Source organism: Novosphingobium aeonii (genome assembly GCF_052279045.1).
GTDB lineage: Bacteria > Pseudomonadota > Alphaproteobacteria > Sphingomonadales > Sphingomonadaceae > Novosphingobium.
Map to the genome: position 1 here is coordinate 1656002 of NZ_CP176832.1, position 227463 is coordinate 1883464.

The 227463-nt window shown below is 65.1% G+C and carries 196 protein-coding genes, 6 tRNA genes and 2 riboswitches (1 of these 204 running past the window's edge); of the genes, 117 read left to right on the forward strand and 85 right to left on the reverse strand.

Going from position 1 to position 227463, the window contains the following annotated elements; all coding sequences use genetic code 11:
* The first annotated feature begins 83 nt into the window (after window positions 1-83).
* The 4 genes from ACLIMP_RS08245 to ACLIMP_RS08260 all read left to right on the forward strand — a co-directional run bounded on the left by ACLIMP_RS08245 (window position 84) and on the right by ACLIMP_RS08260 (window position 2857).
* The gene (locus ACLIMP_RS08245; RefSeq protein ID WP_185997783.1) at window positions 84-998 is read left to right on the forward strand and encodes a LysR substrate-binding domain-containing protein; all 915 of its coding nucleotides are present in this window, start codon (window positions 84-86) and stop codon (window positions 996-998) included.
* Between the two features lie 57 nt (window positions 999-1055).
* Window positions 1056-1802, forward strand: coding sequence for a tRNA (guanosine(37)-N1)-methyltransferase TrmD (trmD, locus tag ACLIMP_RS08250; RefSeq protein ID WP_324698694.1), 747 nt, complete (start codon window positions 1056-1058; stop codon window positions 1800-1802).
* Window positions 1799-2167 carry a 50S ribosomal protein L19 gene (gene rplS / locus ACLIMP_RS08255; protein ID WP_054439766.1) on the forward strand — a complete coding sequence of 123 codons (369 nt, stop codon included), beginning with the start codon at window positions 1799-1801 and terminating at the stop codon, window positions 2165-2167. The genes trmD and rplS overlap by 4 nt, the downstream gene beginning before the upstream one ends.
* Before the next feature lie 417 nt (window positions 2168-2584).
* The gene (locus tag ACLIMP_RS08260) at window positions 2585-2857 is read left to right on the forward strand and encodes an HU family DNA-binding protein (protein ID WP_054439764.1); all 273 of its coding nucleotides are present in this window, start codon (window positions 2585-2587) and stop codon (window positions 2855-2857) included.
* Window positions 2858-3038: 181 nt separating this feature from the next.
* Here ACLIMP_RS08260 and ACLIMP_RS08265 read toward each other — a convergent pair whose 3' ends face one another.
* Window positions 3039-3872 (reverse strand): hypothetical protein, encoded by an 834-nt coding sequence (locus ACLIMP_RS08265; RefSeq protein WP_132469075.1) that lies wholly within the window; start codon window positions 3870-3872, stop codon window positions 3039-3041.
* 24 nt (window positions 3873-3896) lie between these two features.
* Window positions 3897-4724 carry a 23S rRNA (guanosine(2251)-2'-O)-methyltransferase RlmB gene (gene rlmB, locus ACLIMP_RS08270; protein ID WP_054439760.1) on the reverse strand — a complete coding sequence of 276 codons (828 nt, stop codon included), beginning with the start codon at window positions 4722-4724 and terminating at the stop codon, window positions 3897-3899.
* 163 nt (window positions 4725-4887) lie between these two features.
* Here rlmB and ACLIMP_RS08275 point away from each other — a divergent pair.
* The 3 genes from ACLIMP_RS08275 (at window position 4888) to ACLIMP_RS08285 (ending at window position 6741) form a co-directional block, all read left to right on the forward strand.
* Window positions 4888-4973: transfer RNA gene (locus tag ACLIMP_RS08275), tRNA-Tyr, on the forward strand.
* 197 nt (window positions 4974-5170) lie between these two features.
* A complete protein-coding gene (locus tag ACLIMP_RS08280) occupies window positions 5171-5920 on the forward strand; it encodes a phosphatidylserine decarboxylase (protein WP_054439880.1) in 750 nt (249 codons plus the stop codon).
* A gap of 80 nt (window positions 5921-6000) precedes the next feature.
* Entirely contained in the window at window positions 6001-6741 is a 741-nt protein-coding gene (locus tag ACLIMP_RS08285; RefSeq protein ID WP_054439879.1) for a CDP-alcohol phosphatidyltransferase family protein, read from the forward strand.
* On the opposite strand, the gene ACLIMP_RS08290 is transcribed toward ACLIMP_RS08285, so the two are convergent.
* Window positions 6719-7018: a hypothetical protein gene (locus ACLIMP_RS08290; protein WP_132469076.1), complete on the reverse strand. Its 300-nt coding sequence runs from the start codon at window positions 7016-7018 to the stop codon at window positions 6719-6721. The two genes, ACLIMP_RS08285 and ACLIMP_RS08290, sit on opposite strands and share 23 nt — an antisense overlap.
* A 192-nt stretch (window positions 7019-7210) precedes the next feature.
* Here ACLIMP_RS08290 and ACLIMP_RS08295 point away from each other — a divergent pair, with 192 nt between their 5' ends.
* Window positions 7211-7681 (forward strand): hypothetical protein, encoded by a 471-nt coding sequence (locus ACLIMP_RS08295; RefSeq protein ID WP_132469077.1) that lies wholly within the window; start codon window positions 7211-7213, stop codon window positions 7679-7681.
* A gap of 38 nt (window positions 7682-7719) precedes the next feature.
* On the opposite strand, the gene ACLIMP_RS08300 is transcribed toward ACLIMP_RS08295, so the two are convergent.
* The gene (locus tag ACLIMP_RS08300; RefSeq protein WP_324698696.1) at window positions 7720-7998 is read right to left on the reverse strand and encodes a hypothetical protein; all 279 of its coding nucleotides are present in this window, start codon (window positions 7996-7998) and stop codon (window positions 7720-7722) included.
* A 406-nt stretch (window positions 7999-8404) separates the two neighbouring features.
* On the opposite strand from ACLIMP_RS08300, the gene rpsB reads away from it, so the two are divergent.
* A complete protein-coding gene (gene rpsB / locus ACLIMP_RS08305) occupies window positions 8405-9160 on the forward strand; it encodes a 30S ribosomal protein S2 (RefSeq protein WP_054439750.1) in 756 nt (251 codons plus the stop codon).
* Window positions 9161-9305: 145 nt separating this feature from the next.
* Window positions 9306-10229 (forward strand): translation elongation factor Ts, encoded by a 924-nt coding sequence (gene tsf, locus ACLIMP_RS08310; protein ID WP_054439749.1) that lies wholly within the window; start codon window positions 9306-9308, stop codon window positions 10227-10229.
* An 82-nt stretch (window positions 10230-10311) separates the two neighbouring features.
* On the opposite strand, the gene ACLIMP_RS08315 is transcribed toward tsf, so the two are convergent.
* Window positions 10312-10920: an NAD(P)-dependent oxidoreductase gene (locus tag ACLIMP_RS08315; protein WP_197283093.1), complete on the reverse strand. Its 609-nt coding sequence runs from the start codon at window positions 10918-10920 to the stop codon at window positions 10312-10314.
* A 54-nt stretch (window positions 10921-10974) separates the two neighbouring features.
* On the opposite strand from ACLIMP_RS08315, the gene ACLIMP_RS08320 reads away from it, so the two are divergent.
* Window positions 10975-11403: a winged helix-turn-helix transcriptional regulator gene (locus ACLIMP_RS08320; protein ID WP_324698697.1), complete on the forward strand. Its 429-nt coding sequence runs from the start codon at window positions 10975-10977 to the stop codon at window positions 11401-11403.
* 4 nt (window positions 11404-11407) lie between these two features.
* On the opposite strand, the gene ACLIMP_RS08325 is transcribed toward ACLIMP_RS08320, so the two are convergent.
* A complete protein-coding gene (locus ACLIMP_RS08325; RefSeq protein ID WP_324698698.1) occupies window positions 11408-12214 on the reverse strand; it encodes a hypothetical protein in 807 nt (268 codons plus the stop codon).
* Window positions 12215-12291: 77 nt separating this feature from the next.
* Between ACLIMP_RS08325 and pyrH the strand changes: the two genes are divergently transcribed.
* The 10 genes from pyrH to rpmE all read left to right on the forward strand — a co-directional run bounded on the left by pyrH (window position 12292) and on the right by rpmE (window position 21860).
* Window positions 12292-13014: a UMP kinase gene (gene pyrH / locus ACLIMP_RS08330; RefSeq protein ID WP_054439743.1), complete on the forward strand. Its 723-nt coding sequence runs from the start codon at window positions 12292-12294 to the stop codon at window positions 13012-13014.
* Window positions 13015-13017: 3 nt separating this feature from the next.
* Window positions 13018-13575, forward strand: a complete 558-nt coding sequence (gene frr / locus ACLIMP_RS08335; protein ID WP_132469079.1) for a ribosome recycling factor — start codon at window positions 13018-13020, stop codon at window positions 13573-13575.
* Between the two features lie 30 nt (window positions 13576-13605).
* Window positions 13606-14295 carry a polyprenyl diphosphate synthase gene (gene uppS / locus ACLIMP_RS08340; protein ID WP_132469080.1) on the forward strand — a complete coding sequence of 230 codons (690 nt, stop codon included), beginning with the start codon at window positions 13606-13608 and terminating at the stop codon, window positions 14293-14295.
* Window positions 14282-15055 carry a phosphatidate cytidylyltransferase gene (locus tag ACLIMP_RS08345; RefSeq protein WP_054439739.1) on the forward strand — a complete coding sequence of 258 codons (774 nt, stop codon included), beginning with the start codon at window positions 14282-14284 and terminating at the stop codon, window positions 15053-15055. The genes uppS and ACLIMP_RS08345 overlap by 14 nt, the downstream gene beginning before the upstream one ends.
* A gap of 5 nt (window positions 15056-15060) precedes the next feature.
* A complete protein-coding gene (locus ACLIMP_RS08350) occupies window positions 15061-16212 on the forward strand; it encodes a 1-deoxy-D-xylulose-5-phosphate reductoisomerase (protein WP_324699019.1) in 1152 nt (383 codons plus the stop codon).
* 30 nt (window positions 16213-16242) lie between these two features.
* Complete coding sequence (gene rseP, locus ACLIMP_RS08355; protein WP_324698699.1) at window positions 16243-17628, forward strand: RIP metalloprotease RseP; 1386 nt, start codon at window positions 16243-16245, stop codon at window positions 17626-17628.
* A 173-nt stretch (window positions 17629-17801) separates the two neighbouring features.
* A complete protein-coding gene (gene bamA / locus ACLIMP_RS08360) occupies window positions 17802-20441 on the forward strand; it encodes an outer membrane protein assembly factor BamA (protein WP_231636063.1) in 2640 nt (879 codons plus the stop codon).
* A complete protein-coding gene (locus ACLIMP_RS08365) occupies window positions 20441-21040 on the forward strand; it encodes an OmpH/Skp family outer membrane protein (RefSeq protein WP_054439732.1) in 600 nt (199 codons plus the stop codon). Before bamA ends, ACLIMP_RS08365 begins: the two co-directional genes overlap by 1 nt.
* 20 nt (window positions 21041-21060) lie before the next feature.
* The gene (gene fabZ / locus ACLIMP_RS08370; protein WP_054439729.1) at window positions 21061-21513 is read left to right on the forward strand and encodes a 3-hydroxyacyl-ACP dehydratase FabZ; all 453 of its coding nucleotides are present in this window, start codon (window positions 21061-21063) and stop codon (window positions 21511-21513) included.
* Between the two features lie 119 nt (window positions 21514-21632).
* Window positions 21633-21860 carry a 50S ribosomal protein L31 gene (rpmE, locus tag ACLIMP_RS08375; RefSeq protein ID WP_054439727.1) on the forward strand — a complete coding sequence of 76 codons (228 nt, stop codon included), beginning with the start codon at window positions 21633-21635 and terminating at the stop codon, window positions 21858-21860.
* An 87-nt stretch (window positions 21861-21947) separates the two neighbouring features.
* Here rpmE and ACLIMP_RS08380 read toward each other — a convergent pair whose 3' ends face one another.
* On the reverse strand, window positions 21948-22295 hold the full coding sequence (locus ACLIMP_RS08380) for a PilZ domain-containing protein (RefSeq protein WP_324698700.1): 348 nt from the start codon (window positions 22293-22295) through the stop codon (window positions 21948-21950).
* Window positions 22296-22487: 192 nt separating this feature from the next.
* On the opposite strand from ACLIMP_RS08380, the gene ACLIMP_RS08385 reads away from it, so the two are divergent.
* Window positions 22488-23039 carry a superoxide dismutase family protein gene (locus tag ACLIMP_RS08385; protein WP_054439723.1) on the forward strand — a complete coding sequence of 184 codons (552 nt, stop codon included), beginning with the start codon at window positions 22488-22490 and terminating at the stop codon, window positions 23037-23039.
* A 59-nt stretch (window positions 23040-23098) separates the two neighbouring features.
* On the opposite strand, the gene ACLIMP_RS08390 is transcribed toward ACLIMP_RS08385, so the two are convergent.
* Complete coding sequence (locus tag ACLIMP_RS08390; protein WP_185997775.1) at window positions 23099-23731, reverse strand: prolyl hydroxylase family protein; 633 nt, start codon at window positions 23729-23731, stop codon at window positions 23099-23101.
* A 201-nt stretch (window positions 23732-23932) separates the two neighbouring features.
* Between ACLIMP_RS08390 and ACLIMP_RS08395 the strand changes: the two genes are divergently transcribed.
* The 10 genes from ACLIMP_RS08395 to ACLIMP_RS08440 all read left to right on the forward strand — a co-directional run bounded on the left by ACLIMP_RS08395 (window position 23933) and on the right by ACLIMP_RS08440 (window position 32360).
* Window positions 23933-24009 (forward strand) — tRNA-His (locus tag ACLIMP_RS08395).
* A 107-nt stretch (window positions 24010-24116) separates the two neighbouring features.
* A complete protein-coding gene (ccmC, locus tag ACLIMP_RS08400) occupies window positions 24117-24845 on the forward strand; it encodes a heme ABC transporter permease CcmC (protein WP_324698701.1) in 729 nt (242 codons plus the stop codon).
* A 24-nt stretch (window positions 24846-24869) separates the two neighbouring features.
* Window positions 24870-25010 carry a hypothetical protein gene (locus ACLIMP_RS08405; protein ID WP_324698702.1) on the forward strand — a complete coding sequence of 47 codons (141 nt, stop codon included), beginning with the start codon at window positions 24870-24872 and terminating at the stop codon, window positions 25008-25010.
* Window positions 25011-25012: 2 nt separating this feature from the next.
* Window positions 25013-25495, forward strand: coding sequence for a cytochrome c maturation protein CcmE (ccmE, locus tag ACLIMP_RS08410; protein WP_420719869.1), 483 nt, complete (start codon window positions 25013-25015; stop codon window positions 25493-25495).
* A gap of 10 nt (window positions 25496-25505) precedes the next feature.
* Window positions 25506-27470 (forward strand): heme lyase CcmF/NrfE family subunit, encoded by a 1965-nt coding sequence (locus ACLIMP_RS08415; protein ID WP_324698703.1) that lies wholly within the window; start codon window positions 25506-25508, stop codon window positions 27468-27470.
* Window positions 27467-28018 (forward strand): DsbE family thiol:disulfide interchange protein, encoded by a 552-nt coding sequence (locus ACLIMP_RS08420; protein WP_324698704.1) that lies wholly within the window; start codon window positions 27467-27469, stop codon window positions 28016-28018. The genes ACLIMP_RS08415 and ACLIMP_RS08420 overlap by 4 nt, the downstream gene beginning before the upstream one ends.
* Window positions 28019-28053: 35 nt before the next feature.
* Window positions 28054-28452, forward strand: coding sequence for a cytochrome c-type biogenesis protein (locus ACLIMP_RS08425; protein ID WP_082370474.1), 399 nt, complete (start codon window positions 28054-28056; stop codon window positions 28450-28452).
* On the forward strand, window positions 28449-29117 hold the full coding sequence (locus tag ACLIMP_RS08430) for a tetratricopeptide repeat protein (protein ID WP_324698705.1): 669 nt from the start codon (window positions 28449-28451) through the stop codon (window positions 29115-29117). Before ACLIMP_RS08425 ends, ACLIMP_RS08430 begins: the two co-directional genes overlap by 4 nt.
* 105 nt (window positions 29118-29222) lie before the next feature.
* Window positions 29223-31181, forward strand: a complete 1959-nt coding sequence (locus ACLIMP_RS08435; RefSeq protein WP_185997771.1) for a potassium transporter Kup — start codon at window positions 29223-29225, stop codon at window positions 31179-31181.
* A 69-nt stretch (window positions 31182-31250) separates the two neighbouring features.
* Window positions 31251-32360 carry an energy transducer TonB gene (locus tag ACLIMP_RS08440; protein WP_324698707.1) on the forward strand — a complete coding sequence of 370 codons (1110 nt, stop codon included), beginning with the start codon at window positions 31251-31253 and terminating at the stop codon, window positions 32358-32360.
* A 12-nt stretch (window positions 32361-32372) separates the two neighbouring features.
* Here the strand turns inward: ACLIMP_RS08440 and ACLIMP_RS08445 are convergent, their stop codons facing one another.
* From ACLIMP_RS08445 to ACLIMP_RS08470, 6 genes are all read right to left on the reverse strand, one after another.
* Window positions 32373-33026 (reverse strand): inner membrane-spanning protein YciB, encoded by a 654-nt coding sequence (locus ACLIMP_RS08445; RefSeq protein WP_324698708.1) that lies wholly within the window; start codon window positions 33024-33026, stop codon window positions 32373-32375.
* Entirely contained in the window at window positions 33026-33967 is a 942-nt protein-coding gene (ftsY, locus tag ACLIMP_RS08450) for a signal recognition particle-docking protein FtsY (protein WP_054439702.1), read from the reverse strand. Before ftsY ends, ACLIMP_RS08445 begins: the two co-directional genes overlap by 1 nt.
* Window positions 33964-35178: a MiaB/RimO family radical SAM methylthiotransferase gene (locus ACLIMP_RS08455; protein WP_324698709.1), complete on the reverse strand. Its 1215-nt coding sequence runs from the start codon at window positions 35176-35178 to the stop codon at window positions 33964-33966. Before ACLIMP_RS08455 ends, ftsY begins: the two co-directional genes overlap by 4 nt.
* Window positions 35175-35993 (reverse strand): diaminopimelate epimerase, encoded by an 819-nt coding sequence (dapF, locus tag ACLIMP_RS08460; RefSeq protein ID WP_185997767.1) that lies wholly within the window; start codon window positions 35991-35993, stop codon window positions 35175-35177. Before dapF ends, ACLIMP_RS08455 begins: the two co-directional genes overlap by 4 nt.
* Before the next feature lie 69 nt (window positions 35994-36062).
* A complete protein-coding gene (locus ACLIMP_RS08465) occupies window positions 36063-37772 on the reverse strand; it encodes a putative bifunctional diguanylate cyclase/phosphodiesterase (RefSeq protein ID WP_231636062.1) in 1710 nt (569 codons plus the stop codon).
* Window positions 37773-37862: 90 nt separating this feature from the next.
* Window positions 37863-38798: an isopenicillin N synthase family dioxygenase gene (locus ACLIMP_RS08470; RefSeq protein WP_324699020.1), complete on the reverse strand. Its 936-nt coding sequence runs from the start codon at window positions 38796-38798 to the stop codon at window positions 37863-37865.
* Between the two features lie 145 nt (window positions 38799-38943).
* Between ACLIMP_RS08470 and ACLIMP_RS08475 the strand changes: the two genes are divergently transcribed.
* The 3 genes from ACLIMP_RS08475 (at window position 38944) to ACLIMP_RS08485 (ending at window position 40084) form a co-directional block, all read left to right on the forward strand.
* Window positions 38944-39357, forward strand: coding sequence for an EVE domain-containing protein (locus ACLIMP_RS08475; protein WP_054439698.1), 414 nt, complete (start codon window positions 38944-38946; stop codon window positions 39355-39357).
* Between the two features lie 121 nt (window positions 39358-39478).
* A complete protein-coding gene (locus ACLIMP_RS08480) occupies window positions 39479-39661 on the forward strand; it encodes a CsbD family protein (RefSeq protein ID WP_054439696.1) in 183 nt (60 codons plus the stop codon).
* Between the two features lie 207 nt (window positions 39662-39868).
* On the forward strand, window positions 39869-40084 hold the full coding sequence (locus ACLIMP_RS08485; protein ID WP_443477760.1) for a hypothetical protein: 216 nt from the start codon (window positions 39869-39871) through the stop codon (window positions 40082-40084).
* A gap of 48 nt (window positions 40085-40132) precedes the next feature.
* Here the strand turns inward: ACLIMP_RS08485 and ACLIMP_RS08490 are convergent, their stop codons facing one another.
* Entirely contained in the window at window positions 40133-41446 is a 1314-nt protein-coding gene (locus tag ACLIMP_RS08490; RefSeq protein WP_185997766.1) for an MFS transporter, read from the reverse strand.
* 323 nt (window positions 41447-41769) lie between these two features.
* Between ACLIMP_RS08490 and chrA the strand changes: the two genes are divergently transcribed.
* The 3 genes from chrA to ACLIMP_RS08505 all read left to right on the forward strand — a co-directional run bounded on the left by chrA (window position 41770) and on the right by ACLIMP_RS08505 (window position 45144).
* A complete protein-coding gene (gene chrA / locus ACLIMP_RS08495) occupies window positions 41770-43098 on the forward strand; it encodes a chromate efflux transporter (RefSeq protein WP_054439871.1) in 1329 nt (442 codons plus the stop codon).
* Between the two features lie 77 nt (window positions 43099-43175).
* Complete coding sequence (gene pgsA, locus ACLIMP_RS08500) at window positions 43176-43769, forward strand: CDP-diacylglycerol--glycerol-3-phosphate 3-phosphatidyltransferase (protein ID WP_054439868.1); 594 nt, start codon at window positions 43176-43178, stop codon at window positions 43767-43769.
* Window positions 43770-44013: 244 nt separating this feature from the next.
* Window positions 44014-45144 (forward strand): MFS transporter, encoded by a 1131-nt coding sequence (locus ACLIMP_RS08505; RefSeq protein WP_054439866.1) that lies wholly within the window; start codon window positions 44014-44016, stop codon window positions 45142-45144.
* 27 nt (window positions 45145-45171) lie between these two features.
* Here ACLIMP_RS08505 and ACLIMP_RS08510 read toward each other — a convergent pair whose 3' ends face one another.
* From ACLIMP_RS08510 to ACLIMP_RS08520, 3 genes are all read right to left on the reverse strand, one after another.
* Window positions 45172-46068 carry a hydrogen peroxide-inducible genes activator gene (locus ACLIMP_RS08510; protein WP_054439690.1) on the reverse strand — a complete coding sequence of 299 codons (897 nt, stop codon included), beginning with the start codon at window positions 46066-46068 and terminating at the stop codon, window positions 45172-45174.
* On the reverse strand, window positions 46065-47294 hold the full coding sequence (rnd, locus tag ACLIMP_RS08515; RefSeq protein WP_132469118.1) for a ribonuclease D: 1230 nt from the start codon (window positions 47292-47294) through the stop codon (window positions 46065-46067). Before rnd ends, ACLIMP_RS08510 begins: the two co-directional genes overlap by 4 nt.
* Before the next feature lie 81 nt (window positions 47295-47375).
* Window positions 47376-48467, reverse strand: coding sequence for a hypothetical protein (locus ACLIMP_RS08520; RefSeq protein WP_443477761.1), 1092 nt, complete (start codon window positions 48465-48467; stop codon window positions 47376-47378).
* Window positions 48468-48619: 152 nt separating this feature from the next.
* Here ACLIMP_RS08520 and ACLIMP_RS08525 point away from each other — a divergent pair, with 152 nt between their 5' ends.
* The 5 genes from ACLIMP_RS08525 to mltG all read left to right on the forward strand — a co-directional run bounded on the left by ACLIMP_RS08525 (window position 48620) and on the right by mltG (window position 54043).
* On the forward strand, window positions 48620-49105 hold the full coding sequence (locus ACLIMP_RS08525) for a hypothetical protein (RefSeq protein ID WP_324695995.1): 486 nt from the start codon (window positions 48620-48622) through the stop codon (window positions 49103-49105).
* A 251-nt stretch (window positions 49106-49356) separates the two neighbouring features.
* Window positions 49357-51141 (forward strand): aspartate--tRNA ligase, encoded by a 1785-nt coding sequence (gene aspS / locus ACLIMP_RS08530; protein WP_185998821.1) that lies wholly within the window; start codon window positions 49357-49359, stop codon window positions 51139-51141.
* A 223-nt stretch (window positions 51142-51364) separates the two neighbouring features.
* Window positions 51365-51601, forward strand: coding sequence for an acyl carrier protein (locus ACLIMP_RS08535; protein WP_007013838.1), 237 nt, complete (start codon window positions 51365-51367; stop codon window positions 51599-51601).
* Between the two features lie 186 nt (window positions 51602-51787).
* Window positions 51788-53047 (forward strand): beta-ketoacyl-ACP synthase II, encoded by a 1260-nt coding sequence (gene fabF / locus ACLIMP_RS08540; protein ID WP_054439687.1) that lies wholly within the window; start codon window positions 51788-51790, stop codon window positions 53045-53047.
* Window positions 53048-53068: 21 nt separating this feature from the next.
* Window positions 53069-54043 carry an endolytic transglycosylase MltG gene (mltG, locus tag ACLIMP_RS08545; RefSeq protein ID WP_132469082.1) on the forward strand — a complete coding sequence of 325 codons (975 nt, stop codon included), beginning with the start codon at window positions 53069-53071 and terminating at the stop codon, window positions 54041-54043.
* Window positions 54044-54062: 19 nt separating this feature from the next.
* Here the strand turns inward: mltG and ACLIMP_RS08550 are convergent, their stop codons facing one another.
* The gene (locus tag ACLIMP_RS08550; protein WP_443477762.1) at window positions 54063-54473 is read right to left on the reverse strand and encodes a sugar transporter; all 411 of its coding nucleotides are present in this window, start codon (window positions 54471-54473) and stop codon (window positions 54063-54065) included.
* 107 nt (window positions 54474-54580) lie between these two features.
* On the opposite strand from ACLIMP_RS08550, the gene ACLIMP_RS08555 reads away from it, so the two are divergent.
* The 4 genes from ACLIMP_RS08555 (at window position 54581) to ACLIMP_RS08570 (ending at window position 56930) form a co-directional block, all read left to right on the forward strand.
* Window positions 54581-55123: a 2'-5' RNA ligase family protein gene (locus tag ACLIMP_RS08555; protein WP_443477763.1), complete on the forward strand. Its 543-nt coding sequence runs from the start codon at window positions 54581-54583 to the stop codon at window positions 55121-55123.
* Between the two features lie 110 nt (window positions 55124-55233).
* Window positions 55234-55310: transfer RNA gene (locus tag ACLIMP_RS08560), tRNA-Met, on the forward strand.
* 201 nt (window positions 55311-55511) lie between these two features.
* Window positions 55512-56312 (forward strand): tyrosine-type recombinase/integrase, encoded by an 801-nt coding sequence (locus tag ACLIMP_RS08565; protein WP_443477764.1) that lies wholly within the window; start codon window positions 55512-55514, stop codon window positions 56310-56312.
* A 330-nt stretch (window positions 56313-56642) separates the two neighbouring features.
* Window positions 56643-56930 carry a BrnA antitoxin family protein gene (locus ACLIMP_RS08570; protein ID WP_324698768.1) on the forward strand — a complete coding sequence of 96 codons (288 nt, stop codon included), beginning with the start codon at window positions 56643-56645 and terminating at the stop codon, window positions 56928-56930.
* Between the two features lie 250 nt (window positions 56931-57180).
* Here the strand turns inward: ACLIMP_RS08570 and ACLIMP_RS08575 are convergent, their stop codons facing one another.
* From ACLIMP_RS08575 to ACLIMP_RS08585, 3 genes are all read right to left on the reverse strand, one after another.
* A complete protein-coding gene (locus tag ACLIMP_RS08575; RefSeq protein ID WP_324698769.1) occupies window positions 57181-57696 on the reverse strand; it encodes an SH3 domain-containing protein in 516 nt (171 codons plus the stop codon).
* A gap of 1 nt (window position 57697) precedes the next feature.
* On the reverse strand, window positions 57698-59227 hold the full coding sequence (locus ACLIMP_RS08580) for a DUF6438 domain-containing protein (RefSeq protein WP_443477765.1): 1530 nt from the start codon (window positions 59225-59227) through the stop codon (window positions 57698-57700).
* Window positions 59228-59583: 356 nt separating this feature from the next.
* Entirely contained in the window at window positions 59584-59913 is a 330-nt protein-coding gene (locus ACLIMP_RS08585) for a hypothetical protein (protein WP_324698771.1), read from the reverse strand.
* 175 nt (window positions 59914-60088) lie between these two features.
* Window positions 60089-60198: riboswitch (TPP riboswitch) on the forward strand.
* Between the two features lie 47 nt (window positions 60199-60245).
* On the opposite strand from ACLIMP_RS08585, the gene ACLIMP_RS08590 reads away from it, so the two are divergent.
* From ACLIMP_RS08590 to pnuC, 3 genes are all read left to right on the forward strand, one after another.
* Complete coding sequence (locus ACLIMP_RS08590) at window positions 60246-62576, forward strand: TonB-dependent receptor (protein WP_185998818.1); 2331 nt, start codon at window positions 60246-60248, stop codon at window positions 62574-62576.
* 65 nt (window positions 62577-62641) lie between these two features.
* Entirely contained in the window at window positions 62642-63754 is a 1113-nt protein-coding gene (locus ACLIMP_RS08595; protein WP_324699021.1) for a phosphotransferase enzyme family protein, read from the forward strand.
* Window positions 63754-64314 (forward strand): nicotinamide riboside transporter PnuC, encoded by a 561-nt coding sequence (pnuC, locus tag ACLIMP_RS08600; RefSeq protein ID WP_324698772.1) that lies wholly within the window; start codon window positions 63754-63756, stop codon window positions 64312-64314. Before ACLIMP_RS08595 ends, pnuC begins: the two co-directional genes overlap by 1 nt.
* 284 nt (window positions 64315-64598) lie before the next feature.
* On the opposite strand, the gene ACLIMP_RS08605 is transcribed toward pnuC, so the two are convergent.
* Window positions 64599-66608: an acyltransferase family protein gene (locus ACLIMP_RS08605; RefSeq protein WP_324698773.1), complete on the reverse strand. Its 2010-nt coding sequence runs from the start codon at window positions 66606-66608 to the stop codon at window positions 64599-64601.
* Window positions 66609-67044: 436 nt separating this feature from the next.
* Between ACLIMP_RS08605 and ACLIMP_RS08610 the strand changes: the two genes are divergently transcribed.
* The 8 genes from ACLIMP_RS08610 to ACLIMP_RS08645 all read left to right on the forward strand — a co-directional run bounded on the left by ACLIMP_RS08610 (window position 67045) and on the right by ACLIMP_RS08645 (window position 74566).
* Window positions 67045-67716, forward strand: coding sequence for a hydrolase (locus ACLIMP_RS08610; RefSeq protein ID WP_054441193.1), 672 nt, complete (start codon window positions 67045-67047; stop codon window positions 67714-67716).
* Between the two features lie 126 nt (window positions 67717-67842).
* Window positions 67843-68679, forward strand: a complete 837-nt coding sequence (locus tag ACLIMP_RS08615) for an alpha/beta fold hydrolase (RefSeq protein WP_324698774.1) — start codon at window positions 67843-67845, stop codon at window positions 68677-68679.
* A 25-nt stretch (window positions 68680-68704) separates the two neighbouring features.
* Window positions 68705-68977 carry a DUF1427 family protein gene (locus tag ACLIMP_RS08620; protein ID WP_054441197.1) on the forward strand — a complete coding sequence of 91 codons (273 nt, stop codon included), beginning with the start codon at window positions 68705-68707 and terminating at the stop codon, window positions 68975-68977.
* An 89-nt stretch (window positions 68978-69066) separates the two neighbouring features.
* Complete coding sequence (locus tag ACLIMP_RS08625; protein WP_443477766.1) at window positions 69067-70911, forward strand: amidohydrolase; 1845 nt, start codon at window positions 69067-69069, stop codon at window positions 70909-70911.
* A 166-nt stretch (window positions 70912-71077) separates the two neighbouring features.
* Window positions 71078-71971 carry a glyoxalase gene (locus ACLIMP_RS08630; protein WP_324698776.1) on the forward strand — a complete coding sequence of 298 codons (894 nt, stop codon included), beginning with the start codon at window positions 71078-71080 and terminating at the stop codon, window positions 71969-71971.
* A 3-nt stretch (window positions 71972-71974) separates the two neighbouring features.
* The gene (locus tag ACLIMP_RS08635; RefSeq protein WP_324698777.1) at window positions 71975-72403 is read left to right on the forward strand and encodes a DoxX family protein; all 429 of its coding nucleotides are present in this window, start codon (window positions 71975-71977) and stop codon (window positions 72401-72403) included.
* Window positions 72396-73757 (forward strand): alginate export family protein, encoded by a 1362-nt coding sequence (locus ACLIMP_RS08640; protein WP_324698779.1) that lies wholly within the window; start codon window positions 72396-72398, stop codon window positions 73755-73757. Before ACLIMP_RS08635 ends, ACLIMP_RS08640 begins: the two co-directional genes overlap by 8 nt.
* A gap of 104 nt (window positions 73758-73861) precedes the next feature.
* Window positions 73862-74566 (forward strand): YoaK family protein, encoded by a 705-nt coding sequence (locus ACLIMP_RS08645; RefSeq protein WP_443477767.1) that lies wholly within the window; start codon window positions 73862-73864, stop codon window positions 74564-74566.
* A gap of 21 nt (window positions 74567-74587) precedes the next feature.
* Here the strand turns inward: ACLIMP_RS08645 and ACLIMP_RS08650 are convergent, their stop codons facing one another.
* Window positions 74588-75271, reverse strand: a complete 684-nt coding sequence (locus ACLIMP_RS08650) for a response regulator (RefSeq protein WP_443477768.1) — start codon at window positions 75269-75271, stop codon at window positions 74588-74590.
* 114 nt (window positions 75272-75385) lie between these two features.
* On the opposite strand from ACLIMP_RS08650, the gene ACLIMP_RS08655 reads away from it, so the two are divergent.
* The 4 genes from ACLIMP_RS08655 to ACLIMP_RS08670 all read left to right on the forward strand — a co-directional run bounded on the left by ACLIMP_RS08655 (window position 75386) and on the right by ACLIMP_RS08670 (window position 80600).
* The gene (locus tag ACLIMP_RS08655) at window positions 75386-76063 is read left to right on the forward strand and encodes a response regulator transcription factor (RefSeq protein ID WP_443477769.1); all 678 of its coding nucleotides are present in this window, start codon (window positions 75386-75388) and stop codon (window positions 76061-76063) included.
* Window positions 76064-76320: 257 nt separating this feature from the next.
* Window positions 76321-77589, forward strand: a complete 1269-nt coding sequence (gene egtB, locus ACLIMP_RS08660) for an ergothioneine biosynthesis protein EgtB (RefSeq protein ID WP_324699022.1) — start codon at window positions 76321-76323, stop codon at window positions 77587-77589.
* Window position 77590: 1 nt separating this feature from the next.
* Window positions 77591-78583 carry an L-histidine N(alpha)-methyltransferase gene (gene egtD / locus ACLIMP_RS08665; protein ID WP_443477770.1) on the forward strand — a complete coding sequence of 331 codons (993 nt, stop codon included), beginning with the start codon at window positions 77591-77593 and terminating at the stop codon, window positions 78581-78583.
* Between the two features lie 127 nt (window positions 78584-78710).
* Complete coding sequence (locus ACLIMP_RS08670; protein WP_443477771.1) at window positions 78711-80600, forward strand: bifunctional sugar phosphate isomerase/epimerase/4-hydroxyphenylpyruvate dioxygenase family protein; 1890 nt, start codon at window positions 78711-78713, stop codon at window positions 80598-80600.
* Between the two features lie 147 nt (window positions 80601-80747).
* On the opposite strand, the gene ACLIMP_RS08675 is transcribed toward ACLIMP_RS08670, so the two are convergent.
* From ACLIMP_RS08675 to ACLIMP_RS08685, 3 genes are all read right to left on the reverse strand, one after another.
* Window positions 80748-81635 carry a shikimate dehydrogenase gene (locus tag ACLIMP_RS08675; protein ID WP_054441213.1) on the reverse strand — a complete coding sequence of 296 codons (888 nt, stop codon included), beginning with the start codon at window positions 81633-81635 and terminating at the stop codon, window positions 80748-80750.
* A 29-nt stretch (window positions 81636-81664) separates the two neighbouring features.
* Window positions 81665-83014: an MFS transporter gene (locus ACLIMP_RS08680; protein ID WP_324698785.1), complete on the reverse strand. Its 1350-nt coding sequence runs from the start codon at window positions 83012-83014 to the stop codon at window positions 81665-81667.
* Window positions 83015-83156: 142 nt separating this feature from the next.
* The gene (locus tag ACLIMP_RS08685; RefSeq protein ID WP_054441217.1) at window positions 83157-84074 is read right to left on the reverse strand and encodes a LysR family transcriptional regulator; all 918 of its coding nucleotides are present in this window, start codon (window positions 84072-84074) and stop codon (window positions 83157-83159) included.
* A 167-nt stretch (window positions 84075-84241) separates the two neighbouring features.
* Here ACLIMP_RS08685 and ACLIMP_RS08690 point away from each other — a divergent pair, with 167 nt between their 5' ends.
* Complete coding sequence (locus ACLIMP_RS08690; RefSeq protein WP_185997717.1) at window positions 84242-86209, forward strand: OPT family oligopeptide transporter; 1968 nt, start codon at window positions 84242-84244, stop codon at window positions 86207-86209.
* Between the two features lie 58 nt (window positions 86210-86267).
* Here the strand turns inward: ACLIMP_RS08690 and ACLIMP_RS08695 are convergent, their stop codons facing one another.
* Both ACLIMP_RS08695 and ACLIMP_RS08700 read right to left on the reverse strand, forming a co-directional pair.
* Window positions 86268-88805: a sulfite reductase flavoprotein subunit alpha gene (locus ACLIMP_RS08695; RefSeq protein WP_324698786.1), complete on the reverse strand. Its 2538-nt coding sequence runs from the start codon at window positions 88803-88805 to the stop codon at window positions 86268-86270.
* Between the two features lie 198 nt (window positions 88806-89003).
* Entirely contained in the window at window positions 89004-90074 is a 1071-nt protein-coding gene (locus ACLIMP_RS08700; RefSeq protein ID WP_443477772.1) for a threonine aldolase family protein, read from the reverse strand.
* A 55-nt stretch (window positions 90075-90129) separates the two neighbouring features.
* Window positions 90130-90241: riboswitch (SAM-I-IV-variant riboswitch) on the reverse strand.
* 190 nt (window positions 90242-90431) lie between these two features.
* Here ACLIMP_RS08700 and ACLIMP_RS08705 point away from each other — a divergent pair.
* The 3 genes from ACLIMP_RS08705 to ACLIMP_RS08715 are packed head-to-tail and all read left to right on the forward strand — an operon-like array spanning window position 90432 to window position 93765.
* Window positions 90432-92099 carry a sensor histidine kinase gene (locus tag ACLIMP_RS08705; protein WP_054441221.1) on the forward strand — a complete coding sequence of 556 codons (1668 nt, stop codon included), beginning with the start codon at window positions 90432-90434 and terminating at the stop codon, window positions 92097-92099.
* A complete protein-coding gene (locus ACLIMP_RS08710; RefSeq protein ID WP_324698788.1) occupies window positions 92096-92755 on the forward strand; it encodes a response regulator transcription factor in 660 nt (219 codons plus the stop codon). The genes ACLIMP_RS08705 and ACLIMP_RS08710 overlap by 4 nt, the downstream gene beginning before the upstream one ends.
* A gap of 2 nt (window positions 92756-92757) precedes the next feature.
* Window positions 92758-93765, forward strand: coding sequence for a lysylphosphatidylglycerol synthase transmembrane domain-containing protein (locus ACLIMP_RS08715; protein WP_185997714.1), 1008 nt, complete (start codon window positions 92758-92760; stop codon window positions 93763-93765).
* 107 nt (window positions 93766-93872) lie between these two features.
* Here the strand turns inward: ACLIMP_RS08715 and ACLIMP_RS08720 are convergent, their stop codons facing one another.
* The 7 genes from ACLIMP_RS08720 to ACLIMP_RS08750 form a co-directional block, all read right to left on the reverse strand.
* Window positions 93873-94739 (reverse strand): hypothetical protein, encoded by an 867-nt coding sequence (locus ACLIMP_RS08720; protein WP_324698789.1) that lies wholly within the window; start codon window positions 94737-94739, stop codon window positions 93873-93875.
* Window positions 94740-94963: 224 nt separating this feature from the next.
* Entirely contained in the window at window positions 94964-96406 is a 1443-nt protein-coding gene (locus ACLIMP_RS08725) for a GMC family oxidoreductase N-terminal domain-containing protein (RefSeq protein WP_443477773.1), read from the reverse strand.
* Complete coding sequence (locus ACLIMP_RS08730; RefSeq protein WP_324698791.1) at window positions 96403-96819, reverse strand: hypothetical protein; 417 nt, start codon at window positions 96817-96819, stop codon at window positions 96403-96405. The genes ACLIMP_RS08725 and ACLIMP_RS08730 overlap by 4 nt, the downstream gene beginning before the upstream one ends.
* The gene (locus ACLIMP_RS08735) at window positions 96812-97528 is read right to left on the reverse strand and encodes an HAD family hydrolase (protein WP_324698792.1); all 717 of its coding nucleotides are present in this window, start codon (window positions 97526-97528) and stop codon (window positions 96812-96814) included. Before ACLIMP_RS08735 ends, ACLIMP_RS08730 begins: the two co-directional genes overlap by 8 nt.
* Window positions 97529-97539: 11 nt before the next feature.
* A complete protein-coding gene (locus ACLIMP_RS08740; RefSeq protein WP_054441238.1) occupies window positions 97540-98535 on the reverse strand; it encodes a UbiA family prenyltransferase in 996 nt (331 codons plus the stop codon).
* Window positions 98536-98702: 167 nt separating this feature from the next.
* On the reverse strand, window positions 98703-100298 hold the full coding sequence (locus ACLIMP_RS08745) for a glycosyltransferase family 39 protein (RefSeq protein ID WP_054441240.1): 1596 nt from the start codon (window positions 100296-100298) through the stop codon (window positions 98703-98705).
* Between the two features lie 4 nt (window positions 100299-100302).
* Window positions 100303-101787 carry a class-III pyridoxal-phosphate-dependent aminotransferase gene (locus ACLIMP_RS08750; RefSeq protein ID WP_324698793.1) on the reverse strand — a complete coding sequence of 495 codons (1485 nt, stop codon included), beginning with the start codon at window positions 101785-101787 and terminating at the stop codon, window positions 100303-100305.
* A 314-nt stretch (window positions 101788-102101) separates the two neighbouring features.
* Between ACLIMP_RS08750 and ACLIMP_RS08755 the strand changes: the two genes are divergently transcribed.
* The gene (locus ACLIMP_RS08755; protein WP_443477774.1) at window positions 102102-104198 is read left to right on the forward strand and encodes a transglycosylase domain-containing protein; all 2097 of its coding nucleotides are present in this window, start codon (window positions 102102-102104) and stop codon (window positions 104196-104198) included.
* A gap of 12 nt (window positions 104199-104210) precedes the next feature.
* Here the strand turns inward: ACLIMP_RS08755 and ACLIMP_RS08760 are convergent, their stop codons facing one another.
* From ACLIMP_RS08760 to ACLIMP_RS08790, 7 genes are all read right to left on the reverse strand, one after another.
* Complete coding sequence (locus tag ACLIMP_RS08760; protein WP_324698795.1) at window positions 104211-105299, reverse strand: endonuclease/exonuclease/phosphatase family protein; 1089 nt, start codon at window positions 105297-105299, stop codon at window positions 104211-104213.
* A 93-nt stretch (window positions 105300-105392) separates the two neighbouring features.
* Window positions 105393-106235, reverse strand: a complete 843-nt coding sequence (locus ACLIMP_RS08765; protein ID WP_324698796.1) for a hypothetical protein — start codon at window positions 106233-106235, stop codon at window positions 105393-105395.
* Between the two features lie 231 nt (window positions 106236-106466).
* Window positions 106467-106778 (reverse strand): hypothetical protein, encoded by a 312-nt coding sequence (locus ACLIMP_RS08770; protein WP_231636170.1) that lies wholly within the window; start codon window positions 106776-106778, stop codon window positions 106467-106469.
* A 101-nt stretch (window positions 106779-106879) separates the two neighbouring features.
* Window positions 106880-107833 carry a glutathione S-transferase family protein gene (locus ACLIMP_RS08775; RefSeq protein WP_443477775.1) on the reverse strand — a complete coding sequence of 318 codons (954 nt, stop codon included), beginning with the start codon at window positions 107831-107833 and terminating at the stop codon, window positions 106880-106882.
* A 95-nt stretch (window positions 107834-107928) separates the two neighbouring features.
* Window positions 107929-108213, reverse strand: a complete 285-nt coding sequence (locus ACLIMP_RS08780; protein WP_054441249.1) for a DUF3325 domain-containing protein — start codon at window positions 108211-108213, stop codon at window positions 107929-107931.
* Window positions 108210-109772: a PepSY-associated TM helix domain-containing protein gene (locus tag ACLIMP_RS08785; RefSeq protein ID WP_324698798.1), complete on the reverse strand. Its 1563-nt coding sequence runs from the start codon at window positions 109770-109772 to the stop codon at window positions 108210-108212. The genes ACLIMP_RS08780 and ACLIMP_RS08785 overlap by 4 nt, the downstream gene beginning before the upstream one ends.
* A complete protein-coding gene (locus ACLIMP_RS08790) occupies window positions 109769-110101 on the reverse strand; it encodes a hypothetical protein (RefSeq protein ID WP_324698799.1) in 333 nt (110 codons plus the stop codon). The genes ACLIMP_RS08785 and ACLIMP_RS08790 overlap by 4 nt, the downstream gene beginning before the upstream one ends.
* Before the next feature lie 243 nt (window positions 110102-110344).
* On the opposite strand from ACLIMP_RS08790, the gene ACLIMP_RS08795 reads away from it, so the two are divergent.
* The 4 genes from ACLIMP_RS08795 (at window position 110345) to ACLIMP_RS08810 (ending at window position 116573) form a co-directional block, all read left to right on the forward strand.
* The gene (locus ACLIMP_RS08795) at window positions 110345-110893 is read left to right on the forward strand and encodes an RNA polymerase sigma factor (RefSeq protein WP_443477776.1); all 549 of its coding nucleotides are present in this window, start codon (window positions 110345-110347) and stop codon (window positions 110891-110893) included.
* On the forward strand, window positions 110894-111925 hold the full coding sequence (locus tag ACLIMP_RS08800) for a FecR family protein (RefSeq protein ID WP_324698801.1): 1032 nt from the start codon (window positions 110894-110896) through the stop codon (window positions 111923-111925).
* A 125-nt stretch (window positions 111926-112050) separates the two neighbouring features.
* Entirely contained in the window at window positions 112051-115263 is a 3213-nt protein-coding gene (locus ACLIMP_RS08805; RefSeq protein WP_443477777.1) for a TonB-dependent receptor, read from the forward strand.
* Window positions 115264-115274: 11 nt separating this feature from the next.
* A complete protein-coding gene (locus ACLIMP_RS08810; RefSeq protein WP_443477778.1) occupies window positions 115275-116573 on the forward strand; it encodes a purple acid phosphatase family protein in 1299 nt (432 codons plus the stop codon).
* 100 nt (window positions 116574-116673) lie between these two features.
* Here ACLIMP_RS08810 and ACLIMP_RS08815 read toward each other — a convergent pair whose 3' ends face one another.
* On the reverse strand, window positions 116674-117729 hold the full coding sequence (locus tag ACLIMP_RS08815) for a tyrosine-protein phosphatase (RefSeq protein WP_443477779.1): 1056 nt from the start codon (window positions 117727-117729) through the stop codon (window positions 116674-116676).
* Between the two features lie 285 nt (window positions 117730-118014).
* Here ACLIMP_RS08815 and ACLIMP_RS08820 point away from each other — a divergent pair, with 285 nt between their 5' ends.
* Window positions 118015-119193: a TetR/AcrR family transcriptional regulator gene (locus ACLIMP_RS08820; protein ID WP_443477780.1), complete on the forward strand. Its 1179-nt coding sequence runs from the start codon at window positions 118015-118017 to the stop codon at window positions 119191-119193.
* 143 nt (window positions 119194-119336) lie between these two features.
* On the opposite strand, the gene ACLIMP_RS08825 is transcribed toward ACLIMP_RS08820, so the two are convergent.
* The 3 genes from ACLIMP_RS08825 to ACLIMP_RS08835 all read right to left on the reverse strand — a co-directional run bounded on the left by ACLIMP_RS08825 (window position 119337) and on the right by ACLIMP_RS08835 (window position 121803).
* Entirely contained in the window at window positions 119337-119744 is a 408-nt protein-coding gene (locus tag ACLIMP_RS08825; protein ID WP_324698806.1) for a DoxX family protein, read from the reverse strand.
* 429 nt (window positions 119745-120173) lie between these two features.
* On the reverse strand, window positions 120174-120698 hold the full coding sequence (locus ACLIMP_RS08830; protein ID WP_082370545.1) for a helix-turn-helix domain-containing protein: 525 nt from the start codon (window positions 120696-120698) through the stop codon (window positions 120174-120176).
* A gap of 175 nt (window positions 120699-120873) precedes the next feature.
* Window positions 120874-121803 (reverse strand): LysR family transcriptional regulator, encoded by a 930-nt coding sequence (locus tag ACLIMP_RS08835; protein WP_054441268.1) that lies wholly within the window; start codon window positions 121801-121803, stop codon window positions 120874-120876.
* Window positions 121804-121924: 121 nt separating this feature from the next.
* Between ACLIMP_RS08835 and ACLIMP_RS08840 the strand changes: the two genes are divergently transcribed.
* The 3 genes from ACLIMP_RS08840 (at window position 121925) to ACLIMP_RS08850 (ending at window position 124054) form a co-directional block, all read left to right on the forward strand.
* A complete protein-coding gene (locus tag ACLIMP_RS08840; protein WP_054441269.1) occupies window positions 121925-122623 on the forward strand; it encodes a pirin family protein in 699 nt (232 codons plus the stop codon).
* A 137-nt stretch (window positions 122624-122760) separates the two neighbouring features.
* Window positions 122761-123657, forward strand: coding sequence for a pirin family protein (locus tag ACLIMP_RS08845; protein WP_185997689.1), 897 nt, complete (start codon window positions 122761-122763; stop codon window positions 123655-123657).
* A gap of 13 nt (window positions 123658-123670) precedes the next feature.
* Window positions 123671-124054, forward strand: coding sequence for an OsmC family protein (locus ACLIMP_RS08850; protein ID WP_324698809.1), 384 nt, complete (start codon window positions 123671-123673; stop codon window positions 124052-124054).
* 50 nt (window positions 124055-124104) lie between these two features.
* Here the strand turns inward: ACLIMP_RS08850 and purN are convergent, their stop codons facing one another.
* Window positions 124105-125058, reverse strand: coding sequence for a phosphoribosylglycinamide formyltransferase (gene purN / locus ACLIMP_RS08855; RefSeq protein ID WP_443477781.1), 954 nt, complete (start codon window positions 125056-125058; stop codon window positions 124105-124107).
* The gene (gene purM / locus ACLIMP_RS08860) at window positions 125051-126154 is read right to left on the reverse strand and encodes a phosphoribosylformylglycinamidine cyclo-ligase (protein WP_054441276.1); all 1104 of its coding nucleotides are present in this window, start codon (window positions 126152-126154) and stop codon (window positions 125051-125053) included. The genes purN and purM overlap by 8 nt, the downstream gene beginning before the upstream one ends.
* 218 nt (window positions 126155-126372) lie before the next feature.
* Between purM and ACLIMP_RS08865 the strand changes: the two genes are divergently transcribed.
* The 4 genes from ACLIMP_RS08865 to ACLIMP_RS08880 are packed head-to-tail and all read left to right on the forward strand — an operon-like array spanning window position 126373 to window position 129429.
* Window positions 126373-127671 (forward strand): heavy-metal-associated domain-containing protein, encoded by a 1299-nt coding sequence (locus tag ACLIMP_RS08865; RefSeq protein WP_443477782.1) that lies wholly within the window; start codon window positions 126373-126375, stop codon window positions 127669-127671.
* An 11-nt stretch (window positions 127672-127682) separates the two neighbouring features.
* A complete protein-coding gene (locus tag ACLIMP_RS08870) occupies window positions 127683-128306 on the forward strand; it encodes a P-loop NTPase family protein (protein WP_443477783.1) in 624 nt (207 codons plus the stop codon).
* Between the two features lie 44 nt (window positions 128307-128350).
* Complete coding sequence (epsC, locus tag ACLIMP_RS08875; protein WP_054441282.1) at window positions 128351-129052, forward strand: serine O-acetyltransferase EpsC; 702 nt, start codon at window positions 128351-128353, stop codon at window positions 129050-129052.
* 5 nt (window positions 129053-129057) lie between these two features.
* Entirely contained in the window at window positions 129058-129429 is a 372-nt protein-coding gene (locus ACLIMP_RS08880) for a DUF2794 domain-containing protein (protein WP_185997684.1), read from the forward strand.
* Between the two features lie 21 nt (window positions 129430-129450).
* Here the strand turns inward: ACLIMP_RS08880 and ACLIMP_RS08885 are convergent, their stop codons facing one another.
* From ACLIMP_RS08885 to ACLIMP_RS08895, 3 genes are all read right to left on the reverse strand, one after another.
* Complete coding sequence (locus ACLIMP_RS08885) at window positions 129451-130074, reverse strand: DUF4328 domain-containing protein (RefSeq protein ID WP_443477784.1); 624 nt, start codon at window positions 130072-130074, stop codon at window positions 129451-129453.
* 30 nt (window positions 130075-130104) lie between these two features.
* Window positions 130105-130782, reverse strand: coding sequence for a DUF4328 domain-containing protein (locus ACLIMP_RS08890; protein ID WP_324698812.1), 678 nt, complete (start codon window positions 130780-130782; stop codon window positions 130105-130107).
* Between the two features lie 87 nt (window positions 130783-130869).
* Window positions 130870-131781 carry an SDR family NAD(P)-dependent oxidoreductase gene (locus ACLIMP_RS08895; RefSeq protein ID WP_324698813.1) on the reverse strand — a complete coding sequence of 304 codons (912 nt, stop codon included), beginning with the start codon at window positions 131779-131781 and terminating at the stop codon, window positions 130870-130872.
* 140 nt (window positions 131782-131921) lie between these two features.
* Between ACLIMP_RS08895 and purS the strand changes: the two genes are divergently transcribed.
* Window positions 131922-132155 (forward strand): phosphoribosylformylglycinamidine synthase subunit PurS, encoded by a 234-nt coding sequence (gene purS, locus ACLIMP_RS08900; protein ID WP_054441292.1) that lies wholly within the window; start codon window positions 131922-131924, stop codon window positions 132153-132155.
* Window positions 132155-132832, forward strand: a complete 678-nt coding sequence (gene purQ / locus ACLIMP_RS08905; protein WP_054441294.1) for a phosphoribosylformylglycinamidine synthase subunit PurQ — start codon at window positions 132155-132157, stop codon at window positions 132830-132832. The genes purS and purQ overlap by 1 nt, the downstream gene beginning before the upstream one ends.
* A 134-nt stretch (window positions 132833-132966) precedes the next feature.
* Here the strand turns inward: purQ and ACLIMP_RS08910 are convergent, their stop codons facing one another.
* The 3 genes from ACLIMP_RS08910 to ACLIMP_RS08920 all read right to left on the reverse strand — a co-directional run bounded on the left by ACLIMP_RS08910 (window position 132967) and on the right by ACLIMP_RS08920 (window position 138191).
* Window positions 132967-135318 (reverse strand): putative bifunctional diguanylate cyclase/phosphodiesterase, encoded by a 2352-nt coding sequence (locus ACLIMP_RS08910; RefSeq protein WP_443477785.1) that lies wholly within the window; start codon window positions 135316-135318, stop codon window positions 132967-132969.
* Between the two features lie 66 nt (window positions 135319-135384).
* Window positions 135385-137208, reverse strand: a complete 1824-nt coding sequence (gene glmS, locus ACLIMP_RS08915; protein ID WP_324698815.1) for a glutamine--fructose-6-phosphate transaminase (isomerizing) — start codon at window positions 137206-137208, stop codon at window positions 135385-135387.
* Between the two features lie 134 nt (window positions 137209-137342).
* Window positions 137343-138191 (reverse strand): TIGR00266 family protein, encoded by an 849-nt coding sequence (locus ACLIMP_RS08920; protein WP_443477786.1) that lies wholly within the window; start codon window positions 138189-138191, stop codon window positions 137343-137345.
* 170 nt (window positions 138192-138361) lie between these two features.
* Between ACLIMP_RS08920 and ACLIMP_RS08925 the strand changes: the two genes are divergently transcribed.
* Entirely contained in the window at window positions 138362-139075 is a 714-nt protein-coding gene (locus ACLIMP_RS08925) for a tetratricopeptide repeat protein (protein ID WP_324698816.1), read from the forward strand.
* Window positions 139076-139132: 57 nt separating this feature from the next.
* Here the strand turns inward: ACLIMP_RS08925 and glmU are convergent, their stop codons facing one another.
* Complete coding sequence (gene glmU / locus ACLIMP_RS08930; protein ID WP_443477787.1) at window positions 139133-140503, reverse strand: bifunctional UDP-N-acetylglucosamine diphosphorylase/glucosamine-1-phosphate N-acetyltransferase GlmU; 1371 nt, start codon at window positions 140501-140503, stop codon at window positions 139133-139135.
* Between the two features lie 59 nt (window positions 140504-140562).
* Between glmU and ACLIMP_RS08935 the strand changes: the two genes are divergently transcribed.
* Window positions 140563-141249: an HAD hydrolase-like protein gene (locus ACLIMP_RS08935; protein ID WP_324698818.1), complete on the forward strand. Its 687-nt coding sequence runs from the start codon at window positions 140563-140565 to the stop codon at window positions 141247-141249.
* Between the two features lie 19 nt (window positions 141250-141268).
* Here the strand turns inward: ACLIMP_RS08935 and ACLIMP_RS08940 are convergent, their stop codons facing one another.
* The gene (locus ACLIMP_RS08940; RefSeq protein WP_185997675.1) at window positions 141269-141955 is read right to left on the reverse strand and encodes a response regulator transcription factor; all 687 of its coding nucleotides are present in this window, start codon (window positions 141953-141955) and stop codon (window positions 141269-141271) included.
* A 227-nt stretch (window positions 141956-142182) separates the two neighbouring features.
* On the opposite strand from ACLIMP_RS08940, the gene ACLIMP_RS08945 reads away from it, so the two are divergent.
* Both ACLIMP_RS08945 and ACLIMP_RS08950 read left to right on the forward strand, forming a co-directional pair.
* On the forward strand, window positions 142183-144573 hold the full coding sequence (locus tag ACLIMP_RS08945) for a TonB-dependent receptor (RefSeq protein ID WP_132469463.1): 2391 nt from the start codon (window positions 142183-142185) through the stop codon (window positions 144571-144573).
* A 220-nt stretch (window positions 144574-144793) separates the two neighbouring features.
* The gene (locus ACLIMP_RS08950; protein ID WP_132469464.1) at window positions 144794-145672 is read left to right on the forward strand and encodes an isocitrate lyase/PEP mutase family protein; all 879 of its coding nucleotides are present in this window, start codon (window positions 144794-144796) and stop codon (window positions 145670-145672) included.
* 75 nt (window positions 145673-145747) lie between these two features.
* On the opposite strand, the gene ACLIMP_RS08955 is transcribed toward ACLIMP_RS08950, so the two are convergent.
* The 6 genes from ACLIMP_RS08955 to ACLIMP_RS08980 form a co-directional block, all read right to left on the reverse strand.
* On the reverse strand, window positions 145748-148588 hold the full coding sequence (locus ACLIMP_RS08955; protein ID WP_324698820.1) for a M16 family metallopeptidase: 2841 nt from the start codon (window positions 148586-148588) through the stop codon (window positions 145748-145750).
* A gap of 137 nt (window positions 148589-148725) precedes the next feature.
* Window positions 148726-149508, reverse strand: a complete 783-nt coding sequence (purC, locus tag ACLIMP_RS08960; protein ID WP_054441309.1) for a phosphoribosylaminoimidazolesuccinocarboxamide synthase — start codon at window positions 149506-149508, stop codon at window positions 148726-148728.
* A 236-nt stretch (window positions 149509-149744) separates the two neighbouring features.
* On the reverse strand, window positions 149745-150239 hold the full coding sequence (locus ACLIMP_RS08965) for a low molecular weight protein-tyrosine-phosphatase (protein ID WP_324698821.1): 495 nt from the start codon (window positions 150237-150239) through the stop codon (window positions 149745-149747).
* 272 nt (window positions 150240-150511) lie between these two features.
* Window positions 150512-152341, reverse strand: a complete 1830-nt coding sequence (locus ACLIMP_RS08970) for a response regulator (protein ID WP_324698822.1) — start codon at window positions 152339-152341, stop codon at window positions 150512-150514.
* Window positions 152331-153203 (reverse strand): CheR family methyltransferase, encoded by an 873-nt coding sequence (locus ACLIMP_RS08975; RefSeq protein WP_324698823.1) that lies wholly within the window; start codon window positions 153201-153203, stop codon window positions 152331-152333. The genes ACLIMP_RS08970 and ACLIMP_RS08975 overlap by 11 nt, the downstream gene beginning before the upstream one ends.
* The gene (locus tag ACLIMP_RS08980; protein ID WP_324698824.1) at window positions 153200-156313 is read right to left on the reverse strand and encodes a response regulator; all 3114 of its coding nucleotides are present in this window, start codon (window positions 156311-156313) and stop codon (window positions 153200-153202) included. The genes ACLIMP_RS08975 and ACLIMP_RS08980 overlap by 4 nt, the downstream gene beginning before the upstream one ends.
* Before the next feature lie 260 nt (window positions 156314-156573).
* Between ACLIMP_RS08980 and ACLIMP_RS08985 the strand changes: the two genes are divergently transcribed.
* From ACLIMP_RS08985 to ACLIMP_RS09015, 7 genes are all read left to right on the forward strand, one after another.
* Window positions 156574-158481 carry a pilus assembly protein TadG-related protein gene (locus ACLIMP_RS08985; RefSeq protein ID WP_132469467.1) on the forward strand — a complete coding sequence of 636 codons (1908 nt, stop codon included), beginning with the start codon at window positions 156574-156576 and terminating at the stop codon, window positions 158479-158481.
* Window positions 158478-159101, forward strand: coding sequence for a TadE/TadG family type IV pilus assembly protein (locus tag ACLIMP_RS08990; protein WP_231636177.1), 624 nt, complete (start codon window positions 158478-158480; stop codon window positions 159099-159101). The genes ACLIMP_RS08985 and ACLIMP_RS08990 overlap by 4 nt, the downstream gene beginning before the upstream one ends.
* Complete coding sequence (locus ACLIMP_RS08995; protein ID WP_185997667.1) at window positions 159098-159781, forward strand: TadE/TadG family type IV pilus assembly protein; 684 nt, start codon at window positions 159098-159100, stop codon at window positions 159779-159781. The genes ACLIMP_RS08990 and ACLIMP_RS08995 overlap by 4 nt, the downstream gene beginning before the upstream one ends.
* A 664-nt stretch (window positions 159782-160445) precedes the next feature.
* Window positions 160446-171053 (forward strand): Ig-like domain-containing protein, encoded by a 10608-nt coding sequence (locus ACLIMP_RS09000; protein ID WP_443477788.1) that lies wholly within the window; start codon window positions 160446-160448, stop codon window positions 171051-171053.
* A gap of 68 nt (window positions 171054-171121) precedes the next feature.
* A complete protein-coding gene (locus ACLIMP_RS09005; RefSeq protein ID WP_443477789.1) occupies window positions 171122-172498 on the forward strand; it encodes a TolC family protein in 1377 nt (458 codons plus the stop codon).
* The gene (locus ACLIMP_RS09010; RefSeq protein ID WP_324698827.1) at window positions 172491-174635 is read left to right on the forward strand and encodes a type I secretion system permease/ATPase; all 2145 of its coding nucleotides are present in this window, start codon (window positions 172491-172493) and stop codon (window positions 174633-174635) included. The genes ACLIMP_RS09005 and ACLIMP_RS09010 overlap by 8 nt, the downstream gene beginning before the upstream one ends.
* Complete coding sequence (locus tag ACLIMP_RS09015; protein WP_243692688.1) at window positions 174632-175837, forward strand: HlyD family type I secretion periplasmic adaptor subunit; 1206 nt, start codon at window positions 174632-174634, stop codon at window positions 175835-175837. Before ACLIMP_RS09010 ends, ACLIMP_RS09015 begins: the two co-directional genes overlap by 4 nt.
* Window positions 175838-175859: 22 nt before the next feature.
* On the opposite strand, the gene ACLIMP_RS09020 is transcribed toward ACLIMP_RS09015, so the two are convergent.
* The gene (locus ACLIMP_RS09020; RefSeq protein WP_185997664.1) at window positions 175860-176717 is read right to left on the reverse strand and encodes an aldo/keto reductase; all 858 of its coding nucleotides are present in this window, start codon (window positions 176715-176717) and stop codon (window positions 175860-175862) included.
* Between the two features lie 193 nt (window positions 176718-176910).
* Between ACLIMP_RS09020 and ACLIMP_RS09025 the strand changes: the two genes are divergently transcribed.
* A complete protein-coding gene (locus tag ACLIMP_RS09025; protein WP_324698829.1) occupies window positions 176911-177804 on the forward strand; it encodes a LysR family transcriptional regulator in 894 nt (297 codons plus the stop codon).
* A 107-nt stretch (window positions 177805-177911) separates the two neighbouring features.
* Here ACLIMP_RS09025 and ACLIMP_RS09030 read toward each other — a convergent pair.
* From ACLIMP_RS09030 to ACLIMP_RS09045, 4 genes are all read right to left on the reverse strand, one after another.
* Window positions 177912-177988: transfer RNA gene (locus ACLIMP_RS09030), tRNA-Pro, on the reverse strand.
* 49 nt (window positions 177989-178037) lie between these two features.
* Window positions 178038-178113, reverse strand: a tRNA-Ile gene (locus ACLIMP_RS09035).
* Between the two features lie 65 nt (window positions 178114-178178).
* A complete protein-coding gene (locus tag ACLIMP_RS09040) occupies window positions 178179-179183 on the reverse strand; it encodes a polysaccharide deacetylase family protein (RefSeq protein ID WP_324698946.1) in 1005 nt (334 codons plus the stop codon).
* A 164-nt stretch (window positions 179184-179347) separates the two neighbouring features.
* Window positions 179348-181189: a sensor histidine kinase gene (locus ACLIMP_RS09045; RefSeq protein WP_324698947.1), complete on the reverse strand. Its 1842-nt coding sequence runs from the start codon at window positions 181187-181189 to the stop codon at window positions 179348-179350.
* A 254-nt stretch (window positions 181190-181443) separates the two neighbouring features.
* On the opposite strand from ACLIMP_RS09045, the gene ACLIMP_RS09050 reads away from it, so the two are divergent.
* Window positions 181444-181911, forward strand: a complete 468-nt coding sequence (locus ACLIMP_RS09050; protein ID WP_054441400.1) for an Lrp/AsnC family transcriptional regulator — start codon at window positions 181444-181446, stop codon at window positions 181909-181911.
* A gap of 13 nt (window positions 181912-181924) precedes the next feature.
* Complete coding sequence (locus ACLIMP_RS09055) at window positions 181925-182455, forward strand: hypothetical protein (protein ID WP_443477790.1); 531 nt, start codon at window positions 181925-181927, stop codon at window positions 182453-182455.
* On the opposite strand, the gene aroQ is transcribed toward ACLIMP_RS09055, so the two are convergent.
* The 4 genes from aroQ to ACLIMP_RS09075 all read right to left on the reverse strand — a co-directional run bounded on the left by aroQ (window position 182419) and on the right by ACLIMP_RS09075 (window position 184012).
* Window positions 182419-182856 (reverse strand): type II 3-dehydroquinate dehydratase, encoded by a 438-nt coding sequence (gene aroQ / locus ACLIMP_RS09060; RefSeq protein WP_324698949.1) that lies wholly within the window; start codon window positions 182854-182856, stop codon window positions 182419-182421. The genes ACLIMP_RS09055 and aroQ overlap by 37 nt on opposite strands.
* 122 nt (window positions 182857-182978) lie before the next feature.
* Window positions 182979-183311, reverse strand: coding sequence for a hypothetical protein (locus tag ACLIMP_RS09065; protein WP_443477791.1), 333 nt, complete (start codon window positions 183309-183311; stop codon window positions 182979-182981).
* A 74-nt stretch (window positions 183312-183385) separates the two neighbouring features.
* On the reverse strand, window positions 183386-183799 hold the full coding sequence (locus ACLIMP_RS09070; protein WP_054441342.1) for a holin family protein: 414 nt from the start codon (window positions 183797-183799) through the stop codon (window positions 183386-183388).
* A gap of 136 nt (window positions 183800-183935) precedes the next feature.
* Window positions 183936-184012, reverse strand: a tRNA-Pro gene (locus ACLIMP_RS09075).
* 285 nt (window positions 184013-184297) lie between these two features.
* Here ACLIMP_RS09075 and yajC point away from each other — a divergent pair.
* The 3 genes from yajC to secF all read left to right on the forward strand — a co-directional run bounded on the left by yajC (window position 184298) and on the right by secF (window position 187367).
* Window positions 184298-184633: a preprotein translocase subunit YajC gene (yajC, locus tag ACLIMP_RS09080; protein ID WP_324698950.1), complete on the forward strand. Its 336-nt coding sequence runs from the start codon at window positions 184298-184300 to the stop codon at window positions 184631-184633.
* Between the two features lie 121 nt (window positions 184634-184754).
* A complete protein-coding gene (secD, locus tag ACLIMP_RS09085) occupies window positions 184755-186368 on the forward strand; it encodes a protein translocase subunit SecD (RefSeq protein WP_132469471.1) in 1614 nt (537 codons plus the stop codon).
* A gap of 12 nt (window positions 186369-186380) precedes the next feature.
* Window positions 186381-187367: a protein translocase subunit SecF gene (gene secF, locus ACLIMP_RS09090; RefSeq protein ID WP_054441345.1), complete on the forward strand. Its 987-nt coding sequence runs from the start codon at window positions 186381-186383 to the stop codon at window positions 187365-187367.
* A gap of 60 nt (window positions 187368-187427) precedes the next feature.
* Here secF and ACLIMP_RS09095 read toward each other — a convergent pair whose 3' ends face one another.
* Both ACLIMP_RS09095 and ACLIMP_RS09100 read right to left on the reverse strand, forming a co-directional pair.
* Window positions 187428-188636 (reverse strand): glycosyltransferase, encoded by a 1209-nt coding sequence (locus tag ACLIMP_RS09095; protein WP_324698952.1) that lies wholly within the window; start codon window positions 188634-188636, stop codon window positions 187428-187430.
* 24 nt (window positions 188637-188660) lie between these two features.
* Window positions 188661-189233, reverse strand: a complete 573-nt coding sequence (locus ACLIMP_RS09100; protein WP_054441402.1) for a helix-turn-helix transcriptional regulator — start codon at window positions 189231-189233, stop codon at window positions 188661-188663.
* 204 nt (window positions 189234-189437) lie between these two features.
* Here ACLIMP_RS09100 and ACLIMP_RS09105 point away from each other — a divergent pair, with 204 nt between their 5' ends.
* The gene (locus ACLIMP_RS09105) at window positions 189438-191261 is read left to right on the forward strand and encodes a DUF885 domain-containing protein (protein WP_324698953.1); all 1824 of its coding nucleotides are present in this window, start codon (window positions 189438-189440) and stop codon (window positions 191259-191261) included.
* 46 nt (window positions 191262-191307) lie between these two features.
* Here ACLIMP_RS09105 and hutU read toward each other — a convergent pair whose 3' ends face one another.
* From hutU to hutI, 4 genes are all read right to left on the reverse strand, one after another.
* Complete coding sequence (hutU, locus tag ACLIMP_RS09110; RefSeq protein ID WP_443477792.1) at window positions 191308-192972, reverse strand: urocanate hydratase; 1665 nt, start codon at window positions 192970-192972, stop codon at window positions 191308-191310.
* Window positions 192973-192986: 14 nt separating this feature from the next.
* Window positions 192987-193793 carry an N-formylglutamate deformylase gene (hutG, locus tag ACLIMP_RS09115; RefSeq protein WP_324698955.1) on the reverse strand — a complete coding sequence of 269 codons (807 nt, stop codon included), beginning with the start codon at window positions 193791-193793 and terminating at the stop codon, window positions 192987-192989.
* Window positions 193794-193947: 154 nt separating this feature from the next.
* A complete protein-coding gene (hutH, locus tag ACLIMP_RS09120) occupies window positions 193948-195477 on the reverse strand; it encodes a histidine ammonia-lyase (protein ID WP_324698956.1) in 1530 nt (509 codons plus the stop codon).
* A complete protein-coding gene (gene hutI / locus ACLIMP_RS09125; protein ID WP_443477793.1) occupies window positions 195474-196673 on the reverse strand; it encodes an imidazolonepropionase in 1200 nt (399 codons plus the stop codon). Before hutI ends, hutH begins: the two co-directional genes overlap by 4 nt.
* Window positions 196674-196759: 86 nt before the next feature.
* On the opposite strand from hutI, the gene ACLIMP_RS09130 reads away from it, so the two are divergent.
* Window positions 196760-198148 carry a formimidoylglutamate deiminase gene (locus ACLIMP_RS09130; RefSeq protein ID WP_324698958.1) on the forward strand — a complete coding sequence of 463 codons (1389 nt, stop codon included), beginning with the start codon at window positions 196760-196762 and terminating at the stop codon, window positions 198146-198148.
* The gene (gene hutC, locus ACLIMP_RS09135; protein ID WP_185997649.1) at window positions 198145-198867 is read left to right on the forward strand and encodes a histidine utilization transcriptional repressor HutC; all 723 of its coding nucleotides are present in this window, start codon (window positions 198145-198147) and stop codon (window positions 198865-198867) included. The genes ACLIMP_RS09130 and hutC overlap by 4 nt, the downstream gene beginning before the upstream one ends.
* 113 nt (window positions 198868-198980) lie before the next feature.
* On the opposite strand, the gene ACLIMP_RS09140 is transcribed toward hutC, so the two are convergent.
* The 3 genes from ACLIMP_RS09140 to ACLIMP_RS09150 form a co-directional block, all read right to left on the reverse strand.
* Complete coding sequence (locus ACLIMP_RS09140; RefSeq protein ID WP_185997648.1) at window positions 198981-199133, reverse strand: hypothetical protein; 153 nt, start codon at window positions 199131-199133, stop codon at window positions 198981-198983.
* Between the two features lie 257 nt (window positions 199134-199390).
* Entirely contained in the window at window positions 199391-199858 is a 468-nt protein-coding gene (locus ACLIMP_RS09145) for a nuclear transport factor 2 family protein (RefSeq protein WP_324698959.1), read from the reverse strand.
* A 424-nt stretch (window positions 199859-200282) separates the two neighbouring features.
* Complete coding sequence (locus ACLIMP_RS09150; RefSeq protein ID WP_324698961.1) at window positions 200283-201401, reverse strand: alkene reductase; 1119 nt, start codon at window positions 201399-201401, stop codon at window positions 200283-200285.
* A 116-nt stretch (window positions 201402-201517) separates the two neighbouring features.
* Between ACLIMP_RS09150 and ACLIMP_RS09155 the strand changes: the two genes are divergently transcribed.
* A complete protein-coding gene (locus ACLIMP_RS09155; protein WP_324698962.1) occupies window positions 201518-202456 on the forward strand; it encodes a LysR family transcriptional regulator in 939 nt (312 codons plus the stop codon).
* Between the two features lie 348 nt (window positions 202457-202804).
* Complete coding sequence (locus tag ACLIMP_RS09160) at window positions 202805-204265, forward strand: arylsulfatase (protein WP_324698963.1); 1461 nt, start codon at window positions 202805-202807, stop codon at window positions 204263-204265.
* A 237-nt stretch (window positions 204266-204502) separates the two neighbouring features.
* Here ACLIMP_RS09160 and ACLIMP_RS09165 read toward each other — a convergent pair whose 3' ends face one another.
* The 3 genes from ACLIMP_RS09165 to ACLIMP_RS09175 all read right to left on the reverse strand — a co-directional run bounded on the left by ACLIMP_RS09165 (window position 204503) and on the right by ACLIMP_RS09175 (window position 207670).
* Complete coding sequence (locus ACLIMP_RS09165) at window positions 204503-205354, reverse strand: aldose 1-epimerase (protein WP_324698964.1); 852 nt, start codon at window positions 205352-205354, stop codon at window positions 204503-204505.
* Between the two features lie 117 nt (window positions 205355-205471).
* A complete protein-coding gene (locus tag ACLIMP_RS09170) occupies window positions 205472-206620 on the reverse strand; it encodes a ThuA domain-containing protein (RefSeq protein ID WP_324698965.1) in 1149 nt (382 codons plus the stop codon).
* Window positions 206621-206773: 153 nt separating this feature from the next.
* Window positions 206774-207670 (reverse strand): LysR family transcriptional regulator, encoded by an 897-nt coding sequence (locus tag ACLIMP_RS09175; protein WP_324698966.1) that lies wholly within the window; start codon window positions 207668-207670, stop codon window positions 206774-206776.
* 134 nt (window positions 207671-207804) lie between these two features.
* Here ACLIMP_RS09175 and ACLIMP_RS09180 point away from each other — a divergent pair, with 134 nt between their 5' ends.
* The 5 genes from ACLIMP_RS09180 to ACLIMP_RS09200 all read left to right on the forward strand — a co-directional run bounded on the left by ACLIMP_RS09180 (window position 207805) and on the right by ACLIMP_RS09200 (window position 213851).
* Entirely contained in the window at window positions 207805-208857 is a 1053-nt protein-coding gene (locus tag ACLIMP_RS09180) for an NAD(P)-dependent alcohol dehydrogenase (protein WP_324698967.1), read from the forward strand.
* Window positions 208858-209074: 217 nt separating this feature from the next.
* Window positions 209075-210556 carry an efflux transporter outer membrane subunit gene (locus tag ACLIMP_RS09185; RefSeq protein ID WP_324698968.1) on the forward strand — a complete coding sequence of 494 codons (1482 nt, stop codon included), beginning with the start codon at window positions 209075-209077 and terminating at the stop codon, window positions 210554-210556.
* A 1-nt stretch (window position 210557) separates the two neighbouring features.
* Window positions 210558-211880: an efflux RND transporter periplasmic adaptor subunit gene (locus ACLIMP_RS09190; RefSeq protein ID WP_054441360.1), complete on the forward strand. Its 1323-nt coding sequence runs from the start codon at window positions 210558-210560 to the stop codon at window positions 211878-211880.
* Window positions 211881-211890: 10 nt separating this feature from the next.
* Window positions 211891-212643: an ABC transporter ATP-binding protein gene (locus ACLIMP_RS09195; protein ID WP_324698969.1), complete on the forward strand. Its 753-nt coding sequence runs from the start codon at window positions 211891-211893 to the stop codon at window positions 212641-212643.
* Window positions 212643-213851: an ABC transporter permease gene (locus ACLIMP_RS09200; RefSeq protein WP_324698970.1), complete on the forward strand. Its 1209-nt coding sequence runs from the start codon at window positions 212643-212645 to the stop codon at window positions 213849-213851. Before ACLIMP_RS09195 ends, ACLIMP_RS09200 begins: the two co-directional genes overlap by 1 nt.
* Before the next feature lie 321 nt (window positions 213852-214172).
* Here ACLIMP_RS09200 and ACLIMP_RS09205 read toward each other — a convergent pair whose 3' ends face one another.
* On the reverse strand, window positions 214173-214874 hold the full coding sequence (locus tag ACLIMP_RS09205) for a DUF2238 domain-containing protein (protein ID WP_054435865.1): 702 nt from the start codon (window positions 214872-214874) through the stop codon (window positions 214173-214175).
* 162 nt (window positions 214875-215036) lie between these two features.
* On the opposite strand from ACLIMP_RS09205, the gene ACLIMP_RS09210 reads away from it, so the two are divergent.
* From ACLIMP_RS09210 to tsaE, 9 genes are all read left to right on the forward strand, one after another.
* Window positions 215037-215861, forward strand: a complete 825-nt coding sequence (locus ACLIMP_RS09210; protein WP_443477794.1) for a universal stress protein — start codon at window positions 215037-215039, stop codon at window positions 215859-215861.
* Window positions 215862-216445: 584 nt separating this feature from the next.
* On the forward strand, window positions 216446-216709 hold the full coding sequence (locus ACLIMP_RS09215) for a GlsB/YeaQ/YmgE family stress response membrane protein (RefSeq protein WP_324698972.1): 264 nt from the start codon (window positions 216446-216448) through the stop codon (window positions 216707-216709).
* Between the two features lie 69 nt (window positions 216710-216778).
* Complete coding sequence (locus ACLIMP_RS09220) at window positions 216779-217795, forward strand: L,D-transpeptidase family protein (protein WP_443477795.1); 1017 nt, start codon at window positions 216779-216781, stop codon at window positions 217793-217795.
* Between the two features lie 94 nt (window positions 217796-217889).
* The gene (locus tag ACLIMP_RS09225) at window positions 217890-218900 is read left to right on the forward strand and encodes a 2-hydroxyacid dehydrogenase (protein ID WP_324698974.1); all 1011 of its coding nucleotides are present in this window, start codon (window positions 217890-217892) and stop codon (window positions 218898-218900) included.
* A gap of 5 nt (window positions 218901-218905) precedes the next feature.
* On the forward strand, window positions 218906-220399 hold the full coding sequence (locus ACLIMP_RS09230; protein WP_443477796.1) for an L-lactate permease: 1494 nt from the start codon (window positions 218906-218908) through the stop codon (window positions 220397-220399).
* Between the two features lie 679 nt (window positions 220400-221078).
* A complete protein-coding gene (katG, locus tag ACLIMP_RS09235) occupies window positions 221079-223283 on the forward strand; it encodes a catalase/peroxidase HPI (RefSeq protein ID WP_324698976.1) in 2205 nt (734 codons plus the stop codon).
* 178 nt (window positions 223284-223461) lie between these two features.
* Window positions 223462-224883: an adenosylhomocysteinase gene (gene ahcY / locus ACLIMP_RS09240; protein ID WP_132469889.1), complete on the forward strand. Its 1422-nt coding sequence runs from the start codon at window positions 223462-223464 to the stop codon at window positions 224881-224883.
* Window positions 224884-225090: 207 nt separating this feature from the next.
* The gene (locus tag ACLIMP_RS09245; protein WP_324698977.1) at window positions 225091-227445 is read left to right on the forward strand and encodes a sensor histidine kinase; all 2355 of its coding nucleotides are present in this window, start codon (window positions 225091-225093) and stop codon (window positions 227443-227445) included.
* On the forward strand, window positions 227442-227463 hold the 5' portion of the coding sequence (tsaE, locus tag ACLIMP_RS09250) for a tRNA (adenosine(37)-N6)-threonylcarbamoyltransferase complex ATPase subunit type 1 TsaE (RefSeq protein WP_324698978.1). The gene runs 440 nt beyond the window's last position; the window shows 22 of its 462 coding nt (coding positions 1-22); its start codon is at window positions 227442-227444; the stop codon falls past the right edge of the window. The genes ACLIMP_RS09245 and tsaE overlap by 4 nt, the downstream gene beginning before the upstream one ends.

A 227463-nucleotide genomic window follows, 5' to 3' on the forward strand; every position in this document is an offset into this window, starting at 1 on the left:
GAAGGCCGTGAGATGAACCTGCCGGAGCAGGAGCGCCAACAAGACGATTGGCATGGAGTATAAGGCAGGCTTATGATCTGCGCATGGACCGCCTTCCGCCCCTGACCGCCATCCGTGCCTTCGAGGCGGCGGGCCGCCACGAGAACTTCTCGCGCGCGGCCGAAGAACTGGGCATGACCCAGGCCGCCATCAGCTATCAGATCCGCCAGCTGGAGGACCGGGTCGGCCGCGCGCTTTTCGTGCGCGGCAAGGGCCGGGTCCGGCTTTCGGAGGCGGGGCTTCGCCTGCTTCCCGCGATAAGTGCGGCCTTTGGCGGCATGGCGGAAGCCTTCGCGGCCATTCGCGAGGAAGATCACGAAGTCCTGTCCATAACCTCGCTCACCTCGATCGGCGGGGCCTGGCTGGGCGCGCGGATTGGGCGGTTCCAGTTGCGCCATCCCGATATTGCGGTGCGATTGTCGCTTTCGAACGATGTGATCGACCTTTCCGCGTCCTCGTTCGATGTCGCGATTCGGGCAGGGAAGGGCAACTGGCCGGGAATGCGCTCGGAATTCCTGTTCCGACAGCACCTGGCGCCGATGTGTTCGCCCGCCTTCCTCGAAATGCACGCCATCCGCAGGCCTGAAGACCTGCTCAGGGTCGAGCGCCTGACGCCCGACGATCCCTGGTGGTCTGCCTGGTTCGAAGCGGCCGGGGTGGATGCGCCGCCGCTCCAGCGCGGGGGGATGTACATGGACAACCAGTTGCCCGAGGCCAGCGTGGTGATGAGCGGGTTCGGTGTGGCGCTGATGTCGCCCTTGTTCTGGCGTGCGGAAATGGCGAGCGGTCGCCTCGTCCAGCCTTTCGAGACGCTCTACATGCCGGGCAATTCGCACTGGCTGGTCCATCCGGACGGTCGTGTGGGCCTGCGCAAGATCGAGCGGCTGCGCGAATGGCTGCGGGAAGAGGTCGCCGCGGACAAGGGAAGCCTCCCGGCGGAAGTATGGGAGCCTTTCTGAGCCACTTTTCGGCCGCAGCCCCTTGTCGCGGGGGCCGATTTGGGCTTTGCCGCGCGCATGACTTTCAACGCCACCGTTCTCACGCTTTATCCCGAGATGTTCCCCGGCTCGCTGGGCCTGTCGCTGGCCGGGCGCGGGCTGGCCGAGGGCAAGTGGTCGATCGATGCGGTGCATATTCGCGATTTCGCGAAGGACAAGCACCGCACGGTTGACGATACGCCCGCCGGGGGCGGGGCGGGAATGGTTCTCAAGGTGGATATCCTGGCCGCCGCCATCGACCATGCACGTTCGATCAATCCCGATGCGCCGATCATCGCGATGACCCCGCGCGGCAAGCCGATCTCGCAGGCCCGCGTCCGCGAACTCGCGGACGGTCCCGGTGTCATCGTCCTGTGCGGAAGGTTCGAGGGTTTCGACGAGCGGATCTTCGAAGGCCGGCAGGTCGAGGAGATGTCCGTCGGCGATGCGGTGCTTTCCGGGGGTGAACCCGCGGCAATCCTGCTGCTTGACGCTTGCATTCGCCTGCTTCCCGGCGTAATGGGCGCGGCTTCCAGCGGGACCGAGGAATCGTTCGAGGACGGTCTTCTCGAATACCCGCAATATACCCGACCCACCGAGTGGGAAGGGCGCACGATCCCTGAAGTGCTGCGATCGGGGGATCATGCGAAAATCGCTGCCTGGCGGAAACAACAGGCGGCGGAGGATACACGGTCACGCAGGCCGGACCTTTGGGAACGTCACAGGGACGTTCGGGGCCAGTCTGCCTCTGGTGCGCGGCGCAAAAACGAGGATTTGGGTTCATGAACCTGATTCAGCAGATCGAGGCCGAGGAAATTGCCAAGGCCGCCAAGGATATCCCGACCTTCCGTCCGGGCGATACCGTCCGCGTCGGCGTGAAGGTTGTCGAAGGCACCCGTACCCGCGTCCAGGCTTACGAGGGCGTGTGCATCGCGCGCTCGAACCGTGGCATGGGTTCGAACTTCACCGTTCGCAAGATGAGCTTCGGTGAAGGCGTCGAGCGCGTATTCCCGCTCTACTCGCCGAACATCGATTCGATCACCGTGGTTCGTCACGGCGTCGTGCGTCGTGCGAAGCTGTACTACCTGCGTGGTCGTACCGGCAAGCGCGCCCGCATCGCCGAGCGCCGCGTCAACGACACCAAGGCGTAAGCCCTGGTCGATTGCCCGGCCCGAAAGGGGCGGGCAGCCTGAGAGGCGGTTCGATTTCGGACCGCCTTTTTTGCGCCTTGCGGCAGGTGGGCGCAGTTGCTTTTATTGCGCCATCTACTGAGCTGATTCCATTCGACGAATCGCTCGATATCGGCTCAGGAACGGCACGCGGCATACGCGCAGTACCGTATTGGCTCGCTCGAAAGGGGGAGCAGATGCGCTGCATTTCATAATGCTGCATTGCACAATTCAGGAATCGTCATCTGAACGGCGGAAAAACGCGATAAACTGCCACTTTTGGCTCTGTTTAGGCTTTGACACCGCGCGCAAAACCCGCTCAATTCCGTCCCCGTCCAGAGGCGAATCCGAATATTCCCGTCACATCCGATTCAACTGAAAGGTTAGGGGGTACCCATAATGAACAAGAACGATCTCATCAGCGCCGTTGCCGACTCGAGCGGTCTTACCCGTAGCGATGCCACCAAGGCTGTCGAAAGCGTGTTCGACGCCATCACTGGCGCGCTGAAGGCCGGCGACGAAGTTCGCCTGGTCGGCTTCGGCACCTTCTCGGTCGCCAAGCGCAAGGCCTCGACCGGCCGCAACCCGCGCACCGGCGAACCGATGGAAATCAAGGCTTCGGCTCAGCCGAAGTTCAAGGCCGGCAAGGGCCTCAAGGACGCTGTCAACTAAGCATCCTTGCAGCCTGCTTCGCCTCGCAGGCTGATAAGATTACGCCGCGCCAACCTTCGGGTTGGCGCGGCGTTTTTCGTTTGAGGTCATGTCCTTGAAGTCATGACTTTTCGTAAAGCCGGAAGACGACCTGCCGGGCAGGCAGGCCATGGCCGGACCTTTCGGGCCCGGCCAATCCGCGTCAGGGCTTCAGCCTGACCAGCGCTGTCGGCGCTGCCGGTGTGCGGGGATCGACCTTCCAGAACAGCGATTTGCCGCCAGGAGCGGTCACGGCCCCCTCGTCGGTATTGTTGGCGAGGATTTCGCCGTCCGTGGTCAGCGTGAAGGTGCCGTCGGCCTGGGTATTGCCGTCGGCCATGTCACCGGCCTTGTCGTTGAGCGCACCGCTCATCATTGCGCCCATGGCCGACGAACCGCCTTGCGGGCCGAACGAAGGGGCATCCATGCGGACCGTGCCATCGCGGCGCAGCGAAAGCTGGACGAAATGGTTGCTCATCGCGAAGCCTTCGATGGTCGGGAAGGCGAAGTCATGGTCGAGCCTTCCGGCGATGGCGAAGTCCACGTCGAACCTGCCGTCGCCCATGTAGGTAACCTTGTTCCATCCGGTCTGCCGGCGCAGCTTCTCGGCGATTTGCTCCCCTGCCTTGGGATCGCTCGGATCGAGCCCGCCCAGCAGCATCTGGGCGGCCTGGGCGTCGCTCTTCTTCTTTTCCTTGCTGGAGCTTTCCCAGTCGGTCTTTTGCTGGGCGAGTTCTTCGTCCGTGCACGCGCGATCGTTATAGTCGTCGTCGTGGCAGGTCTCCGGCTCGAACACGGCCGGTTTGGATGACTGGAGCGGCACCATCACTATCTCGCCGGTGTAGCGGAAGGCGAAGCTGCGATCCTTGCGCAAGTCCAGGGTGGAGGTGAACTTGCCGGGCGCGAAGATGCAGGCCGCCGCAAGCAGGGCGAGGGCGGTAACGCCCAGCCCGGCGAGAAGGCGGCGTCCCGGAGGACGCCGTTCGATTCGGTTCATGATGAGTGCCCTCTCGATTTCGGATTATTCGGACCGCGTGGCGACGGCATAGAGGGCGATGGCTGCCGCATTGCTGACGTTGAGGCTTTCCATGGCCTCGCTGATGGGCAGCTTGGCGATCGAATCGCAGTGCTGGACGATGTTGTGGCGCATGCCGTCCCCCTCGGCGCCGAGCACGAGGGCGACGGGGCCGGTCGGCAGGGCCTGGCCGAGTGTGGATTCTGCGGCGCCGTCAAGTCCGATGCGCCAGTACCCGGCTTCGGCGATCTCTTCGAGCGCGCGCGCAAGGTTCACCACGCGGACCCAGGGCAGGGTTTCGAGCGCACCCGAGGCGCTCTTGGCCAAGGTGCCCGATTCCGGGGGCGCATGGCGGTCCTGGGTAACGATTGCGCAGGCATTGAAGGCTGCCGCGGAGCGCATGATGGCGCCGACGTTGTGCGGGTCGGTCACCTGGTCGAGCACGATCACGGGCCGCGACGGATCGCCGTCGAGCACGTCGTCGATGAAGATGTCGTCGAGCGGCGTGCATTCGAGCACGAGGCCCTGATGCGGGGCGTCCCGGGCGACGAGGCGGGCGAGGTCGGCGGGCTGTGCCCATTCCACCGGGAAGTCGGCAGGCAGTTCGCCGTCGAGCGCTTCCACGCCCTCGCGAGTCGCCCAGAGCTTGCGGTGGTTGCGATTCGGGTTCTTCAGCGCGGCTTCTACCGCGTGCCGGCCCCAGAGCCGGATCATGCCCGTGCTCGCTCGCCCGCTGCCACGGCCGTTCTTCATCCGGCCCGCGCGGCCGCGCAGCGCCTTTCCGGAGCGTCCGCCTTCGCGGTCGCCTTCTTGCCGGTCGCTACGATTGGTCATGAAAATTGTCCTTATTCGAAAAAACTATGCCGCTCCTGCCATTCCCCCCATTGACAGGCAAGGCCGGGTTCTACATAGGCGCGCTCCTCGGCAGCGAGGCTCTGACTTCAGGGCCTCAACACAACGGGTCTTTCGAGAGTTTGACCCCCGCCATAACTGGTGTGGACAGGTGGCCGAGTGGTTAAAGGCAGCAGACTGTAAATCTGCCCGTGCAAGCGTACGCTGGTTCGAATCCAGCCCTGTCCACCACCGGTTTCCTCAACAGGACATTCCCTTCGGGGTGCGGCTGACCAGGTTTTGCCTTTGCCGGCAACGCCGCTTCAAGTGTCCTGTCGCGCTTTTCGCCGAAAACTATCCCCCGCCGTCTTTCCGACAATCCCGTTGAATGGGAACATGGCTCGCTTCCCGGCATTGCGGGAGCGGTGGACACTGACTAGAGGATGGTGATGCCCGGAGAAATTCTTGATAATCAGGGGCGCGGCGAAGCGTCCTGGAACTGGCCCTCCATCCATGGCGAGGGTCGCAAGTTCGGCGCCATCGCCGCAGCTATCGCGCTGTTCGGATGGATCGTTTTCGGTCCGTGGGTGGGATGGCCGCTGGCGGTCCTGACGCTGTGCGTGCTGGCCTTCTTCCGCGATCCCGTCCGCGTTACGCCGCAGGATGATCGCTATATCGTCGCTCCGGCCGACGGCCTGGTCACGCTCATCGGCAAGGTATCGCCGCCCCGTGAGCTGACGGTGGAGGATGGCAGCGGTTCTGAGCCGATGTCGACCGAACCGGTCACCCGCATCTCGATCTTCATGAGCGTGTTCGACGTTCACATCAATCGCACGCCCATTGGCGGCACGGTGCGCCGGGTGATCTACATTCCCGGCCGGTTCGTGAACGCCGATCTCGACAAGGCGAGTGAAGAAAACGAGCGCCAGCACATCCTGGTGGAGCGCGGCGACGGGCTTCGCATCTGCTTCACGCAGATTGCCGGTCTGGTTGCGCGCCGCATCGTTCCCTTCGTGAAGCCGGGCGACATGCTTGCCGCCGGTCAGCGCATGGGCCTGATCCGTTTCGGTAGCCGTGTGGATGTCTATCTTCCCGCTGGAACCGAGCCCAAGGTGCTCATGGGGCAGAAGATCGTGGCCGGCGAAACGATTCTCGCCGAACTCGGCTCCGCGCCCGTGATCGAGGGTATCGCCCAGTGAACGATGGGCCTGCGATCGATGAAGCCGGGATCGACGAGACCGGCGATTTCGACGCCGCAGGCCCGCGTGCGCGCGGCCGGATGGCGGCCGCCGGGCTTCCGATGCGCGTCTTCGTGCCCAACGCCATCACCGCTGCCGCGCTTTGCTCGGGATTGACCGGCATTCGCTTTGCCATCGGCGGCGACTACGAGCGAGCGGTTCAGGCCATCATCCTTGCCGGCCTGCTTGACGGCATAGACGGCCGCGCGGCGCGCCTGCTCAAGGCCCAGACCCGCTTCGGTGCCGAACTGGATAGTCTGGCGGATTCGATCTCGTTCGGCGTTGCGCCGGCGTTGATCGTCTATCTCTGGACCCTGCACCAGCTTCCCAGCCTTGGCTGGATCGCGGCGCTGGCGTTTGCGATCTGCTGCGTGTTGCGGCTCGCACGTTTCAATTCCCGGCTTGACGAGCAGGACCAGCCTCACAAGCAGGCAGGTTTCCTGACCGGTGTTCCCGCGCCGCTGGGCGCCGGGCTCGCGTTCCTGCCGATGTACTTGTGGATCGCCAGCGGAATTTCCGAATTCGCCAATCCCGTCGCGGTGAGCGTGTGGATGGTGCTGGTCGCTTTCCTGATGATTTCCAGCCTGCCTACGCTCAGTTGGGCAAAGATGCGGCCTCCGCCCAGTCTGCGTCTTGGCGTTCTCGCGCTGGTCGGCCTGACAGTGGCCGCGCTGCTGACCGAGCCCTGGTTCACGCTGGCCGTGATCACCATCGCCTATATCCTGCTGATTCCCGTAGGAATCGCCAGCTACTCGAAGGTCAGGCGGCGAGTTCCCCGGTAGTCCATTCGCCTTCCGCGCGCTCCGTGGAGGGCCATTCCAAACCCGGCGTCCACTGGGTACGGCGGATGCGGGTCATGCGGTCCTTCCTGAGGATTGCGAGCGTGGGCAGGGGCACCCGCTCCACCATCTTCCATTCCAGCATCACCGTTTCGGGGCATTGGCGCAGTGCCGTGCGCAGCCCGCGAACCGTATCGGCATGGCGAAGCCAGTTCGACCAGATGACGTGGGCGGAAACCAGCGCGGCTACAACGAAGAGACAGGCGGCAAATGCAGTCATGATCGTTCCTTTCGAACCATCGTCCACATTCTCTGCCCAGCCTGTGGAGAGCTTGTGGAAAACCGAGAATCGTTCTATCAATGTTCCTGTGATGACGTTGTTCTCAATTTGTTCTCATGCTGTCAAGCGTAAAGGCATGACCTGCGAGGAGGCTTCTGCCCAGTGCTTGGCTCGGTTCCCGAAAGTCGCCGCATGAGCGAGGAAACCCGCGTCAGCCTTGGCGAACTCGAAGGATTGCGCGAATGGTGCGCGGCCAACCAGTTCGAGATCGAGATCATCGACGACAGCGAACTGGTGCTTAACGATCAGGAAGCGGGAAGCGTCTGGTCGGTGTTCTGCGTGGATGGCTGGATCCAGGTGAAAGGGCTGGTGCTGGACGATGTCGAACCGGGGCCCGCGCTATGCCTGACTCTGGCAAGGCTGCACGACCGCCTGCTGGGGTGCCGTTTCTCGGTGGATTCGCAGCATGGGCTTGTCATCATCGTTGACCTGATGCCGTCCTGCCGTTCTTCGGCGGCGATTGCGGAGGCGGTGATGCAGATGCAGGCGATCATCGATCATACGAGCCCGCTGCTGGATGAGGTGATCGAAACCGAAGTGGCTGCGGATGATCGCACGATCGATCAGGCATTCGGGCTGGAAGGTTCGCGGCGACTGCACTGAGGCGCAGTTGGCACTCTGTCCGTTTTTGAGGCGACGAGTTATGCTGCGGTGCGTTCTCGCACCGGGCGCTGCGGATGGTGCGGTGCCGGTTTGGAGCGGATCGGGCGCCGGTTGCGGCGAACAGCGCGGGCGGTGCTGTCATGCGTGGTGGAGCGGCGCTCGAACGTGGACCATTCGATGTCGCCGGATGCGGCTGCGATGTGGGAAGCCCGATGAAGGGCACGGATCGCGGGGAGGGTGCTGCGATAGGTGCCCCAGATCGCCCTGATCGCAACGCAGGCGCCGATCGCGAATAGGATGGGTGGAAGGAGGCTCATTGCATGTGTCCTGCTTCGCGCCCTGCCCCCTGGGCGCATTGAACGAAAGTCCCCGGCTCTTCTCCTGCGAAAGCGGAAGCCTCTGCCTTTCCGCGTCAGTGGATATAACAGGGATTACCCTGTGGAAAAACGGTGGAAGGCGTTTGGTTTCCGCCAGTTGCATCGGAAGCGGAGGTGTCTGCGACGAGATGCCTTTGCGGAACGGCGGAACGCGATCGAATTGAGGCTGGATTTTCTCCGGCAACGGCGCTAAGGGCGGCCCCGCTCGAGGGACGATACCGAATTCGCGGTATCTGGCGAATCGGGCAATCCACATGGAAAGCGCACATACCGGTGCCTTGGTGTCATGGGTTCGTCCCACGCCTGGTTCCTGCTTTCCAGAGGCCTAACCGGAAAGGAATTACCTATGGCGGCTCCTGTCGTCTCCATGCAGCAGCTCATCGAAGCCGGCGCTCACTTCGGCCACCAGACCCACCGCTGGAACCCGCGGATGAAGCCGTACATCTTCGGCGCCCGCAACGGCATCCACATCATCGACCTTTCGCAGACAGTGCCGCTGTTCGCGCGCGCTCTCGAGTTCGTGCAGGCCACTGTCCAGGCCGGCGGCAAGGTGCTCTTCGTCGGCACCAAGCGCCAGGCTCAGGAGCCCATCGCACAGGCCGCCCGCGCTTGCGGTCAGCACTACGTCAACCACCGCTGGCTGGGCGGCATGCTCACCAACTGGAAGACGATCTCGGGTTCGATCAAGCGCTTCAAGGCTCTTGAAGAGCAGCTTTCGGGCGACACCACCGGCCTGACCAAGAAGGAAGTCCTTCAGCTCACCCGCGAGCGTGACAAGCTTGAGCTTTCGCTCGGCGGCATCCGCGACATGGGCGGCATTCCGGACGTGATGTTCGTGATCGACGCCAACAAGGAAGACCTGGCCATCAAGGAAGCCAACGTCCTTGGTATTCCGGTCGTTGCCGTGCTCGACACCAACGTGAACCCGCAGGGCATCTCGTTCCCGATCCCGGGTAACGACGACGCCAGCCGCGCCGTGCGCCTGTACTGCGACGCCGTCGCCCAGGCCGCGACCAAGGGTGGCCGTGACGCGCTGGTCAACAGCGGTGCCGATCTCGGCGCCATGGAAGTGCCGGTTGCCGAGGAAGCAGTCGAGGCCTGATAGGTCCGGCGACGACTTTTCGTCATGGAATTGTCGCGCGCCGGGTCCAATGGGCCTGGCGCGCGTTCCATTTCCGGGTCGCAGGGCGACCTGGGCATTTTAAAGGCCGTGAAATGCGGCCCCACCAAGCAAGAGGATTTGAGCGATGGCTTACACCGCCGCTGACGTGAAGAACCTGCGCGAGCGCACCGGCGCCGGCATGATGGACTGCAAGAAGGCCCTCGACGAGACCGGTGGCGATCTCGAAGCCGCCGTTGACGCGCTGCGCGCTCGCGGTCTGGCCGCTGCCGCCAAGAAGTCGAGCCGCACGGCTGCCGAAGGTCTGGTCGGCGTTGCCGTCACCGGCACCAAGGGCGTTGCCGTCGAAGTGAACTCGGAAACGGACTTCGTTGCGAAGAACGACCAGTTCCAGGACTTCGTCCGCAAGACCACCGAAGTCGCCCTCGGCGTTGCCGGTGACGACGTGGAAGCGCTCAAGGCCGCTGCCTACCCGAATGGCGGCACCGTTGGCGACGCGCTGACCAACAACGTTGCGACCATCGGCGAGAACCAGCAGGTTCGCCGCCTGAAGACCGTCGAAGTCGCTCAGGGCCTCGTCGTTCCCTACATGCACAACGCTGCTGCGCCGAACCTCGGCAAGATCGGCGTGCTCGTCGCTCTCGAATCGGAAGCTTCGGCTGACGTTCTCGAAGCGCTCGGCAAGCAGATCGCGATGCACATCGCCGCTGCCTTCCCGCTGGCCCTCAACGCCGACGACCTCGACGCCGAGCTGATCGCGCGCGAGCGCAAGATCGCCGAAGAAAAGGCCGCGGAATCGGGCAAGCCCGAAGCCGTGCAGGCCAAGATGGTCGACGGTGCGATCGCCAAGTACGCCAAGGAAAACGCTCTGCTCTCGCAGGTCTTCGTCATGGACAACAAGACCCCGATCCAGCAGGTCGTCGACCAGGCCGGCAAGGAAGCCGGCGCCAAGATCGTGCTGAAGGACTATGTCCGCTTCCAGCTCGGCGAAGGCATCGAGAAGGAAGTCACCGACTTCGCAGCCGAAGTGGCTGCCGCTGTCGCCGGCTGATCCTTCGCGGATACCGAGATAAGAAAAGGGCCGGGGAGCGTTGGCTTCCCGGCCCTTTTTCTATGCGTGCCGTAGCGCCGGATCAGTACGCAGCGGTGAAGCGCGCGCGGCTGTGGTTGTGGGCTTCCAGTTCGTCCACCATGGCGATGGCGTAGTCGGCGAAGCTGATCTTGCTCTCGCCCGCTTCGTCCGTGACGAGCTGGTCGGTGCCGGGGCGATAGGAGCCGGTGCGCGGGCCTTCGAAGATCAGCGCTGCGGGCGAGAAGAACGTCCAGTCCACGTCGTCCGTCTTTCTCAGGGCGTCGAGGAAGGTGATGCCGCCCATGGCAAAGGGCTTCCATTCCTCGGGGAAGTCGGGCGAATCGATGAGGCGCTTGCCGGGCGCCACTTCGAGACTGGCGGCGCCGCCGGTGACCAGCAGGCGCGAAACTCCGGCCTTGCGGATTGCGGAAAGCAAGGTTTCGGCCGGAACGTCGAAGTGCAGGGCGCTGATCACGGCGTCGCTACCGGCGATGAGCGCCGCGAGGGCTTCGGGGTCTGCGGCGTCGCCGGCTTCGGCGGTTACGCCCGGAGCAGCGGCGATCTTTTCGGGATTGCGCGCGATGGCGAGCACTTCATGGCCGCGTGCGGCGGCTTCTTTGACGATTTCCGATCCGGCGCGGCCGCTGGCGCCGAGGACTGCGATCTTCATTACGATTACTCCACTAGTTTCCAATAGTGACCAAGTGTGGCATGGGGTGCGCCTATGCAAGAAGGCACTTTCATCGCACCGGGTTACCCGGAGGAAACCGGCGGCAGGCAGCCGGACGTCTATGCCGCGAATTGTCCGACCCGGCAGCTGCTCGACCGTATTGCCGATAAGTGGAGCGTGCTGATTTTGACGACGCTTGGCGGGGGCCAGATGCGCTTCAATGCGCTCAAGCGCCGGATCGACGGAATCTCGCAGAAGATGCTGAGCCAGACCTTACGTTCGCTGGAGCGGGACGGGCTGGTCGCGCGTCATGTCGTGCCGACTGTGCCTGTCACCGTCAGTTATGCGATCACGCCGCTTGGCAGCGAACTTATCGAGGCGCTTCAGGCAATGATCGACTGGGCCGAGCGACGCATGGCGATGGTGGGAGAAGCGCAGTGTGCCTATGATACACGAGAGCGGGAACGACTGATCGGAGCGTGAGGCTTCAGTAAATTTTCCTGAACTTCCAGCCCGTCAAGCGCAGCATTAATTCGCCTGTGCGGCGTGCCCTGTTCTTTTCCGGGGCCCAGTAATTGCCAAAGTGATAGCCATTGGCGTCACGTTTTTCGAAAAGCCATTCGGATCCGTCGATTCCGACCTTGCCGCATTCGACGCTGCGGAATTCGAACAGCATTGTCTCGGCCGATGCCTGCCTGATTTTAACCAGTTCATCCGGCTGCAAGGGGCGATGGATCTGTCGGCCGATCTTGCCGGGCTCATAGCCCCCTGAGCCTGAAAGTTCTACGGCGTCCAGTCGGCCGCCCTCCGCGTCGAAAGTTACACGCACGACCACCGGATGATGGAAAGTGGGCAGCCACGTAAATCGAAACTGTTCTTGTTCAGTCCGATCGGACAATGAGGCCGAAGCCAAGGATGGCTCCCCCGCTGCGGCGAGGGCATCGGAATACCATTCTCTTTCAAAAGGCGAGAATAGCGGTAAGCAGTGACGATTGCATTGCAGGCCCAGCGATGTCCATTCTTTAGGAAAATAGCCACGCGTTTCGCGCGTGAGAAGGGCCGGATCGTCAGGCCGCAGTTCGGGCTTGCAGGTAGCCGGTTGTTCGCTGCCTGATGATGGCAATGATTCATATTGCGTTGGCGGAGCATCGCCCCTCAAACTGACGAATATCGTCATCGCCGCAAGACAGGAAAGGTGATGCCGAGCAATATACGAAGTCCCCATAGTGTTTTTCTTGCCTATCATCTTAGGCAAGTCAAACTGGGGCCTTTTCTGCGGGTCGCCCGCGCTCATCCACAAGCTCGCCCCTTGGCAATCCGCGCGCGCGCTCCTAAAGCCGGGCGGTCCTGCCCAGAGGAGATTGTGCGGCCATGAGTTCTTCCCCCTACAAGCGCGTCCTTCTCAAACTGTCGGGCGAGGTCTTGATGGGGAGCCAGCAGTTCGGGATCGACCCCGATTTCGTCGCTGAACTCGCCAGGGAAGTGAAGGCGGCCAAGGAGACCGGGCTGGAGATCTGCCTTGTCATCGGCGGCGGCAATATCTTCCGCGGCATGGCCGGTGCCGCGCGCGGCATGGACCGTGCGCAGGCCGACTACATGGGCATGCTGGCCACTGTCATGAATGCGCTCGCGATGCAGAACGCGCTTGAGCAGCTGGGCGTGGAAACCCGCGTGCAGTCCGCCGTCCAGATGGATCAGGTCTGCGAGCCGGTGATCCGCCGTCGCGCCGAGCGTCACCTCGAAAAGGGCCGCGTGGTGATCTTCGCCGCCGGCGTGGGCGCACCCTATTTCACGACCGATTCGGGCGCTGCCCTGCGCGCCGCCGAAATGCGCTGCGACGCCCTGCTCAAGGGCACCAGCGTGGACGGCGTCTACGACAGCGATCCCAAGACCAATCCCGACGCGAAGCGTTATGATTCGGTCGACTACGACACCGTCCTTGCCGACAACCTGAAGGTGATGGACGCCTCCGCCGTGGCCCTGTGCCGCGACAACTCAATCCCGATCGTCGTGTTCTCGATCCGCGAGAAGGGCAATCTTGCCACTGTTCTCGCGGGTGGCGGCATCAAGACGGTCGTCCAGAAAGGAGCCTGATTCATGGCCAAGTACGACAAGGCGGACCTCGAGCGCCGCATGATGGGCGCCATCGACGCGCTCAAGCACGATCTCTCGGGCCTGCGCACCGGCCGCGCCAATACGGCGCTGCTCGAACCGATCATGGTCACCGTCTACGGCGCGAACACGCCGATCACCCAGGTCGCCACGATTTCGGCGCCCGAGCCGCGCATGCTTTCGGTGCAGGTGTGGGACAAGTCGAACATCGGCCCCGTCGAAAAGGCGATCCGCTCGGCCGGTCTCGGCCTCAACCCGATCAGCGACGGCAACACCCTGCGCCTGCCCATTCCCGACCTGACCGAGGAACGCCGCAAGGAACTGGCCAAGCTCGCCAGCTCCTATGCCGAAAAGGCGCGCGTCGCCGTGCGCAACGTGCGCCGTGACGGTATCGAGAACCTGAAGGCGGACGAGAAGAAGAAGGAAATCTCGGAAGACGAGCGCAAGCGCGGCGAAACCGAAGTCCAGAAGCTGACCGACGATATCATCAAGCAGCTCGACGAGGAATTCGGCCGCAAGGAGAAGGAAATCCTCGGCAAGTGAGGCCTTGCGGTCCGCTTGGAGGAATGTCTGATGGCGAAGAGTGAACCCGTCTCGGCGCGCCATGTTGCCATCATCATGGATGGTAACGGGCGCTGGGCCAAGAAGCGCCACCTGCCGCGCGCGCTGGGCCACCAGCGCGGCGTCGAATCGGTTCGGCGCGTGGTGCGCGGCGCGCGCGAGATGGGGCTGGAGGCGCTGACGCTCTACGCCTTTTCGACCGAGAACTGGCGCCGGCCGGAGGAGGAAGTCTCCGACCTCATGAGCCTGATGAAGCGCTTCATCCTCTCCGACCTCGACGAGTTCGCAGCGGCAGGGGTGCGGCTCAAGATCATCGGCGATTACAAGGCGTTCAAGCCCGACGTCGTGGAACTGGTCGAAGGTGCGGTCGCCCGCACCGCCGGCAACACCGGGACCACGCTGGCGGTCGCGCTCAACTACGGTTCGCAGGACGAGATCGCCCGCGCCGCCACCAAGGCGGCCGCCAAGGGACCGATCACGCCCGAGAGCATCGCGGCCGAGCTCGATACCGCGGACCTGCCGCCGCTCGACCTGCTGATCCGCACTTCGGGCGAAGTGCGGCTGTCGAACTTCCTGCTCTGGCAGGCCGCCTATGCCGAGATGATGTTCACCGAAGTGCTCTGGCCGGATTTCACCGCCGAACACTTGCGGCAGGCTCTCGAAGATTTCTCCACGCGGGACCGACGTTATGGCGGACGCTGATCCGGTGAAGAAGAACGCCGACCTCAAGGTGCGGAGCATCTCGGCGGCAGTCATGCTGCTGGTCGCGGGCAGCACGCTGTGGCTCGGCGGCGTGGTCTGGACCGCCTTCGTCTGCGCGGTGGCGCTCGGCGTGCTGTGGGAATGGGTCAAGCTCGCGCGGGGCGGCACGCAGAACCCGGCGGAGCGGGCAGCCTTCAACTTCGGCGGCATGGTCTACGTCGGCATCGGCGCCGCCATGCTGCTGTTCCTCCGCAACCCCGCATTCAGCCTGGCGCCGCTGCTGACGGTGCTGCTCGCGGTGATCGGAGTCGACGTCGGCGCCTACTTTACCGGACGTGCACTGGGGGGTCCGAAAATCGCGCCTGCCATCAGTCCTTCGAAAACGTGGTCCGGCCTCCTTGGCGGCGTTTTAGGTGCCACTCTGGTGCTGTTCGGTGCCGCCAGGTTCTGGCAGGAGGGGCTGATCTCGGTCCATCCGCAGGGCAATGCCGCCGACGGTCCGGCTTGCTTCGGGATGCAGCCCTGCTGGTACCTGACGGCAAACCCGGTGCCGCTATTCGCAACCTGCCTGATGACCGGCATCCTCCTCGCCGTCTGCGCGCAGGCCGGAGATTTCTTCGAGAGCTGGATGAAGCGGCGGGCAGGGGTCAAGGATTCGGGCCACTTCATTCCGGGCCACGGCGGTTTCTTCGACCGGCTCGACGGCTTGCTCGCGGTGCTTTTCGTGTTAGGCCTCATGATCCTGTTCCAGCCGCGATGACGACCATGCGCACCATTTCCGTTCTCGGAGCCACCGGCTCGATAGGCGCCTCGACGCTGGACCTCGTGCGGCGCAGCCCCGCCGACTGGCGGGTCGTGGCGCTGACCGCCAACGCCAACGTGCCTGAACTGGCGCGGCTCGCGGTGGAGTTTTCCGCCCAAATCGCCGTCGTCGCCGACGAGGCCAGTCTCGCGGACTTGCGCGAAGCGCTGGCCGGCACGGGAATCGAGGCGGCAGGCGGTCAGGCCGCGCTGGTCGAGGCCGCGGCGCGCGGCGCCGACGTCACGGTTGCCGCCATCGTCGGCTGCGCGGGCCTCGCGCCCACCATGGCCGCGATCGAGCAGGGCCGCGTCATTGCGCTCGCGAACAAGGAAGCCCTGGTTTCGGCCGGTGAGGTCATGACGGCCGCCGTCGCCCGTCACGGTGCCACGCTGCTGCCGATCGATTCCGAGCACAATGCGATCTTCCAGTGCCTTCAGGGCAACGATCTCGACGATGTTCGCTGGATCACGCTCACCGCCAGTGGCGGGCCGTTCCGGGACTGGTCGCTCGACAAGCTGACGCTGGCCACTCCGGCGCAGGCGGTCAAGCATCCGAACTGGGACATGGGCGCGAAGATCAGCGTCGATTCGGCGACGATGTTCAACAAGGGCCTCGAACTGATCGAGGCGCACTATCTCTTCCCGGTGGGCCTCGATCGTCTCCGCATCATCGTCCACCCGCAATCGGTCGTCCATTCGATGGTCGAATACCGCGACGGTTCGACACTGGCGCAGCTCGGACCTTCCGACATGCGGGTGCCGATCGCCTCGGCATTGGCGTGGCCGGGGCGGATGGACACGCCCTGCGCGCCGCTCGACCTTGCGGAAATCGGTGAGCTCACCTTCCGCCGTCCCGACGAAGTGCGTTTTCCCGCAACGCGTCTTGCCAGAGAAGCTGCGGAGGCCGGAGGCGGCATCCCCGCCGTGCTCAATGCCGCTAACGAGGTGGCGGTGGCCGCTTTTCTCGGTGGCCGGATACCCTTCACCCGCATCGCCGCCCAGGTCGAGGACGTGCTCGGCGCCTATTCGCCGGCCCCGCCCGCGAGCCTGTCGGACGTACTGGCTGTTGACGGCGAGGCGCGGGCAAGGGCAAGCATGCTCGCAGGGGCCGCGTGACGATACGCGGTCCGATGGAGATTCTCTGATTTGACCGGATCGCCCAATCTGCTGACGACGATCTTCGCGTTCCTGCTGGTTCTCGGGCCGCTCGTGCTGATCCACGAACTCGGCCACTATCTGGTCGGAAGGCTGTTCGGCGTGAAGGCGGATGCCTTCTCGATCGGCTTCGGCAAGGAGATCGCCGGCTGGACCGACAGGCGGGGTACTCGCTGGAAGCTCTCGGCGCTGCCGCTGGGCGGCTATGTCCAGTTCGCTGGCGACATGAACCCGGCTTCGGCGCCGAGCGCGGCGGAAGACGGCCTGACTCCGCAGGAGCGGGCGCGCACCTTCCACGTCAAGCCGCTCTGGCAGCGGGCGCTGATCGTTCTGGCCGGCCCCCTGACCAATTTCCTGCTCTGCGTGCTGATCCTGGCCGGTTTCGTCTATGCGAACGGACGCCTGATCGCCGATGCCGAAGTGGCGGGTTTCTCCGAATCGTCGGCCGCGAAGCAGGCGGGGCTGCGGGTCGGGGATCGCATCGTCGCCATTGATGGCAACCGCATCGGCAGCATCACCGATATCCCCGAACATACAGTCTACTTCCCGAACAAGACCGTGAACGTGATGGTCGATCGCGACGGGCGAAATGTCACGCTCCCCGTCAAGCTTTCCGGCGAGGAAGTTAGCGACAGGTTCGGCAACAAGGCCCGGATCGGCGACATCGGCATCGATTTTGCGGTTCCCGTGGTCAGCGGTTTCTTCGGCGATTCGCCTGCCGAGGAGGCGGGCATGGAGATCGGCGACCGTATCGTCGCGGTCGATGGCGTCGGCGTGACGAGCTTCCTTCAGGTGCCGCCGCTCATCATGTCGCGGGCGGGGCAGAAGGTCACGATCACGGTAATGCGCAAGGGCGAAGCCCATGTGCTGCCGATGACGATCGGCAGCGCGACGCAGACAGGCAGCAATGGCCGCACAGAGACCATCGGTCGCATCGGTGTTCAGTCGGGCTTCGGCCGCCGGGAGGCTGTCGGTCCGGTTCAGGCGCTGGGCATCGGCGTGGAGCGGAGCTTCGCGACCATGGGCACCATGATCACGGGAATCCGCCAGATCATCGTCGGGGACCGTTCGGTCCGGGAACTGGGCGGCCCGATCAAGATCGCCAAGTATTCCGGTGAGCAGTTCACCCTTGGTTGGGAGCCTTTCGTGGGCTTCGTGGCCATGATCTCGATTAACTTGGCATTCATCAATCTCCTGCCAATTCCTGGGCTCGACGGCGGGCACCTGGCTTTCTACGCGGCTGAACTGGTCCGTCGGAAGCCCTTGGGCCTGCGCAGTCAGGAATGGGCGATCCGCACCGGGGTGGCACTCGTGCTGGCCTTGATGCTGTTCGTCACTGTCAACGATCTGGCTTCTCTCCCGATTTTCGGGGGATAGGCTGAAGGAATTCATCAGCGATCACATTTCCGCCGGGATTGGCTGCTTGATTGGACGTCGTCCATCGGGCAGATGGGCGCGATTGTCTGTCATTTTGACAGGCAGCCTGGCGGATCGATCGGGGTCCTCGCGAAAGCGAATACGGGAATTTGCGTAGAATGATGGGATTGGTAATGGGTCGCAGCACTGACGCCCGCCGTGCGCCGCAGCTTGCAGCAGTGCTCCTGGGAACCACGATCCTCGCAGGCGTGCCAGATGCGGCATTTGCGCAGGACGCAGCAGCGTCTTCGGCTCCCGCAGCCGCGCCGGCCGCTGCGGCAGAGCCTGCCGAGACGATCCTGACTATCCAGGTTACCGGGGCCGAGCGCCTCGAGGCGCAGACGGTCATGTCCTACATCAAGCTGCGCGTGGGCCAGCCCTACACCAAGGCTGCCGGTGACGCCGCGCTGAAGGATCTTTACGGCACCGAACTGTTCTCGGAAGTGCAGGTAACCAACGACAAGGGTGTCGTGACCATCCAGGTCAAGGAAAACCCCGTCGTCAACCGCATCATCCTCGAGGGCAACAAGCGCATCAAGGACGACAAGATCCTGCCGGAGATCAAGGTCTCTCCGCGCCAGATCTTCACCCGCTCGAAGATCCGCGCCGACGTTGCGCGCATCATCGAACTCTACAAGCGTCAGGGCCGCTACGCCGCGACCGTCGAGCCGAAGATGGTCATGCTCGACCAGAACCGCGTCGACATCGTCTTCGAGATCACCGAGGGCGACAAGTCCAAGGTCCGCCAGATCAACATCCTTGGCAACGAGCACTTCTCCGACGGCGAACTGCGCGGCCAGATGGTGACGAAGCAGTCGCGCATCACGCGCATCTTCAGCTCGGGAACCAGCTACGATCCCGATCGCATGGCCTTCGACCAGCAGAAGCTGCGCCAGTTCTACCTGACGCAGGGTTATGCCGATTTCCGCGTGGTTTCGGCGGTCGCCGAACTGACGCCGGACAAGAAGGACTTCATCATCACTTATGTGGTGGAGGAAGGTAAGCGCTACAAGTTCGGCGACGTGAAGGTCGAAAGCCAGCTGCGCGACTTCGACGGCGAGAAGCTGGCGAAGAACCTGTCGATGAAGAAGGGCGACTGGTACAACGCCAAGCTCGTCGAAGACACCATCGAGGGCCTGAACGACACCGCCGGTGCCTTCGGCTATGCTTTCGCCGACGTGCGTCCGCAGTACGATCGCGACAAGGAAAACCTCACCATGGGGCTGACCTTCGTGATCCAGGAGGCGCCGCGCGTCTATGTCGAGCGGATCGACATCAACGGCAACACCCTGACCCAGGACAAGGTCGTCCGCCGCGAGTTCCGTCTCGCCGAAGGTGACGCTTTCAACTCGCTGCAGGTCAAGCGTTCGACCAACCGCATCAAGTCTCTCGGTTACTTCCAGGAGAAGTTCGAGGTCGAACAGAAGCCCGGTTCCGCCGAAGATCGCATTATCCTCGAAGCCAACCTCGAGGAGAAGCCGACCGGAGAGCTGCAGCTCTCGGCCGGTTTCTCGAGCCTTGAGCGCTTCATCTTCCAGGCCTCGATCCGCCAGCGCAACTTCCGCGGCCGCGGTCAGACGATCGGTCTTTCGGGCAGCTATTCGTCCTACTCGAAGTCGGTCGAAGCGAGCTTCGTGGAGCCCTACCTGTTCGACAAGAACGTCTCGCTGGGCGTGGACATCTATCGCCGCGACTACAACAGCTTCCAGTACTACAACTCGGACCGCAACACGACCTACCAGCAGTCGACCACCGGCTTCCAGGTTCGTGCCGGTGTTCCGCTGACCGAGTACCTCACCGCGGTTGGCCGCTACACGCTCAACTACGACGACGTGACCTTGTCCAAGAGCACGTATTATTCCGTCAATTCCAACGGCGAATACGTTTGCGATCCGCTTCGCGCAGGACGCTATCTCTGCGACGCGATCGGCCAGCGGCTGAGCTCGATCCTCGGCTTCTCGCTGATCTACGACAACCTCGACAATCGCATGCGCCCGACCCGCGGCGAAACCATCTCGACCAACATCGACGTGGCCGGTCTTGGCGGCGACGTGAAGTATGTGCGCCTGCGTGCGAATGCCGCGAAGTACTGGCCGCTGGGCAGTGGCTTCATCTTCTCGCTCCAGGGCGAGGGCGGTGCGATCAAGGGCTGGGGCGGCGACGATATTCGCCTGACCGATCGCTTCTATCTGGGCGAGCCCCAGATTCGCGGCTTCGGCATTCGCGGCATCGGTCCGCGCGTGGTGCGTAGCTATTACGCCGACGCGACGGCTGCCTCCAACAACGAAGTAAGTTCGGATTCGGATGACGCGCTGGGTGGCCGCTACTACTACATGAGCCGTGCCGAGCTTGAAATTCCGCTCGGTTCCGGCGCTCGTGAAATGGGCCTTCGTCCCTCGATCTTCGTGGATGCCGGCGCGGTATGGGCGATCAAGTCGCCCGAGCTGAGCCACTGCAAGGCGGGCTGCTTCATCGGCAATCGCGATTCCGACGGCAATCAGCTTTACCAGCAGACTGCGTCGGACGGGACGATCTCGTACGTTACCAGCCCGACAAATACGGTTACCGGCGAGGCGAACACGCTTTACGGCACCACCACCTATTTCGACGAAACCTTCGTCGGCAACACCTGGAAGCCCCGCGTCGCGATCGGCTTCGGCGTCAACTGGAACTCGCCTTTCGGCCCGTTCCGTATCGACATCTCCAAGGCGCTGCTGAAGTACGACGGCGACAACACCAAGACCTTCACTTTCAACGTGGGAACTCAATTCTGATGAACATGCTTCTCAAGTCCGCCGCTCTGGCCTCGGGCCTGGCGCTTGTCGCTCTGGCCCAGCCCGCGCTGGCGCAGGCCGTACCCGCCTCGAAGGTTGCCGTGGTCGACCTTGACCGCGTTGCGCGCGAATGCAACGCCTGCAAGACCGCCAACCAGGCGCTGCAGCAGCAGATCCAGACCTTCGAAGCACGTCGCAACCAGCTTCAGGCTTCGCTTCAGCCCGAAGCACAGGGTCTCGAAACCGCTGTGAAGGCACTGGGCGGCAAGCAGCCCGACGCCGCGCTGCAGACCCGCATCCAGGCTTACCAGCAGAAGGAACAGCAGGCCGGCCAGGAACTGCAGGGCCAGCAGCAGCAGATCCAGCGCAACCAGGCCTATGTCGGCCAGCAGATCCAGGCGCAGCTGCAGAACCTCTACAAGCCGGCGATGCAGAAGCGCGGCGCCAACATGCTGGTCGAGATGGGCCAGACGCTGGCCTATGATCCGTCGCTGGACATCACCACCGACGTTCTGACCGCGCTGAACGGCGCGCTGACCACGATCAACACCACCGCTCCGGCGCAGCAGCAGCCTGCTCCGGCGGCCTCGGGCCGCTAAGAGCGACGGCGGGTAGAGCGATGAGCGATTCGACCGAGTTCGTCTACGACACCGCGAAGATCCTGGCGGCGCTGCCGCATCGCTACCCGATGCTGCTTGTCGACCGTGTGGTCTCGTTCGATGAGAACGAGATCCACGCGGTCAAGGCCGTGAGCTTCAACGAGGACTTCTTCCAGGGGCACTTCCCCGGCCGTCCGATCATGCCCGGCGTGCTTCAGATCGAGGCGCTCGCGCAGGCGGCGGGAATTCTTGCGATTGAAGCGCTTGGCCTCGCAGGGACCGGCAAGCTGGTCTACTTCATGGCGATCGAGGAAGCGAAGTTCCGTAACCCCGTGACGCCGGGCAACCTGCTCGACCTGCGGGCCGGCTTCGTTCAGAAGCGTTCGCGTGTCTGCAAGTTCTGGGGCAAGGCCTCGATCGGCGAAAAGGTGACCTGCGAGGTCAACTTCACCGCCATGATCGCCGACGCCTGACGGATGGGGGGAGGGCTTGCCTTCCCCTTAATCCTTGCAATTTCGGGGCTGCCCCTGTAAGGGCGCCGCTTTCCCAAGCAGGCCGGTCGGAACCGGCCATATGCGAAGAGAGATACGACATGAAGGCCGATACCCATCCCGACTACCACCTGATCACCGTTCAGATGACCGATGGCAGCACGTTCCAGACCCGCTCGACCTGGGGCTCGGAAGGTGACACGCTGGTTCTCGACATCGATCCGACGTCGCACCCGGCCTGGACCGGCGGCAAGGCTCAGCTGCAGGACGGCGGCCGCGTTGCCCAGTTCAACAAGCGTTTCGGTGGCCTTTCGCTCAAGAAGAACTGAGCGCGAAGTCAGCTTCACGAACACGAAGAAGGCGGCCTTTCGAGGCCGCCTTTTTTGTTGCCTGCTGCAGATGCGGCATCCTGACGGTCAGGCTTCGAACCCGAAATCCATCAGGTCGTGCCAATCGAATCGGTCGGCCGGGACCGGATGCAGGAACTCCATGCCTGCCGCGTCGCCGCGCACCCAGCGGACGATGGCGTCCAGTTTCGCGCTCGTGCCGAGGCGAATCGAAACAAAGGCGCCTTGCCGCAGCCATGTCGCTTCACCGCGCACGCTGCATCCGTGGGCGGAAACGTCGGCGAGTTGCACGCCCATGCAGCCGCCACGAAGCGATTCGAGTGTTGCCTCGTGGCACGTTATGTGGCGGTCTTCCCGCCGCCGTTCGTCCCGCGTTTGCGGAGAGCAGGCCTTGAGCCTTGCGAGCGGTGCGTTCACTGTGCGATGTCCTTGGCTTCCCGAGGGATTTTCTGGCCGCTTGATTTTCGGCCATTGAGTTCTCGGAGCCAATTTCGGCCAATATCGTTAACGGTCAGTCACCGCGCGCCTTTGCCCTGCGGAAAATCCGTAAGGGCAGGGCGGCGGAAGTTCGCAGATGCCGGTCAACCGGCTCGCAAATGGAGAAGCGCAATGATCCGTACCCTGAAAATCCTGGCGGCATGTGGTGCCGCTGTCGTGGCCGGCCAGGCACTTGCCCAGGATACCGCGCCTGCCGCCGCGAGCGGTCCGATGGTTCATGCAGACGTGATCGGCCTCGACGGCAAGTCGCTTGGAATGGTGATGCTGCAGGACACGCCTGCCGGCGTCCTCGTGACGACTGACCTGAAGGGACTGCCCGCCGGCGATCACGGTTTCCATTTCCATGAGAAGGGCCTGTGTGATCCTGCCCAGAAATTCACGACGGCGGGCGGTCACTTCACCGGCGGCGAGCACAAGCACGGCCTCATGGTCATGGGCGGTCCGCACGGCGGAGACATGCCGAACCAGCATGTCGGGACTGACGGTCTGCTCAAGGCACAGGTTCTGAACACGGGCGTGACCCTTGCGGCAGGCGCCAAGTCTCTTGCGGATGCCGATGGTTCGGCCCTGGTGATCCATGCCGACCCTGACGACTATACCAGCCAGCCCGCGGGCAATGCCGGCGGCCGCATCGCCTGCGCCGTGATCAGCGCGCCGAAGTAAATGCCCAAGCGGCTGGGGACCGGCGGCGCGCCACTCCTCGGCCGCTCATCCTCGAACCGTCATCCCCAAGGCTTTTCGCGATACCACTGGGTGATGACGTACTTGAGTCCCTTGCGCACTTTCATGGCGTGATGAAGCGTTGCGGGATTGAGTGTGCCGTCCGGGCGGCGATTGTTCCAGGCGATGAGCTTGCCGCGTTCCGGCTGGACCAGTTTGTCGATCACCTTGAACCGCGTCGCGCCGCCGGCTTCTACCGTGTTGAGGTAGATCATGAAGGTCCAGGTGCGCTGCCCGGACACCGTACAGTACTTCTTGTAGTCGTCGTTGTTGGGCTCGAAATAGTCGGTGTGGGCCTTGAACTCCTGCCCTACCTCGTAGCGCTGCCCTTGCAGCGGCTCGGCGTGGGCAGGGTCGATCCCCGACAGTTTCGACAGCTTCTCCGCCAGTGCCGCAACCGCGGGAACATCGGGCGAGAGGTCGCAGGTGGAACTGGTGCGAAAGGCATTGTCGCCATTGAAGTTGGCGATCGTGGACGGGCGATGCCGCGCCTCGATCAGGGCGACGAGTTCTTCGCATTCTGCCTCCTTGAGGAAATCGCGCAGGACGAACAGGTCGAGCCTCGAGGATGGGAAGCGTTGCACGCCGGAACGTGCGAGCAGGATCTGGCCAGATGATTCGCCGGGAGCATTCATGAGCCCTGCTTTAGCGGGGGGATCATGCCGGTAAAATTGCATTGGATCGGCCTCGTTCCGATTTTTTGCGCTCGACCTCGACTTTTTGCTTTTCAAGTCGGCAAACCTTGTGCAAAGGGCGCGCTCCCGCAACGGTCGCTTCGCAGCGAAACGGACGCGGGGCTTCGGAAAGACACGGCAAGGCCTGTGTTTTCTCGTGTGGCGATCGTAGCTCAGTTGGTTAGAGCGCCGGTTTGTGGTACCGGAGGTCGTGGGTTCGAACCCCATCGATCGCCCCATTTTATCTTTTATCCATCGTGCCATGGGGCATTTGCCGGGTGAAAAGCGCAGCGCTTTCACTTAGGCCACTTGCTCCTTTCACCGCGAACGATAGAAGCCTCCTGACATGCACGGCTTTGCCAATCCCGCCCGCTTCCTGCGCATCGCCCGTTGGCTGATGCCGCTTTGCATGGGGGCGGGAATCCTCGTTGCCCTGGCTGCTTTGGGATGGGGGCTGTTCTTCGGTCCGGCTGAACGCCTTCAGGGCGAAACGGTGCGAATCGTCTACCTTCATGTTCCCGCAGCCTGGCTCGGCATGGCCGGTTGGATGGGTATCGCCGCAGCCAGCTTCACCGAACTCGTCTGGCGCCACCCGCTCGCGGCGATTGCAGCGCGGGCCTGTGCCCTACCCGGTGCGGTCTTCACCGCGGTCTGCCTCGTTACCGGCTCCCTCTGGGGGCGGCCGGCCTGGGGCACCTGGTGGGTGTGGGACGGGCGCCTTACCAGCATGCTGGTGCTCTTGTTCCTCTATTTCGGCTGGATGGCGCTTTCGCAAGCGAGCGAGGCTTCCGACGGCGGACAGAACCGCGCCCCGGCGATCTTCGGCCTGGTTGGCGCGGTGAACATTCCCATCATCCATTATTCGGTGATCTGGTGGAACAGCCAGCATCAGGCGCCATCGATCACGGTCGGCAAGTCGGCCATGTCGGGGGCGTTCCTCTGGCCGCTGCTTTTCGCGATGCTTGGCTTCACCTTGCTCTTCGCAGGTTGCGTACTGGCCCGGATGAGGGCGATTCTGGCCAACCAGCAGGCGGAGGCCCGCTTACGGCGCAAGGCGCTGAGCGAGGCATACTGAGACGATGGAGAGGGGGACGAACTGATGCGCGAGACGATGGACCCCTGGGCTTTCGTGATGGCCGCTTATGCAATCGGCGTGGGTGCGACCGCGGCGATGGTCGCCTGGTCCCTGCTGTCGATGAAGCGCGCGGAAAAGCGCCGCGACGAAGCGAGGAAGCGCTGACGGTGGCCGCGATTTCGGGAATTCCAAAGACGTCGGGGATCAAGGCGAAACATCAGAGGCTGATCCTGCTGGTGATCGCGCTGGTGGTGCTGATCGGTGCGGGCCTGCTTGCAGCCTGGGCGCTGCGCAACCAGGCGAGCTATTTCTATGTGCCGAGCGAAATCGTGGCCAATCCGCCGGAGCCGGGCCGGGCAGTGCGCCTTGGCGGCATGGTGGAGAAGGGGTCGCTGAGGACGGAGGCCGATGGGGTGACGATTGCCTTTGCCGTGCAGGACGGCAAGGCGCATGTTCCCGTGCGGTTCAAGGGCATCGTTCCTTCGCTTTTCGTGGAAGGCTCGGGCGTCGTGGCGGAGGGCCATCTGGACGCGGGCGGAACCTTCCAGGCTGACAATCTCCTGGCCAAGCATGACGAGAACTACGTGCCGCGTGAAATGCAGGACATGAGCAGGGAACAGGCCGAGCAGGTCATGCGCGAGACGAAATGAACCAGTCGAAATGATCGCGGAACTCGGACTTGCAGCGCTTTGGCTGGCCGCTGCACTCGCTGGCCTGCAACTGATCGCGGGTGCTCTTTCGCTGACGGCGCGCGGGGCATCGCTGGCGGGCATCGTGCGTCCCGTCGCCGTCGTGCAGGGCCTTCTGGCTCTCGTTGCCTTCATGGCCCTCGTCGACCTGTTCGCTTCCACCGACCTTTCGGTGAAGCTGGTGGCGATGAACTCGCATTCGATGAAGCCGCTGATCTTCAAGATCGCCGGAACCTGGGGTAACCACGAGGGCTCGATGCTGCTCTGGGTCACCGTCATGGGTGTGGCTGGTGGGTTCGTGGCGCTCGTGGAGAAGCGGCTGCCGGAGCCGACCATGCTGGCGACGCTCGCGGGGCAGGCTTTCGTCAGCCTCGGCTTCTATGCCTTCCTGCTGATCGCCTCGAATCCGTTCGAACGGCTCTTGCCGGTTCCGCAGGAGGGCAATGGACTCAACCCGCTGCTTCAGGATCTCGGCCTCGCGTTCCATCCGCCCACGCTCTATCTCGGCTACGTCGGTCTGTCCGTTGCCTTCAGCTTCGCGATCGGCGCGCTCGTCACCCGGGAAGTCGGCCCTGCCTTTGCAAGGGCTATGCGCCCGTGGGTACTCGGCGCTTGGATTTTCCTGACGGTCGGCATTACGGCCGGCTCCTACTGGGCCTATTACGAGCTTGGCTGGGGCGGCTGGTGGTTCTGGGATCCGGTCGAAAACGCCTCGTTGATGCCATGGCTGGCGGCGACAGCCTTGCTCCATTCGGTCAGCGTGCTGGCAGCGCGCAATGCGCTGCGCGCCTGGACGATGATGCTCGGGGTGGTGGCGTTCTCGATGTCGATGATCGGCACTTTCCTCGTGCGCTCAGGCATTCTGACCAGCGTCCATGCTTTCGCGGTCGACCCCGAGCGCGGATCTTTCATCCTTGCGCTGCTGGCGATCAATATCGGCGGAGCGCTCATCTTGTTTGCCCTGCGCGCGGCGACCGTGACCGAAGGCGAGCGCTTTGCCGTCGTCAGCCGCGAGGGCGCTCTCGTGTTCAACAACGTCATGCTTTCGGCGATTCTCGGCATCGTCCTGTTCGGCACGCTCTATCCGCTGGTGGCCGAGGCGATGGGTGCGAAAGTCTCCGTCGGGCCGCCCTATTTCAATCCGATGGGCGCGCTTTTCGCGGTTCCGATGCTGATCGTGCTGATGGTGGGGCCGCTGCTGCGCTGGAGGCGCGATTCGTTCCCGCGCATCGGCAAGACTCTGGTGATCCCGGCCATGCTGATCGTTGCGGGAATGATTGCCATGGTGGCGATCGGCGGTGTCTCGTTGTTGTCGACGCTGGGCTTCGCGCTGGCGCTCGGCCTGGGATGGGCCAGCGTCCTGCCGCTCAAGGGGCGGAACCTGCGCCGCACGCCGTTGCCGGTCTGGGGCATGGTGGTGGCGCATTTCGGTATTGCCGTGTCGCTACTGGGGATGAGCTGCGAAAGCGCGTTCTCGATCGAGAAGCTTGTCGCGGTGAAGGCCGGCGACGTTACCGAAGTCGGCCCGTGGCAGGTGAAACTCGATACCGTGGAACCGGTGGCAGGGCCGAACTGGACGGCGCTCGAAGCGCGGCTGCTCGTGCGCTATGGCGATACCGGGCGGGTGATTCAGATCGATCCGCAATCGCGCAGTTTCTGGGCGCCGCCGCAGCAGACCAGCGAATCGGCATTGCTGACGCGCTGGAACGGGCAGCTTTATGCGGTTCTGGGCGGAGAAGCCGAGGATGGGCGCTGGCAGCTTCGCTTGTGGTGGAAACCTTTCGTGACGATGATCTGGCTTGGCGGTCTGATGATTGCGCTGGGCGGCTTCCTGGCCCTGCTTGGCCGCGTGGCGAGCGACCTTCGCCGTATCTTCGCCCGTGACAAGATCGCGTACCGCCGCGAACGTCAGGCCCAGCTGGGAGAGCGCTCATGAGCGAACCGTCCGCCAAGGCGCCTCGCTGGGCGATCTGGCTGCCTCTGGCGCTGTTCGTGGCGTTCGTGGCGCTTGTCATGCTCGGGCTCTATCGCCCGGCCGACAAGACCGTGGCCAGCACGCTTGTCGGCAAGCCGATGCCGGCGTTCTCCCTGCCCGCGGCATTGCCGGATCGGCCTGGACTGAACAGTGCGGATATGGCTGACGGCAAGCCCCATCTCGTCAACATCTTCGCCTCCTGGTGCATTCCCTGCCGTGTCGAGGCGCCGCAACTGGGAGCCTTGGCCCGGGCCGGAGTCCCGATCGAGGGCATATCGGTGAGGGACAGCACCGAGGCGTTGCAAGGGTTCCTCAAGGAAAACGGCGATCCCTACAAGCGGGTCGGCGCGGATGACGACGGCAAGGTGCAGTTGTCGCTCGGTTCGTCAGGCGTGCCTGAGACTTACGTGATCGATGGCAAGGGCGTGATCCGCTACCAGCACATCGGCGAAATCAGGCCGGACCAGATCCCGCTGATTCTCGAAAAGCTCAAGGAAGCGAGCCAGTGACCCGTTTCTTCGCGGCATTGCTGCTGACACTGGTCATGTGGACCGCCTTGCCCGCGGCGGCGCAGGAGGAGCAGTCCACCGCGCCTTATGCCTATCGCCAGCTTGACGATCCCGCAAAGGAACAACAGGCCCAGACGTTGATGGAAACGCTGCGCTGCCTGCAGTGCCAGGGACAGTCGATCGCCGATTCGGACGCACCCATCGCCGGTTCCATGCGCTCGCTCGTGCGGGAGCGGATCGCCGCCGGGGAGGACCCCGAAGCGATTCGCGGCTGGCTGATCGAACGCTACGGAGACTATGTCAGTTATGCCCCGCAACTGACGGCGCTGACCTGGCCGTTGTTTGCAGTGCCGCTGTTCCTGTTGGCGCTGGCGGCATTGCTGCTACGCAAACGGTTCCGACGGGGCGGCCCGGTGCCGGGAGATTCGCTGTGACCTGGGTCTTCGTCGCGCTGCTCGCGATCGTTTCCTTTGTGCTGATCGTGTTCGTGTTCAAGGCGCCGAGGGGCGGGCGTGAGGCCATTGCTGCCGCACTGATGCTGGGGATTGCGGGCTATGCCGCGCAGGGGCGCCCCAGCGAGCCCGGCGCACCCAAGGAGGCGGCCGAGGCGCAGGACACCGAGGCCGGCGAATTCTTCGTGGAGGCGCGCGGCAAGCTGAGCCGCGAGGGCATCCCGACGAGCAATCGCTGGGTGGTGATTTCCGACGGCCTTGCCCGCAACGGTCACTACATCGACGCCGCCGGCCTGCTGCGCGGCGCGATCGAGGACGATCCCAGGAATTCTGAGGGCTGGCTGGCGCTCGGTAACGTGCTCGTCGCCCACTCGGAAGGCGTACTGACACCGGCCTCGCTCTATGCCTATCGCCAGGCGGGAGCGGCCGATCCGAAGGCGCCGGGGCCTCCCTACTTCCTCGGCCTTGCCATGGCGCAGTCCGGAAAGCTGCCGGAAGCGCGGGCGCTCTGGGCCGATCTTCTCGAACACGCTCCGGCCGATGCCGGTTGGCGCGGCCCGCTGGCGGAGCAATTGCAGCGGCTGGACGCCTTCATTGCCAGCCAGTCCTCCGGGCAGAATCCCGAGGACATGTCGGCCCGCCCATGAACGCAGCGCTAACGGTCGTTGCTAGGCTCTTATCATGCTGCTAACGGCGGGCGCTTGTCGGGGCGGTGAAATGCTGACGCGACAAGTCCATTACGGGGCGCTGGAATGAGTGATGCAAGTTCGGACACGGCTGTCGTTCCGACGGTGATCGATCCGGCGACGGGGCGCAAAGCCCCCGCCGCCGGGGGACATGGTTCCGGCAATATAACCAAGCTCGCACTTGGCGCCGTTGGCGTCGTGTTCGGCGACATCGGCACCAGCCCGCTCTATGCGTTCCGCGAAACGTTCGTCGGCCCGCATCCGCTGGCGATCGATGAACTCCATATTCTCGGCGTGGTCAGCCTGATCTTCTGGTCGATGACGCTGGTGGTTTCGGTCCAGTACGTCGGTATCCTCATGCGGGCGGACAACAAGGGGCAGGGCGGAAGCCTCGCGCTTGTTGCGCTGATTTCCGGCGCGATCCGCAAGTCCCGCTATGGCCCGCTGGTCGTCCTGCTCGGCGTCTTCGCGACTTCGCTGTTCTACGGCGATTCGATGATTACGCCTGCGGTTTCCGTGCTTTCGGCGGTCGAGGGTCTTACCGTGGTCGAATCGCGGCTGGCACCGCTGGTACTTCCCATCGCGCTGGTGCTGCTGATCGCGCTCTTCGTGATCCAGAAGAGCGGCACCGCCAAGGTCGGCGCGCTCTTCGCGCCGGTCATGGTGGTCTACTTCGCCGTGCTTGCCGTGCTCGGCATCTATCATCTCGTGCAGATGCCTTCGGTGCTGGTGGCGCTGAACCCGTGGTACGCGATCCAGTTCTTCATGACCGACAAGGTGCTGGGTTTCCTGGCGCTCGGCTCGGTCGTGCTGGCCGTTACCGGGGCCGAGGCGCTCTATTCCGACATGGGCCACTTCGGGCGCGGCCCGCTGCGGCTGTCGTGGTTCGGCGTGGTCATGCCCTGCCTGCTGATAAACTACTTCGGCCAGGCGGCGATGATCCTCGGACTGGACGATTCTGCGGCGGCAGAGGCGATGAAGAACCCGTTCTTCAATCTCGCTCCCGAAAACCTGCGCCTGCCGCTGGTGATTCTCGCGACCTGCGCTACCTTCATCGCCAGCCAAGCGGTGATTTCGGGTGCGTTCTCGATCACCCACCAGGCCATGCAACTCGGCTTCATCCCGCGCCTCTCGACTCGCCATACCAGCGAGCACGAGGTCGGGCAGATCTATATCCCGTTCGTGAACTGGGCCCTGATGACCGGCGTGATCGTGCTGGTACTGGTGTTCCAGAATTCGTCGAACCTTGCGTCCGCCTACGGTATCGCCGTTACGGGTGCGATGCTGATCGACACCTGCCTCATGGCCGTGCTGCTGATCGTGCTGTGGCGCTGGAAGCTTTGGCTGGCGGTGCCCGTCATCGTCACCTTCTTCGTGGTCGACGGGGCCTACTTCGCCGCCAATGCCACCAAGGTGCCGGATGGCGGCTGGTTCCCGCTGCTGATCGGGGGCATCGCCTTCACCTTGCTGACGACGTGGAACAAGGGCCGCCGCCTCATGCGCGACCGCATGACCGAGGCAGCGCTGCCGCTCAACGTCTTTGCCAAGAGCGCCCACGGTTCTGCCGCGCGGGTACCGGGGACGGCGATCTTCATGGCCTCCAGCAACGCCGGTGTGCCTTCGGCGCTGCTTCACAACATCAAGCACAACAAGGTGCTGCATGAACGCGTGGTGGTTCTGACGGTCGAAGTGCAGGACGTGCCTTATGTCGAGCCTGCTGAGCGCTACTCGGTGACCGACCTTGGGCAGGGCTTCTATCGCATGACGCTGCGCTACGGCTTCATGGAAGAGACGGACATTCCGGCCGCGCTTGCCCACTCCGAACTGTGCGGCGGCCCGTTCGAGATGATGAAGACCAGCTTCTTCCTCTCCCGTCAGACGCTGGTGCCTTCGGCCAAGCCCGGCATGGCGATCTGGCGGGAGAAGCTCTTCGCCTGGATGATGCGCAACGCCGCCAGTGCCATGGAATTCTTCCGCCTGCCCACCAATCGCGTGGTCGAACTGGGCAGTCAGCTCGAAATCTGACGGGAATTTTGTCATTATCCCGTGTTCTGATCGTGTTAGCTTTCGCGCAAACGATCTGGAGCCGGGACGATGAACTTCTTGTTTGGCTTGCTGCTCGCACCCTCATCGGCGGGATTCGTTCCGCCTCCGCTACCCGTGATCGACACGGTCGGCGCGCGGGCTTCTGGAGGGCCGAGCCTTGCAGGCTGGGCGCCGGGACCGGTGACCTGCAACGACGGCACGCCGGTTGACACGGCCGGGCTGGTCCATCCTTTGAAGGGTCTGTGGCGCGATTCCATGGCGCGCGGAGGCGTGACCCTGCGCTTCGATATCGACGCCTCGGGCCGGGCGATTTCGATCGAGGACCGTTATTCTCCCGGCACCGACCTCGGCCCGGCATTGGCGGCGAGCCATTTCCCGGCGGCGGCGCGCGAAGGGTGCTCGATTACCTTCACGCCGAAAGAGATACCGATCGCAGCAGCCACGATCGCCGATCTCGCGGCTTATACGATGGACCCGATTTCAGGTCGATTGCCGGGACAGGGTTGGAGCCGCTTGTGGGGAGAGGGGGACTGCATGGAGCGTCCGCGGCCCCAGGTTCTCACACGCGCCTACCCGGACTTTCGCAAAGTACCTGCGAAGCCCGGTGTGCGGGAGTGGGCACTGGTCTCCTATGACCTCGATGCAAATGGCAAGTCGGTCCATGCCCGCATCATGACGGGCAGCGGCAACCAGGCGCTCGAAAAAGAGTCCGTCAAAGCCGTCGCCAGATCGCGGTTTACCGGGGGAGCGCGGCAGGCCTGTCGTTTTCCCTACTGGCTGAAACCCGCCACGGTCCCGGCGCCGCCGATGCCCGGCCCCGGCGATCAGCCGAAGAACGCGAGCTGTCCCGCGGAAAAGCAGTGGGCCGTTCCGCCTTCACTGCGTTTTCCGCCGGCTTATGGCCGCCGCCGTATCGAAGGCTGGGCGATCGTCGCCTACGATGTGGCCCCATGGGGCGCTATCGGTAATGCCAGGGTGGTGCAGACGCAGCCTTCCGACGCTTTCGGGCGGCAGGCGCTCCAGATGCTGCAGCAGGCGAAGCTGGCAAGTTCGCCGCAAGGCGCGACGGGTTGCGTCGCGCGGGTCAGGTTCGCGATGGAACCGCAGGCCGGCTCCCGGACAGATGCAGATGCCGTGGAGCCGGAAACGGAATTCTGAATCGCGGCCCGCTCAGTCGTGCGGCGGATTCTCGATCACTTCTTCCTTGGCGGCCTCGCCCATCCCGTGCTTGAGCACCATGGGAAGCTGGGAGAAGGTGAAAACGAATGAAAGCACCGTGAATCCCCAGAGCTTTGCCTGAAGCCAGGTTTCGAAGCTCACGCTGAAGACCAGTGCCGTGTTCAGCGCTGCGAGCAGCAGGAAGAACCAGGCCCAGTTGCGTGAAAGCTTCAGCCATCCTTCCTCGGTCAGACCTTCGAAGGCGGACTGGAGGAGATACTTCAGCATGGCCTTCCCGCGCATCAGGCCGAAGAACAGCACGCCCGCAAACATCAGGTAGACGGCGGTGGGCTTGATCTGGATCCAGAAGGCGTCGTGGAACACCACGGTCAGCGCGCCAAATCCGACGATCAGCACCGTCGTCAGCCAGAGCATCGGCGAGATATGGCCGAGCCGCCATTTCGAGATGCCCAGCGCGATCACGGTGGCGACCATGAAGGCGATAGTGCCCTTGATGACGGCGGAAACGGTGCCGATGGTACTGCCTTCGCCGGCTGGAGAAAAGTGCCGGTAGGCGAGGAAGAAGACCAGCAGCGGTCCAAAATCGACGACGAGGTTGACCCAGCTCGACTTAGGCTTTTCCGCGGAGGTGGTGTGGGCGTTCATCAGGCGATTCCGGCGATGACCCGTGCCAGCAGGTCCGGGTTGAAGGGGCGCAAGTCGTCGATCTTCTCGCCGACGCCGATGGCGTGGATGGGCAGGCCGTATTGCTCCGCCGCCGCGACGAGGACGCCGCCGCGTGCGGTGCCGTCCAGCTTGGTCATGATGAGGCCGGAGACGCCCGCCACTTCCTTGAAAATCTCGATCTGCGAGAGCGCGTTCTGGCCGTTGGTGGCGTCGAGCACGAGCACCACGTCATGCGGTGCCTCGGGATTGAGGCGGCCGAGCACGCGGCGGATCTTGGACAGTTCGTCCATCAGCTCGCGCTTGTTCTGGAGGCGGCCGGCGGTATCGACGATCAAAGCGTCGATACCCTGGTCGGTCGCGGCCTTGACCGCATCGAACACGATCGACGCAGGGTCGCCGCCCTCGGGCCCCTTGATCAGCGGAATGCCGAGGCGGTCGGCCCAGACACCGAGCTGGCCGATTGCAGCGGCGCGGAAAGTGTCGCCCGCCGCCAGCATGACCGAATAATCCTGCTCCTGGAACAAGTGCGCCAGCTTGGCGATCGTAGTGGTCTTGCCCGAGCCGTTTACGCCGATCACGAGGATCACTTGCGGACGCGGGAAGGCGACGACATCGAGCGGCTTGGCGACCGGACGTAGAATCTCGGCGATCTCGCGGGCGACCACTTCCATGATCGCGCGCTCATCGGCGTCACGCTCGAAGCGCTCTTCGGCAAGGCGGGTGCGTATGCGGGCGGCGGCGCGGGGGCCGAGGTCCGACATGATCAGCGCGTCTTCGAGCGCATCGAGCTGTGCGTCGTCGAGCTTCGATTTACCGACGATGCCGGAGAGATTCTCGCTCAGGCGTTCGGAGGTCTTGCGAAAGCCGCCGAACAGGCGGTCGGACCAGTCGCGTTCAGCCTGCTGGCCTTCGGTACTCATGATTCCAGTATTCCTTCGACTACCCTTGCGGGCGTAACGCGGATCAGCGCGCCGGGCTGCGCATGGGCAGGCAAGCGCACGGGCGCGAAGTTTTCCGCATGGCCTTTCCCACCTCTTTCGGCAAGCACGGATAGCGGGTGGCCGATGAGGCCGGCCAGCCAGCTCGCCCTGATTTCGGCGATCCTGTCGCGCAGCTGCGCGGCGCGCGCCTTGATCGCGGCGGGATCGACTTGCGGCATGCGCGCCGCCGGGGTGCCGGGGCGCTGCGAATAGGGAAAGACGTGACCGTGGACGACCTGCAGTTCGCCCAGGATGGAGAGATTGGCCGCGTGGGCCTCCTCGTCCTCTGTCGGGAACCCGGCGATAAGGTCGGCGCCGATGGCGATCTCGGGGCGGCGCGCGCGCAGGCTGGAGACGAGGCCGATGGCATCGGCGCGGGAATGTCGGCGCTTCATGCGCTTGAGGATCAGGTCGTGGCCATGCTGGAGCGAGAGGTGGACATGCGGCATGATCCGCGCTTCGCCGACCAGCAGCTCGAACAGGGTCTCGTCCACTTCGGCGCCATCGATGGAGGAAAGGCGCAGGCGGGGCAGAGCGGGAAAGCGCGCGAGGATCGCTTCGCAGAGCGCGCCGAGGCGGGGGGCGCCGGCGCGATCAGTTCCCAGATCACTTCCCTGATCACTGGCCCAAGACGTGAGGTCCACGCCGGTCAGCACGATCTCGTTCACGCCGCTGTCGAGGTGGACCGCCACGTCGTGCAGCACCTCGGAGACGCTGCGCGAGCGGCTGGGGCCGCGGCCTTGCGGGATCACGCAGAACGTGCAGGCATGGTCGCAGCCGTTCTGCACTTGCACGAAACCGCGCGTATAGGCGCGGCGTTCGGCGGGGGCAGGTACGGCGGGCACGTTCCAGGCGCGTGGGTCGAGCTTGGCGGTGTTCGGAACCAGGCCATCGACCTCGGGCATGGCTGCCAGCATCTCGCGCTCTACTTCGGCGGCGCAGCCGGTGACGATCAGGCGCGCGTCCGGCCGTTCCTTGCGAGCGCGGCGGATGGTCTGGCGGGTCTGGCGCACCGCTTCGGCCGTCACCGCGCAGGAATTGACGACCACGAGATCCCCATCGGCGTCGGACACGCCGCGCAAGAGCCCGCGCAGCGTTTCGCTTTCCGAAATGTTGAGGCGGCAGCCGAGCGAATGGACTTCGACGGTCAATCTGGAATCCCGTAGTCCGCCGCTTCGAACGAGCCCCGGAACGATTCGGTCGCGGGGCCGGTCATGACGATCTCGTCGTCTTCCCGCCATTCGATTGCGAGCGGGCCGCCGGGCAGGGTGACGGTGACCTTGCGATCCACGAGGCCGCGCTTCATCGCGCCGATGGCAGTCGCACAGGCACCGGTGCCGCAGGCGCGGGTAAGCCCGGCGCCGCGCTCCCACACGCGCAGGCTGATGGCATCGCGCGCGGTGACGGCCGCGACATTGACGTTGATGCGCTCGGGAAACAGCGGATCGGTCTCGATCAGAGGGCCGAGGCGCGCCATGTCGATCCGGTATGGATCTTCAACGAAGAAGATCACGTGCGGATTGCCGACATTGACTGCAATCGGATTGACGAGCTCCTCCCAGGCCACCGGCATCCGGTGCGTATCCATCGGATAGCCGAGCGGGATTGCATCCCAGTCGAAACGGGGCTTGCCCATTTCCACGCTGATGCCGCCATCGGTAGGCGTGGTGGCAAGCATTCCGCCCAGCGTCTCGATCGTGGCGGGACGCCCATGGAGCAGGCCGATGGCGCGGGTGGCGTTGCCGCAGGCTTCCACTTCGCTACCGTCGCCATTGAAGATGCGCATGCGGAAATCGCCGAGATCCGAAGGCGCCAGCACGATCAGCTGGTCGCAGCCGATGCCGGTGTGGCGGTCGGCGAGCGCGGCGGCCAGCGCCGCATCCACGACCGGCAGCGCGCCGGTGCGTCCATCGAGCACGACGAAGTCGTTGCCGAGCCCATGCATCTTGGTGAAATCGATCCGCATGGCGCGCGATTTATGCGCTGCGGCGCGTCAGGTCCAGAGAAAGCCGCAAGACGGGCGTACAGGACCCGGTCAGGCCTGCCGGGCTTGCGGGTCGTCAGTGCTTTCGGCGGCGCTGGAGAGTTCCGCTTCGCGCTTCGCCTCGATTTGGCTGCGCAGCGCTTCGAGATCGCTGATCGCTTCCGAGTCGGCCACGAGTTCCATCCCTTCGAGCCATTCGGCGAGCTGTGCGGCAGGACGAGGACGGCCATAGAGATAGCCCTGGCCCTTGATCTGGTCGTATTGCTGGAGGTGCGAGAGCACTTCGCTGGTCTCGATCCCTTCCGCGGTTACGGGCATGTCCAGTCCCTTGCCCAGCATGGCGATGGCGTGGACGATCGCGGCGCTGTCCTTGTTGTCGGTCAGGCTGGAAACGAAGCTGCGATCGATCTTGATGCGATCAAACGGCAGGCTGCGCAGCAGCGCCAGCGAGCTGTAGCCGGTCCCGAAGTCGTCGAGGCTGACCTTGATGCCCTGATTCTTCAGGCTGGTGATCAGCGTGCGGACCTGCGCCAGGTTCTGGTGCAGGCAGGATTCGGTGATCTCGATCTCAAGTCGGTGCGGCGGAAAGCTCGCTTCCAGCAGGAGTTTGAGCAGCTTCTGGGCGAACCATGGATCGCGCAATTGCAGCGGGGAGATATTGACCGAAAGGGTAAGGCGCGAATCCCAGCCTTTGGCATCGTCGAGAGCCTGCGCGATCACGCATTCCGAGAGGTCGGCGATCGCGCCGATCTCTTCCGCGATGGGGATGAAGATATCGGGCGCGACGATGCCGAACTGCGGAGAATTCCAGCGCGCCAGCATTTCGAACCCGGTCAGTTCGCCGGTGTGCAGGTCGATCTGCTGTTCGTAGAACGGCACGAACTCGCCGCGCGGAATTCCCTGGCGAATCCCGAATTCCAGTTCATTGCGGAAGCGCATCTCGGCGGCCATCGGGGCCTCGAACCAGTAGTAGCTGTTCCGGCCCTGCCGCTTGGCATGGTACATGGCGACATCGGCCATTTCGAGCAGCGCGCGGGCATCGGGGCGATCGCCGTGCGCGGGAGGAAAGTCGGATCGGGCGAGCCCTATCGAAGCGGTCACTTCGATATTGATCGCATTGACCGAGGCGCTTTGCCCGATCGCCTCCACGAGCGACGCGGCGATGCGGTCGATCCGGTCCACGCGGGTAAGGTCGAAGGGGATGGCGACGGAAAACTCGTCACCGCCGATGCGGCTGATCAGCGCCTGGTGAGGGAGGCAACCGGAAATCCGCCGCGCGCACTCCTGCAGAAGCCGGTCGCCGGTGTTGTGGCCGTTGTAGTCATTGACCTGCTTGAAGTTGTCGAGGTCGATCATGGCCAGAACGACGGCGCGCCCCTGCAACTCCGCCTTGCGGATCATCTCGTCCACCGCGCGGTGGAAGCTGCGGCGGTTGAGGAAGCCGGTGAGCGGGTCGGTTTCGGCCAAGTGGCGCGCGCGCTGTTCTGCGCGTTTGCGCTGGCGGATTTCCTCGCAAAGCTGGCGGTAGCGGCTCCACCCGAAGATGATGATCGCCACGTTGAGCAGGAAGGCGTTGAGCAGGAATCGGTCTGGCCCCGGACCCTGGCCAAGCAGCGATTTCACGACCGAAGGGCCGATGGCGCTGCCCGTCGCCACGAACAGCAGGATGGCCGCGGTGACGATGCCCAGCGCGACGATGTCGACCTGACGGTCGGCAATCTCGCCGTCGCCGCCGTCTGGCGCGGCCCCGATTGTGCTCACCTGATGTCCCCCTGCGCTTGAACCCCGGTGGATCGCTAGCGCAGGGGGACTGAAATATTGGTTAAGTTGGCCGAACCGCGCGCGGTCGTCTTACATCTTGAGGCCGATCTCGCGCAGGCGTTCCTGCAGATAGTCGTCTGCGGTGATGCTGACGGGATAACGGTCCGGGTTTTCCTCGCTCACGCATTGTTCCAGCGTCCTGAACGGGAAGTCGCTGCGCAGGTGGAGGAAGAACGGCATCGAGTAGCGGCTGTGCGCGGCGCGGTCGCCCTCGGGATTGCGGACGCGGTGCGTGGTCGAGGGCAGGAAGTGGTTGGTCAGGCGCTGGAGCATGTCACCGATATTGATGACCACCGCGCCTTCGGGCGGCGCGACCGAAAGCCACTCGCCGTTCTTGCCAAGCAGTTCGAGACCGGCTTCCTGCGCGCCGAGCAGCAGGGTGATGAGGTTGATGTCCTCATGCGCGCCGGCGCGAATGGCACCGCCCGCACCTGATCCCACGGGCGGATAGTGCAGCAGGCGCAGGACCGAGTTTCCGTCTTCGATGGCCGGATCGAACCAGCGCGCATCGAGGCCGAGATAGACCGCGATGGCGGCAAGAATCTCGGCGCCGGCCTTGTCGAACTGGGCGAAGAGTTCCGTGAAGGTTTCCTCGAAGCCTTCGATCTCGGCGGGCCAGATGTTGGGCGGCATCGAGGCGGCGAGCGGCGAGCCGGCGGGCAGGTCGCGGCCGACATGCCAGAACTCCTTGAGGTCCTTTTCGGTCGCGCCCTTGGCCACTTCGGTGCGGAACGGCGTATACCCGCGCGCGCCGCCCTGTCCGGTGATGAAGTACCGGCGCTTGACGTCGTCGGGGAGTGCGAAGAACTGCTCGGTAAGCGCCCAGGCGCGGGCGATCAGGGCCTGGTCTATGCCGTGGTCGCGGACCATCGCGAAGCCGAAGGTGCGAAAGCTCTCGCCGATGTGCTGCGAGAATTCGGCGCGGTCGCCTTCGAGGCTGAGAACGGGAATCTGGGCAAGGTTCATCATGGTCTTCCAAACAAGGATCGGCTGACAGTGACCGGCACGCGCGAATGACGGCGCCGAATCACCAGTGTTGTCTCCGCCGATTGAATCGCTATGCGGCCCCCATAGAAGTTTCTGGCCGTAAGGCGAAATCGAAAGGCGATTTATGGCAAAGCGCTACTGGCTGATGAAGTCGGAACCGGACGCCTACAGCTGGGACGACCTTGTCGCGGAAGGTGAGGGCACCTGGGACGGCGTGCGCAACCACCGTGCGGCCAACAACCTGCGCGCGATGCAGGTGGGGGACGAGGTGTTCTTCTACCATTCCAACATCGGCAAGGAGATCGTCGGCATCGCCACGATCAGCCAGTCCGGCCTCAGCGATCCTACCGATCCCGAAGGCAAGTGGGCGGCGGTCAAGCTCAAGCCCGTGCGCAAGGTGGCTCGTCCGGTCACTCTCCAGCAGGTCAAGGCCGACCCCAGGCTGGCCGAGATGGAGCTGGTCAAGTTCTCGCGCCTCTCGGTCGCGGTGGTGACGCCTGAGGAATGGGACTACATCCTCACTCTTGCGGGAGGCTGATTTTCGTCTTGCCTTCGCCGCGGCACGGCTCGGCGCGAAGGCACGCAACTTGCGGCGGCATCTGCGGGTTTGTCTCTCGTGAACACGGCGGACTTTCGCCGGACAAGCAAGGAGATCGACCATGGGTAAGCTCAAGGACACCGTGAAGGGCCTCGGCAACGAAGTCGCCGGCAATGCCAAGCAGGTGATCGGCAAGGCCCGCAACGATCCGGCCCAGCAGGCCGAAGGCAAGGCGCAGGAAACCAAGGGCGAAGTCCAGCAGGGCATCGGCAAGGTCAAGGGCGCACTGGGCGACCGCATCTGACATAGTTCCCTCGGGAACACCGCGCTCCGCCGGATCGGCGCAAGCGTTTAAAGGGTCGCCAGCTGGCGGCCCTTTTTCGTGGGAAACCAGTCGCTTGTTAAAACTCCTTCATCTGTTCACGAGAACACTTTCGTCCCGAAATGAGATGATCCTTTCGGGTGACTGGAAAAGAGTAAACAAGTTCTTAAGGTGCGTCTCATGCAGAGAATGTCACGACGCGATCTTGTCCTCACCAGCGAGGGTGCGGGCCATCCCTTCCGGCGGTCCCTGCCGCGCAAGGCTCTTGCGGTAACGTCCGAGGCTGCGGAGACGGCGCAGAATGTCGCGGCGGCTGAGGCGTGGCGCATGAACGGCGGCGACTGGCGCCGCTTTCTCTCAGCCTATTGCGCCACTTTCGTGGCTGCACTGGCCTTCATTGCCTGACCGGACAGAACGGCACCTGAAGGGTGCTGAACGGAACCTGCGGGCAGTTCAGGCCGGCAGGGCCGCGCGCTCGGCGCGGTAGAGCAGGAAACCGAGCCAGGCCGAGGCGCCGCAGCTGATCGCCACCACGACGAGCTGCAACACAACCGGCAGTCCGAGCAGCGACATCAGCCCCGTGGCCATGGCGCCGACCACCATCGCACCCGAATTGACGATATTGTTCGCCGCGATCGTGCGGGCCGTCTGCGACTTGTCGACGAAGGTGGTGAGGAACGCGTAGAGCGGCACCACGAACATGCCGCCGCACACCGCAATGCCGAGCAGCGTCAGCAGCAGTGGCACCGCCAGCGGCTGGACCACGAAGACCGCGACGTTCATCAGCGCTTCGGGACCGTCGTGCGGCGGCCAGATCGAGCAGACTTCCTGGAAGGCCACCAGGAACACGCCCATGCCGATCACCGATAGCGGAGACCACCGAGCCGAGACGGTGCCCTTGAGCAGCGCATTGATCGCCACCGAGCCGATCGCCACGCCGACCGAGAAGATCACCAGGAACAGGCTGGCCACTTCCTTGCTGGCGTTGAGGATGTTCTTGGTAAGCGGCGGGAACTGCACGAACAGCACCGTGCCGATGGCCCAGAAGAAGCTGATCGCGCAGATCGCCAGGAACACGCGGCGATCCTGCATCGTCGTGCGCACGAGATTGATGGAGGAGCGCACGACATGGTAGTCGATCGGCTCCAGCTTTCCGAGCGGGGGTGCCGGGGGAACCTGTCGCCCGGCGAGATAGCCGATGGCGGCGATCACCACGACGGTGACGGCGGCGATGTCCACCCTGATCCAGCCCGCCACGATCGTGCCCGCCAGCACCGCGATGTAAGTGCCTGCCTCCACGAGGCCGGTGCCGGAAAGCACTTCGCCTTCGCGCAGGTGCTGCGGCAGGATCGCGTACTTGATCGGCCCGAAGAAGGTGGAGTGGATGCCCATCGCGAACAGCGCCAGCAGCATCAGCGGGATGGCGGCGGTGTGAAGGGCAATGCCCTTCCATGCCAGCGCGAGGCCTGCGCCGCCCACCAGCATGATGAAGATCTCGCACAGCTTGACGATGCGGATGATCCTGGACTTGTCGCGCATGTCGGCCATCTGGCCCGCCAGCGCGGAAAGCAGGAAGAAGGGGATCACGAAGATGCCGGAAGCGAGCGCGCTGAACCGCGCCTCGGCGGCCTCCGAGTTGTAGACGCCGTACACCACGAACAGCACCATGGCGTTCTTGAACAGGTTGTCGTTGAACGCGCCGAGCAACTGGGTGACGAACAAGGGCAGGAATCTCCTGGCCCGGATGAGTTGGGTCGTCGTTGTCATGTCGGAAAAATTCGGCGGCCTCGCTTCATCGTTGCCGCGACACTTAATGCGGTGGGGCGAGGGCACAACCCCTTGAGGCGTTTTTTGCCGCCCGGCAGCGTTCTTCCGCGCCGGTGCGAAATCGTCCGGAAACAATCGGGCCCGGGAATCTGGCCATGCGAATGGGCGCGCCGGAAGGGCCGGGCTATTGGCAAGGCGGCGGGGCCTTGCTAGAAAAACGCAGCGGGATCGAGCAACCTCCCGACCAGGCGTCACCGCCCAAGCGTTGCCTTGTTGTCCGTGCTTGCGCGGACGGAAAGGCGCAGGGCAGGGTGGCGAACTCCATGACGAACTCCGTGAAATCCCATTCCGCGAACAGGCCGGAGTTTTCCGAGCTTCTCCGGGTCTTCGCGCGCATCGGTTTCCTCAGTTTCGGGGGACCGGCCGGGCAGATCGCGCTCATGCACCGCGAACTGGTGGACGGGCGGGAATGGGTGAGCGAGGAGCAGTTCCTTCACGCTCTCAACTTCTGCCATCTCCTGCCCGGGCCGGAGGCGCAGCAACTGGCGACATGGATCGGGTGGAAGCTGCACGGCATGCGCGGCGGGCTGGCGGCGGGACTGTTGTTCGTGCTGCCCGGCGCTTTCGTGATCCTCGGGCTTTCGGTGCTCTACGCCTATGCCGCCCATCTCGGCTGGTTTGCGGCGCTGTTCCTGGGCATCAAGTCGGCGGTGCTGGCGGTGGTGGCGCAGGCCTTGCTGCGCATCGCCGGACGGGCGCTGAACACCGGGGTCAAGAAAGGGCTGGCGCTGGCGGCGTTCATCGCGCTGTTCTTCTTCGATCTTCCCTTTCCGCTGGTGGTGCTGGGGGCAGGCGCGCTGGGCATGGGCATAGCGGCCGTGCGGCCGGACCTGCTGGCGATCAGGGAGAACGGCGAGGTCGCGCCCGCCGCGCCGCGTCCGTGGAAGCAGAGCATCGGCGCCGTCTGCCTGTGGAGCGTGATCTGGGCCCTGCCGATGGCCGCCGTGCTGGTCACGCTGGGCACGGGCCATGTGCTCTGGCAGATCGGCGCGTTCTTCTCGCAACTGGCCGTGGTGACGTTCGGCGGGGCCTATGCGGTGCTGGCCTACATGGCCCAGCAGACCGTGCAGGGTTACGGCTGGCTTTCGGCGGGGGAGATGGCGGACGGGCTGGGGCTGGCGGAAACCACCCCGGGGCCGCTGATCATGGTGACGCAGTACGTCGGCTTTCTGGCCGCCTTCCGGGCACCGGCGCCGTTCACGCCGCTGGTCGCGGGCATGATCGGCGCCGCTCTGACGACATGGGTGACCTTCGCGCCCTGCTTCCTGTGGATCTTCGCCTTCGCGCCGTGGATAGAGCGGCTTGAGAACGCGCGGCGCATCAGGGGCGGACTGGCGGCGCTGACCGCGGCGGTGGTCGGCGTGATCGCCAACCTCTCGCTCTGGTTCCTGATCCATGTCCTTTTCAGCCGGGTGGGCGATGCGCGGATCGGGCCTCTGCGCCTTTACCTGCCGGACTGGGGAAGCTTCGACTGGCGTGCCGGACTGCTGGCGGCGCTCTCGGCAATCCTGATCTTCCGGCTGAAGCTGAATGTCATCAAGGTGCTGGCGATCGCGGCTCTTGGCGGGCTGCTGCTGGCCCGGCTGGGATGATGTTTCGCGCCGCCGGGCGATATCCTCGCCAGAAGCGCATTCTCAAAAGCGATCATCGCGGCTATGGGCAGGAAAGCATGCTGACCCTGCCGAACATTCTCACCCTCTCGCGCATCGTCACGATGCCCTTCCTGGCTTTCCTGCTGTGGTGGCCGAAATGGGAGTTCGGCTATGCGCTGGCCTTCGGCGTCTACTGCCTGATGGGCATCACCGACTATTTCGACGGCTATCTCGCGCGGTCGAGCGGGACGGTCTCGAAACTCGGCGTTTTCCTCGATCCCATCGCGGACAAGATCATGGTTGCCGCCGTGATCCTGGTGCTGACGGCGCAAGGCGTGCTGACCGGACCTTACGTGGGCGACATGCACGTGATTGCCGGGCTCATCATCCTCGTGCGCGAGATCGCGGTATCGGGCCTGCGCGAATTCCTCGGCAGCCTGCAGGTCTCGGTTCCCGTCAGCCGCCTCGCCAAGTGGAAGACCACGTTCCAGCTCATCTCGCTCGGCGCGCTGATTCTCGGCGTGGCCACCCCGTGGTGGAACCTCGACGTGGGCGCGATCGAGATCAATATTCCGCACACCGTCGGCCTGACCACCCTGTGGGGCGCGGCCGTGCTTACGCTCATCACCGGGTGGGACTATCTGCGCGTCGGCCTCAAGCATATGGACTGAGGCGGGGGGCTCGCCGGTTCGGGCCTCGCGGCGCGATGCTGTCGCTGCATTGCAAAATTCGCCGTCTGACGTGAATTCGTTGCGTTTGGCGCAAGCGTGATCCTGCGGCAGGGCGGGCCACGTTCGGGGGGGACTCTTCATCAAGGACAATCCCATTACCGCGCCGCTTCGCCCTTTCACCGCCCGTTTCCGCAAGCCCTCTCCGGACGCGAATCCGCGCAGCGAGCGCCCGTTCGGCCGCGCGATGGTCTTCGCGCTGGCGGCTTCGGCGGGGCTGACGGTGGCCAATATCTATTACGGCCAGCCCATGCTCGGCCTGATGGAGCGCGAGGTTCCCGGCGCCGCGATCACTTATGTGCCCACCGCCACGCAGCTCGGCTATGCCGCCGGGCTGCTGCTGCTAGTGCCGCTGGGAGACCTGCTGGAGCGCAAGCGGCTGATCGTCACGCAGTGCCTGGCCCTGTCGGTGGCGCTGGCGCTGGTCGCACTGGCGCCGAGCGCGGGTGCCGTGCTTGCCGCCTCGCTGCTGGTGGGCCTGCTGGCCTCCGTCGCCCAGCAGATCGTGCCGCTGGCCGCCAATCTGGCCCCAGAGGACAAGCGCGGCGCGGTGGTCGGCACGGTGATGGCGGGCCTGCTCTGCGGCATCCTGCTCAGCCGGACACTGGCCGGTTTCGTGGGCGGGCACTTCGGCTGGCGCGCGATGTTCTGGCTGGCGGTGCCGCTGGCGCTGCTGACGGCGGGGCTGATGGCATGGCAGCTTCCGCGCAGCCGTCCGCAGCCGGGGGGGCTCGGCTGGCTCGGGCTCATGGCCTCGCTGCGCGATCTCTGGTGCGAATTCCCGGCGCTGCGGCTGGCGACGTTCACGCAGTGCACCCAGTTCGGCGTGTTCAGCGTGTTCTGGACGATTCTCGCGCTGCACCTTCAGGAGCCGCGCTTCGGGCTGGGCTCGGAAGTGGCGGGCCTGTTCGGCGTGCTCGGCGCGGCGGGCGTGCTGGCCGCGCCGATCGCGGGCCGTATCGCCGACCGGCGCGGCCCGCATCCGGTGATCGTGGCGGCCAGCGTGCTGACGCTGGCGTCATGGCTGGTCTTCGGGTTCTGGACCTCGATCGCCGGGCTGGTGGTCGGCGTGCTGCTGCTCGATTTCGCGATCCAGGCGAGCCAGATTTCCAACCAGAGCATCATCTATGCGCTGCGCCCCGAGGCGCGCTCGCGAATCAATACGGTCTACATGGCCTCGATGTTCCTCGCCGGCGCGGCCAGTTCGGGCGCGGCCACGGTGGCATGGCACAACTGGGGCTGGACCGGCGTGACGGTGCTGGGCACGGGAATCGCGGCGCTCGGACTGGCGCTGCAGACCTTGCGTGTGAAGAAGTAAGGCAGCGCCAGGCGCCGCCTGTTCCCGCTAACCGGCGCGCAGCTCGTCCGCGAGCATGCGGAATTCGTCCCCGCGCGGAGAGTTCTTGCGCCAGACCAGTGCGATCTCGCGGTTGGCGTTGGGCGAGAGCAGGGGCCGCGCGACGACATTGGTGCCGTTGAGGATGCCCGCGTCGATCGCCATTTCCGGCAGCATCGTCAGCCCCAGGCCATTGTCGACCATCTGCACCAGCGTGTGCAGCGAAGTGCCGATCATCGTCGCCGAGGCGCGCAGTTCCGGCCGGTTGCAGGCGGCCAGCGCATGGTCCTTGAGGCAGTGCCCGTCTTCCAGCAGCAGCAGGCGATGCTCGTCTATGACTTCGGGACCGACCTCGGCAGGCGGATTGCGCGGGTCGTCGCTGGGGAAGGCGACGAAGAAGGCGTCAAGCTCGATCGTCTCCTTCTCGACCTCGCCGGTGGCATAGGGGAGCGCCAGCAGCACGCAGTCGGCGCGGCCGTGGTGCAGCGATTCGATGGCGGCCTGGCTCGGCTCCTCGCGCAGGAACAGCTTGAGGTTCGGACGTTCGCGGCGCAGGCGCGGCAGCATCCGGGGCAGCAGGAACGGCGCGATCGTGGGGATCACGCTCATGCGCACTTCGCCCGAGAGCGGCTTGCCGCTGGACTGCACGAGGTCGGAGAGTTCCTCGGTCTCGCGCAGGATGCGGTGGGCCTTGGCAACCACCGCATTGCCCAGCGGCGTGAAGCGTACCGCGCGCTTGGTGCGTTCCACCAGCGTCACGCCGAGCAGCGCCTCAAGGTCGCGCAGGCCCGCCGAAAGCGTGGACTGCGACACGAAACAGGCATCGGCGGCGCGGCCGAAATGCCCGTGTTCGTGCAGGGCGACGAGGTACTGGAGCTGCTTGAGCGTGGGCTGGTAGACGGTCACTCTTCCGTTGCCGCCCCGTCGGTGTCGCCGGCATCGTCGTCGGCTCCGGCGACCGGCTCGTCTTCGAGGCGGGTCATCTTGAGCTTGCCGTTCTCCACCGCGAAGGCGAGCTTGCCTTCCACCAGGGCAAGCGCATCGCGGCCGAACACTTCGTAGCGCCAGCCTTCGAGGATCGGCAGCTTCTTGCGCACGCCGGCGGCCAGCAGTTCAAGGTCTTCGCTGCGGGCGAGCAGGCGGGCGGCCACGTCGATCTCGCGCGCGCGGATCTTGAGCAGCAGCTTGAGCAGGTCGGCGACGAGCGAACCTTCCTTGCCCAGCGGCGCGCCCTTGGGGGTGCGCGGGGGCAGTTCGTCGTCCGAAAGCGGTTCCGCCCGGGCGATGGTGTTCATCAGGCGCTTGCCGATGTCGTTGTCCTTCCAGCCTTGCGAGAGGCCGCGCACCTTGGCGAGATCGGCCTGCTGCTTGGGCGGGTGGCTGGCGATGTCGGCCAGCGTTTCGTCACGGGCGATGCGGCCGCGGGGGATGTTCTTGCCCTGCGCTTCGTGTTCGCGCCATTCGGCGATGGCCTTGAGCCTGCCGAGCATGGCGGAATTGCGCCCCGCCGCCTTGATCCGCTTCCACGCCTGTGCGGGGTCGTTGCGGTAATGTTCGGGATCGGCGAGCTTTTCCATCTCCTGGTCCAGCCATTCGCCGCGCCCGGTCTTGATCAGGCGCTTGAGCATCTTGGGGAAGATCTTGGAGAGGTGGGTGACGTCGCCGATGGCATATTCGATCTGCCGCTCGGTCAGCGGGCGGCGCGACCAGTCGGTGAAGCGGGCGCCCTTGTCGATGGTAAGGCCCATCCACGATTCGACGAGGTTGGAATAGCCGATCTGCTCCGACTGGCTGATCGCCATCATCGCGATCTGGGTGTCGAAGATCGGGTGCGGGGTGCGGCCGGTGAGGTTGAAGATGATCTCCACGTCCTGCCCGCCGGCGTGGAAGACCTTCAGGACTTCCTCGTTCGCGGTGAGCAGGTCGAGCAGGGGGGTCATGTCGAGCCCCTGCGCGAGCGGGTCGATCGCGGCCGCTTCCTCGGTATTGGCGATCTGCACCAGGCAGAGTTCGGGCCAATAGGTGTTCTCGCGCATGAATTCCGTGTCGACGGCCACGAAATCGGATTTCGCAAGGCGTTCGCACAGCGCGGCGAGCTCTTCGGTCTTTGTTATCAGCGGATGGATTTTCATTTCGAGCGTGGCGGTAACGCGAACAAGGCGGGGGATCAATGTTTCCCGGCCGTCAAATTCTCCGACAAATGACGATATTGCCTATTTCTTGCGCAGGAAGGGCGTCAGCAATCGATTTGCGAGGGTCTGGAGCAGGCTGGGCGCGGCCTCGTTTTCCAGCGCGGCGATGCTTTCCCGCGTCACCAGCCGGCGGCGAAGCTGAGTGCCGGTCACATGGATTCCGGGCGGAGGCAGGTGCCAGGCTTCCGCGTCGTCGCCCGGCGCGGCACCGCGCGGCGGCGGGCCGCCATCGGGGGCATCGGCGGCGAGCGGGGGCGCGGGAAACGCAGGTGCGGGAAACGAGGGCCCGGGAAACGAGGGCCCGGGAAACGAGGGCGCGGGAAACGAGGGCGCGGGAAACGGTGAGGGCGCCGGGGCAGCGGCTTGTCCGTCCGGAGCGCCTTCCGGCCATCTCTCGTCCGTGACGGCGGCAAGGGCCGCCGCCTCGAATGCCGGGTAGCCGCCATGGCCGCCCACCAGAACGGCCATGGGCCGGGGAAGCCCCTCGGCCATGGCCTTGTCGCGAATGGCCTGATGCGTCAGCACCGCGAGATGGCAGGCGCCCACCGTGCAGGCGCGCTGTTCCTCGGCGGTGGCCATGCCGGCCGTGCAAAGCTTCCGCATGGCCGCGATCACCGCGTGCAGATCCTCCAGCCCGGTTACGCCCAGCGTGTCGTCGTTGTCCTCGAAAGCGCCCTGCCACGGCACCTCGGGCATGGCGAAGGCCTGCGCCAGGCGGGACCGGCCAGCGGTGGAGAAGGGCCATGCGCGATCGGTGTAATAGGCGGTTTCGTAGAACGGGCGGCCCGGATCGGCCGAAGCAGCTGCGATGGCGGGGCAGATGTCCATGGCGATGGCGGTGACGGGATCGCCGGGCCGGTCAAGTTCGGCGATGCGCCGGATCAGCCGGTCCCAGCCGGTCACGATCACGTCCTGCGAAGCGATGAAGCGGAAGCGGGCGGGCAGAGGCAGGCCCTCGCCGCAGAGGAACACGAGTTCGTCCTTGATCCGGCGCGCCGCCTCGTCGGCGCGGCCTTCGCGCAGCATCGCCTCGATCGCCGTGCGGAACTGATTTTCCGACATGCCGTCTATGGTGACGGCATCCGGAACCTGCGCGTTGTCCATGTAATCCATTGGCGAGACCCGTTTTGCCCAGCGGCATAGCCCCGAATTGGTTTATTTGGGGTTTATGCCGGGGCCGGAGCTTTCCCGGAGAGCCCGGGCGTCGCCCGGTAGGTCGGGTTTCGCCCCATTGCGGACGTTCGATCACGCGCTACGATATGACGATGGCGGTTTGGCAATTCGTTCTTGACTTCGTTCCAGCATCATCGGCCCGTATCGCTGGAGCCACTGCTGCACGGATGAGGCGCGAGCAACTCGATGAAATTCGTCTGGGTTTCTCAAGCACCGATGCCGATGTGCTGTTTGCCAGGCTTGGCACACTACTACCCGAGAAAAATTCTTGGTCCGCCAGCCTACGAATTTGGGGCGATGAGAAGACCGATGACATTCAGGTCTTCTTCGATGGGCAGGTCATTGAGGACATTCAGTTCCGCCTTAATGTGGCAGACCTCTCATTACATTTAGTCGGTGGTATCTGCGGACTCGCGCGCCATTTCGATTGCATCCTTGCCACGAGGGATGGGGCGATCCTTCTGCCGAACCGGGAAGCTGTCGTCAGAACGATCATGCAATCGCGGGCCATGAAGTTTGTTCGAGAACCGCAACGTTTTTTGGAAGAGGCAATCCGTTTGGACCGAGACGGCGCGTAGCGGCAGCTTACCACCCAAGTGCGACATCGCGGTAACTGGGGCTACGTCCGTTTTTCCCGCCAGGCCGCGTCGTTGGATATCTCCTGATCGCACTGCGGGGGCAGCGGAATTCCGGGGCGGGGGCTCGTTGCAGCCCGGTTCTCCGACCCGGTGCGTGCTTGCGGGCCGATCTCTTCTGGAAATCGCCGCGCCACTCGACTAGGGGGCTCGGCTTGCAACCTCATTCCGATCAGAAGAAGCGCGAGCCCGCCATGACTCATCCCTATCGCTCCCACACCTGCGGCGCCCTGACCGCTGCCGAGGTCGGCCAGACCGTCCGCCTCTCGGGCTGGGTGCATCGCAAGCGCGACCACGGCGGCGTTCTCTTCGTCGACCTGCGCGATCACTACGGCATGACCCAGGTCGTTGCCGACACCGACAGCGCGGCGCTGGAACTGCTTGATTCGCTGCGCGTCGAATCGGTCGTCACGATCGAGGGCGTGGTCAAGGCCCGCACCGAATCCACCGTGAACCCGAACCTCGCCACCGGCGCGATCGAGGTCTACGCCCGTTCCGCCACGGTCATCAGCCGCGCCGAGGAACTGCCGATGCCGGTGGCCGGCGAGCAGGAATATCCCGAGGATATCCGCCTGCGCTACCGCTTCCTCGACCTGCGCCGCGACACGCTGCACGGCAACATCGTGAAGCGCACGAAGATCATCTCGGACATGCGCCGCAAGATGGAAGGCATCGGCTTCACCGAATATTCGACGCCGATCCTCACCGCTTCCAGTCCCGAAGGCGCGCGCGACTTCCTGGTGCCCAGCCGCATCCACCCCGGCAAGTTCTACGCGCTGCCGCAGGCGCCGCAGCAGTACAAGCAGCTGCTGATGGTCGCCGGGTTCGACCGCTACTTCCAGATCGCCCCCTGCTTCCGCGACGAGGACCCGCGCGCAGACCGCCTGCCGGGCGAGTTCTACCAGCTCGACCTCGAAATGAGCTTCGTGACCCAGGAAGAGATCTGGGAAACCATGGAGCCGGTGCTCCAGAGCGTCTTCGCCGATTTCGCGGAAGGCAAGCCGGTGACGCCTGCGGGTGAATTCCGCCGCATTCCGCACGCCCAGTCGATGCTGGACTACGGTTCGGACAAGCCGGACCTGCGCAACCCGCTGATCATCAAGGACGTGACCGAGCACTTCGTCGAATCGGGCTTCGGCATCTTCGCGGGCATCGTGGCCGGTGGCGGCGTGATCCGCGCGATCCCGGCTCCGGGCGCCGGTGCGGGCAGCCGCAAGTTCTTCGACGAGATGAACGTCTGGGCGCGCGGCGAGGGCTATTCGGGCCTTGGCTACATCAACATCAAGGACGGCGTCCCCGGCGGCCCGATCGCCAAGAACCACGGCGAGGAAAAGACCGCCGCGCTGATCGCGGCGCTGGGTCTGGGTCCGAACGACGGCGTGTTCTTCGCCGCGGGCAAGGAAGAGCAGGCGGCCAAGCTGGCAGGGCTTGCCCGTATCCGCACCGGCGAACAGCTCGACCTGATCGACAAGGACCGCTTCGAGCTGTGCTGGATCGTCGACTTCCCGTTCTTCGAATGGGACGAGGACAACAAGAAGGTCGACTTCGCGCACAACCCGTTCTCGATGCCGCAGGGCGGCATGGAAGCGCTGGAAGGCCAGGACCCGCTGACGATCAAGGCCTATCAGTACGACCTCGTCTGCAACGGCTATGAAATCGCCTCGGGTTCGATCCGTAACCAGTCGCCGGAACTGATGGTCAAGGCCTTCGAGATGGTGGGCCTCACCAAGCAGGACGTGGAAGATCGCTTCGGCGGCCTCTACCGCGCCTTCCAGTACGGCGCGCCGCCGCACGGCGGCATGGCGGCCGGTGTCGATCGCATCGTGATGCTCCTGTGCGGTGCGCAGAACTTGCGCGAAATCACGCTGTTCCCGATGAACCAGCGCGCCGAGGACCTGCTGATGGGCGCGCCGAGCCCGGCCGAATCCAGGCAGCTGCGCGAACTGCACATGCGTGTGGTGGAACCGCAGAAGAACTGAATTCGTTTCCAGATTTCCGCCGGGCAGCGGGCCTTCGCTTCGCTGCCCAACCTTCACGATCCCGGAAACATTCTGGAAACAGGATCGGGGCGTGGATAAATCGGGCCATGGCGCTTTCGCGTCGTGATCCTATCTTGCGAGCGAGGCTTGCCAGCGCGCGCCCCAGTCATTAGGGCGGCAGGCGAGATTTCACACCTCGCGAATTTTTGAAGGGGTTTATTCAATGAGCGATACCGCCGATCGGGTTAAGAAGATCGTCGTCGAACACCTGGGCGTCGAAGCCGACAAGGTGACGGAAGAAGCAAGCTTCATCGACGATCTGGGCGCAGATTCGCTCGACATCGTCGAGCTGGTCATGGCGTTCGAAGAAGAATTCGGCGTCGAAATCCCCGACGATGCTGCCGAGAAGATCAGCACCGTCTCGGATGCCATCAAGTACATCGAAGAGAACAAGGGCTGAGCCCGGCTTTTCGGCTACTCTCGCGCGGTCCGGCCATGCGCCGGCGCGCGGGCGGCTGTGATCCCGGTTCATAACCGGATTGAACTCGACAGGCTCGACCTCTAAGGGGGCGGGCCTGTTGCCGTTTCTGCAGGCTGGTTCGTGCCAGCCGCGTTTTCGGCCAAATTGCTTTTTCGGAGAGCATGAATGCGTCGTGTTGTCGTCACCGGACTTGGTCTTGTCACCCCGCTGGGTGCTGACGTGGAGACCACCTGGGCCAACATCCTTGCGAGCAAGAGCGGGGCGGGCCCGATCACCAAGTTCGATGCCTCGGACCAGAAGTGCCAGATCGCCTGCGAGGTGAAGCCGGCCGATCACGAATACGGCTTCGATGCCGGCAAGCGTGTCGACCACAAGATCCAGCGCCAGGTCGATCCCTTCATCGTCTACGGCATCGATGCCGCAGGGCAGGCACTTGAAGATGCCGGCCTCACCGACATGAGCGAGGAAGACAAGCTCATGACCGGTTGCTCGATCGGTTCGGGCATCGGCGGTCTGCCGGGTATTGAAAGCGAATCGCTCGTTCTGGCCGAAAAGGGTCCGGGCCGCGTCTCTCCGCACTTCGTGCATGGCCGCCTGATCAACCTGATTTCGGGTCAGGTCTCGATCAAGTACGGCCTCAAGGGCCCGAACCACGCCGTCGTCACCGCCTGTTCGACCGGCGCGCACTCGATCGGCGATGCCGCGCGCATGATCAAGGACGGCGATGCCGACATCATGCTGGCCGGCGGCGCCGAATCGACCATCTGCCCGATCGGCATTGCCGGCTTCGCGCAGGCGCGCGCGCTGAATTCCAGCTACAATGACCGCCCCGAACAGGCGAGCCGCCCTTACGATAAGGATCGTGACGGTTTCGTCATGGGTGAGGGCGCCGGCGTCCTCGTGCTCGAAGAGTACGAACACGCAAAGGCCCGCGGCGCGAAGATCTACTGCGAAGTGATCGGTTACGGTCTTTCGGGCGATGCCTTCCACGTCACCGCCCCGGAACCCACTGGCGACGGTGCCTATCGCTCGATGCAGATGGCGCTGAAGAAGGCGGGGATGACCCCGGCGGATATCGACTACATCAACGCCCACGGCACCTCGACCATGGCCGACACCATCGAACTGGGCGCCGTGCGCCGCCTGTTCGGCGATGCCATCGGCAGCGTTTCGATGAGCTCGACCAAGTCGGCCATCGGCCACCTCCTGGGCGGCGCCGGCGCGGTCGAATCGATCTTCTGCATCCTGGCGATGCGCGACCAGATCGTGCCCCCCACCCTCAACCTCGACAACCCGGACGAGGGCTGCGAGGGCGTGGACCTGGTGCCGCACGTCGCCAAGAAGCGTGAAGTGCGCGCGGTGCTGAACAACTCGTTCGGTTTCGGCGGCACCAACGCCAGCCTGGTGATGCGCAAGATCGACTGATCGCGAAAGGCGTAAGGGGCGATGATGTCGCGGCGCAACTGGATTCTCGTCGCGGCCATCGGCCTTGCGGCCGTGATCTCCTTATGGTCCTTCGTGGGCGGCTGGTACGGTTCCGGCCCGCTGGCGAAGGACCAGCACTTCATCGTTCCCGGCGGGGCAAGCCTTGCGGCTGTGGCCCAGCGGCTGGAGGACAAGGGCGTGATCCGCTCGGCCAGCGGCTTCGAACTGCGCGCCCGCGTGTTCGGCGGCGGCGGCGGGATCAAGGCGGGCGAATTCGCCATTCCCGCCCATGCCAGCCCTTCGCGCGTGCTGGCGATCCTCTCGAGCGACGAGGTGATCCGCCGCTTCGTCACCGTGCCGGAAGGCATGCCCTCGATCATGGTCTACGAACGCCTGAAGGCGCAGGACCAGCTCAGCGGCGAGGTGGCTTCGCCCGACGAAGGCTCGGTCCTGCCTGACAGCTACGCTTTCGAGACTGGCGAGCCGCGCGAGGCGGTGCTGCGCCGCATGCAGGCGGCCATGACCCGCACACTCAAGGAGCTTTGGGAAAAGCGCGCCCCGGGTCTCGTGGTGAAGACGCCGGAGCAGGCGCTGATCCTGGCTTCCATCGTCGAGAAGGAAACCGGCAAGCCCTCTGAACGGCGCATGGTGGCCGGGCTATACTCGAACCGGCTCAAGCAGGGGATGATGCTGCAGGCAGACCCCACGATCATCTACCCGATCACCAAGGGCAAGGCGCTGGGACGCCGCATCCTCCAGTCGGAGATCCAGGCGGTCAACGACTACAACACTTACACGATGGTCGGCCTGCCCAAGCATCCGATCACCAATCCGGGCCGCGAATCGATCGCCGCCGTGCTCAATCCGGCAAAGACCGATGCGCTCTATATGGTGGCCGACGGCACCGGCGGCCATGCTTTTGCCGACACGCTGGCCCAGCACAATGCCAACGTGAAGAAGTGGTTCGCGATCCGGCGCGAGCGCGGCGAAATCTGAACGGAGGGAAGGGCGCCCGCTATCGGAGCGTCCCGTCCGCCCGCTTGCGCCGCGCATAGATCGTGGAGGCCAGTGCGATTCCCGCGATAAGCAGCGGGAAGATCGCCGAAGCCGGCCCCTTGGCACCCAGCATGTCGAAACCGAGGAAGCTCCAGCCGAACTGGATCACCACGGCAACGAAGGAAAGCGCGAAGAGCATCCATGCCCAGCCGCGCCGGGACAGCAGCATGACCGAGCCGATGGTGCCGCTGGCCACTGCCACGGCATAGGCGGTCCATGCCCAGCCGGGCATTTCACGGAAGGCCTGCGCCTGAACCGGGTCCTGGCGGGCGATTTCGCCCGGGTCGGCGCTGGCCTGAACAAGATAGGCCACGTCCCCGGCAAGGTTCCACAGCAGGATGAGGATGGCGATGATCCAGAACTTGCGCATGCCCGCTCCCTTTCGCGCATGACGGCCGAACGGGCACTTTGCCGCAGCGTCCCTGTTCTGGCAATTGACCGTAGGGGCAAGGCAGACGGCCTCAGGGAGCAAGGCGAATGAACCGTGAAGGTGAAGTTCTGGCGGCGGATCGCAAGCGCGGCGCTCCGCTGCTGGTGACGGCCGAATTGCCCGCCGACGTGCTCGGCTGGGCCGACGGCCTGCGCAAGGCCCACTACCCACCCGAGCGCAACCGTTTGCGCGCCCATGTCACCCTGTTTCATGCCCTGCCGCCCTCGGTGGAAGGCGAACTGGTGGACGTCCTCGCCGACCTTGCCCGCTGCGCGCCGCCGAGGGCGCGAATCGACGGGCTGATGAAGCTGGACAACGGCACCGCTCTCTCCGTCGAATCACCGGACATGGCGTGGCTCCATGCCGTGATCGCGGAGCGCATGCATGGATTGCTGACCGATCAGGACAGCCGGCCACTGCGCCTTCACGTGACGATCCAGAACAAGGTCGCCCCGGCCGCCGCCCGTGCGCTGCAGGCACAGCTCGGGGCTCAACTGCACCCGATCAGCTTCCGCTTCCGGGGCTTTGGCCTTTATGCCTGGGAGGACGGATTGTGGCGCCCGATCCGCGTTTTACCTTTTCGTGGCTGAAACGCATTTTTGGGTGTTGACCGATGCCGACCTTGCCCCTAGAGGACGCGACCTGCCCGGCAGTGATGTGGGGCACCGGATCGAGCCGCCCGACGCGGCGGCCTTGGTTTGGCGGAGTAGCTCAGCTGGTTAGAGCAGCGGAATCATAATCCGCGTGTCGGGGGTTCGAGTCCCTCCTCCGCTACCATTTCCCATTTTCCGAGACAGTCCAGATTTGTCCGTTGACGTCTCGGGGCATTTTTTTTCAAAATAATTTCAAGCATTTACGGCGTTCGCGGTTATCCGCTGGCGCCCACTCTCGTCCATGCGAGACCGCCCACGTCGATTTGAATTGGGGGTGGAATTGGGGGTATTTTTGGCCGGCACCCCCAACAGGCGATACCCCCAGATGGCCCTCAAGGAACTTGAAGTTAAATACGCGGCGATCCGGAGCCGCGCATATAAGCTGACGGACGGCGGCGGATTGCATCTGTTCGTGCAGCCAAACGGCTCGAAGCTGTGGCGTATGAAGTACCGATTCGGCGGCAAGGAAAAGCTGCTGAGCTTCGGAAAATATCCCGACGTTCCGCTCGCCGCGGCGCGGACCAAGCGTGACGAGGCAAGGGCCAGCCTTGCCGAGGGGCGAGATCCGGGGGCGGTGCAGGCGGAGGAACAGCGGGCAGCAGAGCGTACCTTCGAAAAGGTCGCGCGCGATTGGCACGCCAATCGCGCCAGCGGATTGAATGCCGCCCACGCCCAGCGGGTAATCAGCCGGATGGAAAGGGATGTCTTTCTTGCGATCGGTCACCGTCCTCTCACTGAGATATCCGTCCCCGAGATTCTGGACATGATCAGAAAGATCGAGGCGAGGGGGGGGGCTCTCGATATCAGCCGGCGCGCCAACCAATGCGTGAGCCAGGTCTATCGGTTTGCGATCGCCAACGGGTGGGAGCGCGAGAATCCAACTGTTCACCTGCTTGGCGCCTTGAAGCCCCGCCCACGAGTGAAGCACATGGCGCGCGTGCCGCTGCAGGAAGTTCCCGATCTGGTTCGTGCCATCGCTGGGTACGACGGTGAAGATGGAAGCCGGAGGCGTGATCGAGCCAGAGACGCCATGTGTTCACGCTGCTTACTTGGGCCACCGCCGCCGCGTTGCGCTCAAGTTGGGACCGGCCCGTCAGCGCTCGAACCTCAGCCGCAGGGCCGATAACGTGCCCTTTTGACGGCTCGCCGACGGAACCGCGCAAGCCTTTGCTTGACCAGCGCGCTCGCCTCGCCCGCCGCCACGCTGGGCAAGATGTTCAAGAGCCTGTGACGCCTGATGAACTGGAAGATCGATCCCGCCGCCAAAAGCAAATTGTAGTTACTAAAAGCGATTGACCTCCAATCAAATCGTAGCCACAAAAAGCCATGATTGCTGTATGGGATGAACCGAAACGGCAAGCGATCCTCGTCAAGCACGGGATCGACTTTGCCGATGTGGGCGAAGGGTCCTTCCTCTCCGCTCTGGTGATCCCTGCGAAGGATGGACGCTCCTGCCATGACCGACCCGAAACACGCCGCTCCCGGATACACCAGGGCCGATATGGATGCGGTCAGCAATAACCCCGAATTGACAGCCGAGGACTTCGCGAGGGCAATGCCTTTCGCTGAGGCCTTCCCGGACCTCGCAAAGACGATTCGCGCGCGCGGTCCGCAGAAGGCCCCAAAAAAGGTCAGCACCACACTGCGCCTTTCGCCCGAGGTGATCGAGCATTTCAAATCCGGCGGCCCCGGTTGGCAGTCGCGGATCGATGCAGCCCTCAAGGATTGGGTGGCTGCGCACTGAAGCCGATTGGCCCCCCATCCTCCCGGTAGGACGATGACGAGCTGCCGGTCCCGGCTCCCGGGGGAGCCATCGGTGGCTGAACGACCGGCATGGGTCGGTTTTGTGGGGTGTTCGAGCCCCGCCATCAACAGAAGGCGTGGCGTTGGGGCAAGAGGTAATGAAAGTCTACTTCATGCCTCTCCCACGAACAGCTACGAAAGCGGGGACTTCGAGCAGCTTGGGGGAGGGTATTGTCTCGGGAGGGGCGTTGTCACTTATGGCAGACACGATTGACTGAAATGCAGGCGTTGCCGCAGGGCTTTCCCTTTTTGCAGCGTTTGCCGAACCATGAAAATCCACCGCCTGAGCCAGAGTCGTCAGTTGATACTCCTGTCGATGAGGGGCGCGAGGCAAAGGACTGGCGAGTGACAGGTGATGACGAGGAGACATGGTTCGCTGAGATCCACACGCGCCGGGCGTCCTTCATGACCTGGAGCCATTCGCCCGACCGCTTGATGATCTCGACGTTATCGCCGCTGCGGAAGTTTCCCGTGATGTGCCCTTTGGTTGAAGGCGCGTCGCGCGTCCGAAGGGTCGACGCTGAGACATAGACGGTATCGCCGTCATCATAGGCTAGCGCAGCCCCTGCTGGTTCCGTCAGTTCGGCATCCTCGCTGCCTGACGGATCAGGAGATGACAATCCACCTGTGCACTGAACCATGAGGAGCGAGCCCAGGACCAGGCAGAACACGTTCACACGGCGACCGATGGGGAAGCGGCCCGCCATTTCACTGTATCCCATGCGCAGCGAGCCATTCCAAAGTGGCAGGCCAATGACGCCTTTTCGCGGCAGCCAGAAGGGTTCCGTCTGGGTCCTTCACGCGGGGGTTGGCGCCTGCCCGCAACATTGTGAGTGCGATGCGGTCGTCATCCACTGAAAGGACAGGTGTGGTGCCGTCATTGGACTTGGCGTCCAGCTTCGCCCCCGCTTCGATGAGAACTTTCGTCACCGCCAGATCGCTGGTTCCCATGAGCGGAGTCCAGTCCAGGCTATCGCGTCCCTCCAGTGGAACGCCAAGCGTGATCAGGGTGCGCGCCATTGCAGCACGGTCCCGGCTGGAAGCCTTCCCGCAAGCCCCATAGGTTCCGCGAAATATGTGCAGGGCATTCCCGTCATTATCCTGCCCTTTGGGGTCGGCACCGGCATTCACCAGGGCCCGAGCTATCGGGGCGTTGCAGCCGACTCCCTCGGCAAGCAGAGCCGTCAACCGTGCCTTGGGTATCCGTGAAACATAGCCCTGCTTTGCCATCCGGTCGAACAGCTTTTGATCTCCCCTCTCTGCCGCAAATTCGGCGATCAGAACGCCAAGAGCCAGCGAAGAAGGGGAATTATCCTGCGGTCCGGCCTTAATGAGAGCGTCCAAACGAACTCCGGAGGCAAGAGCAGCTCGGACAAGGTCTGTCGGATCATTCCTTCCGAGTGAGGCTTGCGCAAGCCTTATGGCACTTTGAACGAGGTCTGCGCCGGCTTGAGAAGTGAAGTCGAACCGCTGCTGCTTGAGTAGAGCGACAGTACCGCCGTTGCCCCGAATCCACCGATCTGTCTGAGCCAGAGTATCCACGGCATCCTCGAGTTGGGTCATGCTCCGAGGCATGCCGACAGACCGGCCCACGTAATCGACCACCACCTTGGAGGTTGTGCCGACTCTCAGGGTGAGTTCATAGGTCGGACTATCCGTGACGCCGGCCGTGTAATCCGGCTTCATCCCCATGAAGTGCGCATCTCGAAATTTCTGGAACAAGGCGGCAGCCGCTTCAGGCTCGACGTTCGTTTCATGAGGGCCGGGCCAGAGTACATTGTACCCGTTGAATGCACGATGCACGTCGGCGGCGCTTCCGGGAAAGCGAGGATAATTGCTGGAGAAACGGACGCGGCCATCTCCCCTGATCGAAACCTCATAATCGGGGCACGATCCGTAACAGGCGGTCCTTCGCAGCGTAACCTCGGTATCCTGAGGGCTACCTTCCGGGAACGGGACTTTCGGGTCAGGAGCAGTTTCGGCGGCTTCGTAGTTGATCGTTATGAAGCCAACTGCCTGGACAGGATGCCCGTCGAACGACTGAGGCTTGAATGTCCACTTCCGCGCAGCTTCAAGAGCTGGCTTGGGGTCGAGCTTGTAGAAGTTGTCTCCTACCCGAGCGTCGATGACATGGCCTTTCACGTCAATGGTCACCAGGACGCCGACATTGGCTGATCCGTAACCATTGACCGTCTCCGGGCCGGAGAGGCGCTCCGATTGGAGATAGTAGATGCCCACCCTTTCGACCTCGTGCGTCGATCCGGAACAGGCTAAGAGCAGGGACAGTGCCGCTGCTGATCGCCATGCAAGGCCACCCTTCATCATCTCTCCCAAGGTATTGATAGGCGACCATATCACCAGAACTCTGCTTGATAGGCTACCCCTTAAACCGTAGAATACTAAGTTAGAAAATCATCGACTTTACTTGGTGACCGATGATCGTCCGAAAAGGGTTGTGAATTGATGGGGCCGCGGGCGACATCCCGTGGTCGCATTGGAACGATGCTGGCAATGGGTGACTAATTATACAATCATAATTTAGATCAAGTTTTTTTAAGTTTTAGTCTGCGGTGAACAGGCATCACTAACCTGCGTTATCGGATTGTTGCGAAATCCAATCCGAAGCGAGGCAGATACTTTCTGAGCCGGTCTGCGTCGTTGGTGCTGTTGCGTCGCGCGCGCGAGGCGGAGAACAGGTGCCGTCCGGCTTCGGACAGGGAGGTACTCTCGCGGCATGTGTCCACGACGTAAGCCAGCTGGACGCGGTCAAAGGGATCGATCTCCTCCAGTCTTTCCGCGTCGAGGAATGCTGCCAGCTTATCCTCATTGCTGGCGTTGCTGACTGACCAGAGGCGCCCAAGTCTGGCGATTTCGTTGTCGACCGTCGCCAGATCGATGCGGCCCTTCGGTGCAAAAGTCGCCATGCGCGTGACGCTGCCGGCCAGATCGAGGCCGTGCGCGGGCGGCGGGATGAAATCGCGGAGGCAAAGAGCCGCAAGACTGTGGATCAGGATCCTCGCGCGTGGACGCCGGTGGGGCGGTAATGGTGTGCCTTGCTCTCAATAACGCTTCCCAGCCCGCATCTGACCGCCTAGAGGCGCCCTATCCCCGGGGGGCCGCTTATGCGCGGCTGAGAGGTGGTCTGCAGACCACGACCCGCTGAACCTGATCCGGTTGACACCGGCGTAGGGAGGGCTGGCGGCAGGTCCGTTGTCCCTCCAGATGGAGTGGACGCGAGAAGATGCCCAGTAAGACGATGCCCATTAATCTGCCCAATTTCCGTAACTTTTCCTGTCTTCGCGGCCTGACCGGCATCGGTGGTGCCGCGCTGGTTCTGCCGGCCTTGCTGGCCGCGCCCGCGGCGATGGCGGAGGCGGCCGACGATGCCGGCCCGTCCGACATCCAGGTGATCGGGCATCCCGATCCCGAGGGGCTGCTGCCGGACCAGACCGCGCCCAAGGCCGTAAGCGCCATTTCGGCGGACTTCATCCTCAAGCAGGCGCCGACGCTCAATGCGTTCCAGCTCGTCAACCTCCTGCCCGGCGCGAACGTGTCTTCGAGCGATCCCTACGGCCTCTCCACCGGTTCCAGCCTGACCCTGCGCGGATTGGGTCAGGACCAGATCGGCGTCGTGATGGAAGGTGCGCCGCAAAACGATATCGGCTATTTCTACGCCTATCCCTCGCAGTTCGCCGATGCCGAGAACGTGCGGCAGATCGCGCTGGCGCAAGGGGCCGCCGATATCGACGCGCCCGTCGTCGCCGCGGCGGGCGGGCTGCTATCGCTGACGCTCGACGATCCGAAATCGGAGCTGGGCGGCCTCGTCAATCTTTCTGCCGGTTCCTACGATGCCCGCCGCGTTTTCGTGCGGCTGGACACCGGCACGCTGGGGGCGAGCGGGCTCAAGGCCTTCGTCTCCTATTCGAACAACCGCGCGGACAACTGGCGGGGCGCCGGATACGACAAGCGCCAGCATATCGATGCGAAGCTGCTGCGCGAATGGGGCGACGGGAACCGCGCCAGCATCTCCTTCTCGTACAACGACGCCAAGACATCGAGCTATCCGAGCCCCACGCTGGCCGACTGGAAAGCCTCCGGCCGCGATTTCAACTACGATCGGCAGTACACCGAGGGCAATACCAACTACTGGAGGCTCTACCGCGCGCCGTTCCGCAACTTCTACGTGGCGGCGCCGGTTCATCTGAAGCTGGGCGATCGCCTGGCGTTCGACAGTTCGGCCTATCTCCAGCTCGGCCACGGCAATGCGCCTTACGGCACGCAGCTTGCCACGACCGGCAATTTTCTCGGCACCGAGGAATTGACCCAGCCGATCGCGCTGCCCGGCGCGGTGGACGGGGTGGCCACCGTGCTTGGCAACTGGACCGGCAAGCAGCTTCGCGTCGGCGATGTCAGCAAGCTTACGCTTCAGGCGGGCGCCCACACGCTCACCGCCGGGCTCTGGTTCGATTACGGGACCGACCGTGTTACCCAGTCCTACACCTCGATCGGCGCCGATGGGCATCCGGTGGACCAGTGGGGCTATCAGGACAAGGCGATCCGCACGGCCGACGGCCGCCTGCTGGCTTACGAGAATGCGCGGACCGTCACCGTCACCAAAGGCTTCTTCCTGGCCGACAGCATCGCGGTTTCGCCGCGCCTGAGCGTCGACCTGGGCTTCAAGGGCGTGGACGTGCTGCGCAACGGCCGCAATTACCTGCCCGGCCCACAGTCGAAAGTGCGCGCCGACAGCTTCGCCGCGCTGCCCCGCGCCGCGGTGCATTACAAGCTGGACGACCGGCAGCAGCTTTTCGCCAACATCACGACGAGCTTCCGCACCCCGAACGAGTTCGCGCTCTACAACAGCTATTACGGCGGCGAACTCGTCAGCCAGGGGAGCGGGGATCTCAAGAACGAATATTCGGTCTCCGAGGAGCTGGGCTATCGCTACATCGGCCCCAGCCTGTCCTTCTCGCTCACCGCCTTCCACTATCACTTCCGCAACCGCCAGGTGGCGACCGTGATCGACAGCGGCGGCGCGCTCGTCAATTCGACGATCAATGGGGGCAGCCAGACCTCCTACGGACTGGACGGCGAGATCGATTATCGCCCGGCGAGGGGCGTCAGCGTCTATCTCTCGGGCGAATACCTGCACACGCGCCTGAACGACGACCTGGCCATCGGCGGCGATTATCTGCCGACCAAGGGCAAGCGCGCGGTATCCAGCCCCGAGTTCCAGTTCGCCATGGGCACCACTTATGACGACGGCCGCCTGTTCGGCAGCAGCGCGCTCAAGTACGTCGGCCGCCAGTACGCCACCTTCATGAATGACGAGAGCATCAAGGGCTATGCCACGCTCGACTTGTCCGTGGGCGTCCATCTTGCCGGGCTGATCGACGCGCAGCGGATGGACCTGCGGCTCAATGCGATCAACGTGACCAACCCGCATGTGCTGTCGGGCGTCTATTCGATCACGCCCAATGCGCTGGATACGACGGGGCGCGGCGGCACCGTCATTTCGGGCTCGTCGCCGGCCTATTACGTCGGAAGCGGGCGCGCCTTCGTGGCGACGCTTTCGCGCGCCTTCTGACCGTGAGCGGCGCGGTGCCCCGTCTCGTGTCCGGCCGCACCGAACCCGGCCACATGGTGCATGGGATGGGCACCGCGCTGGAGGCACCGACCTGGCCCGCCATCACGCATGGCGAGGCCGAGGCGATCCTGGCCCGGTTCCCTTCCGCCGGACGGCGGCTGGCGGCGCTGCACTGGCATTCGCCGCGACCGTTCTCGGCAGGGGCTCTGGTCGAGACCGAACGGGGATCGTTCTTCCTCAAGCGCCATCACCAGTCGCTCCGCACGCCGGAGGGGCTGGATGAAGAGCATGGTTTCATGGCGCATCTGCGGGCCGGCGGCGTGCCGGTGCCGGAGGTCGTGCCGGCGGAGGGGGGCGGCGGGGCCGTCACCCGGGGTGACTGGACATACGAAGTTCACGCAAGGTCGCCGGGCCGGGATATTTACCGCGACAGGCTGTCATGGACGCCGTTCCTTTCGCACCGTCACGCCTTCGAGGCGGGCGTGGCGCTGGCGCGGTTGCACCGTGCCTCAGAAGGTTACGCGGCGCCGGATCGCGCGGCGCATCCGCTTGTCGCCAGCTTCACCATCCTGCCCTCCCGCGATCCGCTGGCGGCGGCGGCGGACTATGTCGCCGCCCGTCCGGCGCTGGCCGGATTTCTTGAGGACAAGCCCTGGCGGCAGGAACTCGCGCGCCTTTTCGCCGCGCTGGGCACCGGGCTGCCCGAGCGTCTGGCCCGGCATCCGCGGCTCTGGACCCATAACGACTGGCACCCCTCGAACCTTCTCTGGAGCGAGGACGGCGCGGTGCGCACCGTGTTCGATTTCGGGCTGGCGGCGCGGACCTCGGCGCACCACGATCTCGCCACCGCGATCGAGCGCACCGCCATTCCGTGGCTGGACCTTGCGGAAGGGCGGGGCGACGGACCCGCCGATTCGGCAGCGGCGCTGGCGCTGCTTGCCGGCTACCGCACGGTGCTGCCGCTCACCCGCAGTGATGTGGAGACGGTCGTCCGCCTGCTGCCGCTCGTCCATATCGAATTCGCGCTTTCGGAAGTGGACTATTTCGCGGGCATCCTGCGCGATGGCGCTCAGGCGAAGCTCGCATGGCAGGGCTATCTCGTGGACCATGCCGACTGGTTCCTCTCCCCGCCGGGGCGGGACTTCCTGAACCAACTCGAAAGCGGGGACGCGGCCTGATGTCGGCACTCGAAATCGTTGCCGTCGTCGTCAGCTTCCTGGCAATCTGGCTCACCGCGAAGCGCTGGCTGCTGTGCTGGCCAACGAGCCTGCTGGCCTGTGCGCTCTACTTCAAGCTGTTCCTCGACGTGCGGCTCTATGCCGACATGGTGCTGCAGGCGCTGTTCGGCGTGGCCATCGTCTATGGCTGGATCGTCTGGACCAAAGGGAAGGGCGATGCCGGGGAAGTCATGGTGAAGCCGCTGCTTCCCCTGCAGGCATGGGCGGGACTGGCGGCGGGCGCGGCGGGCGCCGTCGCCATCGGCTGGTTCACCAGCCGCTATACCGACGCGGCGCTGCCGTGGATGGATTCCGCCCTGAGCAGCTTCAGTCTCGTGGCCCAATACTGGACCGCGCGGCGACACGCGGCGAGCTGGCTGCTGTGGATTGCGGTGGACATCCTTTACGTGGGCATGTTCGCCTTCAAGGGGCTGTGGCTCACGGCGGGCCTCTATGCGGCGATGATCGCCCTTGCCGTACTGGGCTATCGCCGCTGGCAGGAGGCCCGGAGTGCGAACTAGCGGGCCGCCCGTGAAACCCTTGTGTACCCTTGGTCTGCATAGTAAGCGCCGCGTTTACGTTGTCGGGGGGCGACATGAGAAAAGGGTGGGGCCACGCGGTTCTTGCGTGGCTGAAACGATGCATCGGTGAATCGAACTTCTGCCCGGACAGGATTCCGGGCTGTTCGGTAGAAACGCCATGCTGCGACTGCGAGGAACTGGTCCGCTACAACGCCTTGTAGGCGGACCCTTCCGATCCGGGCTCCGGCCCGTTCAGGCCTTCTATCCTGCAGCTTCGCAGCCGCTCATGACCTCAGGTCGCGCAGCGGGATCGATGTCGCTTCACGGGCGCTGCCGCGTTCGGTGACGTGGTGCTCGTCCGCGTAGAGCGGCAGGCCACGGTCATCGGCCGGGCATAGGCCGCCCCGGCACATGACGGGCAGGGGGTCGATCAGCCGAACGTTGTCATGCCGCGCGGCGATATCCTCGAACATGGTGGTCAGCGCCAGTCGTCGGCGGCGGACGTCGGTTTCCCGGACGGAGCAGTCCTCCGCGCTTTTGCCGCGCCACAGCGAACGGGCCACGCACTTGCGGGCATTGTCCGGGAAGCTGGGGGCCTGTTCGACCAGCAGCACTTCCTTGCCCGCCGCGCCGAACCGGGAGATCACCCGTTCGAGCGAGCGCTGCAGCACCGCCTTGGTCTGTTCCGGTCCGGCAACGCGTTCCTGTTCGTCGAGCAGGAATTTCGAGGTGATGGCCTCGTTGCTGCCGGGAGCGCTGTCATTCACGAAGCGTGCCCAGCGCCCGGCGATGACGACGGTCTTTACATGCGGATTGGACCTGATCGCCTCGAAGATCATTTCGTTGAACCGGCGGCAACTGTCGTCGGCAACGAGGGTGCCGTCGGTTTCGAGCGTGCCGGGCAGCGGCGAGCAGGAGCTTTTCACGGCCGTGCGCAGGGGGATTCCGGCCTGTTCGGTCGCCTTGGTGAAGCCGAATCCGAGAGCGCGGGCGTGCGAATCTCCCCACAGCACGACTGTCGACCTGTCATCCTCGGCAATGCCTTTCGCGCAGTTCTCTATACCTTTCGAACCACCGAGCGCGCAGCCGATTTCGGGGGTGAAGGGTTTGGGGGAGAACTCGGTCGCCAGCAGGGCGGGCTGCGGCAGTCGGCCGGGCAGGCCGCGCGTGACGATCAGCGGCGCGGAGGCCAGGCCGATCGCGAGCAGCGCCAGCGCGCCGAACGCGACGACGCGGCGCTGGACGATGCGGGTGTCGATATTCGTGCTGCTGCGCTGGCGGAAGGGCGCTTCCACATAGCGCAGGCTGAGGTAGGACAGGACGAAGCTGGCCGCCACCAGCAGCGCGCCTTCGACGGGCGAGGGCGCCGCACCGCGCTGGAGCCAGAAGAAGGCGATGATCGGCCAGTGCCAGAGATAGAGCGAATAGGAGAGCTTGCCCACGAAGACCATCGGGCCGCTGCCCAGTAGCCGGGCCACCACGTTGTCCTGTTCGGCATTGGCCAGCAGGAGCAGCGCCGTGCCCACGCAGACCGGCAGCGCGGAAAGGCCGGGGAACAGCGTTGCCCCGGTATAAGTCAGCATGGGAACCAGCACGAGGCCGAGACCGGCGAGGGCGGCTGCAAGGCGCAAGGCGGGGTTCGGAATGCGCAGGGATGGAACGACCGCCAGCACCGCGCCCAGAAGCAGTTCCCATGCCCGGGTGGGGAACATGTAGAAGGCGAAGTTCGGCGATTTGTGGACGATGAATTCAGAGAGGCCGAAGGAGATGACGATCGCGGCCACGATCGCCGGCAGGAACCAGCGGCGAAGCGGCTTAAGCGTGAACAGGGCCACGACCAGCGGCCAGAAGATGTAGAACTGCTCCTCCACCGCCAGCGACCAGGAGTGCAGCAACGGGCTCTCGTAAGGCGCCGGCCCGAAATAGTTGAGCTGCGACCAGAACCAGATGTTCGACGAGAACAGGGCCACGCTTACCGCGGATTTCCCGAGGGCGAGGAGTTCGCCGGGAAGCATGACGAACGTGCCGTAGGCCAGAGTCGCCATGGTAACGGCCAGCAGTGCGGGCAGAATACGCCGGATGCGGCGGTCGTAAAAGGCCAGCAGGCTGAACTTCTGCTCGTTCGCATCCTTGAGAAGGCCGCTGGTAATCAGAAACCCGGAAATGACGAAGAAGATGTCGACACCGACGAAGCCGCCCGAAAAAGGCGGAAGTTCGGCATGATACAGCACGACGGGCAGTACCGCGATCGTTCGTAGCCCATCGATATCGCGCCGGTACCTGATGTGGCTCATCGATATTCGCCCCTCGTCAATTCGAATTCTGGCAGAACTGCGCTTACAGAATTGAAACAGCAGCCGGCCGCACCGGACTACGTTGCGATGCAATGCAAGTCTAGGCGGCGCGGACATATTCCGTCGCCGCGCCTTCTTGAATTGGCGGCTTTGGGCTGCGGCCGTGGCCATGCGGAATTCTTCCACGCCGCCCGGCCTGGGAAAAGCCGCTCCGTTCGGCCCGGACCATACCAATGGTTGGCTTAGAATTCCGGCACGACCGAGGCAAAAGTGCTGCGCGTGGTGGGCGGGCGTTCGGCTGTACCGCCAGGCCATGCAGGTCTGCCTCGGGCAGGCTTTTCAAGTTTATCGAACAATAATGGTCATTTTATCCAGCTTCACTGCAAGCGAAAATGACGCGAAAACAGCTTCACCAGACAACGACAGGAGCTTCCCAATGACCAAGACCGCCACGCCGACCGCCACTGCAACCCCCGGCAAGTCGCTGATCTCGCCTGACAATCATGCGCTTGTCCTGATCGACTTCCAGTCGCAGATGGCCTTCGCAACCAAGTCGATCTCGGCCGAACTGCTCCGCAACAACGCCGCGCTGATTTCGCGCGGGGCCAAGTCCTTCGACGTTCCCACCATCCTGACCACGGTTGCCGAGAAGAGCTTCTCCGGCCCGATGTTCGACGAGATCACCGAAGCCTTCGAAGGTCAGGCCATGCTCGACCGGACCAGCATGAACACCTGGGAAGACGAAGGCGTGATCGCCGAAATCAACCGCATCGCCCGCCCACGCATCGTCTTCGCCGGGCTGTGGACCTCGGTCTGCATCGTCGGCCCGGTTGCCTCGGCCATCGACCAGGGCTTCGAAGCCTATGTCATCACCGATGCCTGCGGCGATATTTCCACCGAGGCGCACGAACGGGCCGTGGAACGCATGATCCAGCTTGGCGCGGTGCCGATGACCTCGCTCCAGTACCTGCTCGAACTGCAGCGCGACTGGGCCCGTACCGAGACCTACGACAGCACCACCGGAATCGCCAAGAAGTGGGGCGGTGCCTACGGTATCGGCATCAATTACGCGAAGACCATGTTCGGCGCGTCCGAGGGCGCTCACTGATTTGAGTTCGTGATCCTTCGACAGGCTCAGGATGGGCGGAAACAGCCCTCTCAGTTCCAGCTCCGCTCAGGCTGAGCTTGTCGAAGCCGCTGCATAGACAACCCAACCCACCGAAGGATCAGCATCATGGCATATGTCACCACCAAGGACGGCGTCGAAATCTTCTTCAAGGACTGGGGCCCGAAGGATGCCCAGCCGATCGTCTTCCACCACGGCTGGCCGCTCTCGTCGGACGACTGGGATACGCAGATGCTGTTCTTCCTCTCCAAGGGCTACCGCGTCGTCGCCCATGACCGCCGCGGCCATGGCCGTTCCGAGCAGGTCAGCGATGGTCATGACATGGCCCACTACGCCGCCGACGCCTCCGCCGTGGCAGAGCATCTCGACCTCAGGAACGCGGTCCACATCGGCCACTCGACCGGCGGCGGCGAAGTCGCGGCCTATGTCGCCCGCTACGGCATTCCGCAGGGCCGCGTCGCCAAGGCCGTGCTGGTGAGCGCCGTCCCCCCGATCATGCTCAAGACGCAGGCCTATCCCGGCGGCCTTCCCATCGAGGTGTTCGACGGCCTGCGCGCCGGGCTTGCCGCCAACCGCGCGCAGTTCTTCCGCGATGTGGCCGCAGGTCCCTTCTACGGCTTCAACCGCGATGGCGCCGAAGTTTCCGTGCCGGTGATCGACAACTGGTGGCGCCAGGGCATGATGGGCAGCGCCAAGGCCCATTACGAAGGCATCAAGGCCTTCTCGGAAACCGACCAGACCGACGATCTCAAGGCGATCACGGTGCCCACGCTGGTGCTTCACGGCGATGACGACCAGGTCGTGCCTTACAAGAACGCCGGTGTGCTCCAGGCCGAGATCCTGCTGGACGCCACGCTCAAGATCTATCCCGGCTTCCCGCACGGCATGCTGACCACGCACGCCGACGTGATCAACCCCGACCTGCTCGCTTTCGTGCAGGCCTGAACCAAGACGCCGGGGAGCCTCCACGATGAAAGCCTACCTTCTCTCGATCGCTGCCGGGTTGCTGGTGGGTATCGTCTACAGTCTCCTCGGCGTGCGTTCGCCGGCCCCGCCAATGATCGCGTTGCTCGGGCTTCTGGGCATCCTGCTGGGCGAGCAGATCGTACCGCTGGCGAAGAGGATCTGGGCGGACGATGAAATCGCCCACTTCGTCCAGACGGACTGCCGCAAGCACGTCCTCGGCCGCCTGCCGGGAGACAAGTTCCCCTGCCGCACCGCCGACCACAAGGCGGAAGCGTGATCACCCGCCGCCAGACACTTGCCGGAGCGGCTGCCACGTCGCTCCTGCCCACATTACTCTCGCAAACCGCACGTTCCAAGGAAGCCGTCATGACCGACACGATCATCGTCAACGCCAGGATCACCACGCTGGACCGGGAGAACCCGCAAGCCGAAGCCGTGGCGATCCGCGACGGCAAGTTCCTGACCGTGGGCAGCGAGCAGGAAGTGCGCGCCGCCGCTCCCGAAGCGACGGTTATCGATGCCAGGGGGCACCGCCTGATCCCAGGCCTGATCGACAGCCACATGCACATCATCCGCGGCGGGCTGAACTTCAACATGGAGCTGCGCTGGGACGGCGTGACCAGCCTGTCCGAAGCGATGGCGATGCTGAAGAAGCAGGTCGACAACACGCCCGCCCCGCAGTGGGTTCGCGTGGTCGGCGGCTTCACCGAGCACCAGTTCGCCGAAAAGCGCCTGCCGACCATCGCGGAACTGAACGCGGTGGCGCCCGATACGCCGGTGTTCATCCTCCACCTCTACGACCGTGCGCTGCTGAACGCCGCTGCCTTGCGTGTCGTCGGCTATACCAAGGACACGCCGAACCCGCCGGGCGGCGAGATCGTGCGCGATGCGAATGGCAACCCCACTGGCCTGCTGCTGGCCCAGCCCAACGCGACGATCCTCTATTCCACGCTGGCGAAGGGACCGAAGCTTCCGCCCGAATACCAGATCAACTCCACCCGCCACTTCATGCGCGAAGTCAACGCGCTGGGCGTGACCGGGGTGATCGATGCGGGGGGCGGTTTCCAGAACTATCCCGACGATTACGACATCATCGAAAAGCTCCACGCCGACGACCAGCTGACCGTGCGCATCAGCTACAACCTCTTCACGCAGAAGCCGAAAGAGGAACTGGCGGACTTTTCGGGCTGGGTGAAGCAGGTCAGCCCCGGACAGGGCGACGACACCTACCGGCATAACGGCGCGGGCGAGATGCTGGTCTATTCCGCCGCCGACTTCGAGGACTTCCGCGTCGAACGCCCCGACATGCCGCCCAGCATGGAAGGCGATCTGGAACCCGTCATCCGCCTGCTTGCCGAGCACCGCTGGCCCTGGCGCCTTCACGCGACTTATGACGAGACGATCGGCCGTGCGCTCGACGTCTACGAGAAGGTCAACCGCGACATCCCGCTCGAAGGCATCAACTGGTTCTTCGACCATGCCGAGACCATTTCGGATCGCAATATCGACCGTATCGCCGCGCTCGGCGGGGGCATCGCGGTGCAGCACCGCATGGCCTATCAGGGCGAGGATTTCGTCGAGCGCTACGGCGCCAAGGCGGCCGAACGCACCCCGCCGATTGCCCGGATGCTGGCTGCCGGCATCCCCGTGGGCGGCGGCACCGACGCCACCCGCGTCGCCAGCTACAACCCCTGGGTCTCGCTTTCGTGGCTCGTCACCGGACGCACCGTGGGCGGCCTCCCGCTCTATCGCGGCGACAACCGCGTCAGCCGCGAAAAGGCGCTGCGCATGTGGACGCACGAGAACACCTGGTTCTCGAACGAAGTGGGCAAGAAGGGCCAGATCAAGGCGGGCCAGCTGGCCGACCTCGCGCTGCTTTCCGACGACTACTTCAGCGTCCCCGATAACGAGATCGTCCACATCCGCTCGATCCTGACGCTGCTGGGCGGCAAGGTGGTGCACGGCGAGGGCGACTATCGCCCGCTCGCGCCGCAGCTGCCGCGCCCGATGCCGGACTGGTCGCCGGTCGCCACCTTCGGCGGCTATTACCAGACGCCGGAAGCCAAGCAGAAGCTGGCCTCTGCCTGCGGCTGCGCCAGTTCCTGCGGCGTCCACGGGCACGACCATGCCGCCGCGCTCGGCGCCAATGTTCCCGCCGCCGATGTCCAGACTTTCTGGGGCTCGCTCGGCTGCGGTTGCTGGGCGGTCTGATCCGGTGCGGCCCCTCCGGGCGAGGAGGGGCCGCATTCACGGCTTTTCCATAATTTCGAACATTCCAGTCTAGATTATTCGGATCGATGGATAGCCGACGGCCCCCTACACCGGGCCTGCACCATCGACCGAGCGGCACTGTCCCTCTCCCATCGGAGCCACAGACATGAAGCACTTCACCCTGATCATCGCGGCCGCCCTGGTGGCCGCGAGCCCCGCAGTCACGCCTGCCTTCGCCGCTCCCGCAGCCGACTACGCCGTCGGCGCGCAGTACGACACCACCCATGTCTACGTGCCGCAGGACCAGTTCGACACGTTCGTTTCCAGCTTCGTCGCCACCTTCGGCGGCACCACCAGCAAGCAGGGCGAATTCCAGGTGACGCCGACGAAAAGCCTCACCAAGTCGCAGCTCGTGCTGACGCCTGCGGGCACCGTCTCGGTCTTCGGCTTCAAGACGCCGATCCCCGTTCCCTTCGGCGACGAGCGCACCGGCTATCTGGTGACCGACCTCGATGCGGCGGTGAAGTCTGCCCGCAGCCACGGGGCGGTGCGCCGTCTGGAGACCTTCCCCGATCCCATCGGCCGGGATTCGGTGATCCAGTGGCCGGGCGGCGTGAACATGCAGCTCTACTGGCACACCGCCAAGCCGAACTACAAGGCGCTTGAGACGGTCCCGGAAAACCGCGTCTATCTGACCGCCGATGCCGCCGACAGCTTCATCAAGGGCTGGACCGGCTTCGCCCACGGCAAGATCACCGCCGATGACAAGGCCGCCAATGGCGCCGAGATCGGCGAGCCCGGCAAGACCATCCGCCGCGTGTCGATCACCAGCGGCTATGGCAAGATGGTGGTCTACGTTTCGGACGGCCAGCTACCCTGGCCCTATGGCCGCGACATGACCGGCTATGCGGTGAGCGACCTCAATGCCACGCTCGCCAGGGCTTCGGCGGCAGGCGCGGAAACGCTGGTCGCGCCTTACAGCACAGGCAAGCGCCAGGCCGCCATCGTGCGCTTCCCCGGCGGCTACATCGCCGAGATCCACTCCGGTGAGGTTGACTGAACCATGTCCGGCACCGGTACGCCCAAATTCGTCGCCTCGGTGCTGGATTTCGCGCCGACGGGCTTTCTTGCCCGCCTCCTGCTGGTGGGCGCCTATCTCGTCGGCGGGCTCACCAAGCTCACCGACTGGCAGGGCGCCGTGGCGGAGCAGGCCCACTTCGGCCTGACCCCGCCCGCGCTCTGGGCGGCGCTCACCATTGCGGTGGAGCTCGTCGGCCCGCTGCTGATCCTGACGAACCGCCTGGTCTGGCTGGGCGCGGGCATGCTGGGCGTGTTCACGTTCTTCGCCGCGACGGTCGCCAATGCCTTCTGGGCCATGCCCGCCGGACCCGAGCGCTTCGGGGCGACGAATGCCTTCTTCGAACACATGGGCCTCGTCGGCGGGTTCATTCTCGTGGCCATCCTAGCCTCCCGGGCGAAGCGACGTGCCTAGGCTGGCCCCGCTTGCGGCGCTTGCCGCAACCCTTCTCCCCCATCTTGCCCATGCCGAACCCACCGAGGCCTGGCAGGCCCCGACCCTCTCGATCACCCGCTACGACGAGGACTGGTCCGACCTTGCCGACGCCGAAAAGCGCGCGCACCACTGGACCGGGCCGTTCAAGTACATCCCGATCAGCGATGACGTCTGGCTCTCCACCGGCATCGAACTGCGCGTGAGGAACGAGAACCTCGAAAACAACCTCTGGGGCGGGGCGGATGCGCCGAACGACAGCTACGTCTGGCTGCGCGCGCTGCCCTATGCGGACCTGCATGTCGGCAAAGTGCGTGCCTTCGTGCAGCCGATCGCCTCGACATCGGCCAGCGTCGCGCCTTCGCCGGGCCCGGTGGACGGCACCGGCATCGACCTGCTGCAAGGCTTCGTCGAGGCTGACCTCGGCCCCGTAACCCTGCGCGGCGGGCGGCAGATGCTCTCGCTCGGCACCGAACGGCTGATCGGCACCCGCTACGGTCCCAACGTGCCGCTCGCCTTCGATGGCCTGCGTGCGGACGTGACGCTGGGCGCCGCGAAAGTCAGCCTGCTGGCGGTCAGGCCCGTGCAGGCCCGCCGGGGCGACTTCGACGATCGCACTTCGCCCGACAAGTCGCTCTGGGGCGCCTATGCCGCGCTGCCGGGACTGGATCTCTACTATCTCGGCTATCGTAACCAAGCCGCCCACTGGGGCACGCGCGGGGGCACCGAAACCCGCCACAGTCTTGGCGCGCGCTGGCACGGCAGCCGCGACGACTGGCACTGGAACGTCGAGGGCGTCTATCAGTTCGGCCGTTTCGCGGATGGCCCGATCTCGGCCTGGACGCTGGGCACCGAACTCGGCCGCGCCTTCCCGGAAGCACCGCTCGCCCCCGACCTTACCGTTCGCGTCAATGTGGTGAGCGGGGACAAGGACAAGGCCGACAATCGCCTCGGCACGTTCAACGCGATGTTCCCCAAGGGCAAATACTTCGGCGAGCTTTCGCCGGTCGGCCCCTACAACATCGTCAACGCCTATTCCTCGCTGGGCCTGCAACTTGCCCCGGATATCTCGGCCAGCCTTGCTGCCATGGCCTACTGGCGCGCCTCGTGCGGGGACGGCATCTACGACATTCCCGGCAACCTGATCCGCGACGCGGGAGACAGCCGCGCGAAATTCGTCGGCAAGGAAGTGGAAGCGACGCTGGCCTGGCAGGCGACGGCGGAGCTCGAACTCTCCGCCTCGCTTTCCGCCTTCGCGCCGGGAGCCTTCATCCGCGAGACCGGCTCCGCCAGGACGATCCATATGCTCGGTCTCGAAAGCAATTTCCGGTTCTGATCGGCATTTCAGTTTCATCGAACAAACCGGACGATCTTATTCGGATACCTGAGATAGCAGCCCCGACCTAGACCACCGGCATCCCCCCCATCCCGGAGATCGACATGACCGCAACACCCGCCGCTTCCCCCATCAAGTCCACCCTGCCGCGCCTGCTGTTGCTGCTTTCCGCCACCACCGGTCTGGTCGATGCGGCTTCGGTGCTGGGTCTCGGCAAGGTCTTTACCGCCAACATGACCGGCAACGTCGTGTTCCTCGGCTTCGCGGCGGCGGGAACGCCCGGTTTCAAGGTTGTGCCGGCGGTCATGGCGCTGCTGGCCTTCATGGTGGGCGCCTTTGGGGCGGGACGCCTTGCCGGCGCCCATGTGGACCTGCCGCTGCGCCGCTGGCTGCTCTGGGCCGCCGTGGTCGAAGCCGCGCTGCTGTGGATCGCTGCCGCCATTTCCACCAGGATCGACATCGCCGCGCAGGCGCCGGAGATCGCGGTGCTTTCGGTGATCGTGCTGACCGGTTTCGCCATGGGTCTGCGCAATGCGACCGTGCGCTCGCTCAAGGTGCCCGACCTGACCACCACCGTATTGACGCTGACGATCACCGGCATCGCCGCCGATCAGGTGGGAGGACGCTCTCCCAATTTCCTGCGCCGCTTCGCCGCCGTGCTTTCGATCTTCCTCGGCGCCGCCGTGGGTGCCACGCTGCTGCTCCATGTCGGACTGGCGGTTCCGCTGATCCTGGCCGGTGCCATCGTGCTGGGTGCAACGCTGCTGTTTGCCCGCGATCCGGCCTCCGCCGCGCCGCACAGGCCCTGAGCGAATGCGCCTGTCTACCGGCTAAAGCTCGATCAGGCCGTTTCGCACGGCAATCGCCACGGCATGGGTGCGATCCATCGCCCCCAGCCGCGCGAAGATCGCCTTCATATATCCCTTCACCGTCTCTTCCGAGAGAGAGAGCCGGCCGGCGATCTGCTTGTTGGAGTTGCCCGCCGCCGCCAGTTCCAGCACGTCGCTTTCGCGAGCGGTGAGGTGAGGGGGGCTTTCGGAGGCGGCCTGTCTCGAACCGTCCGCGCTGACCAGACCGGCGTCGAAATGCATCTCGCCCCGGTGAATGCAGCGGATGGCGTCGAGAAGTTCGGTCCGCAGGCTGTTCTTGAGCAGATAGCCTGCGGCGCCCGCCTTGAGCGCGCGCAGGGCCCAGCCGTCACCCGAATAGGTCGTCAGCACCAGCACGCGGGCCTGCGGAAATTCCGCAAGGATGCGCGCCATCGCGGTCAGCCCGTCGATGCCCGGCATCTGGAGATCCAGCAGCATGACGTCGGGGCGAAGCTCGCGGTAGAGCGCCACGGCGGCCTCGCCGTCCTCTCCCATGCCGATCAGTGCCATGTCGTGCTGCGTGCCCAGCACCGCCATGACGCCGTCGCGCAGCAGCGGATGATCGTCGATCACGAGCACGCGGATCGGCGCTTCCGGGGCTGTTGCCGGTGCGGAGGTGGTTTCGCCAGAAGCGGGCATGTCCATGGGGAGACCCTGAGCGCGATGGCCGGATTAGGCAATTCCCCCCGAATGGGGGGATTGCCCGATATGTGCACTTGGAGGCATTTTTGTGCATCGCAAAAAACCGGAGGTCTCGCCTTGCCCCCCCAGGTGGTTCCCCAACCCGTCACCCCCGCCACGCCCGCCTCGATTGCCGACAGGGCATCGGGCACGGTCCTGATCGTCGATGACGATCCCGAAATGCGCTCGGCGCTGGGCAGCCTGCTGCGTGTGGAAGGGTTTTGCCCGCAGGGGTTCGCATCCTCGCAGGCCGTGCTGGATGCGCCGCTTCCCGACCGCGAATGCTGCCTCATCGCCGACGTGCGCCTGCCGGGCATCGGCGGGCTCGAACTGTACGAGCAGCTCAAGCGGCGGGGCGACGAGATCCCGGTCGTGTTCATGACCGGCCATCCCGACGTGGCGCTATCGGTGCGGGCGATGAAGGCGGGGGCGATGGATTTCCTGCCCAAGCCCTTTGGCGACCAGCAGATGATCGATGCCGTCGATGCAGCGCTCGCGTTCGACCGGGACAGGCGGGAACTGACCCATCGCCACCGCGCGGTCGCGGAACGCTTCGCGGCCCTCACAGGGCGCGAACGGCAAGTGATGGAAGGCGTGGTGCGGGGCCTGATGAACAAGCAGATCGCCTGGGAGCTGGAGATCAGCGAGATCACCGTGAAGCTCCACCGCTCCAGCCTGATGAAGAAGATGCAGCTCCGCTCCGTCCCAGACCTCGTCCGTGCCTCGCAAGTGATCGAGGCCCGATCGGCCGCCTGATATCGGGCACCCGACATCGGCACAGGCCTGCTTCCATAGCCGCTCGGCGCACGCGGGCGCGTTTCCGGCGGCCTTTTTCGCGCTGCCCGGAACCTCGGAGCCGCCCGCGCACTACCTAGCCATACTTTCGTCTCATTCAGCGGACCGTCGCGGCGCGATAGCATCCGGGGATGGCGGGCGAGGGCGAAGCGTGCCCACGCGGGTAGCGAGAAGGAGAGGCCATGGCGCACCGGCCAAGCAATGCGGACCTGCATCCCATGCCCGATGGGGGACCTGACGACGACATCCACGCCATTGCTGCAAGGTACGCCGCGACCCGGCATCTCAGCCGCGAGCTCGTGCTGGGGCTGAACGAGGCGGACGCGGCGGTGCAGTCCATGCCGGATGCCTCGCCCGCCAAGTGGCATCTGGCGCATACGACGTGGTTCTTCGAGACTTTCCTGCTGCGCGATCACGTTCCCGGCTACCGCCTGTTCGACCCGCGCTGGCCGTTCCTGTTCAACAGCTATTACGAAGCCGAGGGCGAGCGGATGGCGCGGCCCGAACGCGGCCTGCTGACCCGGCCCGCCCTGGCCGAGGTCATGGCCTATCGCGAGCATGTCGACACGGCGATGCGCGCGGCGCTGCCGGAGCTTCTGGCGCGGCATGGCGACCTGATCGAGCTGGGCATCCAGCACGAGCAACAGCATCAGGAACTGCTGCTGACCGATATCAAGCACTTGTTCTCCCGCAATCCGCTCGGCCCGGCCTATGCATCCGCATCCGCTTCCCGGGCCACGCCGGACGGGGGGGCTCTGCGCTGGATCGAAGGGCAGGAAGGGCTGGCCCGGATCGGCAGTCTGGAGGACGATCCATTCGCCTTCGACAACGAAACGCCCCGGCACCCCGCATGGCTGGCTCCCCATGCACTGGCCAGTCGGCCGGTGACCAATGGTGAATGGGCGGAATTCATTCGCGACAATGGCTACGGCACCGCCGCGCTCTGGCTTTCCGACGGCTGGGACTGGACCCGGCGCGAAGGGATCGCGGCGCCGCTCTATTGGCGGGGCGGCAGCGATGAATGGGAGCATTTCACGCTTGGCGGCTGGCTTCCCGTCGATCCCGATGCGCCGGTCGCGCATGTCTCGTTCTATGAAGCCGATGCTTTCGCGGCATGGGCGGGCGCCCGCCTGCCTACCGAGCAGGAATGGGAAGCGGCCGCGCATGGCCGCGATCCGCGCGGCGGCGTGCAACTGGACACCGCAGGCGCGGTCATGCCCCGTGCCGAAGCGCCGGCGGGAGATTTCGCCTCGCTGTTCGGGAACGTCTGGGAATGGACCGGCTCGGCCTATCGCCCGTGGCCCGGCTATCGCCCGGCGGCGGGCGCCGTGGGCGAGTACAACGGCAAGTTCATGTCGGGCCAGTTCGTCCTCAAGGGCGGCAGCTGCGCCACCCCGCGCGGCCACATGCGTGCGTCCTACCGCAATTTCTTCCATCCTCACCAGCGCTGGCAGTTCACCGGCCTGCGCCTTGCCAGGAGTCTCTGAGATGTTCACGGCCCCCCGGAGCGACGAGATCTTTACCGAACAGCGCCTTACTCCCCGGACGTTCCAGCCCGATCCTGCCTTTCGCGAAGATGTGCTGAACGGGCTGGAGCAGGCAGGCAAGGCGATCCCGGCGCGCTGGTTCTACGACATGCGCGGATCGCAGCTTTTCGAGGCGATCACCCAGGTTCCGGAATATTACCCCACCCGCACCGAAACCGCGCTGCTTCACGCCCATGTGGCGGCGGTCGCGGAAAGGCTTGGCGCCGATGCCACGGTGGTGGAGTTCGGCTCGGGCAGTTCGATCAAGACCCGCATCCTGCTCAAGGCGCTGCCCCGCGCGACATATGTGCCGATCGACATCTGCGGCGAGTTCCTCGACGAGGCCTGCCTGGCGCTGCAGGGGCTGTTTCCCGCGCTGCGGATCGTGCCGGTGGAGGCCGATTTCATGAACCCGGTGTCCTTGCCGCTGCGGCGCGAGGGCAGGGCGATGCTCGGGTTCTTCCCGGGATCGACGATCGGCAACCTCACGCCTTTCGCCGCCGTGGACCTGCTGCGTTCGATGCGCGAGACGCTGGGCGAGCAGGCGCATCTCCTGATCGGGATCGATCGGGTCAAGGACCCGGCGCGACTGGTATCGGCTTATGACGACGCGGGCGGGGTGACGGCGCTGTTCAACCTCAACCTCCTCCAGCGCATCAACCGCGAGCTTGGGGGCACTATCCCGGTCGGCGAATTCCGCCATGTCGCGCGCTGGAACGAGGATGCCAGCCGGATCGAGATGCACTTGCAGGCGCGCCGGGCGATCCGTTTCGAGGTGGCGGGACAAGGCTTCCACATGGAAAGCGGCGAGACTATCCATACCGAGAATTGCCACAAGTACCGCCCCGGAGAAATCCGCCTGCTGCTCGCCGCCAGCGGATGGGGCGAGGTGGAGCACTGGAGCGATGCCGGGGGCGACTTCTCGCTGGTGCTGGCGCAAGGGGGCGGTGACTGAGGCGGGCCTCCCGCTACCGTGCAGGGCCTCTGCCATAACAACAAGGCATGGCTGAGTGCGATGGCGGCGCTTCAATCCGCGCTGCCTTGGTACGATATCTGGCGTATCACAGCTTCGGAAGGTCACCATGTCCAGCGCCGCCGCCAACGCTATCGCCACCGTTTCGCTTCGCGGGACGCTTGAGGAAAAGCTCAGGGCCGCGGCCGACGCCGGGTTCGACAGTGTGGAGATTTTCGAGAACGACCTGATCGGTTCGGCCCTGCGCCCGGCAGACGTGCGCAAGCTGATGACCGACCTCGGCATCCACTGTTCGCTCTACCAGCCGTTCCGCGATTTCGAGGGGATGCCCGGCGAGATGCGGGGCCGTGCCATGGACCGGGCCGAGCGCAAGTTCGACCTCATGGGCGAACTGGGCACTGACCGCATTCTCGTATGCTCCAACTGCTCGCCCCATGCGCTGGGCGAGCGCCAGCGCATCGTCGACGACTTCCGCGAACTGGGCGACAGGGCCGCCGCGCGTGGCATCCTCGTCGGCTACGAGGCGTTGGCCTGGGGCCGCCACGTCAACGATCACCGCGATGTCTGGTCCATCGTCAGGCAGGTGGACCATCCGGCGGTCGGCATCATCCTCGACAGCTTCCACTCGCTGTCGCGCCGTATCCCGAACGAGAGCATCCGCGACATTCCGGGCGACAAGATCGTCTACGTCCAGCTTGCCGACGCGCCGCTGCTCGACATGGACCTGCTTTACTGGAGCCGGCATTTCCGCAACCTGCCGGGGCAGGGCGGGCTGGACCTGCCGGGCTACGTCGCCGAAATTCTGCGTACCGGCTATGACGGCCCGCTCTCGCTCGAAATCTTCAACGACCGCTTTCGCGCGATTTCCTCGCGCCTCGTGGCGCAGGACGGGCACCGCTCGCTCGAATACGTGCGCGATGCGGCAAGGCGCCTGCTTGGCCAGCCGACCACGATGCCCGCACCGCAGCCGCCGCTCGGCGCCGAATTCGTCGAGTTCACCGCCACCGGCGACGACACCGCGCGGCTGGGCGAGACTTTCGAAACGCTCGGCTTCTCGCATATCGGCACTCACCGCGCCAAGAAGGTGACGCGCTGGCGGCAGGGCAATGTCAACCTCGTCATCAATGCCGAGCCCAAGGGTTTCGCCAAGTCCTATCGCATCGTCCACGGCACTTCGATCTGTGCCATCGGGGTGCGGGTTAAGGACGCCGCCGCGGTGATGGAGCGCGCCGCCGCGCTCGGCATCCGTGCCTATAGCCCCGAGGGCCGCCCCGGCCGCATGGCCATGCCCGCGCTGCGCGGCGTCGGCGGCAGCCTCGTCTATCTGGTCGAGGATGACGGCGCCGAGGCGCTCTGGGCGCGCGAGTTCGAGGCGGTGCCGGTGGAGGACCTCACCGACGATGCCCGCGCCCGCTCGATCGACCACCTTGCCGCCGTGGTCCACAATGACGAATTCCTGTCCTGGCAGCTTTACTGGCGCGCCCTGTTCGGCCTCGAAGGACGCGACGCCAACGACGTGATCGACCCTTCCGGCCTCGTCCACAGCCAGGCGCTGCAATCGCCGGACGGAGGCTTCCGCCTCACCCTCAACGCCTCGGACGCGCGCGAGACGCTGTCCTCGCGCTTCCTTGCGCAGGGCATGGGCGGCGGTTTCCAGCATGTTGCGCTCGCCAGCGACGACCTGCTCGCCACGGCGGCTGTCGTCCGCGCGCGGGGGGCGGCGATGCTGGATATCCCGGAGAACTATTACGACGATCTCGTCGCCCGCTTCGGGTTCGACGGCAAGGCCGCCGCGCGCATGGAACAGGCCGGCGTGCTCTATGACGAGGACGGCGCCGGCAATGCCTATCGCCAGCTTTACAGCCGGGCGTTCGACAAGCTGTTCTTCTTCGAATTCGTCGAGCGCGGCGGGACTTACACGGGCTACGGCGCGCCGAATGCCGGGATCAGGCTGGCGGCGCAGAACCGGTTTCGTGCGGTGGAAGAGGTGGCCGAGTAAGAGCAAAGTCCTGGGGGCTATCCCCCAGACCCTCGGAATGTCAGCGCCGCGCGCGATTTACTTGCGGCGCAGCCAGTAAGTCTTCCGACGCAAGGGGGGCGCGGCCGGATAGTGCAGGGGGCTATGCTCCCCTGCTTTTCCTTTTCCTTAAACTGCCTGACTGGCCGCCGCGAAGTCCGCGAGCATGCGCTCGGTGTCAGGCTCCCGCCCGGTGAAGCGCGCGAAGGCGTGCGCGGCCTGCATCACCGCCATGCCGCCGCCGTTCAGCGTCGCGCAGCCGATGGCCTTCGCGGCCTTGAGCAGTTCGGTTTCCAGCGGGAAATAGATCACGTCCGAAACCCACATGTCGCGCGTCAGCAGGGCCGGGTCGAAGGGCAGGCCGGGGTGGCTCTCCATGCCCACGGGCGAGCATTGCACCACGCCGTCCACGCCCGCGATCGCCTCTGCGGCCGAACCTGCCGCGATCACTTCCGCGTCGGGAAACAGCGCGGCAAGGCGCCGGGCCAGCGCCTCTGCGCGCTGCGTTGCGGGGTCGAAGATCGCCAGCCGCTCGGCGCCCAGGTCGAGGTGGGCATAGCCCACCGCCGAAGCCGCGCCGCCCGCGCCGACCATGGCCACGCGCTTGCGCGGCAGCACGCCCAGCGAGGCGAGGAAGCTGGCGCGGTAGCCGGACCAGTCGGTATTGTCGCCGATCAGGCGGCCGCCGCGCAGCAGCACGGTGTTGACCGCGCCGAGCTTGGCGGCCGCTTCCGAAAGCTCGTCCATCAGCGGCACGACCGCCTGCTTGAAGGGGTGGGTGACATTGGTGCCGTCAAACCCCAGGGCGGCCATGGTCTTCAGGAAAGTGCCGAGGTCATCCGCGCCGAAGCCGATCACGTCGCTGTCGAGGATGCGGTAGACCAGCGGCAGGCCCAGCGCCCTCGCTTCGGTTTCGTGCATCGCCGGGCTGCGCGAACCGCCGATGCCGGAGCCGATCAGGCCGCAGAGAATGGTCGAGCGCGCGGGGCCCGTGACGGCGACGGGAGACTGAAGCATGATCTTGGTCCTTGGGTAGGGAGGAAGGCTTAACGCTCGGCGGGCATCCGGATCAGGGTGACGGCCAGTCCGGCCAGTACCGCCGGGACCGCGAAGATCGCGAAGATCGCCGCCAGCGGAACCTTCTCGGCCAGCAGGACGCCGCCCAGCATCGGCCCGATCACCGCGCCGATACGGCCCACGCCCATCGCCCAGCCGAGCCCGGTGCTGCGCACTTGCGGCGGGTAGAAGCTGGTGGCGAGCGGGTAGCAGCCGTTGAAGCCGCCCTGGATGAAGGCGCCGATGAAGAAGGCGGTCAGCAGCGTCGCGGCGATCGTCATGGAAACCGCGCCGAACACGACGAGGGCGACGGCGGCCAGAACCATGTAGAGCAGGATCAGGCGGCGCAGGTCGATGCGGCTGGCGATCAGGCCGATCGACGTGATGCCGATGAAGGCGCCGATGTTGTAGACCGCGCCGGCGTAGATTGCCTGGGTGGCGGGCAGGCCCGCCTCGACGGCGAGCTTGGGAATCCAGCTGATGACGAAGTAGAGCGTCATGAAACCGAAGATCGTCGCGGTCCAGAGGAGGATCGTTCCCGAAGTGCGGCCTTCGCCGAGCACGCCGCGCAGGCCGACGGAGTGGGCTTCGGCGACGCGGCGCTCAGGCAGGGCTTCCAGCGTCGGGCGGCCAAGCGAGGCCAGCAGGCGATTGGCCTTGGCGAGTGCGCCCCTGGGCTGGTGAGCGAGCAGGAAATCGACCGATTCGGGCAGCATCGCCCAGACCAGCGGCAGCGCCAGCAGGCAGAGGGTGGCGGCGCCCAGCAGCATGGCCTGCCAGCCGTGGTTGTCGATCTGATGGGCGACGATGAAACCGGTGATCGTCGCGCCGACCGGGTATCCGGCCTGCAGGAAGCCCACCGCGAAAGTGCGGTGCTTGGCAGGCGCATATTCGGCGGTCAGCGCGGCCATGCTGGCCAGCACGGTGCCGATGCCGATGCCGACCAGGAAGCGCGAGGCGATCAGTTCGGCGATCGAGCCGGCAATCGCCGATCCGAACATCGCCACCGTCATCATCACCAGCGAGGCGATGATGAGCTTGCGGCGGCCGAACTTGTCGGCCAGCGGCGCGATCAGCAGTCCGCCTGCGGCCATGCCGGCGAGGCTGGAGCTGAAGACGACGCCCAGGCTCTCGGGATTGACCTTCCAGTCGGCGGAAAGGGCGGGGGCGACGTAGGACAGGATGAGCACGTCCATCCCGTCGAGCATGTTGAGGAGGAAGCAGATGGCGACCACAAGCACCTGCCGCGCGGTCCAGCCGTCGACGTTCTGCGAGGCGCTCTCGCCCACCGTCACGTAAGGACGCACGGATACCGATCCGGCGGCGGAATAGCTGGCCATGGTAACGCCTTTCCCATCCTCAGCGGCGCTTGGCTGCGCCTGTTGTCGTCCGGCGGCCCGGCGCCGGGACTGTATGAACCTTGCGGGCATCTTCACGGTGTTTGATCCCGGGGTGCATTGCCAGACATCACGACGATGTGACTTATAGCGTTATGTTATGGCCTATAACTCTTGGCAGGTTCATCAGTATGTTGCGGGCGATCTCCTCGAAGGTCTCCCCCACGAGAGTGCGCGCCACGTCGAGGTTGCGGCTGACGTAGACCGGCAGCACGCCGGGCGACTCGAATTCCAGGAAGCGCACGGTGTCCGCGTGGGGCTGCATGGCGGTGAAGCTGTCCACCAGCGCGATGCCCATGCCCTGCGCCACGAAGGCCACGGCGGTTTCGGCGAAACGGATATAGGTGGCGATGTCCAGTTCCTCGCCCGCATCCGCATACATCCGGGCGATGATCCGGCCGTGCGGAGTGTCTTCCCGGAATGACTGGATGCGCTCGCCCCCGAGGTCGGCCACGGTGATCCGCTCGCGTTCGGCAAGGCGGTGCCCGGCGGGCACGGCGCAGACCATGCGGCCGGCGCCGATGCGGCTGGAAAGCACGTTGGGATGGTCGATGGGGAACACCGTCAACGCATAGTCGCCGCGCTGAAGTGCCAGCCAGTCGTCCGCCTGCTCCACCGAGAGAATGTCGAACTGGATGGTGAGGCCGGGATAATTGGCGGTCAGCCGAGAGAGCATCTGCGGCACCACCGAATGCCCCAGCGACGGAGAGGCGCCGACCCTGAACGTGCGGTCCTCCCCCTTGGCGAGGCGGCGGACGACGTGTTCCAGATCGTTGAAGCCCTTGTAGATCTGCTCGATCTCCTCGAACAGCACGCGGGCTTCGGACGTGGGCACCAGCCGTCCGCGCGTACGGTCGAACAGGCGGAAGTGGAGCTTGTCCTCCATGTGGCCGAGCATGCGGCTGAGGCCGGGCTGCGAGGTGCCCAGCATGCGCGCGGCGCCGCTCACCGTCTTGGTAATCATTACCGCGCGGAAGATCTCGATCTGCCTGATGGTCAGCATCGCTAGCGGCTAGCACGGCGCCGGTCCTGCGCCAACGGGGCAAAAGCAGGGCGATCGGGCGGCTTGCGATGCCTCCCCCGCCGCCTGCGGGGCCTTGCGATGCTTGCCCCGCAGGCGGCGGCCGTGCGATGAGGGCGGCAATCACTTTGTTTCCCGAACGGAAAGACATGGCAAAAGAAACAGGCAGCGCGCGAGCAGGCTCGCCGCTGGAACTGACACTGCGCGGCGTGCTGCTGGGCGGCGTGATCACGCTGCTGTTCACGGCGGCCAACGTCTATCTCGGCCTGAAGGTGGGCCTGACTTTCGCGACCTCGATCCCGGCCGCCGTCATCTCGATGGCGATCCTGCGCGGCTTCAAGGATTCGACGATCTTCGAGAACAACATCGTCCAGACCGTGGCGAGCGCGGCGGGCACGCTGGCGGCGATCATCTTCGTGCTGCCCGGCCTCGTCATGATCGGTTACTGGCAGGGCTTCCCATATTGGACGACGGCGGCGATCACCGGCACGGGCGGCATTCTCGGCGTGCTGTTCTCGGTGCCGCTGCGCCGCGCGCTGGTGATCGACACGCCGCTTCCCTATCCCGAGGGCCATGCCGCTGCCGAAGTGCTGCGCGTGGGTTCCGAATCGCGCGAAGGGGCCGAGGAAAGCGCCAAGGGCCTTTCGGTGCTCTTGTGGAATGCGCTGGCTTCGGCCGGTTTCGCGATCCTCACGCAGACGCGCCTTGCCGTTGCCGAAGCCTCGCTCTGGTTCCGGGCGGGGCCGGGGGCCACCGGCATTTCCGGGGGCCTGTCCTTCGCGCTGATGGGCGTGGGCCACCTCGTGGGCATCTCGGTGGGCATGGCGATGTTCCTCGGTCTCGTCGTCGGCTGGTGGGTGCTCCTGCCGATGCTGACCGCGCAGAACCCGCTGCCGGGCGGCGCGGAAGTCTGGGCGACCACGGTGTTTTCCGAGAATGTGCGCTTCTTCGGCGCAGGCGTGATCGGCGTTGCGGCGGTCTGGACCCTGCTGCGGATCGCCGGTCCGGTGATCGGCGGCGTGCGTTCGGCCATGGCGGCCAGCCGTGCGCGCCATGCCGGAACGGTGCTGGCGGTGGAGGAGCGCGACCTGCCGATCTCGATCGTGTTCGTGGGCTCGCTGGCCATGCTGGTGCCGATCGCGGTGCTGCTGTGGAGCGTGATCGGCAGCGGGCCGCTGGCCGGTTCGGAAATGCTGCTGATCTTTGGCGCGCTGCTGTTCATCCTCGTGATCGGCCTGCTCATCGCGGCGGTCTGCGGCTACATGGCGGGGCTGATCGGCGCGTCGAATTCGCCGGTTTCCGGCATCGGCATCCTTTCCGTGGTCGCCGCCTCGCTCATGCTGGTCGGCCTGTTCGGCCGGGGGCAGGGCGCCGAGACGACCGATGCGCTGGTCGCCTATGCGCTGATCGTCACCGGCATCGTCTTCGGCGTGGCGACAATCTCCAACGACAACCTCCAGGATCTCAAGACCGGGCAACTCATCGGCGCTACGCCGTGGAAGCAGCAGGTGGCGCTGGTGATCGGCGTGGTGTTCGGCTCGCTGGTGATCCCGCCGGTGCTGGACCTGCTGAACACCGCCTTCGGCTTTGCCGGAGCGGCCAATGCCGGGCCGAATGCGCTGCCCGCGCCGCAGGCGGCGCTGATCTCGACCCTGGCCAAGGGCGTGCTGGGCGGCAATCTCAACTGGACGATGATTGGCTGGGGTGCTGCGGCGGGCGTGGTGTTCGTCGCGCTGGACGAAGTGCTGGGGCTGATGGGCCGCCTGCGCCTGCCGCCCCTTGGCGTCGGGATCGGCATCTACCTGCCGATGAGCGTGATCCTGCCGACGGTGATCGGCTCGGTGCTGGGCTTCTTCTACGACCGCTGGGCCAGGCAGCAGCGCGACCCGGAATTCGCCGAGCGCATGGGCGTGCTGACCGCTACCGGCCTGATCGTGGGCGAGAGCCTTTGGGGCGTGGGCTTTGCGGGCATCGTCGCGGCTTCGGGCAGCGACGCACCGCTGGCACTGGTGGGCGACGGTTTCGCCGGGCCGGCGCTGACAGGCGGCACGGTGCTGTTCTTCGCGCTGGTCTACATGCTCTATGCCCGCACGCGCAGGCTGGTCACCTCGGCCTGATCGGAAAGGTTGCGGGGCTCCGCGAAGGGAGCCCCGCAACTTTCAAGAGATCACGGCTTCAATAGATATCGCGGCGATAGAGCCCGGCTTCGGCCATCGCTTCCACCCTTTCGTCGCCCAGCGCACGGCGCAAGGCGTCGTCAACCGCCGGTGCCATGCCCTGAAGGCTGCCGCAGACGAGGATCGCGGCGCCGTTTTCCACCCAGTCCCGCAGGTCCGCCTCGGCTTCGGCCAGCAGGTGCTGCACATAGCGCCCGCAGTCCGCATCGCGCGACCATGCGCGGTCGAGGCGGGTGAGCGTGCCGTCCGCCAGCCAGCCGTCCACTTCGCCCGGAAGCAGGGCGTCATGCGCGCGGCTGCGTTCGCCGAACAGCAGCCAGTGGCCGCCGCGTCCCTCGGCGCGGGACTGGCGCAAGTGGCCGCGCAGCCCGGCAAGGCCGGTGCCGTTGCCGATCAGGATCAGGCGGCGCCCCCCGGCGGGAGCGTGGAAGCCCTCGTTGGCGCGCAGGCGAAGCGAGACTGCGCCGCCCGGCGAAGCGAAATGCGTCAGCCAGCCGGAACCGAGACCCAGCGTGCCGTCCGTTCGTTCCACCTGGCGGACCAGCAGGTCGAGGCTGCCGTCGCCGGGGACCGATGCGATCGAGTATTCGCGGTGCGGCAGGGGACGGAGCGCGGCCACGAGTTCCCCGGCGCTTTCCACCAGGTGGTCGGGAATGAGCGCGCGGGAGAGGTGATCGGCCAGGGACTTGCCCTCCACCTCGACATCGCGGCCCAGCCCGCAGGCCGAAAGGTAGGCGGCGATGCGCGCGGGATCGTTGGCGCCGGGCAGGACTTCGGCGATGTCACCCGCCTGCCATGACGGCATCGGACCGGTAGCGGGCCTGATGCTGACGAGGAAGGCAGGGCCTCCGGCGCTGCCCGGGTTGAGCAGGCGGCGTTCGGCAAGCTGCCAGTTCTCGTAAGCGGCGGGCTCCCAGTCCGGCATGTCGGGTTCGGCGCCGAGCGCGGCGAGTTGCTGCTGCCACTGGCGCTGGGCGTCGATATCCTCGCCGTTCACTTCCACCATGTCGAACAGGCGCCGCGCGCCGCCGGCATGGAGCCAGCGGTCAACGGAATGGCCGAAGGCGCAGAACTCGGGATATTCGCGGTCGCCCAGGGCGAGGACGGCATATTCGAGGTGTTCGGCGCCGGGCGGGGTCGCCATCGCCTGACGGGCGAAGCGGCGCGCCGGGTCGGGCGGTTCGCCTTCGCCATAAGTGCTGACCACGAAGAGCGCGCGATCGACATCGGAGAGCAGCGCATCGTCCACTGCCGAAAGCGGCACGACCCGGGCGCCGCCAAGCGCGGCGGCGGTCTGGCGGGCAAGGCGTTCGGCGCCGCCGGTCTGGCTGGCGAAGGCGACAAGCAGGTCGCCGGTAGCGGCGGACAGGGCGGGCTGGGCCTCCACCACTTCCCTGAGCGACCGTTTCTTGCGGCGGCGCACAAGGTAGAGCAGCAGTCCGGTAACGGTGAAAAGCGGCATCGTCAGGCTGGTCAGCAGGAGCAGGATGCGTCCGCCGATGCCGAAGAAGGCGCCGCGATGCAGTTCGTACATGCTGGTGGTGATGACCTTGCCCAGGCTGCGCCGGTCGTAGCGGTCGGCCTTGACCAGTTTGCCGTCGGCAAGATCGACCTTGATGTCGTCGGTCATGCGGTCATGCCGGGCATCTTCCAGCAGCACCCGGAACGTGGCCGTTTCCTTGCCGTCCTCTGGCATGGAAATGGAGATCGACCGATAGCGGCCGTCCATCGCGGCCAGCACCGTGGGCCAGGCGCGGGCCAGGCTGGGCACAGGGGTTTCCTTTGCGGCTTCCTTCGCGCCTTCCTTGCCGTTCGCGCCGCCGCCATGCCCGCTTTCCTCGCGGCTGGTCTTGCCGGTGAGTGCGTAGAGCACGCCCTGCCGGTACCAGTCGTAGGACCACCAGAGCCCGGTCAGCGCGCTCAGCAGATAGACGAGCGCCACCCAGCCGCCGATCACGGCATGCAGCGCGCGGTAAAGGTTGCGGCCGCTCTTGCGCAGGTCCAGCACCAGCCATGCGCGCCAGTCGAACGTGCGGCGGGGCCAGCGCAAGTAGAGGCCGGAAATCGCGAAGAACACCAGCGAGATCGCGGAGAAGGCGGTGATCTGGCGGCCGATCCCGTTGCCGCCGCCCGGCAGCGCGAGCCAGCGGTGCAGGTCCTCCACCGTGCGGAAGAAGCCGGTGCCGCTGGGCTGTCCCAGCAGGATGCCGCTGCGCGGGTCCACGTAGCTGCGCTCGCCGCGCCGCTCCTTGCCCTGCGCGGCGAACTGGACCTGCCAGGCGGCCTCGGGGTCGTGCTCGGCGGTCAGCCGCTCGACCTTGAGACCGGCGCGCTGCGCGGAGGCGCGGGCGATCACCTCGTCAGGGGAAAGCGCCGGGCCCTTACCGGGGGAAAGGGTGACGATGCCCGGGCTGAGCAGGCGCATGATCTCGTTCTCGAAGCTCAGCGTGGCGCCGGTCACGCCCATCAGCGCGAGCACGAAGCCGGCGGTGATTCCGAGGAACCAGTGAATCTGAAACAGTACCTGCCGCGTCACGTCTTCGCTTCCCGCTTGATCTTGCCGGGGCCGCCCACCGGCCCCTCGGGAAAGCGCGTGCCGTTCGGCCTCTGGACTTTCGCAAGTCTTCCCTCGAGGGAGCTTCGCTAATGCGATCAACTTGCAATAGCAACAGAGATTTCATTCGTTTGCAGGAGCGGCGCGCGCGGACCTTCGCAAGGCGCGCCGCTCCTGCCTTCAGGCCGCGACGGGGCGGGCACATTCTCGCGCAAGATCGAGCACGTCGGCGGCAAGGCGGTCCACTTGTGCCGGGTCGGCGTCCCACGCGAACATGAAGCGGGCACCGCCGCCGATGAAGGTGTAGAAGCGCCAGCCGCGCGCGCGCAGTCCATCCAGAACCGGTTCGGGCGCGGAGAGGAACACGGCGTTGGCATCGACCGGGAAGATCAGTTCCAGCCCGGCCACACCCGCGAAGGCATCCGCAAGGCGGCGGGCGCAGCCATTGGCATGGCGCGCGTTCGCCAGCCATGCGCCGCTTTCGAGCACGCCGATCCACGGCGCCGAGAGGTAGCGCATCTTCGAGGCGAGCTGCCCGGCCTGCTTGCAGCGGTAGGAGAAGTCTTCCGACAGCGTGCGGTCGAAGAAGATGACCGCTTCGCCCACGGCCATGCCGTTCTTGGTGCCGCCGAAGCAGAGCACGTCCACGCCGGCCTGCCAGGTGATCTCGGCGGGGGTGCAGTCCAGCGCCGCGCAGGCATGGGCGAAGCGGGCGCCGTCCATGTGCAGCTTCAGCCCGAGCGCGCGGCAGGTGGCGGAGATCGCCTCGATTTCGGCCACGGAATAGACCTGCCCGGTCTCGGTCGGCTGGGTGATGGTGACGACGCGCGGCTTGGGGAAGTGGATGTCCGACCGGCCGGTGGCGAGCGCGCGAATGGCCTCCGGCGTCAGCTTGCCGTCGGCGCTCTGGGCGACCAGCAGCTTGGACCCGTTCGAGAAGAACTCCGGCGCGCCGCATTCGTCGGTCTCGACGTGGGCGGAGGAGGAGCAGATCACCGAGTGATAGGACTGGCACAGCGCGGCAAGCGCCAGCGAGTTGGCGGCAGTGCCGTTGAAGGCGAAATAGACGTCGCAATCGGTGGCGAACAGCGCGCGGAAGGCGTCGGCGGCGCGGCGCGTCCATTCATCCTCGCCGTAAGCGGTGGCCGAGCCGGTATTGGCCAGCTCCATCGCGGACCAGGCCTCGGGGCAGATTCCGGCATAATTGTCGCTGGCGAATTGCTGGGCCGGGGCGGGACGGATCTGGGACATGCGGTATTTCCTTCTGGGCTCGGCGAGCCGGGAGGAAAATGACGGCGATGCAGCTGGAAAACCCGTTTGTTGCCGGTCCGGCCACATCCCTTCGCATGTCTGCGAAGGTACCACCTTGCTCGGGAGCAGGTTGGTGCCGGGCATTATCCCGACTCTTGATGCTGGGGCGTCTGCTAGGCCGATCCCGGTCCGCCGTCAATCGGAAGACGGGCCGGACCATCAATCGGAGAACGGTTCCGGCGATTTCGAGCAGGGGTATCAGCAGGAAGGCTGACTCGACGCGGAGCCCCGGCCTTCGTAGGTTTTTCCCGTCGCTTCCGGCACTTCGCCGGGCGGTTCGGCAAGACAGCTAGGAACATGGGGCGGACATTCGACGCGAGATCATCCGGCCTGAGCCGGGCGCGCCAGGCGCTGCTGATCACCGATCCAAACCGGCTGATCGGCTATGGCCGCCTGATGACCGCGATCTTCGCGGTGATCGCGATCTATCTCGATCCCACGCAGCCCGGCCGTTACCGGCACGAGGCGCAGGACGTGCTGGCGATCTACCTCGTCATGGCGATCCTGCTGGTGGCGGTGCCGATCCGCAAGCCGGTGGACAGCCCGGTCCACTTCGCCGTTCACGTCCTGGATACCGCGATCCTCGGCTGGCTGGCGTTCCTCACCAACGAACTGACCAGCCCGTTCTTCTCGTTTCTGCCCTTTGCGCTGCTGGCGATGGCGGTGCGCTGGGGGTTCGCGGGCGCGATCGTCGGCGCGGTCATGCTGGAGATGGTGCTGTTCGCGGTCGGCATTCCCGACATTCTCGACGGTGAATCCGAACTCAACGTGCTCATCATCCGGGCGGCCTACTTCCTGGTCTGCGCGGTGATGCTCGGCTATTTCGGGGCTTACCGCGAAAGCAGCCGCGAACGGCTGGCGCGGCTGGCGAGCTGGCCAATGGATGCCGGGTTCGGCGACCGGCGCGGCTGGCTGTCCGAACTGTGCCGCCATGCCGCCACCGTCACCGGCTGCGAAAGCCTGATCCTGATCTGGCGCGAGCAGGACGAGCCGACCGGCTTCATCGCCCATTGGCGCAAGCAGGGGCTCGACCTGCGGCCGCTGGACCGCGCCAATTTCCGCAGCGCCTTTTCCGAGGCGCGGCTCGACTTCATGGACCGCACGCGGGCCAGCCAGCTTGGACCGGACGAGATGCTGGCGCTTACGCTCATGCTCGGCGGGCTGGGCCTGCCGCGTCCGCGTTCGCACGACTATGCGGTGCGTTCCGGCTTTTCCGGGCTGCGGTTCCGCGGGGCGCTGATCCTGGTCGATCCCGAAGGGCGGCCGGAGGACGCGCTGGCGCTCACCGAGATCATCGCCGCGCGCACGGGGTCCGAACTGGAGCATGTCGAACTGGTGGCCCGCCATGCCGACAGCGTCCGTGCCGACGAACGCAGCCGCTTCGCGCAGGACCTGCATGACAGCGTGCTGCAGGACCTGACCGCCACGACGCTCAAGCTGCGCGGGCTGGCGGCGCGCGATCCGGCGGGCGCAAGGGAGCTGGCGGCCGAACTCAAGGACATCGAGGAACTCGTGACCCAGCAGCAGCGGCGCATCCGCAGCTTCGTGGAGGACCAGCGCGATTGCGACGGCGGAGCGCCCACCGACATGGTGGCCGACTTGCGCCGGGAGGCCGACATTCTCGAAAAGAAGTGGGGCGTCACCGTTCTGTTCGACTGGCACGGACGCGCCGCGCAGTTGCCGCGCAGCCTTGTGGACGAGGTGATCCAGCTCTTTTCCGAGGCGACCGCGAACGCCGTGCGCCACGGCGCCGCCACGCAGATCGCGCTGGAGGCGCGGCTGATCGGCAGCGCGCTGGAACTGGGCGTGGCCGACAACGGACGGGGCCTGGGCCCAGCGGCGAACGGGATCGGCCCGGCCTCGCTGCGCAGCCGGGCCATGCAACTGGGCGGCTCGATCGCGCTGGACGACAGCGCAACCGGGCTGCGCGTCACCATGGTCATCCCGCTGGAGGAAGCCGCATGAACATGCCCGCGAGCGCTTGCCGGGTCCTGGTTGCGGACGATCACCCCCTGCTGCTGCGCGGGCTGGCGGACATGCTGCGCGGCACGGGCGAGGTGGACCTGATCGAGGCCACCGGCAGCGGCACGCGCGCTCTGGCGGTGATCAGGGAGAAGCGCCCCGAAGTCGCGGTGCTCGACGTGTCGATGCCCGATGTCGGCGGCCTCGCGATCCTGCGCGCGATCAGCGAGGCGGGCTGGCCGGTCCGGGTCATCTTCCTGTCGGCAACGATGAGCGGGCGGCAGATCGCCGAAGCCATCGCGCTTGGGGTCTGGGGCCTGCTGCTCAAGGACTATGCCGCCAATTCGCTGCTCGACTGCCTGCGCGAGGTGGTGTCCGGCCGCAAGTGGCTGCCGGAGGACCTGGTCGCCAAGGGGCGGCGGGGCGGGGGCGTGGACATCGCCTCCGATATCGGCAACCTCACTCCGCGCGAGCGGGAGATCAGCGCGCTGGTCTGCCGGGGGTTCTCGAACAAGGCGATCGGGGGGATGCTCGGGTCGACCGAGGGGACGGTGAGCATTCACCTCCACAACATCTACCGCAAGCTCGACATTTCCAGCCGCACCACGCTGGCGACGCTGTTCGTGAAGTATCAGGCCCAGCGCAGCGAGCAGGAGTGACCATGGCTGCGCAGCCCCCACCCGCTGCGCAAGGCGGCCGCCTGCGGTTCTGGCTTGGCGTGGTGGTGGGGGCGGCCTTCCTCGCGGTGCTGTGGTCCACGGTGGACATGGCCGCTGTCGGCGCGCTGCTGGTGCGCGCGACATGGCCGCCGCTGGCGCTGGCGCTGCTGGCCTATGCGCTCGACTTCCTGCTGCGGGCGTGGCGGTTCCGGCTGCTGCTCGATCCCGGCGGGCGGGACGTGCCCTTCGCGCCTACGGTGGCGCCTTTCGTGGCAAGCTTCGGCATCAGCGATATCCTGCCCTTTCGCCTTGGCGACGTGTTCCGCGTCTACTGGTTTCACCGCAGGTTCGCACTGCCGGTGGGGCATGTGCTGGGGGCGATGGTGGTGGAGCGCGTGCTCGATCTCGTGTCGATCCTGATGGTTGCCGGCGTGGCCCTGATGCTGGTGGACAGTACGCTTCCCGCCGAGATCGTGGCGCAGTTCCGGCTGGTGCTGGCGGTCGCGGTGATCGCGAGCCTAGCGGTGCTGCTTTCGCCGTCGCTGATCGAGGGGCTGGCCGGCCTGATCGAGCGGAAACTGCCGTTCGCCGCCGCCGCGAAACTGGCGGAAACGGCACGGGCGGTGGCGCGCGCGGTGCGGGGAAGCGGCGGCCCGAAGCGGATCGCGGGGATGGTGCTGCTGTCCTTCGCGCTATGGCTGCTCGAAAGCCTCGTCATGCTGGGGGCATGGGTGAGCCTGGGCGGCAGCGTGACCGAGGGGCTGCGGCCGCTGGTGGCCTTTGCCTTTTCCACGCTGGGCACGCTGGTGCCGGCGCTGCCGGGGCATTTCGGTTCCTACGAATTCTTCGGGATGCTTTCCTACCGGGCGGTAGGTGTCGGCGCCGAGCAGGCCACCGCGACGATCCTGCTGGCGCATCTCATGCTCTGGCTGCCGACCGCACTGTTCGCACTCGGCTGGCTGGCAGCCGCACGAACCGGCTCCCCGCTGCGGCTGCTGAGAGCAGGCTGAGCTGGATACAGCGACTGGATTGCGCCCCTTCTTGCCGTTCAATTGAGCATTTGCGGGCGCATAACCGGACATTCCGCTTATCACCGGTGCTGGGACTTTGGGGGGACCTAAAAGTCTAGCTTCTTGATGTTCGCGATCAGACCGCCCGTCGACCGCTGGAGCTCGCTGATCTGAGCGAGATTTCTCTTCATCCCGCCGCTTATCTCGGCATCGGTGTTTAAGGCTTGATACACCCGCTCGGCGTCCTCCCATGTGATGCCATAGTTGAGGAAATTGCCCCCGGCCTTGACCGCATCAATTGAGTGCTCGGCACTTCGCAGGAGAAAATAGTAGAAATATATCTCCCACGCCGGCCGCAGCCGGCCTTCAACCAGCGTTCCTACCTTGAGAATCGCCCGTTGTTCAAATTGCGCTTCGGAGCCTGAGAAAGTGTAATAGTCCCGCTTGAACTTCAGGAGGTCAGCGCCGACATCCGGGACATCTGAAATTGTCGTTTTATAGTAACGCGACAAAATAGAGTAGAGGGCGAGGGGCTGGCCGGTGGTGCTGTGCGTCTCAAGGATCGTTCTAGGCTTCCCCTCGAACTTGTCAGGATAGTTAGCAAAATCTCCCAGCTCCTGCTTGAGCCGACTGCCTTGCTGCGCCCGCTCCGCAGCCGTAGCGGGTGCGGCGTAATACGTCCCGGCGATCACGCCGGTATTATCGCCCGCGACGTTGATCCCGCCGCTGTTATGTTGGCCGATGGCGGGTGAATGATCGCCCGTGGTCGCAATCTGTGCTGTATCGGCTCCGTCCGTCGAGGATTGGTTGATCGAAAGGGGAAGGCTTGGTTCGACAGCGTTCGGCGGCGGCTTTTGCCAAATCGCAATTAAGAATGCGAGGGCTGCCGCACTGATTGCGACACTCAATCCTAATTTCGGAAAGAACGTGAGCCCCTGTGCCCATTCCAAGCCGCTTTTCATGGTGTCGATCATTTCTTGCCCCTTCCACCCGGCGTCAGTCTAGCACAACAATGCGAGGCCGGAAGTTAGTCCTTGCCGTTGCCGTTCGTGGACCTTGATCGGGGTTCGGCAGGCATTAGACATTAGGCAGAGGGAGCGGGAACTGCTGCTCTGGTCGGCAGCCAACGCCGCGTGAGCGTCAGTTATCCTCGAAACCCGCCTTCAAACCGGACATTCGCCTACCGGCCCCTTGGCCCCTAATGGAAGCGGCGGGTCATGGCTTCCATGGCGTTGCGGTGGGCCAGAGCCATGACCGTGCCTTGCGGGTTTACCGAGGTCGGTCCGCAGAGAAGCGAGGCGTCGTTTACGTAGAGGCCCTGGGCGCCGTGGACCTTGCCGAAGGAATCGGTGGCGGTGCGCCGCGTGTCCTCGCCCATCGGGCACGAGGAGAAGACATGGACCGAGGTGACGTTGCCGTCGCCTGCTTCCAGCAGTTCGGGAAGGTCCGCGAGATCGGCGGGGGAATGCAGGTCCGGGTAGCCGGTGACGCAGGGGTAGATCGTCCGGGCCCCCGCCGCGAACAGCGCTTCGCAGAGCCGCCGCAGCCCCTCTCCGAGCACGGAGAGATCGCCTTTCGAAAAACGGATGCGGACCAGCGGATCGTCGAAGCCGGGCAGGTTGCGCACCGAGGCCACGCCGCCGCCCGACTGGACGTAGTAGATACCCATGCGCCGCCAGCGTTCGGCCACGAGCTCCCAGTGGCCCTCGCGCCCGGCCAGCGCCACGCCCAGCATCGCGGGATTGCTGATCGAGCAGCCCATGCCGAAGCGCGGTTCGAATTCCTTGACCTGGTGGACCGGATCGAAATCGCCCGGCTGGTTCACGTCGCGGTCGAATTCCGCGACGACCTTGACCATCGGATGGAAGCGCAGGCTGTTGCCGACATTGTGGGAGATGCCGGAACGGCGCAGCAGGGCAGGGGTCTGCACCGCGCCGCAGGCGACGACCACGGTTTCGGCGCGGAAGGTCACGGCGCGGGGCAGGCCGTTCTCGCCGCGGCGGAACCCTTCGGCGATCCACATGCCGCCTTCGCGGCGCAGGCGGGCGATCCGCGTCGCGGGCAGGAGTTCGCCGCCCGCCTCCAGGAACCGGCGCACGAAAGTGGCGGACATCGACTGCTTTTCACCGCCGCGTCCATCGGCGGCGTACTGGTACAGGCGGGGCGCCTCGATCGCGAACCAGCCCTGCGCCTGCGCGCCCTGCTGGAGCCGCCGCGACATGTCGGAGGCGGCGGTGCCTGCATATTCCACTTTCGCGATCGCCTCGCAGGCGGCGAAATGGGGCGTCATTCCGGCAAGGTCGAGATCGCGCACATCGAACCGGCGCCGCCAGTCGTCAAGCACATAGGCGGGCGTGCGGTGGTAGAGCCCGCGGTTGACCTCGCTGCCGCCGCCGACGCAGCGCCCTTCCACCCAGGCCAGCTTGTGCCGTCCCAGCGCGACGCCGACCCCGGCATTGCGGTACTTGAGCAGCATCTCCTCACGCGAGAAGTGCGGCGCGGCTTCGAGCGGGAGATGCTGGCCTTCTTCCACCATCGTCACCCGGTGGCCCGCCTGCGCGAACAGCGTGCCGCTTACCGCGCCGCCGGGGCCGGAGCCGATCACCAGCACTTCGGTGGGGATCTCGCCGGGCGCGCTCATGCCGCGATCCGTTTCGCGCGGGCCTGTTCCTCGCGCAGGGGCAGCGAATAGAGGCCGTAGCAGGAGAAGGTCGAATAGAAGGCGATCATCGAGCGGCGAAAGCCGATCCGCGATCCGCGCCAGGCGCGGACATGGGCGGTGCGCTCGCCCGGGGCAAGGCGGGAGAAGCGGTGGCCATGGACCGGCAGGCTCGACAGTTCGAACAGCAGCGCCAGCCCCCGGAAGCCGAGCCGGAAGTGATCGGGCATGGCCGCGCTGGTGGCGAGCACATAGTCGCGCACGGTCGCACGGTCGGATGGCGAGAGGCCGGGGCGCACTTCCTCCACCAGGACATCCACGAGAGCCGCGATGCAGGATCGGATCATCCCGCCTCCGGCCCGGGCGGAATGGGGCGTGGCGGCGGGTTCAGGCATGGGCTCCCTCCGCGAGGATGGCCTTGAAGGGGGGATCGTCGAAGCGGCGGAAGCCCGAGGGCTCGGCGGTCTTGCCGTGCGTGCGGATGAGGGCGGGAACGCCGATGGCGGCGGCGGCGGCGGCATCGCGATCCGCCCTGTCTCCGATCACGAGGGTTTCCTCGGGCGTCATGCCGGTTTCGGCGAGCAGCGCCAGGAGGCCGGCAGGGTTGGGCTTGAGGCGGCCGACCCCGCCCGAGCCGGACCAGATCGTATGGTCGCAACGCAGCCCCAGCGCGGCGAGCTTGGCGTCTACCGGGTAGTCCGACCAGACCGCGATCCGCCGCCCGGTGGCGCGCAGGGCGGAAAACAGCCGGTCGATCCCGCGCGCCTTGTAGCGAGGGAGCAGCGCCAGCGGCCGGCGCTCGATCCATTCCTCCACCATGGCGCGGATTTCCCCTTCCGAGCAGCCGCAGCGCCGCGAGGTGAGGCTGAACTGTTCATGGGTGAAGTCGTCGCCCTGCACCTCGCCCAGCAGTTCGCGGATCTGGCGAAAGGCGCGCAGGGTGCGCACGGTGCGAAGGCTGCGCTGGCGCAGGCTGTGCTTGCACAGTTCGATGGCCATGGCGCGGCGCAGCGGCGGCTGGTCGTAAAGCGTACCGTCGAGGTCGAAGACGACCAGCCCGACCTTCTTCCAGCCCACTTCGGACATGTTGCCCCACTCCGTCATCGTTCCGGCCCTCACTTGCGGTGCCCGGGGAGCATGTCCGCCGGGGTGAAGCTGCGGTTGGTGAGCGTGGACAGGCCGGCAAGGTCGAGGAACGAGAGCACCAGCAGCACGCTCACGGTCACGCCCAGCGTCGCCATCAGGCGGCGGGAGCGGAACATCCGTTCCGGCCGCTGCGCGATCGAGTCCGGCAGCATCGACAGCCAGAGATAGCAGCCGAACAGCCCGGCGATGAACGGGAAGGCCAGGACGTATTCGACCCGGTACTTGATGAGGAACACGCCGAGGAAGAACGAGGAGAGCATGGCATAGACGAGGCAGCTCACCACCAGGCTCTCGGCGGTATAGCCGGCGAAGGACTTGCGGTAGCGGGTCAGCGTTTCAAGGCCGACGGCGGCGGTGATGTCGCGGTATTCGGACAGGCGCTTGGAACCCATGAGGAAGGCGCCGCCGGTCCAGTAGGCGAGCAGGAGGCTGACGGGCGGCATGCTGGAGGGGTCTATCATCAGCCAGCCCAGCGTCAGGCGGATCGGGTTGTTCACCGATTCCGAGATCACGTCGAGGAACGGGCGGTCCTTCGAGCGGATCGGCTGCACGTTGTAGACGAGGCCCGAGGCGAGGAACACGATCGAGAAGACGAAGAAGCTGCCTCCCATCCAAGCCGCCAGCGAAAGGCCGACCCCGGCGAAGGCCAGGTATTCCACATAGACCAGCGCCGGCGAGAGTTGCAGCGACACGGCCTTGCGGTGGTGCTTGCTGGGGTGATGCGCGTCGAATTCCCGGTCCAGCCATTCGTTGATGACGTAGTTGGCCGAGGCGATCGCGATGGCCACGACGAAGCCGATGACCACGCGCTGCGGGGCGTCCAGCAGCGAGGGCTCGCGCAGTGCATAGGCGAGGATCAGGCCCGGTATGATGAACACATGCTTGGTGATGTGATCGAAGCGGGCAAGGGTCAGGTAATCGCGCAGGCGCGCGGTCTTGCGGTCAAGCGTGGCCGTCGAGGGCATGGGGGGATTCTCCTGGAGCGGAGGGGGCGGGGTGGCTGGCGGTGAAACGGATGCGGATGGAACGGCTGTTGTTCCGGAAATGAGGGGGCCGACCGGGCCGGAGGCGATTGGCGCCACCGCGATGGGCGGCGCGATCGCGGGCGGGGATGCCGATGGCGGCGGCGGGGTCATGGCTGCACCGCGGGCGACACGCGGTAGATGCGTCCGTCGGCGAAGCTGGCGACGGGAACCAGCGAGAGCGCGCGCCGCAGCCGGTCTTCGCTGGCGAGGTAGAAGCGCCAGTCGATGTTGTCGAAGGCGACCACATAGACCGGGCGCTCGGGCCATGCGGCCGCTTCGCCGCGGATGCGGGCGATCTGCGCTTCGGGCGGATCGTTGGGATCGGGCCGGTTGGTGCGCAGCAGGCGCTCCATCGGCACCATGCCCGCGCGGCGGTCCGTCAGCAGGGTGACGACTTCGGGGCCGTTCGAATAGACCAGCGAGGCGGCGGGAAGCGCCCGCACCGCCGCGATCGTCGGGGATTCGCGCCAGATGCGGGCGTGGAAGCCGGAACCCTCGCGATAGGCGTCATGGGTGCGGCTGACCGTGCGCACGGTGTGCGAGGCGAGGATCACCGCCGCCAGCGCGGCCAGCGCGAACCACATGGCGCGGGGGGCGGCCAGTCGGCGGTCGAGCCCGCTTGCCTGAAGCGTCAGCAGCATCGCCAGGACCAGATAGGCGGGAAGACCGTAGCGCCCCACGAAGGAAAGGTTCGCCTCCAGCATCGTCGAGAGCCAGACGAAGGCGAGATAGCCCACGAAGAACAGCCCGAGGACCAGCGACAGGGCGGTGCGCGCATCGCTGGGCGCATCGGCGCGCTCGTTCCGCCAGGCGGCAAGCTGGCGGGTGAACTGCCAGCCAGCGAAGCCGAGCAGCAGGACGAGCAGGCTGACGCGGAAGGCCAGCGGCACGTTGTCGGGGAACAGCCAGGCGGCGGTGGTTTCGAGATTGGCCCGCCACTGCGCCGGCCCCATGTTGCCGTAGAAGCGCATCTCGCGGCCGATGGAATGGCCCACCGTCAGCGTGCTCAGGATCACCCAGCCGAAGAACAGCGCGGCCCCCGGGACGGCCATCAGCACGCTGTCGGCCACGCGCCGGGCAAGCGGCAGGCGCGGCGTGGTGAGCAGGACCAGCACGATGGCGGCGCCCAGCGGGGGGGCGGTAAACCGCGCAAGCGTGGCCATGCCCAGCATGAGCGAGGCGATCACCAGGTCGCGCTGGCGGCCATGCTCGAAGTAGTCGAGCACGAACCACAACGTGAACAACACGAAGGAGATGAACGGCGGCTCCGATATCACGCTGGCATGAAGGGCGACGAACTGCGGTGCCAGCGCCACGAGGGCGGTGCCGACCGCCGCATGGCGCCAGTCCCCCGCGGCCCGCCGGAGCAGCGCGAAGATCATGACGACATTGGTGCAGAGCGTGACGATCGCCCAGGCCATGGCCGCCGTCAGCAGCGGCACGCCCAGCGCATGGGGCAGCACGAGCATCCAGTGGTAGACCGGCGCGTCGTAGGGGATCGGGCTGATCCCCATGTAGCGGGTGCTGTCCGGGGTGACGGAAAGCCCGTGGTGGACGTTGAACTGGAGCAATGCCAGCGAGCCCAGCACCAGGAGCGCGCAGGCTATCCGGCCCTGCCGGACCGAAGCGGCATTGCCAAGGCCCAGGGGAGGGCGGGGCGCGGTGGCCGCGAAGGGGCGGGCCATCTCGGCGGGCGTTGCCATCGGCTCAGCCCAGCACGCGCTTGATGTTCTTGGCGACGAAGCGGACCGTGGCATCCGCCACGCCGCGTCCCAGCACGTCGTCCAGAGCGGCGAGCAGATGGTCCACCTGTGCCTCCTCGACGATGTAGGGCGGCATGAAGTGCAGCAGGTCTCGGGCGCCGGGCTGGAAATGGACGAGCACGCCGTGGCGTTCGAACAGTTCGCGCGCCACGGCGCCGATCAGCACCGTCTCGTAAGTCACGAAAAGCGGGTTCTTGCGTATATCTATCGCTTTTTCAGCAAGTTGCTGGCCAAAGTTCAGCTCGATTGCCTGGAAGCAGCCCTTGCCGCGCAGGGATACGATCTTGCGCGGATACTTCTCGCGCAGGCGTTCCAGCCCGGCTTTCAGGTAAGCGCCGATGCGTCCGGCCCGCTCGATCAGCTTCTCGTCCGCGAGCACGTTGAGCGTCTCGATGCCGACCGCGCAGGATTCCCCCATGCCGCTGAAGCTGGAACTGTGCAGGTTGCAGTCCTGCTTGTTGCCATAGGCCTTGTCGAACAGGGCCTGCGAGGTGACCATGGCGCCCAGTTCGCGCTTGCCGCCGCCCAGCGTCTTGGCGAGGGTGACGACGTCGGGCACCACGTCCTCGTGCTGGAAGGCGCAGAACCTGCCGGTGCGGCCCATGCCGACCTTCACCTCGTCGAAGATCGTCAGGATGTCCTCCTGCCGGCACAGCGCCGCGAATTCGGTGAGGAAGCCCGGGCGCGGCACTTCGCAGGAGGTGCCCCGGATGGTTTCGACGATCCCGGCGATGATCCGGTTGCCGCCTGCGGTCCGTTCCTGCCGGATCGCCTCGATCACGGATTCGATGTCTCCATAGGTGGCGAAGACGACGTTCTCCCGGGGAACGCCCATGATGAAGCCGCTCTGCACGTCGGTGGCGGTGGTGAGGGAGAGGGGGCCGTGCGTCTTGCCGTGGAAGGCGCCCCGGAAGCACAGGAACTTGGTCTTGCCCTTGGGGGTCTGCACGCGCTCGCACAGCTTCATCGCCGCTTCGTTGGCCTCGGTGCCGGATACCGCGAGGAAGGAGACGTCCAGCGGGCGGGGCAGGAACCGCGAGATGTTGTAGGCCAGCGCGCCCTGCAGCTTGTGCGGCGCGATCTTGATGCAGTCCAGCACCTTGAGTTCGTGGCAGCGGCGCTCCGCGGCGATCACGCGCGGGTGGTTGTGGCCCAGCCCGAGCACGCCGAAACCGCCCGAATAGTCGAGGATGGTGCGCCCGTCGCGCAAGGTGATCTCGGCGCCTTGCGCGCTTTCGATATCCATGCGCGCCAGGCCGAGGATGTCGAAGACCTGGAGCATGTACTTGTTGAGGTGCGCGGCATAGAGGTCCATCGCCGCATCGCCGTCCAGCGCGAGGCTCTGCTCCAGCGACAGCAGCTTGCGGTCTTCCGGCGCATCCGGGCCGAGGGTCTCGATCCGGGCTTCGATCTTGGAATGTGCCGTCACGCTCGATCTCTCCTGCCATCGATATGCAAGCAGGCTACCGGGCGGGTGGGACGGCGTGTATCTACAGGACCTTATACTCCCGAATGCCCGCGCCGGAACGCATGGCCTAGCCCTCCGGGAACGGGGCTACCCCTGCCGGATAGACGGGATGGCACGCACACCGTACCGGAAGGGATGGACCTGCGCCGGTTCCGGTCATCGGTTTGTCGATTTTGCGACAACATTTGCCTCGCAAGGCGCCACGGAACCCCGTATTGGCGAAATCCGGCCCGCTGCGGGCCTTGTTGGATGGGAAGTGCAGGCGAAGCCGCGATATGGCCTTGACGTTGGATAACCTGAAAAGCCTGCCGGAAGGCGGGCCGGACCAGGACGACCATTCCCCCAGTTCCCCGAACCCGCCGCCTTCCGCCGAGGCGCCGCCGCGCGGCCGTTCGCGCTGGTGGTGGATTTCGCGCGGGACCGCCGGCGTGCTGATGCTGTTCTTCCTGCTGATCGGCTGGCTGCTGGTGACGGCGCCGCTGTCAAAGTCGCTCCAGCCGATTTCGCCGCCGCAAGTCACGCTGCTGGCGGCGGACGGCACCCCGATCGCGCGCAACGGCGCCATCGTCGATGCGCCGGTGGAGGTGAAGAAGCTGCCGATCCACGTCACGCAGGCCTTCATCGCCATCGAGGACCGCCGGTTCTACAGCCACTGGGGCATCGATCCGCGCGGCATCGCCCGCGCCTTGTGGAGCAACGTGAGCGGCGGCAGCACCCAGGGCGGCAGCACGATCACCCAGCAGCTCGCCAAGTTCACCTTCCTCACCTCCGAACGCAGCCTGACGCGCAAGGCGCGCGAAGTGCTGATCGCATTCTGGCTGGAAGCCTGGCTGAGCAAGGACGAGATCCTCGAACGCTACCTGTCGAACGCCTACTTCGGCGACAATACCTACGGGTTGCGGGCGGCCTCGATGCATTACTTCCACCGCAAGCCCGAGAACCTCTCGCCCGCGCAGTCGGCCATGCTGGCGGGGCTGATGAAGGCGCCTTCGCGCCTCGCGCCCACCAACAACTACGATCTTGCCGAGCAGCGCATGAAGCTGGTGCTCCAGTCCATGGTCGAGGCGGGATACATGACGCCGGAGCAGGCCCGCGCCATCCGTGCGCCGCGCCTTGACGTGCGTTCGCAGAACGACCTGCCCACCGGCACCTACTTCGCGGACTGGGCGCTGCCGCAGGCGCGCGGGCTCGACGAGGCGAGCTATGCCGCGCAGACCTACAAGACTACGCTCGATTCCCGTCTCCAGGCCGCCGCGCGCCGCGCCATCGAGAATGCGCCGCTGGGCAAGGCGCAAGTCGCGCTGGTGGCGATGCGGCCCAATGGCGAGGTCGTGGCCATGGTCGGCGGGCGCGACTATGCCAAGTCGCCGTTCAACCGCGTGACGCAGGCCCGGCGCCAGCCGGGTTCGACGTTCAAGCTCTTCGTCTATCTTGCCGCGCTCGATGACGGCTGGAAGCCGACCGACACGATCGAGAACACCCCGTTCGAAATCGGCTACTATCGCCCGCAGAACGCCGGGGGCGCCTATTCGCAGACGATCACGCTGGCCGATGCCTTCGCCCATTCGAGCAATGTGGCGGCCGTGCGCCTGTTCCAGAAAGTGGGCGACAAGGCGGTGATCGACATGGCGCGCAAGCTCGGCGTCACCGCGCCGCTGCCGCATGGCGATCCCAGCCTCGCGCTCGGCACGTCCAGCATGACGCTGATGGAACTGACGGCGGCCTATGCGGGCGTGGCCGGCAATCGCTTCCCGGTCGCGCCGACGGCGTTCAAGGCCAAGGAGGAGGGCTGGTTCGACGGGCTCATCAGCGGCCGCCGCAGCCTGTCGCAGAGCGAGCACGACGATATCGAGACCTTGCTGCGGGGCGCCGTCAATCGCGGCACCGGGCGCGGCGCCCGGCTGCAAACCGCGAACTACGGCAAGACCGGCACCAGCCAGGAGAACCGCGATGCGCTGTTCGTGGGCTATGCCAAGGACCTCGTGGTCGGCGTGTGGGTCGGCAATGACGACAATACGCCGCTCAAGGGGGTTTCCGGCGGCACGATTCCGGCCCGTATCTGGCGCGATTTCATGCAGCAGGCGCTGGGCGAGCGCGCCGCGCCGCGTCCCCGTGCAACCGGGAGCCCCGATCCCGAAGGCCCGGTCCAGCCGCTCGACGTGCCGGATATCGGCGATATCCCGCTGGGCGATTCCAGCTTGCGCGTGGAGGAGGGCAAAGCGGTGCTCTCCACCCAGATCGGCGGCGCTCCGGTGGACGTGAAGCTGGACGAGAAGGGGCTCCAGATCGACGGGCGGCAGATCATCGAGCAACTGGTGCAGCCACGCCGCACCGATCCGGCACCCGCCGCTTCGTCTTCTCCGCAACCCTAGGTTTGCTCAGGCCTAGTTCGTAGCAATCCGGGGCCGCAAAGCCCGGAATGGCTCGATCCGGTAGCGGATCGTGTAGCCCATGTGGTCGGAAAGCATCCGGCCGTCCGGTTCGCGGCCGAAGGGCACGTCCGCGCCCACCGGCACGATGCGCGCGTTCGTGCCGTCGAAGGCGAATTGCAGATCGCGTGCGTGCTCGCGGATCGCGGCGAGATCGGCGTTCCGGGCGGGATCGTCAGACGCGCCGGGGAGAAGGCTCCGGCTGAGGGCATCGCGCACCGGCTGTCCGTTCACCTCGCCCAGCGCCGTGCGGAGCAGGGCCGCGCGGCGGGGGCGCTGGCCCTGGTTGAAGTCTCCCGCCACCACCACCGGCAATCCGCGCGCATGTGCCCTTGCGAGAAATGCGCCGAGGAAGGCCGCCTGTCGTCCGAAAGCGGCGGTGGTGCGGGCCTTGGGCGCTCCCGATGCGCTCTGGCAGTTGAGATGCGTCGTCGCCACCAGCACGGGGCCGCGATCCGGGGTTTCCAGTTCGGCGATCAGCACGCCCTTGGCGGCAAGACAGTCGTACCCGGCGCAGTCCTCCGGCGGGAAGGCGGCGCGCTCCACGCCCAGCACGGGAAAGTCGGAAAGCAGGACGAGCCCGCTGTCCACCACTGCCATGCTGGTTTCGCCCAGATGCCAGTCGCGACCGCCTGAATGCGAGGGCGCGCGCCGGGCGTAGGGGCCTTCGATCACGAAGGGATATCCGGCACGCCGCCCTATCGCCTTGGCATCGGCGGTGAAGGCTTCCTGCAGGACGACGACATGTGGCTGGCGCCCTTCGCGCCGCATCCCCGCCAGCCGCTCGGCGATGCGGCGAAGCGCCTGGGGGCGGTTGCTGGCAAGCGGCCAGGGCAGGCCCTTGACGTTGTAGGTGAGGATGGAAATCGTGCCCGGCTCCCTTGCTCCCGCCGTTGCTGGCTCCGGCAGCGGCGCCGCCGTGATCGGGACCGGATCGCGCGGTTCCCCCCCGATGGCGCCGCCAAGGCCGAGCGCGGCGGCAAGCGGCACCGCCAGCCAGACCGGCCGGCGGTCTCTTGCGGTCCAGCGGACCGATGCTTTCAAGAACTCCCTTGCGCGCCTGCCCCTGTGCAAGATCATGGTCGTCCCCTGTTGCGCCGTTTCCTGCCGGGCGGCCCGGCAGGGCGATGATCGGATCTACGGCTTCCTTCCGCTCTTCACCGGAGGAACCCTGCTCGCCACCATTTCCAGCGTCTTGCGCTCGATAGACCATATGACCCGCGGCTCGTCCGGGGCCCAGCCGATGGCCTGGCCGCCGGTCGGCATGGCGATCGTCGCCACATGTTCGAGCACGCCGCCCTGCCTGGGAACCCGGACCGCATAGATTTCCGGCAGATCGTGGCCGGTCACGTAGAGCAAGCCGTCCTTGCCCCACGAACCGCCCGAGGAACTGCGCGGGGCCATGCGGGAAAGCACGGTCTCCGGGAAGGTCCAGAGGCCGGTTTCCTCGAACCGGTCGTTCATCCTGACAAGTGTGGTGGCGCGGTGATCGCGGCCCGGCTCGCCGCCCTTGCCGTCGTAATTGGCGTAGCAGGCCCACCAGCTGCCCTCGTGGCGGACGAACCATGTCAGCGAGCCGTGGCCATGGCCCAGGGCATGGCTGCGCAGCGGTTTCAGGCTGGCCGCGTCGAACCACAGCACCTGGCTGTCCATCGGAACCTGCGGATAGTTCGAAGCCGCGCAGACCAGTTCGGAACCGTCCAGTTCGCAGCTGTTGAGATGCGGGTAGATCACCGGATCGCCGCTCCAGTGCGCGACGCGCCGGGCGCTCGCGGCGTCATAACGGGCGACCTCGTGATCGCCCACGGCATAGACGGAGCCATGGCCGCCGGCCGCGCCCTGCCGGGCTTCGGGGGCGGCGATGCGGCGCAGTTCGGTTGCTGCGGGAAGCGGCGCGCCGGGCGCCGCGCCGGAGGCCGCGACAGCGGGAGGCAGGGCAAGAGCCAGGCTCTGGGCAAGCGCGAGCGCGGCGAAGATCATGGGCGTGCCCCGATTCCGGCGCAGAAATGGCGGGTCGGTTCGTCGATCATGTTCTGCCCCTCGCTCGAACGATGGATGCGGCAGGATACCACGAAAGCGGCAAGGGCATCGAGACCTTGCCGTCCCTCACGGCGCCTTCGATGCCGCCCAGGGCTCGATAGGCTCCGCAAGTGACGGGACGATCACCGTTTGATGATGGTTTCGCGACAGGTCGCCCCGCCGCGCCGCCGCTTATCCTTCGACGACCGAGCTGATGCGGTGGAAGAAGGGATGGTGCGGCGTGGCGCCGTGGGCGATCTGGGTGAACATTCCCTCTCCCAGGTTGGGCAGCTTCGATTCCACCCCGCAGACTTCCTCGCCGCCGCGCACGTCGATATGGGCGTGGAGCTTGCCGTCGAATTCCAGCCCGATGTCCACCGCGTGCGGAAACTCGGCGCGGAGCATCTCCAGCACCCGGTTCAGACGGTCGGTGAGGGGCTCATCCGAGGAGGCACCGGAGAGCGACGAACCATCGATCGAGTAGAGGGATGCATCCTTGCGCATGGGGGCGCCTCCTTGGGAACTGAGGGATAGTGCGGATCGGAATACAGCTTACCTGTATTTGCCCGAGAGGGAACAGCCCAAAGTTGCCGCGGGAGTCCCGATCAGGAGCGTCCGTGCGGCGTGTCGAGGTCAAGTATCGGGCCCTTGGGCACAATCCCGGTTGGATTGATGCCGCGATGGCTTTCGTAATAATGGCCCTTGATGTGCTGGAAGTTCACCGTCGGCGCGATGCCCGGCGTCTGGTAGATGTCGCGCAGGTAGTCTTGCAGGGCGGGATAATCGAATATCCGCCGCACGTTGCACTTGAAGTGACCGACGTAGACGGCATCGAAGCGGACCAGCGTGGTGAAAAGGCGGATATCGGCCTCTGTCAGCCTGTCTCCCACCAGAAAGCGGCTGCGGGAGAGCCGTTGCTCCAGCCAGTCCAGCGAATCGAACAGCGGCGTGAGGGCTTCCTCGTAGGCATCCTGGCTGGTGGCGAAGCCGGCCTTGTAGACGCCGTTGTTCACCGTATCGTAGACCCGCGCGTTCACCGCGTCGATCTCGGTACGCAGGGCTTCGGGATAGAAGTCCCCCGGCGCGGCGCCGAGCCCGTCGAACGCCTCGTTGAACATGCGGATGATCTCGGAGGATTCGTTGTTCACGATCGTCCCGGTCTGCCTGTCCCAGAGCACGGGCACGGTGACGCGGCCGCTGTAGGCGGGATCGGCGGCGGTATAGACCTGGTGGAGATAGTCGGCATGGTTGACGGGATCGGGAATGACTCCGGGCGCATCGGCGAAGGTCCAGCCCTTTTCGAGCATGACCCAGTTCACCACGGAGATCGGGACGAGCGCTTCCAGACCCTTGAGCGCGCGCACGATCAGGGTGCGATGGGCCCAGGGACAGGCAAGGCTGACATAGAGGTGATAGCGCCCGGCCTCGGCCTTGAAACCGGAGGCGCCGTCAGCGGAGATCCAGCCGCGATAGGCGGAATCCTTGCGGATGAAGCGGCCGCCGGTGGACTTCGTGTCGTACCAGACATCGTGCCACTGGCCGTCGATCAGCATTCCCATGGTCAGGCTCCCGCAAGGATGGACAGGGCCGCTCTATCGCTCCCGCGCGGCGACATGTCCATGACATGCGGGCGGGGCAAGCGGGCTGCGAAGGTTCAGGCCCCGCGCGAGGAACGGCCGCGCCAGATCAGCCAGGCGACATTGGCCCACGCGCCCACGGTGAGCTGCCCGGCCCAGGCAACCGTGCCGTAGCCCCAGCCCGATGCCGCCGCGTCGATTCCCAGCACCAGCACCACGAGCGTCCAGCCGCCGATGCGGGCGAGGCGGGTTTCCCGCTGGGTCAGCGCCCGCCCGGCAAGGTCGCGCTGGTGGCGCTTCATCGACAGGGCCAGCGCGGCGAAGGCGCCGCCGGCAAGGACGATGCAAAGGAGCTGGATCATGCCGTCACCGCCGTCTGGTTCCTGCGCCGGGCGGGGCGGGGCCCCTCCGCGCGTTTGCGGGCCGCCTTGCGCGCGCCCATCGCGAAGCCCGCCGCCAGCAGCAGCATGACCGTGTCGAACGAGACGAACAGCCAGTCCCCCGCGAGCAGGCTCACCGGCAGCCCGCGCGAGGTCGTCAGTGCATTGACCAGCGGCACGGCGGCGAACAGCGCGGCGACAAGGCCGAGCGCTTCCGGCCAGGCGCGGGCCGAGGGGCGCACCAGCGCCCAGAGCAGCACCGCGAGCCAGGCGAGGAACAGGCTGTCGATCTCGCGCTCGGCACGCTCCGCAAGGTCCAGCGGCAGCAGGCGGTTCGCCAGGAAGTATGTCGCAAGGCCCGCAGGGAAGCCCGCGACCGTGGCGATGTTGAGCTTCTCCACGAGGCGGAACCCGAAGTGCGGGCGAGCGGGATCGGGCAGCTTGGCCCGGCGCTTGACCGTCCAGAGCACGAGCCCACTGCCGACCATGATGGTGCCGCCGAGGCCGGAGAGGAAGTAGAGCCAGCGCAGGCCGTACCGGGCGTAGCGCCCGGCATGGAGGCCGATCATCACGCTCTCGGTGGCGAGCGCGGCGCCCTTGGCCATGCTGGCATCCACCGGGCGGCCGGTGACGCCGCCGAACGAGATTTCCTCGCCCCGCGAACCGATGGCGCCTTCCGCCGCGCGGGTCACGCCGATTCTGGCGGTGGCGTCTCCGGGGTTGGAGATGTTGAGGTAGCCCACCCGCTTGCCGCCCCACCGGGCGGAGGCCGCCTGCATGATCGGCGCGATGGCGGCCAGCGGCGCGGGGCTGCCGCTGCGGGCCACTTCCTCGGTCCGGCCGAAGACGGCGTCCTGGAAGGTGGCGCGATCGGCATAGTTGGCGGCGATGCCCCAGGGCATGTACATGACCGCCAGCGTGACCAGCCCGGTGAAGGTGATCATCAGGTGGAAGGGCAGGGCGATCACGGCGGTCACGTTATGCGCGTCCAGCCAGGAGCGCTGTCCCTTGTTGAAGCGCAGCATGAAGAAGTCCGCGAAGATCTTCTTGTGCGTGATGATGCCCGAAAGGATCGCCACCAGCATGAACATCGCCGCCAGCCCCACGAGATAGCGGGCCCAGAGCACCGGCATGTAGTGCAGGTCGAAGTGGAAGCGGTAGAGGAAGAAGCCGCCGCGCGTCTCGCGGGTGGAGACTTCCTTGCCGGTCTGGTCGAGCAGGGCGCTGGTTTCGCCGCGGTTTGCGGGCGCGCTGCCTTCGCCGGGCTGCCAGTAGACCTGCGTGGTGGCGCTGCGGCTGTTGGGCAGCGAGATGTACCAGCTCGCCGCATCGGGGGCCGTGCGCTGCAGGAACCGCACCGCGCCTTGCGCCGAGGCGACCGGATCGGCATCGCCGGTGATCTCCGGCTGCATCCAGCGGGTGATCTCGTCCTGGAAATAGGCCGAGGTGCCGGTGGCGAACATGGCGAACAGCAGCCAGCCCAGCAGCAGCCCGGTCCAGGTGTGGAGCAGCGCCATCGACTGGCGCAGGCCCTCCTTCACAGCCGGCCTCCCATGTCGAGCGAGAGCCACAGCGCGCCGCCAAGAACCGCTGCCGAAACGGCCAGCCACAGCCAGAGCCGCCCTGCCGAGCGCAGGCCGAAGGCCAGCAGCGCGATGGTGGCGAAAAGCGCGAAGGACAGCAGCGTGGCCGCCACGCTGGCCTCCGCCGGGTTGACGGAAAGTCCGTGCGCCAGCAGCCGGGCCAGGCAGGCCGTTGCCAGCGAGGTGACGAGATAGTTCGCGGGGACCGCCGCGAGAATGCGTGCGGTCACGTTCCAGCGGCCGATACCGCGCCCCGTCGTCCTGCCGTTCGCGGCACTTCTCGCCATCGTCTTCCCACCGTCCAACTGTATATTGCAAATCAATCGCAACAGTGCGCCGGTTAGATTCAGCCCGCGCCCGAGTCAATGGTCCAGCGCCGCGCGTGGGGCCGGGGCCAAGGGAAGCCCGCAGGAATACCCAACCGGGCGCTGCCGTTCCTGCAGTTTCCGGTATTCCTCAAACCGTCATGGACAGGCCCTAGGGACCGCCGGCCGGACACGAGACGGCGGGGCGCTGGGTGAAAAATCGTGTTGTCGAATGCCATGGATCGTCCCGCGTCGCCGCCGCAGGACTGGAATGCGGTCGGCGCTGCGCTCGTGCGCTATCTCAGGGCGCGGGGAACGCGGCCCGACGTGGCCGACGACGTGGCGCAGGAAACGCTTGCGCGGCTGATCGCTCTCAGCCAGACGCAGCAGATCGGCAGTCTCTTTGCACTGGGCTTCAGGATCGCGGACAACCTGATCGTGGACTTGCAGCGGCGGGAGATGCGCCAGGATTACTGCCATGGGTCGCGCCAGTCCGGGGAAGCAGACGAAGAATGGGAAAGCGACGATCCCTCGCTGGACAGGGTTCTCGATTCACGCCGCGCGCTGGACGTGCTCTCGCTCTGCCTGCGGCGGATGCCGCCCTTGCGCAGGGAAGTGCTCATTCGCAGGCGCCTCAATCATGAAAGCTGCCGCGCCATCGGTGACGATCTCTCGATCAGCGCGAAGGCGGTGGAGAAGCATATCACGCGCGGTCTGCTCGACCTGCGGCGGGCGCTCGAACGCGCGGGCGTGGACCTTGCGGGACATGGCTGAATGATGCCCGACCGGCAGGACTTCGGCGAGATCGACCGTCAGGCCGCGCAATGGGCGGACCGGATGAACCGCCCCTTGCAGGATGCCGAGATGGCGGCGGCGTTTGATCGCTGGATCCTGCAGGATAGCCGCCACGTGGAAGCCTATGCGCGGATGCAGGGGCTCTGGCAGTCCGGGGCCATGCAGGACGCGCTGACGGCAGCGGAGGCAGGGACGGGCGCGGCGGCGATCGGGTCATGGCCCGGCGCGGCGGGCGGCACCCGGACGGGTACGGACGAATCCGGCCTGCCGGAAGACGGCGAGGCCCCGAACTGGGCCGCGCAGGCGTGGAAGCAGTTCGCGGCCTTCACTGCGGTGGCGCTCTGCCTCGTGGTGGTCGTGTCGCTGGGGGCGCGGCTGCTGGTGAGCGAGGCGAGCTACCGCACGGCGCGCGGCGAAACCCGCGATGTCCAGCTGGTGGACGGATCGAAAGTGCGCCTCAGCGGCGATACCCGGATGGACGTGCGCTTCACCCCATGGTCGCGCGAGGTCGTCCTGCGCGAGGGCGAGGCCTTCTTCGACGTTGCGCACGAGAAAGTCCGCAATTTCGCCGTCGATACCGGCAGCTCCAGCGTGACCGTGCTCGGCACCGCCTTCGACATCGATCTGGTGGACGAACAGACGCGGGTGGTGCGGGTCTATCGCGGCCTGGTGAGCGTGGATGCCGGTGCCGGGCGGCAATGGCGCCTGCCGGCGGGCAGCGGCATCGAGGTGGGCGGCGGTAAGGTCCGCAGCCTTGGCGATGTGCCGGGCGATCATCCCGGCTGGATCGACGGCTGGTTCGATGCCGAGGATACATCGGTGCGGCAACTCGTGCAGCGGCTCAACCGGGGTTCCTCGCGGCCGATCGAACTGTCCGATCCGGCCCTGGGCGACCTTCCGGTGACGGGCCGGTTCCAGACGTCGGACCCGGAGATGGTGCTGGATGCGCTGGCCGCGATCCACGATCTCCAGTGGCACAGGGAAGGCGGCCGCTACCTGCTTTCGCGTTAGGCGGCAGGCTCTTGGTGTCATCAAGAATACTTGATAACGTAATGAAAATGTAAGAAAAAATAATTGTCGGGTTAGGCCGGGCCTGCACGTCTTCCCCCCGAATGCCTTATCCTAGGGGGGAAATGATGTTTCGTTCGAGTAATGCCCTGCTGCGCGTATCCGCGTGGGCGATCGCGTTGGCCACGGTGAGCGGCGGGGTCGCCGCGGCGCCTGCGCAGGCGGCTGCCACGGGGCAGTACAGCTTCGCCATTCCGGCACAGGACCTCGGCCATGCGCTTCAGGAATTCTCGCGCGTTACCGGGCTGCAGGTGGCGGCGGCGCCCGATGCGGTGCGGGGGCGCCGGAGCGCGGCCGTCTCGGGCCGGATGAGCGCGCAGCAGGCGCTCGCCCGGCTGGTGCGCGGCGCCAATGTCGAGACGCAGCTTCGCGGGGGCACCGTGATCCTGAAGGCGCGGGCGGCCACGCCGCGCCCCGCCGCAGTCACCGCTCCGGCGCGCCGCGCCGCGCCGGTGGCCGCCGCCGCCGTTGCCGAAGAGCCTGCCGGGGGCGGAGACAGCGAGATCGTCGTCACCGGCTATATCGAGGCGGCGCAGCACGCGCTCGACATCAAGCGCAGGAACGACACCGTCTCCGACACGATCAGCGCCGACGACATGGGCAAGCTGCCCGCCAACAATGTTTCCGAGGCGCTCGCGCGGCTGCCCGGCGTCAACGCGGTGCGCAGCCCGACCACGGGCGAGGGCGACCGCATCACCGTGCGCGGCCTTTCCACCGAGCTGAACAACTACTCGATCAACGGCGTTCGCCTGGGCGGGGCCGGTTCGCGCGACAACAATTTCTATCGCGGCGTGCGCCTCTCGGTCCTGCCGCCGGACGGTATCAAGCAGATCACCGTCTATAAGACCCTGACGCCCGACCGCGACGGTGACGCGCTGGGCGGCTCGGTGGATATCTCCACCCCGACCGCCTTCGACCAGACCCCGATGTACGCGCGTCTGTCCGCCGAGGGCGGGATGCTCGACAAGTACGACCATCGCAAGTCCGGCCAGGTTTCCGGCGCGCTTTCGCGCCAGTTCAGCGACCATTTCGGCATATACGTCGCCGCGAACTGGAGCCGCCGCAAGTCGCAGTTCGAGCAGAACGGCGTCGACGGCGATAACCAGCCCGATACCTGGTACGATGACAGCGAGACGCTGGGCTGGGACCCCAACCGCTTCGTCATGCGCGGCATGGACCTGGGCTTCGGCGAAACCGACGTGAAGCGCTGGGGCGCCAATACCAGCATCGACTACCGCTCGGACAATCACGATTTCCACTTCCGCGGGCAGTACAACAAGTACCGCAAGGACGAATTCCTCAACCGCCTGAACTTCCGCAACGACACCGCCCGGAACTCGACCCGCCTGGTGCAGGTGGATTCCGCCGATACCGCCTTGCTCCAGCCCGACGACAACGTGACCGGGTACGACGATGCGCTGGGCCGGATCTACGGTTATTCGCTCGACCAGATCGTGGATCAGGACGGCGACGGGATCATCACCGACGCGGACCGCAAGGGCAAATCGTTCTACAGCCTCAACGGCGGGTCGGGTACGTGGGACCCGCAGGGCTTCCGCCTGCGCCGCTTCTGGGAAGGTTCGCGCGAGACCGGCAGCCTCGCCTCGGCCAACCTCGGCGGAATCTCGCGCGTGGGCGAGCTGACGGTCGACTACGACGTTTCCTACTCGCAGTCGGAAGACAATCTCGACGACGGGTACACGCTGGAATTCCGCAGCGACAAGTACGGCTGGCTCGGCAACGAGGGCGTGCTGTTCAGCAGCAGCGAGGATTCGCGCTTCCCGAAGTGGCTGCTCAATTCCGCCGGGCTCGAAGCGGTGCAGGACCCGTCGCAGTACGATTTCAGCAGCCTTGAAGGCGAAGTGGGCGGCAGCAGCGAGAAGCTCTGGCAGGCGCAGTTCAACCTTGAATGGAAGCCGGTTGATTCCTGGCTGCAATCGTTCAAGACCGGCGCCAAGTTCTACAATTCGCGCCGCCGCACTTATCAGGGCTCGTTCCTGAACCTCGAGGCGGACGGCACGCTGGCGGACTTTTCCGAGTTCTACGGCAAGGACGTGAACAGCCTGTTCGGCGGCGCCTATAGCGGGCTCTACCGGCTCGGCACCACGATCGACAACCGCAAGATGCTGGCCGAACTCCAGCGCGCCGAGGACGGCCAGAGCGAGATCTTCGACGGTTTCGCGGTCGATCCCAATGACGCGGAGCTTTCGAATGAGGACAGCTTCCGCTTCAGCGAACGGGTGATCTCGGCTTATGCCATGGGCACGGCCCGCTTCGGCCGGGCGCAAGTGATCGCCGGCGTGCGCATGGAGGCGACGCGCAACACGATCGACGCCTGGAACATGGACCTGATCCAGGGCGAGCGGTTCGTCTCGGACAAGTCCAGCTTCGTGAACGTGCTGCCCTCGGTCCATGTGAATTACGAACTGGACGACCGCACCAAGCTGCGCGGCGCGGTCTGGACCAGCTTCGCGCGTCCCGACATCGCCCGCATGAGTTCGGCGCGCGAATACGGCTACGACACCGACCCCGATGGCGACGGCGAGGAAAACCCGGTCTCGCAGTGGGTGCTGACCTCGATCGCGCAGGGCAACCCGAACCTCAAGCCGATGCGCTCGCTCAACCTCGACATGTCGCTGGAGCACTATGCCGGCCGCACCGGGGCCTATTCGGTGGCGCTCTACTACAAGCACATCACCAACTTCCTGTTCCGCTCCTCCTCCAGCAACATCCGCGACGGGACGCTGGGCGAGAACGTCGATCCTGCCGGCGTGGCGATCTCGATGCCGAACAACGGCAAGTGGGCCGAAGTCTACGGCGTGGAGATCAGTGGCCAGCAGCTCCTGCACTGGCTGCCGGGCGTGCTCGGTTCGCTGGGCGTGGGCGGCAACCTGACGCTGCAGCGTTCGAAGGCGGTCACGGGGCTTTCGTGGCATCCCGACGGCTACACCCTGCCGCTGATGGAAACGCCCGAGACGATCGCCAACCTGCAACTGTTCTGGGAGCGCAAGGGCTGGGAAATCTACGGTGCATGGAACTACCAGTCGCGGTTCCTCGGCGGCATCCAGGACTTCGGCAACAATCCCTACGAGCAGGCCTATAGCTTCGTGGACCTGACCTTCCGCAAGACCTTCCTCAAGAAGTCCTCGGTGCAGTTCCAGGTCCAGAACCTCTTCGATTCGCACACTTATTGGGAAACCGTGTCGTCGGGGACGGGGGGAAGCCGCGCCTACATCAAGAACGGGCGCAGCATGACGCTCGGCTTCAACCTGATCTTCTGAGGATACCTGCCATGAAGACCAAGACGCGCATCCTGCTGGGAGCGCTGGCCCCGGCCCTGCCGCTGTTTCTGCCGCTGTGCCTGCCGTGTCCCGCCTTCGCCGCTGATGCTCCGGCCCAGCAGCAGGAGCCGCTGGCGCCCGCCACCGTCCGGCCCGAGCGCGTGATCCTGAATCTCACTGCCGATCCGGCCACCGGCATGGCCGTGACCTGGCGCTCGGCACCGGGGCTGCCGGGGCAGGTGCAATATGCGAAGGCGACCAGCAGCCCCGACTTCGTGAAGGCGCCGCTCACCGTGGCGGCGAATACCGACGATGCCACCTTGCCGGTCCGCGAGGACCCGGCATTCCGCGCCGCCTATCACTCGGCGGTGCTGACCGGGCTCGAACCCGATACCGTCTATGCCTACCGCGTGGGGGACGGCGCGCACTGGTCCGAATGGTTCCAGTTCCGCACCGCCTCCCGCGAGGGCAAGCCGTTCCGCTTCATCTACATGGGCGACATGCAGAACCAGATCCTGTCGGAAGCCTCGCGCACCTTGCGCATGGCCTTCCGCCAGGCGGGGGACGCGGCCTTCACGATCCACGCCGGAGACCTCATCAACCGGCATGACAGCGATGCCGAATGGGGCGAGTGGTTCGCCTCGGGCGGGTTCCTCTATGCCCAGACGCCGCAGATGCCGACGCCGGGCAATCACGAATACGTCAGGGATGAAGCCGCGCGGGCCGGTTCCTCGATCAACGGCCAGTGGCGGCGCCAGTTCACCTTGCCCGAGAACGGTCCGGCCGAGCTTCCGGCGAGCCGGGAAACGAGCTGGTACACCGACTATCAGGGCCTGCGCCTGATCTCGATCGATTCCATGCAGGTCGATCGGGACGAGACCGCGCGCAAGGCCATCGTGAAATGGCTGGACGGGCTGCTGGCGAAGAATCCGAACCGCTGGACGGTGCTGTTCCTGCACTTCCCGCTGTTCTCCAGCGAGCCGGGGCGTGACAATCCCAAGGTCCGCGCCGCGCTGAAGCCGCTGATCGACAAGTATCATGTCGACCTCGTGCTGCAGGGCCACGATCACGGCTATGCGCGCGGCGCGATCGGCAAGGAGGGCCCATCGGCGGACGATGCCGGAACCACTTATGCCGTCTCGGTCGCCGGGCCGAAGATGTACGATGTCGGCAGCCTGCCCTGGGCCCGCAAGTCGGCCTCCCGCACGCAGGCCTATCAGGTGATCGACGTCAGCCCCGCCGCGCTGACCTACCGGGCCTATACGGCGACGGGTGAGCCGCTCGACGCGGTGACCTTGCACAAGCCCTGATATCCGCAAGGGCCGGCCGCAGGCCGGGGGGCGCCGTTTCCGGCCCTTGGCGAGGCCGCGCTTCGTATTGCGACGCGAAGTGCGGCCTCGTTCGGCCCGGTCAGTCGAGCATGGTCTGGCGCAGCCTGGCGATATCCGCGTCGGTCAGGCCGATCTTCTGCTTCAGGTAGCCTTCGGTGCCGCCATACTGCTTGTCGAGATAAGTGAAGAACTGCGCGAGGTGAGAGATGCCGCCGGGGGTGTAGAGCGGTTCGGCCTTGGGCGGCTGGCCATCGGCGCGGGCGGCGTAATACTTGAGGATCGGGTTGCCCGGATAATCGGCAGGGTCGACTTTGGGCATTTCCCACTGCGGCTTACGGAACGTGGTGGAGAGGTGATAGTCCTTGAGGATCGTCTCCCGGTCCACGCCGAGCAGGTCGTAGATCAGGGCCGTGGCGATCCCGGTGCGATCCTGCCCGGCCGAGCAGTGGTAGACCACCGCGCCCTCGTTCGCGAGGAGCCGGTTGAACAGGGCGCGGAACTGCGGGACGAGCATGATTTCCATGCCCTCGTAGATGTTCTCGCCGCCGCTCCTGGCCATCTTCGCGAAGAGGGGCTTCAGCGAATAGTCGTTGGCGAGGAACAGTGCGCCGGTACGGTCGTCAAGCATGTCGGGCGCGACTTCGCGTTCCTCGATCGAGCGCAGGTCCACCACGGCGCCCAGATGAACCTGATCGAGCAGCGCATAGTCCGCATCCGTCAGCAGCGGCATCGCGCCCGAGCGAAAGGCCTTGTCCCACTTCACGGTGCGGCCGTCGCGAGTGACATAGCCGCCGATGTCGCGGAAGTTGCTGCCCTGCTGGAGCGGCAGGACCCGCTCGGCGACCACGGCGGTCTTGCCCTTGCGGCTTTCGAGGATGACGTAGCGGCGCTCGCTTGCGGGGATGGGCAGGGTGAGCGTGCTCTCGGTGCTGGCGGCGGCAAAGCGCCGGTCGCCCTTGTCGAGCACGGTATCGGCGCTGATCCACACCGCGACCGGGGCGGTGTCCGGCCGGGTGAGCTGGACGGTCTGCGCGTCGAGCCGCGTTAGCGCGGCGATTTCGCGCGCGGTGGCGGCTGTGCCGGAAAGCGCCGTGATGGCGGCGATCAGGGCGATGGATGTGGTCTTGCGCGTCATTTCTGGGATTCCCGGTCAGTGGCGCAGGGGGCAGCGTGGTTCCGATCGGCCCGTGATGAACGGACGTAGCGGCGACAGGCCCGGCGGCGCGGATTTGATCGTGGCCGATGTAGAACGGATGTATGTATCCTGTGTGACATCCGCATCGTCAATCTCCATGGCATGCATCGTGGCCACGATGCTCGCCATCGGCGGGATCGCTTGCTATTGTCAGGCAGACGACATGCCGAACCGGAGCGGGGCCTGATGCCGGAAAATCCTAGAAAACCCTCTAATGACAGGCTGTTGGAGGCTGTTTTCGAACAATGGTCCGCTGTTGGCGGCAGCGGGGTTACCGCGCGGCAGGTTGCCGGAATTGCCGATATACCGGTATCGTCGATCTACCATCATTTCGGCTCTCTGGAACAGTTGTTGGTTGTTGCGCAGGATCACGCGCGGCAGCAGGCGCGGCTCTGGTGCGATGACCAGCTCGGGCAGGTTTCGGGGTTCGCGGGGGATTATCGCGATTTCCCGGCCTTCTTCGCACAGATCGTCGATGGCTGGGCGAACGAGCGGCGGGGGCTGGCCTTCGCCTGGCGGGAAGGTCAGCTTCTGGCCGCCACCAGCCCGGCCTTCCTGCAGGCGGAGGGGGAGTGGCGCGATCTCTGGGCGGGGTTCTGGCAGGTCGCGGCGGCAAAGTTCGGGCTGGCGGACCGGGCCGTGGTTGCCGAGCGGGTCTTCGAGAACGAGAGCTTCCTGCACATGTTCCGCTGGCGCCGCACCGTGGACCGCGCCGGGCTGGACGAATTCGCGCGGGGGCTGGCGGCGTGGTTGTCGGGCAGGCCGATCCCGGAAGCGCCATGGCGCGACTATGCCCGGGCCGAGGCTCTGCGCGAGCTTCCGGCCTTCCCTGAACGCGACGCCACCGGCGCCCGCATCGTCGAGGCCGCAGCCGCCTTGCTGGAGAAGACAGGCGCCAGCGGGCTGACTCACCGCGCGGTTGCCGAAAGCGCGGGGCTGACGCTGGGCGTGGTCTCGCACAAGTTCCGCACCAAGTCGGAACTGGTCCAGGCCGCATTCGAGGGAACCTACCTGAGCGGCGTGACCCGCTTCCGCTCCGATGCCCTGCCCGGCAGCGACACCGCCGCCGAAGCCGCGATCGAGCAGGCGCTGGACAACATGGTGGGCTTCATCGCCCACAGCGTGCGCGGCCGGGGCATGGATGAACTGCACATCGCCGTGGCGCGCGACCCGGCGCTGAACCAGTTCGCGGCGCAATTGCGCTATCTGCGCGGACAAACCTCGCGCAAGCTGCTGGAGGCACTGATCCAGGGGCGGCGTCAGGCGGGAAATCTCGAAGCGGCGCTGCTGTCGAGCTTCCTTTCGTCCTTGACGCGCAACCATGCCGGGGCGGAGGGCGAAACGTCCCGGGCAGCGATCCGGCGCGAGTTCGAGGCGGTGGTCGACCTGATCCGGGCGGGCTGATCGCCTCGCCAACGTCATCGCGCAGCCCGAGCGGGCAGGGTGATGCCAGGTGCCGTTCTGGTGCCTTTAGGTGTCGTTCTGTTCCAGACGCGAAAAGGGCGGGCCTTTCGGCCCGCCCTTGATGTTTTCGGTCTGCAAACCCGTCAGTCGCGGCCGTTTCCGAAGGCGACGATCTGCAGCAGGCCGCCGGCCATGGCGACGTTCTTGAAGAAGTGGATGAACTGGTTCTGGTCGCCGAGCTGGGCGTGGAAGAAGAGGGCAGTCGCCAGGCTGAACAGCGCCAGCACCGCGGCCACGGCGCGCAGGCGATAGCCCGAGATCAGGACGACACCGCCCACCAGTTCGACGATGATCGCGCCGGCAAGCGCAACAGCCGGCAGCGGCAGCCCGGCCGAGGCGATATAGGCCATCGTGCCGGATGGATCGGCAAGCTTGGATGCGCCGCTCAGGATGAAGATGGCGGCTATCAGGATACGTCCGATCAGCGGCAGGAACCTGGCGATGCCGTTGTCGAGCGTGGCGGGAGCGGTCTTGGCGGTTGCGGTATTCATGGCGATTCCCCTTGGCATTTGCGTTGAAGAGGAGCCGTAAGTCCGCGTTATGCGGCCGATGCTGCGGCGCCTCGATGACAGGGAAGTGCCGGAAGATCGGATTTCCAGAAATCCTGATAAAATTGATCTTCACGTTCGATAAAGTTGAAATGGTAGATCGTGGAAAATGGGACTGGCGGCAGGGCGGGGGGAGTCGCCGCCAGTCCCTCAGGGGTTCGCAGGCCGACCGTGCGGGCTCCGAACAGGGCCTTGGCGTAGTCGCCGCCAAGCCCGTAACTCTTGCCAAGCAGGCGGGATTAACGGCCCGGCCCGGGCTGGCATCAAGGTTGCAAATGAATACGGTCGCGGCAGGCAATGGCTTTGCCGGACAGGAGTTTACGAGCTAGGCCTTTCGCGGTTCAGGGTCTTGTACGGAGTTGACGCGAAGCATCAGTTGGCGCGTGCGACGGGCTGCCAGCGGCTGCGCCACACTTTGGGCGTGGTGCCCACCGCGCGGCGGAAAAGCCGCGTCAGGTGCGCCTGGTCGGTCAATCCGCATGTGCAGGCGATCTGCGAAAGCGCATCGTCGGTCTGGAGCATGAGGCGCTGCGCCCGCCGGATCCTTTGCCGGATGACATAGGCGTGGGGCGGTTCGCCCATGCTGGTCTTGAAGGCCCGGCAGAAGTGGCCGGTACTGAGCCGCGCAACCATGGCAAGGTCTCTGCAGGCGAGGGGGTGAGCAAGATTGTCGTCCACATGGCGGACCACCCTGTGCAGTTGCCAGCCGGCGAGGCCGCCCTTGGCCGAAGGATCGGATGTCAGGTCCGCCGGCGGAGCCACCGGCAGCAACAGGGCGCGGTAGTTCTCGGGCCTTTCTCCCGCCGAAATGCCGGCGGGGTGAACCCTGTCTTCGAAAATAGCTGGTAGATCCCGTCCCGATTTTATTGTTGTCGTGCTCAAGTTCGCATGAAGCATGACCAACTCTCCAATCTCGGCGAATCGGATTGTCGCACAGTATTTCGGAACGACAACCCGATTTTCCGCTGGAACATGAATCGCTGGCAGAGATTGCGATCTTGCTACGCTAGGTGGAAGAGGGAATTTTACTAAGGTATTATACGAAAGATATCGGAAAACTTCGCTTCCTGTGTCAGATATCGGGAAGTTCGTTAAACGTGTTGTCCAACTCGCACTGGGCCACGAAACGGTCGAGCAGCCATGCCGCTGCCGGGCCGGGAGGAACGTCGCGGCGCCATATCCCGCCGAAGCGGTAGATGCCGCCGGGATGATCCGGCATGGCCAGGCGCACGAGTGTTCCCGAAACGAGATCCGGCTCGATCATCGGCAGCGGCATGTTGCCCCAGCCGATTCCCTGCCGCAGCAGGGCGTGCTTGGCGCCAAGGTCGGCGAGGCGCCATGTCTTGGGGCTCATTACCGAGAAGTCCTTTCCCTCGGTAAAGCGCGAACGGTCGCTGAGCACCAGCTGGGTAAATTCCCGCCCCGCGCCGGGCGGGATCGGGTCCATGCGGCCCAGCGGGTGATCGGGGGCGGCCACCGGCACCATCGCCACCGAGCCTACGGACACGCTTTCCAGCCCGTCCACGCCCGCGAAGAGAGGGCCGGACAGGCCGATCACGGCATTCCCGTCCAGCACCATCGATGTAATCGCGCCCAGTGCCTCAACATGGAGACGCAGCTGGACGGTGGGAAACTCGGCGGCGAAAGCGCGCAGGATCACGCCGAGGCGCTCGGCCGGGAACATCACGTCCACGGCGAGATCGACTTCCGCCTCAAGTCCGTCGAGCAGGCCCTTAACCTTGGCGCGCAATCCGTCGATCCCTTCCGCCACGCCGCGCGCTTCCGAGAGGACCGCACGCCCGGCCGTGGTGAGGACGGGCTTGCGCGTACCCTCGCGCTCGAACAGCATGACGCCGAGCTGGGCTTCGAGATTGGCGATTCCATAGCTGATGACGGAGACCGCACGGTTCAGCTTGCGCCCGGCGGCGGCGAAACTGCCGGTGTCGACGATGGCCAGGAAGATGCGCAGCTGGTCCAGGGTCGGCGTGCCGGGGTTGCTCACTTTTCAATCTCCTCGAACAGTCAGGTCGATTTTATCCCTCTGAACTTGAAATGAGCCGAGGTCTATATGGGTTTTCAAGAGAGGGCGGCACCTAACCCCGCCGCCCTTCAGGAGATAGGCCATGATCGAACTTCGCCCCTATGACAGCCTCGGCGGTGCCAACCACGGCTGGCTTGACGCCAAGCACCACTTCTCGTTTGCCGGCTACCACGATCCGGCCCGCGTCCACTGGGGCAACCTGCGCGTCTGGAACGACGATGCGATCGCTCCGCAGACCGGCTTCCCGCCGCACCCGCACCGCGACATGGAAATCATCACCTATGTCCGCGAAGGCGCGATCACCCACCAGGACAACCTGGGTAACAAGGGCCGGACCGAGGCCGGCGATGTCCAGGTGATGAGCGCGGGCACGGGCATCACGCACTCGGAATACAACCTCGAGGACGTGACGACGAAGATTTTCCAGATCTGGATCATCCCGACCCGCGACGGCGAGGAACCGAGCTGGGGCGCCAAGCCCTTCCCCAAGGGGGACCGCTCGGGCCAGTTCGTGACGCTCGCCTCTGGCTACGAGAACGACAACGAAGCCCTGCCGATCCGTACCAATGCCCGCGTCGTGGGCGCCACGCTCAAGGCCGGCGAGACCGCCGAATACCCGCTGGGCAAGGACCGCAAGGCCTACCTCGTTCCCGCCATCGGTGCGGTGCAGATCGACGATGTGCGCGCCAATGCCCGGGACGGCGTGGCGATCAGCGATCTCGACGTGCTGCGGATCACCGCGATCGAGGATAGCGAGATCGTTCTGGTCGACGCTGCCTGAAGTAAGGGGAGCGGGCGGAAATCGCCCGCTCCCATCTCTTCTCTGCCAGATTGCCCGATTGCATTTTCCCTTATCGGCGCCGACGTTCTTCCCCGGCGCTCAAACGCACAAAAGAAGCGCAAGGAAGGATTGCCCCCATGACCGTCCATTCATCCGATATCGAAGGCGTTGACCTCGTCGTTCTTCCCCCCGTCCGCGACCTTGGCGACGGCTTCCAGGTCCGCCGTGCGCTGCCCACCGCGCAGCGCCGCATGGTCGGCCCCTTCATCTTCTTCGACCAGATGGGCGAGGCGGTGTTCCGCAGCGGCGAAGGTCTCGACGTGCGCCCGCATCCGCACATCGGCCTTTCCACGCTGACTTACCTCGTCGAAGGCGAGATCCTTCATCGCGACTCCCTCGGCTCGGTCCAGGCGATCCGCCCCGGTGAGGTCAACTGGATGACGGCGGGCAGCGGCATCGTCCATTCCGAGCGCACCTCTCCCGAAGTCCGCGCCAGCGGCGGCAAGCTGTTCGGGCTCCAGACCTGGATTGCGCTGCCCAGGGAAGCGGAAGAGATCGCCCCGGCCTTTGCGCACCACAAGGCAGACGAGATTCCCGTGACCGAAGACGCCGGAACCCGGCTGACGCTGATCGCCGGTACGTCCGACGGCCTGACCTCGCCGCTCAAGACCTACTCCGACATGGTCTATGCCGATATCGTCATGCTCGACGGTGCGCGTTATCAGGTGAAGGCCGAGCACGTCGAACGCGCGATCTATGTCGTCGGCGGCGAAGTCGAGGTCGAAGGCCAGACCGGCAGCTTCAAGGAAACCGAACTCGTGGTCTTCAAGCCGGGCGCCGAAGTCGTGCTCAGGGCCAGGGGCGGCACCCGCCTGATGCTGCTGGGCGGGGAACCCCTGCCGGAGAAGCGCCATATCTTCTGGAACTTCGTCTCTTCCTCGCTCGACCGTATCGAGCAGGCCAAGGAAGACTGGAAGGAACAGCGCTTCGACCGCGTGCCCGACGAAAACGAATTCATTCCCCTTCCGGCCTGAGGAGCATCACGCCATGGCACATGGAACCGCCCATATCGGCGAAACCCCCTGGCGCACCGAGATCGTCGTCGGCGGCCATGCGATCGTTGCCGACGAGCCGGAAGCGCTCGGCGGGCAGGGCGCCGGCCCCGCGCCTTACGACCTGCTGCTCGCCAGTCTCGGCGCCTGCACCGCGATCACGCTGAAGATGTACGCCGCGCGCAAGGGCTGGCCGTTGCAATCGCTCGATGTCGACCTGAAGCTGAGGGGCTCGAAGGATGACATGCATGTCGAGCGCACGCTCCTCATTTCGGGACTGGACGAGGAGCAGAAAAGCCGCCTCGCCGACATCGCGGAGCGGACGCCGGTTACACTGACCCTGAAGTCGGGCCTGCCGATCGAGACGCGGCTGGCTTGAACCCTTGGAAAACAAAGGGCAGTGCGGCCGGCCGCGCTGCCCTTTTCGCGTCAGAACTGCTCGGCCACGTCCACGAGCGAGGTCAGCTTCTTCGGGGCGATCGCGCGCCATGACCGGGCCAGCCACGTCCCGATGGCGTCCCAGTCGTTCTCGCCCAGATCGAGGCGAATGCCGATCCAGCCGTCGCCGAAGTAGGCGGGGCGGAAATAGCGTTCCTCGTCCTGCTCGATGAGCATGGCCTGTTCGTCCGGGCCGCTGATCTTCACCAACAGGGCGGTACGACCGTCGGCGTGATGGTTCGACGTGAAGTAGGCGAATTTCTTGCCCTTGGTCACGCCGAAGCAGGGCATTCCGTGGCTCTGTATCTCGTCCGCTTCGGGCAGGGCCATGGCCCGTTCCCGTACGCGCTCAAGCAGCCATTCCGGGCTCGTTTCGCGCACGACAAGCGCGGCGAGGCAGCGTGAATAGAGCTGGTGTTCGGCAATCAGTACGCGCGCGGCAAGCGTATCGGCGGTGTCTCCCGGCACGATGGCAACCGGCGTCTGGCCGAGGATCGGACCTTCGTCCAGCTCGGGAATGACGAGATGGACGCTGACGCCGCCGTGACTGTCGCCCGCGTCGATGGCGCGCTGGTGGGTATGCAGGCCGGTGTACTTCGGCAGGAGCGACGGGTGGATATTGACCATCCTGCCGTCCCACTTGCCCACGAAACCGCCGGTCAGGATGCGCATGTAGCCCGCGAGCGCGACCCATTGCGCGCCGGAGCCGCGGATGGCGGAGTCCATCGCGGCGTCATGCTCCTTGCGGCTCAGCCCCTTGTGGCTGAGCGCGAAGGTGGGCACGCCTTCGGCAGAGGCGAGTGCAAGGCCGCCTGCATCGGGCCGGTTGCTGGCGACGAGGACGATCTCATAGGGACAGTCCTCGGCGCGGCTGGCGTAGAGCAGGGCGGCCATGTTGGTGCCGCTGCCCGAAATCAGGACGGCGACTTTTGCCTTGTCAGGCAAGATGAACGGCTTCCCAGTCCTCGCGGGCGGACCAGATCTCGGTCTTGCCCTGAACGGTGCAGCCCTTGTCGCCTTCTTCGACGATGCCGATCACGAAGACGGTTTCGCCGGCTGCTTCCAGCTCGGCCTTGAGCGCGGCGACTTCTTCCGGCGAGACTGCAAGCACCATGCCGATGCCGCAGTTGAAGGTGCGCGCCATCTCGCCCGGCTCGATATTGCCCTGCGCCTGCAGGAACGCCATCAGGCGCGGCTGCTCCCAGGCGCCGGCATCGATACGGGCGTGCAGGCCCTTGGGCAGCACGCGCGGAATGTTTTCGAGCAGGCCGCCGCCGGTAATATGGGCCAGCGCATTGATGCGGCCGGCGCGGATGAAGGGCAGCAGGCTCTTAACGTAGATGCGCGTGGGCGCGATCAGCGCGTCGATCAGCAGGGTGTCCGAATCGAACAGGGCCGGGCGGTCGAGCTTCCAGCCCTTGTCCTCGGCGAGGCGGCGCACCAAGGAGTAGCCGTTGGAATGCACGCCCGAGGATGCAAGGCCGAGCAGCACGTCGCCGTCCGCGACCTTTTCACCGGTGAGCTGTTCGCCGCGTTCCACCGCGCCGACGCAGAAGCCCGCGAGATCGTAATCGCCCGCGGCGTACATGCCGGGCATCTCTGCGGTTTCGCCGCCGATGAGGGCGCAGCCCGAGATGCGGCAGCCATCGGCGATTCCGGCAACCACGCGTTCGGCGACGCCGTTCTCGAGCTTGCCGGTGGCGAAGTAGTCAAGGAAGAACAGGGGCTCTGCGCCCTGTACGATAAGGTCGTTCACGCACATGGCGACGAGGTCGATGCCGATCTGGTCGTGCCGGTCATGGTCGATGGCCAGCTTGACCTTGGTGCCGACACCGTCGTTCGCGGCGACCAGAAGCGGGTCCTTGTAGCCGGCCGCGCGGGGGTCGAAGAAGCCACCGAAGCCTCCCAGTTCCGCATCGGCGCCGGGGCGCGCGGTGGATTTGGCGAGCGGGGCGATGGCTTTGACCAGCGCATTGCCTGCGGCGATCGAGACGCCGGCTTGCTCGTAGGAGTAGCTCTTCGGGGAGTTATCGTCGGACATTGCGCGCGCATAGTGTGCAAACGCTCTCCTGTCACGCCCGAGGCGGCAATCAGGTGAACAATTCGGGCGGAAAAATTCGTGCAGGAGGCGCCGGTGCGCGGCGTTCCGCCGGATTTCCGGGGCCTTGGCCGATCGTGCGTCCCGCCTTCCGGGGATGTCGTCGCTTTACGACTTGGATTTCCGGATTCGTTTGGGCAAAAGGCCGGTCGGTTTCGATAATGGCAATCACCTTCTCCCACAAAATCCGGCGCGTGGCCGGCAGCGGTCTGGCCTTTGGGCAGGCGCGCGTCCGTTCGCCGCGGGGCCTGGCCTTTGCGCTGGGCGGGGCGGCGTTTCTCGCATTGGGCACCGTGGGTGGTTACCGACTCGTGGCGCAGGTGGAAGGCGATCGCGGCATCGCCCCGCTCGCCAATTCCGAGGATATCCAGGTCAACGGCATCAAGGTCGATGTTACGGCCAAAACCGGCGCCGATGCCCGGCTCGAAGGCTGGAAACAGGCGGAGAAGGACGCCTGGAAGAAGCTCGGCGGGCCGGACATGCCGGTTGAGGCTATCGATGCCATGGTTTCGTCGGTCGTGATCGGCCATGAGCAGGTCGGGCCTCGCCGTTATATCGCCACGCTCGGCATCATCTTCAACAAGGCGCGTGCAGGGCAGTACGTGGGCGCAGGCGGCGCGGCGATCCGGTCGGCGCCGATGCTGGTACTGCCGGTGCTGTACTCGGGCGGCGTGCAGCAGGTGTTCGAAGTGCGCGGGCCCTGGCAGAAGGCATGGGCCGAGTTCCAGGCTTCGCAAAGCCCGATAGATTATGTGCGGCCGGTAGGCGCGGGGGGGGAATCGCTGATTCTCACCGCCGGCCAGGCTTCTCGCCGCAGCCGCCTGTGGTGGCGCAACATCCTCAACCAGTTCGACGCTGTGGATGTGGTGATCCCGGTCGCCCGTCTTGAGCGGCAATGGCCCGGCGGCCCGATTCACGGCACTTTCACCGCGCGCTATGGCCCGGACAACACTTTCCTCGGCACCTTCGAACTCGATGCCGCCAGCGAGCAGGACCTTCCTGTCATGCTCAATCAGGCGGTGGAGCGGATCGATGGCCTGTACCGGAATGCACTCGCCAGCGGCGAGCTGCGTCCCGATCCCACGCTGACGACCAGCGGGCAGGTGCTGGACCGCGCTTTTGCCGAATTGCGCCAGAAGCTCATGCCCAAGGGCGGGGTTCCGGTGGATGTCGTGCCCATCGCGCCCCCTGCAATCGCACCGGTCCCGGCGGTCGTCGTCCCGACCGAGACGGTTTCCGTACAGTTCGCTTCGCCCGATGCGGCAGCCGTCGATGCGGCGCTTGCCGCCGTGCGCGGCGTTCCGGGTGTGCGCGGCGCCGCCACCGTCAGCCTTGCTGTCGGCGGAACGTCCGTCATGCGCGTGACCGTCGAGGGCGGTAGCGAGCGTCTTGCCGCCGCGCTGCGTGCGCAAGGCTGGAAAGTGACGAACGGCGGCGGTGCGCTGAGGATCACCCGCTAGGTTCCTCGGTGATGAAGCAGATCGCCCTCCCACTGTCTGCCGCGAGCGACAGCCCGCCGCGCATTGTCGTCGGCAGTGCCAACGCACAGGCGATCGACGCCTTGCTTGAGCCGGGTGCATGGCCGTTCCGCAGCGCGATCCTTTCCGGTCCTCCGCGTTCGGGCAAATCCCTGCTGGCACGCTGGTTCGTCGAGGCCGGTCACGGCGATGCGCTGGATGATGCCGACCGGATGGAGGAGGACGTGATCTTCCACAGCTGGAACCGTGCGCAGGAAACCGGACGTCCGTTGCTGATCGTCTCCAGTCGCCGCCGCGGCAGCGGGGAAGGGCGCTGGCAGGTCAGTCTCCCGGACCTGGGATCCCGGCTTGGCGCCGCCCTGGAACTGGAGATCGTCGAGCCGGACGACGAGATGCTGGCCGCCCTGATCGAGATCCACGCCCAGATGCGCGCACTCAATCTCGATCCCACTGCGATCGACTACCTTGTACCGCGCGTCGTGCGTAGCCATCTGGGCGTCGAAAATCTGGTCACTGCCATTGATCGGCTCAGTCTGGAACGCAAGCAGTCGCCTACTCTGGCGATCTGGCGCGACGCTCTGATCGAGACTAAAGGCGGCGACTCGAAGACCACTTGACCGGACGGCTTGCCTTGCGGGCCGATTGATGGGAGATTCGCGCGATGCTGGGTAATCTTGTCCGCTACCTGGACTCCGTCGTCGCGCGTGACCCTGCGCCGCGTTCACGCTGGGAAGTCCTGCTCTATCCGGGCGTGTGGGCGCTGTTCTTTCACAAGATCGCGCATCGCCTGTTCCGTGCGGACCTGTTCTTCCTGGCCCGCGTGGTGAATCACATCTCCCGCTTCCTGACCGCGATCGACATTCATCCCGGCGCCACCATCGGGAAGAACTTCTTCATCGACCATGGCTTCACCGTCATCGGAGAAACCGCCGAGATCGGCGACAATGTGACGATCTACCAGTGCGTCACGCTGGGCGGTTCCAACCCCACCAACGGGAAGGGCGGCAAACGCCACCCGACTTTGCTCGACAATGTTATCGTAGGCTCCGGCGCGCAGATCATCGGCCCGGTAACGGTGGGCAGGCGCGCACGTGTCGGCGCCAGTGCCGTCGTGACCGAGGACGTGCCCGAAGGCGCGACCATGATCGGCGTCAAGGCGCGCTCCACGCTGGTGAAGGCGGAAACTTACGCCAAGGACTTCATGCCTTATGGCACGCCCTGCAAGGAACCCTGCGAGCCGGTGGGCAACCAGCGGATCGACGAGCTGGAGGAGCAGATTGCCGCCCTGCGCGCGCAAGTGGCTGAATTGATGCATGCGCGCGAAGATGAGCCGCAGGCCGAGCCGGCCGTGAAGGGCGTCTGAACCGAATGGTGTCAGGCCCCGCAGGCGCGAATTCCAGTACCGGCAGCGTCTTGGCCTTTCCCGGCCGCACGCCCTTGCAGATCGGGTTCGACCGGCTCGAACTCCAGCGCATTCTCGATCTTTACGGCCGCATGGTGGCAGCAGGCATGTGGCGCGATTATGCGATGGATTTCGGCAAGGAGGCCGCCAACTTCTCTGCCTTCCGCCGCGCTGCCGAGCGTCCGCAGGCCCGCATCGAGAAGCGCCCTTCGCTGCGTGCGAAACAGGGAATGTGGACACTGTTCGGCGAGGCCGGGCAAATCCTGAAGCGCGGACATGAATTGGCCGGCGTGCTCAGCCCGCTGGAGCGCAAGCTGCTGAAAGTGGTGGAAGACTGAGCCTCAGGGGTTCCTATGCGGTCAGGCGAATGCGTGATGCATGTCCAGATCCGCCTCCTGCGCGCGGGCGACGCCGTTGACGATCGCAAGCAGGGATCCGGCGGCGACAATTCGCAAGGCATAAACGATGCAGGTCAGCACGGCGCCTGCCGGCGGTGCGCTTATGCTGAATGAGAGGAGCGTTCCTGCGACAGTACCGGCGATCATGCAGGTCCACCAGACGACCAGGCGCGGATCGGTAGGCTGGTCTGCATCATGGCCATGCAGGTGGCTCCGGTTCCACAACTCTCTCATCGCTTCGAATGGCTTGAACAGGCAGGCTATCGGAATGAAGAAGTAGCCGACGGACCATCCGGGCGAGAATTCCAGGCCTTCCATCCCGGCCGCGAAGAGATTCGCATGGGCCCTGTGGATCCAAAGCGACACCGCGACTGCGCAGACCAGATAGACGGCCAGGACGGCGACGGTACCTGTGGCGGCGAAAACCGCCAGCGGGCTTTCCGGGACGGCACCGCTGGCGAGCGAAGCTGCGATGGCCGCGAGGGTCAGCCCGGTGGTTCCGATGTAGCAGCACAGCAGAACCCGTACCACGAGCGTACGGCGGGCGAGCGAGGCGATTCCATCGGAAAGCGCGGTTTCGGGCATGATGAAGCTACTTTCGGGAAGGATTGTCGTTCAGGCAAAGACGGTTTTTTCGTCCATGAGCGTGGCCTGCGCGAGGGTGATTGCGCGCAGGATCACCACGAGGCCGGCAGCAGCCACGCACCAGAAGACAAGCCCTGATAGCATGAGCGAAAGGTTGAGCAGACTGGGCGAGATGAATTTCACGGGCGAAACGAGGTTGAACAGCCCGAGGCCGGTCACGAAGAACACCAGCAAGGAACCGGTGACGAAGCTCATCCACCAGATCGCCACTTGCGTGACGCCGGTGCGCGACTGGTACTCGTCTTCTCCGTGGCTGCGGTTCCACAGTTCGCGCATGGCCAGGAACGGCACGAAGAGCTGTGCCACCGGAACGAAGAAACTGGCGCCGGACCAGACCGGCCGCGCGCGAAGGCCGGCGAGCCCTACGGCATGGAGGTTGGCGATGGCCTTGTGAAACCAGAGCAGGAAGGCGATCATGGCTACGACGAAAGTGACCAGACCGGCGATAATCGCCAAGCCCGCGATCACGAAGGGAACCATCTTCGGCTCGCCGAGCTCGATATAGCCGATTTGCCGCCTGTATTCGGCCCAGGCCAGCGCGAAAATCGCGATGATCAGGGCAACGACATAAGCTGCTGCTGCCAGTTGTGTGAAGACCGAATAAGTCGCCAGCCGCGCGTTAGCTTGCGGCGTGATATGCCCCCGCATGTTCCAGTATTCCCCCGTCGCACCTCACGGGAGGCTGCCCTGCGGCAAGCGCGACGTCAACTGGGTTACAATTTGGGCTTCGGGAATTTAACCTTGGGTTTTCAGCAGCAGGGAGAGAGCGTGCTGGGCCTGTTCCATGCCCGTTTCCAGCACGCTGTCACCGCTGCGGTCGGCAATCCTGGGCCAGGCTTCGGCGAACCCTTCTACGGAAAGGTTGTCCTCGCCAAGCAGAATGCCGTCATTCATTGTGACGAAGGCGCTCTGGCAGACACCGCCCCCTGCGCCGACTATGGCGTCATTGGGGGCGTCCTTCGATACGAGAAACAGTGCGGCGGGCACGACGGCTTCGGGGCGGAACGCTGAGTAGGCTTCGTCGGGGAAGATGTCCGCGGTCATCCGCGTACCGGCGGTGGGGGCAAGCGAATTGACGCGGATGCCGTACTTCGCGCCTTCCATGCGAAGCGTACGCGCAAGGCCCAGAACGCCGAGCTTTGCCGCTCCGTAGTTGGCCTGGCCGAAGTTGCCGCCGAGGCCGCTGGAACTCGTCGTCATGAGTACGCGGCCATAGTTCTGCTCTCGCATGATTTCCCACACGGCCTTGGTCGCATAAGCACTGCCTAGCAGATTGACCCTTACGACCCGTTCGAAATCGGCCATGTCCATCTTGGCGAAAGTGCGGTCGCGCAGGATTCCGGCATTGTTGATGAGAACATGGATGCCGCCCCACGCCTCGCTGGCGCGTGCGGCCATGGCTTCCATTTGCGCGAAGTCCGAAACGTCCCCGCCATCGGCCATGGCCTCGCCGCCGAGCGCGCGGATTTCTTCGGCGACGGCAAGAGCGGAATCGGAATGCCCCGAGCCGTCAAGCGCCGTGCCAAGGTCGTTGACGACGACTTTCGCACCGCGCAGCGCGAGTTCGAGGGCATAGGCCCGGCCAAGACCGTGACCCGCTCCGGTAACCACGGCAACCTGATCGGCAAAGGAGATGAAGGACTGCATCAGCCGGGAATGGCAGGTTGCGCGAGCCCCTTCAATTGCAAAGGTGGCATGGTTTGGCCTCCTCACGGGTTGCCCCGGAGCGTTCGCGAGGCCATAGGCGCATGAAACGAATCTGCGCTGCTTTAGCGAAAGGCCCTGCGATGAAAGTCCGCGTCCACGTCAGCCTCAAGCCCGGTGTTCTCGACCCGCAGGGCCGGGCGATCCACCATTCGCTCGAAGGCCTCGGCTTCGACGGTGTCAACGATGTGCGCGCCGGCCGCCTCTTCGAACTCGATGTCGAAGAATCGGTCAGCGACGAAGCGATCGACGACATGTGCAAGAAGCTCCTCGCCAACATGGTGATCGAGAACTACCGCATCGAGAAGGTCGCCTGATGGCTTTCCGCTCCGCTGTCGTCACGTTCCCGGGCTCCAACTGCGACCGCGATCTGGCGGTGGCGCTGGAAAAGGTTTCGGGGAACGAGTGCATCCGCGTCTGGCACGGTGATGCAGAACTGCCCGAACGGCTCGATTTCATCGGCCTGCCCGGCGGCTTTTCCTATGGTGACTACCTTCGCTGCGGCGCGATCGCTTCGCGTTCGCCGGTCATGCAGGCGGTGATCGAGGCCGCCAATCGCGGCGTGCCGGTGTTCGGCGTTTGCAACGGCTTCCAGGTGCTGACCGAAAGCGGCCTCCTGCCGGGCGCCCTGCTGCGCAATTCGGGCATCCGGTTCGTGTGCCGCGAAGTGTCGCTCAAGGTGGAGAACGCGCAGTCGCTGTTCACCTCCGGATACGAGACCGGCCAGCATATCCGCGTTCCGGTCGCTCACCATGATGGCAATTATCATGCCGACGACGAAACGCTCGACCGTCTCGAGGGCGAGGGCCGCGTGGCTTTCCGCTATGCCGAGGACGTCAACGGTTCGGCCCGTCAGATCGCCGGCGTGCTCAACGCTGCCGGCAACGTGCTGGGCATGATGCCGCACCCGGAGCGAGCGATCGAGGCGACGCACGGCGGCACGGATGGCCGCGCGCTTTTCGAAAGCGCGATTCGCGGGATGGTCGGCGCCTAAGCGGCCGCCAGGGCGGGTCCGGCGATTGCCGGATCTGCGGCGGACCGACTATCGAAGGTTTGCCCATTCGGGAAAGATCGGGAGCGGGGAGGGGCATGCCTTTCCCGCTCCTTTTCGTTGGGCTTTCTGGAGTTTCAGGCGGCGGAGTAGGCGCGGTTGCGGAACAGCGCGCCGGCGTCCGCGGCCGACATCGGGCGGCCGAAGAAGTAGCCCTGGATCTTGCGGCAGCCGAGCTTGCGGATCATCTCCACCTCCTTCTCGGTTTCCGTGCCTTCGGCGGTGGTCGACATGCCGAGGCTGTCGGCCATGGCGACGACGGCACGGATGATCGCCAGGCTTTCCGGGTTGCCGGTGGCGGCGCCCTGCACGAAGGAGCGATCGATCTTGATAGTCGAGAAGCGGAGCTTGCGCAGGTAGCCGAGCGAGGAATAGCCGGTGCCGAAATCGTCGAGGGCGACCTTGCAGCCCAGTGCCATGACCTGCTCCAGCGCGGCGCGGGCGAGCGTGGCGTCGCGCAGGAAGATGCTCTCGGTCACTTCCAGTTCGAGCCTGGCAGCGGGAAGGCCGCTTTGCGTCAGCGCGGAGACCACGCTGGTGACGAAGTTGGCGTCGAGCAATTGTTCGCCCGACACATTGGCGGCAACGCGGACATGATCCGGCCAGTTCATCGCCTCGCGGCAAGCCTCCCGAAGCACCCATTCGCCGATCGGCACGATAAGACGCGTATCTTCGGCGAGGGGAATGAACTTGGCCGGGCTGACGAAGCCATGCTCCTTGCTGTTCCAGCGCAGGAGCGCCTCGAAGCTGACGACCGCTTCGCTTTCGGCATCGACGACCGGTTGGTAGTGGAGCGCGAATTCCTTGCGTTCCACCGCCGATCGGAGCGAGAATTCCAGCTTGCGCCGTTCCTCGGCATGGGCGTGGAGCACGGGTTCGTAAGTGAAGTGTGCGTTGCCGCCCTCGTCCTTGGAGCGATAGAGCGCGAGATCGGCATTGCGCATCAGGGTTTCGACGGTTGCGCCGTCGCGCGGGCCGATCGCTGAGCCTACCGATGCGCCCACGAAGAGAGTGTGGTGGTCGACCTGGTATGGCTGGGAAAGGCTCTGGATGATGCGCTGCGCGACGCGCCGCACGTAGTCGAGGTCCGATGCATCGCGAATGACGACCGCGAACTCGTCCCCGCCTAGACGGCCGCAGACCTCGCGATCGGTCATCTGTTCCTTCAGGCGCTCCGATACGCGCGCCAGCAACTGGTCGCCGACATGGTGCCCCAGGGTCTCGTTCACGGCCTTGAAGCGGTCGAGGTCGATCATGAGGAAGGCGCAGCGCGTGCGCCACTGCGCTGCGTAGGCAAGCGCTCCATCCAGGGCTTCGGTGAGCATCAGGCGGTTGGGAAGCCCGGTCAGGGGATCGTAGCGCGCGAGCCAGGCGATCTTGTCCGAATTCTCCCGAGCTTCGGTCACGTCGGTGCCGTTGCCGCGGAAACCGTCGAACCGGCCGTTCGCGTCGAGCTTGGGATCGCCTGAAAGGTCCCACCAGCGCGGCCTCCCGCCTACCGAGACGCGGACGAGCAGGTTCGAGAAGCTCTCACGGCGTTTCAGCCGTTCGGCAAGTTCGTGAAGGCTCGCCGGAAATTCGCCGGTTTCCCAGCTTGGACCAGCCAGCAGTTGGAGGAACGGCACGCCCTCAAGCTCTTCCGCAGTCCTGTCGAGCGCCCCGGCGAGTCGGCGTGAAACGGCGCGGAGGCGGCGTGAAGGGTCAATCTGCCAGGCCCAGTCCCCATGACCTTTCTCGGATTCGCTTATCAAGAGCGAAACCACTTCGTCCCGTTCGACCATCCCAGCCTCAGCCAGCTTGCCGGTCAGGTATTGCCTGGCGGACTGGATCGTCCCCGCAACGACCACGGCGATGAAAGCCGAGGCGATAAGCGCGATGTCGTAGAGCCCGGCGGCAAGGAAGGAGCCGATGGCGGAACCGCCGACAATGGCGATGAACAGCAGGGTCGTGAGCGGGAACCCAGGAATCAGTACGGCACAGGCGGTCATCAGCATGGCCAGCACGGTCCAGAGTTTGATCTGGACTTGCGGATCGACGAACGGCCCGAAACCGCACACCGGGATGGCCCAGACCAGACACTTCGCAGCCGTGCTGACGATCTGCGCGCGAGCTTCTCCCCGGTGGCGAGGACGGCTATCCGCATCGGCCATCGTTCGTCCGATGCGGGCACCGTGCCAGGTGGTCAGGCAGACCAGCATGGCCCAGCAGGCGACCGCCGCCGGATGGACATGGGGCAGAAGCAGGGCGGCCGCGGCAGCCATGGCCGCCAGCTGCGTCAAGACGCGTGCAAGCGGCGCGCGGCCGAGGCTGGAATACTGGATGCCACGCAGACGAGCCCAATCCCCTTCCGCCGGTTCGGTAAAACCGAGAACGGCGAGAACAGGCAACTCCCGGGGAAGGGCCTTGGTGGGGAGTGACCGCTTATTCACGCCTTCAGCCTATATCGGGCAAAGGGTTATTACTAGGTAAAGCATAAGCGGTCACCGCCGCGCGGGTTATTCGACGGTGACGCTCTTTGCGAGGTTGCGAGGCTGGTCGACGTCGGTGCCCTTCACGCAGGCGACGTGATAGGCAAGGAGCTGAACCGGCACCGCATAGACCAGCGGCGCGATCAGCGGGTGGACGCGCGGCATTTCGATCGTGGCGATGCAGCCTTCGCCTGCCTCTGCGATGCCCTCGGCGTCGGAAATCAGCACGACCTTGCCGCCGCGTGCGCGCACTTCCTGCATGTTGCTTACCGTCTTCTCGAACAGCGGTCCGGAGGGGGCGAGCACGATCACCGGCACGGCTTCGTCGATAAGGGCGATGGGGCCGTGCTTCATCTCGCCAGAGGCATAGCCCTCGGCATGAATGTAGCTGATTTCCTTGAGCTTCAGCGCGCCTTCGAGGGCAAGCGGATAGTCCGGCCCGCGGCCGAGGTAGAGTACGTCTCGGGCCGGCGCGATGAGATGTGCCATGGCGGCGATCTCTTCGTCGAAAGCGAGCGCCGCGTTGAGGCTGGCGGGTGTCTGCAGGAGGTGATGGACGACTTCCATTTCCTCATTCCGGTCCATCCGTCCGCGCTTTACCGCCAGATGCGCCGCGAGGGCAGCGAGCACGGCGAGCTGGCAGGAGAAGGCCTTGGTGGAAGCGACGCCGATTTCCGGGCCGGCATGGGTAGGCAGCAGCAGGTCCGCCTCGCGCGCCATCGTGCTGGTGGGCACGTTGACGACGACGGCGATGGTCTGCCCGGCCGCCTTGCAGTGCTTCAGCGCGGCGAGCGTGTCCGCCGTTTCGCCGGACTGCGAGATGAAAAGGGCAAGGCCGCCCGGCTCCAACACCGGGTCGCGGTAGCGGAATTCGGAGGCCACATCGATGTCGACCGGCAGGCGAGCGAACGTCTCGATCCAGTATTTCGCCACCATGCCGGCGTAGAAGCTGGTGCCGCAGGCGACGATGGTGATGCGCTTGATGGCCGAAAGGTCGAAATCGATCTGCGGCAGGGCGACCGATTGGTCCACCTGGTGGATGTAGCTGCGCAGGGTCTGCGCCACCACGGTCGGCTGCTCGAAAATCTCCTTCTGCATGAAGTGGCGGTAATTGCCCTTCTCGATGGCAACGGCCGAGGCGCCGGAGGAGACGATCTCGCGCTCCACCGGATTATTGTCGGCATCGAAGATCTGCGCGCCCTCGCGGGTGATGACGACCCAGTCGCCTTCGTCGAGATAAGTGATGCGCTGGGTCAGCGGGGCGAGCGCGAGGGCGTCGGAGCCGAGGTAGGTTTCTCCCTCGCCGTAACCGACGACCAGCGGCGAGCCGAGGCGGGCGCCGATCAGCAGGTCGGGGTGCTGGCGGAAAGCGATCGCGAGCGCGAAGGCGCCGCGAAGTTGCGGCAGCGCGACCTTCACCGCCTCTTGCGGGGAGAGCCCCCCTTCGACCTGCTCGGAAACGAGATGCGCCACAACTTCGGTATCGGTCTGGCTCTCGAACCTGCGACCGCGCGCTTCGAGGGCTTCGCGCAGCGGCTTGAAGTTCTCGATGATGCCGTTGTGGACGAGGGCAAGGTGTTCGGTCGCATGCGGGTGGGCGTTGACGGCGGTGGGCGCGCCATGCGTGGCCCAGCGGGTGTGAGCGATGCCGATCAGGCCCGGCGCGGGATCGCGCGCCAGCTCGTCAACGAGGTTCACCAGTTTGCCCTGCGCGCGGCGGCGGATCAGCTGGCCGTTCTCGACCGTGCAGACGCCCGCGCTGTCATAACCGCGATATTCCATGCGGCGCAGTCCGTCGACGAGCCGATCCGCGACTTCTTCCTTGCCGACGATGCCGATGATTCCACACATTGCGCTTGCGTTACCTTGTTCGAGCCGAAACTGCCTTGCCCATACACCGATAATGGTTGGCGTTTGGTGGCGCCACCATGAAGGCTTGGTAATGTGTGCAAAGCGGATGGGTTATCGGATGTAATCCGAAGCGATCAGTCGTCGCCGCTGAGCAGGGCCCCGATTCCGCCAACGGCGCCGAGGCCGAGCAGCGTGCTCTCGCCGCGGTTCTGTCCGCCATAGGGTACGGCGGCGGCCATCATGCGCCCGGCGAGGCGCGAGAACGGCAGCGACTGGATCCACACTTTCCCCGGGCCGCGCAGGCGGGCGAAGAACACCCCTTCGCCGCCGAAGATCATCGATTTCACCGAACCTGCACGCACCAGGTCGAAATCCACGCCGGACGTGAAGGCGGCGACGCAGCCGGTCTCGATGTGGAGTTCCTCGCCCGCTTCCAGCGTGCGCTCGATAACGGTGCCGCCCATTTGCACGAAGACCCAGCCGTCACCTTCGAGGCGCTGCATGATGAAGCCTTCGCCGCCGAACAGGCCGGTCATGATCTTCTGCTGGAAATGAACGCCGATCGAGACGCCGCGCGCCGCGCAGAGGAAGGCGTCCTTCTGGCAGATCAGGCGGCCGTCCACTTCATCGAGCTTGATCGGCACGATCGAACCGGGGATCGGCGCGGAGAAGGCGACGCGGGCTTTGCCGCGTCCTTCGTGCGTGAATACGGTGGTGAACAGGCTCTCGCCGGTGACGAGGCGCTTGCCCGCGCCAAGCAGCTTGCCCATGAAGCCGCTGCCTTGTTGTTCGGAACCGTCGCCGAACACGGTGGACATGGCGATCGACGAATCCTTCCAGACCATCGCGCCCGCTTCCGCTACCGCGCTTTCGCCCGGGTCCAGTTCGATCTCGACGAACTGGAGTTCCGCACCCTTGATTTCGAAGTCGACATCGTCGGCGATCGCGGAATTGCGGCTGTGGCTCCAGGGATTGTTTGGCATGGATACTCCGGGGGACGGGAAAGATTCGGTGACCGCTATCTGGGTTTCGTGAAAGTTCTTGTCAAACCGCGTCCGTTGGATAGTCTACGCAGTTCGACGAACACTGTTCCGACGAAAATCGCCCGGCAAAGATCGGTGCGCGATCGGTGTTCCTGGAGAGGATAACGCCGATGCACTTCACCATGAAGTCGGTTTCATTTGTTTTCATCGGGCTTGCCGCCGTGGCCAGCAGCGGACCTGCATTCGCGCGCGACATCGGTGGCGGCGGGGCGGTGGTGAACACCGCGCTCCACATCGAAAGCCAGAACGGCGTCAGCAAAGGCTTCGCGCTGATTCGTGCCGGCAAGCCTGCGCAGGCGGTAAAGATGTTCGATTCGGTGATCCTCGCGAGCGAACAGGCGCTGACCGGTGACGTCCGTCCGCGGCTCTGCCAGTCGGAAGCGGCTGAAGGGTCTGTTGCTGCGGGCAAGGCCGTCATCGTGAGCAGCGCGGTTTGCGATGCACACTTCGGAAAGGGCTTTGCGCTGGTCGATCTTGGACGCGGCGACCTTGCGGAAGCCGAACTGCGCCGTGCTACCGAACTCGCGCCCGATAATGCCCACTTCGCCAACGAGTATGCAGAACTGTTCAAGTCGCGCCGGGAATGGCAACGGTCCTACGATCTGTTCTCCCATGCATGGGAAATCGTCGACAAGGACACCAAGGGTGACGACGCCTCGGTCGCCGCCCGCGCTCTTCGCGGCATGGGCTACAACAAGATCGAGATGGGCCAGCTTGACGAAGCGCAGAAGCTGTTCCGCCAGTCGCTGGAATATGATCCCGCCAATGCCGGAGCCAAGAGCGAACTGGATTTCATTGCCCAGAAGAAGGCCATCGGCGCCTGACCATTCGCAATCACCGCAAATCTTGAAACGGGCGGTGCTGAACCGCCCGTTTTCGTATCAGCTTGCTGACTTCTCGGCCTTCTTCTTCTTCATGGCATCGTGGAAACGGTCGGCCCAACCCGGCTTGACCAGCTGTTCGCCGCGGACGAGGCGAAGTTCTCCGTCCCCCACATCGCGGGTGACGGTGCTGCCCGCGGCAACGATGGCATCCGCGCCGATCCTGACCGGGGCGACAAGGGCGCTGTTGGAGCCGATGAAGGCGCGCTCGCCAATAACGGTGCGGTGCTTGAAATAGCCGTCGTAGTTGCAGGTGATCGTACCTGCGCCGAGATTGGCGCTGGCGCCCACCGTTGCGTCGCCAACGTAAGTGAGGTGATTGGCCTTCGCGCCTTCGCCCAGTTCGGCGTTCTTGATCTCGACGAAATTGCCGACCTTCGAACCCTCGCGCAGGATAGTGCCGGGGCGCAGGCGCGCATAAGGGCCGACCGAGACGCCGGTTTCGATGGTGGCGCCTTCAAGGTGCGAGAATGCGTGGATGGTCACATCGTTCGCCACCGTGACGCCAGGGCCGAAGACAACGTTGGGTTCGACGGTCACATCTCGGCCGAGATTCGTGTCCCAGGCGAAAAACACGGTTTCCGGCGCGATCAGGGTGGCGCCGTCGGCCATGGCGGCGATACGGCGGCGGGATTGCCAGCGCGCTTCGGCCTCGGCCAGTTCGCCGCGACTGTTGATGCCGCCCACTTCGCCCGGATCGGGGGTGACGATGACCGCACACGACTGCCCGTCGAGTGTCGCCACGTTGACGATGTCCACGAGGTAGTATTCGCCCTGGGCGTTTTCATTCCCGACGCGGGCAAGCAGGCCGAACAGGTCGGCGGACTTTACCGCCATCAGGCCCGAATTGCACAGTCGGCAGGCCCGCTGTTCCTCACTCGCGTCCTTGTATTCGACCATCATGGCAATGCGCCCGTCGTCATGGGCGAGGACGCGGCCGTATTGGAGCGGGTCTTCCGGCTCGAAACCGAGCACGACGACGGCGGGCGAATCCTCGGCATGAAGGCGATGGATCATGGCCTGCATCGTTTCGGTGCTGACGAAAGGCACGTCACCGTAAAGGATCAGCACGTCGCCGGAAAAGCCGGCCAGCGCCGCTTCGGCCTGCTGCACTGCGTGGCCGGTGCCGAGTTGCGGTTCCTGAACGGCGATTGTCGCGCGGCTGCCGAGAGCCCGCTCAAGCTGTTCGCGTCCATGGCCCGCGACGACGACCTGCCGCTGCGGTGCCAGTGCGGCAGCGCTGTCCAGCAGGTGTTCGAGCATGGGACGGCCCGCGATGGGATGGAGCACCTTGTGGAGATCGCTCTTCATGCGGGTGCCCTTGCCGGCGGCGAGGACGACGATTGCGAGAGGCGTGGATTGTTCGACCATGTGTATCACTTGCCAGCAAATTGTTGCGGTTTCCACATCGGGAAGCCACTGAGGAGGGGATGACAGACTTTCCCTTCGACATCGTCGGTTTCGACCTCGACGGAACCCTGCTTGATTCGCTTGGAGACCTTGCGGTGGCGCTCAATCATGCGCTCTCGATCGAGGGGCGGCCAGCCATTCCCGTGAGCGAGGTGCGCGATCTGGTCGGCGGCGGCGCGAGGAAGATGCTCGCGAAGGGGCTGGACGTTACCGGCGGCCCGGTTTCCGAGGCGCGGCTCGACGAACTGCATCATGAACTGATCGCTTACTATGCCGACCATATCGCCGTGGAGACGCGGCTCTATCCCGGCGGCGAAGCGATGCTCAGGGGACTGGCGGAGCGGGGGGTCAAGCTGGCGGTCGTCACGAACAAGCTGGAACGTCTGGCGGTGAAAATCTTTGAGGAAATGGGGCTTTCTCATCATTTCTTCACGGTGATCGGCGGCGACACGCTGGGCCCCGGGCGGGCCAAACCGAAACCCGACCTCATCGATCTCATGCTGGAGCGCGCGGGGAGCGGCCGTTCCGGTGCCGTCAGGGCCGCTTTCGTGGGGGACACCACTTACGATACGGGCGCGGCGGCGGCGGCGGGGCTGCCCTGCGTCGCGGTCAGCTTCGGCTTCAACGACAAGCCGGCCAGCGAACTGGGCGCGACGGTGGTGATCGATCATTTCGACGAACTGATCCCGGCTCTCGAAAGCCTCTGACGTCGTTCGGCGTCGGGCTTCAGGCTTCTGCGCTGTCGAAGACGTAGCCGAACGAGCGGACGGTGCGGGGCAGGTGGGGCACCTGCATCGAGCGCAGCTTTCGGCGCAGGCGGCTGACCCACGAATCCACGGTGCGTTCGTCGCAGACGTCCACGCTTTTGCCGAGCACGCCGATCAGTTCGCCGCGCGTGAACACCCGGTTGGGGTTTCGTGCGAAATGATTGAGCAGGCGCTGCTCGTTGGATTGCAGGGGCACGACCAGACCCTTGTAGCGCGTCAGATGCGAATCGGGCTGGATCAGGAGATCGCCGATCTGGATCGCCGGAGTTTCTTTCCGCGCGGCTGCGGCCGGCTGGTAGATTCGCAGGCGCTGAACGAGAGCGGCCGGGGTAAGCGGCCCAATCAGATAGTCATCCGCCCCCGCATCCAGCGCGCGTGCCTGGGCGCGCTGGTCAGGTTCGGGCAGGATCATGGTCACGTGGAGCGGGTGGTCGTGAATACGGTCACGAAGCAGGCCGCACAGCTGAAGTCCCGACATTTCAGGCAGAAGCCAGTCCAGGAAGACCCAGGTCGGTGCCTTGGAAATACGTACGCAAAGGTCGGTGGCATTCGTCACTTCCGCCTCGAAGGAGAGGAAGCTGTCACGAACGGCGCTGACATGGGCAAGGTCGCCCGAAGTCAGCACGATGTCGCCAGATTTGATCATGGTGTCCCGGGTTTCAACAGGAGTGATCCGCCCACATAGTGCCACATCGGCTGCCATTCACGTGTCAAATTTGTCATGTTTGGCCGTCACAATCACGTCAAAAAAATTACAAGAAAGCAACATGGATGTGACGCGGGCCGCGCTTAGTCAGCCTCCCTGTCGCCCCGACGGGCGAGCCCCTTGCCGCGACTGCAAGGCGGAAAGCAAAGCATTTCAGGGAGTTTTACATGATTCGCCACGCCATCCGTCTGGCGGCTACGTGCAGCATCGTCGCGTTGAGCCAGGCGCCGGTCGCCGCTTTCGCTGACGAAGCAGCAACAAGCGCTGCGGCCGCCGAAAGTGATGCCTCGGTGCCGATCATCGTCACCGCTACCAAGCGCGAGACCGATCTCCAGAAGACGCCGATCGCGATTGCCGTCATCGGCAGCGCGGATATCGAGAAGCAGCACGTCCAGAGCCTGATCGACCTTGCCAGCGGCACCGTGCCGTCGCTGCGCGTCGCCACGTTCGAGGCGCGCCAGTCGGCGCTTACTGTCGGTATTCGCGGCATCGTGCCCTTCGACGCAAACCAGACCGCGCGTGACCAGGGCGTGGGCGTCTACCTTGACGGCGTATACCTCGGCCGCCAGCAGGGACTGAATGCGGCGCTGTTCGATGTGCAGCGCATCGAAGTGCTGCGCGGGCCGCAGGGCACGTTGTTCGGCCGCAATACGGAAGGCGGCGCGCTGTCCATCGTCACCAAGGCGCCGACCGGCGAATTCGGCGGCCGCGTGGAGGCCGGCATCGGCAACTACGGCCAGCGCAATGGCGAAGCGCACATCGACTTCCCCGAATTCCACAACATCTCGATCAAGGTCGACGGCGTCTACCAGCACCAGGACGCCACGGTGAAGAACCCGCTCGCCGGGCAGACGGGCTGGAACTACTACGACCGCGTGGGTGGCCGAATCCAGGCCCAGTGGAAGCCGTTCGAGGGGCTGACCGCGAACATCTCGTTCGACAAGTCGCGTGATGACAACACGCCGATGTACAGCCAGCTCATCAACTACAATCCAAACAACCTGCCGGTTGCCACGCTGGCGCAGATCGCGGCCAATGGCGGTAAGCTGCCCAGCGGCACGATTGCCCCGCTTTCACCGCTCGTGCAGGTCAGCGGCGACAAGCGCATGAAGACCGCCGACATCGGCGTGCCGCAGCAGCCCAGCGTGGACAAGACACAGGGCGTGATGGGCAATCTCAGCTACGATCTGGGGGCGAACCTGACGCTGCGCTCGATCACGGCATGGCGTGAGGTTCATACCGACCAGTACGACAATTCCGGCGGTGCCCATCGCTCGGTCTTCCTCCCGAATGCCAAGTTCGGCCGCTACTCGCTCTCGTTCCTCGACCAGAACCAGTTCAGCCAGGAACTGCAGATCGTCGGCAGCCTGCCGCATCTCGATTTCGTGGCGGGCGCCTTCTACTACAACGAACACGCCAGCGAATATGCCGCGACGCCCAGCTCGAACCAGTGGAATGCGGACGGCAGCGGCTACACCATCCTCAGCCCCAGCGTCACCGGCACGGTAACCTCGGGCAACCAGGGCTGGGACGATTCTTCGCTGTTCCTCCAGCGAGACAGCCGCGCGAAGGCGCAGAGCATCGCCGCTTTCGCCCAGGCAACCTACACGCCCGCCGGTCTCGACCAGGTTCACCTGACGGCGGGCGGCCGCTTCACGCATGACAAGCGTGACGGCGTGCTGGACATGGTGAACGGCGCCGTGGTCGATTACGGCTTCCATTACCGGAAGGACCGCTTCGACCCGATGGTCACGCTGGCCTGGGACGCCACGCAGGACATCAACCTCTACGCCAAGTATGCGACCGGCTATCGGGCCGGCGGCGCCAACGACCGTTCGCAGACGTTTGACGCCTTCGGGCCGGAAACCGTGAATTCCTACGAAGTCGGCGCCAAGATGATGTTCCTCGATCGCAAGGTGCGCCTGAACCTTGCCGGCTACATCATGGACCGTGACGGCACGCAGGTCGATTTCGACAACGTCAACATCGATCCCAACAGCCCGTATTTCAACCTGCACACGCAGGAGACGCTCAATGCACCGGGCACCACGAAGATCCGCGGGCTTGAAGCGGAATTGAACATCCACCCGACGAGCAACCTCTCGCTCGGCGCGTCCTATGCCTACACTTACACCAAGGTGCCCAAGACGCTGAACCCGTTCCTCGGTTCCGCTACCAATCCGGTCTACCAGAATGTCTTCATCGTCTACACGCCGAGGCATGCTGCATCCGGCTTCATCGACTACACGATACCGGTCGGCAGCGGCGACGAGAGCGTGCAGTTCCATCTGGATGCAGCTTATTCCGGCCGCCAGTACACCTTCGAGGACGAGGCCGTGAAGGCTCAGTCCAGCTTCATCGTGAACGGCCGCATCGCGCTTGCCGATATTCCGATGAGCGACAACGGAACCAGGCTGACCGTCTCCGTCTGGAGCCGCAACCTGCTCAACGAAACGCACATCTATCGCCTATCCTACGCCAACGCGAATACCCTGGGCGCGTACGGAAACTTCAATCCGCCGCGCACCTTCGGCGTGGAGGGCACCGTCAACTTCTGATCGCTCCGGTTCCGGCAGGCCGCTCCCTCGCGGCCTGCCGGCAGGTTCCTGCCTGCAAAACTGCACGCGGCTGGGCTTCGGCGCGGCCGCGTGCCTTGTTCGTGGGAACGATGAACGCGGCGGCGATGCCCGCTCCGCTTGCCGGTGCCCTCCGATCATGCGAGCCCTCTGCGATGAAGGCGCCGCTCGGAACGGGCCGCGAGGACGGGAGATGAGGACGATGCCGACACCGGGTGAGAAACTGCGCGCGCTGATCGAAAGCGGAGAGCATTTCGTGGCGGCCGAGGCCTATTCCGCGCTGACCGGGCGCGCGGTGCAGCATGTCGGGTTCAAGGCGGCCTATCTTGGCGGACATGCCTGCTCCGCCTTCCACTACGCAGTGCCGGACAATGGCATCTTCTCGCAGGTCGAGATGATCGAACAGTCTGGCCGGATCGCGCAGGCCATCGACATTCCCCTGATCGTGGATGCCGATACCCTGGGCGAAACCGTGGCCGATGCCTATCATTTCACGCGAAGGTACGTGGCCGCGGGCGTCGCAGGTTATCACGTCGAGGATGAGGTCAATCCCAAGCATTCCAAGCATGCCAACGGTCTCTGTTCGATCGAGGACATGCAGCTTCGCATCGAGGCCGGCGTAAAGGCACGGGGCGATTCCGGGCTCGTCATCATCGCCCGCTGCGACGAGCTCTATACCAGCGCCAATGGCGGGGGCGGTACGGGCTCGATCGAGGAGGCGATCCGGCGCGGCAAGGCTTATGCCGAGGCAGGGGCCGATGCCATCGTCTTCGCCAGCGCCCCGCCCGAGCAGCAGGCCGAAGTGATCCCGCACATGCCGATCCCGGTCTGCACGCTGGGCTTCAACCTTCCGGATACGGGTTTCACGCTCTCGACCGGCTGGGGCTGGGTTTCGGCGGCCGTCGGCCACCTCGCCATGGCGCGCGAACTGATGGAGACCGGCGCGGTGAAGAGCGCGATGGCGGCCTTCACCAACTTCCCGGAGAAATACGATCTGATCGACCAGAACCTCTACGACGATCTGATCGTCGAATGGGCGGAGCGGACGGGGCGGCCGACACGCCCCAATCACGCGAGGTAAGCGAACAAAAACCGAGGCGAGGCTTGAGGGGCGGTCCATCAAGCCTCGTCCTCCGCACGCGTGCTTGCGCGCCCCTTACTTTGCGGGCGCTTCCACGCCTTCGGGCAGGGCCAGGACCTCCAGCCCCATGGCGGGATCGAGATAGCGCTGCGCCATGGCCTGGACATCGGCCGGAGTGATCGTCAGCAGACGGTCGCGGGCCTTGGTGAAGCGTTCGATGCGGTCGGCCTGGGTCTGGGCGCGGTCCACCAGGGAAAGCCAGCCGCCGTTGCCCTTGAGCGCATTCTGATAGGCTTCGAGCAGAGGCGCGCGGGCACGTTGCAGCACGTCATCGCTGACGGGGGCGAGCCGCAGTTCGCGGGCGACTTTCCCGATGGCTTCGCGGCTTGCGGGCACGTCGGCCACGTCGATCGAGGCGCTGATCGTGAAGGTGCCGTAGCCCTTCCAGTAGTGCGAGAGCGAACTGCCGGCAGAGGGTGAGTAAGCCTTGCCGAGCACTTCGCGAAGGCTGTCGGTCAGTTCGATGCGGACGACGCGTTCGAGCATTTGCAGCTTCAGCGCGTCCAGCGGGTCGGAATCGTCGCGGGTGGGCCAGGTCAGGCGAAGCAGCGCCTGGTCGGCAGGGCCGGTATGGCGCAGCACGCGGGGCTTGCGGTCAGCCGTGAAGGTGCGCGGCGGCTGATCCGCGTAGGGACGAAAGGCGGCCTCGCGGGCGGGCAGGGCGCCCAGCGTTCGCGCGACCACCGCGATGGCCTTGTCCTCGTCGAAGTCACCTACTAGCGCCAGTTCGACGGCGCCGTGGGCGAGGCGTTCGGAGATGGTGTCGCGCAGCTTGCCGTAAGTGAGGTGGCGATAGTCGTCCACCTGCTGAAGGCTGAAGCGCGGATCGTTGTCTGACAGGATCCTGCCGAGGTCCGCGCCCATTGCCGAAGCCGGGGTTGCGCGAAGCTGGGCGAAGCTGTTGTTGACCTGCTGGCGGTACTGGACTTCGCCTTCGGCACGGTAGCCGGGATCGGTCATGAGCGCGGTCAGCAGTTGCAGTTGCAATTCGAGATCGCGCGGGGTGGTCGCGGTTTCGGCATCGAAGCTGGCGGCGCCATTGCCAAGGCCGAAGCCCAGCGTATGGCCGGCCATGATCGTATCGAGTTCGTCGCGGCTGTGCTTGCCGAGGCCGCCCTTGTCGAGCCAGCCCACCATTTCGGTGGCGAGCGGGTTCTCCCGGGTGTCGAGCATGTCGCCGCCGTCGATGGAGAGGCTGACGCGGATGCGGTCCTTTTCAAGCTCGGTGGGCTTGAGGTTCAGCATGACGCCGTTCGAGAAGCGCAATTCGCGAATGCCGAGCAGGGGGTCGCGCCTGTCGCTGACGATGGTGCCGGGCGTGCCGAAATCGGTGTAGCCGAATTCCGTCACGGATGGGTCCGCTTCCCGGGGTACGGGGCCGCGCATCGCGCTGAGCCATGAGGCGCGGATGGCCTGTTCTCCGCCTTCGGGAGCCTTGCGGCCTTCGAAACGGATGAGTGGCCTGTCGAGAGCGAGCGCCTCCCGCTTGAGCGCGGCCAGCACCGCTTTGGGCGTGATGGCAGGCGCGAAGGTTTCGAATCGCTCAAGTGCGGAGGCGGGCGTGGAAGGCACGACCCGGTCCTCGACCACCGACAGTGCAATGCCGGCAAGCGCCGCGTTGCTGCGGGTGTTGGCAGAGCCGGCGGCATTGACCATCGAAGTACGGAGCTGCGCCACTTGCTCGGCCACTTCCGCCGCGCTGAACCCTTGAGCGAGGGCGCGGCGATATTCCTGTGCGGTTGCGGTTACGCCATCGGCCCATTTGCCGTCGACGCTGTCGATGATGAGGCGCGTCGAGCGGGCGGTCTCGAAAACGTCACCGGTTCCGAACCCGGCACCGCGGAACGGCGGCGTGGCGCTGCGCGACAAGCGCTGGAGACGGCGATTGACGATGGAATAGCCGATGGAGCGCAGCAGGTTCTCGCGCCGCTGGGCGATACTGTCGGGTTCGTCCAGCCAATCGCCGTTGCGCTGGATCACGAGGCGTTCCGACAGCGCCGGATCGATCCATATTCCGGTGCGGTCGCGATCCTTCGAGGCAACCGGGCCGGGGTCGGGCTGGACCTCGGCCGGGCCGCCGGTCCAGTCAGCGAAGTGGCGGGTGATGCCGGCCTCGACGGCGGCAGTGTCGAAATCGCCGACGATGACCAGCGTGACATGTGCGGGCACATATTCGCGCTCGTAGAAAGCGCGCAGGTTCGCCGCATTCGCGCCGTTGAGCGTGGCGACCGTGCCGATCGGGAAACGGCTGCCGTAGAGCGCCTGCGGATAGAAGAAGTGCGTGGAATCAATGCTGTTGCGCAGGCCGAAAGTATTGCGGTCGCGCATTTCCGAGAGAATTACGCCGCGCTCGCGGTCTATCGCGCCTTGTGAAATGGTCAGTTCGCTTGCCGTTTCGCGCATCAGCATGAGCGCAGTGTCCAGCAACTTGGCGTCGTTGCGCGGCAGGTCGAGCTTGTAGATCGTACGCTCGAAGTTGGTCGAGGCGTTGGTATCGGCCCCAAAAGCGAGGCCGTCCCGTTCCAGCAGGGGGATCATCTGGCCTTCGGGCACGCGCTTGCTGCCGTTGAAGGCCATGTGTTCGACGAAATGCGCAAAGCCCTGTTCGGCTTCCTGTTCGTCCAGCGAGCCGGCGGCGACTTCCATCCGCACCACGGCGGTTCCGGCGGGCGTTGCATTGTGGCGGATCACATAGCGCATGCCGTTGGCCAGGCGGCCGAAGCGGAAATCGGGATCGACCGGCACGTCGCTCGTTTCGAAGGCCCAACGGGTCTCCTCGGTACGGAGCGGTGCTTCCCGGGCGGACAGGGGAAGGGGCGTGGCAAGGACCAGCGCAGTAATGAGAACGATTCGCATATGGCGCCAGTGCCCGAGCAGTCCCTTGATAACAAGGGGAGAGAGAGGTGAACTGTGAGGACTTGCGGATGCTCCAGACGCAAGAAGGCCCGGCACACCTTGCGGCGGCCGGGCCTTCGGGAGCATCGCTGCGGGCCTTACTTGCCGCGCAGCTTGCGGTGCTTCGACAGGTCGAAGACTTCGCTCGGGCCGTTATCGTCCTGCAGCAGGCCGAGGCGACGGGCGACTTCCTGATAGGCCTCTTCCTCGCCGCCGAGATCGCGGCGGAAGCGGTCCTTGTCCAGCTTTTCGCCGGTGAACATGTCCCACAGGCGGCAGCCATCGGGGCTGATTTCGTCCGCGAGGATGACGCGGCTGTAGTCGCCGTCCCAGATACGGCCGAATTCGAGCTTGAAGTCGACAAGGCGGATGTTGATCGCCGCGAACATGCCGCACATGAAGTCGTTCACGCGGATGGCCATCGCGGCGATGTCCTGCATCTCCTCGTTGGTGGCCCAGCCGAAGCAGGCGATGTGCTCTTCGGCGATCATCGGATCACCCAGGGCATCGTCCTTGTAATAATATTCGATCAGCGTGTGTGGCAGCGGCTCACCCTCGGGAATGCCGAGACGCTTCGAGATCGAACCGGCGGCCACATTGCGCACCACGACCTCGATCGGGATGATCTCGACCTGGCGGACGAGCTGCTCGCGCATGTTGAGGCGGCGGATGAAGTGGTTGGGCACGCCGATGTGGTTGAGGCGCGTGAACACGTACTCGCTGATGCGGTTGTTGATCACGCCCTTGCCCTGGATCGTGCCCTTCTTCTGCGCGTTGAACGCAGTGGCGTCGTCCTTGAAGTACTGGATCAGGGTGCCGGGTTCAGGGCCTTCGTAGAGGATCTTGGCCTTGCCCTCGTAGATCTGGCGGCGACGGGACATGCGTGTTCGTCCTTGAAACTGTAAAAGAGCGAGCCCCGGCACGTTGAAGTCGCTTTGGCGACTGCGGGCCGGGGCGTTCGAGCGGGCATATAATGAAAGCAGGCCCAAAAGCAAACAGGGCTTGAGGCAGGGGGATCGAACCGGGCCGCGACCGGGGCATGCCGTTGCGGAGGATTGCCCGGCGAACCACGAGCCGTGCTCTGAACGAGCAGGAAGTCCGTGTCCCGGATTGCGAATTAGTGCCCTTGACCATCGCGTTCATCGAGAAATTCGGCGACGAGGTTCCGCGCGGCTTCGCTCACCTGTTCCCACGTCGTCACGAAACCTTCTGGGCCACCGAAGTAGGGATCGTCGACATCCTGCCCCTCCATGCCCGGCACATGGTCCAGCAGCAGCGAAAGCCGGGCGTGGGGGCTGGCGGGTGCGATCCGTTCGAGGTTCGCCAGATTGCTGGCGTCCAGCGCGACGATTCGATCGAAACGGTCGAAATCCCGGACCGTGACCTGCCGGGCGCGATAGTGGGTGATGTCGATGCCGTGCCGGGATGCCTCGTCGCAGGAACGCGGATCGGGCCCCTTGCCGATATGCCAGGATCCGGTTCCGGCCGAATCAACGGTCAGTTCCAGTCCGGCTTCCTGCGCGGCATGGCGCAACGCCGCCTCGGCCAGCGGGGAGCGGCAGATATTGCCGAGGCAGACGAACAGGACGGATGGGGGAGGCGTTGCAGACATGCTTCCGGCCTAGCGCCGGGCAGGATCGTTCTCAAACGATCATTCAATGCCGGCCAAACAGGCGCTCGAGGAACGTGGGCTCTTCCATCGGCTGGATCGGCCCATGGAAACGCCGGCGGAGGCCGGGATCCAGTGGTGGGCGGGGCGTCCAGATACGTTCGGATCGGTAGGTGCGTTCTTGCGTCAAGGCCATAGGCGATGCTCCTTCTTCCGTCCCGAAGAAACCCGAAGGAAGGCTGAAAGGTTCCCCCGCTGCGCCGCCGTTTGCCATTTCAGGGCGTCACGGCGCCGGCTTCGGCAGCCAGTCTCCTGACCATGGCGCAGACCTCGGTGCCGAGAAACGGCTTGCCCAGCATCGGTCTGTGGCTGTGGCCGCTTGGAAGGTGCTGCCGGTCGTAGCCGCTGACGAAAGCGAAGGGGATGTCGCGTGCGGCCAGTTCGTCGGCAACGGCATCGATCCTCTCGCCGTTGAGGTTGCCGTCCAGCAGGGCCAGGTCCGGCACGGTGTCTCGGATCATGTGGATCGCCTGATCGCACGACGTCGCGGGGCCGAGGGGCGATGCGCCCCAGTCCTCGATCTCCATCATGAGCTCCATGGCCACGAGCGGCTCATCCTCGACCACGAGCACCCTGAGCGCCCGCGGACTGGGCGCGGCTTCCGCAGGAGGGGCGTCCGGGGCAGGCTCAGAACGCGGCGATTCCTCGACGGTAGCAGGCGCTTCGGCGGCGGCATCTGAGAGCGGCAGGACCAACTGCCAGCGCACGCCTTCCGGTGCATATTCCGCACTGATCCGGGCGCCATCACCCGCCATGCTGTTCTCGATCAGGGTGGACCCGAAGCCACGCCGTTCCGGGACGGAAACGGGAGGGCCGCCGTGCTCGCTCCAGGCGAGCGACAGCACTTGTCCTTTCAGCGACCAGTCGAGCGTGACCGTTCCGGCCTCGTTCGAGAGTGCACCGTACTTGTGGGCATTGGTCGCCAGTTCGTGGATGATGAGCGAGAAGCGCAGGGCGAGTTCCGGCGGCAGGTCCACGTCCGGGCCGGAGAGCTTCAGCCGATCCTCGCCGACCGCGCCGATGGCAACCTGATCGGCGATCAGGCGGCGCAGGCTGGCGGGCTCCCATGTCGTTGCGCTCAGCAGCGAATGGGCGCGGGCAAGCGATTGCAGGCGGCCGGTGAACGACTGGTGGAAGCCCTCGGGAGACCGGGCGTGCCGGAACCCCTGCGAGGCGATGGCCTGAACCGTCGCGAGGGTGTTCTTCACCCGGTGGTTCAATTCCCCGATCAGCAGCCGCTGGGTCTCTTCGGCGCGCAGGCGTTCGGTCACGTCGATCAGTTCGATCATCACGCTGGCGCCGCGCGATCCGGTGCCGACCAGCGAGGAGCAGTACCATTCGCCTTCGCGAAGGGCACCGTCGGCGCGCACGAAGCGGTGGTCCTGCTTCTCCCTGCGGTCCTCACCGCCGAGGAGGGCCCGCATCCCGTCCAGGAAGCGCGGACGGTCCGCCACGGGGAGGAAGGGGGCGTCCTCTACCTTGAGGCCGAGAATATCCTGCGCCGCGAAGCCGATCTCGCGTTCGGCGCTGCGATACCAGCTCACGATTCGCAGGTTGGCGTCGATTTCCAGAACGGCGAGGGGGGAGTTGTCGCCATGCGCGCGAAGGCGGCCGAGGGCCAGGCCGAGTTCGTCGCGCTGGCGGGCGATCTCGCGCCGCTGGCGGGCGAGTTCGACGAAGACCGCGACCTTGGAATTGAGTTCGACCATGTCGAGCGGCTTGAGCAGGTAATCCACGGCGCCGGCCTCGTATCCGAGGAACTTGCGCCGCTCGTCCGTGGCCAGGGCAGTGAGGAATATGATCGGCACGGCACGCGTGCGCTCGGTCCCGCGCATGAGCTCGGCGAGTTCGAAGCCGTCCATCTCCGGCATCATCACGTCGAGCAGGGCCAGTGCGAAATCGTCGCGCAGCATGGCTTCCAGCGCCTCGAACCCCGAGGAAACCGTGACCAGTTCGACGCCGGGCTGGTCCAGCGCGGCTTCGAGCACGAGAAGGTTGTCCCTGATATCGTCGACCGCAAGGATCTTGAGCGGCTCATTCAGCAAAGGCGGCCTCCTGCACGTCGTGCTTGGTGCGGCGCCAGATCTTCTCGATCGGCGCGAAGTCGGCGAAGCTATCGCCCTCGGCGGAAAAGTGGACGGTCTCCTTCGAACCGAGGCCCAGGAAGCCGCCGGGCGGCAGTGAACTGGCGAAAAGGCCGAGTGCGCGGTCCTGCAGCGCCCGGTCGAAATAGATCAGCACGTTGCGGCTGGAGACAAGCTGGACTTCCGAGAACACGGCATCGCTGGCGAGATTGTGATCGGCAAAGACCGCGCGCTTGCGCAATGTCGGGTCGAACCGGGCGACGCCGTAATTGGCGGTGTAATAGTCCGAAAGCGAACCTTTCCCGCCCGCTTCCATGTAATTGCGGGAGAAGCCTGCAATACGCTCGATCTCGTAGACCCCGGCCTCTGCCTTGACGAGAGCTGCCGGGTTGATGTCGGTGCAGTAGAACATCGTGCGATCGTCCAGCCCTTCCTCGCGGAAGAGGATCGCCAGCGAATAGAACTCCTCGCCATTGGCGCAGCCCGCAACCCAGACCTTGATGGAGGGCCATGTGCGAAGGTGCGGGATCACTTGCTCGCGGATCGCCCGGAAATACTCGGGATCGCGGAACATCTCGCTGACCTGGATGGTCAGGAACCCGATCAGGACATTCAGGCTGTCGGGATCGTGGAGAATGCGGTCGAGCAGGCTGGAGAGATGGGGATAGCCGAAATGGGACTGGGCACGTTGCAGGCGGCGCAGAAGCGAGGCACGGGAATAGTCGCGGAAATCGTATTGGTAGCGCCGCCAGATGGCCTCGACGAGGAGATCGACTTCGATATCCTCGACGGCCTCCGCCAACCTTCGTGACATCGGCTTCATCGCGGCATCCACACGCGCACGAGGCTGAGCAGCTTGTCCACGTCGAGCGGCTTCGACAGGTAGTCGTTGGCGCCCGCCTCAAGGCATTCGCGGTGATCGCGTTCCATGGCCTTGGCCGTCAGTGCGATGATCGGCAGCGAATGCCACTGACCCTGCTTGCGGATTTCGCGCGTGCAGGTGAGGCCGTCCATCTCCGGCATCATCACGTCCATCAATACGAGATCGACCGGGGCGCCGTCACTGTCCGCCGCGCGGGCCAGTTCGTTCAGCGCCTCGATGCCGTTGCGGGCGATGCGCACTTGTACGCCGTGCGGTTCGAGAACCGAAGTCAGCGCATAGATGTTGCGGATATCGTCCTCGACGACGAGGATCTGGCGGCCTTCCAGCGCGGCATCGCGTCCGAGCGAGCGGGCAAGCAGTTGCTGCTTCTCGTCTGGCAGTTCGGAGACGACCTGGTGCAGGAACAGCGTCACTTCGTCGAGCAGGCGTTCCGGGCTCTTGGCGCCCTTGACGATGATCGATTTGGAGTAGCGCCGAAGCCGCATCTCCTCCTCTTCGGAAAGCTCGCGGCCGGTATAGACGATGACCGGCGGGAACGCGACGCTCTCGTCGTGCGAGAGGCGTTCGAGCAGGTCCAACCCGGACATGTCGGGCAGGTTGAGATCCAGCACCATGCAGTCGAACGTCTCTTCGCCCAGCCGGGCGAGGCAATCCGCAGCACTCTGCACGTCCACCGTCTCGACATCGCGGGAGGCGAGGAGAAGGTGGATCGCTTCGGCCTGCCGGGGATCGTCCTCCACCACCAGAACGCGGCGCAGGCGCTGGTCCATCCGCGCCTCGAGGCCTTCGAGCATGTCGACCAGCGTATCCCGGCTCACCGGCTTGAACAGGTAGCCTACGGCGCCGCTGGCGAGCGCGGCATGGTCGTCGTGGTCGGCCGAGACGATGTGCACCGGGATATGGCGCGTGCGGGTATCGCGCTTGATCCGGTCCAGCACGGAAAGCCCAGTGTGATCGGGCAGGTGCATGTCGAGGATCACGGCTTGCGGCAGGTATTGCCGGGCGAGCAGGGCTCCCTCGTCTGCGGTGCCGGCGATCAGGCACTCGAAACCGACTTCATGCGCCAGATCGCAGAGGATGCGCGCGAAGGCCGGGTCGTCCTCGACGATCAGGATAACGCGGGAATCGCCCGACAGCGTTTCACGGTCGTCCTGCGGGGAGGGGCCGCGGCGGCTTTGCGGGGCAGTCGTTTGCGTGGCGGCCGGGGTCGGGGTGGGCGTGGCCTTGCCGGGCACGCCGGGCGCGCTGCCCGCCTCGCGAGGCGCGAAGCGCTCGGGAATTTCCAGCGAGAAGGTGCTGCCCTGTCCGGGAGTGCTGTGAAGCGTGATCGCACCGCCGAGCAGGTGCGCCAGTTCGCGCGAGATCGACAGGCCCAGCCCGGTGCCGCCGTACTTGCGGGCAATGCCGCCATCGGCCTGGCGGAATGCCTCGAAGATCGCGTCCTGCTGGTCTTCCGGGATGCCGGGCCCGGAATCCCGGACTGAGAACGCAACCCGGCCGGACGCCAGCGCGCCGACCGTGAGGGAGACTTCGCCGTTCGAGGTGAACTTGACCGCATTCGACAGGAAGTTCTTCAGAACCTGCTCAAGCCGGAGGGGATCGGTCTCGATCGTTCCCGGCGCGCCTTCGGCGAGGTTCATGCTGAGCTTCAGGCCCTTGCCGGACGCCGCCGCCGCGAACGTGTTTTCGAGCTTGGAGAGGATGGCGCCTACCGGGACGTCGCGAGGGTCCAGTTCCAGCCTGCCTGCCTCGATCTTGGAGATATCGAGCACGTCGTTGATGAGCGTGAGCAGGTCGTTGCCTGAGGACTCGATGGTCTCGGCATAACGCACTTGTTCGCATGAAAGGTTGCCTTGCCGGTTATCGGCAAGCAGGCGGGCCATGATCAGCAGGGAGTTGAGCGGCGTGCGCAGCTCGTGGCTCATATTGGCGAGGAATTCGGACTTGTAGCGGCTGGCCTGTTCGAGTTCCTCGGTCTGGCCGCGCAGGCGCGCTTGCGAGCGGGTCAATTCGTCGCGCTGCGCCTCGAGCGACTGGGCCTGTTCCTCAAGCTGCGAATTGCTGCGTTCGAGTTCCGCCTGCTGTTCCTCAAGCTGGGACTGCGAGTTGAGCAGCAGCTTGCTCTGCGCTTCCAGCTCGTCATTGGTGGCGCGCAGTTCCTCGCTCTGGTTCTGGAGTTCTTCCGCCTGTTGCTGCGTCTCCGCGAGCAGGTGTTCAAGCCGGGCGCGGTACTTCGCAGAGCGCAGGGTGATGCCGAGCGAATTCGCCACGATGTCCAGGAACGAGACGAGATCTTCCGGGCGGGCATCGGCCGTGTCCAGGAAGCCAAGTTCCAGGACCGCGTTGACCTTGTCATCCACCTGAGTGGCGCCGAGGACGAGACGTGCGGGCGTGGACTGGCCGAGAGCGGAGCCGAATGAAAGGTAGCCTGCGGGAACTTGCGCGATCGTGGTGGTGCGGCCGTGGCGCATGACTTCGCCCAATAGACCCTCGCCGGGCTCCATGCGTTCCGGGACGCTTGCATCGGCGGGCACGCCATATGTCGCGATCTTCCGGAACGCGCCGTCGTCGTTGACATAGAGCGCTCCGGCGATCGCGCCGAAGCGCTCCGCAAGGAAGGCGAGGGCGCGGTCGCCGAGATCACCCAGAGGAATGCTGCCGGCCGTGGCGCGCGCAAGGTCGGCCTCGCACTCGCGCAGCCACTGTTCATGGCGATTGGAATTGCGATAGCGGATCAGGACGAAGCCGATCGCCGCTAGCAGGAAATTGGTCACGCCCGAAAATGCCCGGTTCGTCAGCGCAATTTCCAGCCCGAGTCCCTGCGGCGCGATGAAATAGGCGGCTATCGCGCAGCCTACGCCGGCAATGGCTGCCAGCACCGGCGTGATCGGCCGCCTGGCGACGAAGGCGATCACCGTGGGCAGCAGGTAGAGGACGCTGACTCCGGTGCCGAGCGGGATCGTGATGTCGATGACGAGGGCAAGGCCCAGAACGACAATGATGACAAGCGCAAGCTGGACGTGGGAACTGAGAGCCTTGCTGGGCGACATTACGAATCTCAAGGGAAAAGGCCGGCTGCAGGCGGACCGAATCTTCCCCCAAAAATTCGAGACGGTCCCCGGATCGGGAGCTTGAACGCTCTGCGTTGCGATTGGTTCCGGAGAAATCGTGGTAAATCCTGTGTTTCCCGAAATTCGGGACGCTTCGTGAAGGAAGGCGGTCCACGCTCGGTGAGGGTTTCATTAAGCAATCTCCTCTAGGAGACGGCTGAAATCCTGCGGAAAATCCTAGCCGAAAGACTGGTTAACCGATGCGCCAAATCCATCACTGGTTGCGAGACTGTCTTCGGGATGCCTCGGGCAATATCCTGCCCATGGCTGCGGTGGGAATGCTGGTCGCGGTCGTCGTGGTGGGTGCCGCGGTCGATATCAGCCGCACCTACAAGGTACAGAACCAGCTTCAGGCCGCTTGTGACGCGGCAGTACTCGCCGGACGTCGCTCGGTGACGACGAACGGACTCGACGAAGCGTCGAAGGCGATCGCAAGGAATTATTTCGCGACCAATTTCAACGATGGTGTGCACGAGAGCACGGGAACCACTTTCGACTCCACGTCCGACGACGATGGCCAGACGGTGAAGGGCACGGCTTCCACCACCGTCAACACGCTCATCATGCGACTGGTCGGCTACGATACGTTTCCGGTCAACGTTCACTGCACGTCCTCGATGGGCGTGGGCAACGCGGATGTCATGATGGTGCTCGACACGACAGGGTCGATGGGGGAAGCGCTGGGCAGTTCCACCCGCATCGCCGCCCTGCGTTCCGCCGTGAAGAACTTCTACAAGACGCTCTCCACCGCGACGAACGATACCAACGCCCGCGTCCGCTACGGGTTCGTTCCCTACAGTTCCACGGTCAACGTCGGGCACCTGCTTTCCGAACTCAATCCGGCGTTCCTGGCGAATTCCGCCGACTACCAGTCGCGCCAGCCGGTGTTCTACAATGTCTCGAAAGGGACGAAGGGCACATCGACGGTCGAGTACAAGAACGCGGGCAGCAGCAACACGTCGAAGAGCTACAATTCGTCGAGCGCCTGCAATTCGGCGCTCTCGGCCAACGATACGGACTACAAGGACTACGGTTCCGCCACGAGCACGACTTCGACTTCGGGAACGAGCCCCAATGTCGTCGTCAACGTCGTGACCACGCAGCCGCAGCGCAAGATGGAGTATTCCTGCGCCAAGTCCGGGAGCAAGTATTACCTTTATACTTATACGTACACGCGCGACAAGGTTACGACCCAGCCTTACACGAACGCCACGACCAATGCGCCGACGTCGGGATATACGTTCGATCACTTCGAATACATGAAGCTGACGCGCGACACGAGCCTGTTCAAGACCTTTGCCGCAACCGCGGTCAACAACGGAACCAACGGCGCGTCGGTTTCCTATACCTGGGGCGGCTGCATCATCGAGCGCCAGACGGTCAACAGCGATAAGTTTTCTTACTCATCCATTACCGGCATGTCCCCTTCCGGCGCGCTCGACGTGGATATCGATACTGCGCCGGGAACGGGCAATGCGACGCGCTGGGCCCCGCTGTGGCCGGAGATTTCCTATCGCCGCGCCGGAAGCGCCGCCAACACCTACACGCTCGATCCTGGCACGACAGGCGCTTCGGCTGGAACCTACTGCCCGGCAAAATCGCAACTGCTCCAGGAAATGGACCAGAAGAGCTTCAATGCCTACGCGGATTCGCTGACGGCGGTGGGCGGAACCTATCTTGATATCGGGATGATCTGGGGTGGGCGTCTGCTTTCGCCCGACGGCATCTTCGGTTCCGTGGTGAACAAGGATCCGTCGAACGGCGGCGAAGTTTCGCGCCACATCATTTTCATGACCGACGGCTACATGGATACCGCCAACTACGTGCCTACCGCGTGGGGGATGGAATGGTGGGATCGCCGCACGACGAGCGATGGCTCGAAGCTCCAGGAGGACGCACGCCACACGCAGCGCTTCCTCTCGGTCTGCGAGGCGATCAAGGCGAAGGGCATCCGGGTCTGGGTGATCGCCTTTACCTCGGCCCTGTCCACCGATCTCCAGACCTGCGCTTCGGATGACAGTTCGTTCACCGCGAACAATTCCACGGAACTCGATTCCGCTTTCCAGGAAATCGCCAAGCAGGTCGGCGAGCTCAGGATTACCCAGTGAAGCGTAGCGGGCATCATCGCCCGGTGCGTCGCTTCGCGGCCCTGCTGCGCCGCTGCGGCGCCGCCCGGGAAGGCGTGACGGCCGTTGAGTTCGCGCTGGCGGCGCCGGTGCTGATCATGCTCCTGATGGGAATCTTCGACATCGGACACATGGCCTATGTCCGGGCCGTGCTTCAGGGTGCGGTCCAGCAGGTTGCCCGTAACGCGACGCTGGAAACCGCCGACACGGCAACGGAGGATGCGTTCGTCAGCAAGATCGTGGGCGGCGTCGCGCCCGGTGCCGTGGTGGAATTCTCGCGCTCCAGCTACTACGACTTTACCGACATTGCCCGGCCGGAATCGTGGAACGACAAGAACAACAACGGCATATGCGATAACGGCGAGACCTATACGGACGAGAACAAGAACGGTCAGTGGGATGCCGACGTCGGAAAAAGCGGTAACGGCGGCGCGAACGATGTCGTGATCTACAAGGTCAATGTCACCTACAGCCCACTGTTCCCCATTCCCGGCCTGACCAACCGCGACGCCACGCGCACGCTCAGCGCAACGGCGGTCAAGAAGAACCAGCCCTACTCGCTGCAACAGGCTTATGGTTCCGCGGCGGGGACCTGCAGATGAACCGGCGAGTTGCATTGCTGCGCCCGCTTGCCACCTGTCTTGGCAAACTGCTCCGGGATCGGAGCGGCGTGTCGATCCTGGAGTTTGCGCTCGTCCTGCCGGTCCTGCTGACGCTGGGGCTTTACGGTACCGAACTGGCCTACATGTCGATGATAAAGATGCAGGTCGGCGAGATCGCCACGTCGGTGGCGGACAACGCCTCTCGGCTCGGCCAGACCGACAACAGTTCGGTAACGCCCACCGTTACCGAAACCCAGGTCGATTCGGTGATGTGGGGGGCCTTGTCGGAAGGTGCTTCCTTCGATTTCAACGCGAACGGCAGGATCATCCTGTCCAGTCTGGAAATCGATTCCGCTTCCAATCGCCAGTATATCCATTGGCAGAGGTGCCGCGGGGAGCTTGATCGCGCGTCAAGCTACGGGATTTCGGGCACCGGCAAGACGGGCAAGGTGCTCGACGGCATGGGGCAGACCGATCACAAGATCTACGCGACCGCCAATTCGGCGGTGATGTATGTCGAGGTCTTCTTCCACTACCAGCCGCTGTTCGGGGACATGTTCGTCAAGAACACGACCTTCCACCAGGAGGCGGCCTTCCTGATCCGTGACGACCGCAGTCTCAATCCGACCGGCTCGACAGACGGCATTACCGGCAGCGGCGGGCAGTCTCACTGCACCTGACGTATTGCCGGGCGTTCTGACCGGCAGGCTTGGGCTATCCGGTCGGAGCAGGAAATTCCGAAGGGTTTCATCCAGTTCCGTGCGATTACCGACTTTTCCGGGGAGATATGCTGTGCAGTCTCGATCCGGAAAGCGAGCAAACGACGCATAAGACTGGATTTTCGGTAACTTGACGATGACCGGGCGCATTGCGGCGTTACCCCGCAAAGCCGGGGAAGATGCCGCCCATGAGGGGCCGCCTTGCGTTCAATACTGCGCGCATCCCTATCCGGCAGCGCCCGATGCCGCACTTCCTGACCGAAGTTCTTGATCCGCATTCCCAATTTCACTGGGGCAATCCATCCGAAGCGGACGGGAAAGTGCTGTTCGCGATTGAGTCGCGAACCTATCGATGCACTCAGTAAAAATAGAATAAACCTGTCAGGGATGTGGTGCCCTCATAATAGTATCCACGATATCTATCGCAATTTTGCTGGCCATGATGACGTAACGAAAGTTCGTATGGCCTGGAATACGATCTGCACGTTCCGGATAAACGCTGATTTAGCCGTAATATGACGGAGCTAACACGCGGATATTTCTCCGCGCGCACGCGTCTTTCCAGAACGCTGCCCAAAACGCGCCGCCAGGCGGCGAGGCGATCCTTCTTTCTGGGAGACGTTCGATGGAAAAGCGTGTCGAAATCACCAATCGCACAACCCGGACCGTCAATACCACCACGGCACGGGAAGGCGTCACGCAGATCGCCGTCCAGCCAGGTTCCAATGTGAAGGTCGTGGCGCCGCCCAGCAGCGTGTCCTCGATGGTCCGCGAAGGTGACGATCTCGTCATAACGTTCTCGGATGGCTCCACCATTCGTCTGGACGGCTACTTCGCCTGCCCGGCGGACGATATCGGTCAGCTCAGCTTCGGCGATCCGGGCAGCGGCGAACAGTGGCTCGTCCATCTTGGAGATGCCGCCTGCTTCGCGCCTGCCGACGCTTCGACCGAACCGCTCGATTTCAGCATGTCGCCGCTGGGTGCGGCTGGTGGTGGCGGGATCGGCACGGGCGCTCTACTCGCGCTTGGCGCGCTGGGTGTGGGCGGGGGGATCGCGCTTGCGGCCAGCGGCGGGGGTGGTCACTCCGACGAACCGGTGGATACGACACCTCCGGCCGCGCCGACCGTGGCGGCAACAAACGGCACTGTCCTGAGCGGAACGGCGGAACCCGGCGCCACAGTGCGTATCGACATCAACGGTGACGGCACCACCGATGCCACCGTGACGGCCAACGCAAGCGGAAGCTGGACCTATACGCCGACGACGCCGATCGCCGACGGCACCACGGTTACAGTAAGAGCGGTGGACGCTGCCGGGAACGTCAGCACGCCGGCATCGGTCACGGTCGATGCCGCGCCTCCCGCGGTGCCGACGATCAGCGCGGCTGCCGACGATGTCGGGGCCATCCAGGGCAATGTCGCAAGCGGCGGCGCAACCGATGATACCCGTCCGGCGCTATCGGGCACGGCCGAAGCGGGATCGACCGTTTCCATCTACGACAACGGCACCCTGATCGGCACCGCTACGGCGAGTTCGACAGGCACCTGGAGCTTCACGCCGCCCAGCGCTCTGGCACAGGGCCATCACAGCTTCACGATCACCGCGAAGGACGCGGTCGGTAATGTCAGCGCGGCATCTCCGGCTTACGAGTTGACGGTGGACACCGCCTCTCCGGCGGCGCCCGTGCTCAATCCGACGGACGGGATCACGGTTTCCGGCACCGCCGAGGCGGGCACAATTGTCTCGATCGACGTCGATGGTGATGGAACCCCCGATGCAACCGCCGTTGCCGGGCCTACCGGCAGCTGGAGCGTGACGCTGGATGAGCCGCTTGCCGATGGCACGGTGGTGAGTGCCACGGCGACAGACGCGGCCGGGAACAGTTCGCCGGCAGCGACCGTCACGGTGGATGGCGACATCGACACGACCCCGCCGCCCGTGCCGGGCGTGGGCGGCGCGGACGATGATACGGGCGCGATCCAGGGTAATCTCGCGAACGGGGCGATTACCGACGATTCCACGCCCGAATTCAGCGGGTCTGGCGGGGAACCGGGATCGACCGTCTCCGTCTACGACAATGGCGTGCTGATCGGCTCGACCACGGTTGACGGCGATGGGGACTGGCAGTTCACCCCGTCTCCTCCACTGGGGGAGGGCGGCCATAGCCTGACCTTCACTTCAAGCGACGGAGACGGCAACGAGAGCGCCCCGTCGCAGCCTTTCGCGTTCACGGTGGATACCGTGCCTCCCCTGGCCGCCACGGTCGACCCCAGCAACGGCGCGGCCTTGACCGGCACGGCCGAGCCGGGATCGGTCGTCAACATCGGCTTCGGCGATGACGGCACGATCGACGGAACCGCGCTGACCAATGCCGCGGGGGATTGGGTCTTCGTGCCCACCACGCACATTCCCGACGGCACGACCGTCAGCATCACGGTGAGCGATGCGGCTGGAAACAGTTCGCCGCCCGTGACCGTGGTCGTGGATATCGAAGCGGCCGTCGCGCCTATCATTCTCCGGGTCGTTGACGATGCCGCGCCGCAGACCGGCACCGTGCCCAGCGGTGGTCTCACCAACGATGCCACGCCGACGATCGGCGGCACGGCCGAAGCAGGCTCTACCGTCTCCTTGTACGACAATGGCGTGCTGCTCGGCACGGCCATCGCGAACGGATCGGGCGACTGGACGTTCACGGCGGCGGCCTTGCCCGAAGGCGACCACATCTTCGCCGTCACGTCGGTAAACGAGGCGGGCGGGGTAGGCGGGCCTTCTTCCGGATATGCCGTCACGATCGATCTCAGCGCACCCGCCGCGCCCACGCTCAGCCCGACAGATGGCGTAACCCTGTCCGGCACGGCCGAGGCCGGGGCGACCGTTACGGTGGACACGAACGGCGATGGAACCCCGGACGCCAGCGTGGTCGCCGGAGACGGTGGGCAGTGGAGCGTCACTTTCGCCGCCCCGCTCGCGGATGGAACCGTCGTCAGTGTGATCGCCACCGATGCGGCGGGGAATCCGTCGCCTGCTGCAACCACCACCGTGGATGCAGAGCTGGACAGTACACCGCCCCCGGTTCCCGTGCTGGTTTCGGCCACCGATGACGTGGGCACGGTGCAGGGGCCGCTGGCCAATGGTGCGGTGACCGATGACACCCAACCTCGACTGGCGGGCACGGCCGAGGCGGGTGTCCTGGTCTCGATCTATGACGGCGCAAACCTCCTCGGTACGGTCGTCGCTGATGGTTCGGGGGCCTGGAACTTTACCCCGACCCTTGCACAGGGCGCGCATAGCCTGACCTTCACCACTACCGACAGCGAGGGTAACGAAAGCCAGGCCACGCCTGTCTTCGGCCTGACCGTGGATACGACGGCCCCTGCGGCGCCTGTCATCAATCCTTCCAACGGATCGCTGGTCTCCGGCACGGCCGAGGCAGGCGCCGTGGTTCGGCTGGACCTGAACGGCAATGGCACCGTGGATGCCACGGTGCAGGCCGGCCCTTCGGGTTCGTGGTCCTACACCCCGGCCACGCCGCTAGCCGATGGCAGTACGGTGATCGCCACCGCTACGGACGCCGCCGGGAATACCTCGCTTCAGGGTTCGACCACCATTGATCGCAGCCCGCCGCCTGCGCCGGTCGTAACGTCAGCAGCCGACGATGTCGGCGCGAGCCAGGGCATGCTGGTGAGCGGTTCGTCCACGGATGACGGGCAGCCGGCTTTGTCGGGTACGGCGGAAGCCAATTCGACGGTATCCGTCTACGACGGCCCAACCTTGCTGGGAACGACCACGGCAAGCGGGGCGGGGAGCTGGACCTTCACGCCCACCGCGCCGCTAAGCCAGGGAACCCATACACTCACGATTACGGCGACCGATGCGGTAGGCAATGTCAGCGCCAATTCCGCGCCTTTCACTCTGACGATCGACAATACCCCTCCGGCAGCGCCTGCCATCTCGTCGATTGCCGACGATTTCGGGGACAGCCAGGGGCCTGTTTCCAATGGCGGAACCACGGACGATGCACGCCCCACGCTGACCGGCACATCGGAGGCCAATGCAACCGTCTCCGTTTACGACAACGGCGCGCTGCTGGGCACGACCACGGCGAACGGTTCCGGGGCATGGAGCTTCACGCCGGTTTCGGCGCTGGGGCAGGGCAGTCACAGCTTCGTCGTCACTGCTGGGGATGCCGCTGGCAACGTCAGCGCGCAATCGCCGGCCTACGTGGTGTCGATCAACAATTCCGTGCCCGACACGCCCGCAATCGCGATCGCAGTGGACAATGTGGGGCTGGAGCAGGGCGCCGTCGTCAATGGCGGCATCACCAACGACACCCAGCCGAGCCTCTCCGGCACGGCAGCCCCCAACTCCACCGTCACGATCCTGCGCGGCGGTATTCCCGTGGCCACGGTATCGGCCGATGCCCTGGGCGGCTGGAACTATACGCCTGCGGCGCCTCTGGCGCAGGGCACTTACAGCTACACCGTGATAAGCATCAATGCGGCCGGCAATGAAAGCGCGCTGTCATCGCCTTACGTTGTCACCGTGGACACGACACCGCCGGCCGCGCCGCTGTTCGGTAGCGCGAACGACAATGTCGGCACCGTTCAGGGGCCGCTGCCGAGCGGTTCGGTCACTGACGATATTCTTCCCACGCTTGCAGGTTCCGCCGAACCGGGAGCGACGGTCACCATCTTCCACAACGGCAATGCAATCGGCACGGCGGCGGTGAACGGCCTTGGCATCTGGAGCTTCACGCCCGGCACCGCGCTGGCGGAGGGGCCGCACAACTTCACCGCCGTCGCTACCGATGCGGCCGGCAACGTGAGCGTGCCTTCGGGAACCTTCACCCTTGTTGTCGACGTCACGCCGCCCGCTGATCCCACGATCAATCCGAGCACGGGAACCACCCTTGGCGGTACGGCCGAACCGAATGCGACGATCAACCTCGATCTCGACGGCAACGGCACGGTAGACGTGACGACAACTGCAAACGGTTCCGGCATATGGACATACAATCCGCCTCTCCAACTTGCGGACGGGGTGACCGTGATCGTCACGGCCACGGATGCGGCCGGCAATACTTCCGCGCCCGAAAGCATCGTGGTTGACCGCACCGCGCCCGCCGCTCCGGCGATCGTCAGCGTGACGGACGATGTGGGGCCGCAGACCGGGACCGTCGCGAACGGCGGCGCCACGGACGATACTTTGCCGGTCATCAGCGGCACCGCCGAGCATGGTGCGACGGTAACCGTCTACGATAACGGCGCCGCGATCGGGCAGGCGGTGGCGGGCGTTTCCGGCATCTGGACCCTGACCCTCTCGACGCCGCTCCTGTCCGGCCCGCATGCCTTCACCGCAGCGGCGACCGATGCCACCGGCAACCTCGGCCCGGCTTCCCCGGCCTATACCGTCACGCTCGACACGAGCACGCCGGCAGCACCCGTCATCACGCTTGTGAGCGACGATATCGGCGCTACTCAGGGTACGGTCGCCAATGGCGGCACAACGGATGACAGCAAGCCGACCGTAACCGGCACCTCGGCCGCCAATGTCGTGGTTTCCGTCTATGCGAACGGCAGCCTGCTCGGCACCACGACGGCGGACGGAACAGGGGCATGGAGCTTCACGCCGACCGGCGCCCTGAGCGGAACACCCAGCTTCACCGCGATGGCCACCAATGGCGCAGGCAATGTCAGCGCCTTTTCCAACAGCTATGCCGTGACGATCGATACCGTGCCTCCTCCGGTGCCGCAGATCACGTCGCTGACGGATAACGCGCCCAACATAACCGGACCGATCACGGACGGAGGGCTCACCAACGACACCACGCCTCTCATCAGCGGCACCTCTGCAGCCAATGCCACGATATCCATTTTCAACAATGGCGTGCTGCTGGCGACGACGACGGCCAATGGCAGCGGCGCCTGGAGCTACACTCCAACCCTGGGACAAGGCGCGCAGAGCATCACCGTCAGCGCGACCAATTCGGCTGGAAACACCAGCGGGGTCTCGTCGCCCTTCGCCTTCACCATCGATGCAACCGCGCCGAGCGCACCTTCCGTCCAGCCCAGTAACGGGCAGATTCTGTCCGGCACGGCGGAGGCGAACGCCTTCATCGATATCGATATCGGCAACAACGGGTCGATCGACACGCGCGTACAGGCCAATGCTTCGGGAGAGTGGAGCTACACCCTGCCGAGCAATCCGGGGAACAACACGCCGGTTTCGGTTACGGCGGTGGATGCGGCGGGGAACGTCTCGGGCGCGACTACGATCACCGTGGATGCGGTTGCGCCGGGGGTTCCCGCGCTTACCGCCGTGACCGACGATCAGGGCGCGGTTGTGGGGGCTGTCAGCGCCAACGGCTCCACCGACGATACACTGCCGGTGCTCAGCGGAACGGCGGAAGGCAATGCGACCGTCACGATACTCGACAACGGATCGGCTATCGGAACCGTACAGGCCAACAATGCCGGAAACTGGACCTTCACGCCCTCGGCACCGCTGGGGCAGGGATCGCACAGCATCACGATCACCGCGACCGATGCAGCCGGAAACACCGGCACGGCTTCGGCTCCCTTCGTGTTCTCCGTGGACACGAATGCGCCGCCGGCACCGACGATCCTGACCGTTGCGGATGATGTCCTGCCGCAGACCGGAACGGTTGCGAGCGGGGGCTCCACCAACGATACGCAACCGGTCATTTCCGGTACGGCGGAAGCCGGTGCGACGATCACCCTCTATATCAACGGGTCCGCCTATCCGGCCACGACCACTGCCGACATCAACGGAGACTGGTCGTTCTCGCCCGTCTTGCCTGAAGGCAACTACAACTTCGCCGTCACGGCAACCGACCGGGCCGGTAACGTCAGCCCGCAATCGGTCGCTTACACCGTTCGCGTGGATACGACAGCTCCCGCCGACCCGACCCTGAACCCGACCGACGGCACAACGGTGTCCGGCACCGGAGAGGCCGGCGCGGTGATCCAGGTCCATACCGATGCCATCGGCGTTCCCGATACGACTGCCACGGTAGACAGTTTCGGGCAGTGGAGCGTCACTTTCAGCCCCACACTTCCGAATGGCACGGAGATCACCGTCGTTGCCGTCGATGCGGCCGGCAACGTTTCGGGCAGCGATTCCGAAATCGTCAATACCGGCATGAATACGACACCGCCGCCGATCCCGTCAGCACCCGTAATCGCGGATGACGTCGGCACCACGCAGGGGCCGATCGGTCCGGGCGGCGTTACCGATGATCCGGTTCCCGAGATTCACGGTACGGCGCAAGTGGGCTCGCTTGTCACCATCTATGACAATGGCGTCCAGATCGGCACCGTAATCGCCGATACGTTTGGCGAGTGGAGCATCTCCCCTACGCTGGGAGACGGCGCACACAGCATTACCGCCACGGCTACGGACAACGGCGTGCAGAGCCTCAACAGCCCGCCGCTCGCATTCGAGGTCGATACGGTGCCTCCCGCGGCGCCCACGGTCAATGCCAGCAATGGCACCACCCTGACAGGCACGGCAGAGGCGGGCGCTACCGTCAATCTCGATTTCGATGGCGATAGCAACACCGATGCCTCGGTGCTGGCGGACCCGTCCGGAAACTGGACGTATACACCGCCGACGCCGCTCTCGAACGGGACCGTGGTCAGTGCAGTGGCGGTGGACCCTGCCGGAAACGCTTCGCCTCCCGGCACGGCAACGATCGACCGGGCGCCTCCTTCGCCGCCGGCCATCGCCACGGTGACGGACGATGTCGGTCCGGTGACAGGCTCCGTGAACAGCGGCGGCCAGACCGACGATACGCGGCCCACGCTTTCCGGCACGACCGAGGGGAATGCGACCGTAACCGTCTACGACGGCGCAACGCTGCTGGGAACGACCACGGCCAACGGCGCGGGCAATTGGGCCTTCACGCCCACGACACCGCTGGGACAAGGCAGCCACAGCTTCACGATCACTGCCACCGATACGCTCGGCAATGTCAGTCTGCCTTCCCCGGCCTATACGGTCACGGTCGTCACCACGGCGCCGGCAACGCCTGTCATCACCGGCGCCACCGATGACGTGGGGTCGATCCAGGGGCCGGTCGCCAGCGGCGGGGTAACCGACGACGCGCGGCCGACGCTGGTCGGCACCGCTCCCGCCAATGTGACGGTTTCGATCTATCAGGGCGCGACGCTGGTCGGCACCACCACTTCCAACGGGTCCGGCGCATGGAGCTTCACGCCTTCCACGCCGCTGTCGAGCGGGCTCCACAACCTGACCGCTGTTGCCACCGATCCGGCAGGCAACCAGAGCGCGACATCGAACACCTATAGCCTGACGGTGGATAACACGGCGCCGAGCACGCCGGTCCTGGCATCGGTCACGGATGATGTCGGCCTGATCCAGGGACCGCTCGCCAACGGCGCGACGACGGATGATGCCCGTCCGACCCTTGCCGGAACGGCAGAGGGCAATGCGACGATATCGATCTTCGATGGGGCGACGCTGGTGGGCACGACCACGGCAAATGCCTCCGGCGCATGGAGCTTCACGCCTTCCGGCCCCTTGTCCTCCGGACCGCACGCCCTGACCGTTACGGCCACGGATGCGGCAGGCAATCAGAGCGGTGCAACCACCGTCTTCAATCTTACCGTCGATACCAGCGCACCGACAGCGCCTGTCATCACTGGCGCCGCCGATGACGTCGGCACGACGCAGGGGCCGGTCGCCAGCGGCGGCGTTACCGACGATGCCACGCCGCTCCTGTCCGGCACCGCCGAGGCAAACTCCATCGTCTCGGTCTACAACGGTGCGGTCCTGCTTGGTACTGCGACGGCGAACGGGGCGGGTGCCTGGAGCTTCACGCCGCCATCTCCGCTGTCCGATGGACCGCACAGCTTTACCGTCACGGCGCGTGATGCAGCGGGCAACGTCAGTCCATCGTCCACGGCCTATGTCGTCGTCGTGGACACCACGCCTCCCTCGGCTCCGCTGATCGCCAGCGTTACAGACGATGTGGGAAGCCGTACCGGCGCGCTGGCGAACGGCGCGGCGACCGATGATACCCGGCCAACGCTTTCGGGCACGTCGGAGGCCAATGCCACCGTCTCGATCTACGACAACGGCACGCTGGTCGGCACCACCACCGCGAACGGGTCTGGCGCCTGGAGCTACACCCCTCCTGCCGCACTTGCCCAGGGCGATCACAGCCTTACCGTTCGGGCAACGGATGCCGCAGGCAATCTTGGCCCTGCCTCTTCGCCATTCGCGATCCGGGTCGACACCAGCGCCCCTGCCGCGCCGACGATCTCCAGCGTTACCGACGATGTCGGCACCGTGCAGGGCTCGGTCGCCAATGGCGGCGTGACCAACGACACAGTGCCGCTCCTTCGCGGCACCGCCGAGGCGGGATCGACGCTGACGCTGTTGGCGAACGGAGTGTCGATCGGCACGACGCTGGTGGATGCGAGCGGCAACTGGACTTTCAGTCCATCGCCGGCGCTGGGCGAGGGGACATACAGCTTCACCGCTACCGCCACGGATGCCGCAGGGAACACCGGAGCGACCTCCAATGCCTTCGCCATCACGGTGGACACCACGCCCCCGTCAGTGCCGGTCATCACCGGCATCGTGGACGACGTGGCGCCGAACACCGGTACCGTCGCGAATGGCGGCGTTTCCAACGATGGCACTCCGCAACTGACCGGCACGGCTTCGGCCAACACAGCCGTGGCGATCTACGACAATGGAGTGGTCATCGGCAGCACCACCTCCAATGCGAGCGGCGCGTGGACCTTCACGCCTTCCTCGGGCCTGAGCGACGGTACGCATAACTTCACGGCTGTTGCCATGGACACGGCCGGAAATGCCAGCGCCGCGTCCAACACTTACGGCGTGACGCTGGACCAGACGCCGCCTTCCGCCACGATCGCCATCACTACGCTGTCGGTCGATACGGGCACCGTCGGTGACTGGAGCACGCAGGACAACAGCCCCACCATCAGCGGAACTCTCGGTTCGGCTCTCGGCACGGGCGAGCAGGTGCAGATCCAGATCGACAGTGGAACCTGGGTCAATGCCTCGGTATCCGGCACAAGCTGGTATTATGGGCCGGGCACCCTTTCCGTGGGATCGCATGCCGTTGCCGTTCGCGTCGTCGATGCCGCAGGCAACGTGGGTCACAATGCCTCGCAGACGATCAGCATAACCAGCATTCCGGCGCAGGCACCGATGGTGCAGGCGAGCAATTCGGCACTGCTGGGACTGGTCGGCGTGGAGGCGCTGAACCTGCTGGACCTCGGCTCGCAGTCGCTTACCGCCGTGGATCCCAACAACAACCTCAAGACGGTGCAGGTCAAGTATGCCCCGGTGCTGTCGCTGGCTCTCGGCGCTTATACGCTGACGGCTTCGGCAGCGCTGGCGGCGGAACTCGGGCTGCATATCTCGATCAGCAATTCTTCCGGCATCCTCGGCATCGTGGCGCCTTCCTCCACGCTGACGATCACCGCTATCGACAATGGCGCGATGAGCAACATGGCGGTGAACGAACTGCTCGGCACCGTGCATTTCGAGCAGAATCTGTCGCTTCTCGGCCTCGACGTGCTCAACGCGACGACGATCACGGCAACCGATACGACAGGCCTTTCCGCCAGTGCCGCCACAGGTTCGCTGCTCGATGTCAGCCTGCTCAATTCCGGTGGCTCGGCCAACGTGATCCAGGGCGATGCCGGCGCGAACACCCTCAGCGGGACGACCGGAAACGACCGCCTCTACGGCTTTGCCGGGAATGACGTGCTGAACGGCAATGACGGCAACGATCTGCTGCGCGGTGGGGCGGGTGCCGATACGCTCAACGGCGGCGCGGGCAACGACACGCTCGTCTATGATGCCAGCGATACGCTGATCGACGGCGGTGCGGGAAGCGATACGCTGCTGATCGATAGCGGAACCGGGCAGGTGCTCAATCTCGATGCGGTGAGCAACATTCGCAACATCGAACGCATTGATCTGGGAACCGGGGATGCCGGCAGGCAGATCACCCTGACCGAGACCGGCGTCCTGCGCGCGACCGACAGTAACCACCAACTGACGATCGCCGGTGACGGGAGCGACCGGGTCACCATGACCGGAGCGGTCTTCCAGGGCCAAACCCTGATCAATGGCGAAGCCTACAACCACTACACTTTGGGAACGACGGATATCTTCGTCGATCACCCGGTTCTCGTCGTGGTTTGAGCCGCCGGGGAGAGCGCATCCGGCCAGCGTGCCGGTCGAATATGGGAAGCGGATCATGAAGGGGACTCATGACCTTTACGTGGCGCAGGATCGCCGGAGCGGCCGTGTTTCTTATGGCCGGGATGATGGCGGAGAAGTTGGCAGCGCAAGATGGCGAAGGAGCTTCACGAAACTTCGAACAACCGGGTGGCCCTGAACTGGCTGAACGGGTTCCGGCCAACCTCGACATCGCGCAGGCCGTTGCGCTGACGCTGGCGCGGCACCCGCAGATCGCCCGGGCCAATGCCGCGCTGGCGCGGGGCCGGGCCGATCTCGGCGCGGCGCGCGCGGCCTGGTATCCGCAGCTTTCCTACCAGGCCAATCTCGGGCCGAACATGCTCACGGACAGGAACGGTTCCGGGCTCAACCAGAACATGGCCGGGCCAAGCGTCTATCTGCAGCAGCAGGTCTGGGACTTCGGACGATCCAGGGGAGAAATCGGCGCGGCCCGTTCAACGACGAGCCAGCGCCGGTTCGAACTGGAATCGGTGGCGGATCAGCTTGCCGAACAGGGTGCGCTGGCGTTTCTCGAAGTGCGCCGTTTCGAGCAGCTGTCGGCCGAAGCGGCGCGGCAGGTGGAGGAACTGGAGCGGCTGCGGGAACTGATCGGATTTCGGGTTCGCGCCGGCATATCCGACAAGTCCGACCTCATGCTGGCCGACGTAAGAGTGGAAAGCGCGCGCGGTGAAGCGATCCAGGCACAGACCGCGCTTGCGATCGCGAGCGCGGCCTTGGCGAACCTGATCGGCGGGGTCGCCCTGACCTATGCCGATCCATCTGCCGAGATTTCGCGCCTCGAAGCCGGGGACGAAGAGCCGGACTATGATCGCTTGCCCGCGATCGCCGCCGCGCAGGAAGCGGAGAACGCCGCTGCGGCCCGGATCGGGCAGGCCACGGCCGAACGCTATCCCAGGCTTGGGCTGCAAATGGGCTACACCCGCAACAACTACACCTACAACACACGGGACAATGCCTTCACGGCGCTGGTGACGGTGACGGGCGATGTCTACCGCCGGGGCAACCGCTATCTCGTTCAAGCTGCCGAGGAAGACCGCCGCGCGGCTGACGCGACGCGGGAAGCGGCCATCATGGAAGCGCGAGGCAAGGCTCTTTCCGCGCGGCAGGAAATCCGTGCCGGCCACTTGCGGATCGCCGCCTATTCGCATCAGGAAGAGCAGGCGATCACCGCCAGCCGCATCTTCTTCGAGGAATACAAGCTGGGCAAGCGAACGCTGACCGAACTGCTCAACACCCAGCTTGAAATCTACCGCGCCGCCAGTGCCCGGATCGTGGCCGAACATGACATCATGGGCGCGCGCGTCCGGTTCGAGAACCTTTGCGGGACGCTGCGTCCCTCGCTGGGCCTTCCTGCGCGCCTCATCGAGGAAGAAGACCTGCATGGCTGACAGTCCGGAAGTGCTGCACGATCCCTGGGCCGCCGCCATCGCGGCGCTCGCTACATTGAAGGGCGTGCCGGTCGGCGTGCCTGAACTGGCGCGGCGGCTCTACTGGAATGAGGGCAGGGGGGCGGAAGAAGGCCTGGCAGAGGCTGCGCGGCTGTCCGGCCTCGATTTCGAGATCGTGGCGATGGGCATTGAAGATGTGCCGCAAATGCTGCTTCCGGCCATCTTCGAACTGCGCGGCGAAGGGGCGGCCATCGTCCACAGCCGCGATGCAGGGCATGTCCGCGTCACGATGCCATGGCTCCACAGGGATACACCGGTCGAACTCGCGCTGGAGACATTCCGCGCGCAGGTTTCGGGGCGGGTCGGCTTCGTCGAACCCCTGTCCACGCGATCGCGAGATGCCCGGTTGGAGGAGTTCCTGCGGCGGCCATCCCGTTCCTGGGTGTGGGATATCATCACCGCGGACCGGCGCGGCTACGGGGAGGTGCTGCTGGCGTCGGTGTTCGGCAACCTGCTCACTTTCGCCACCTCGCTTTTCGCAATGCAGGTTTGGGACCGCGTGATCCCCGCCCAGTCCATTCCCACGCTGTGGGTGCTGGCGCTGGGGACGGGACTGGCGCTGTTATTCGAATTCATGTTGCGCACGGCGCGGGTGCAACTGGTGGACCGCATCGGGCGGCGGGCCGACCTTGCCATTTCCTCGCGGATATTTGCCCGTGCGCTGGACATCCGCAACGATGCCCGCCCGCGATCGACGGGGGCCCTGATCGCGCAATTGCGCGATGTCGAACAGATCCGCGAGATGCTCACCTCCACCACCGTATCGGCCCTGATCGACGTCCCGTTCGTCGCTCTCTTCCTCATGCTGTTCGCCCTGCTGGCAGGGCCGCTCACTTTCGTGCTGGTGGGCGCTGCCGTGCTGATCGTGCTGCCAGGCCTCCTGCTACAGCGGCCGCTTGCCCGGCTGGCGACGGAGGGCATGAAGGAAGGGGCATTGCGAAACGCGATCCTCGTGGAATCGATCGAGCGTATCGACGAGATCAAGATGGCGCAGGCGGAGCCGCGCTTCCAGTCGCTGTGGGAGCGGCTCTCGGTGACGGGTGCGCGCGTCGGCGCGGAGCAGCGTTTCCTGTCCTCGTTTTTCGTCAACTGGACGCAGACCCTTCAGCAACTGGCTTATACGGTCGTCGTCGTCGCCGGGGCATTTCGCGTGATGGACGGCGACATGACGATGGGCGCGCTTATCGCCTGCTCCATCCTGACTAGCCGCGCGCTGGTGCTGTTCGTTCCGTTCGGCCAGATATTCACTCGATGGCAGAATGCCAGGGTCGCACTTGGCGGGCTTGAGGATCTCTTCGGGAAACCGGTCGATCATGATCCCGAGCGGGGGCTGCTGCGTCGCCCCGTGCTCAAGGGATACTACGAGATCAACGATCTGAGATATGCCTATGATCCCGAGGGGCCGCTGGCCCTCAAGGTCGAGCGGCTGTCCATCCGCGCCGGGGAGCGGATTGCCCTGCTGGGACGGATCGGAGCCGGCAAGTCGACTCTGCTGCGAGTCCTTGCGGGGCTGGCCTTGCCATCGGGCGGCGATGTGCTGCTTGACGGCAGCAGTCTTGCGCAGATCAGCCCGGCCGATGTTCGCCGGGACATTTCCTATCTCGGGCAGGGGGCTCAGCTCTTTCTCGGTACGATTCGCGAAAACCTGCTGATCGGCGCGCCCGGCACCAGCGACGAACGGATACTGCGGGCGCTGGCGGTGACCGGCGGCACCGGGATCGTCCAGAACCAGCCGCACGGGCTAGACCTGTTGCTTCAGGAGGGCGGGGCGGGGCTTTCCGGCGGGCAGCGGCAAACCCTGCTGCTGACCAGGGCGCTGCTGCGAGGTGGCAATATCCTGCTGCTCGATGAACCTTCCGCGCCGCTGGACGATATCAGCGAGCGCAATCTGGTGGCCAATCTCGGCCAGTGGCTGAACGGGAGGACCCTTGTCGTGACGACCAACCGGCCGGGGCTGCTCGAACTGGTGGACCGGATCGTGCTGATCGACGGCGGGCGGGTCGCGCTCGACGGAGCCAAGGAGGCCGTGCTCGCGGCACTGGCGATGCCTGCTGCGCTGAAGGAGAAACGCTCATGAACCGGACCATGCCGGTTTCCGCGAGCCTGCCGGCGGGTTTCGGCGGCGATGAGGAGAGCCGCTGGCTGCGTACCCTGGGGCGTCTGCGCATCGTGCCGATCCTTTCGATCGGCATCCTGGCTTTCCTGGTCTGGAGCTACTTCGGCGTGCTTGACGAAGTGGCCGTGGGGCCAGGCAAAGTGACGCCGCCCTCCCGATCCCAGATTGTTCAGAGTCTGGAGGGGGGGATCGTCAATGGCATCTTCGTCCATGAAGGAGATATCGTCAGCCCGCGCCAGAAGCTGGCCACGCTTGACCGTGCACGCTTCAGTTCCATGCTTGGTGAAGCGGAAGCGAAGGCACGCGCGCTCGAAGCATCAGCAGCCCGTCTTGAAGCCGAGATCAATGGCGGAACGCCTCGCTTTCCGCAGGCGGTGAAGGATACACCGGGTCTCGTCGCGCGCGAGATGGAACTGATGCATTCGCGCCGGCAGAACCTCGCCGTCGCCACCGCGAGCATGCGGCAGTCGCTGGCGCTGACCCGGCGCCAGCTTGCCATGACGGAGCCGCTCGTCGAACTCGGCGCGGCCAATCAGGTGGAAGTGATCCAGCTTCGCCGTCAGGAGAATGAGATCCAGGCCAAGCTTGATTCGCTGCGCAACCAGTACGTCATCGATGCCAGTGCAGACTATGCCAAGGCCCGCGCCGAACTGGATCAGGTGATCCAGGTGATCGGCGGCAGGCGCGACCAGCTTGACCGCACGACGCTTCATTCGCCCGTCCGCGGGATCGTAAAGAACCTGGAAGTCACGACCATCGGCGGCGTCATCCAGCCGGGCGGCTCGCTGATGGAGATCGTGCCGCTGGAGGACCAGCTCCTGATCGAAGCGCGGGTTTCCCCGCGCGACATCGCCTTCATCCGGCCCGGCCAGCCGGCCACCGTAAAAATCACGGCATACGATCCATCCATCTACGGCACTTTACCGGGAACGGTGGACCGCATTTCTCCCGATACCTTGCAGGACGAGGTCCACCGCGATCAGGTCTATTACCGCGTCTACGTTCGCACCCACAATTCCAGCCTGCGGACGAAAGACGGGCGCGAGCATGCGATCATGCCGGGAATGGTGGCTACGGTGGAAATCCGCACCGGTCGGAAAACCATACTCCAGTACCTGATGAAGCCGATCAACAAGGCGCAAGAAGCGCTGCGGGAGCGCTAGGCCGGAAAATGTGCTTTCCCGGTCAAAGCTTGCGGGTGCCGAGCCATTTGACCATCGCCGGATCGCGGTGGTCGAAGAAGCTGCTGGCCTTCTGATCAAGCGCGGAAATCGCTGCGATATCGCCATCGTCCAGAGCAAAGTCGAAGATCGCGAAATTCTCGGCCATGCGCTCCTTGCGGACCGACTTCGGGATTGCGACGATGCCGCGCTGGTTCAGCCAGCGCAGGACGACCTGGGCAACGGTCTTGCCGTGCTTCTGTCCGATCGAGGCCAGCAACTCGTTGCTGAACAGCCCGTTCTTGCCTTCCGCGAAGGGGCCCCAGGCTTCGGGCTGCACCTTGTATTCCTCCAGCAATGCCTGAGCATCGTGCTGCTGGTGGAAGGGGTGGATCTCGATCTGGTTGACCGCAGGGGTGATTTCATTGTGCAGCACGAAATCGAGCAGCCGGTCGGGATAGAAGTTGCTCACTCCGATAGCCCGGATGCGACCTTCGCGGTGCAGGTCCTGCATGGCGCGCCAGGCGCCATACACATCGCCATAAGGCTGATGGATCAGCCACAGGTCGAGATAATCGAGCTGCAGCTTGTTCAGTGAACGCTCGAAAGCCGCCTTGGCGCCTTCATAGCTGACGTCCTCGATCCACAGCTTGGTCGTGACGAAAAGTTCGCTGCGCGCGATGCCATGATTGCGGATGGCCTGTCCAACCGCTTCCTCGTTGCCATAGGAGGTTGCGGTATCGAGCAGGCGATAACCGACATCGATGGCGTCGCGCACACTGCGCTCGCATTCAGCGGGGTCGGGAACCTGGAAAACGCCAAAGCCGAGGCTCGGCATTTCCACGCCATTGTTCAGGGTCACATTGGGGACGGACTGGGGCATGTGGCATCCTTTGGTTCAGATCGGCGATCATGTGCGGTCTCAGCCTGACTCATGGCGATTACCCGAGGTTCGCGTCAGGTTGCCGGCCAATACGGCGCAGGCCGCCGGGAAAATTGTCGGATCGGATATAGTCTGGCAGCCGGAATGCGATTAGACGCCGTAATCGGCATGTCACTATAAGGTACGCTAATTAATGGCGGGTGAGAACTACAACGAGCTCGCAGCGTTCGTGATGGTCGCGCGTGAGCGCAGTTTTACCCGCGCGGCTGCAAAGCTTGGCGTTTCGCAATCGGCGCTCAGCCAGACGATCCGCGGGCTCGAAGAGCGATTGGGATTGAGGTTGCTCACCCGCACGACCCGCAGCGTATCGCCGACCGAGGCGGGGCACCGCCTGTTCGGCACCCTGGCGCCGCGCTTCGAGGAGATCGCGCAGGAACTCGTCTCGCTAAGCCAGTTGCGCGACAAGCCGTCTGGCACCATCCGCATCAATGCGGGGGAACATGCGGCACTGGCGGTCCTGCAGCCGGCGCTGCGTAAATTCCTGCCCGATAACCCCGACATCCGCGTCGAGATCGTTGTCGACAACGGTCTGACCGACATCGTGGCCGAAGGATATGACGCAGGGGTTCGGTTGGGCGATCAGGTGGCCAAGGACATGGTTGCAGTTCGTATCGGCCCAGATTTGCGCATGGCCGTTGTCGGGTCGCCCGAGTATTTTGCCCGCTATCCCGTTCCGCATACGCCGCAAGACCTGACACGGCACAATTGCATCGGTATCCGGCTGCCCACCTATGGCGGCATTTTCCCGTGGGACCTCGATAAGGACGGGCACGAAGTCAATGTTCGGATCGAGGGGCAACTGGTGTTCAACAACATCGGCCTGCGGCTCAATTCGACGCTGGATGGCCTGGGCCTTGCCTATCTGCCGGAGGATCAGGTTTTGCCCTATATCGCACAAGGCCGCCTGATCCGGGTGATGGAAGACTGGTGCGGACCTTTTCCCGGTCACCATCTCTACTACCCGAGCCGTCGCCACGCTTCTCCCGCCTTCGCCCTGCTGGTCGAGACCTTGCGCTATCGGCCTTGAGGCAGGGCGGACCTGCGTAAGAACATCCGTCATGGCTTTGCCAGCGGCCGCGCAGCGCCGAAAGCGGGCCTCGATCCTGGAAGGTACCGGTGTTCTGGAAAAACGAATGGTCGGGGAGACAGGATTCGAACCTGCGACATCTTGCTCCCAAAGCAAGCGCGCTACCGGGCTGCGCCACTCCCCGACCCTTCGGTCGTCGATGATGTATCCAAGGCCTGTGCCCTGGTGGCCGTTGGTGGGCCCGGCAGGATTCGAACCCGCGACCTAGCCGTTATGAGCGGCCAGCTCTAACCGCTGAGCTACAGGCCCCAACTGCCATGCCCGACCCCATCGACGATGGCCGGACGAAAAGCCCGTTAGCTTGGCAATGCCGTCTAGGCAAGCACTACGCTGGAAAGGATGTCGGCAACATGGGTGGGACGCACGCCGCGATGCGCCAGATGGGCGAAAAGCGTGCGCCACCAGTCGTAAAGAGCGTCCAGATCGGCCTCGCTGCGCACATAGGGCGTGTGGCCGGGGGCCAGCGAGGGGCTGTGGAAAGAGAAGACCAGCACGGGCAGGCCCTCGTCTATCGCGATATCCACGCCGCGCAGGGCTTCCTCGGCGGTGATTCCCTCAGGCGTGAGAGGAATGCGCTCCAGCAGTCTGGCCCGCGCCAGTACGCCGCGCACTTGCGGTGCGCGCCAGAGGTGGGGGTAGATGACGTTGCCCATCTGCCGCAGCGGGCCCCAGTAAACGGTGGTCAGCGGCAGTTCGAGCAGGGCGTGCTCGCCCCCGGCCCAGTAGGGGTGCAGCGGGTGTTCGCGGTAATTGGGGCCGCCGGCTGAACTGTAGTCGAACCGGGCGCGTACCGAAGTGTCGATGGCCATTCCGAATTCGGCGAGAATTTCGGCGGTGCGCGGCCCGAGGCCATAACGGCCCGCACGATAGATTCGCGGGGCCTGGCCGAAGGCTCGGTCGATTCGCCGATGGAGGCGGGCGAACTTTTCGCGCTCCAGTTCGTAGGGGAGGTTGCCGGCGTAGGAGTTGAACTCGCTCACGTCCTCGTCGAACGGAGGGCTTACCCAGGGGTGGAGCTGGACCCCCACTTCGGCGCGGCCAGCGTCCACTGCGTCCCCTATGGCGGCAACGGTATCCGGCGAATCGGCAACCGGATAATCCAGCAGATAGATCGGGACGACGCCGAAGCCTTCGCAGAACTGCTGGAATTTGCGCAGGGCGGGCAGGGTCAGCGTGCTGTGCCGTCTACGGTCGAGCGGGGCGTCCCAGTCGAACTCCTCCTCGGTGTCGACCGTGACGATGAAACGCTGCCCGAAGCCCTCGCGAAATCGTGCGAGCGCATCGGTTGCCGGTGGCTGGAGGAGATTTGACCCCTGCAAGAAAGAACTTTTCCCTCGATCGGGTCGCATCCGACAGGGTGGCGACAATGAAAACCGTGCCCGGATCGGGGAAGAACCTGCGATTCGATGCTTGCGGCAGAAACGAGAATAGGCGGTAAAACGTTCCGCTTCGGTAAAGGCGGGGCATCCCGGAGAACGCGGATTCAGGCTCCCTGGCTGTGTGTTGCTGCACTCGCGGTCAAAGCCGGAAGCCAGAGTTTCAGGTCGTTGTCCTCGCGCAGAAGCCCGCCGCCGGCCGCCGTCGCTTCCGCCGCCGCTAGGCGAAGCGTGAAGCCGATGCCGAACATGCCGGTGGAGAGCGATTGCCCACGTTCGCTGGCCGGCGTTTCGAACAGGCTTTGTGCGGTGCGGGCGATGAGCAGGGTGGGCAGGGCGATCCGCAGTCCGATTCGCCCGCCCTCGCAGGTCCACGTCAGGCGCAGTATTTCGTCCGGCGCGGTCATGCCCGCCAGCACGGCGAATATCCGCCATACCAGGCGTTCGACTTCTGTGCGGTCGATCGCGAGAAGAAGGCCGGGAGCCTGACCTTCGGGCAGGGCGAACCCGCTGCGGCGCGGTTCGGTCCAGGCCTTGAGGCGCGCAACGGTCTCTTCCAGAACCGAGGCGAGATCGCACTCGCCCGATTCGATCCCGAGGACGCCCGATTCGAGCTTCACCAGCCGGTCGAGTTCCTCGAATCCGGCGAGAATGTGTGCACAGTCTCCGGCAATGGCGGCGGCCAGCGCGCGGTATTCATGCGGGGCCGGGCCGTAGAGCTGTTGCTGGATGATCTCGGCGGCCACCTGGATGGCGTTTGCCGGGGTGCGCAGTTCGTGAAGCACCTGGCGCATGCGGTCCGCTTCGCTGGGCTCGGCGGTGGGCACTGCATCGACAGCGGCAACCTTGCCGGGACGGCGCAGTCGGCCTGCATAGCCGGTGAAGCGGCCGCTCGCCGAATCGAAGTGCGGAACGGCATCGACCTGCCAGTCTCCGCTGACGGCCGGAGCGCCGGCGATCTCGATGGGTACGGCGCGCAGGGGCTGGCGGTGGCGCATCGAAAGCGCGAGGCCGGGCATATGCGCGGCGGGGTGGGGGGCAGGCGCATGATGCGGTTCGGCCATGGCCGGATCATGCGCTGCAAGGTTGAGCCCGATCAGCGCGCTGGCATGCGGGCCGTCAGCCCAGCAGATTCGTCCTTCGGCATCGGTGGTGAAGTCCATCGCGGCGGGAAAGACGGCAGCAGCCGAATCGCCAAGCGGCAGGCGGGGCGCGGCGTCGCTCGCATGGCTCTCGCGCGCTTTGCGGAATTCCTCGATCCGGCGGACGATGGCGCCGATGCCCGCTTCGTTCGTCGTCGGAGAAGGCGGCGCCTTGAGCGAGGCGGCAGCCTGTTCGAACTCGGCGAAGGGAATGGGGTGGCTTGCAGGTGCGCCGATCGGCGGCTGTTCGAGCGGGGTGGGCTCGATCTGGGTGGGCTCGATCTGGGCCGGCTCGGGCGGCGCAATTTCGTCGAGCAGATCGAGCGGTTCGGGTTCGAGCGGCTCGTCGACCGCCTCGGCCGATTCGCAAGGCGGCAGTCCGCGATCGAGAATGCCGAGCCTTTCGAGCAGCCTTTCCACTTCGGGGCCGAGATCGCGGCGATGGCGAAGAATGCCGCGCGCCCGCACGGGCAGGGCGGGAACGAGGCCGACCCACGCCTCGGTATCGAGCCTCGCGGTGCCGATTGCCGCCGTCGCGACCTCGGGCTCCGCTTCGGCAAAAATCGCCAGCAACCGGGGGTTGGTCAGCGGTTGAAGCGGCTGGCGGACAAGGCGGGCACGATCGGCGGCGGGAATCACCGCGCCCAGTTCCACGACGCGCGCGAATCCGGCGTCGATCGCGGCGGATTGGGCGTCGGCGGGCAGGCGGCCGAGGATATCGATCAATTGCCTGTACTGGATACGGGCCAGCGTGTCCGCGGAGGACGGCAGGCGCAGTACCGTGGCAAGGCGATCGTCGAAGTGCATTTCCGTTCCATAGGCGACCCGCAAACCATTGCGAAGCTGCCGTTTCCGCATATCCGGCACAGTATGGCCCGATAGAGGTTAAACCCGCGTCACTCATGGCCTAGCAAACTGTGCAGACAGCGGAAGTCGGTAGATTGTAGGCGTTGCAATGCGGGACGATTACGCTATGGGATAATATTATTACAGGGGCGTCAGTGTTTTCGTGTGGATATTGCATGTCGGATGACGCTGCGCGCCCGCAAGGAAAGTTTCGCATGATTAATCTCGATGACATCGACCGCCGCCTGCTCGCCGAGCTGCAGGAGGAGGGCCGGATCACCAATGTCGAACTGGCCCAGCGTGTCGGTCTCACTGCCCCTCCGTGCCTGCGCCGCGTACGCAGCCTGGAGGAATCGGGCATCATCCAGGGCTATCACGCCGACCTCGATGCCTCGAAGCTGGGCTTCACGATCACCGTCTTCGCGCTGGTCAGCCTCAAGAGCCAGGCCGAGGAATCGCTGAGGGCCTTCGAAGACCACATGAAGGGTCTGCCCGAGGTGCGCGAGTGCCACATGCTCAACGGCGAGATCGACTTCATCCTCAAGATCGTCAGCCGCGATCTTCAGAGCTTCCAGGAATTCCTGACCAGCAAGCTGACGCCGGCTCCCAACGTCGATAGCGTCAAGACTTCGCTGACGATCCGCACTGCCAAGAGCGTGCCGGGCGTGCCGCTCGAAACCTGACAGCGATTCGCGCGTGACGATGATGGCAAGAACGCGCCGTGCCCTGCTGGTCGGCGCGGCGTTGCTGCTGGCTGGAGGGAACCTCTGGTGGTTCACGCGCGGCAAGCAGGCGCCCGAGCCCGACTTCGTGCTTGGAACGACATGGGAGCAAGTGGAGATTACGGCGGATGTCCTTCCGTCACTTCCTCGCTTCGATGTCGTTCACGGCGGCTGGAGCGACCGGGGGCGGCCCATTTCTGCGATCGGCGATCGCGTCCGTCCCTTTCATGGCGACGACGTTATCTCGGAATTCAAGCCCCGTTCCTACCTTGCCATCGCCATCGCCGCGGATGAGGGGCCGCAGGAACTGCGGCCCATGCTTCTCGATCTTGCGCGGGCGTCAATTTGCGACGTTGCCGTCGTTCCGGACGGCATGAAGCCCGGAACGCGCGGCGGGGTCTACGTCGATATCCAGCATATCGTCTCGGTAAGGGATGAGCGGGGCAAGGCGCTGGATTGCATCGTCGCTCAAAGCGCTGCGGCACCCTCCAGCGCCAGCAGGTAGCCCTTCGCACCGAAGCCGGCGACGGTCGCCCTGGCGGCCATGCCGACCCATGACTTGTGGCGGAATTCCTCGCGTGCATGGGGGTTGGAAAGGTGGACCTCGATCACCGGCACCTTGATCGAGCGGATCGCGTCATGCAGCGCTACCGAGGTATGCGTGTAGGCGCCGGGGTTTATCAGCACCGCGTGCGCGCCTTCGTCCTCTGCTTCATGAAGCCAGTCCACGAGGTGGCCTTCATGGTTCGACTGGCGCATTTCGATGGTGCAGTCCAGCGCCTGGCCGCGTTCCACCAGCATGGCGCCGATGTCGTCCAGCGTCTGGGAGCCGTAAATGCCGGGCTCGCGCTTGCCCAGGCGGTTGAGGTTCGGTCCATTGAGGACGTAGACGAGCTTGCTGGCCATTTCGCGAATTCCCGGTGCGGTTGCTTTCCGGTCGCGGCTCTAGAGCATTTTCAGGCGAGGTGGAATCGCCCGCCCGCCGGAAAATGCGGCAAAACATGTCGCGGGGCGAGATGCCGGCACGGTCAGCGCGGAGCGGGCATCTCGTCGGCGACAGGGCGCCCATCGGCCTGAGTCCCCTCGGGCGGGGGCGCCGTGTCGGCAGGCGTTTCCGCTTCGGGTTCCCCCGCCGCGCCGCCGTCACCCTGGTAGAACCGGGCGAGTTCCGCGTCGTTCGCCTTGAGCCACGCGGCCGAGGCTTCCCGTTCGGCCTGCTTGCGGGCGGAGGCTTCCTGTTCGGCCGATGCCTTGGCCTCGGCCAGCTGCTTTTCCAGCTCCTCTTCGCGGCTCGGTCCGCAGGCGACCAGCGCCAGGGCAGGGGTCGTGGCCAGCACGATGCGCGCGACAATCCGAAACACCAGTTGCTCCTTGCAAGGGCGGGCATGGCGCGCGCTCTTGCAAGGAGGCTTAGCGGTCAAGGCTTGGCTTTGTCTTAACGGTCGGAACCCTTGGTCTTTCCCCACTGGCGCATTGCCGAGTAGCCCAGATAGCCGGTGCCGAAGAGGGCATAGAGGGGCTCGGGGATGCCGTTGAGGTAAGCGGTCATGGCATCGCCGATGGCATGGGCCGTCGCCGGGCTGAGCGCGCCGATCAGGCCCATCGGCAAGGCCCAGAGAATCATGATGTAGATGACGTAGAGGAAGCTTGGCCGCGCACGGCTGGTCCAGGGATCGCTTGAATTCGCTTCTGCCACGATTGGCGAGAGGCTCGCCTGAAGCATCTGGAGTTCCTGGGAATTTTCGAGCTTGAGCAATTCGAGCTTGGCGCGGTCGCGCGCTTCGGGATCGGGGATCACCTTGTCGATGATCTTCGATACGGGCGAGAGAATCGAATCGAGCAGTGGCATTCTTGGGGCACTCCCGGAATGGTGGCCCGCAACCAGATAGCCAAAACCGGCCCTGTAGGAAAATGGGTAGCAAGACCGCGAGAGAATGCCGTGTCCCCGGGAGGGGAAATTCTCTGCCAACGATGTCTTGGAAAATTGGTCGGGACGAGAGGATTCGAACCTCCGACCCCCACACCCCCAGTGTGATGCGCTACCAGGCTGCGCTACGTCCCGACCGGAGCGCGGCCTATAGGAGGGTCTTTTCGAGAGCGCAAGCGTCTGATTGAGACTTTCTTCATGCCGGTTGAAGCGAGCCTGTGGATACCTATCTGCGGGCAGGTCGCGGGGGATGGGCGGCTTTCGGCAGCAAGGCCGCGCGTTGCCAGTTCTCCGCTTTGTTGCTAACCGCGCCCATTCGGCAAAGTCCTTGAATGGATTTTCCCGGCAAGGCGTGTCGCAGATCGGATGCGGTGCGCGTTTCGCGCCGGGGATGAAAAGACGAGAAGGCCCTTCAGTTCAATGCAAAGCTCGATTCTCAACCAGCTCGCCGCCGCCGCTCCCGCCGGCGCGCCACCGGCATGGATTCAGTACCTGCCGTTCGTCGCGATGGCGGTGATCTTCTGGTTCCTCATCCTGCGCCCGCAGATGAAGCAGCAGAAGGAGCACAAGAACAAGCTGTCGGCGCTCAAGAAGGGCGACGAAGTGCTGACCGGTGGCGGTCTCGTCGGCAAGATCGTCCGGATCGACGACAACTATGCCGACGTCCAGCTCGCACAGGGCGTTATCGTGAAGGCCGTCAAGTCGACCATCGTCGACGTGATCCCGCCGGCCGGTTCGAAGCCCGCGAACGACTGAGTTTCCGGCATCGCCGGGTGTTGCCGGCGATGCCCGTTTGCTAGGTCCGATCACACAGTAGGTCCGATCACATAGGGCGCCCCGCCATTCGGGCGCTCTTTTCGGAGAGAAGCCACAGGCTATGCTCGAATTTCCCACCTGGAAGAAGCTCTGGTACTGGGGCCTGACGATTGTCATCGCCCTCTGCGCCGTGCCCTCGCTGGTCTCGCTGACCAACGCGCGCTGGCCCAGTTTCCTGCCCGAGCCCAAGATCAATCTCGGCCTCGACCTTGCCGGCGGAAGCCGCCTCCTGCTGGAGGCCAATCGCCAGCAGGTCGTGCAGCAGCGCCTCGAAGGCATGGAAGAATCCGTGCGCACGCGCCTGCGCCAGGCCTCCCCGGCCATCGCCATCGGCGATTTCTCCAGCACCGGCGGCCAGCTTGCCTTTACCGTGCGCGATCCCTCGCAGGTCGATGCGGCGCGCGAGGCGATCCTGCCGCTGACCTCCGGCGCAGGCCTTACCGGCCAGCGTGACTGGGACATCACGGTTCAGGACGGCACCCGCTTCATCCTCGTGCCGACGCAGGCGGGTATCGACCTTGCGATCAGCAATGCGATGGAAACCGCGGTCGAGGTGGTGCGCAAGCGTATCGACGCGCTGGGCACCAAGGAGCCCGACATCCGCCGCCTCGGCGGCACGCGCATCGACGTGCAGGTTCCGGGCCTTCAGGACCCGCAGGCGCTCAAGAACCTGCTCGGCCAGACCGCGAAGCTCGAATTCAAGATGGTCGACGAGACCGCCGTGCCCAGCGACATCGCCAAGGGCATCGTGCCCCCGGGTGACGAACTGGTGCCATGGGCCGATCCGAGCGCGCCCGGTTCGGGCGGCGTTCCGGTCCTGGCCGTCAAGCGCCTCGGCGGCATCAAGGGTGACGAACTGACCGACGCCAAGCAGGCCTTCGAACCGAAGACCAACGCGGCTGTCGTCTCGATCACGTTCAACCAGCAGGGCGGCGAGAAGTTCGCCAAGCTGACCACCGAGAACGTGAACAAGCGCTTCGCCATCATCCTTGATGGCAAGGTGCTTTCCGCGCCCAGCATCAACGAACCGATTCTTGGCGGCAGCGCCCAGATTTCGGGCAGCTTCAACGTCCAGTCGGCCACCCAGCTCGCCATTGCGCTGCGTTCGGGTGCGCTTCCGGTCGACCTCACCGTGGTGGAGGAACGCACCGTCGGGCCTGACCTCGGCGCCGATTCGATCCAGAAGGGCGTCGTCGCCATGGGCGTCGGCACCGTGCTGCTGATGCTGTTCATCTTCCTGACCTATGGGCGCTTCGGCGCTTATGCGAACCTGGCCCTGATCTTCAACGTGCTGATGATCCTGGGCATCATGGCCGTGCTGGGAACGACGCTGACACTGCCCGGCATCGCCGGCTTCGTGCTCACCATCGGTGCTGCGGTGGACGCCAACGTGCTCATCAACGAGCGCATCCGCGAGGAACGCCATCGCGGACGCCGCGTCGTGCAGTCGGTGGAACTGGGTTACAAGGAGGCGAGCCGCGCCATCTTCGACGCCAATATCACCAACTCCATTGCCGCCGTGCTGATGTTCGCCTTCGGTTCGGGCCCGGTTCGCGGTTTTGCCGTCGTTCTCATGATCGGCATCGTCACCTCGGTGTTCACCGCGGTCACGATGAGCCGGATGTGGGTTGCGGGCTGGCTGCGTCGCACCCGTCCCAGCGACCTGAACGTATAAAGGTACTGGCGCATGAAGCTCCTCAAGCTCATTCCCGATCACACGAACATCCACTTCCTTCGTTGGCAGTGGCCGTTCTTCATCACCAACATCCTGGCGATGGCCGCCTCGGTCGTTCTGCTGTTCACATACGGGCTCAACCTGGGCGTCGACTTCGTCGGCGGCCAGATGATCCGCGTGACCTTCGAACAGAGCGCGACCGCTCCGGTCGCCAAGCTGCGCGACAGCGTCGATTCGCTCGGCTTCGGCGAGCCGGTCATCCAGACTTTCGGCAAGCCGAACGAGGTCTCGGTCCGCATGAAGCTGCCGGAAGGTTCGGAGGACAATCCGAAGCTGGCTGACGGCATGGCCCGCAAGATCACCGCCAAGGTCCGTCAGGACTTCGCGGACGCCCGCGTCGACGGTGTCGACTCGGTCTCCGGCAAGGTTTCGGGCGAGCTGTTCCACACCGGTATGCTGGCGCTCGGTCTCGCCATGGTGTTCATCTCGATCTACATCTGGATCCGCTTCGAGTGGCAGTTCGCGGTCGGCGCGCTCTTCGCGCTGGTGCAGGATATCCTGCTGACCGTGGGCATGTTCTCGCTCACCCAGATGGAATTCGACCTCAACATCGTCGCGGCTCTGCTGACGCTGCTGGGTTACTCGCTGAACGACAAGATCGTCGTCTACGACCGTATCCGCGAGAACATGAAGAAGCACCGGCGCATGCCGATGAACGAACTGCTCGACCTCTCGGTGAACGAGACGCTGTCGCGCACGATCGCGACTTCGCTGTCGGTTCTCATCATGCTGGTCTCGTTGCTGGCGCTTGGTCCCGATGTGATCTTCGGCTTCACCGCCGCCATCACGCTGGGTATCTTCATCGGCACTTACAGCTCGATCTTCATGTCCGCGCCGATCCTGGTCTGGTTGGGCGTGAAGTCGGATACCTTCGTGAAGCAGGAAAGCGAGATTGACCGTCAGGACCGCCTCGCCCGCGAGCGTGGCGCGCAGCCCTGATCGGCCTTTGGGCTTTTAAGAAAAAGGGCCGTTCCCGGAAGGGAGCGGCCCTTTTTTCATTCATGCTCCGGTGTTTACGGGGTCGCCCGCGAGGATACCGTGCCAGAAGTGAACGAGATTCTGCGCGTTCACGCCCCATGAGAAACGGCTGACGTTGGCCGAAACATCCTGCTGGCTCGGCGGATCGGCGAGAATCCGGCTCACCGCATCGGCAATCGCCTCCGGTGTGCGCGAGGCGATGCGGCCGGCGCTGTCGTCCTTCACGACTTCCCGTGCGCCGCCGATATCGGGGATGACGATCGGTGTGCCGCAGGCCAGCCCCTCGATCCAGACATTGGCAAGGCCCTCGCTGGTCGAAGGGAGCACCAGAACGTCGGCCGCGCACAGGACGTGGGGAAGCAGGTCATGCCCGACAAGGCCGAGAAACTGCACCCGGTCACTCACGCCCAGCCGCTGCGCAAGGTCGCGCAGCGGCTTTTCGTCCTCGCCGGCGCCGGCCAGCGCCAGCCTAGCGCCGGGCAGGAGGGCCAGGGCCTCGATGACCAGCCGCTGGCCCTTGCGCGGGATCAGCGAGCCGGGCGTGACGATCAGCGGACCGACCGACCAGATGCCGAGGTTGGGCATGGCCGAAACCAGCGCGCGCGCGGCACCGCGCTCGATGGGGTGGAAGCGATCGTGGTCCAGCCCGGTGTAGTGAACGCCGATCCGTTCTTCCGGCATGCCCAGGGCGATCATGTCTTCGCGCAGGGCCCGGCTCACTGCGAGCATTCCTGCCGCCTGATGCGCGGCCTGTCGCATCTGCTTCAGCGCGGCGGGGCGCTGGCCCCAGTAATGGATATCCGCCCCGCGCGACTTGATGGTGAGCGGCAGTCCCAGTTCCCGTGCGACGATGGCGGCGGCAGGCCCGTCCGGGAAGAAGAACTGGGCGTCGACGAGGTCGAACGGCTTCTCTGCGTGGAGACGGCGCACCAGCGGCAGCACGGCCGTGGCGATTCGTCCGGGATTGCTGTCGCCCCCGATCTTCGGGATGAGGGTGAACTTGGGATAGTGAACCTCGAATCCGGACGCATCGCTGCATTCGGGAACATGGCGCAGCTTGTCGTAGGGATGGCGGGGGGCGAGGGGCCATGGCGGGATGCCGATCGGGCTTATCATCGTCAGATCCACCTCGCCGCTCGCCACGATCGCGCGCATCTGGTTGCCGACGAAGATACCGAACGAAGGTCTGACAGGATTGGGAAACAGCGTGGCGATGGACAGGATGCGCATGGGTTTGCCTTTGGCTGTATAAGGTTAGAGCTTCCTGACGAGCATTTCGGCAACGGCTATCCATTGCGGATGTTCCACCGGTACCGGCCGCTGGCCGCTGACGGGAGGCAGGAGGGAAAGCGTCTCTCCGGTTATCTCGATCAGGCGGCCGAACGCGAACCGGCCGCCGGGAAGGGGCACGAGCACGTCGCGGTTCAGCAGGCGGGCGGCGTCCTGCGCAGGACCTTGCCTGAGCCATACCTGATCCGCGGTGCGATACTCGCCGCAGGACCCTTCGACTTCCATCACCATCCACGGCGTTTCGGCGGCGAGGTCGCTGGGCAGCACGGCTTCGCGGCGGGTGCGCGGGCTCTCGGCCCCGCTTTCGGACAGCACCGCCACGATCATGGCCGGTGCGTTCGCCTCGCTGCGCAGCAGGCTTTCCGGCTCGACCTGCAGCGCCCTTGCGATCCGGTTCATCCAGACGAGGGAGAGGTTGCGCATCCCGGTTTCGAGACGGCCGATGGTCTGCGGCGTGGTCTGCGGTTCACAGGCGGCGGCGACATCGGCCAGGGTAAGCCCTTTCTGAAGGCGAATGTCGCGGATGCGGTTAATCATGGGATGTCCTGTCATATAACCGATCTGGTTTTCTTTCATTCCTCTTGCGATCCAGTTTGGCAAGAGAACCTGCCGTGCTTTCTCGCCTGATCGATCGGATTTTTGCGCGGCTGTGAATTTAATCGTTTGAACCAGTACACTTGCGTTGCGGAGGCGTGAAAGGATCGGCACGTTCGCGGCAGTGCTCTTGATGGAGATAACAGAATGCTGCGCCGCGAATTCATGGCTACGGCTGGGGCCGGACTGGCCTGGAGCCTGCTTTCATCCCGCAGCGCCATGGCTGCGGCGACCGCGCCGAACGGTGCCGACACCGCTTTCTATGCAAAGCTGGACGGCCTGTTCTATGAAAGCCTGGCGCAGAGCCCGGAGATGGCCACCTCGCTTGGCCTGGACAAGGGCAAGTATGCGGCGCTGAAGTCCCGCCTTTCGGACGGCAGCCGCAAGGGACGGGAGGCCGATCTCGCCCTTGGCCACAAGGCGATCGCCGAAGTCGAGAAAGTCGATCCCGCGCCGCTCAGCGAAACCGGCCGTCGCAACCGCGAACTCTCGCTCTACCAGCTTCGCCAGCGGGTGGCGGCGCAGGACCGGTTCGATCTGGAAAGCGCGCAGCGGCCCTATCTCATAACCCAGCAGGGCGGCGCCTACTTTTCGCTGCCGGACTTCCTCGACAGCCGCCACACGATCGAGACGAAGGACGATGCGGAGGCTTATCTCTCGCGCCTTTCCGCCTTCAGGACCTCGCTTGACGACGAGACGGACCTGCAGAAGGAATATGGCGCGCGCGGCGTGGTCGCGCCGGGCTGGTCGTTGGACCTGACGCTCGGCCAGATGGCGAAGCTGCGCGACACGCCTGCCGCGCAGAGCGGTCTGGTCACTTCACTGGCGAGGCGCGCGGCGGCCAAGGGCATCGCGGGTGATTGGGCGGCACGGGCATCGGCCATACTCGAAAAGGAGGTTCATCCCGCGCTGGACCGCCAGATCGCCCTGCTGAGGGCGCAGCGCCCGAACACCGCGGCGGGCGACGGCGCGTGGCGCCTCAAGCGCGGCGACGAAATCTATGCCGAGGCGCTCAAGCAGGCGACCACCACCGAGTATTCGCCCGAGGAAGTCCACAGGATCGGCCTCGAACAGGTTGCCGATCTTTCAGCGCAGCTCGATACGATCCTGCGCTCCGCCGGGCTGACGCAAGGCCCGGTCGGCGCGCGTCTCGATGCGCTCAACAAGCGGCCGGACCAGCTTTACGCGAACACCGATGCCGGTCGCACCGAATTGATCGCCGCCCTCAACGACGGCATCCGGCAGATGTATGCGAAGCTGCCGCAGGTCTTCGACAACCCACCGCAGCAGCCGCTCGAAATCCGCCGCGTGCCGCCCGAGATTCAGGACGGCGCTTCGAACGGCTATTATTATCGCGCGCCTCTCGATGGGTCGCGTCCGGCGATCTACTGGATCAACCTCAAGGACGTGGGGGACTGGCCGAAATACACCTTGCCCTCGCTCACCTACCACGAGGGCGTTCCCGGGCATCACCTGCAGGGCGGCTATGCCCAGACCGGGGGCGAATTGCCGATGCTGCTCAGGAACAGCTTCATCTCCGCCTATGGCGAAGGCTGGGCGCTCTATGCGGAGCAGCTTGCCGACGAGCTGGGAGGTTACAGCGGCCTTGAACGCGCGGGATATCTCCAGAGCTATCTGTTCCGCGCCGCGCGTCTGGTCATCGATACCGGGCTCCACCACTACAAGTGGAGCCGCGAGAAGGCGGCGGACTACATGGTCGAGACGGTGGGATTCGCGCGTCCGCGTTCCCTGCGCGAGGTCGAGCGTTACTGCACGATGATCGGCCAGGCCTGTTCGTACAAGATGGGCCACACCGCATGGGTCAAGGCGCGGCAGCGGGCGCAGGCGGCCCTGGGCGACAAGTTCACCCTGCCATGGTTCCATGCGGTTCTGGCAGAAGGGGTGATGCCGCTTTCGATGCTGGACAAGCGCGTGGACGAACGCATCGCCGAGCGGCAGAAGCTGGGCTGAGCGCAGGGCGGGAGCGACCGGCTGCGGCGATCGCTCCCGCCAGCTTTCAGAGGATGCCGGGAAGGTCCAGACCCTTCTCCCGCGCACAATCCAGCGCGATTTCGTACCCGGCATCGGCGTGACGCATCACTCCTGTCGCCGGGTCGTTCCACAGCACGCGCTCCAGACGCCTGGCGGCAGCTTCGGTGCCGTCGGCGACGATCACCATGCCCGAATGCTGCGAATAGCCCATGCCGACGCCGCCGCCGTGGTGCAGCGAAACCCAGGTCGCGCCCGACGCAGTGTTCAGTAGCGCATTGAGCAGCGGCCAGTCCGAAACCGCGTCCGAACCGTCGCGCATGGCCTCGGTCTCGCGGTTGGGAGAGGCGACCGAGCCGCTGTCGAGATGATCGCGGCCGATGACGACCGGGGCCTTGAGTTCACCGTTCGCCACCATCTCGTTGAAGGCGAGGCCCAGCCGGTGGCGGTCACCCAGACCGACCCAGCAGATGCGCGCGGGCAGGCCCTGGAACTGGATCTTCTCCCGCGCCATGTCGAGCCAGTTGTGCAGGTGCGCGTGGTCGGGCAGCAGTTCCTTCACTTTGGCGTCGGTCTTGTAGATATCCTCGGGATCGCCGGAGAGCGCGGCCCAGCGGAACGGTCCGACGCCGCGGCAGAACAGCGGGCGGATATAGGCGGGCACGAAGCCGGGGAAGTCGAACGCGTTCTCCACGCCTTCGTTCTTCGCCATCTGGCGGATGTTGTTGCCATAGTCGGTGGTGGGCACGCCCGCCGCCTGGAAGTCCAGCATGGCCTGCACGTGGACCGCCATGGAGGCCTTGGCCGCCTTGGCGACGGCTTCGGGTTCTCGCTCGCGCTTTTCGATCCATTCGGCAACGGTCCAGCCGGCGGGGAGGTAGCCGTTGACGGGATCGTGGGCGGAAGTCTGATCGGTCAGCAAATCGGGACGGATACCGCGCGCGAACATTTCGGGCAGCAGTTCCGCCGCGTTGCCGAGCAGGCCGACGGAGACCGGCTTTTTGTCGGCATTGGCCTTTTCGATGATCGCCATGGCTTCGTCGATGGTCTCGGCGGCAACGTCGAGATAGCCGGTGCGCAGGCGCATTTCGATGCGGCTGGGCTGGCATTCGATGGCAAGGCAGGAAGCGCCGGCCATCACCGCGGCCAGCGGCTGCGCGCCGCCCATGCCGCCAAGGCCGGCGGTCAGCAGCCACTTGCCCGAAAGGTCGCCGTTGTAGTGTTGGCGGCCCATCTCCACGAACGTCTCGTAGGTGCCCTGAACGATGCCCTGCGTGCCGATGTAGATCCACGAACCGGCGGTCATCTGGCCGTACATGGCAAGGCCGCGCTTATCGAGTTCGTTGAAGTGTTCCCAGTTCGCCCATTCCGGCACGAGGTTGGAATTGGCGATCAGCACGCGCGGTGCATCGGCATGGGTGCGGAACACGCCGACCGGCTTGCCGGACTGGACCAGCAGCGTCTCATCCTCGTTCAGGCGGCGCAGGGTCTCGACGATCTTGTCGTAGCTTTCCCAGTCGCGCGCGGCGCGGCCGATGCCGCCATAGACCACCAGTTCCTCCGGCCGTTCGGCCACGTCGGGGTGGAGGTTGTTCATCAGCATGCGCAGCGGCGCTTCGGTGAGCCAGCTTTTTGCGCTGAGTTCGGTGCCGGTCGCAGGTTTGATGACGCGGCTGTTGTCGAGGCGGGTCATTGTATTTCCTCTGGTCAGGATTGCGCGAAGGCGATTGCGGCCTTCAGCACGTCTTGCAGGATCGGGGTGAGGGTGGCGGCACGCGCCGCCGAATAGGGCAAGGGCCAGTTGGCTTCGCTCGGCACTTCGGGCTCATCCATGTAGCCGCGAATGGCGAGTTCCATCTGGATCGCGTGGACGCCGCTGGCAGGCTCTCCATAATGCCGCGTGGTCCAGCCGCCACGGAAGCGGCCGTCCAGAACGTGGCTCAGACCGCTTGCCTTGCAGACTTGGGTCACGGCGGCGGAAAGCGCCGGATCGCAGGTCTGGCCGAGGTTGGTGCCAATGTTGAACTGCGGCAATTCGCCATCGAACAGGCGCGGCACGTGGCTGCGGATCGAGTGCGCGTCATAGACCACGACTTTGCCGTGAGCACTGCGCAGTCGCTCGATCTCGGAGCGAAGCGCGGCGTGGTATGGATCGAACCAGAGCGCGCGCCGGCGGGCGATCTCGGCTTCGTCCGGCGCAGCGTCCTTGTAGAGCAGCTCGCCGTCGAAGGTGGTCGTCGGGCAGAGTTCCGTCGTCGCCTGCCCCGGATAGAGCGAGGCGCCCGATGGATCGCGGTTGAGGTCGATCACGCTGCGCGAGACGCGCGCAGCAATCGTCGTCGCGCCAAGCTCGCGGGCGAAGGCGTAGAGATCGTCCACCCACCAGTCGGCATCGCGCCGTGCCAGCCAGTCCGAGTGGAAGGCCGGGCCGACGTCGGCGAGGTCGGTGCCGACATGCGGGAAGGCGACGATGAGCGGCGCCTCCCCGCGATGAAGGGTGAAGGGCAGGTTCATGTGCTTCGCTCCGTACCGACCGTCGTTCCCGTTTCCATCTTCGTCATTACGAGGAGGCGAAGCCGACGCGCCAATCCGGAACGGCTCTGCGCGACTCTGGATTGCTTCGCTACGCTCGCAATGACGAAAGTGGGGGTGGACGGCAGGCGGGCCATCACGAAATCGCCGGGAGCAGGTCCGCCGCCGTGTCGGCCAGCGCGCCGGAGCGGATCAGCACGTTCGCGGCTTCCATGTCCGGGTGGAAATGACGGTCGTCGTCCAGCGCCGGAACTTCCGCGCGCAGCACGCCGCGCGCGGCTTCGAGCCAGGTGCTGGAGGCGAGCGGGGCGTGGAACTCGATGCCCTGGGCGGCGGCGAGCAGTTCGATGCCGATCACCGCCGTCGCGTTCTCCACCATCGAGAGAAGGCGGCGCGCGCCGTGGGCGGCCATCGAGACGTGGTCTTCCTGATTGGCCGAAGTGGGGATCGAATCGACCGATGCCGGATAGGCCTTCTGCTTGTTTTCGGAGACCAGCGCGGCGGCGGTGACCTGCGGGATCATGAAGCCCGAATTGAGGCCGGGGCGCGGCGTCAGGAACGCGGGCAGGCCGGACAGCGCAGGGTCCACCAGCATGGCGATGCGGCGTTCGGCGATCGAGCCGATCTCGCAGACGGCCAGCGCGATCATGTCGGCGGCGAAGGCGACCGGCTCGGCATGGAAATTGCCGCCGGAGAGGGCCTCGTCCGCTTCCGGGAAGATCAGCGGGTTGTCGGAAACGCCGTTGGCCTCAATCTCCAGCGTCGTTGCCGCCTGGCGCAGCACGTCGAGCGCGGCGCCCATGACCTGCGGCTGGCAGCGCAGGCAATAGGGGTCCTGCACGCGGGCGTCGTTCTCGACATGGCTGGCGCGGATCGCGGAGCCCGCCATGAGGCCGCGCAGGGCGTCGGCCACCTCGATCTGGCCGCGATGGCGGCGCAGGGCGTGGATGCGCGGGTCGAACGGCGTGTCGGAGCCCTTCGCCGCTTCGGTGGAAAGTGCCCCCGTCACCAGCGCGGAGCGGAACAGCAGTTCGGCTTCGAACAGGCCGGCCAGCGCATTGGCGGTCGAGAACTGGGTGCCGTTGAGCAGTGCGAGGCCTTCCTTCGGCCCGAGTTCAAGCGGATCGAGACCGGCGCGGGTGAGCGCTTCGATAGCGGGGAGGCGCTGGCCTTCGAACATGATCTCGCCCACGCCGATCATCGTTGCGGCCATGTGCGAAAGCGGGGCAAGGTCGCCGCTGGCGCCGACCGAACCTTGCGAGGGCACCACCGGCGTCAGGCCCTTGGCCAGCATCGTTTCGAGCAGGGCGACGGTTTCCGGGCGCACGCCCGAGGCGCCTTGTGCGAGGCTGGCAAGCTTGAGCGCCATCATCAGGCGGATCACGGGAACCGGAGAGGGCTCACCCGTGCCCGCCGCATGGCTCAGCACGATGTTGCGCTGGAGCGTGGCGAGATCCTCGTCGCCGATGCGCACGCTGGCAAGCTTACCGAACCCGGTGTTGATGCCGTAGACCGGCTCGCCCCTGGCGAGGATGCGGGCGACGGCGGCGGCGCTTTCGATCACGCGCGGCGCGCAGGCCGGGTCGAGCGTCACGCCCGCGCCGCGATAGACCGCGCGCCACTGGGCAAGCGAAACGTTGCCGGGCGTGAGGAGGATGTCGTTCATTGTCCACTCCAGATGCGCGCATGGAGCGGATTGAAGCCCATGCGGTAAACGAGGTCGGCCGGGCGCTCGATGTCCCAGATCGCAAGGTCGCAGGCCTTGCCGGGTTCGAGCGTGCCGAGACGGTGGGAAAGGCCCAGCGCCTGCGCCGCGTTACGCGTCACGGCGGCGAGGCATTCGGGCACGGTGAGGCGGAACAGGGTTGCGCCCATGTTCATCGCCATCAGCAGCGAGGTGAGGGGCGACGTGCCGGGATTGCAGTCCGTCGCCAGCGCGATCGGCACGCCGGCTGCGCGCAGGGCGGCGACCGGCGGCAGCACGGTTTCGCGGCAGAAATAGTAGGCGCCAGGCAGCAGCGTGGCGACGGTGCCGGAAGCGGCCATGGCGGCCACGCCTTCGCTATCGAGATGTTCGAGATGATCCGCCGAAAGCGCGCCGTGGCGGGCGGCCAGGGCGCTGCCGTGGAGGTTGGAGAGCTGCTCCGCATGCTGCTTCACTGGCAGGCCATGCGCTTTGGCGGCGACGAAAAGACGCTCGGTCTGCTCGGGAGAGAAGCCGATGCCCTCGCAGAAGGCGTCCACCGCATCGGCAAGGCCCGCCTGTGCGACGGCGGGCAGCATGAGCTCGCAGATGTGGCCGATATAGCCATCGGCATCGCCTGCGAATTCGGGAGGCAGGGCGTGGGCGCCGAGGAAGGTGGTGACGATCCGCACGGGGCGGAGTTCGCCCAGCCGCCGTGCGGCGCGCAGCATCTTGATCTCGCTGGCAAGGTCGAGGCCGTAGCCTGACTTCACCTCGACGGTGGTAACGCCTTCCGAAATCAGCGCGTCGAGGCGGGGCAGGGCGGAGGCGACCAGTTCGTCCTCGCTGGCGGCGCGCGTGGCCTTCATGGTCGAGACGATGCCGCCCCCGGCGCGGGCGATTTCCTCATAGGAAGCGCCTTCCAGCCGCAGTTCGAACTCGCGCGAGCGGTCTGCGCCGAAGACGAGATGGGTGTGGCAATCGATCAGGCCGGGCGTGATCCAGCGGCCCGCGCAGTCGATCGTTTCGGCGGCGTCGAATGGGGGAGCCCCGGCTTCAGGACCGGCGTACAAGATCGCGCCGTCCTGCGATGCGACGAGGCCGTTCTCGACCAGTCCGAGTCCCTCGCCCGCCATCGTTGCCAAACGGGCATGTTTCCAGAGCCTGTCGCAGCGCATGACGAGTCGATCCTCCTTGGTTGCCCCGGTTATTGCATCGGTCGTTTTTAATGTATAGACAAAATAGCGAAGGAGCTACGAAAGCGATGTCCGACCTTTCTCCCCGTGCGATCATTGCCGACCTCGCCCTGCTGGAGGACGGCTGGGCCGCAGACGTGCGGATCATACTCCGGCAAGGGCGAATTTCCGGCATCGAGCGCGATACGGCGGTGCGCGCGGGCGACGAGCGCCATGGCTGCGTCATCCCTGCACTGGGCAACCTCCATAGCCACGCCTTCCAGCGCGGCATGGCCGGTCTTGCGGAGCGGCGCGGCCATAGTGACGACAGCTTCTGGACCTGGCGCGAGGTCATGTATCGCTTCCTCGACCGGATGACGCCGGACGATCTCCATGCGGTGGCGGCGATGGCCTATCTGGAGATGCTGGAAAGCGGCTTTGCCCGCGTCGGCGAGTTTCATTATCTCCATCACGCGCCGGATGGGCGGGCCTATGCCGACCCGGCGGAAATGAGCGTCGCCATTGCCCGCGCGGCGGCGGAAACGGGCATCGGCCTCACCCTGCTGCCGGTGTTCTACGCCCATTCCGGCTTCGGCGCGCTGCCGCCGAGCGAGGGGCAGCGGCGCTTCCTCCACGACCTCGACGGTTTCGCCCGCTTGCTCGAAGGTGCGGGCGGCGCCCTTGCCGGACTGGACGAGGCAGTGCTCGGTCTCGCCCCGCACAGCTTGCGGGCGGTTTCGCCGGAGCAGCTCGCGGCGCTCGAAAGTATGGCCGGGGCCGGGGCTGGTGCCGGCGCGGGGCCGATCCACATCCACATCGCCGAGCAGGTCCGCGAAGTGGAGGACTGCCTTGCCTGGAGCGGTCGGCGTCCGGTCGAATGGCTGCTCGATCATGCGGCCGTGGACAGGCGCTGGTGCCTCGTTCACGCCACGCACATGACGCAGGGCGAGGCCCGCGCCGTGGCTCGCAGCGGCGCCGTGGCGGGGCTTTGCCCGATAACCGAGGCCAACCTGGGCGACGGTCTGTTCCCCGCCGAGGAGTTCCTTGCCGAAGGCGGCGTCTATGGCATCGGCAGCGACTCGAACGTGCTGATCGATGCGGCCGAGGAATTGCGCCTGCTGGAATATGGCCAGCGGCTCACCCGGCGCGGCCGCAATCTGCTGGCGGATGCTGCCACGCCTTCCACGGGCGAGGCGGTCTGGCGGCGTGCGCTGGACGGCGGCGGGCAGGCGCTCGGCGCAAAGGGCGGGCTTTCCATCGGCTTGGCCTTCGACGCGCTCTCGCTCGACCTCGGCCATCCGTCACTGGCGGCGCGCGGGGCTGATCGCCTGCTCGACGGGCTGGTTTTCGCCGCGGGGCGGAGCGCGGTGGATTGCGTCTGGCGCTTCGGCGCACAGGTGGTAAGCGGTGGCCGACATCATGCACGGGACGGGGTCGTCCGGCGCTATACAGAGACGTTGAACAGGCTGATCGGGTGAACACACCGCTCCACGAACGCATCCGTCTGGATTTCGAAACGCGCATCCTGTCCGGCGCGCTCGCGCCCGGCGCGCGCCTGCCGACCGAGCAGGAACTGATGGAACTCTATCGCTGCGCACGGATGACGGTGAACAAGGCGCTGTCCGCACTGGCGACGGCGGGGCTCGTGGACCGCCGCAAGAAAGCCGGCACTTTCGTCGCCCGGCCACGCGTGCATTCGATGGCGATGGATATCCCGGATCTCGGCGCCCAGGTGGCGGAGCGCGGACAGGCTTATCGCTTCGACCTCTCGCTGCGCCGCGAAATGCGCGCGACACAGGCGCGGCTGGAGTGGAAGGTGGACAGTTCGGTGCCGCTGCTCGAACTGGAAGGCATACACTTCGCCGATGGCGCGCCGTTCGCGCTGGAGCACCGCTTCGTGAATGTCGCCGCCGTTTCCGAGATACTAGATGCCGATTTCACCGGCTCCTCGCCCGGCACATGGCTGCTGGAGCACGTCCCCTGGACCGAGGCCGATGCCCGGATCACCGCAACCGGGGCCAGTGCGGCCGAAGCGCGGTTGCTGGCCGTCGAACCGGGAGCGCCCTGCCTTTGCGTGGAGCGCAAGACCTGGCGCGGCCTCGAGCCGATCACCTATGTGCGCCAGCAGTTCGTCGCCGGTGCCTATGAACTGACGGCACATTTCGGACCGGGCGCGTCGGCGCGCCGCGAGGCCTGAGAGATCCACGCCGCCTCGCACAATAGACCTGTCGGATGCTTCCTTGAGATGCCTCAGTTCAGCGCAGGTCCCGGCGGGGCGTTGAGGAGGGCTTGCTGGTGGAATGAGAGGCCTCACTGGGGCCGCTTCTCGCCACGACGTTGCGCGGCCAACTGCAAAAGCCTCTCGATGTTCGGAACGGCCTGTGTCACGGGCTGGTCGGCATTTCGGCGGCAACTGAACAGCAGCAAGCCACCTTGCGATGGGAAATCAATGGCGAGAGCCATGGGATTTCTTGGGATGATCTACAGGAGCAGTTAGGGTGGCTTTCAAGACTGCCCCGCGCCGTTTCGGTTATCTCGACTCCGTCGCTGGCGCGCGCCGGAAACAGGGCCATAAACAGCGCCGAAAACAGAGCGTGGTGGCGATCAGAGTTCTCACTGAATGTGTCCGAACCATGAGACTGCTGCTATAACTGTGCCGGTCTCCGCCTCCTCGTGAGGGGGAGGAGGGGCGAGGTGGAAACCGGTATCGGGGGCGCTGTTCACGCCTGGCCTTTGCTCTGTGGCGGAGCTTCGGAAGTTGGCCAGACGACATCCAGCCGGCTGTGGGTGATGCGCCAAGCGCCGTCGATGCGCCGATACTCGTCCGCATAGAGGCCCAGCAGAAGCAGGGGATTGGGATCGGACTTGGAGGCTGTCTCGAAGTCGATGAGATAACAGGAGCCGGTCGCACTGTCCGGGCCGGTCTGCTCAATCAGGTGGTTGGCGATGGGGTGCATGAAGGGATAGTGGTCCCGCCGGTCGCGATCGAACAGAGCATAGGCATCCTTGAGCCCGGCCTTGATCGCCTCGAGCCCTTCCATCCGCCCCACCGTCACTTCGACCACCGCATTGGCGGCAAACACCTGGTCGAGAGCGTCGATCCGGTTTCCGTCGAGAAGATGCGAATAGCGGATACGCAGGTTGCGAATCTCGTCTTTGTCGAGCAAGGCTTGGATCTTGTCTTGCATGTTTTCGTACACCTTGTCGTAAGGATCAGGCTGGCCCGAGAGGCTGGATCGTGGGGAGAGGTTCGCGAACGTCGTCGCGAACGGCGACGCAAAGCGAGGACGGCAGGCTGAGGCGCAGCGACGCGGTGTCGCCGGCCTGCTCCCGGTTAGGTCGTAAACTCATAAACGGCACCATCGAGGTTTGAGGCAAAATGGCTCAGCGCCAGGAGGGAGGGCGATGGAATATGTCGATATTTCAAGCCTTCCCGACGCAGCGATGGGCCATTTTGGTCAAATCCCGAAGGGACGTCCAAATGGCTTCCATCTCGAACCGAAGCTGCCTTGGACGGGCAACCAGCCCGCCCGGCGGCACCTTCGGCCCGAGCTGTTCGCCATTTGGGCGCCTCGATGGTGCCGTTTATGAGTTTACGACCTGGTGCTTGGTTCAGCCATTTTTGCCGGCTTCCTCTTCCTCCCAGGTGGGGTAATCGGTGTAGCCGCGCGCGCCGAGGTCACCGTACCAGGTGGCGCGGTCGGCAGCGTTGGTCGGATGGCCGGCGCGCATGCGCTCGACCAGGTCGGGGTTGGCAATGAACGGGCGGCCGAAGGCGATGAGGTCGAGCTCGCCCGACTGCAGGGCCGCCTCGGCGGTGTCCTTCTCGAAGCCGCCTGCGGCAATCAGGATGCCGGTATAGGTGTTACGGAAATCGCGTGCGAAGTTTTCGGGCATCTTCTCGGCGCCAATCGTCAGCTGATCGCTGAGATGCACATAGGCAAGGCTGCGCTTCTCGAACTCGCTCGCCAGCGTGACCCAGGTTTCGGCCTCGTCTTCGTAGGGCTTCATGCCGAACAGGCGGCCGAACGGCGAGACCCGCACGCCGACCCGGTTACTGCCGATCTCCGCGCTGATCGCGTCGAGCGTTTCGAGCATGAAGCGCAGGCGGTTCGCGATCGAGCCACCATAGCGGTCCTCGCGCTTGTTGAGCGCGCCGTTGACGAACTGCTCGAAGAGGTAGCCATTGGCGCCGTGAAGCTCGACGCCGTCGAAACCGGCATCGATGGCCGTGCGCGCCGCCCGCACGAAGTCGTGGGTAATTCGGGCGACTTCCTCGGTCTCAAGCGCGCGCGGAGGGCTGGCAGCGAGCGTCTTGGCGGTGCCGTTCTCGTCGCGCCCGAAAGCCCAGACGTTCTCGCCCACGCTTGATGAACACGAAACCGGCGACTGTTCCTCGCCCAGGATCGAGGTGTGCGAGACACGCCCCACATGCCAGAGCTGGGCAAACATGCGGCCACCTTTCGCGTGAACCGCGTCGGTCACACGCCGCCAGCCTGCGGCCTGCTCGTGCGTATAGAGGCCCGGATTGAACAAGTAGCCGCAGCCTTCCAGCGAGACCGGGGCCCCTTCGCTGATGATGAGGCCTGCGCCAGCGCGCTGGCTGTAGTACTTCACGGTCAGGTCGTCGGGCACGGTGTCGAGCGCCCGCGCCCGGGTCATCGGCGCCATGACGACGCGGTTTCGCAGTTGGAGACCGGAGAGGTCGAAGGGCTCGAAAAGCTTGGTCATGGGAATCCTGGACAGTACGGGTTTGGAATTGGAGCGATGCGTTGCTCCTAATTAGAGTGGAACTGAGGGCTGATAATCCCCTTGCCATTCCAGCCAGCCGATCCCACAATTCCCGAATGGACACACAGGACCGATTTTCCGGACTGATGGAATTCGTCACGACCGTGCGCCAGGGGAGCTTCGCGGCCGCCGCCCGGGAGCTGGGTGTCACGGGTTCCGCGGTCGGCAAGAGTATCACGCGCCTGGAGGCGCGCCTCGGGACCAAATTGCTGCACCGGACAACGCGGCTTTTGACCCTGACCGCCGAAGGCCAGCTCTACCTCGATGCGTGCCAGAGGATCATCGATGACCTGGAAGGGACCGAACTGGCGATGGCGTCGGGGCGGGACACGCCGGTAGGGACGCTTCATCTCAACCTGCCTGCGGCGTTCGGGCGCAAACACGTGATGCCGATCCTGCTGGATCTCACGGCCCGGTACCGCCACCTCGACCTCTCGGTGATGTTCACCGAGCGCACGGCCAACGTCATCGATGAGGGCATCGACCTCGCCGTGCGCATCGGCGCGCTCGGTAACGACGCGGACCTGACCGCGCGGCGGCTCGGCACCCAGCGGCTCCTGATCTGTGCCTCCCCGGACTACCTTGCGCGCCATGGCGCCCCGACAACTCCGGAGGAATTGACACAGCGTGATTGCATCATCGGTTGGAGGCGCGTTCCCCGACCGGTGTGGTTGCTGAAGGATGAGGCCGGTGGCGAGATCGCTCAGGAAGTGAAGGTACGCCATGAATTCAGCGACGGCGAAGCGATCGTCGCGGCCGTTCTGGCGGGAGAAGGCCTGTCCCAGCTCCCTACTTGGTTGATCGGCAAGGAGCTTGCTTCAGGCGCTCTTGTGCCGGTGCTGGAGGAATTTGCCGGCGCACAAATGCCGATCCACCTCGTCTGGCCCAGCTCCCGCTATGAGCAGCCGCGCCTGCGCATCGTGATCGATGCCTTGGCTGCCGCGGCGCAAAAGCCGGGATCGTGCTTTACGCCAGAAGCGCCTTCCCGAGACTAATGCTACCAGAAATTGACAAGGATAGGTTCTGCAGCGGCTCGCGACCCTTATCGGTCGTTCAGCGGTCGAATTCCCGTTCCCCGGTGCAGTCTGTCCACTTACCCATCTCATACGCCCACCGGGCCGATTGGCGAACGTCCGGTCCCGGGCCGGGGCGCGGCGATAGCTGACGTTTACGCCGTATCGGCTGTCGGCCAGTTCAAGTAATTCCGCGCTTGATGGTGCGCTGCTGGAGAGCACCCGTGCTTTCCCCGATTAATGCAAGGGTTAATCCCGATGTGCGCGTGTGACTTGCCTTTCTAGGTTGCCTGCGGATGGCCCTATGGCAGAGCCAAGCTGGAGAACGTCATGCCCAAGTCGCAACCGAACATCCTCGTCATCTTTGGCGATGACATCGGCTACTGGAACATCAGTTCCTTTGGCGGGGATACGATGGGTGTCGAAACGCCCAACATCGACCGCATCGGCAAGGAAGGGATCAAGCTTACCTCGTTCTACGCGCAGCCGTCCTGCACGGCGGGGCGCGCGGCGTTCATCACCGGGCAGATGCCCGCGCGCACCGGCCTGACCACGGTGGGTGCCGCCGGTGCGCCGCAGGGCCTGTCGGACAAGGATCCCACGATCGCCCAGATCCTCAAGATGGCGGGTTATGCCACCGCCCAGTTCGGCAAGAACCACCTTGGCGACCGCGAAGAGCACCTGCCCCACCGCCACGGCTTCGACGAATACTTCGGCAACCTCTATCACCTGAATGCGAACGAGGATCCCGAAGACCCTGACCGTCCCCAGAGCAAGGAATTCCAGGATCGCTGGCAGGTGCGCGGTCTGGTCTCGGGTACCGCCGGCGGCGAAACGAAGGACGAAGGCCCGCTCGATACCGAGCGGATGAAGACCATCGACGACGAGATCGTCGCCAAGACCTCCGATTTCATGGAGCGGCAGGTCAAGGCCGACAAGCCGTTCTTCGTCTGGCACTGCGCCAGTCGCATGCACGTGTTCACCCATATGCTTGACGAGCGGCGCGGCGTATCGCGGGCGTCGGAGGCCGACATCTACGGCGATGGCCTTGCCGAGCATGACGGCCATGTTGGCCAGCTGCTGGCCAAGCTCGAAGAACTGGGCATCACCGAGGACACCATCGTCGTCTACACCACCGACAACGGCGCCTATCAGTACATGTGGCCCGAAGGCGGCACCTCACCGTTCCGCGGCGACAAGGGCACGACCTGGGAGGGCGGCGTGCGCGTGCCTTGCGTGGTGCGCTATCCCGGCAAAATTCCGGCAGGCCAGGTCAGCTCGGACATCGTCGCCATGGAGGACTTCTTCATGACCTTCGCGTCGCTGGTCGGCATGCCCGACATCGGCGAGAAGCTGAAGAAGGGGGTCGAGCACGACGGCAAGACCTACAAGGTCCATCTCGACGGCTACGATCAGACCGCGCTGTTCACCGGCACCGGCCCCTCCACGCGCAAGTACTATTTCTATTACGACGAGACCGAGTTGACCGGCGTGCGTTATGGCCCATGGAAGGTGACGATCGCCGCGAAGATGGAAGGCAAGTGGGACAATCCGCTGGTCCACCTGGGTCGCCCGATGATCACCAACATCCTGATGGATCCCTTCGAACGCCAGTGGGGAGACGTCAACCGCAAGCTGGCCGAACACAAGGGCTGGGTGCTGCTGCCGATCGTCGACTTCATGACCAAGCACGTGATGACCTTCCAGGAATTCCCGCCCCGGCAGGAAGCCATGTCGGCCGACTTCTCGAAGATGATCGACAAGTTCAAGGAACAGGCCGCGCGCGACTGACGCACGGCGATTGATCCGACCGGAAAGGGCTGCCGCCGGTTTACCTGCGGCAGCCCTTTTCGCGCTTCATCATGGGCCAGCATTGATGCTCTGCCGGGGTGTTCCGCCGCGAGCCGATGGCCCCAGGCCCAGGTTGGGCGCAGGGCAGTCGTTAATCCGGCTCGGCCTGGCGTCGGCTATGGTGCGTGTCCGGGTCGGCCAGCGTTCAGAACGCAGGTTTCCGACTTACGGATGCGCCTAAGCGAGTTGGCGGGCCGAGATCGTCATGCTCACGCTGGCGGTTTCGCCGGGTTCCAGCCAGGCCATCGTTTCCGGTGCGCGGTTGATCGCGTCGGTGGCGTGAGTGACGGGCTCGACGCAGAAATAGTCCTCGCCTTTCGGGGAGAAGACCACCGTGGTCGACAGTTCGTCCGAGGGCAGGATAGTCAGGCCCAGGCCGCGCGTGGGCCAGTCGATCTCCAGCGCGCCTTCGCGTCCGGTATAGGCGGTGTCGACCGCGCGGGCATCCACGGGTTCGCCCTGCCACCAGTCGATCGCCTCGTCCTGTTCGTCCAGCGAACTGGGAAGGCAGTCGGGCGTGTTGTACCACTCACCCCGGTGAAACCCGCGATAGACGGTGGCGGCATCGCGCGGGAAATAGGGGTGGAAACCGAGACCGGCCGGCATCGTTGCATCGCCGAGGTTCGTAACCGAGATGCTCGTAACCACCCCCCCGGCGCCGAGCTGGAAGGTCTGGCGCGCGCGGTATGGCCAGGGCCACTCCCCGCCGGGATAGACATGTTCGAGCACCGCGTGGTCCTCTCCCTGTTTCGCCACCTGCCACGCGGCCAGCCAGCCGAAGCCGTGGAGCGGGTGGGGGTGATCGGAACCGGGGAAATTCGGCGCGATCGTGCCCCTGCGCGCGCCGGTGTTGAAGCGCCCCCGCGCGATGCGGTTGGAGAAGGGGACCAGCGGAAAACTGGCGACGTCGAAGATCGTGTTCCCGCAGACGGGACGCATCAGCGGCTCGCCGTGCCAGTCCAGCCGCAACACCGATCCGCCGCGCTCGGGGGCCAGTTCGAGGCGATAGCCTTGCGCTTCGATAATCATCGCTTCCGGTCCACTCCCATGGCTCTACCTTCCCGGTTTGCGGCGGGCTTGGGCGGAAACCGAGTTAGCGCTAACAAGGGGGTGTTGCAACTCCGGCGATGATCCCGGCGCGGGCGATCATTGCCCGCGCTCGCACGCCTTTCGCTGAGAAACCCAGGTGAGGGCGTTCTTCACCATGGTGCGATACTCCGGCGTGGAATAAGTCTCCGGGCGGTGGCCGATGGCGGAATAGAACATCCGGCCCTTGCCGATGCAATTGCTCCAGACAAGCGGATGGTCGCCCATGTGGAGGTCCTGGCCACCGATGCCCTTCGGCGAATAGGTCGTCTCGTCCAGCGTGGCCAGTACGCTTGCTCCGGCCTTTCGCGGGTTGGTGCTGAACGAGTACCATTCGTCGTTCATCGTCCATTCGGCGGGGAGCCCGGCGGCGAGCGGCGAGGACGGGGTTTCGATCCTGATCCGGGCGTCCTGGAACTGCGGTGCCATCGGATGCCCGGCAAAGCGGGCGCCGATCAGCGTATCGGCATACCAGTCCCAGAAGTAGACGGGATCGCCGGCCGAGCCATGAACCGCAAAGAAGCCGCCGCCGCCCTCGACATAGCCCTGGAGCGCCTTGCGCTGGGTGAGGGTGAGCACGTCGCCGCTGATATTGTTCCAGATCACCGCATCGAAGCGGCGCAGGGTTTCTGGCCGGATCGCGCCGCCCTTGTCCGTGGCGACCACGTTCCAACCATTCTCGCGGGCAAGGTCCATGATCAGGGCATGGGCAGCGTCGAAGCCGGGGGTGTCCTTGAAGCCGTTGATCTTCTCGAACACGAGCAGGCTCGGAGCACCGTTCCTGTCCTTGCCCTTTTGCACGGGCAGGTCGAGCGGGGTGTCGTCATAGCGGGCGCAGCGAGCCACGCGGTCGGCCTCGGTGACCTTGAGTTTGCGCAGTTCGCCATCGGCCCGGTCCACGGCTTCGGCGGGCATTCCGAAGAATCCGGCGGCCTTGCGCAGGGTCAGGATGGCGGCGAAAGTGGGGGCTTCGGTGCCCAGGAAGCGCGGCGGCGCGCGGTCCAGCGCGGGCCCCATCTCGCGCGAGACGATGGCTTTCGCATCGGGGCTCAGCAGCAGGTCGATGAGCGGCGAATCCGCGGTGAACGGGGCATCCCGCAAGGCACAGTCCAACTGCGCCGGGCCGGCAGGCGCTGCGGCAGCGGCGACATGCGGGGTCAATGCGGAAGCAGCCAGGGCGGCGCAGGCGATCAGGGTGCGTCTTTTCATTGTCATGGTCTCCAGCTCTCCCGGTCTGGTCTCTCCTGCGTAACGCAAGGCTGCAATTTGGCAAGCGTTCGCCAGACGGACATTCGCGGGGCACCGGACCCGGCCGGTCCCCTCCGGCCGTTTCTTTTACGAAAGCTGCTTGATCCGCGCCGCCTAATCCCCGCGATAGCGCAGGGCGTCCACCAGCAGGCGGAATGCGGCGGAAGGTTGCCGGCGGCTGGGATAATAGAGGTGGTAGCCGGAGAACGGCTGGCACCAGTCGTCAAGCAGGGGGACCAGAGCGCCGGATTCGATGTGCGGCCTTGCGTAAGTGTCCATCATCATGGCGATCCCGGCGCCGTCGAGCGCTGCCTGCAGGATCATCGCCATGCTGTCGAAAGTGAGCTGGCCATCGACGCGGACGTTGAGTTCGCGCCCGTCCTTCTCGAATTCCCACGCATAGATGCTGCCCCGCGTGCGGAACCGCAAGTTGATGCACTGGTGGGCCGCAAGGTCATGCGGGGTTTCGGGAAGGCCGTGGCGCTCGATATATTCCGGCGCTGCCACGGGCACGAGGCGCGCATGAGGGCCGATGCGTACCGCGATCATGTCGCGGGCGATGGATTCGCCAAGCCGGACACCGGCGTCGAACCGTTCGGCCACGATATCGACGAAGCCGGAATCGATGTTCACTTCGACGTTAATGTCGGGATAGTTGGGCAGGAACCGGCGCAGCGCGGGCCAGATCACCGAATTCGCGGCATGTTCCGATGCCGTCAGCCGCACGGTGCCGGCTGGCTTGTCGCGAAGTTCGCTGACGGTGGCCAGGCCCATGGCGATCTCGTCCATCGCCGGGCGCAGGGTGGCGAGCAGCCGAGCGCCGGCCTCGGTGGGCGAGACGGCGCGGGTCGTTCGCGAAAGCAGCCGCACCCCCAGCCGCGTTTCAAGGCGACGGATCGTGTGGCTGAGCGCGGACTGGGACGAACCCAGCTTCGCGGCGGCGCGCGTGAAGCTGCCTTCGTCGGCGACGGCGATGAAGGCGGTGAGATCGGCGAGATGTTCGCGTTGCATTCATGAGGCCATATCATGACAGTCATGCCGTGGCCTCCCCTAATTGTTAGCACCTTGCGAACATATATTCCGCGCCGGGTGTTGCATTGCAGCATGTCTGTCCCACCGTGCCATCCCGAGAACGAGGAACTCCCATGAAGACCATCGGCTACGCAGCCCAGTCCGCCGAAACGCCGCTCGCGCCGTTCGAATTCGACCGCCGCGAACTGCGCGGAAACGATGTCGCCATCGAGATCCTCTATTGCGGGGTCTGCCACTCGGACCTTCACACCGCCCGCAACGACTGGGGCGGCACCGTGTATCCGATCGTGCCGGGGCACGAGATCGTCGGCCGCGTCACTGCGGTGGGCCCCGAGGCGGGGCGCCATGCGGTGGGCGAGGTCGTGGCGATCGGCTGCCTCGTCGACAGCTGCAAGCATTGCGACCAGTGCGAGCGCGATCTGGAGAACTACTGCCGCAACGGCTGGGTCGGCACGTATAACGGCAAGGACAGGATCACCGGCGAAATCACGCAGGGCGGCTATTCGCGCGATATCGTCGTGCGCGAGGATTTCGTGCTGAAGGTTCCGCAGAACCTGGATGTGGCCAAGGTTGCGCCGCTGCTCTGCGCGGGCATCACCACTTATTCGCCGCTGCGCGAATGGAACGTGGGAGAGGGCAGCCGCGTGGGCGTGATCGGCCTGGGCGGTCTGGGCCACATGGCGGTGAAGCTGGCGGCGGCAATGGGCGCTGACGTCACCGTGTTCAGCCGCTCGCCCGGCAAGGAAGCCGACGCGCTCGAACTGGGCGCCTGCCGCGTGCTGATTTCCAGCGATGCCGATGCGATGAAGGCAGCCGCCAGCAGCTTCGACTTCATCATCGACACCGTGCCGGTGAAGCACGATCTCAATCCCTACCTGCCGCTGCTCGACGTGGACGGCAGCCTGGTTCTGGTCGGGCAGATCGGCCCGGTGGAAGAGCCGATCACCACGCCGCTGATCTTCGGACGCCGCCGCGTGGCCGGATCGTTGATCGGCGGCATCGCCGAAACTCAGGAAATGCTCGATTTCTGCGCCGAAAAGAACATCCTTCCCGAAGTCGAGATGATCCGCATGGAAGAGATCAACCATGCCTACGAACGCATGGAGAAGTCCGACGTGCATTACCGCTTCGTGATCGACATGGCGACGCTGGAAGCCGCCGCCTGACCGGTCATGTGCCCCGATCGGGGCGCGCCGAACGATGAGAATGGCCGGAAAGCGGGAGCTTTCCGGCCATTTCCTTTTGATCCGCGGGCAGAGCCGGGAACATCCCTCCTCGCCAAGGCGTTGTAATCGCCGACGCTTCTTCTTGACCTTTCCCCTCAACCCGGATCATCTTCGCCAAAGGTTTACGACCCAAGTCGAGGGATCACCCTGGAATCCGATGATCTTGCGAGCCGGATTAGATCGCCTTTTGTTCGTCCCGCTCGCGGCAGGCTTGCTGGCCTCCTGTGCGGTCGGTCCCGATTATGCGGCGCGCAGTGCCGGTGAGCTGGGCGTTCCCGATCAATGGTCGGTCAGTGCGCCGCCACAGGCCGAAGACCTCACCCGCTGGTGGCGCAATTTCGACGATCCGGTGCTGACGCAGCTGGTCGAACAGGCCGCCGCGACCAATCTCGATCTCGAACAGGCGATAGCGCGGCTGCGGCAGGCGCGGGAATCGCTCGTCATCAGCGGGGCAGCGCTGCTGCCTTCGGCCAGCGGATCAGGCAGCGTCAACCGCACCGAAACGCTCAAGGGCGGCGGTACGACCCTGACCCTGCCGGACGGCACGGTGACGACCACGGGCGGAGGAGGGCGGACCAGCTTCTCGCTCGGGCTCGACGCCAGCTACCAGCTCGATCTGTTCGGCGGCAATCGCCGCGCGGTGGAGGCCAGCAGGGCCCAGTTCGAAGGTTCGGGCTTCGACTATGCCACCACCTTGCTCACGGTGCAGAGCGAAGTCGCGCGCAATTATGTGCTGGCCCGGGCCTATCAGGCGCAGCTCGAAAACGCGAAGGCGAGCCTCGCGATCCAGGACGACAATCTCCAGATCGCCGGGTGGCGGGTCATGGCGGGGCTGGTCTCCTCGGTGGACCAGGAGCAGGCGCGCGCCAGCAGGGCGCAGACAGCCGCGGGCATCCCGCAGGTCGAACAGCAGTACAACGCCGCCGTCTCGCGCATCTCGGTACTGACCGGACAGGCGCCGGGCGCGCTCAAGCCGTTGCTCGCGCCAGTGCGGCCGATCCCGCGAGGGCCGGTGCAGGTCGGTTCGGGCATTCCCGCCAATGTGCTGCGCCAGCGGCCCGACGTGCGATCCTCCGAACGCCAGCTCGCGGCGGCGACGGCGCAGATCGGCGTGGCCAAGGCCGCGCTGCTGCCCCAGCTCAACATCAGCGGCAGCCTCGATACCAATGCCACCAATTTCAACAGCCTGTTCGACACGATCACCGGCGGGCTGTTCGGCGGGATCAGCCAGGCAATCTTCAACGGCGGGCGCCTGAACGCGCAGGTCCGCTCCAGCCGCGCCGCGGTGGACGGCGCCTTCGCGGCATACCGCTTCTCGGTGCTCACCGCCCTTGAGGACGTGGAAAATGCGGTCGTCGCGCTGCAATCGGCCGAGGAGCGCGAGCGGCAGTTCGCCATCGCGCTGGACGCTTCGAACAACTCGGCGCTGCTGGCGCGGGCACAGTACCGCAGCGGCCTGACCGACTTCACAACGCTCAATACGCAGGAAAGCGCGCTGATCTCCGCGCGGAACGGACTGGTGCAGGCCCGGTCCGACCGGGCGACCGCGCTGATCGCGCTTTACGATGCGCTCGGCGGCGGCTGGGACCCTTCCTCCGACTACACCGTGCTGGCAACCGAGCCTCGGGGAACGAACTGAGATGGCCGACGAAAAACTCGACGAATTCCTCGGAGCGGACAAGAAACCGGTCTGGCAGCGCAAATGGGTGTTCTGGACCGGCCTGGTGGTGCTTGTGTCGCTTTCAGTGCTGCTTGTGCGGTGCTTCGGTGGCACTGAGCCTCAGGCTTACGCCACCACCAAGGCGGAGAAAGGGCGCCTCGTCACCAGTGTCTCGGCCACCGGAAAACTGGCCCCGACCAATCAGGTGACGGTGGGTTCGCAGCTTTCCGGCCTCGTCACCAAGGTGCTGGTGGACGTGAACGACAGGGTCAAGGCCGGGCAGGTGCTTGCCGAGATCGACCCCGAGCAGATCGAGGATCAGATCCGCCAAAGCCAGGCGCAACTCGCGGCAAACCGCGCCCAGGTGGACCAGGCGCGGGCGACGCTGGCGGAATCGCAGGCCCAGCTTGCCCGCCTCGAGGAAGTCTCGCGACTGTCCGGCGGCAAGGTTCCCTCGAAGACCGAACTTCAGGCGGGCCGCGCCGACATGCAGCGTGCTGCCGCCGCGCTCAAGACCTCGCAGGCCAATGTGCTCGCTGCCGAAGCGTCATTGGCGCAGAACCAGACACAGCGCGCCCGGGCGATGATCGTGTCTCCGGTTTCGGGCGTGGTGCTGGCCCGGCAGGTCGATCCCGGCCAGACCGTCGCTTCCTCTTTCAACACCCCCACGCTCTTCGTGATCGCCGAGGATCTCAGCGAAATGAAGCTGGAAGTCGCGATAGACGAAGCCGATGTCGGCACCGTGGAGGAAGGCCAGAGCGCCACTTTCACGGTGGATGCCTTCCCCGGAAAGTCTTTCCCCGCGAAGATCACCCGTGTCGAGATCGCGTCCAACCTTACCGCCTCCTCGGCGAGTTCATCCAGTTCGTCGACAAGCACGACCAGCACCAGCGGGCAGGTCGTGTCCTATGCGGCGGACCTTTCCGTCGCCAATGCCGATTTCAAGCTGCGCCCCGGCATGACCGCCACGGCCGATATCGTCACTTCGGACAAGAACGACGTCCTGCTGATCCCCAATGCCGCGCTCTCCTTCACCCCGCAGGCCGCGGCCAAGAAGAAGGGCGGCGGCGTGACCGCGGCGATCAGCTTCCGCCCGCCGCGTCGCGGCCAGCGCGCGGCCAAGAGCGCGACGCTTGACCGGGGCACGCGCCAGACCATCTACGTGCTCGGCGCCGACGGAACGCCGCAGGCGATCCAGATCGTTACCGGCAGCACCAACGGCCAGCAGACCGAGGTGGTGTCCGGCGATCTGAGGCCCGGCATGCAGGTCGTGACCGGCCAGCTTGCCACAGCCGGAAGCTGAGGCGGGGCGCATGGCCGGCACCTCGCCCATCATTTCGCTGCGCGGGATCACCAAGGTGTTCGGCACCGGGGAGACGGCTTTCCGCGCACTCAAGGGCGTCGATCTCGATATCATGTCGGGTGATTTCGTGGCGGTCATGGGGCCGTCCGGTTCGGGCAAGTCGACGATGATGAACATCCTGGGCTGCCTCGACGTTTCTACCGCCGGCCAATTCCTGTTTCATGGCCACCACGTCGAAAACCTCGACCGGGACCAGCGCGCGCTCCTGCGCCGCAAGTACCTCGGCTTCGTGTTCCAGGGCTTCAACCTGCTGGCGCGCACTTCCGCATTGGAGAATGTGGAACTTCCGCTGCTCTACCGCGGCGACAGCAAGCAAGACCGGCGCAAGGAGGCCATGGCCGCGCTGGACAAGGTGGGGCTTGCCGATTGGGCGGGCCATACGCCGGGCGAACTTTCCGGCGGGCAGCAGCAGCGCGTCGCCATTGCCCGCGCCATCGTCACCAATCCGGAAGTCCTGCTGGCCGATGAGCCGACCGGCAATCTCGACAGCCAGCGCTCGGTCGAGATCATGGAGTTTCTTTCCGTGCTCAACCGCGATTCCGGGATTACCGTGCTGATGGTCACCCATGAGCCGGACATGGCCGAGTATGCGCGGCGGATCGTCCACTTCAAGGATGGTCTGATAGACCGGATCGACCAGGGCAACGGTGCTGCGGCTGCGGCTCCGGCTCCGGCTTCAGCGCATTCCGGGGATATCGGCTGATGCTGGGCACGACCTTCCTTCTCGCGCTGCGCTCGATCCGGCGCCACGTTCTGCGATCCCTGCTGACCATGCTGGGGATCGTCATCGGCGTGGCGGCCGTTGTCTCGATGGTGACGCTGGGCAAGGCGACCACGGCGGCGGTAACCCAGCAGATCGCCGCTCTCGGCACCAATATCCTTCAGGTCCGCCCCGGTCAGGGTTTCGGGCGCGGGGGGGGCGGACCTTCGCCGCGCGATTTCGACCCATCCGACATCGTCGCCATCCGCCAGCAGGTGGGCGGCGTCACGGCCGTGGCCCCGCAGGCTTCGTCGAGCGGCACTGCCATCTACGAGGGTGCCAACTGGTCGACGACGATCAACGGCACCACTTCCGACTACTTCCGGATCCAGCCCTGGCCGCTGCAATCGGGCCGCCTGTTCACCGGGGATGAGGAAAGCGCCGGCAAGTCGGTCTGTATCATCGGCACCACGGTAAGCACCAACCTGTTTCGCGGCGCCGATCCTATCGGCAAGCGTTTCCGCATCGGCGATGTATCCTGCGATGTCATCGGGCTGCTGACGACCAAGGGACAGGCGGGTTTCGGCGGCGACCAGGACGATATCGTCATCATGCCGATCAAGACGGTGCAGCGCCGCTTCCTCGGCACGACTTCGATCCGCACGATCCTCGTCGGGGTGGACGGCAACTATTCCACCGAGCAGGTCCAGACGACCCTCACCACCCTCCTGCGCGAGCGCCGCCACATCACGGAAGGCAAGGACGACGATTTCAACATCTTCGACACCAAGCAGATTTCCGATACGCTGACCCAGACGACGACGATGCTCACCCAGATCGTGGCGGCGGTAGCCGCGATCAGCCTGGTGGTGGGCGGGATCGGCATCATGAACATCATGCTGGTCTCGGTGACGGAACGAACCCGCGAGATCGGCATCCGCCTCGCCATCGGAGCGGTGGCGAACGAGGTGCTGATGCAGTTTCTGGTGGAGGCGGTCGTGCTGTCGTGTCTGGGCGGGCTGATCGGACTGCTGCTTGCTCAACTTGTGGTGGGCGTGGCGACGCCGCTGATGGATCTGCCCTGGATATTCGATCCGGCGGTCAACCTCGGGGCCTTTGTGGTTTCGGCGGTGATCGGTGTAGTCTTCGGCTATTTCCCGGCCCGGCGCGCGGCCAGTCTTAATCCCATCGACGCCCTTCGTCACGAATAGGAACTTCAGCCGATCCGCGGATGTTCGTGGGCTACGCCGAATTCGTCCACGCCGACTAGGTCGTAAACTCATAAACGGCACCATCGAGGCGCCCAAATGGCGAACAGCTCGGGCCGAAGGTGCCGCCGGACGGGCTGGTTGCCCGTCCAAGGCAGCTTCGGTCCGAGATGGAAGCCATTTGGGCGTCCCTTCGGGATTTGATCAAAATGGCCCAACGCTGCGTCGGGAAGGCTTGAAATATCGACATATTCCATCGCCTTCCCTTCTTGCGCTGAGCCATTTTGCCTCAAACCTCGATGGTGCCGTTTATGAGTTTACGACCTAGGACTTATCCGCCCCGAACACCCTGGGATACCGTTCGACGAAACGCTGGAGCCAGTCCTTGCGGCCTTCCTTGCGGGCACGCAGCAGATAGAGCAGCCCGGCAAGGCTGGCGAAGAGCGCGCCTATCGTATCGACGATGAGATCCCACATCGTGTCGGTCAGCCCGGATGGATCGTTCAGCATCGGCTTCTGCATGTTCATCCCGAAGATCTGGTCCATCGCGAACTCGAAAATCTCCCAAAGCGCGCCGAGCGCCACGCTGAAGCAGAAGGCGAAGAAGGCAAGGAACACGGGCCTCAGCGCAAAGCCGACGGTTTCGCTCTCGTTGAGCAGGTAGAGCATGAGGAAGCCCAGCAGCCCCAGCAGTACGCCGGAACTGGTGTGGAGTACCAGATCCCACCACCAGATGCGGATGTAGAAATCGCGAACCTCGCCAAGGAACAGCGTCGCGAAGATGAAGATCACGGCGCAGACCTGAATTTCGACCGGCACCAGAGCGATCACGCCGCGGCGGTGAAACACCGGCAGGCCGATGATCGCCATCAGGCCCAGCACAAGCACGGCATGGGGCCAGCGTCCTGTCCATAGCAGCGTCGCCAGTTCGAAGGCCATGACGGCCAGCATCGCATAAGTTACCAGCGCCTGCTTGCGGCCGACCGGCGGCGGGATTTGCGAACTGTCGCGCTCTGGATCGGTCATGAGATTCCCATGCGGCAATGTCTGGCACGATATGCGCCGGCTTTTTCAGGTATTTCGCCGTATGGATGCAAGCATTCCTTCCCTGCACTTGCAAGCGTGACCTTGGCGGAGACTTGGGATAGGCCACTCGCATAAGGTCCATTTTTCCAGCGGGAGCCGCTCATGCTGCAAGGGTCCATCATCGCCGCGACCGACCTCAGCGCGCGGAGCGACCGGGCGATCGACCGTGCCTTCGCGCTGGGCCGCGATCTGGGGCTGCAGGTCAAGGTGGTCCATGTCCTCAAGGCGGAAGGGGATGCCCGGCTGCCCCCGCGGGCGTTGGACCAGGAGGTTCGCGACACGTTGCCGGAGCAGAGCGAAGGCGCGGAAATCTTCCTGCCCGTGGGCTCTCCGCCCGCCACGATTGCCCGCGTCGCCGAGGAACAGGGCGCCGCATTGATCGTGGTGGGAGTAGCGCGCTTCAATCATGTCACGGACTATGCCCTGGGCACGGCAGTGGACTATCTCGTGCACCATGCCCGAGCGCCGGTGCTGGTGGTGAAGCAGCGCCTTCGCCGTCCCTATGCGCGAATTCTTGCGCCATCCGACTTTTCCGAGAACTCGAAAGCGGCAATCCTGGCGGCTGCGCGGCTTTTTCCCAAGGCGCGCATCGACGTTGTTCATGCCTTCCACGTCGCTTTCGAGGGCTGGGGCGTTTCCGCGCATGTCCGGGATGAGACAGAAGTCGAGGCCAGAGCGCAGATGGATGCGTTCCTCGCCGACCCTCGGTTTGCCGAGCTAGGGACATCGCGACTGGAAGGCTGGATCAGCTACGGTGAACCCGAAGGCTGCATCGATCGCGCCATCAATGAACAAACCCCCGATCTCGTGGTGCTCGCCGCGCATGGCGAATCCGGGTTCCGAAAAGCGGTGATCGGCAGCCTCTCCTCATCCTTGCTGACCACGATCCGGCCCGATACGCTGATAGTTCGCGGGGAAGCGGCCTAGGTTTTTTGGCGGAGCCGGTGCTTTGGCCGCCGACGGGCATCCCGGCGGCTAGGGTCAGGACCCATTAATCACGCCTGCGAGGCACCGGAATGGCGAACATATCGGGCCAAAGCGGCTGCCGGGCGGGCTGGTTGCCCGTCCAAAGCCGCTTTGGTTCGAGATGGAAGCCATTCCGGTGTCCCGGAGGGATTTGATCAAAATGGCCCAGTGCAGCGTCAGAAAGGCTTGAAATATAGACATATTACTACGCCTTCCTTCCTCGCTCTGAGCCATTTTGATTCAAACCTCGCAGGCGTGATTAATGGGTCCTGACCCTAGGCAAGACATGTGGTCCGGAAATGGCCGGATACTTTGCATCGCCACGCATCATGTGAGTTTTCTATTCCACGCCGGGCGATGAATAAGTCGAGCCTAGGCAGGGATATTAGGTAGAATTGCGCATGTGCCGGTTGACCTTTAACGGCAGCAGGCGCAGCATTGCCGACGAACGGCTTCAGGCGGTGAATGTCATTCCACTTCAGGTTTGCTGATACGACATTGCATTTTGTTTCCGCACCATGCGGACAATTGGTCGGGAGAACGTTATGGGCTGGATTATCGCATTGATCGTTGGCGGCATCGCTGGATGGCTGGCCAGTCTCGTGATGAACCGCGATGCCTCGATGGGTGTTATCTGGAACATCGTCGTGGGCTGCGTCGGTTCGGTGATCGGCAATTTCGTGGCCAATCGGTTCGGCATCGTCGGATCGGTCCAGGAATTCTCCATCGTCGGGTTGATCGTCGCCTTCCTCGGAGCGGTTATCCTGCTGGCCATCGTCAACCTGGTGCAACACGGCCGGGTGCGCTGATCGACAGGCGCTGCGCTTCGGCTCAGGCGGGCGCGGCTTTCGGTTCTCGCAGATATTGCAGGGATTTTCATGCGGGCAGGCATGTTGGCGGCGCGATCGGCGATATCGGCGCTGGTTCTCGGGGTGTTTTCGTTCACGGCGGTGCCCGCCGTGGCGCAGGGAGCCCGGGCAACTTCGCCGCCCGAGTTTGCCCGCAGGGTCGAGCATCTCAAGCCGGGGGAATGGGTCTGGGCGCCGTCCGTTGCGCCAAGTGGGCCGGTGCTGATCTATGTCGATCTCTCGCGGCAGATCGGTCTCGTCTATCGCAACGGCGTGCGGATTGCGGCGACCACGGTGTCCAGCGGCAAGTCCGGTTATGCGACGCCGACCGGAGTCTTCACCATCCTTCAGAAGGATGCCAAGCACCGGTCGAGCACCTACAATAACGCTCCCATGCCCTATCAGCAGCGGCTGACATGGGACGGGGTGGCGCTTCATGCGGGAGGGTTGCCGGGCTACCCCGAAAGCCACGGCTGCGTTCACCTGCCCTACGGTTTCGCGCGCGAGTTGTTCGAGATTACCAAGCTCGGCGTGACGGTCGTCGTCGAAGGCAATGCCGAGGCGCATGTCCGCACCAGCGACAACAGCCTGCTGGCACCGTTCGACGCTACCGGAAAGGTGGTCGAACGACATCCGCTGAGCGGCGGCGAGCAATATCGCTGGCGGCCGGAGCTTGCCCGTTCCGGGCCGCTTTCCATCATCGTTTCCAAGCTCGACCAGCGTGTCGTCGTGCTGCGCAACGGGATCGAGATCGGTCGCAGCGTGGCCGAGGTCAATGACAAGGATCCCGGTTCCCACGTCATCACCCTGACGACGCGCAGCGGGAAGCCGGAGTGGGTCTACGTCGGCCTGCCAGGCCACGGAGAGGATGAGGGGGCCATAGTAGACGAGGCGGTCATCAACCGCTTGCGGGTGCCGCGTCCGTTCTACGAGAAAGTGAAGGCCCAGTTGAAGCCCGGCACCACGATTCTCGTGACCAATTCACGCGTGGCCGACGGCCCGCTCGAAAGGCTCACGGTGATCGACGCAGTCAATCCCGTCCCGTGAAGCGATTATCCGTGCTCCGGTAGGGCTGACCGGTTTCGCAGCTTGCCGTCATCCCGTGGTACTCTGAAATTATCCCGACGACAGGAGGGCTTCCTTGAAAGTTGCGGTCTTCAGCACCCGTCCATACGATCGTGAATTCCTTGACGGTGCGAACGAGCTGAGCGGTTCCAGGCATGAATTGTTCTATCTAGAGATGCGCCTCAATTCGCATACGGCCCATCTTGCTGCCGGCCATGACTGTATCTGCGCTTTCGTGAACGACCAGTTGGGGCGAAAGGAGCTGGAAATCATCGCCGCCAACGGCACGCGCCTAATTGCCCTTCGCAGCGCTGGCTTCAACAATGTCGATCTCGATGCCGCCCGTGAACTGGGCCTTCGGATCGGCCGTGTTCCCGCCTATTCGCCCGATGCGATCGCCGAACATGCGGTGGCGCTGATCCTCTCGCTCAATCGCAAGATCCACAAGGCTTACGCCCGCGTGCGGGAAGGCAATTTCGCACTCGAAGGGCTGCTGGGGTTCGACCTCAAGGGCAAGGTCGCGGGCGTGATCGGCACCGGCAAGATCGGCATCAACGTCGCCCGCATTCTCAGGGGCTTCGGCTGCGAGGTGCTGGCGAGCGATCCGTTCGAGGCGCCGGAACTCGGCGCGCTTGGCGGGCGATACGTTCCGATCGACGAATTGCTGGCGCAATGCGACATCATCAGCCTGCACTGCCCGCTGACGCCGGCGACGCGCCACCTGATAGACCGGGACGCAATCGCCAAGCTGAAGTCCGGAGCCATGCTCATCAACACCAGCCGCGGCGCGGTGATGGATGCGCGCGCGGTGATCGCCGGGCTCAAGAGCGGCAAGGTCGGCTATGTCGGGCTCGACGTTTACGAGGAGGAGGAAGACCTGTTCTTCGAGGACTTGTCCGAGCAGGTCATCCGTGATGACGTTTTCGTGCGGCTCATGACCTTTCCCAACGTCCTCATCACCGGCCACCAGGGCTTCTTCACGCGAGAGGCGATGACCGCGATCGCCGGCACGACGATTTCCAACATCACCGCCTTCGAGAAAGAGGGCGCGCCTCTCTATCCCGTCCAGGTAGAGCGACGGGGCTAAATGCCGTGACCGGGCTGGCGATAGCCCCGATCCTGTCGCTGGTGCTGCTGATGACCGTGCTGCGCTGGTCGGCGGCAGCGGCGGGGACAGTTTCGGCGGTGATCGCCGCGGTGGTGGCGGTGACGGCGTTCCAGTTCGGAGAGACACCGGCTGACTTGGCAGGGCCGTGCCTAGAAGCGATGTTCACGGCGGCGACGATCCTCTGGATCATCTTCCCCGCGCTTTCGATCCACGAGTATCAGATGCGGACCGGCGCGACCGAGGTGATCGGGGATTGGCTGAAGTCGGTCTCTTCCGACCCTGCGGCAACCGCCTTGCTGGTGGGCTGGTTCTTCGCGATGTTCCTCGAAGGTGCTTCCGGGTTCGGGACGCCGGTGGCGATCGTTGCGCCGATGCTGGTCTCGCTGGGCGTTCCCCCTGCGCGCGCATTGCTGGTCGCGCTGATGGGCCATGTCGTGGGCGTATCGTTCGGGGCGGTGGGGGCGCCGATGGTGCCGCTCGTCGAAGCGGGATACGTCGATGAGCGCAGGCTCTCGCTTGCGATACTGCTGATCCATGCCTGCCTTGGCTGGGTGCTGGCGCTGATCGTCGTCAGGCAGGGCAGCGTGCGGGCGCGGCTGGACGGTGCGGCTTCGTGGCAGGTGGCGGTCATGGCGGCTGCCTGCTTCTTTCCGGCGGCGGCGCTCATTGCTGGCGTGGCCGGGCCTGAATTGCCGACACTGGGCGGCGCCCTGCTGGGCGGAGGGCTGTTCATCGTCTGGTTGCGACGGGGCTCGCCGCCGGTGCAACGGACCGAGCGAATTGCGGGCAGGGCGCTGCTGTCCGCGGCATTGCCCTATGCCGTACTGGTAACGCTGATCCTTGCGACCCGGCTGATCGACCCGCTTCGCATCAGCCTGCGCGCTCATCCGTTCGACTGGGCCTACGGCAACGGGTTCGGCGATACGCTGATGCCGCTCTATCATCCCGGTACGATGCTGGTCCTGGCATTTGCGATAACCGCGATGGTCAATCGCTCCAGCCCGCGTCTCGTTGCCCAGTCCATGACGGCGGCGGCAAGGCGACTGCCGCAAGTGGCGATCGCGCTGGTTTCCGTGCTGACGCTCGCGCGGTTCATGGTCCACGGCGGCATGATCGACGCGCTGGCCGTCGGCGCGACAGGCCTGTTCGGACAGGCCTGGCCGCTGGCCGTCCCGCTGGTGGGGGCGCTGGGCTCGTTCGTGACCGGTTCGGCAACGGCCTCGAACATCATTTTCGCCAACTTCCAGATCGCCGCCGCCGATGCGGTTACCCTGCCCCACTGGCTGGCGCTTGCCGGGCAGAGCGTGGGGTCGGCGATCGGGAACATCGTGGCCCCGCATAATATCGTGGCAGGCACCGCGACAGTCGGCTTGGTGGGGCGTGAGGGCGAGGCTCTGTCCCGCACCGCACCGGTTTGCCTGGCTTATGCGGCGGCGGGAGGGGTTATCGTGCTTGCCGCACAGTGGGCGATGGGCTGAAATCCGTGCTGTGTGTGGTGAGGATCGTCAGAACTTATTCCCAAAATTTCGTTTCTGTTTCAATGTCTGCGAAAATTGCTGCAATCGTTCATCCTGTTTATGGTTAAGTGAATCAGTAACCAGGTTGGGCGGGTTGCCTATTATGTATTGAGTATTGTGTCTTGCTTGTGCAATATTGCTGAGCGATATCGTGCCCGGTCATGACAAGCGGAACGCTCAAGGGTGAGACTGAAATGGCTGACTTCCATCCCATGATGCGCCGCAGCCGCGCGGCTCCGGTGTCCTGTCTGGCAGGGCGAGCAGGCCAGGCGTTCACGCAGCCATTCAGGAGAGCAGGGCTCTCCTTCAAGATGTGCAACGGCGGGCTTTAGGCCTTCCGTAGCCAATTCCGCCTCCTGTCCATATCCCCCCACCGAGCGTGGCAGGAGGCGGAATAATCAGTTGCTTCCTTGGTGGGCCGGCGTCGCAGCCTTATCAGTTTCATCCCGGTCGATGATCGGAAATTTCCGTCAGCGACGATGTTCCTCGCCCTTGATCGCGCGCCTGCATCTGGCAAGCTTCCCGGAGCCGCGACAGGCCTCCTGCGATGCGCCGAACAGCGCCCGTGGCCGAATGCGGAGTTTTTGGAACCGCCCGGTGAACAGGGCGGACTGACAGGACCGACCGGAAGGAGAATGACATGGACGCGAAGACCAGCGGCTGCCCGATGCACGGCGAGCCGGTACGATCGCTCTTGGGCCGCACCAACCGAGACTGGTGGCCCAACCAGCTTTCCCTCGACATCCTGGGCGTCAGCGGCGCCAGCCCGCTCGGCACTGGCTTCAACTATGCCGAGGCGTTCAAGTCGCTCGACTATGCGGCGGTGAAGGCGGATCTTACCGCGCTGATGACCGACAGCCAGCCGTGGTGGCCCGCCGATTACGGCCATTACGGCCCGTTCTTCATCCGCATGGCCTGGCACAGCGCGGGCACCTACCGTACCGGCGACGGGCGCGGCGGGGCCTCTTCCGGCAACCAGCGGTTCGCGCCGCTCAATTCCTGGCCTGACAACGCCAATCTCGACAAGGCGCGGCGCCTGCTCTGGCCGATCAAGCAGAAGTACGGCGCGAAGCTATCCTGGGCGGACCTGCTGATCCTCGCCGGCAATGTCGCCATCGAGTCCATGGGCGGGCCGACGTTCGGTTTCGGTGGCGGGCGCGAGGACATCTTCGAACCGGAGAAGGACGTCTACTGGGGCACCGAGGAGCAGTGGGTCGGGCAGGGCGCCGAAACGCGCATCCAGCCGGAGCGGGAAATGGCCCTCGAAAACCCGCTGGCGGCGATCCAGATGGGTCTCATCTACGTCAACCCCGAAGGGCCGGGCGGCGAGCCTGATCCCGTCGGCTCGGCCCGCGACATTCGCGAGACTTTTGCGCGCATGGGCATGAACGATGAGGAAACCGCTGCTCTCACGGCGGGCGGACATACGTTCGGCAAGTGCCACGGCGCGGGCGATGCCGCCAAGGTCGGCGCGGAACCGGAAGGCGCGGACATCGCGCAGCAGGGTCTCGGCTGGCAGAGCGGTCATGAAAGCGGTTTCGGCGACCACACGATCACGTCGGGCCTCGAAGGCTCCTGGACGCCCACGCCGACGAAGTGGGACATGAGCTTCCTGCACATGTTGCTCGATTACGAATACGAACTGGTCCGCAGCCCGGCGGGCGCACAGCAGTGGCAGCCGGTGGGGCAGAGGTTGGAGGATCTCGCGCCGGGCGCCCACAGCCCCGAGCGGCGCGTGCCGACCATGATGACCACCGCCGACATGGCCTTCAAGGTCGATCCGGAATATCGGCGGATTCTTGAAGGTTTCCGGGCCGACCCGGATCACTTCGCCGATGCTTTCGCGCGTGCCTGGTTCAAGCTCTGCCACCGCGACATGGGGCCGAAATCCCGCTACCTCGGCCCGGAGGTTCCGGCAGAAGACCTGCTCTGGCAGGATCCACTCCCCGCGCCCGACCATCCGGCGATAGAGGCCGGGGACGTGGCGGACCTGAAGCAGAGGATTCGGGCCTCCGGCCTGACGGTTGCGGAACTTGTCTCCGCCGCCTGGGCTTCGGCATCGACCTATCGCGGGTCCGACCATCGCGGCGGCGCCAACGGTGCACGCATTCGCCTTGCGCCGCAGAAGGACTGGGACGTCAACGAGCCGGATAAGCTGGCGCAGATCCTGAGCGTCTACGAGCGTATCAAGGCCGATTTCGACAGTTCGGCTGCAGGCGGGAAGAAAGTGAGCATCGCCGACCTCATCGTGCTGGGCGGCGGTGTCGGCATCGAGAAGGCGGCGGCCGACGCCGGAACGCCGGTGGAAGTGCCGTTCGCGCCGGGTCGGACCGATGCCTCTCAGGCGCAGACCGACATCGAGGGCTTCGCCGTGCTGGAGCCGCGCGTCGACGGGTTCCGCAATTATCTCCAGGTGCCGTTCACTGTCCCGACCGAGGAACTGCTGATCGATCGCGCGCAACTGCTGGGCCTCGGCGCCTCCGAAATGACGGTGCTGGTCGGGGGGCTGCGCGTGCTGGGTGCGAACCACGGCGGGACGAGGGACGGTGTCTTCACGACCCACGAGGGGCAACTTACCAACGACTTCTTCGTCAATCTGCTCGACATGGGTACCGCCTGGAAGCAGGTGGACGATGCGGGAGACGAAACCTTCGTGGGCACCGATCGCGCTTCGGGCCAGCCGAAATGGTCAGGCACGCGGACGGATCTGGTGTTCGGCTCCAATTCTCAGCTCCGCGCGCTCAGCGAAGTCTATGCCTGCGCCGATGGAGGGGAGAGGTTCCTCGGGGATTTCGTGTCCGCCTGGGTAAAGGTCATGAATGCGGATCGTTTCGATCTGCACTGAAACGGGGGCTGCGGATTGCCCTGCCAAGGCTTCGGCGAGGCATATAAAGATATCTTTATATTTGCGTCGCGAATGCTGACCGGGTAGGGACGTTGCATTCGAGACGCCGGGCCTGGGCCTGCGGCCCGGCCCGGCGTCTCCCTGCAACTTGCAATATCCAGAGCATCAGGAGCTTCCCGTGGCCACTGCCCAGACCGCCGCCCAGGACTACGCCATTACCGATATCTCGCTGGCCGATTTCGGCCGTACCGAGATCGCCATCGCCGAAACCGAAATGCCGGGCCTGATGGCGCTGCGCGAGGAATTCGGCGCGTCGCAGCCGCTCAAGGGCGCGCGCATCACCGGCTCGCTGCACATGACGATCCAGACCGCCGTGCTGATCGAGACGCTGGTCGCGCTCGGCGCCGAAGTGCGCTGGGCCACCTGCAACATCTTCTCGACCCAGGATCACGCCGCTGCCGCCATCGCCGCCGCCGGCATCCCGGTCTATGCGATCAAGGGTGAATCGCTGGCCGACTACTGGGACTACGTGGGCAAGATCTTCGACTGGTCGACCGACGAAGATCCCAACCTCACCGCCAACCTGATCCTGGATGACGGCGGCGACGCCACGATGTTCGCGCTCTGGGGCGCCCGCGTCGAAGCCGGTGAGCCGCTGTTCGAACCCTCGAACGCCGAGGAAATCGAGTTCGTTCGTGCGCTGAATGCCTTCCTCAAGGCCAAGCCGGGCTACCTCTCGCGCTCGGTCAACGCGATCAAGGGCGTTTCGGAAGAAACCACCACCGGCGTCCACCGCCTCTACCACCTCGCCAAGGACGGCAAGCTGCCGTTCCCCGCGATCAACGTGAACGATTCGGTCACCAAGTCGAAGTTCGACAACCTCTATGGCTGCAAGGAATCGCTGGTTGACGCGATCCGCCGCGCAACCGACGTGATGCTGGCCGGCAAGGTCGCCTGCGTTGCCGGCTTCGGCGATGTCGGCAAGGGTTCGGCCGCTTCGCTGCGCAACGGCGGCGCCCGCGTGATGGTCACCGAGATCGACCCGATCTGCGCTCTGCAGGCCGCCATGGAAGGCTATGAAGTCGTCACCATGGAAGACGCGGTGAAGCGCTGCGACATCTTCGTCACCGCCACCGGCAACGAAGCCGTCATCACCGGCGAGCACATGGAAGCCATGCGCGACAAGGCGATCGTCTGCAACATCGGCCACTTCGACAGCGAGATCCAGATCTCGGCGCTCGACAACTACGAGTGGAAGGAAGTGAAGGCCGGAACCGACCTCGTGACCTTCCCGGACGGCAAGCAGATCATCGTGCTCGCCAAGGGCCGCCTGGTGAACCTGGGCTGCGCCACCGGCCACCCCAGCTTCGTCATGTCGTCGAGCTTCACCAACCAGACGCTCGCGCAGATCGAACTCTTCGCCAAGAACGACGAGTACGAGAACCGCGTCTACGTGCTGCCCAAGCACCTCGACGAAAAGGTTGCCGCGCTGCACCTCGAAAAGCTGGGCGTGAAGCTCACCAAGCTCTCGAAGAAGCAGGCCGACTATATCGGCGTGCCGGAAGCAGGGCCGTTCAAGCCGGACCACTACCGCTACTGATTTGCTTGGTCGGGAATGCCCATCCGGGCATTCCCGATGCGGCACCGGCCCGCTCCCTCACCTGACCTTCCACGAGTGAACCCTTGATGGGGGGTCGGGTGAGGGAGCGGGCCGGTGCCGCAAGTTCGTCACGGATGTGACGAGCGCACCGACAATGGTGGTCTCCCCATTGTGTTTAACGCGTCCCCGCATCATAGCCGTTGGTGAATGGACCAGGATCGCCTCGTACCCCTCCTGATCGGTCTTCTGCTCGCTGTCTGGATGCTGGCGGCGGCCTGGGCCGTGCTCTCCGCGCGCAGCCGGCAGAAGCGGGCCGAGAACCAGCTTCGTTCCGCGCGCCGGCTCGGCCGCATGGTCGAGGAATCGCCCGCCCTGCCGCTGCTCGTCCGTTCCGACGGCAGGATCGAGGCCAGCCCGCGCCTGGCGCAGTGGCTCGGACTGGACGGGGTGCCACAGTTCCTTTCCGAACTTGATACCGGCGAACGCGGCCTTCCGGCGGAAAAGCTGGAAGAACTGACAGAAGCGGTTCGCCGCACCCAGAAGACCGCCGCACCTTTCCGCATGGTCCTTACGCCGCGCGGGTCCACCCGTTCGCTGGCGCTGCGCGGCCATCTCGCCGATCCGCAGGTCTCGCCGGGCGGCGCTGCGCTGGTCTGGGTCTTCGATTTTTCCGACAGCGAGACCGAACTTACCCGATTGCGTGACGAAGCCTCACGGGCGAGGGGGGACTTCACTGCGCTGGTCTCCCTGATCGAGGCTGCGCCGATGCCGATGTGGTTCCGCCGCCCGGATGGCGAGCTGCAACTGGTCAACTCCGCTTATGTCGCCGCCGTGGGCGGGGACAGTGCGCAAGGCGTGGTCGCCAGCGGCACCGAGCTGATCGAGAACGTCGACGGGCTCACCCCCGCGCAGGTCGCCCGCGTCGCTGCCGAAAAGGGTGCGCCGATCCAGCGCATCGTCTCCACCACGATCAACGGCCAGCGCCGCGCCATGCGCGTCAGCGACCTGCCGCTCGGCGAAGACGGGGTGGCGGGCTATGCCGTGGATATCGAAGACCTTGAGGAAATGTCGCGCTCGTTCCGCGCGTTCCGCGAGGCGCAGCGCGGCCTGCTTGACCAGCTTTCTGCCGGTGTCGCCCAGTTCGACGCCAAGAAGCGGCTGACTTTTGCCAACCAGCCGTTCCAGCGCCTGTTCAAGCTTTCGGCACACACCATGCAGGATTTGCCCGCGTTTGAGCGTCTGCTCGATGCCGCGCGCGATGCCGGGCGCGTGCCCGAAGCGCGCGATTTCCCCGCCTGGCGGCGGGAGAAGGCCGCCTGGTTCGCCTCTGGGGATGCGAGCGAGGAGGCCTGGACCCTGGCGGATGGCACTCATCTGCGCATCGTTGCCCAGCCGGTGCCGGACGGCGGGCTCATGCTGATCGCTGAGGATCGCACCGAGCAACTGCGTCTTTCCGCCGTGCGCGACACCCTGCTGCGGACGCGCACCGCCACGTTCGACAGTCTGTTCGAATCGATCGCGGTGTTCGCGCCGGACGGGCGGATGCAAATCTGGAATCGCCGCTTCGCCGCCGACTGGGGGCTGGACAGCGATTTCCTAGACACGCACCCGCACATGCAGGATCTGCTCAAGAAGATCGCGCCGCGCCTCAAGCGCCCGGCGGAGGCGGAGACGGTCGGCGGCGTGGTGCGCACCGCGACGCTGGACCGCGCGCAGAAGGGCGGCCGCATCGCGCTTGCCGATGGCCGCATGCTGGAATTCGCGGGCGTGCCGCTGCCCGACGGTAACGGGCTGCTCGCCGTGCTCGACATTACCGATTCCCAGAAGGCCGAGGCCGCGCTTCGCGAAAGCAATGCCGCGCTGATCGAGGCGGACACGATAAAGACCCGTTTCCTTGCCAAGATGAGCTACGAATTGCGCACGCCGCTGACATCGATCGGCGGTTTTGCCGAACTGCTGGAGGCGGGCGTCGGCGGCGACCTTTCCGACAGCGGGCGCGAATATGTCGGCGCGATCCTGACTTCGGTGGAACAGCTTGGCGATCACATCGACAGCCTGCTGGACCTGTCGCAGGGTGAGGCCGGGCTGCTTCCGCTCAAGAAAGAGGAAATCGACCCCATGCCCTTCATCCGCTCCGTGGTGGAGGAGCGCGCCTCGCGGCTCCAGAAGGCGGGGCTGGTACTGGATCTTCAGGCCAGCGGATTGCTGCGGCCGATTTCCGGTGATCGCAAGCGACTTGCTCGCGCGGTCGGGCATCTCGTGGACAATGCCATTGCCGCCTCGCGCCGGGGGCAGCGCGTGCTCGTGCAACTCGGCCGCCGCAAATCGGGCGACGGGGAGTGGCTCCAGATTCTGGTGCAGGACCAGGGCGAGGGCATGGATACCCGCAGCGTCGCCCTTGCGCTTGACGGCATGAAGACGAGTGCCGACGGCAAGTCGGTGGAGCGCAGCCAGGGTCTGGGCCTGCCGCTTGCGCGTCAATTGGTGGAAGCGCATGGCGGCGCGCTGCGCCTCGTTTCCGAACCGGGCAAGGGGACCAGCGCCCTGGTGGAGCTTCCGTGAAGATCGCATTGCCCGACC

Bases quoted from the DNA above. Each gene is read 5' to 3' on its own strand.
- ACLIMP_RS08975 (WP_324698823.1), bottom strand. From the start codon at position 153,203: ATGAAGCCGATGTCACGAAGGTTGGCGGAGGCCGTCGAGGATATCGAA.
- ACLIMP_RS08565 (WP_443477764.1), top strand. From the start codon at position 55,512: ATGGCCCTCAAGGAACTTGAAGTTAAATACGCGGCGATCCGGAGCCGC.
- ACLIMP_RS09020 (WP_185997664.1), bottom strand. From the start codon at position 176,717: ATGCCCCAGTCCGTCCCCAATGTGACCCTGAACAATGGCGTGGAAATG.
- ACLIMP_RS08490 (WP_185997766.1), bottom strand. From the start codon at position 41,446: ATGACAACGACGACCCAACTCATCCGGGCCAGGAGATTCCTGCCCTTG.
- glmS (WP_324698815.1), bottom strand. From the start codon at position 137,208: ATGTGTGGAATCATCGGCATCGTCGGCAAGGAAGAAGTCGCGGATCGG.
- ACLIMP_RS08420 (WP_324698704.1), top strand. From the start codon at position 27,467: ATGAGCGAACCGTCCGCCAAGGCGCCTCGCTGGGCGATCTGGCTGCCT.
- mltG (WP_132469082.1), top strand. From the start codon at position 53,069: ATGATGTCGCGGCGCAACTGGATTCTCGTCGCGGCCATCGGCCTTGCG.
- ACLIMP_RS09045 (WP_324698947.1), bottom strand. From the start codon at position 181,189: ATGCACTTCGACGATCGCCTTGCCACGGTACTGCGCCTGCCGTCCTCC.
- ACLIMP_RS08995 (WP_185997667.1), top strand. From the start codon at position 159,098: ATGAACCGGCGAGTTGCATTGCTGCGCCCGCTTGCCACCTGTCTTGGC.
- ACLIMP_RS09155 (WP_324698962.1), top strand. From the start codon at position 201,518: ATGGACACACAGGACCGATTTTCCGGACTGATGGAATTCGTCACGACC.
- bamA (WP_231636063.1), top strand. From the start codon at position 17,802: ATGGGTCGCAGCACTGACGCCCGCCGTGCGCCGCAGCTTGCAGCAGTG.
- purQ (WP_054441294.1), top strand. From the start codon at position 132,155: ATGGCTTTCCGCTCCGCTGTCGTCACGTTCCCGGGCTCCAACTGCGAC.
- ACLIMP_RS08715 (WP_185997714.1), top strand. From the start codon at position 92,758: ATGGCTGCGCAGCCCCCACCCGCTGCGCAAGGCGGCCGCCTGCGGTTC.
- ACLIMP_RS08470 (WP_324699020.1), bottom strand. From the start codon at position 38,798: ATGAACCTTGCCCAGATTCCCGTTCTCAGCCTCGAAGGCGACCGCGCC.
- ACLIMP_RS08865 (WP_443477782.1), top strand. From the start codon at position 126,373: ATGGCAATCACCTTCTCCCACAAAATCCGGCGCGTGGCCGGCAGCGGT.
- ACLIMP_RS08415 (WP_324698703.1), top strand. From the start codon at position 25,506: ATGATCGCGGAACTCGGACTTGCAGCGCTTTGGCTGGCCGCTGCACTC.
- ACLIMP_RS08805 (WP_443477777.1), top strand. From the start codon at position 112,051: ATGTTTCGTTCGAGTAATGCCCTGCTGCGCGTATCCGCGTGGGCGATC.
- ACLIMP_RS08300 (WP_324698696.1), bottom strand. From the start codon at position 7,998: ATGAGCCTCCTTCCACCCATCCTATTCGCGATCGGCGCCTGCGTTGCG.
- ACLIMP_RS08345 (WP_054439739.1), top strand. From the start codon at position 14,282: ATGGCGGACGCTGATCCGGTGAAGAAGAACGCCGACCTCAAGGTGCGG.
- ACLIMP_RS08690 (WP_185997717.1), top strand. From the start codon at position 84,242: ATGGCAAAAGAAACAGGCAGCGCGCGAGCAGGCTCGCCGCTGGAACTG.
- ACLIMP_RS08265 (WP_132469075.1), bottom strand. From the start codon at position 3,872: ATGAACCGAATCGAACGGCGTCCTCCGGGACGCCGCCTTCTCGCCGGG.
- glmU (WP_443477787.1), bottom strand. From the start codon at position 140,503: ATGGTCGAACAATCCACGCCTCTCGCAATCGTCGTCCTCGCCGCCGGC.
- ACLIMP_RS08245 (WP_185997783.1), top strand. From the start codon at position 84: ATGGACCGCCTTCCGCCCCTGACCGCCATCCGTGCCTTCGAGGCGGCG.
- ACLIMP_RS09010 (WP_324698827.1), top strand. From the start codon at position 172,491: ATGGCTGACAGTCCGGAAGTGCTGCACGATCCCTGGGCCGCCGCCATC.
- ACLIMP_RS08570 (WP_324698768.1), top strand. From the start codon at position 56,643: ATGACCGACCCGAAACACGCCGCTCCCGGATACACCAGGGCCGATATG.
- ACLIMP_RS08800 (WP_324698801.1), top strand. From the start codon at position 110,894: ATGATGCCCGACCGGCAGGACTTCGGCGAGATCGACCGTCAGGCCGCG.
- chrA (WP_054439871.1), top strand. From the start codon at position 41,770: ATGACGAACTCCGTGAAATCCCATTCCGCGAACAGGCCGGAGTTTTCC.
- purM (WP_054441276.1), bottom strand. From the start codon at position 126,154: ATGTCCGACGATAACTCCCCGAAGAGCTACTCCTACGAGCAAGCCGGC.
- rpsB (WP_054439750.1), top strand. From the start codon at position 8,405: ATGGCGGCTCCTGTCGTCTCCATGCAGCAGCTCATCGAAGCCGGCGCT.
- ACLIMP_RS09220 (WP_443477795.1), top strand. From the start codon at position 216,779: ATGCGGGCAGGCATGTTGGCGGCGCGATCGGCGATATCGGCGCTGGTT.
- ACLIMP_RS08295 (WP_132469077.1), top strand. From the start codon at position 7,211: ATGAGCGAGGAAACCCGCGTCAGCCTTGGCGAACTCGAAGGATTGCGC.
- ACLIMP_RS08815 (WP_443477779.1), bottom strand. From the start codon at position 117,729: ATGACGCGCAAGACCACATCCATCGCCCTGATCGCCGCCATCACGGCG.
- ACLIMP_RS09200 (WP_324698970.1), top strand. From the start codon at position 212,643: ATGCTGGGCACGACCTTCCTTCTCGCGCTGCGCTCGATCCGGCGCCAC.
- ACLIMP_RS09205 (WP_054435865.1), bottom strand. From the start codon at position 214,874: ATGACCGATCCAGAGCGCGACAGTTCGCAAATCCCGCCGCCGGTCGGC.
- ACLIMP_RS08675 (WP_054441213.1), bottom strand. From the start codon at position 81,635: ATGCTTCAGTCTCCCGTCGCCGTCACGGGCCCCGCGCGCTCGACCATT.
- ACLIMP_RS08700 (WP_443477772.1), bottom strand. From the start codon at position 90,074: ATGTCCCAGATCCGTCCCGCCCCGGCCCAGCAATTCGCCAGCGACAAT.
- ACLIMP_RS09100 (WP_054441402.1), bottom strand. From the start codon at position 189,233: ATGATTAACCGCATCCGCGACATTCGCCTTCAGAAAGGGCTTACCCTG.
- epsC (WP_054441282.1), top strand. From the start codon at position 128,351: ATGCTGGGTAATCTTGTCCGCTACCTGGACTCCGTCGTCGCGCGTGAC.
- ACLIMP_RS08350 (WP_324699019.1), top strand. From the start codon at position 15,061: ATGCGCACCATTTCCGTTCTCGGAGCCACCGGCTCGATAGGCGCCTCG.
- ACLIMP_RS09170 (WP_324698965.1), bottom strand. From the start codon at position 206,620: ATGAAAAGACGCACCCTGATCGCCTGCGCCGCCCTGGCTGCTTCCGCA.
- ACLIMP_RS08745 (WP_054441240.1), bottom strand. From the start codon at position 100,298: ATGGCAACGCCCGCCGAGATGGCCCGCCCCTTCGCGGCCACCGCGCCC.
- pyrH (WP_054439743.1), top strand. From the start codon at position 12,292: ATGAGTTCTTCCCCCTACAAGCGCGTCCTTCTCAAACTGTCGGGCGAG.
- ACLIMP_RS08405 (WP_324698702.1), top strand. From the start codon at position 24,870: ATGCGCGAGACGATGGACCCCTGGGCTTTCGTGATGGCCGCTTATGCA.
- ACLIMP_RS08595 (WP_324699021.1), top strand. From the start codon at position 62,642: ATGGGCACCGCGCTGGAGGCACCGACCTGGCCCGCCATCACGCATGGC.
- ACLIMP_RS08320 (WP_324698697.1), top strand. From the start codon at position 10,975: ATGCAAGAAGGCACTTTCATCGCACCGGGTTACCCGGAGGAAACCGGC.
- ACLIMP_RS08435 (WP_185997771.1), top strand. From the start codon at position 29,223: ATGAGTGATGCAAGTTCGGACACGGCTGTCGTTCCGACGGTGATCGAT.
- ACLIMP_RS08605 (WP_324698773.1), bottom strand. From the start codon at position 66,608: ATGAGCCACATCAGGTACCGGCGCGATATCGATGGGCTACGAACGATC.
- rplS (WP_054439766.1), top strand. From the start codon at position 1,799: ATGAACCTGATTCAGCAGATCGAGGCCGAGGAAATTGCCAAGGCCGCC.
- uppS (WP_132469080.1), top strand. From the start codon at position 13,606: ATGGCGAAGAGTGAACCCGTCTCGGCGCGCCATGTTGCCATCATCATG.
- ACLIMP_RS09145 (WP_324698959.1), bottom strand. From the start codon at position 199,858: ATGCAAGACAAGATCCAAGCCTTGCTCGACAAAGACGAGATTCGCAAC.
- ftsY (WP_054439702.1), bottom strand. From the start codon at position 33,967: ATGAGTACCGAAGGCCAGCAGGCTGAACGCGACTGGTCCGACCGCCTG.
- ACLIMP_RS08755 (WP_443477774.1), top strand. From the start codon at position 102,102: ATGGCCTTGACGTTGGATAACCTGAAAAGCCTGCCGGAAGGCGGGCCG.
- ACLIMP_RS08950 (WP_132469464.1), top strand. From the start codon at position 144,794: ATGCCGACACCGGGTGAGAAACTGCGCGCGCTGATCGAAAGCGGAGAG.
- ACLIMP_RS08935 (WP_324698818.1), top strand. From the start codon at position 140,563: ATGACAGACTTTCCCTTCGACATCGTCGGTTTCGACCTCGACGGAACC.
- ACLIMP_RS08680 (WP_324698785.1), bottom strand. From the start codon at position 83,014: ATGGCCAGCTATTCCGCCGCCGGATCGGTATCCGTGCGTCCTTACGTG.
- ACLIMP_RS08895 (WP_324698813.1), bottom strand. From the start codon at position 131,781: ATGCAGTCCTTCATCTCCTTTGCCGATCAGGTTGCCGTGGTTACCGGA.
- ACLIMP_RS08445 (WP_324698708.1), bottom strand. From the start codon at position 33,026: ATGAACGCCCACACCACCTCCGCGGAAAAGCCTAAGTCGAGCTGGGTC.
- ACLIMP_RS09000 (WP_443477788.1), top strand. From the start codon at position 160,446: ATGGAAAAGCGTGTCGAAATCACCAATCGCACAACCCGGACCGTCAAT.
- ACLIMP_RS08870 (WP_443477783.1), top strand. From the start codon at position 127,683: ATGAAGCAGATCGCCCTCCCACTGTCTGCCGCGAGCGACAGCCCGCCG.
- dapF (WP_185997767.1), bottom strand. From the start codon at position 35,993: ATGCGGATCGATTTCACCAAGATGCATGGGCTCGGCAACGACTTCGTC.
- ACLIMP_RS08645 (WP_443477767.1), top strand. From the start codon at position 73,862: ATGACCGCAACACCCGCCGCTTCCCCCATCAAGTCCACCCTGCCGCGC.
- yajC (WP_324698950.1), top strand. From the start codon at position 184,298: ATGCAAAGCTCGATTCTCAACCAGCTCGCCGCCGCCGCTCCCGCCGGC.
- ACLIMP_RS08280 (WP_054439880.1), top strand. From the start codon at position 5,171: ATGCCCGGAGAAATTCTTGATAATCAGGGGCGCGGCGAAGCGTCCTGG.
- ACLIMP_RS08775 (WP_443477775.1), bottom strand. From the start codon at position 107,833: ATGGGAATGCTGATCGACGGCCAGTGGCACGATGTCTGGTACGACACG.
- ACLIMP_RS09005 (WP_443477789.1), top strand. From the start codon at position 171,122: ATGACCTTTACGTGGCGCAGGATCGCCGGAGCGGCCGTGTTTCTTATG.
- trmD (WP_324698694.1), top strand. From the start codon at position 1,056: ATGACTTTCAACGCCACCGTTCTCACGCTTTATCCCGAGATGTTCCCC.
- ACLIMP_RS09185 (WP_324698968.1), top strand. From the start codon at position 209,075: ATGATCTTGCGAGCCGGATTAGATCGCCTTTTGTTCGTCCCGCTCGCG.
- ACLIMP_RS08440 (WP_324698707.1), top strand. From the start codon at position 31,251: ATGAACTTCTTGTTTGGCTTGCTGCTCGCACCCTCATCGGCGGGATTC.
- ACLIMP_RS08845 (WP_185997689.1), top strand. From the start codon at position 122,761: ATGACCGTCCATTCATCCGATATCGAAGGCGTTGACCTCGTCGTTCTT.
- ACLIMP_RS08790 (WP_324698799.1), bottom strand. From the start codon at position 110,101: ATGGCGAGAAGTGCCGCGAACGGCAGGACGACGGGGCGCGGTATCGGC.
- ACLIMP_RS08710 (WP_324698788.1), top strand. From the start codon at position 92,096: ATGAACATGCCCGCGAGCGCTTGCCGGGTCCTGGTTGCGGACGATCAC.
- secF (WP_054441345.1), top strand. From the start codon at position 186,381: ATGAAGCTCCTCAAGCTCATTCCCGATCACACGAACATCCACTTCCTT.
- ACLIMP_RS08940 (WP_185997675.1), bottom strand. From the start codon at position 141,955: ATGATCAAATCTGGCGACATCGTGCTGACTTCGGGCGACCTTGCCCAT.
- ACLIMP_RS08650 (WP_443477768.1), bottom strand. From the start codon at position 75,271: ATGGACATGCCCGCTTCTGGCGAAACCACCTCCGCACCGGCAACAGCC.
- hutU (WP_443477792.1), bottom strand. From the start codon at position 192,972: ATGACCCGCCTCGACAACAGCCGCGTCATCAAACCTGCGACCGGCACC.
- ACLIMP_RS09175 (WP_324698966.1), bottom strand. From the start codon at position 207,670: ATGCAACGCGAACATCTCGCCGATCTCACCGCCTTCATCGCCGTCGCC.
- ACLIMP_RS08520 (WP_443477761.1), bottom strand. From the start codon at position 48,467: ATGGATTACATGGACAACGCGCAGGTTCCGGATGCCGTCACCATAGAC.
- pgsA (WP_054439868.1), top strand. From the start codon at position 43,176: ATGCTGACCCTGCCGAACATTCTCACCCTCTCGCGCATCGTCACGATG.
- rlmB (WP_054439760.1), bottom strand. From the start codon at position 4,724: ATGACCAATCGTAGCGACCGGCAAGAAGGCGACCGCGAAGGCGGACGC.
- ACLIMP_RS08390 (WP_185997775.1), bottom strand. From the start codon at position 23,731: ATGAATGCTCCCGGCGAATCATCTGGCCAGATCCTGCTCGCACGTTCC.
- egtB (WP_324699022.1), top strand. From the start codon at position 76,321: ATGCCCGATGGGGGACCTGACGACGACATCCACGCCATTGCTGCAAGG.
- ACLIMP_RS08720 (WP_324698789.1), bottom strand. From the start codon at position 94,739: ATGATCGACACCATGAAAAGCGGCTTGGAATGGGCACAGGGGCTCACG.
- aroQ (WP_324698949.1), bottom strand. From the start codon at position 182,856: ATGGCCAGCAAGCTCGTCTACGTCCTCAATGGACCGAACCTCAACCGC.
- ACLIMP_RS08965 (WP_324698821.1), bottom strand. From the start codon at position 150,239: ATGTCTGCAACGCCTCCCCCATCCGTCCTGTTCGTCTGCCTCGGCAAT.
- ACLIMP_RS09210 (WP_443477794.1), top strand. From the start codon at position 215,037: ATGCTGCAAGGGTCCATCATCGCCGCGACCGACCTCAGCGCGCGGAGC.
- ACLIMP_RS09050 (WP_054441400.1), top strand. From the start codon at position 181,444: ATGATTAATCTCGATGACATCGACCGCCGCCTGCTCGCCGAGCTGCAG.
- ACLIMP_RS08830 (WP_082370545.1), bottom strand. From the start codon at position 120,698: ATGCTTCATGCGAACTTGAGCACGACAACAATAAAATCGGGACGGGAT.
- frr (WP_132469079.1), top strand. From the start codon at position 13,018: ATGGCCAAGTACGACAAGGCGGACCTCGAGCGCCGCATGATGGGCGCC.
- ACLIMP_RS08840 (WP_054441269.1), top strand. From the start codon at position 121,925: ATGATCGAACTTCGCCCCTATGACAGCCTCGGCGGTGCCAACCACGGC.
- ccmC (WP_324698701.1), top strand. From the start codon at position 24,117: ATGCACGGCTTTGCCAATCCCGCCCGCTTCCTGCGCATCGCCCGTTGG.
- ACLIMP_RS08535 (WP_007013838.1), top strand. From the start codon at position 51,365: ATGAGCGATACCGCCGATCGGGTTAAGAAGATCGTCGTCGAACACCTG.
- ACLIMP_RS08480 (WP_054439696.1), top strand. From the start codon at position 39,479: ATGGGTAAGCTCAAGGACACCGTGAAGGGCCTCGGCAACGAAGTCGCC.
- ACLIMP_RS08735 (WP_324698792.1), bottom strand. From the start codon at position 97,528: ATGACGGAGTGGGGCAACATGTCCGAAGTGGGCTGGAAGAAGGTCGGG.
- ACLIMP_RS08945 (WP_132469463.1), top strand. From the start codon at position 142,183: ATGATTCGCCACGCCATCCGTCTGGCGGCTACGTGCAGCATCGTCGCG.
- ACLIMP_RS08810 (WP_443477778.1), top strand. From the start codon at position 115,275: ATGAAGACCAAGACGCGCATCCTGCTGGGAGCGCTGGCCCCGGCCCTG.
- fabZ (WP_054439729.1), top strand. From the start codon at position 21,061: ATGAGCGATTCGACCGAGTTCGTCTACGACACCGCGAAGATCCTGGCG.
- ACLIMP_RS08290 (WP_132469076.1), bottom strand. From the start codon at position 7,018: ATGACTGCATTTGCCGCCTGTCTCTTCGTTGTAGCCGCGCTGGTTTCC.
- ACLIMP_RS09095 (WP_324698952.1), bottom strand. From the start codon at position 188,636: ATGCGCATCCTGTCCATCGCCACGCTGTTTCCCAATCCTGTCAGACCT.
- hutI (WP_443477793.1), bottom strand. From the start codon at position 196,673: ATGCGCTGCGACAGGCTCTGGAAACATGCCCGTTTGGCAACGATGGCG.
- ACLIMP_RS08850 (WP_324698809.1), top strand. From the start codon at position 123,671: ATGGCACATGGAACCGCCCATATCGGCGAAACCCCCTGGCGCACCGAG.
- pnuC (WP_324698772.1), top strand. From the start codon at position 63,754: ATGTCGGCACTCGAAATCGTTGCCGTCGTCGTCAGCTTCCTGGCAATC.
- ACLIMP_RS08505 (WP_054439866.1), top strand. From the start codon at position 44,014: ATGGTCTTCGCGCTGGCGGCTTCGGCGGGGCTGACGGTGGCCAATATC.
- ACLIMP_RS08260 (WP_054439764.1), top strand. From the start codon at position 2,585: ATGAACAAGAACGATCTCATCAGCGCCGTTGCCGACTCGAGCGGTCTT.
- ACLIMP_RS08725 (WP_443477773.1), bottom strand. From the start codon at position 96,406: ATGAGCGCGCCCGGCGAGATCCCCACCGAAGTGCTGGTGATCGGCTCC.
- ACLIMP_RS08880 (WP_185997684.1), top strand. From the start codon at position 129,058: ATGGTGTCAGGCCCCGCAGGCGCGAATTCCAGTACCGGCAGCGTCTTG.
- ACLIMP_RS08740 (WP_054441238.1), bottom strand. From the start codon at position 98,535: ATGCCCTCGACGGCCACGCTTGACCGCAAGACCGCGCGCCTGCGCGAT.
- ACLIMP_RS08625 (WP_443477766.1), top strand. From the start codon at position 69,067: ATGACCGACACGATCATCGTCAACGCCAGGATCACCACGCTGGACCGG.
- ACLIMP_RS08590 (WP_185998818.1), top strand. From the start codon at position 60,246: ATGCCCATTAATCTGCCCAATTTCCGTAACTTTTCCTGTCTTCGCGGC.
- ACLIMP_RS08285 (WP_054439879.1), top strand. From the start codon at position 6,001: ATGGCGGCCGCCGGGCTTCCGATGCGCGTCTTCGTGCCCAACGCCATC.
- ACLIMP_RS09180 (WP_324698967.1), top strand. From the start codon at position 207,805: ATGAAGACCATCGGCTACGCAGCCCAGTCCGCCGAAACGCCGCTCGCG.
- purC (WP_054441309.1), bottom strand. From the start codon at position 149,508: ATGTCCCGTCGCCGCCAGATCTACGAGGGCAAGGCCAAGATCCTCTAC.
- egtD (WP_443477770.1), top strand. From the start codon at position 77,591: ATGTTCACGGCCCCCCGGAGCGACGAGATCTTTACCGAACAGCGCCTT.
- ACLIMP_RS08620 (WP_054441197.1), top strand. From the start codon at position 68,705: ATGAAAGCCTACCTTCTCTCGATCGCTGCCGGGTTGCTGGTGGGTATC.
- ACLIMP_RS08550 (WP_443477762.1), bottom strand. From the start codon at position 54,473: ATGCGCAAGTTCTGGATCATCGCCATCCTCATCCTGCTGTGGAACCTT.
- ACLIMP_RS08575 (WP_324698769.1), bottom strand. From the start codon at position 57,696: ATGGCGGGCCGCTTCCCCATCGGTCGCCGTGTGAACGTGTTCTGCCTG.
- ACLIMP_RS08525 (WP_324695995.1), top strand. From the start codon at position 48,620: ATGGCGGTTTGGCAATTCGTTCTTGACTTCGTTCCAGCATCATCGGCC.
- tsf (WP_054439749.1), top strand. From the start codon at position 9,306: ATGGCTTACACCGCCGCTGACGTGAAGAACCTGCGCGAGCGCACCGGC.
- ACLIMP_RS08985 (WP_132469467.1), top strand. From the start codon at position 156,574: ATGCGCCAAATCCATCACTGGTTGCGAGACTGTCTTCGGGATGCCTCG.
- secD (WP_132469471.1), top strand. From the start codon at position 184,755: ATGCTCGAATTTCCCACCTGGAAGAAGCTCTGGTACTGGGGCCTGACG.
- fabF (WP_054439687.1), top strand. From the start codon at position 51,788: ATGCGTCGTGTTGTCGTCACCGGACTTGGTCTTGTCACCCCGCTGGGT.
- aspS (WP_185998821.1), top strand. From the start codon at position 49,357: ATGACTCATCCCTATCGCTCCCACACCTGCGGCGCCCTGACCGCTGCC.
- ACLIMP_RS08555 (WP_443477763.1), top strand. From the start codon at position 54,581: ATGAACCGTGAAGGTGAAGTTCTGGCGGCGGATCGCAAGCGCGGCGCT.
- ACLIMP_RS08635 (WP_324698777.1), top strand. From the start codon at position 71,975: ATGTCCGGCACCGGTACGCCCAAATTCGTCGCCTCGGTGCTGGATTTC.
- ACLIMP_RS09195 (WP_324698969.1), top strand. From the start codon at position 211,891: ATGGCCGGCACCTCGCCCATCATTTCGCTGCGCGGGATCACCAAGGTG.
- katG (WP_324698976.1), top strand. From the start codon at position 221,079: ATGGACGCGAAGACCAGCGGCTGCCCGATGCACGGCGAGCCGGTACGA.
- ACLIMP_RS09190 (WP_054441360.1), top strand. From the start codon at position 210,558: ATGGCCGACGAAAAACTCGACGAATTCCTCGGAGCGGACAAGAAACCG.
- ACLIMP_RS08780 (WP_054441249.1), bottom strand. From the start codon at position 108,213: ATGATCCAGCTCCTTTGCATCGTCCTTGCCGGCGGCGCCTTCGCCGCG.
- purS (WP_054441292.1), top strand. From the start codon at position 131,922: ATGAAAGTCCGCGTCCACGTCAGCCTCAAGCCCGGTGTTCTCGACCCG.
- ACLIMP_RS08770 (WP_231636170.1), bottom strand. From the start codon at position 106,778: ATGCGCAAGGATGCATCCCTCTACTCGATCGATGGTTCGTCGCTCTCC.
- ACLIMP_RS08425 (WP_082370474.1), top strand. From the start codon at position 28,054: ATGTGGACCGCCTTGCCCGCGGCGGCGCAGGAGGAGCAGTCCACCGCG.
- ACLIMP_RS08315 (WP_197283093.1), bottom strand. From the start codon at position 10,920: ATGAAGATCGCAGTCCTCGGCGCCAGCGGCCGCGCCGGATCGGAAATC.
- ACLIMP_RS09150 (WP_324698961.1), bottom strand. From the start codon at position 201,401: ATGACCAAGCTTTTCGAGCCCTTCGACCTCTCCGGTCTCCAACTGCGA.
- ACLIMP_RS08325 (WP_324698698.1), bottom strand. From the start codon at position 12,214: ATGAGCGCGGGCGACCCGCAGAAAAGGCCCCAGTTTGACTTGCCTAAG.
- ACLIMP_RS09130 (WP_324698958.1), top strand. From the start codon at position 196,760: ATGTCCGACCTTTCTCCCCGTGCGATCATTGCCGACCTCGCCCTGCTG.
- ACLIMP_RS09025 (WP_324698829.1), top strand. From the start codon at position 176,911: ATGGCGGGTGAGAACTACAACGAGCTCGCAGCGTTCGTGATGGTCGCG.
- ACLIMP_RS09105 (WP_324698953.1), top strand. From the start codon at position 189,438: ATGCTGCGCCGCGAATTCATGGCTACGGCTGGGGCCGGACTGGCCTGG.
- ACLIMP_RS08630 (WP_324698776.1), top strand. From the start codon at position 71,078: ATGAAGCACTTCACCCTGATCATCGCGGCCGCCCTGGTGGCCGCGAGC.
- ACLIMP_RS09215 (WP_324698972.1), top strand. From the start codon at position 216,446: ATGGGCTGGATTATCGCATTGATCGTTGGCGGCATCGCTGGATGGCTG.
- ACLIMP_RS08670 (WP_443477771.1), top strand. From the start codon at position 78,711: ATGTCCAGCGCCGCCGCCAACGCTATCGCCACCGTTTCGCTTCGCGGG.
- ACLIMP_RS09070 (WP_054441342.1), bottom strand. From the start codon at position 183,799: ATGCCACTGCTCGATTCGATTCTCTCGCCCGTATCGAAGATCATCGAC.
- ACLIMP_RS08980 (WP_324698824.1), bottom strand. From the start codon at position 156,313: ATGTCGCCCAGCAAGGCTCTCAGTTCCCACGTCCAGCTTGCGCTTGTC.
- ACLIMP_RS08765 (WP_324698796.1), bottom strand. From the start codon at position 106,235: ATGATCTTCGCCGCGCTCGCGCTTGCCCAGAGCCTGGCTCTTGCCCTG.
- ACLIMP_RS09015 (WP_243692688.1), top strand. From the start codon at position 174,632: ATGAACCGGACCATGCCGGTTTCCGCGAGCCTGCCGGCGGGTTTCGGC.
- rpmE (WP_054439727.1), top strand. From the start codon at position 21,633: ATGAAGGCCGATACCCATCCCGACTACCACCTGATCACCGTTCAGATG.
- ACLIMP_RS09160 (WP_324698963.1), top strand. From the start codon at position 202,805: ATGCCCAAGTCGCAACCGAACATCCTCGTCATCTTTGGCGATGACATC.
- ACLIMP_RS08385 (WP_054439723.1), top strand. From the start codon at position 22,488: ATGATCCGTACCCTGAAAATCCTGGCGGCATGTGGTGCCGCTGTCGTG.
- ACLIMP_RS08705 (WP_054441221.1), top strand. From the start codon at position 90,432: ATGGGGCGGACATTCGACGCGAGATCATCCGGCCTGAGCCGGGCGCGC.
- ACLIMP_RS09165 (WP_324698964.1), bottom strand. From the start codon at position 205,354: ATGATTATCGAAGCGCAAGGCTATCGCCTCGAACTGGCCCCCGAGCGC.
- ACLIMP_RS08955 (WP_324698820.1), bottom strand. From the start codon at position 148,588: ATGCGAATCGTTCTCATTACTGCGCTGGTCCTTGCCACGCCCCTTCCC.
- ACLIMP_RS08615 (WP_324698774.1), top strand. From the start codon at position 67,843: ATGGCATATGTCACCACCAAGGACGGCGTCGAAATCTTCTTCAAGGAC.
- ACLIMP_RS08475 (WP_054439698.1), top strand. From the start codon at position 38,944: ATGGCAAAGCGCTACTGGCTGATGAAGTCGGAACCGGACGCCTACAGC.
- ACLIMP_RS08365 (WP_054439732.1), top strand. From the start codon at position 20,441: ATGAACATGCTTCTCAAGTCCGCCGCTCTGGCCTCGGGCCTGGCGCTT.
- ACLIMP_RS08885 (WP_443477784.1), bottom strand. From the start codon at position 130,074: ATGCCCGAAACCGCGCTTTCCGATGGAATCGCCTCGCTCGCCCGCCGT.
- ACLIMP_RS09140 (WP_185997648.1), bottom strand. From the start codon at position 199,133: ATGGCTCTCGCCATTGATTTCCCATCGCAAGGTGGCTTGCTGCTGTTC.
- ACLIMP_RS08685 (WP_054441217.1), bottom strand. From the start codon at position 84,074: ATGCTGACCATCAGGCAGATCGAGATCTTCCGCGCGGTAATGATTACC.
- ACLIMP_RS08485 (WP_443477760.1), top strand. From the start codon at position 39,869: ATGTCACGACGCGATCTTGTCCTCACCAGCGAGGGTGCGGGCCATCCC.
- rnd (WP_132469118.1), bottom strand. From the start codon at position 47,294: ATGAAAATCCATCCGCTGATAACAAAGACCGAAGAGCTCGCCGCGCTG.
- hutG (WP_324698955.1), bottom strand. From the start codon at position 193,793: ATGAACCTGCCCTTCACCCTTCATCGCGGGGAGGCGCCGCTCATCGTC.
- ACLIMP_RS09245 (WP_324698977.1), top strand. From the start codon at position 225,091: ATGGACCAGGATCGCCTCGTACCCCTCCTGATCGGTCTTCTGCTCGCT.
- ACLIMP_RS08890 (WP_324698812.1), bottom strand. From the start codon at position 130,782: ATGCGGGGGCATATCACGCCGCAAGCTAACGCGCGGCTGGCGACTTAT.
- ACLIMP_RS08825 (WP_324698806.1), bottom strand. From the start codon at position 119,744: ATGAATACCGCAACCGCCAAGACCGCTCCCGCCACGCTCGACAACGGC.
- hutH (WP_324698956.1), bottom strand. From the start codon at position 195,477: ATGAACGACATCCTCCTCACGCCCGGCAACGTTTCGCTTGCCCAGTGG.
- ACLIMP_RS08610 (WP_054441193.1), top strand. From the start codon at position 67,045: ATGACCAAGACCGCCACGCCGACCGCCACTGCAACCCCCGGCAAGTCG.
- ACLIMP_RS08730 (WP_324698791.1), bottom strand. From the start codon at position 96,819: ATGCCTGAACCCGCCGCCACGCCCCATTCCGCCCGGGCCGGAGGCGGG.
- ACLIMP_RS08585 (WP_324698771.1), bottom strand. From the start codon at position 59,913: ATGGCGACTTTTGCACCGAAGGGCCGCATCGATCTGGCGACGGTCGAC.
- ACLIMP_RS08920 (WP_443477786.1), bottom strand. From the start codon at position 138,191: ATGCCAAACAATCCCTGGAGCCACAGCCGCAATTCCGCGATCGCCGAC.
- ACLIMP_RS08925 (WP_324698816.1), top strand. From the start codon at position 138,362: ATGCACTTCACCATGAAGTCGGTTTCATTTGTTTTCATCGGGCTTGCC.